221 protein-coding genes, 10 tRNA genes, 1 pseudogene and 1 riboswitch (2 of these 233 running past the window's edge) are annotated in these 225550 nt (G+C 63.4%); of the genes and pseudogenes, 154 read left to right on the top strand and 78 right to left on the bottom strand.

Annotation, left to right across the window (positions count from 1 at the left end):
• Positions 1-194 carry the 3' end of a VOC family protein gene (locus AC07Y0_RS10815; protein ID WP_498677083.1) on the top strand. The gene continues 238 nt to the left of window position 1, outside the view, so 194 of the gene's 432 nt are visible here — the last part of the coding sequence; its start codon lies beyond the left edge, outside the window; its stop codon occupies positions 192-194.
• Positions 195-332: 138 nt separating this feature from the next.
• Positions 333-815, top strand: coding sequence for a CoA-binding protein (locus AC07Y0_RS10810; RefSeq protein WP_498677081.1), 483 nt, complete (start codon positions 333-335; stop codon positions 813-815).
• A 36-nt stretch (positions 816-851) separates the two neighbouring features.
• On the opposite strand, the gene AC07Y0_RS10805 is transcribed toward AC07Y0_RS10810, so the two are convergent.
• Complete coding sequence (locus AC07Y0_RS10805; RefSeq protein WP_498677080.1) at positions 852-1184, bottom strand: hypothetical protein; 333 nt, start codon at positions 1182-1184, stop codon at positions 852-854.
• 129 nt (positions 1185-1313) lie between these two features.
• Positions 1314-1658, bottom strand: a complete 345-nt coding sequence (locus AC07Y0_RS10800) for a hypothetical protein (RefSeq protein WP_498677076.1) — start codon at positions 1656-1658, stop codon at positions 1314-1316.
• A 137-nt stretch (positions 1659-1795) separates the two neighbouring features.
• On the opposite strand from AC07Y0_RS10800, the gene AC07Y0_RS10795 reads away from it, so the two are divergent.
• On the top strand, positions 1796-2224 hold the full coding sequence (locus AC07Y0_RS10795; RefSeq protein ID WP_498680213.1) for a CoA-binding protein: 429 nt from the start codon (positions 1796-1798) through the stop codon (positions 2222-2224).
• A gap of 18 nt (positions 2225-2242) precedes the next feature.
• Here AC07Y0_RS10795 and AC07Y0_RS10790 read toward each other — a convergent pair whose 3' ends face one another.
• Positions 2243-2671, bottom strand: coding sequence for a DUF6455 family protein (locus AC07Y0_RS10790; RefSeq protein WP_498677075.1), 429 nt, complete (start codon positions 2669-2671; stop codon positions 2243-2245).
• A 169-nt stretch (positions 2672-2840) separates the two neighbouring features.
• Between AC07Y0_RS10790 and AC07Y0_RS10785 the strand changes: the two genes are divergently transcribed.
• Positions 2841-4124 (top strand): O-acetylhomoserine aminocarboxypropyltransferase, encoded by a 1284-nt coding sequence (locus tag AC07Y0_RS10785; RefSeq protein WP_498677073.1) that lies wholly within the window; start codon positions 2841-2843, stop codon positions 4122-4124.
• Between the two features lie 55 nt (positions 4125-4179).
• Positions 4180-4524 carry a cupin domain-containing protein gene (locus tag AC07Y0_RS10780; RefSeq protein WP_498677070.1) on the top strand — a complete coding sequence of 115 codons (345 nt, stop codon included), beginning with the start codon at positions 4180-4182 and terminating at the stop codon, positions 4522-4524.
• 72 nt (positions 4525-4596) lie between these two features.
• On the opposite strand, the gene AC07Y0_RS10775 is transcribed toward AC07Y0_RS10780, so the two are convergent.
• Complete coding sequence (locus AC07Y0_RS10775; protein ID WP_498677068.1) at positions 4597-5256, bottom strand: glutathione S-transferase family protein; 660 nt, start codon at positions 5254-5256, stop codon at positions 4597-4599.
• 108 nt (positions 5257-5364) lie between these two features.
• On the opposite strand from AC07Y0_RS10775, the gene AC07Y0_RS10770 reads away from it, so the two are divergent.
• Positions 5365-6339 (top strand): helix-turn-helix transcriptional regulator, encoded by a 975-nt coding sequence (locus tag AC07Y0_RS10770; RefSeq protein ID WP_498677065.1) that lies wholly within the window; start codon positions 5365-5367, stop codon positions 6337-6339.
• Between the two features lie 5 nt (positions 6340-6344).
• Here the strand turns inward: AC07Y0_RS10770 and AC07Y0_RS10765 are convergent, their stop codons facing one another.
• Entirely contained in the window at positions 6345-6662 is a 318-nt protein-coding gene (locus AC07Y0_RS10765; RefSeq protein ID WP_498677063.1) for an ArsR/SmtB family transcription factor, read from the bottom strand.
• 100 nt (positions 6663-6762) lie between these two features.
• Here AC07Y0_RS10765 and AC07Y0_RS10760 point away from each other — a divergent pair, with 100 nt between their 5' ends.
• Complete coding sequence (locus AC07Y0_RS10760; RefSeq protein ID WP_498677060.1) at positions 6763-7521, top strand: SDR family NAD(P)-dependent oxidoreductase; 759 nt, start codon at positions 6763-6765, stop codon at positions 7519-7521.
• 55 nt (positions 7522-7576) lie between these two features.
• Here the strand turns inward: AC07Y0_RS10760 and AC07Y0_RS10755 are convergent, their stop codons facing one another.
• Together AC07Y0_RS10755 and AC07Y0_RS10750 are read right to left on the bottom strand one after the other, a co-directional pair.
• On the bottom strand, positions 7577-8821 hold the full coding sequence (locus AC07Y0_RS10755) for a cytochrome P450 (protein ID WP_498677058.1): 1245 nt from the start codon (positions 8819-8821) through the stop codon (positions 7577-7579).
• Positions 8822-8862: 41 nt separating this feature from the next.
• A complete protein-coding gene (locus AC07Y0_RS10750; RefSeq protein ID WP_498677056.1) occupies positions 8863-10125 on the bottom strand; it encodes a GGDEF domain-containing protein in 1263 nt (420 codons plus the stop codon).
• A 345-nt stretch (positions 10126-10470) separates the two neighbouring features.
• On the opposite strand from AC07Y0_RS10750, the gene clpP reads away from it, so the two are divergent.
• From clpP to AC07Y0_RS10720, 6 genes are all read left to right on the top strand, one after another.
• A complete protein-coding gene (gene clpP / locus AC07Y0_RS10745) occupies positions 10471-11103 on the top strand; it encodes an ATP-dependent Clp endopeptidase proteolytic subunit ClpP (RefSeq protein ID WP_498677054.1) in 633 nt (210 codons plus the stop codon).
• A gap of 296 nt (positions 11104-11399) precedes the next feature.
• On the top strand, positions 11400-12677 hold the full coding sequence (gene clpX / locus AC07Y0_RS10740; RefSeq protein ID WP_028735990.1) for an ATP-dependent Clp protease ATP-binding subunit ClpX: 1278 nt from the start codon (positions 11400-11402) through the stop codon (positions 12675-12677).
• 408 nt (positions 12678-13085) lie between these two features.
• Positions 13086-15503, top strand: a complete 2418-nt coding sequence (gene lon, locus AC07Y0_RS10735) for an endopeptidase La (RefSeq protein WP_454745477.1) — start codon at positions 13086-13088, stop codon at positions 15501-15503.
• Positions 15504-15709: 206 nt separating this feature from the next.
• A complete protein-coding gene (gene hupB, locus AC07Y0_RS10730; RefSeq protein WP_028735988.1) occupies positions 15710-15985 on the top strand; it encodes a DNA-binding protein HupB in 276 nt (91 codons plus the stop codon).
• Between the two features lie 137 nt (positions 15986-16122).
• Positions 16123-16274, top strand: a riboswitch (FMN riboswitch).
• 178 nt (positions 16275-16452) lie between these two features.
• Positions 16453-17352 carry a DMT family transporter gene (locus tag AC07Y0_RS10725; RefSeq protein WP_498677049.1) on the top strand — a complete coding sequence of 300 codons (900 nt, stop codon included), beginning with the start codon at positions 16453-16455 and terminating at the stop codon, positions 17350-17352.
• Positions 17353-17454: 102 nt separating this feature from the next.
• Positions 17455-19653 (top strand): esterase-like activity of phytase family protein, encoded by a 2199-nt coding sequence (locus AC07Y0_RS10720; protein WP_498677047.1) that lies wholly within the window; start codon positions 17455-17457, stop codon positions 19651-19653.
• 91 nt (positions 19654-19744) lie between these two features.
• Here the strand turns inward: AC07Y0_RS10720 and AC07Y0_RS10715 are convergent, their stop codons facing one another.
• Positions 19745-20731: an aldo/keto reductase gene (locus tag AC07Y0_RS10715; RefSeq protein ID WP_498677045.1), complete on the bottom strand. Its 987-nt coding sequence runs from the start codon at positions 20729-20731 to the stop codon at positions 19745-19747.
• Between the two features lie 186 nt (positions 20732-20917).
• Between AC07Y0_RS10715 and AC07Y0_RS10710 the strand changes: the two genes are divergently transcribed.
• On the top strand, positions 20918-22018 hold the full coding sequence (locus AC07Y0_RS10710) for a hypothetical protein (protein ID WP_498677043.1): 1101 nt from the start codon (positions 20918-20920) through the stop codon (positions 22016-22018).
• Positions 22019-22135: 117 nt separating this feature from the next.
• Positions 22136-23464: an MFS transporter gene (locus tag AC07Y0_RS10705; RefSeq protein ID WP_498677041.1), complete on the top strand. Its 1329-nt coding sequence runs from the start codon at positions 22136-22138 to the stop codon at positions 23462-23464.
• A 45-nt stretch (positions 23465-23509) separates the two neighbouring features.
• Here the strand turns inward: AC07Y0_RS10705 and AC07Y0_RS10700 are convergent.
• A tRNA-Val gene (locus AC07Y0_RS10700) sits at positions 23510-23585 on the bottom strand.
• A gap of 340 nt (positions 23586-23925) precedes the next feature.
• On the opposite strand from AC07Y0_RS10700, the gene AC07Y0_RS10695 reads away from it, so the two are divergent.
• The 26 genes from AC07Y0_RS10695 (at position 23926) to AC07Y0_RS10570 (ending at position 48284) form a co-directional block, all read left to right on the top strand.
• Positions 23926-24002, top strand: a tRNA-Asp gene (locus AC07Y0_RS10695).
• An 80-nt stretch (positions 24003-24082) separates the two neighbouring features.
• Positions 24083-24159: transfer RNA gene (locus tag AC07Y0_RS10690), tRNA-Asp, on the top strand.
• A 237-nt stretch (positions 24160-24396) separates the two neighbouring features.
• Positions 24397-24762, top strand: a complete 366-nt coding sequence (locus AC07Y0_RS10685; RefSeq protein ID WP_498677040.1) for an NADH-quinone oxidoreductase subunit A — start codon at positions 24397-24399, stop codon at positions 24760-24762.
• Positions 24753-25334 (top strand): NuoB/complex I 20 kDa subunit family protein, encoded by a 582-nt coding sequence (locus AC07Y0_RS10680; RefSeq protein ID WP_028735981.1) that lies wholly within the window; start codon positions 24753-24755, stop codon positions 25332-25334. The genes AC07Y0_RS10685 and AC07Y0_RS10680 overlap by 10 nt, the downstream gene beginning before the upstream one ends.
• Positions 25335-25352: 18 nt before the next feature.
• Positions 25353-25955 (top strand): NADH-quinone oxidoreductase subunit C, encoded by a 603-nt coding sequence (locus AC07Y0_RS10675; RefSeq protein WP_498677035.1) that lies wholly within the window; start codon positions 25353-25355, stop codon positions 25953-25955.
• A 53-nt stretch (positions 25956-26008) separates the two neighbouring features.
• A complete protein-coding gene (locus AC07Y0_RS10670; protein ID WP_268877530.1) occupies positions 26009-26386 on the top strand; it encodes a four helix bundle protein in 378 nt (125 codons plus the stop codon).
• A gap of 56 nt (positions 26387-26442) precedes the next feature.
• Complete coding sequence (locus AC07Y0_RS10665) at positions 26443-27633, top strand: NADH-quinone oxidoreductase subunit D (RefSeq protein WP_498677033.1); 1191 nt, start codon at positions 26443-26445, stop codon at positions 27631-27633.
• Positions 27634-27635: 2 nt separating this feature from the next.
• Entirely contained in the window at positions 27636-27875 is a 240-nt protein-coding gene (locus AC07Y0_RS10660; RefSeq protein WP_498680212.1) for a hypothetical protein, read from the top strand.
• Between the two features lie 19 nt (positions 27876-27894).
• A complete protein-coding gene (locus AC07Y0_RS10655) occupies positions 27895-29067 on the top strand; it encodes an NADH-quinone oxidoreductase subunit E (protein WP_498677031.1) in 1173 nt (390 codons plus the stop codon).
• 11 nt (positions 29068-29078) lie between these two features.
• Positions 29079-30383, top strand: coding sequence for an NADH-quinone oxidoreductase subunit NuoF (gene nuoF / locus AC07Y0_RS10650; protein WP_028735976.1), 1305 nt, complete (start codon positions 29079-29081; stop codon positions 30381-30383).
• Between the two features lie 12 nt (positions 30384-30395).
• Positions 30396-31121 carry a helix-hairpin-helix domain-containing protein gene (locus AC07Y0_RS10645; RefSeq protein WP_498677029.1) on the top strand — a complete coding sequence of 242 codons (726 nt, stop codon included), beginning with the start codon at positions 30396-30398 and terminating at the stop codon, positions 31119-31121.
• Positions 31122-31308: 187 nt separating this feature from the next.
• Positions 31309-33390, top strand: coding sequence for an NADH-quinone oxidoreductase subunit NuoG (nuoG, locus tag AC07Y0_RS10640; RefSeq protein WP_498677027.1), 2082 nt, complete (start codon positions 31309-31311; stop codon positions 33388-33390).
• A 12-nt stretch (positions 33391-33402) separates the two neighbouring features.
• The gene (gene nuoH / locus AC07Y0_RS10635) at positions 33403-34446 is read left to right on the top strand and encodes an NADH-quinone oxidoreductase subunit NuoH (RefSeq protein ID WP_498677025.1); all 1044 of its coding nucleotides are present in this window, start codon (positions 33403-33405) and stop codon (positions 34444-34446) included.
• 39 nt (positions 34447-34485) lie between these two features.
• A complete protein-coding gene (nuoI, locus tag AC07Y0_RS10630) occupies positions 34486-34977 on the top strand; it encodes an NADH-quinone oxidoreductase subunit NuoI (RefSeq protein WP_028735972.1) in 492 nt (163 codons plus the stop codon).
• Between the two features lie 147 nt (positions 34978-35124).
• Positions 35125-35739, top strand: a complete 615-nt coding sequence (locus tag AC07Y0_RS10625; RefSeq protein WP_498677022.1) for an NADH-quinone oxidoreductase subunit J — start codon at positions 35125-35127, stop codon at positions 35737-35739.
• Positions 35740-35768: 29 nt separating this feature from the next.
• Entirely contained in the window at positions 35769-36077 is a 309-nt protein-coding gene (gene nuoK, locus AC07Y0_RS10620; protein WP_028735970.1) for an NADH-quinone oxidoreductase subunit NuoK, read from the top strand.
• A gap of 7 nt (positions 36078-36084) precedes the next feature.
• The gene (gene nuoL, locus AC07Y0_RS10615; RefSeq protein ID WP_498677020.1) at positions 36085-38085 is read left to right on the top strand and encodes an NADH-quinone oxidoreductase subunit L; all 2001 of its coding nucleotides are present in this window, start codon (positions 36085-36087) and stop codon (positions 38083-38085) included.
• Positions 38085-39596 carry an NADH-quinone oxidoreductase subunit M gene (locus AC07Y0_RS10610; protein ID WP_498677019.1) on the top strand — a complete coding sequence of 504 codons (1512 nt, stop codon included), beginning with the start codon at positions 38085-38087 and terminating at the stop codon, positions 39594-39596. Before nuoL ends, AC07Y0_RS10610 begins: the two co-directional genes overlap by 1 nt.
• A gap of 18 nt (positions 39597-39614) precedes the next feature.
• On the top strand, positions 39615-41060 hold the full coding sequence (gene nuoN / locus AC07Y0_RS10605; protein ID WP_454745496.1) for an NADH-quinone oxidoreductase subunit NuoN: 1446 nt from the start codon (positions 39615-39617) through the stop codon (positions 41058-41060).
• Positions 41057-41824, top strand: a complete 768-nt coding sequence (locus tag AC07Y0_RS10600) for a biotin--[acetyl-CoA-carboxylase] ligase (protein WP_498677016.1) — start codon at positions 41057-41059, stop codon at positions 41822-41824. Before nuoN ends, AC07Y0_RS10600 begins: the two co-directional genes overlap by 4 nt.
• 17 nt (positions 41825-41841) lie before the next feature.
• Entirely contained in the window at positions 41842-43509 is a 1668-nt protein-coding gene (locus AC07Y0_RS10595) for a ribonuclease J (protein ID WP_498677014.1), read from the top strand.
• A gap of 60 nt (positions 43510-43569) precedes the next feature.
• On the top strand, positions 43570-43974 hold the full coding sequence (gene mce / locus AC07Y0_RS10590; protein WP_498677011.1) for a methylmalonyl-CoA epimerase: 405 nt from the start codon (positions 43570-43572) through the stop codon (positions 43972-43974).
• Positions 43975-44076: 102 nt separating this feature from the next.
• On the top strand, positions 44077-44346 hold the full coding sequence (locus AC07Y0_RS10585; RefSeq protein ID WP_498677010.1) for a DUF1467 family protein: 270 nt from the start codon (positions 44077-44079) through the stop codon (positions 44344-44346).
• 586 nt (positions 44347-44932) lie between these two features.
• Positions 44933-46255, top strand: coding sequence for a proline--tRNA ligase (gene proS, locus AC07Y0_RS10580; RefSeq protein WP_498677007.1), 1323 nt, complete (start codon positions 44933-44935; stop codon positions 46253-46255).
• A gap of 18 nt (positions 46256-46273) precedes the next feature.
• On the top strand, positions 46274-47581 hold the full coding sequence (locus AC07Y0_RS10575; RefSeq protein ID WP_498677006.1) for a lipoprotein-releasing ABC transporter permease subunit: 1308 nt from the start codon (positions 46274-46276) through the stop codon (positions 47579-47581).
• 13 nt (positions 47582-47594) lie between these two features.
• Positions 47595-48284: an ABC transporter ATP-binding protein gene (locus AC07Y0_RS10570; protein ID WP_498677003.1), complete on the top strand. Its 690-nt coding sequence runs from the start codon at positions 47595-47597 to the stop codon at positions 48282-48284.
• A gap of 21 nt (positions 48285-48305) precedes the next feature.
• Here the strand turns inward: AC07Y0_RS10570 and AC07Y0_RS10565 are convergent, their stop codons facing one another.
• On the bottom strand, positions 48306-48887 hold the full coding sequence (locus AC07Y0_RS10565) for a hypothetical protein (protein ID WP_498677001.1): 582 nt from the start codon (positions 48885-48887) through the stop codon (positions 48306-48308).
• Positions 48888-49240: 353 nt separating this feature from the next.
• Between AC07Y0_RS10565 and dnaE the strand changes: the two genes are divergently transcribed.
• Complete coding sequence (gene dnaE, locus AC07Y0_RS10560) at positions 49241-52741, top strand: DNA polymerase III subunit alpha (protein WP_498676999.1); 3501 nt, start codon at positions 49241-49243, stop codon at positions 52739-52741.
• 14 nt (positions 52742-52755) lie between these two features.
• Here dnaE and AC07Y0_RS10555 read toward each other — a convergent pair whose 3' ends face one another.
• Both AC07Y0_RS10555 and AC07Y0_RS10550 read right to left on the bottom strand, forming a co-directional pair.
• Positions 52756-54003 carry a L,D-transpeptidase family protein gene (locus tag AC07Y0_RS10555; protein ID WP_498676996.1) on the bottom strand — a complete coding sequence of 416 codons (1248 nt, stop codon included), beginning with the start codon at positions 54001-54003 and terminating at the stop codon, positions 52756-52758.
• A gap of 171 nt (positions 54004-54174) precedes the next feature.
• Positions 54175-55470 carry a DNA polymerase IV gene (locus AC07Y0_RS10550; protein ID WP_498676993.1) on the bottom strand — a complete coding sequence of 432 codons (1296 nt, stop codon included), beginning with the start codon at positions 55468-55470 and terminating at the stop codon, positions 54175-54177.
• A 68-nt stretch (positions 55471-55538) separates the two neighbouring features.
• Between AC07Y0_RS10550 and AC07Y0_RS10545 the strand changes: the two genes are divergently transcribed.
• On the top strand, positions 55539-56126 hold the full coding sequence (locus tag AC07Y0_RS10545) for a GNAT family N-acetyltransferase (RefSeq protein ID WP_498676991.1): 588 nt from the start codon (positions 55539-55541) through the stop codon (positions 56124-56126).
• Here the strand turns inward: AC07Y0_RS10545 and AC07Y0_RS10540 are convergent.
• Complete coding sequence (locus AC07Y0_RS10540; RefSeq protein WP_498676989.1) at positions 56121-56768, bottom strand: hypothetical protein; 648 nt, start codon at positions 56766-56768, stop codon at positions 56121-56123. The genes AC07Y0_RS10545 and AC07Y0_RS10540 overlap by 6 nt on opposite strands.
• Positions 56769-57062, bottom strand: coding sequence for a DUF3572 domain-containing protein (locus tag AC07Y0_RS10535; RefSeq protein WP_498676988.1), 294 nt, complete (start codon positions 57060-57062; stop codon positions 56769-56771). It abuts the gene before it with no gap.
• A 133-nt stretch (positions 57063-57195) separates the two neighbouring features.
• Here AC07Y0_RS10535 and AC07Y0_RS10530 point away from each other — a divergent pair, with 133 nt between their 5' ends.
• Both AC07Y0_RS10530 and AC07Y0_RS10525 read left to right on the top strand, forming a co-directional pair.
• Positions 57196-57567, top strand: coding sequence for a response regulator (locus AC07Y0_RS10530; protein ID WP_498676987.1), 372 nt, complete (start codon positions 57196-57198; stop codon positions 57565-57567).
• A gap of 13 nt (positions 57568-57580) precedes the next feature.
• Positions 57581-58954, top strand: a complete 1374-nt coding sequence (locus tag AC07Y0_RS10525; protein WP_498676985.1) for a PleD family two-component system response regulator — start codon at positions 57581-57583, stop codon at positions 58952-58954.
• Between the two features lie 870 nt (positions 58955-59824).
• Here AC07Y0_RS10525 and rpmG read toward each other — a convergent pair.
• The 6 genes from rpmG to topA form a co-directional block, all read right to left on the bottom strand.
• Positions 59825-59992: a 50S ribosomal protein L33 gene (rpmG, locus tag AC07Y0_RS10520; RefSeq protein WP_015915679.1), complete on the bottom strand. Its 168-nt coding sequence runs from the start codon at positions 59990-59992 to the stop codon at positions 59825-59827.
• 90 nt (positions 59993-60082) lie between these two features.
• Positions 60083-61267 carry an MFS transporter gene (locus AC07Y0_RS10515; RefSeq protein ID WP_498676983.1) on the bottom strand — a complete coding sequence of 395 codons (1185 nt, stop codon included), beginning with the start codon at positions 61265-61267 and terminating at the stop codon, positions 60083-60085.
• A gap of 10 nt (positions 61268-61277) precedes the next feature.
• Positions 61278-61982 (bottom strand): NUDIX hydrolase, encoded by a 705-nt coding sequence (locus AC07Y0_RS10510; protein WP_498676981.1) that lies wholly within the window; start codon positions 61980-61982, stop codon positions 61278-61280.
• Positions 61979-62431, bottom strand: a complete 453-nt coding sequence (locus tag AC07Y0_RS10505) for a DUF983 domain-containing protein (RefSeq protein WP_498676979.1) — start codon at positions 62429-62431, stop codon at positions 61979-61981. The genes AC07Y0_RS10510 and AC07Y0_RS10505 overlap by 4 nt, the downstream gene beginning before the upstream one ends.
• Before the next feature lie 23 nt (positions 62432-62454).
• A complete protein-coding gene (gene rnr, locus AC07Y0_RS10500) occupies positions 62455-64713 on the bottom strand; it encodes a ribonuclease R (RefSeq protein ID WP_498680211.1) in 2259 nt (752 codons plus the stop codon).
• 101 nt (positions 64714-64814) lie between these two features.
• A complete protein-coding gene (gene topA / locus AC07Y0_RS10495; protein ID WP_498676977.1) occupies positions 64815-67502 on the bottom strand; it encodes a type I DNA topoisomerase in 2688 nt (895 codons plus the stop codon).
• A 242-nt stretch (positions 67503-67744) separates the two neighbouring features.
• Here topA and AC07Y0_RS10490 point away from each other — a divergent pair, with 242 nt between their 5' ends.
• Positions 67745-67972, top strand: a complete 228-nt coding sequence (locus AC07Y0_RS10490) for a hypothetical protein (RefSeq protein WP_498676976.1) — start codon at positions 67745-67747, stop codon at positions 67970-67972.
• On the opposite strand, the gene dprA is transcribed toward AC07Y0_RS10490, so the two are convergent.
• From dprA to AC07Y0_RS10470, 4 genes are read right to left on the bottom strand one after another with little or no spacing between them, the layout of a single operon-like run.
• Positions 67925-69076 (bottom strand): DNA-processing protein DprA, encoded by a 1152-nt coding sequence (dprA, locus tag AC07Y0_RS10485; RefSeq protein WP_498676974.1) that lies wholly within the window; start codon positions 69074-69076, stop codon positions 67925-67927. The two genes, AC07Y0_RS10490 and dprA, sit on opposite strands and share 48 nt — an antisense overlap.
• 4 nt (positions 69077-69080) lie before the next feature.
• Positions 69081-69698, bottom strand: coding sequence for a glycerol-3-phosphate 1-O-acyltransferase PlsY (gene plsY, locus AC07Y0_RS10480; RefSeq protein WP_498676972.1), 618 nt, complete (start codon positions 69696-69698; stop codon positions 69081-69083).
• A 21-nt stretch (positions 69699-69719) separates the two neighbouring features.
• Positions 69720-71009 (bottom strand): dihydroorotase, encoded by a 1290-nt coding sequence (locus tag AC07Y0_RS10475; protein WP_498676970.1) that lies wholly within the window; start codon positions 71007-71009, stop codon positions 69720-69722.
• Positions 71006-71962 (bottom strand): aspartate carbamoyltransferase catalytic subunit, encoded by a 957-nt coding sequence (locus tag AC07Y0_RS10470; protein WP_028735942.1) that lies wholly within the window; start codon positions 71960-71962, stop codon positions 71006-71008. Before AC07Y0_RS10470 ends, AC07Y0_RS10475 begins: the two co-directional genes overlap by 4 nt.
• A 122-nt stretch (positions 71963-72084) precedes the next feature.
• Between AC07Y0_RS10470 and AC07Y0_RS10465 the strand changes: the two genes are divergently transcribed.
• Positions 72085-73737: an acyl-CoA dehydrogenase family protein gene (locus AC07Y0_RS10465; protein ID WP_498676968.1), complete on the top strand. Its 1653-nt coding sequence runs from the start codon at positions 72085-72087 to the stop codon at positions 73735-73737.
• On the opposite strand, the gene AC07Y0_RS10460 is transcribed toward AC07Y0_RS10465, so the two are convergent.
• Positions 73719-74654: an AEC family transporter gene (locus tag AC07Y0_RS10460; RefSeq protein WP_498676966.1), complete on the bottom strand. Its 936-nt coding sequence runs from the start codon at positions 74652-74654 to the stop codon at positions 73719-73721. The two genes, AC07Y0_RS10465 and AC07Y0_RS10460, sit on opposite strands and share 19 nt — an antisense overlap.
• A 247-nt stretch (positions 74655-74901) precedes the next feature.
• Between AC07Y0_RS10460 and AC07Y0_RS10455 the strand changes: the two genes are divergently transcribed.
• Both AC07Y0_RS10455 and AC07Y0_RS10450 read left to right on the top strand, forming a co-directional pair.
• Positions 74902-75096: a hypothetical protein gene (locus tag AC07Y0_RS10455; RefSeq protein ID WP_498676964.1), complete on the top strand. Its 195-nt coding sequence runs from the start codon at positions 74902-74904 to the stop codon at positions 75094-75096.
• On the top strand, positions 75093-75428 hold the full coding sequence (locus AC07Y0_RS10450) for a DUF6105 family protein (protein WP_498676962.1): 336 nt from the start codon (positions 75093-75095) through the stop codon (positions 75426-75428). The genes AC07Y0_RS10455 and AC07Y0_RS10450 overlap by 4 nt, the downstream gene beginning before the upstream one ends.
• Here AC07Y0_RS10450 and ruvX read toward each other — a convergent pair.
• Positions 75362-75859 carry a Holliday junction resolvase RuvX gene (ruvX, locus tag AC07Y0_RS10445; RefSeq protein ID WP_498676959.1) on the bottom strand — a complete coding sequence of 166 codons (498 nt, stop codon included), beginning with the start codon at positions 75857-75859 and terminating at the stop codon, positions 75362-75364. The two genes, AC07Y0_RS10450 and ruvX, sit on opposite strands and share 67 nt — an antisense overlap.
• Before the next feature lie 17 nt (positions 75860-75876).
• Positions 75877-76179: an alkylphosphonate utilization protein gene (locus AC07Y0_RS10440; RefSeq protein ID WP_028735937.1), complete on the bottom strand. Its 303-nt coding sequence runs from the start codon at positions 76177-76179 to the stop codon at positions 75877-75879.
• 202 nt (positions 76180-76381) lie between these two features.
• Between AC07Y0_RS10440 and AC07Y0_RS10435 the strand changes: the two genes are divergently transcribed.
• The 3 genes from AC07Y0_RS10435 (at position 76382) to gatA (ending at position 79012) form a co-directional block, all read left to right on the top strand.
• On the top strand, positions 76382-77086 hold the full coding sequence (locus tag AC07Y0_RS10435) for a metal-dependent hydrolase (protein WP_498676957.1): 705 nt from the start codon (positions 76382-76384) through the stop codon (positions 77084-77086).
• 69 nt (positions 77087-77155) lie between these two features.
• Complete coding sequence (gene gatC, locus AC07Y0_RS10430) at positions 77156-77443, top strand: Asp-tRNA(Asn)/Glu-tRNA(Gln) amidotransferase subunit GatC (protein ID WP_028735935.1); 288 nt, start codon at positions 77156-77158, stop codon at positions 77441-77443.
• A 90-nt stretch (positions 77444-77533) separates the two neighbouring features.
• Positions 77534-79012 (top strand): Asp-tRNA(Asn)/Glu-tRNA(Gln) amidotransferase subunit GatA, encoded by a 1479-nt coding sequence (gene gatA / locus AC07Y0_RS10425; protein ID WP_498676955.1) that lies wholly within the window; start codon positions 77534-77536, stop codon positions 79010-79012.
• 78 nt (positions 79013-79090) lie between these two features.
• Here gatA and AC07Y0_RS10420 read toward each other — a convergent pair whose 3' ends face one another.
• From AC07Y0_RS10420 to AC07Y0_RS10410, 3 genes are all read right to left on the bottom strand, one after another.
• Complete coding sequence (locus AC07Y0_RS10420; protein WP_498676953.1) at positions 79091-79342, bottom strand: BrnA antitoxin family protein; 252 nt, start codon at positions 79340-79342, stop codon at positions 79091-79093.
• On the bottom strand, positions 79296-79601 hold the full coding sequence (locus AC07Y0_RS10415) for a BrnT family toxin (RefSeq protein ID WP_498676951.1): 306 nt from the start codon (positions 79599-79601) through the stop codon (positions 79296-79298). Before AC07Y0_RS10415 ends, AC07Y0_RS10420 begins: the two co-directional genes overlap by 47 nt.
• A gap of 68 nt (positions 79602-79669) precedes the next feature.
• Complete coding sequence (locus AC07Y0_RS10410) at positions 79670-79927, bottom strand: YjhX family toxin (protein WP_498676949.1); 258 nt, start codon at positions 79925-79927, stop codon at positions 79670-79672.
• A gap of 427 nt (positions 79928-80354) precedes the next feature.
• Here AC07Y0_RS10410 and AC07Y0_RS10405 point away from each other — a divergent pair, with 427 nt between their 5' ends.
• Complete coding sequence (locus AC07Y0_RS10405; RefSeq protein WP_498676947.1) at positions 80355-80864, top strand: GNAT family N-acetyltransferase; 510 nt, start codon at positions 80355-80357, stop codon at positions 80862-80864.
• Here the strand turns inward: AC07Y0_RS10405 and AC07Y0_RS10400 are convergent.
• Positions 80861-81193, bottom strand: coding sequence for a DUF1294 domain-containing protein (locus tag AC07Y0_RS10400; protein WP_498676946.1), 333 nt, complete (start codon positions 81191-81193; stop codon positions 80861-80863). The two genes, AC07Y0_RS10405 and AC07Y0_RS10400, sit on opposite strands and share 4 nt — an antisense overlap.
• Before the next feature lie 138 nt (positions 81194-81331).
• Between AC07Y0_RS10400 and gatB the strand changes: the two genes are divergently transcribed.
• Both gatB and AC07Y0_RS10390 read left to right on the top strand, forming a co-directional pair.
• Complete coding sequence (gatB, locus tag AC07Y0_RS10395) at positions 81332-82837, top strand: Asp-tRNA(Asn)/Glu-tRNA(Gln) amidotransferase subunit GatB (RefSeq protein WP_498676945.1); 1506 nt, start codon at positions 81332-81334, stop codon at positions 82835-82837.
• A gap of 4 nt (positions 82838-82841) precedes the next feature.
• Positions 82842-83339, top strand: coding sequence for a GNAT family N-acetyltransferase (locus AC07Y0_RS10390; protein WP_498676943.1), 498 nt, complete (start codon positions 82842-82844; stop codon positions 83337-83339).
• A 26-nt stretch (positions 83340-83365) separates the two neighbouring features.
• Here the strand turns inward: AC07Y0_RS10390 and AC07Y0_RS10385 are convergent, their stop codons facing one another.
• Positions 83366-83803: a hypothetical protein gene (locus AC07Y0_RS10385; RefSeq protein WP_498676940.1), complete on the bottom strand. Its 438-nt coding sequence runs from the start codon at positions 83801-83803 to the stop codon at positions 83366-83368.
• Positions 83804-83861: 58 nt separating this feature from the next.
• Here AC07Y0_RS10385 and AC07Y0_RS10380 point away from each other — a divergent pair, with 58 nt between their 5' ends.
• The 4 genes and pseudogenes from AC07Y0_RS10380 to AC07Y0_RS10365 all read left to right on the top strand — a co-directional run bounded on the left by AC07Y0_RS10380 (position 83862) and on the right by AC07Y0_RS10365 (position 86085).
• The gene (locus AC07Y0_RS10380; RefSeq protein ID WP_498676938.1) at positions 83862-84329 is read left to right on the top strand and encodes a GNAT family N-acetyltransferase; all 468 of its coding nucleotides are present in this window, start codon (positions 83862-83864) and stop codon (positions 84327-84329) included.
• 104 nt (positions 84330-84433) lie between these two features.
• Positions 84434-84832: an NADH:ubiquinone oxidoreductase subunit NDUFA12 gene (locus AC07Y0_RS10375; protein WP_498676937.1), complete on the top strand. Its 399-nt coding sequence runs from the start codon at positions 84434-84436 to the stop codon at positions 84830-84832.
• 136 nt (positions 84833-84968) lie between these two features.
• Positions 84969-85349 (top strand): annotated as a pseudogene (locus AC07Y0_RS10370) (DUF2155 domain-containing protein); the annotation flags it as partial.
• 496 nt (positions 85350-85845) lie between these two features.
• Positions 85846-86085 carry a hypothetical protein gene (locus AC07Y0_RS10365; RefSeq protein WP_454745539.1) on the top strand — a complete coding sequence of 80 codons (240 nt, stop codon included), beginning with the start codon at positions 85846-85848 and terminating at the stop codon, positions 86083-86085.
• A gap of 47 nt (positions 86086-86132) precedes the next feature.
• Here the strand turns inward: AC07Y0_RS10365 and aat are convergent, their stop codons facing one another.
• The 5 genes from aat to AC07Y0_RS10340 all read right to left on the bottom strand — a co-directional run bounded on the left by aat (position 86133) and on the right by AC07Y0_RS10340 (position 89932).
• Entirely contained in the window at positions 86133-86747 is a 615-nt protein-coding gene (aat, locus tag AC07Y0_RS10360; protein ID WP_498676935.1) for a leucyl/phenylalanyl-tRNA--protein transferase, read from the bottom strand.
• 12 nt (positions 86748-86759) lie between these two features.
• Positions 86760-88106, bottom strand: a complete 1347-nt coding sequence (gene accC, locus AC07Y0_RS10355; protein WP_498676933.1) for an acetyl-CoA carboxylase biotin carboxylase subunit — start codon at positions 88104-88106, stop codon at positions 86760-86762.
• A 4-nt stretch (positions 88107-88110) separates the two neighbouring features.
• Entirely contained in the window at positions 88111-88581 is a 471-nt protein-coding gene (gene accB / locus AC07Y0_RS10350; protein WP_028735920.1) for an acetyl-CoA carboxylase biotin carboxyl carrier protein, read from the bottom strand.
• 22 nt (positions 88582-88603) lie between these two features.
• Positions 88604-89041: a type II 3-dehydroquinate dehydratase gene (gene aroQ / locus AC07Y0_RS10345; protein ID WP_028735919.1), complete on the bottom strand. Its 438-nt coding sequence runs from the start codon at positions 89039-89041 to the stop codon at positions 88604-88606.
• A gap of 129 nt (positions 89042-89170) precedes the next feature.
• Positions 89171-89932 (bottom strand): DsbA family protein, encoded by a 762-nt coding sequence (locus AC07Y0_RS10340; protein WP_498676931.1) that lies wholly within the window; start codon positions 89930-89932, stop codon positions 89171-89173.
• Positions 89933-90137: 205 nt separating this feature from the next.
• On the opposite strand from AC07Y0_RS10340, the gene AC07Y0_RS10335 reads away from it, so the two are divergent.
• Together AC07Y0_RS10335 and AC07Y0_RS10330 are read left to right on the top strand one after the other, a co-directional pair.
• The gene (locus AC07Y0_RS10335) at positions 90138-91295 is read left to right on the top strand and encodes a pyridoxal phosphate-dependent aminotransferase (RefSeq protein WP_498680210.1); all 1158 of its coding nucleotides are present in this window, start codon (positions 90138-90140) and stop codon (positions 91293-91295) included.
• Between the two features lie 115 nt (positions 91296-91410).
• Complete coding sequence (locus AC07Y0_RS10330; protein ID WP_498676929.1) at positions 91411-91971, top strand: GNAT family N-acetyltransferase; 561 nt, start codon at positions 91411-91413, stop codon at positions 91969-91971.
• Positions 91972-92059: 88 nt separating this feature from the next.
• On the opposite strand, the gene AC07Y0_RS10325 is transcribed toward AC07Y0_RS10330, so the two are convergent.
• The gene (locus AC07Y0_RS10325; protein WP_498676926.1) at positions 92060-94924 is read right to left on the bottom strand and encodes an Rne/Rng family ribonuclease; all 2865 of its coding nucleotides are present in this window, start codon (positions 94922-94924) and stop codon (positions 92060-92062) included.
• A gap of 682 nt (positions 94925-95606) precedes the next feature.
• Here AC07Y0_RS10325 and AC07Y0_RS10320 point away from each other — a divergent pair.
• From AC07Y0_RS10320 to prfB, 3 genes are all read left to right on the top strand, one after another.
• Positions 95607-96887 (top strand): N-acetylmuramoyl-L-alanine amidase, encoded by a 1281-nt coding sequence (locus tag AC07Y0_RS10320; protein ID WP_498680209.1) that lies wholly within the window; start codon positions 95607-95609, stop codon positions 96885-96887.
• Positions 96888-97078: 191 nt separating this feature from the next.
• A complete protein-coding gene (locus AC07Y0_RS10315; RefSeq protein ID WP_498676924.1) occupies positions 97079-99526 on the top strand; it encodes a penicillin-binding protein 1A in 2448 nt (815 codons plus the stop codon).
• A 100-nt stretch (positions 99527-99626) separates the two neighbouring features.
• A protein-coding gene (gene prfB / locus AC07Y0_RS10310; RefSeq protein ID WP_454745548.1) for a peptide chain release factor 2 occupies positions 99627-100755 on the top strand; the annotation gives its coding sequence in 2 pieces (ribosomal slippage) (positions 99627-99695 and positions 99697-100755; 1128 coding nt in all).
• Between the two features lie 66 nt (positions 100756-100821).
• Here prfB and AC07Y0_RS10305 read toward each other — a convergent pair.
• Genes AC07Y0_RS10305 through AC07Y0_RS10295 form a run of 3 tightly spaced genes read right to left on the bottom strand, consistent with a single transcriptional unit; the run spans position 100822 to position 102362 of the window.
• A complete protein-coding gene (locus tag AC07Y0_RS10305) occupies positions 100822-101376 on the bottom strand; it encodes a hypothetical protein (protein WP_498676921.1) in 555 nt (184 codons plus the stop codon).
• 13 nt (positions 101377-101389) lie between these two features.
• Positions 101390-102163, bottom strand: coding sequence for an NAD kinase (locus tag AC07Y0_RS10300; protein ID WP_498676919.1), 774 nt, complete (start codon positions 102161-102163; stop codon positions 101390-101392).
• A gap of 13 nt (positions 102164-102176) precedes the next feature.
• Positions 102177-102362 (bottom strand): hypothetical protein, encoded by a 186-nt coding sequence (locus tag AC07Y0_RS10295; RefSeq protein WP_498676917.1) that lies wholly within the window; start codon positions 102360-102362, stop codon positions 102177-102179.
• Between AC07Y0_RS10295 and AC07Y0_RS10290 the strand changes: the two genes are divergently transcribed.
• Positions 102336-102411, top strand: a tRNA-Thr gene (locus AC07Y0_RS10290). The genes AC07Y0_RS10295 and AC07Y0_RS10290 overlap by 27 nt on opposite strands.
• Positions 102412-102523: 112 nt before the next feature.
• On the opposite strand, the gene AC07Y0_RS10285 is transcribed toward AC07Y0_RS10290, so the two are convergent.
• A complete protein-coding gene (locus tag AC07Y0_RS10285) occupies positions 102524-102718 on the bottom strand; it encodes a hypothetical protein (RefSeq protein ID WP_498676915.1) in 195 nt (64 codons plus the stop codon).
• 349 nt (positions 102719-103067) lie between these two features.
• Complete coding sequence (rlmB, locus tag AC07Y0_RS10280; RefSeq protein ID WP_498676913.1) at positions 103068-103952, bottom strand: 23S rRNA (guanosine(2251)-2'-O)-methyltransferase RlmB; 885 nt, start codon at positions 103950-103952, stop codon at positions 103068-103070.
• Positions 103953-104159: 207 nt separating this feature from the next.
• Here rlmB and AC07Y0_RS10275 point away from each other — a divergent pair.
• The 14 genes from AC07Y0_RS10275 to AC07Y0_RS10210 all read left to right on the top strand — a co-directional run bounded on the left by AC07Y0_RS10275 (position 104160) and on the right by AC07Y0_RS10210 (position 121060).
• A tRNA-Tyr gene (locus AC07Y0_RS10275) sits at positions 104160-104244 on the top strand.
• A 22-nt stretch (positions 104245-104266) separates the two neighbouring features.
• Positions 104267-104340, top strand: a tRNA-Gly gene (locus AC07Y0_RS10270).
• A 300-nt stretch (positions 104341-104640) separates the two neighbouring features.
• Positions 104641-105717 (top strand): NAD(P)-dependent alcohol dehydrogenase, encoded by a 1077-nt coding sequence (locus AC07Y0_RS10265; protein WP_498676912.1) that lies wholly within the window; start codon positions 104641-104643, stop codon positions 105715-105717.
• A gap of 209 nt (positions 105718-105926) precedes the next feature.
• A complete protein-coding gene (gene tuf, locus AC07Y0_RS10260) occupies positions 105927-107102 on the top strand; it encodes an elongation factor Tu (protein ID WP_498676895.1) in 1176 nt (391 codons plus the stop codon).
• Between the two features lie 331 nt (positions 107103-107433).
• Positions 107434-107509 (top strand) — tRNA-Trp (locus AC07Y0_RS10255).
• Between the two features lie 191 nt (positions 107510-107700).
• Positions 107701-107901 (top strand): preprotein translocase subunit SecE, encoded by a 201-nt coding sequence (gene secE, locus AC07Y0_RS10250; RefSeq protein ID WP_028738609.1) that lies wholly within the window; start codon positions 107701-107703, stop codon positions 107899-107901.
• A 15-nt stretch (positions 107902-107916) separates the two neighbouring features.
• The gene (gene nusG, locus AC07Y0_RS10245) at positions 107917-108447 is read left to right on the top strand and encodes a transcription termination/antitermination protein NusG (RefSeq protein WP_028738610.1); all 531 of its coding nucleotides are present in this window, start codon (positions 107917-107919) and stop codon (positions 108445-108447) included.
• Positions 108448-108593: 146 nt separating this feature from the next.
• Positions 108594-109025: a 50S ribosomal protein L11 gene (gene rplK / locus AC07Y0_RS10240; RefSeq protein WP_099057545.1), complete on the top strand. Its 432-nt coding sequence runs from the start codon at positions 108594-108596 to the stop codon at positions 109023-109025.
• 2 nt (positions 109026-109027) lie between these two features.
• Positions 109028-109723, top strand: a complete 696-nt coding sequence (gene rplA, locus AC07Y0_RS10235; RefSeq protein ID WP_498676909.1) for a 50S ribosomal protein L1 — start codon at positions 109028-109030, stop codon at positions 109721-109723.
• Between the two features lie 341 nt (positions 109724-110064).
• Positions 110065-110583, top strand: a complete 519-nt coding sequence (rplJ, locus tag AC07Y0_RS10230) for a 50S ribosomal protein L10 (protein ID WP_028738613.1) — start codon at positions 110065-110067, stop codon at positions 110581-110583.
• Between the two features lie 69 nt (positions 110584-110652).
• Positions 110653-111030, top strand: a complete 378-nt coding sequence (rplL, locus tag AC07Y0_RS10225) for a 50S ribosomal protein L7/L12 (protein ID WP_498676907.1) — start codon at positions 110653-110655, stop codon at positions 111028-111030.
• Between the two features lie 256 nt (positions 111031-111286).
• The gene (rpoB, locus tag AC07Y0_RS10220) at positions 111287-115423 is read left to right on the top strand and encodes a DNA-directed RNA polymerase subunit beta (RefSeq protein WP_498676905.1); all 4137 of its coding nucleotides are present in this window, start codon (positions 111287-111289) and stop codon (positions 115421-115423) included.
• Between the two features lie 185 nt (positions 115424-115608).
• Complete coding sequence (gene rpoC / locus AC07Y0_RS10215; RefSeq protein ID WP_498676903.1) at positions 115609-119823, top strand: DNA-directed RNA polymerase subunit beta'; 4215 nt, start codon at positions 115609-115611, stop codon at positions 119821-119823.
• A 181-nt stretch (positions 119824-120004) separates the two neighbouring features.
• Positions 120005-121060 (top strand): cytochrome-c peroxidase, encoded by a 1056-nt coding sequence (locus tag AC07Y0_RS10210; protein ID WP_498676900.1) that lies wholly within the window; start codon positions 120005-120007, stop codon positions 121058-121060.
• Positions 121061-121138: 78 nt separating this feature from the next.
• On the opposite strand, the gene AC07Y0_RS10205 is transcribed toward AC07Y0_RS10210, so the two are convergent.
• On the bottom strand, positions 121139-121432 hold the full coding sequence (locus AC07Y0_RS10205; RefSeq protein ID WP_028738618.1) for a hypothetical protein: 294 nt from the start codon (positions 121430-121432) through the stop codon (positions 121139-121141).
• A 508-nt stretch (positions 121433-121940) separates the two neighbouring features.
• On the opposite strand from AC07Y0_RS10205, the gene rpsL reads away from it, so the two are divergent.
• The 32 genes from rpsL (at position 121941) to AC07Y0_RS10045 (ending at position 142051) form a co-directional block, all read left to right on the top strand.
• The gene (rpsL, locus tag AC07Y0_RS10200; RefSeq protein WP_003507760.1) at positions 121941-122312 is read left to right on the top strand and encodes a 30S ribosomal protein S12; all 372 of its coding nucleotides are present in this window, start codon (positions 121941-121943) and stop codon (positions 122310-122312) included.
• 75 nt (positions 122313-122387) lie between these two features.
• Positions 122388-122858 carry a 30S ribosomal protein S7 gene (rpsG, locus tag AC07Y0_RS10195; RefSeq protein ID WP_028738619.1) on the top strand — a complete coding sequence of 157 codons (471 nt, stop codon included), beginning with the start codon at positions 122388-122390 and terminating at the stop codon, positions 122856-122858.
• A 34-nt stretch (positions 122859-122892) separates the two neighbouring features.
• Entirely contained in the window at positions 122893-124992 is a 2100-nt protein-coding gene (fusA, locus tag AC07Y0_RS10190; protein WP_498676897.1) for an elongation factor G, read from the top strand.
• A 72-nt stretch (positions 124993-125064) separates the two neighbouring features.
• On the top strand, positions 125065-126240 hold the full coding sequence (tuf, locus tag AC07Y0_RS10185) for an elongation factor Tu (RefSeq protein WP_498676895.1): 1176 nt from the start codon (positions 125065-125067) through the stop codon (positions 126238-126240).
• A gap of 256 nt (positions 126241-126496) precedes the next feature.
• Complete coding sequence (gene rpsJ / locus AC07Y0_RS10180) at positions 126497-126805, top strand: 30S ribosomal protein S10 (RefSeq protein ID WP_006728688.1); 309 nt, start codon at positions 126497-126499, stop codon at positions 126803-126805.
• A gap of 173 nt (positions 126806-126978) precedes the next feature.
• On the top strand, positions 126979-127620 hold the full coding sequence (rplC, locus tag AC07Y0_RS10175) for a 50S ribosomal protein L3 (RefSeq protein ID WP_028735905.1): 642 nt from the start codon (positions 126979-126981) through the stop codon (positions 127618-127620).
• Between the two features lie 12 nt (positions 127621-127632).
• Positions 127633-128253: a 50S ribosomal protein L4 gene (gene rplD / locus AC07Y0_RS10170; protein ID WP_028735904.1), complete on the top strand. Its 621-nt coding sequence runs from the start codon at positions 127633-127635 to the stop codon at positions 128251-128253.
• Positions 128250-128543, top strand: coding sequence for a 50S ribosomal protein L23 (locus AC07Y0_RS10165; RefSeq protein ID WP_028735903.1), 294 nt, complete (start codon positions 128250-128252; stop codon positions 128541-128543). The genes rplD and AC07Y0_RS10165 overlap by 4 nt, the downstream gene beginning before the upstream one ends.
• A 17-nt stretch (positions 128544-128560) precedes the next feature.
• Positions 128561-129397 (top strand): 50S ribosomal protein L2, encoded by an 837-nt coding sequence (gene rplB, locus AC07Y0_RS10160; RefSeq protein WP_498676890.1) that lies wholly within the window; start codon positions 128561-128563, stop codon positions 129395-129397.
• 16 nt (positions 129398-129413) lie between these two features.
• Positions 129414-129692 carry a 30S ribosomal protein S19 gene (gene rpsS, locus AC07Y0_RS10155; protein WP_028735901.1) on the top strand — a complete coding sequence of 93 codons (279 nt, stop codon included), beginning with the start codon at positions 129414-129416 and terminating at the stop codon, positions 129690-129692.
• A gap of 2 nt (positions 129693-129694) precedes the next feature.
• Positions 129695-130084, top strand: a complete 390-nt coding sequence (rplV, locus tag AC07Y0_RS10150) for a 50S ribosomal protein L22 (RefSeq protein WP_037172647.1) — start codon at positions 129695-129697, stop codon at positions 130082-130084.
• Positions 130084-130818, top strand: a complete 735-nt coding sequence (gene rpsC, locus AC07Y0_RS10145; RefSeq protein WP_498676888.1) for a 30S ribosomal protein S3 — start codon at positions 130084-130086, stop codon at positions 130816-130818. The genes rplV and rpsC overlap by 1 nt, the downstream gene beginning before the upstream one ends.
• A 37-nt stretch (positions 130819-130855) precedes the next feature.
• Complete coding sequence (rplP, locus tag AC07Y0_RS10140) at positions 130856-131269, top strand: 50S ribosomal protein L16 (protein ID WP_009109534.1); 414 nt, start codon at positions 130856-130858, stop codon at positions 131267-131269.
• An 11-nt stretch (positions 131270-131280) separates the two neighbouring features.
• Positions 131281-131481: a 50S ribosomal protein L29 gene (gene rpmC / locus AC07Y0_RS10135; protein WP_028735898.1), complete on the top strand. Its 201-nt coding sequence runs from the start codon at positions 131281-131283 to the stop codon at positions 131479-131481.
• Positions 131482-131495: 14 nt separating this feature from the next.
• Positions 131496-131732 (top strand): 30S ribosomal protein S17, encoded by a 237-nt coding sequence (rpsQ, locus tag AC07Y0_RS10130; protein ID WP_028735897.1) that lies wholly within the window; start codon positions 131496-131498, stop codon positions 131730-131732.
• 232 nt (positions 131733-131964) lie between these two features.
• Entirely contained in the window at positions 131965-132333 is a 369-nt protein-coding gene (gene rplN / locus AC07Y0_RS10125; RefSeq protein ID WP_003495199.1) for a 50S ribosomal protein L14, read from the top strand.
• A gap of 12 nt (positions 132334-132345) precedes the next feature.
• Complete coding sequence (gene rplX / locus AC07Y0_RS10120) at positions 132346-132654, top strand: 50S ribosomal protein L24 (protein WP_454287333.1); 309 nt, start codon at positions 132346-132348, stop codon at positions 132652-132654.
• Positions 132647-133204, top strand: a complete 558-nt coding sequence (rplE, locus tag AC07Y0_RS10115; protein WP_498676884.1) for a 50S ribosomal protein L5 — start codon at positions 132647-132649, stop codon at positions 133202-133204. Before rplX ends, rplE begins: the two co-directional genes overlap by 8 nt.
• Positions 133205-133237: 33 nt before the next feature.
• Positions 133238-133543, top strand: coding sequence for a 30S ribosomal protein S14 (gene rpsN / locus AC07Y0_RS10110; RefSeq protein ID WP_028735894.1), 306 nt, complete (start codon positions 133238-133240; stop codon positions 133541-133543).
• A 12-nt stretch (positions 133544-133555) separates the two neighbouring features.
• Complete coding sequence (gene rpsH / locus AC07Y0_RS10105; RefSeq protein ID WP_115672069.1) at positions 133556-133954, top strand: 30S ribosomal protein S8; 399 nt, start codon at positions 133556-133558, stop codon at positions 133952-133954.
• Positions 133955-133996: 42 nt separating this feature from the next.
• Positions 133997-134530, top strand: coding sequence for a 50S ribosomal protein L6 (gene rplF, locus AC07Y0_RS10100; protein WP_498676880.1), 534 nt, complete (start codon positions 133997-133999; stop codon positions 134528-134530).
• A 12-nt stretch (positions 134531-134542) separates the two neighbouring features.
• Positions 134543-134905, top strand: coding sequence for a 50S ribosomal protein L18 (rplR, locus tag AC07Y0_RS10095; RefSeq protein ID WP_454745569.1), 363 nt, complete (start codon positions 134543-134545; stop codon positions 134903-134905).
• A 140-nt stretch (positions 134906-135045) separates the two neighbouring features.
• The gene (gene rpsE / locus AC07Y0_RS10090) at positions 135046-135615 is read left to right on the top strand and encodes a 30S ribosomal protein S5 (protein ID WP_454745570.1); all 570 of its coding nucleotides are present in this window, start codon (positions 135046-135048) and stop codon (positions 135613-135615) included.
• 14 nt (positions 135616-135629) lie between these two features.
• A complete protein-coding gene (gene rpmD / locus AC07Y0_RS10085) occupies positions 135630-135839 on the top strand; it encodes a 50S ribosomal protein L30 (protein WP_028735889.1) in 210 nt (69 codons plus the stop codon).
• Positions 135840-135855: 16 nt separating this feature from the next.
• The gene (rplO, locus tag AC07Y0_RS10080; protein ID WP_498676878.1) at positions 135856-136335 is read left to right on the top strand and encodes a 50S ribosomal protein L15; all 480 of its coding nucleotides are present in this window, start codon (positions 135856-135858) and stop codon (positions 136333-136335) included.
• Positions 136336-136571: 236 nt separating this feature from the next.
• Positions 136572-137912 (top strand): preprotein translocase subunit SecY, encoded by a 1341-nt coding sequence (secY, locus tag AC07Y0_RS10075; RefSeq protein ID WP_498676875.1) that lies wholly within the window; start codon positions 136572-136574, stop codon positions 137910-137912.
• On the top strand, positions 137909-138559 hold the full coding sequence (locus AC07Y0_RS10070) for an adenylate kinase (protein ID WP_028735886.1): 651 nt from the start codon (positions 137909-137911) through the stop codon (positions 138557-138559). Before secY ends, AC07Y0_RS10070 begins: the two co-directional genes overlap by 4 nt.
• Positions 138560-138787: 228 nt before the next feature.
• Entirely contained in the window at positions 138788-139156 is a 369-nt protein-coding gene (rpsM, locus tag AC07Y0_RS10065) for a 30S ribosomal protein S13 (RefSeq protein WP_028735885.1), read from the top strand.
• A gap of 128 nt (positions 139157-139284) precedes the next feature.
• The gene (rpsK, locus tag AC07Y0_RS10060; protein ID WP_115672077.1) at positions 139285-139674 is read left to right on the top strand and encodes a 30S ribosomal protein S11; all 390 of its coding nucleotides are present in this window, start codon (positions 139285-139287) and stop codon (positions 139672-139674) included.
• Between the two features lie 95 nt (positions 139675-139769).
• Positions 139770-140780 carry a DNA-directed RNA polymerase subunit alpha gene (locus tag AC07Y0_RS10055; protein WP_028735883.1) on the top strand — a complete coding sequence of 337 codons (1011 nt, stop codon included), beginning with the start codon at positions 139770-139772 and terminating at the stop codon, positions 140778-140780.
• A 120-nt stretch (positions 140781-140900) separates the two neighbouring features.
• Positions 140901-141323 carry a 50S ribosomal protein L17 gene (rplQ, locus tag AC07Y0_RS10050; RefSeq protein WP_028735882.1) on the top strand — a complete coding sequence of 141 codons (423 nt, stop codon included), beginning with the start codon at positions 140901-140903 and terminating at the stop codon, positions 141321-141323.
• Between the two features lie 215 nt (positions 141324-141538).
• Complete coding sequence (locus AC07Y0_RS10045) at positions 141539-142051, top strand: Imm26 family immunity protein (protein ID WP_498676868.1); 513 nt, start codon at positions 141539-141541, stop codon at positions 142049-142051.
• A 506-nt stretch (positions 142052-142557) separates the two neighbouring features.
• Here the strand turns inward: AC07Y0_RS10045 and AC07Y0_RS10040 are convergent.
• The 3 genes from AC07Y0_RS10040 to AC07Y0_RS10030 all read right to left on the bottom strand — a co-directional run bounded on the left by AC07Y0_RS10040 (position 142558) and on the right by AC07Y0_RS10030 (position 144786).
• Positions 142558-143829 carry an RNA polymerase sigma factor gene (locus AC07Y0_RS10040; RefSeq protein ID WP_498676866.1) on the bottom strand — a complete coding sequence of 424 codons (1272 nt, stop codon included), beginning with the start codon at positions 143827-143829 and terminating at the stop codon, positions 142558-142560.
• 90 nt (positions 143830-143919) lie between these two features.
• Positions 143920-144342, bottom strand: a complete 423-nt coding sequence (locus AC07Y0_RS10035) for a VOC family protein (RefSeq protein ID WP_498676864.1) — start codon at positions 144340-144342, stop codon at positions 143920-143922.
• Positions 144343-144348: 6 nt separating this feature from the next.
• On the bottom strand, positions 144349-144786 hold the full coding sequence (locus AC07Y0_RS10030; RefSeq protein ID WP_498676862.1) for a YciI family protein: 438 nt from the start codon (positions 144784-144786) through the stop codon (positions 144349-144351).
• A gap of 216 nt (positions 144787-145002) precedes the next feature.
• On the opposite strand from AC07Y0_RS10030, the gene lhpI reads away from it, so the two are divergent.
• A complete protein-coding gene (gene lhpI, locus AC07Y0_RS10025; protein ID WP_498676860.1) occupies positions 145003-146742 on the top strand; it encodes a cis-3-hydroxy-L-proline dehydratase in 1740 nt (579 codons plus the stop codon).
• A 344-nt stretch (positions 146743-147086) separates the two neighbouring features.
• Here the strand turns inward: lhpI and AC07Y0_RS10020 are convergent, their stop codons facing one another.
• From AC07Y0_RS10020 to msrP, 3 genes are all read right to left on the bottom strand, one after another.
• On the bottom strand, positions 147087-147728 hold the full coding sequence (locus AC07Y0_RS10020; protein ID WP_498676858.1) for a hypothetical protein: 642 nt from the start codon (positions 147726-147728) through the stop codon (positions 147087-147089).
• Positions 147729-147870: 142 nt separating this feature from the next.
• The gene (gene msrQ / locus AC07Y0_RS10015) at positions 147871-148539 is read right to left on the bottom strand and encodes a protein-methionine-sulfoxide reductase heme-binding subunit MsrQ (protein WP_498676856.1); all 669 of its coding nucleotides are present in this window, start codon (positions 148537-148539) and stop codon (positions 147871-147873) included.
• 136 nt (positions 148540-148675) lie between these two features.
• Positions 148676-149623 (bottom strand): protein-methionine-sulfoxide reductase catalytic subunit MsrP, encoded by a 948-nt coding sequence (gene msrP / locus AC07Y0_RS10010; RefSeq protein ID WP_498676854.1) that lies wholly within the window; start codon positions 149621-149623, stop codon positions 148676-148678.
• A 338-nt stretch (positions 149624-149961) separates the two neighbouring features.
• Between msrP and ilvD the strand changes: the two genes are divergently transcribed.
• The 3 genes from ilvD (at position 149962) to AC07Y0_RS09995 (ending at position 152458) form a co-directional block, all read left to right on the top strand.
• Positions 149962-151797, top strand: a complete 1836-nt coding sequence (gene ilvD / locus AC07Y0_RS10005; RefSeq protein WP_498676852.1) for a dihydroxy-acid dehydratase — start codon at positions 149962-149964, stop codon at positions 151795-151797.
• A gap of 101 nt (positions 151798-151898) precedes the next feature.
• Positions 151899-152123, top strand: coding sequence for a DUF433 domain-containing protein (locus AC07Y0_RS10000; protein WP_498676850.1), 225 nt, complete (start codon positions 151899-151901; stop codon positions 152121-152123).
• The gene (locus AC07Y0_RS09995; RefSeq protein ID WP_498676848.1) at positions 152123-152458 is read left to right on the top strand and encodes a DUF5615 family PIN-like protein; all 336 of its coding nucleotides are present in this window, start codon (positions 152123-152125) and stop codon (positions 152456-152458) included. Before AC07Y0_RS10000 ends, AC07Y0_RS09995 begins: the two co-directional genes overlap by 1 nt.
• Before the next feature lie 155 nt (positions 152459-152613).
• Here the strand turns inward: AC07Y0_RS09995 and AC07Y0_RS09990 are convergent, their stop codons facing one another.
• Positions 152614-152988: a lysozyme inhibitor LprI family protein gene (locus AC07Y0_RS09990; RefSeq protein WP_498676847.1), complete on the bottom strand. Its 375-nt coding sequence runs from the start codon at positions 152986-152988 to the stop codon at positions 152614-152616.
• A gap of 160 nt (positions 152989-153148) precedes the next feature.
• On the opposite strand from AC07Y0_RS09990, the gene AC07Y0_RS09985 reads away from it, so the two are divergent.
• Together AC07Y0_RS09985 and AC07Y0_RS09980 are read left to right on the top strand one after the other, a co-directional pair.
• Positions 153149-154552 (top strand): DegQ family serine endoprotease, encoded by a 1404-nt coding sequence (locus AC07Y0_RS09985; protein ID WP_498676845.1) that lies wholly within the window; start codon positions 153149-153151, stop codon positions 154550-154552.
• Positions 154549-155859, top strand: coding sequence for a replication-associated recombination protein A (locus tag AC07Y0_RS09980; protein WP_498676843.1), 1311 nt, complete (start codon positions 154549-154551; stop codon positions 155857-155859). The genes AC07Y0_RS09985 and AC07Y0_RS09980 overlap by 4 nt, the downstream gene beginning before the upstream one ends.
• A 9-nt stretch (positions 155860-155868) precedes the next feature.
• On the opposite strand, the gene AC07Y0_RS09975 is transcribed toward AC07Y0_RS09980, so the two are convergent.
• Positions 155869-156171 carry a DUF1883 domain-containing protein gene (locus AC07Y0_RS09975; RefSeq protein ID WP_498676841.1) on the bottom strand — a complete coding sequence of 101 codons (303 nt, stop codon included), beginning with the start codon at positions 156169-156171 and terminating at the stop codon, positions 155869-155871.
• Positions 156172-156344: 173 nt separating this feature from the next.
• On the opposite strand from AC07Y0_RS09975, the gene AC07Y0_RS09970 reads away from it, so the two are divergent.
• The 3 genes from AC07Y0_RS09970 to AC07Y0_RS09960 all read left to right on the top strand — a co-directional run bounded on the left by AC07Y0_RS09970 (position 156345) and on the right by AC07Y0_RS09960 (position 159684).
• Positions 156345-156575: a hypothetical protein gene (locus AC07Y0_RS09970; protein WP_498676838.1), complete on the top strand. Its 231-nt coding sequence runs from the start codon at positions 156345-156347 to the stop codon at positions 156573-156575.
• Between the two features lie 213 nt (positions 156576-156788).
• Positions 156789-158321, top strand: a complete 1533-nt coding sequence (locus AC07Y0_RS09965; protein ID WP_498676837.1) for a diguanylate cyclase domain-containing protein — start codon at positions 156789-156791, stop codon at positions 158319-158321.
• A complete protein-coding gene (locus tag AC07Y0_RS09960; RefSeq protein ID WP_498676835.1) occupies positions 158311-159684 on the top strand; it encodes a flavin monoamine oxidase family protein in 1374 nt (457 codons plus the stop codon). The genes AC07Y0_RS09965 and AC07Y0_RS09960 overlap by 11 nt, the downstream gene beginning before the upstream one ends.
• Positions 159685-159758: 74 nt before the next feature.
• On the opposite strand, the gene AC07Y0_RS09955 is transcribed toward AC07Y0_RS09960, so the two are convergent.
• Entirely contained in the window at positions 159759-160187 is a 429-nt protein-coding gene (locus tag AC07Y0_RS09955; protein WP_498676834.1) for a GNAT family N-acetyltransferase, read from the bottom strand.
• A 1196-nt stretch (positions 160188-161383) separates the two neighbouring features.
• On the opposite strand from AC07Y0_RS09955, the gene AC07Y0_RS09950 reads away from it, so the two are divergent.
• Entirely contained in the window at positions 161384-161815 is a 432-nt protein-coding gene (locus AC07Y0_RS09950; RefSeq protein WP_498676832.1) for an OsmC family protein, read from the top strand.
• Between the two features lie 242 nt (positions 161816-162057).
• Positions 162058-162690, top strand: coding sequence for an outer membrane protein (locus tag AC07Y0_RS09945; protein WP_498676830.1), 633 nt, complete (start codon positions 162058-162060; stop codon positions 162688-162690).
• Positions 162691-162760: 70 nt separating this feature from the next.
• Here the strand turns inward: AC07Y0_RS09945 and AC07Y0_RS09940 are convergent, their stop codons facing one another.
• From AC07Y0_RS09940 to AC07Y0_RS09925, 4 genes are all read right to left on the bottom strand, one after another.
• Positions 162761-163048, bottom strand: coding sequence for a helix-turn-helix domain-containing protein (locus AC07Y0_RS09940; RefSeq protein WP_498680208.1), 288 nt, complete (start codon positions 163046-163048; stop codon positions 162761-162763).
• Positions 163049-163082: 34 nt separating this feature from the next.
• Positions 163083-163361: a BrnT family toxin gene (locus tag AC07Y0_RS09935; RefSeq protein WP_498676828.1), complete on the bottom strand. Its 279-nt coding sequence runs from the start codon at positions 163359-163361 to the stop codon at positions 163083-163085.
• Between the two features lie 130 nt (positions 163362-163491).
• Positions 163492-164346, bottom strand: coding sequence for a hypothetical protein (locus tag AC07Y0_RS09930; protein ID WP_498676826.1), 855 nt, complete (start codon positions 164344-164346; stop codon positions 163492-163494).
• Between the two features lie 134 nt (positions 164347-164480).
• A complete protein-coding gene (locus tag AC07Y0_RS09925; RefSeq protein ID WP_498676824.1) occupies positions 164481-168272 on the bottom strand; it encodes a vitamin B12-dependent ribonucleotide reductase in 3792 nt (1263 codons plus the stop codon).
• Positions 168273-169000: 728 nt separating this feature from the next.
• Between AC07Y0_RS09925 and AC07Y0_RS09920 the strand changes: the two genes are divergently transcribed.
• Both AC07Y0_RS09920 and AC07Y0_RS09915 read left to right on the top strand, forming a co-directional pair.
• Positions 169001-169399, top strand: coding sequence for a hypothetical protein (locus tag AC07Y0_RS09920; protein WP_498676822.1), 399 nt, complete (start codon positions 169001-169003; stop codon positions 169397-169399).
• Positions 169400-169422: 23 nt separating this feature from the next.
• On the top strand, positions 169423-171873 hold the full coding sequence (locus AC07Y0_RS09915) for a M10 family metallopeptidase C-terminal domain-containing protein (RefSeq protein ID WP_498676820.1): 2451 nt from the start codon (positions 169423-169425) through the stop codon (positions 171871-171873).
• A gap of 96 nt (positions 171874-171969) precedes the next feature.
• Here AC07Y0_RS09915 and gpt read toward each other — a convergent pair whose 3' ends face one another.
• The 3 genes from gpt to AC07Y0_RS09900 all read right to left on the bottom strand — a co-directional run bounded on the left by gpt (position 171970) and on the right by AC07Y0_RS09900 (position 174430).
• Positions 171970-172467 (bottom strand): xanthine phosphoribosyltransferase, encoded by a 498-nt coding sequence (gene gpt / locus AC07Y0_RS09910; RefSeq protein ID WP_498676818.1) that lies wholly within the window; start codon positions 172465-172467, stop codon positions 171970-171972.
• A gap of 218 nt (positions 172468-172685) precedes the next feature.
• Positions 172686-173528, bottom strand: a complete 843-nt coding sequence (locus AC07Y0_RS09905) for a universal stress protein (RefSeq protein ID WP_498676817.1) — start codon at positions 173526-173528, stop codon at positions 172686-172688.
• A gap of 113 nt (positions 173529-173641) precedes the next feature.
• Positions 173642-174430, bottom strand: a complete 789-nt coding sequence (locus AC07Y0_RS09900; protein ID WP_498676815.1) for a competence/damage-inducible protein A — start codon at positions 174428-174430, stop codon at positions 173642-173644.
• 234 nt (positions 174431-174664) lie between these two features.
• Here AC07Y0_RS09900 and wrbA point away from each other — a divergent pair, with 234 nt between their 5' ends.
• From wrbA to AC07Y0_RS09885, 3 genes are all read left to right on the top strand, one after another.
• On the top strand, positions 174665-175261 hold the full coding sequence (gene wrbA / locus AC07Y0_RS09895; protein ID WP_498676814.1) for an NAD(P)H:quinone oxidoreductase type IV: 597 nt from the start codon (positions 174665-174667) through the stop codon (positions 175259-175261).
• 158 nt (positions 175262-175419) lie between these two features.
• A complete protein-coding gene (locus tag AC07Y0_RS09890) occupies positions 175420-175671 on the top strand; it encodes a PilZ domain-containing protein (RefSeq protein WP_498676811.1) in 252 nt (83 codons plus the stop codon).
• Positions 175672-175732: 61 nt separating this feature from the next.
• Positions 175733-175817, top strand: a tRNA-Leu gene (locus AC07Y0_RS09885).
• Positions 175818-175830: 13 nt separating this feature from the next.
• Here the strand turns inward: AC07Y0_RS09885 and AC07Y0_RS09880 are convergent.
• From AC07Y0_RS09880 to AC07Y0_RS09870, 3 genes are all read right to left on the bottom strand, one after another.
• The gene (locus AC07Y0_RS09880) at positions 175831-176091 is read right to left on the bottom strand and encodes a hypothetical protein (RefSeq protein ID WP_498676808.1); all 261 of its coding nucleotides are present in this window, start codon (positions 176089-176091) and stop codon (positions 175831-175833) included.
• 253 nt (positions 176092-176344) lie between these two features.
• The gene (locus AC07Y0_RS09875) at positions 176345-176920 is read right to left on the bottom strand and encodes a hypothetical protein (protein WP_498676806.1); all 576 of its coding nucleotides are present in this window, start codon (positions 176918-176920) and stop codon (positions 176345-176347) included.
• Between the two features lie 100 nt (positions 176921-177020).
• On the bottom strand, positions 177021-178475 hold the full coding sequence (locus AC07Y0_RS09870; RefSeq protein ID WP_498676804.1) for a TrkH family potassium uptake protein: 1455 nt from the start codon (positions 178473-178475) through the stop codon (positions 177021-177023).
• A gap of 98 nt (positions 178476-178573) precedes the next feature.
• Here AC07Y0_RS09870 and ilvA point away from each other — a divergent pair, with 98 nt between their 5' ends.
• Positions 178574-179824: a threonine ammonia-lyase gene (gene ilvA / locus AC07Y0_RS09865; protein ID WP_498676802.1), complete on the top strand. Its 1251-nt coding sequence runs from the start codon at positions 178574-178576 to the stop codon at positions 179822-179824.
• On the opposite strand, the gene AC07Y0_RS09860 is transcribed toward ilvA, so the two are convergent.
• Positions 179817-180809: a glycerophosphodiester phosphodiesterase family protein gene (locus AC07Y0_RS09860; protein ID WP_498676800.1), complete on the bottom strand. Its 993-nt coding sequence runs from the start codon at positions 180807-180809 to the stop codon at positions 179817-179819. The two genes, ilvA and AC07Y0_RS09860, sit on opposite strands and share 8 nt — an antisense overlap.
• 106 nt (positions 180810-180915) lie before the next feature.
• Between AC07Y0_RS09860 and AC07Y0_RS09855 the strand changes: the two genes are divergently transcribed.
• Both AC07Y0_RS09855 and amt read left to right on the top strand, forming a co-directional pair.
• Positions 180916-181239, top strand: a complete 324-nt coding sequence (locus AC07Y0_RS09855; RefSeq protein ID WP_498676799.1) for an HlyU family transcriptional regulator — start codon at positions 180916-180918, stop codon at positions 181237-181239.
• A gap of 254 nt (positions 181240-181493) precedes the next feature.
• Positions 181494-184586 carry an ammonium transporter gene (gene amt, locus AC07Y0_RS09850; protein WP_498680207.1) on the top strand — a complete coding sequence of 1031 codons (3093 nt, stop codon included), beginning with the start codon at positions 181494-181496 and terminating at the stop codon, positions 184584-184586.
• Positions 184587-184723: 137 nt separating this feature from the next.
• Here amt and AC07Y0_RS09845 read toward each other — a convergent pair whose 3' ends face one another.
• A complete protein-coding gene (locus AC07Y0_RS09845) occupies positions 184724-185341 on the bottom strand; it encodes an FMN-dependent NADH-azoreductase (RefSeq protein ID WP_498676797.1) in 618 nt (205 codons plus the stop codon).
• A gap of 144 nt (positions 185342-185485) precedes the next feature.
• On the opposite strand from AC07Y0_RS09845, the gene AC07Y0_RS09840 reads away from it, so the two are divergent.
• Positions 185486-186466, top strand: a complete 981-nt coding sequence (locus tag AC07Y0_RS09840) for a LysR family transcriptional regulator (RefSeq protein ID WP_498676796.1) — start codon at positions 185486-185488, stop codon at positions 186464-186466.
• A 47-nt stretch (positions 186467-186513) separates the two neighbouring features.
• Here AC07Y0_RS09840 and AC07Y0_RS09835 read toward each other — a convergent pair whose 3' ends face one another.
• The 3 genes from AC07Y0_RS09835 to AC07Y0_RS09825 all read right to left on the bottom strand — a co-directional run bounded on the left by AC07Y0_RS09835 (position 186514) and on the right by AC07Y0_RS09825 (position 189594).
• Positions 186514-188508, bottom strand: a complete 1995-nt coding sequence (locus tag AC07Y0_RS09835; protein ID WP_498676794.1) for a bifunctional 2',3'-cyclic-nucleotide 2'-phosphodiesterase/3'-nucleotidase — start codon at positions 188506-188508, stop codon at positions 186514-186516.
• Between the two features lie 154 nt (positions 188509-188662).
• Positions 188663-188998, bottom strand: a complete 336-nt coding sequence (locus AC07Y0_RS09830; RefSeq protein WP_498676793.1) for a PilZ domain-containing protein — start codon at positions 188996-188998, stop codon at positions 188663-188665.
• A 134-nt stretch (positions 188999-189132) separates the two neighbouring features.
• Positions 189133-189594, bottom strand: coding sequence for an Lrp/AsnC family transcriptional regulator (locus AC07Y0_RS09825; protein WP_498676791.1), 462 nt, complete (start codon positions 189592-189594; stop codon positions 189133-189135).
• Between the two features lie 154 nt (positions 189595-189748).
• On the opposite strand from AC07Y0_RS09825, the gene ald reads away from it, so the two are divergent.
• Positions 189749-190867 (top strand): alanine dehydrogenase, encoded by a 1119-nt coding sequence (gene ald / locus AC07Y0_RS09820; RefSeq protein ID WP_498676789.1) that lies wholly within the window; start codon positions 189749-189751, stop codon positions 190865-190867.
• A 116-nt stretch (positions 190868-190983) separates the two neighbouring features.
• Here ald and AC07Y0_RS09815 read toward each other — a convergent pair whose 3' ends face one another.
• Positions 190984-191457: a DUF1203 domain-containing protein gene (locus AC07Y0_RS09815; protein ID WP_498676787.1), complete on the bottom strand. Its 474-nt coding sequence runs from the start codon at positions 191455-191457 to the stop codon at positions 190984-190986.
• Between the two features lie 169 nt (positions 191458-191626).
• Here AC07Y0_RS09815 and AC07Y0_RS09810 point away from each other — a divergent pair, with 169 nt between their 5' ends.
• Positions 191627-192472 carry a DUF4344 domain-containing metallopeptidase gene (locus AC07Y0_RS09810; protein ID WP_498676785.1) on the top strand — a complete coding sequence of 282 codons (846 nt, stop codon included), beginning with the start codon at positions 191627-191629 and terminating at the stop codon, positions 192470-192472.
• A gap of 92 nt (positions 192473-192564) precedes the next feature.
• On the opposite strand, the gene sseA is transcribed toward AC07Y0_RS09810, so the two are convergent.
• The 4 genes from sseA to AC07Y0_RS09790 all read right to left on the bottom strand — a co-directional run bounded on the left by sseA (position 192565) and on the right by AC07Y0_RS09790 (position 197463).
• A complete protein-coding gene (sseA, locus tag AC07Y0_RS09805; protein ID WP_498676784.1) occupies positions 192565-193998 on the bottom strand; it encodes a 3-mercaptopyruvate sulfurtransferase in 1434 nt (477 codons plus the stop codon).
• 20 nt (positions 193999-194018) lie between these two features.
• Positions 194019-194756, bottom strand: coding sequence for an alanyl-tRNA editing protein (locus tag AC07Y0_RS09800; RefSeq protein WP_498676782.1), 738 nt, complete (start codon positions 194754-194756; stop codon positions 194019-194021).
• 5 nt (positions 194757-194761) lie between these two features.
• Positions 194762-195802, bottom strand: coding sequence for a cysteine synthase A (locus tag AC07Y0_RS09795; protein WP_498676780.1), 1041 nt, complete (start codon positions 195800-195802; stop codon positions 194762-194764).
• Positions 195803-196002: 200 nt separating this feature from the next.
• Positions 196003-197463, bottom strand: a complete 1461-nt coding sequence (locus AC07Y0_RS09790; RefSeq protein ID WP_498676779.1) for a cryptochrome/photolyase family protein — start codon at positions 197461-197463, stop codon at positions 196003-196005.
• A 301-nt stretch (positions 197464-197764) separates the two neighbouring features.
• On the opposite strand from AC07Y0_RS09790, the gene AC07Y0_RS09785 reads away from it, so the two are divergent.
• Positions 197765-198658, top strand: coding sequence for a diguanylate cyclase (locus tag AC07Y0_RS09785; protein WP_498676778.1), 894 nt, complete (start codon positions 197765-197767; stop codon positions 198656-198658).
• Positions 198659-198777: 119 nt separating this feature from the next.
• Here AC07Y0_RS09785 and AC07Y0_RS09780 read toward each other — a convergent pair whose 3' ends face one another.
• Complete coding sequence (locus tag AC07Y0_RS09780; protein WP_498676777.1) at positions 198778-199002, bottom strand: hypothetical protein; 225 nt, start codon at positions 199000-199002, stop codon at positions 198778-198780.
• A 144-nt stretch (positions 199003-199146) separates the two neighbouring features.
• Between AC07Y0_RS09780 and AC07Y0_RS09775 the strand changes: the two genes are divergently transcribed.
• Positions 199147-199977, top strand: coding sequence for a hypothetical protein (locus AC07Y0_RS09775; RefSeq protein ID WP_498676775.1), 831 nt, complete (start codon positions 199147-199149; stop codon positions 199975-199977).
• Between the two features lie 324 nt (positions 199978-200301).
• On the opposite strand, the gene AC07Y0_RS09770 is transcribed toward AC07Y0_RS09775, so the two are convergent.
• A tRNA-Asn gene (locus AC07Y0_RS09770) sits at positions 200302-200376 on the bottom strand.
• Between the two features lie 161 nt (positions 200377-200537).
• Here AC07Y0_RS09770 and AC07Y0_RS09765 point away from each other — a divergent pair.
• The 9 genes from AC07Y0_RS09765 (at position 200538) to exoR (ending at position 210878) form a co-directional block, all read left to right on the top strand.
• Entirely contained in the window at positions 200538-200825 is a 288-nt protein-coding gene (locus tag AC07Y0_RS09765) for a hypothetical protein (RefSeq protein WP_498676773.1), read from the top strand.
• Between the two features lie 141 nt (positions 200826-200966).
• Positions 200967-201040 (top strand) — tRNA-Cys (locus AC07Y0_RS09760).
• Between the two features lie 162 nt (positions 201041-201202).
• Positions 201203-201532, top strand: coding sequence for a hypothetical protein (locus tag AC07Y0_RS09755; RefSeq protein WP_498676772.1), 330 nt, complete (start codon positions 201203-201205; stop codon positions 201530-201532).
• 143 nt (positions 201533-201675) lie between these two features.
• Complete coding sequence (locus tag AC07Y0_RS09750; RefSeq protein ID WP_498676769.1) at positions 201676-202347, top strand: protein-L-isoaspartate O-methyltransferase family protein; 672 nt, start codon at positions 201676-201678, stop codon at positions 202345-202347.
• 245 nt (positions 202348-202592) lie between these two features.
• Positions 202593-203978 (top strand): TolC family outer membrane protein, encoded by a 1386-nt coding sequence (locus AC07Y0_RS09745; RefSeq protein WP_498676766.1) that lies wholly within the window; start codon positions 202593-202595, stop codon positions 203976-203978.
• A 146-nt stretch (positions 203979-204124) separates the two neighbouring features.
• Positions 204125-204982 (top strand): PopZ family protein, encoded by an 858-nt coding sequence (locus AC07Y0_RS09740; protein WP_498676763.1) that lies wholly within the window; start codon positions 204125-204127, stop codon positions 204980-204982.
• Between the two features lie 116 nt (positions 204983-205098).
• Positions 205099-207939 carry a valine--tRNA ligase gene (locus AC07Y0_RS09735; protein WP_498676760.1) on the top strand — a complete coding sequence of 947 codons (2841 nt, stop codon included), beginning with the start codon at positions 205099-205101 and terminating at the stop codon, positions 207937-207939.
• A 447-nt stretch (positions 207940-208386) separates the two neighbouring features.
• Positions 208387-209538, top strand: coding sequence for an OmpP1/FadL family transporter (locus AC07Y0_RS09730; protein WP_498676758.1), 1152 nt, complete (start codon positions 208387-208389; stop codon positions 209536-209538).
• Between the two features lie 512 nt (positions 209539-210050).
• Positions 210051-210878 (top strand): exopolysaccharide production regulator ExoR, encoded by an 828-nt coding sequence (gene exoR, locus AC07Y0_RS09725; protein WP_498676757.1) that lies wholly within the window; start codon positions 210051-210053, stop codon positions 210876-210878.
• Positions 210879-210957: 79 nt separating this feature from the next.
• On the opposite strand, the gene AC07Y0_RS09720 is transcribed toward exoR, so the two are convergent.
• Together AC07Y0_RS09720 and xth are read right to left on the bottom strand one after the other, a co-directional pair.
• Positions 210958-211605, bottom strand: coding sequence for a hypothetical protein (locus AC07Y0_RS09720; RefSeq protein ID WP_498676754.1), 648 nt, complete (start codon positions 211603-211605; stop codon positions 210958-210960).
• Between the two features lie 184 nt (positions 211606-211789).
• Entirely contained in the window at positions 211790-212575 is a 786-nt protein-coding gene (gene xth / locus AC07Y0_RS09715; RefSeq protein ID WP_498676750.1) for an exodeoxyribonuclease III, read from the bottom strand.
• 173 nt (positions 212576-212748) lie between these two features.
• Between xth and AC07Y0_RS09710 the strand changes: the two genes are divergently transcribed.
• The gene (locus tag AC07Y0_RS09710) at positions 212749-214251 is read left to right on the top strand and encodes a nucleobase:cation symporter-2 family protein (protein WP_498676747.1); all 1503 of its coding nucleotides are present in this window, start codon (positions 212749-212751) and stop codon (positions 214249-214251) included.
• A gap of 64 nt (positions 214252-214315) precedes the next feature.
• On the opposite strand, the gene erpA is transcribed toward AC07Y0_RS09710, so the two are convergent.
• The gene (gene erpA, locus AC07Y0_RS09705; RefSeq protein WP_498676746.1) at positions 214316-214648 is read right to left on the bottom strand and encodes an iron-sulfur cluster insertion protein ErpA; all 333 of its coding nucleotides are present in this window, start codon (positions 214646-214648) and stop codon (positions 214316-214318) included.
• A 204-nt stretch (positions 214649-214852) separates the two neighbouring features.
• Here erpA and AC07Y0_RS09700 point away from each other — a divergent pair, with 204 nt between their 5' ends.
• From AC07Y0_RS09700 to tatB, 9 genes are all read left to right on the top strand, one after another.
• Complete coding sequence (locus AC07Y0_RS09700; RefSeq protein ID WP_498676744.1) at positions 214853-216070, top strand: deoxyguanosinetriphosphate triphosphohydrolase; 1218 nt, start codon at positions 214853-214855, stop codon at positions 216068-216070.
• Positions 216071-216130: 60 nt separating this feature from the next.
• Positions 216131-217891 (top strand): arginine--tRNA ligase, encoded by a 1761-nt coding sequence (gene argS / locus AC07Y0_RS09695; RefSeq protein ID WP_498676743.1) that lies wholly within the window; start codon positions 216131-216133, stop codon positions 217889-217891.
• Positions 217892-218023: 132 nt separating this feature from the next.
• Positions 218024-220891 (top strand): SPOR domain-containing protein, encoded by a 2868-nt coding sequence (locus AC07Y0_RS09690; protein ID WP_498676742.1) that lies wholly within the window; start codon positions 218024-218026, stop codon positions 220889-220891.
• Between the two features lie 119 nt (positions 220892-221010).
• A complete protein-coding gene (nagZ, locus tag AC07Y0_RS09685; protein WP_498676741.1) occupies positions 221011-222039 on the top strand; it encodes a beta-N-acetylhexosaminidase in 1029 nt (342 codons plus the stop codon).
• Positions 222039-222902 carry a segregation and condensation protein A gene (locus AC07Y0_RS09680; protein WP_028735803.1) on the top strand — a complete coding sequence of 288 codons (864 nt, stop codon included), beginning with the start codon at positions 222039-222041 and terminating at the stop codon, positions 222900-222902. Before nagZ ends, AC07Y0_RS09680 begins: the two co-directional genes overlap by 1 nt.
• Before the next feature lie 4 nt (positions 222903-222906).
• Entirely contained in the window at positions 222907-223641 is a 735-nt protein-coding gene (gene scpB / locus AC07Y0_RS09675) for an SMC-Scp complex subunit ScpB (RefSeq protein WP_498676737.1), read from the top strand.
• A gap of 96 nt (positions 223642-223737) precedes the next feature.
• Entirely contained in the window at positions 223738-224871 is a 1134-nt protein-coding gene (locus AC07Y0_RS09670) for an ABC transporter ATP-binding protein (RefSeq protein ID WP_498676734.1), read from the top strand.
• A 5-nt stretch (positions 224872-224876) separates the two neighbouring features.
• Positions 224877-225074 carry a twin-arginine translocase TatA/TatE family subunit gene (locus AC07Y0_RS09665; RefSeq protein ID WP_498676732.1) on the top strand — a complete coding sequence of 66 codons (198 nt, stop codon included), beginning with the start codon at positions 224877-224879 and terminating at the stop codon, positions 225072-225074.
• A 148-nt stretch (positions 225075-225222) separates the two neighbouring features.
• On the top strand, positions 225223-225550 hold the 5' portion of the coding sequence (gene tatB, locus AC07Y0_RS09660; protein ID WP_498676731.1) for a Sec-independent protein translocase protein TatB. It continues 323 nt past the right edge of the window; only the first 328 of its 651 coding nucleotides appear in the window; it begins with the start codon at positions 225223-225225; the stop codon falls past the right edge of the window.

The raw sequence follows: 225550 nt of genomic DNA, 5'->3' as shown, positions 1-225550 counted from the left end.
CGAGCCCGACCGGCGTCGATGCGGTGATCAAGTTTGCCGTCTCGTGCGGCGCAACGCTCGTCAAGGCGCCGGAGAAGGTCTCGTGGGGCGGCTATTCCGGTTACTTCGCCGACCCCGACGGGCATTTGTGGGAAGTGGCCCACAATCCCTTCTTCCCCCTGGACGAGCAGGGGCATGTCGTGCTGCCCGAATAGGTTCCCTTCGGGCGCCATTGTGCAATCACTCGCATTTGTCCCATTCCGGGCATTAATGATTAAGGGGCTGCTCATATAGTTCGGATGGGAACGAAGGGCGGGGTTCGCCGCACGCGGCTTGGCCGCAAGGAGGACGCCATGAAGCACGACACCTATTCCGATGCCTATCTTGCCGGCATACTGGGATCGGCGAGCACAATCGCGATTGTCGGGGCTTCTCTGAAGGACAACCGGCCGAGCCACTGGGTGACCGGTTTCCTGCTCGGCAAGGGCTATCATGTCTATCCGGTCAACCCGGCGCATGCCGGCGAAAAGATCCTCGGCCAGACGATCTATGCCAGGCTCGACGACATTCCGGAACCGATCGATCTCGTCGACGTGTTCCGCCGCTCCGAACATTTTTCCGAGGTGGTGGACGAGGTGCTGCACCTGCCGCATCTGCCCATGGCGATCTGGGGCCAGCTCGGCGTGCGTGACGATGCCGCGGCCGCCCGAGCCGAGGCTGCCGGCATCAAGGTCGTGATGGACCGCGCGCTGGTGACCGAATACCCGCTTGTCTACGAACTGAGCCATTCAAGCGCCCACCCACCGTTGCCGGGCAGGGGGCGCAACGCCGCTTGAGGTGTCTTTGTTCGCGAACGGCGGGTTCACCTGTCCTCAGAAGCGAATCCAGGGGCGGCGTGGACGGGCGAAGCTATCCTCGGGAAGTGGTTCGCAGGCCAGTACCGGGCAACGCGCGTCGTCCTTGGTGGGGATGTAGGCTCGGGCCGCATATTCGTGCGCGTCGCATTGGCGGTTGTCGCGCACATAGCGATCATAAAGAATTAGTCCCCGAACCCTTTTGGAGGGGAAGCGGAAGATCACGGCACGCTGGCTAAGGACGGCCTGGCGCGCGGCGGTACAGGTCATCGACTGCGCGTTGTAGCGCGAGATCGCCAATGCCGGCGACGCCGCCAGCAGCGCCGCCAGAACGCAGATCATTTTCTTCATGTCTCGTGTCCTTCGAATGCGGCGCGGGATTCGCAGGCCCGAACGACTGTCGTCCCCATCGCCCGCAAGTCAATGGAAAATGCGTCTCGCATTGTTCGACATCCTTGCGCGGGCCGTGGCCGTCGAGCCTCAGGGACGCGTCGGGTCATTGGGGCTCCGCTGCGGCTCTTCGCCGCCATGGCGCCGGTCGTCGGGCTTGCATTTCAATACTGGACAATAGGACCGGTTGGCGCTGGGCACGCCGACCCGCTCGGTAATTTCGCCAGGCCGACAGAAGCGACGGCTCGAGACGTAGTTGTCGTAGAGCATGCGCCCGCCCTTGGGGGCCGGATAAGTCAGCACGACAACGCCGTGCTGGCGCACCGTCGCCTGTACCTGGTCGCAGGACATGCGCGTGGACGTGTATTTCGGCAAGGCTTGGACCGATGTCGCAATGAACAGCATCGGCAGAACGGCAAGCAAGGTCTTCTTCATGGCATTTCTCCTCGGAAGAGATTGTAGTCCTCTATGCGCGTCTGCTTGTTGTCGGGCGGCCTCGTCCCGCATAAGCAAGGCAGACCATCATACGCTCCTGAAGCAAAGACTGAAATACGGGAGGTCCGCCCATGAAGATCGATCACGACCACTACGAAGCCGCCTATCTCTCCGGCATTCTCCGCGACACGAAGACCATCGCCCTGGTCGGCGCATCGCCCAATCCGGCGCGCCCGAGCTATGGCGTCATGCGGTTCCTGCTGTCCAAGGGTTACCGCGTCATTCCGGTCAATCCCGGCCAGGCGGGCAAGGAAATCCTCGGCCAGGCCACCTATGCGACACTGGCCGACATCCCGGTGCCGATCGACATGGTCGACGTCTTCCGCGCCTCGGAATACCTTCACGAAGTCGTCGGCGATGCGATCGCCCTTGATCCGCGCCCGAAGGTCATCTGGTCGCAGCTCTCCGTTCGCGACGACCTTGCCGCGCGCGAAGCCGAGGCCGCCGGGATCAAGGTCGTCATGGACCGCTGCCCGGCGATCGAAATGCCGCGCCTCGGACTCTAGGCCGGCACGTCCGATTTCTCAGCCGAGAAGAAATTCCGGATTGGCGCGCAACGCATTGAGATCGCTTGCATTGCCGCAATAATGGGCGAAGTTCTCGCTCGCCGTGTGCGCGCCCAGATCCTTGCGGCACTCGCCCTTGGAGGCGCAGTGCGCGCAGGTGATCTGCATGTCTCGGAACTGATTGCGCAGCCGCAACTCGACCTCCACCGGATCGATGTTGAGCGCCCGCATCATCTCGATCATCTCGTCGGCCGCATGCGGGCCGGCCTTGGCAAGCTCGATCAGCTGATCGGGCGAAATGCCGCAGTCATGTGCGATATTGTTGATGGTGAACTGGTCCAGTGACGCGATCATGTCGGCCTCGGCACTGCTTTCCCATCCCTTGGCGAACCAGTCCACCAGGCGCGAAAGGACGGTGCGGCTCGGATCGTTGACGACGGTATTCATGGACAACCTCCAAATGATGTTCGCAGCATGCTGCCGCGACCCGACGCCTGCATTGATTTCGATCAAAGTAAGCACCCCGGAACCGGTCTCCGATTGGTGAAAAAACCGGGCTGACATCACGGCTCGAGCCGCTATGATCGCCGCGACAGAATTCTAGTGGAGGCAAGAAATGTCCAAGAACAATCCGGGTTTTGCGACCCTCTCGGTGCATGCTGGCGCCCAGCCGGATCCCGCGACGGGCGCGCGCATCACGCCGATCTACCAGACGACGGCCTACGTCTTCAACGACGCCGACCACGCCGCAGCGCTGTTCGGGCTGAAGCAGTTCGGCAATATCTACACGCGCATCATGAACCCGACGCAGGCGGTGCTGGAAGAGCGTGTCGCAGCCCTCGAAGGTGGCACGGCAGCACTTGCCGTCGCCTCGGGCCACGCCGCCCAGATGCTGGTCTTCCACACCCTGATGCAGCCGGGCGACAACTTCGTTGCAGCAAAGAAGCTCTATGGCGGCTCGATCAACCAGTTCGGCCACGCCTTCAAGAATTTCGGCTGGCAGGTGCGCTGGGCCGACCCGGCCGATCCGGACAGCTTCGCCGCGCAGATCGACGACCGGACGCGCGCCATCTTCATCGAGAGCCTTGCCAACCCGGGCGGCACCTTCGTCGACATCGCGGCCATTTCCGAAGTGGCCAAGCAGCACGGGCTGCCGCTGATCGTCGACAACACCATGGCGAGCCCCTACCTGCTGCGCCCGCTGGAGCATGGCGCCGACATCGTCGTGCATTCCGCCACGAAATTCCTCGGCGGCCACGGCAATTCCATGGGCGGCATCATCGTCGACGGCGGAACCTTCGACTGGTCGGCCTCCGGCAAGTTTCCGATGCTGTCCGAGCCCCGGCCGGAATATTCGGGCGTCGTGCTGCACCAGACCTTCGGCAATTTCGCCTTCGCCATCGCCTGCCGCGTGCTGGGCTTGCGCGACCTCGGCCCGGCGATCGCGCCGATGAATGCCTTCCTCCTGCTCACCGGCATCGAGACCCTGCCGCTCAGGATGCAGCGCCATTGCGACAACGCGTTGAAGGTCGCCACCTGGCTGAAGCAACATCCGAAGGTCGCCTGGGTGAACTATGCCGGTCTCGACAGCGATCCGAACCACGCGCTGCAGAAGCGCTATTCGCCGAAGGGCGCGGGCGCCGTCTTCACCTTCGGCGTCAAGGGCGGTTATGCCGCCGGCAAGGCGCTGGTCGAAGGACTGCAACTGTTCTCGCACCTCGCCAATATCGGCGACACCCGCTCGCTGGTCATCCATCCGGCCTCCACCACCCATGCCCAGTTGACCGAAGCCCAGCAGATCGCTGCCGGCGCCGGTCCGGACGTGGTCCGGCTGTCGATCGGCATCGAGGATGCCGAAGACATTATCGGCGATCTCGAGCAGTCGCTCGCCAAGGTCTGATCCGTCAACCGAACGAGCGCCGCAGCCCGCGTGGCCGCGGCGCCGAGGAGCGAGCATGTCGCATTTCCTGAATTTCGATCCTTCGACGGTCGAGCCGGAGGAGGGCGCGCCCGCCGCCGACCGGCTGATTGACGGCAATCCGCGCTTCACCACATGGAACCTCGAAGAAGCCCCGGGCGGCGTATATGCCGGGATCTGGCAATCGACCCCGGGCAAATGGCGGATCTCCTACGAGGAGTGGGAATATTTCCACGTGCTCGAAGGCCATTCCGTGGTCACGGAGGACGGCGGAAAGCCCGTTCATCTGAAGTCTGGCGACCGGATGATCCTCAGGCCCGGCTTCAACGGCACCTGGGAAGTCGTTGAAACGACTCGCAAGGACTACGTCATCCGCATCTAGCCGACAGCACAGAGCGCGCACCGGGACCGATGCGCGCCGTGATTCTGGATGGGAATTCTGACGACAACCGCGTCAGGCGGCGGTGCCGGCCACTGCATCCACCTCGGCCTGGTGCCGGGCTGCAAGGGCAGCGTCTTCCTCTGCCACCTTGCGATAGGATTCAAGCGCCGTCACGCGCGCGATGTAGTCGCGGAATACCGGGCGATCCGGAACAAGCCCGAACATCGTCGTCCAGTGCAGCGCCGTGCCCCACAGCAGATCGGCGGCGCTCATCCTCTCGCCGAGCAAATAGGGACCGGGCTTCAGCGCGTCCTCGATCGCCGCCAGCATGTCGTCATAGCTGCTGTACGGCGTGTCGTTCGGGCTGGCCGGTTGGCGCTTCAGGTAGCGGTCGATCATCGCCGGTTCGAAGCAGCTGCCGTAGAAGACCAGCCAGCGCAGATAGGCGCCGCGATCCGGGTCGTCGAGCGCCGGCGCAAGACCGGCCTCGGCAAAGAGGTCGGCGAGATAGAGATAGATCGCCGCCTGCTCGGTGACGAAGGCTTCGCCGTGGTGGATCGCCGGCACCTTGCCGAGCGGATTGATGGCGAGATAGGCGGGCTTGCGCTGCTCGCCGGCCTTCATGTTGAGCACATGCAGCTGATAGGGCGCCTTCAGCTGCTCGAGCAGAAAGCGCGCGCCTGTCGCGCGGGTCTGGGGCGAGTAGTAGAGGGTGATGGGTTCCTGGGTCATCGGTCGTCTCCTTCGGTTGGGTGGAATGGATGGACGAAGGATGGCACCCCATACCTGTCAGCTTTTGTCAGGTTGGTTTAGGATAATATCCGAAAGGGAGATTTCCTGATGCGGGCGAGCCGGCTGATCAACATCCTGACCACCCTGCAGGCCAGAGGCCTGGTGACCGCCGAGACCCTGGCGGAGGAGAACGAGGTCTCGGTCCGAACCATCTATCGCGACATAGACGCGCTCTCGCTCGCCGGAATTCCGGTCTACAGCGAACGCGGGTCGGATGGCGGCTACCGCTTGCTCGACGGCTACCGTGTGCGATTGAACGGCCTGTCGCAGGCGGAAGCGGAAGCCATGTTCCTGTCGGGCCTGCCGGGCGCGGCCGCCGATCTCGGCCTCGGTTCGCTGATGGCCGGCGCCCAGAAGAAGCTGACCGCGGCGCTGCCGGAGGAGTTGCGCCAGAGTGCGGCCAAGATGCAGGCAAAATTCCATCTCGATGCGCCGACCTGGTTCGGCGAGAACGAGCAACCGCTCCACCTCCAGGCGATCGCCGATGCGGTGTGGAATTCCAAACGCATCCGCATGCGCTACCGGGCCTGGAAGTCGGAGAAGAACCGTGAGGCCGAGCCTCTCGGCGTCGTGCTGAAGGGCGGCGCCTGGTACATGGCGGCAAAGGTCGAGGAAAACGTCCGCACCTACCGCATCGCCCGCATACTTGATCTCGTGGTCACCGAAGATCGCTTCGAGCGGCCGGGCGATTTCGATCTTGCCGGCTACTGGACGGAGAACACCCTGAGGCTGGAGAGGGAACTGCATCCGAACACGGCAACCTTGCGCGTCTCGAGATGGGGCCTCAGGCTTCTGGAGCACATCTCTCCCTCCTATGTCCGTGCGCGCATGGAGACAGAGAAAGACGAGCGGGACGAAGACCGGTGGATCGTCACGCTGCCCTGCGGCCAGGCGCAGCACGCCATCTCGGAATTCCTGCGGCTCGGCGCCGAGGCCGAGGTGCTGGCGCCGGACACGCTGCGCGAGGCGATGCGGGACACGCTCGAAAGACTGTCTGGCTTCTACGGCCGCAGCGCCTCCTGACCCGCTCAGGGCAACGGGCAAAGCGACATGATCTTGTCGAGGAGACCGGGAAAACGGGCCTCCAGATCGTCCGTGCGCACCGTGTTGATGTTCTCCACGCCCTGCTTGTGGGTGCGGATGAGACCGGACTCCCGCAAGATCCGCAGGTGATTGGAGAGCGTCGAGCGCGGCATGTCGTTGCAGGGCGCGACCGAACCGCAGTTTTGTCCATCCTGGGCGTGCATGAGCTTGCGCATGATCCCCATGCGGGCGGGATCCCCGAGGGCGGCGAGAACGGCGGTGAGCGACATGTCCTCACGGCTGGGATGAAAAAACTGGGCCATGCACAGCCTCTATCATTTCCGTTGACAGGCTTCAATATTTCAATAAAACCGAAATACCGAATAACGGTATTAGTGAAACAAAGAAGCTCAGGAGACGCAAATGGACATGCATTTCGACGGCAAGGTTGTGGTTGTCACCGGCGGTTCGACCGGCATCGGCTATTCCGCGGCAAGGCTCTTCCTCGAAGCGGGCGCGGCGACGGTCTATGTGACGGGGCGCAACGGAGCCAAATTGAGTCAGGCCGTTTCGGCGCTGGGAGACAAGGCGGTTCCGGTCGTCGCCGATTCGGCGAAGATCGCGGACCTGGAACATCTGCGGGCACGTATCGAAGCAGACGGACGCAAGATCGACGTCCTGTTCGCCAATGCCGGCATCGCCGAGAACAACGACATCGGCGCGACCGATGAAGGGCTCTTCGACCGCATCTTCGACGTCAACGTGAAGGGTGTGTTCTACACCGTGCAGGCGCTTCTGCCGGTCATCCGCGACGGAGGCAATATCGTGCTCACGGGTTCCATCGTCGGCAACAAGGGCATGGAGAGGCTGAGCGCCTACAACGCCTCCAAGGCCGCGGTCCGATCGTTCGCCCGCAGCTTCGCCAATGACCTGAAGGGCAGAGGCATCCGCGTGAACACGCTGAGCCCGGGCGTCACCCGCACGCCGATCATGGAGAACGGCCTGAATATGGACGAGGAACAGATCGCCGGTTTCGAGGCCTACCTGAAATCGGCCTCTCCGATCGGCCGCATGGCCCATCCCGACGAGATCGCCGAAGCGGCCCTTTTCCTGTCGTCGCCGAAGGCAAGCTACATCAACGGTGTCGAACTGTCCGTCGACGGCGGTCTCGCCCAGATCTGACGTGATCGGACAGATGGGGCTCGCTGGGCGGCCTTCGCGAGGCCAAGCCCGGCGGCTACCATTCGAGGTCGAGCCGCTCCAGCCCGTGGAAGTGATAGACGTCCTTCACCTTTGGTTGGGCGGTGAGCTTTACACCCGGCAGGCGCCTGAACAGTAGCGGCAGGACGATGTTGAGCTCGAGCCTCGCCAGCGGCGCGCCAATGCAGAAATGGATGCCGGCGCCGAAGGAGAGGTTGGGCGCCTCGTTGCGCGCCGGCTTGAAGGTCAGCGGATCGGCGAACTTCAGCGGGTCGAGATTGGCGGCGGCAAGGATCAGGCTGACCTTGTCGCCGCGCTTGAACGTGACGCCGTCGATCTCGGCCGGCTCCAGGCAATAGCGCTGGAATATATGCACCGGCGCGCAGATCCGTAGCGTCTCCTCGACGGTCCGTTCCGTCGTCGCCTCGTCACGAAACATCTCCGCGGTCGACAATCCGCTTTCGAGGATGATGCGCACCGAATTTCCAATCTGGTGCACGGTCGCCTCGTGGCCGGCATTGAGCAGCACGATCGTCGTCGAGATCAACTCGTCCTCGGTGAGGAACTGGCCCTTGTGCTCGGTGTGGATCATGTGGGTCAGCAGGTCGTCGCGCGGATTGGCGCGACGCTCGGCGATCATGCCGCGCACATAGTCGGCGAATTCCCTGGCGGAGCGGTCGGCGGCCTCCTCGTCGGCGCGATTGCGCTTGAACATGTACATGCCGACATAGTCGTGGCTCCATTTGAGCAGCTGTGGTCCCATCTCCTCCGGGATGCCGATCATGCGGGCGATCATCGTCACCGGAATGACGTCGGCGAAGGAGGAGAGCAGTTCGGTCCTGCCGTCTTTTTCGAACGCGTCGATCAGCCCGTTGGCCAGCGTCTCGATCTCGGGCTTCATCTTCTCCACATGGCGCGAGACGAAGGCCCGGTTGACGAGCGTGCGAAGCCGCGTGTGTTCCGGCGGTTCGAGTTCCAGCAGCGAATGCGCCTCGGCCGCATCGAAGTGCCGCGTATGCGGGCACGGTTCCGGCATGCCCAGTTCTTCCCGCGTGGCGATGTGCAGGATCTGCCGGCCGAAGCGGCGGTCGCGCAGGAGGCCGTTGACGTGGTCATAGCCGGTGAAGAACCACTGCTTCTGCTCCTCCCAGTAGAAGGTCGGGCAGGAAGCATGCAGTGCGGCGTAGACGCGGTTCGGGTCGCTGTAGAAGGCCGGGTTACGGCCGTCGAGGCTGACACGGCGCGCGGTCTTGTCGATGGTGAGGAAGGGGAGATGGGTCATGGGGGTGATCTACAGAATTTGCGCGGGGGGCGAAAGGCCGATTACGGCTTGGACAGACCGGTTTGCGGCGATGCCTTGGCGACCAGGCGCCTGAGGGCGGCGACCTGGCGGTCGGCCTGCGCGTCCAGGCCTTCGGGGCCCTCCGCCGGAACGGTGAGCACCCGGTCGCCGCGCAGCACCGTGGTGCGGTTGCGCCCGCGTGCCTTGGCCTTGTAGAGCGCCCTGTCGGCATTGCTCATCAACTGGTCGAGATCGACCTTTGCGGCCGGCGCCGTGGCGATGCCGATGCTGACGGTCGCCGAAATCGGCCCCTTTTCGGTCTCGATCCGCGCGGCCGAGAATGCCTGGCGGATGGCCTCGGTGACGAGTGCCGCTTCGCGCACGTCCCCGACCGCGATGCCGGCCATGAATTCCTCTCCGCCGGTGCGCCCGAAGATGCCGGCGGCGGGGATCAGGGTCTGGCAAACGCCGGCGAAGGCGATGAGCACGGCGTCGCCGGCCTGGTGGCCGTAGGTATCGTTGATCCGCTTGAAATGATCGAGGTCGAAGAGGGCAAGCGCGAGCAGGCGGCCGGAAGCGGTCTTGGACACGGCAAGGCCGGCGAAGTCCTCGACCAGGCCGCGACGATTGAGCGCGCCGGTGAGCGGATCGGTGCGGATCAGGTGCTGCAGGCGTTGTTCTGACCGATCCATGACGATCCTGGCGCCGATCATGATGACGGCGATGAAACCGAAGACGCTGGCCAAGGTGGAGATGACCGAGAAGGGCGCCTCCTGAAGGCTCCGGGGCATCGTGACCAGGCTGATCGCCGCGACCGCCAGGCAGATCATGGCCTGGCAGGCCCAGATCCCCGCCAGCAGACGGCGCAGGCGTTGCCCGGCGATATCGTGCCGGACGGCGACAGTGGCCAGCATGAGGAAGCCACAGGCGGCAGAAAGGTTGTAGAGCACGATCCGGTAGGCGATCTGCTCCCGGATCGGCTCAAGCAGCATTCCGGTGATCCAGATCAGCACCGGGATGACCGCCCACCCGGCCAAAGGGCGCTTCGCAAGGGCAAGCATTCCGGCGATCCAGAACGGGAAGCTCGAGAGTGCAACCGCGTTGGCGAAGGGGATCGACAGCCAGTCCGGGATCGCACCCCGCGCCGCGATGAGCGCGACGCCCAGCCCGTGGCCGGCAAAGCCGAGGGACCAGAAGCCGTAATGCCTCTGGGAGCGGTCGTGCAGCCATATGGCGGCGAGCAGCACGGCCAGGGTCGAAGCTTCCATCGCCCACAGGAATAGCGCGGTCTTGATATCGAGCACGGGATCGGCCTTGCGTGCGGTCGGGAGGATTGGAGCAAGATGGGGCAGAGTGTTTAACGAGTCCTTACGCAAAGCCCGCGTACCGCAGGCTCGCACAAGCTTGGCGGTATTTATTAGCATTTGATTTACCAACGGCCGCGCAATAGCTGTGGCTGCTGGGCGCGACGGCATAGGCGAGGGCGGGGCAAGGGTTTATGCGTCTTGCTCCACGCCCGAGGTATTAAGGATAACCGAGCCGCGAGTCTTGAAGTCGAGGGTGCGGACACTCTATGTAGGGATTGACAGGTTTTATTTGATTCCCGCCGCGCATCGAGTGTTTGGGGATGAGGCTGATAAAGGACGGACATGAGAAATCCAGTTGATACCGCCATGGCCCTGGTGCCGATGGTTGTGGAGCAGACGAACCGCGGCGAGCGCTCCTATGACATCTTTTCCCGCCTCCTGAAGGAGCGCATCATTTTCCTCACCGGTCCGGTCGAAGACACGATGGCGTCGCTGGTCTGCGCGCAGCTGCTGTTCCTCGAAGCCGAGAACCCGAAGAAGGAAATCGCGCTCTACATCAATTCCCCCGGTGGCGTCGTCACCGCCGGCATGGCGATCTACGACACCATGCAGTTCATCCGCCCGGCCGTCTCGACGCTCTGCGTCGGCCAGGCCGCCTCGATGGGTTCGCTGCTTTTGGCCGCCGGCGAGAAGGGCATGCGCTTTGCCACCCCGAACGCCCGCATCATGGTTCACCAGCCGTCGGGCGGGTTCCAGGGCCAGGCCTCGGACATCGAACGTCATGCCCGCGACATCATCAAGATGAAGCGTCGCCTGAACGAAATCTACGTGAAGCATACGGGCCGCAGCCTCGAAGAGGTTGAACAGACGCTCGATCGTGACCATTTCATGGAAGCGGGCGAGGCCAAGGACTGGGGCCTGATCGACAAGATCCTGACGTCGCGTCAGGAGAACGAGGGCGTTCCTGCGGCATGAGTGCAGCCCAGGCCGGAGGCGGTTCGGTTTCCATGAACCGCTTGTGATCGGCTTTAGGGGTGTAAACGGTCGAGGAAAGCGCTATTAGTACCTATTAAGGCTATGTTGTGGTTTTGTGACGTAGCCTTGCGATTTGAAGGGGTTCTCGTTGCCGCCGATCCTGAAACTGGATTGAATGGATCGGTAAGTACCTCCAAGTCGGATAAGGTTTCGGCCGTCAGGTGACAGCCGGAACCGGCGGTGTGAGTGACCGCCCTCCGCAGGTCGGGGGAGCGGCGTGCTGGAAGGATAAAGACATGAGCAAGGTCAGCGGAAGCAACGGCGGTGACTCCAAGAATACCCTCTATTGTTCCTTCTGCGGCAAGAGCCAGCACGAGGTCCGCAAGCTGATTGCCGGACCGACGGTGTTCATCTGCGATGAATGCGTCGAATTGTGCATGGACATCATCCGCGAAGAGAACAAGTCGTCGATGGTCAAGTCCCGCGACGGCGTTCCCACGCCGCAGGACATCATCAAGATCCTCGACGAATATGTGATCGGCCAGAGACAGGCCAAGAAGATCCTCTCGGTCGCGGTGCACAACCATTACAAGCGCCTGTCGCACGCCTCCAAGGGCGGTGACGTGGAGCTGGCCAAGTCGAACATCATGCTCGTCGGCCCGACCGGCTGCGGCAAGACCTATCTTGCCCAGACGCTGGCCCGCATCATCGACGTGCCCTTCACCATGGCCGATGCGACGACGCTGACCGAAGCCGGTTACGTCGGTGAAGACGTCGAAAACATCATCCTGAAGCTGCTGCAGTCGGCGGACTACAATGTCGAGCGCGCCCAGCGCGGCATCGTCTACATCGATGAAGTCGACAAGATTTCGCGCAAGTCCGACAACCCCTCGATCACCCGCGACGTTTCGGGCGAGGGCGTTCAGCAGGCGCTTCTGAAGATCATGGAAGGCACGGTCGCCTCCGTTCCGCCGCAGGGTGGCCGCAAGCATCCGCAGCAGGAGTTCCTGCAGGTCGATACGACGAACATCCTGTTCATCTGCGGCGGCGCCTTTGCCGGCCTCGACAAGATCATCTCGGCCCGTGGGGAGAAGACCTCCATCGGCTTCGGTGCGACGGTTCGGGCGGAAGATGATCGCCGCGTCGGCGAAGTGTTGCGCGAACTGGAGCCGGAAGATCTGGTGAAGTTTGGCCTCATCCCGGAGTTCATCGGTCGTCTGCCGGTCCTGGCGACGCTCGAGGACCTCGACGAGGATGCGCTGATCCAGATCCTGTCGGAGCCGAAGAACGCCCTGGTCAAGCAGTACCAGCGCCTGTTCGAGATGGAAGACATCGAACTGACCTTCCACGAGGACGCGCTGCGCGAGATCGCCCGCAAGGCGATCACCCGCAAGACCGGTGCCCGCGGCCTGCGCTCGATCATGGAAAAGATCCTTCTCGACACCATGTTCGAACTGCCGGAACTGGAAGGCGTTCGTGAAGTGGTCATCTCCGAGGACGTCGTGCGCGAATCCTCCCGTCCGCTCTACATCTATTCGGACCGACAGGAAGAGAAAGCCAACGCTTCCGCCTGATGCGAGCCTCGATTTCCCGAGACGAAAACCCGCCCCACCGGCGGGTTTTTTTCGTTTATGCCGACTTTCGGCGATAAACGAGCAAGAAGTCGGCGAATTTGGCGATCCGTGGTTTTCCGAAGCCGTGGGTTGGGCTACAAAGGTGAAGTGCTTCGGCGCGACCGATCGGGTCGCCGGCCGGAGCAGGGCGCCTCGCGCTCCGTTCCGCGCCCGTCGGGCGAGCGTGTTTTGTAGCGTTGTGTCGCCGTCTGTAACGGTGCTGTCACATTTGGGTACCGCGGCTGTTTGGGCAGGCTTGAATTCACTGTCGCGGAACTCCACTTGTTGTGGGAGCAAGAGATGTGCCAGTTGCCTTCGGGGACTGGCGCCAGGTTCCGGTTCACGCCGGGACGTCGGAAAGGAATGAAAATGTCGAAAACGTCTGCAGCAAACGAAGGCAATATCTATCCCGTATTGCCCCTGCGCGACATCGTGGTTTTCCCACACATGATCGTGCCTCTGTTCGTCGGGCGCGAGAAGTCCATTCGCGCTCTGGAAGAGGTGATGGGCTCCGACAAGCAGATCATGCTGGCGACCCAGATCAATGCCGGGGACGATGATCCGGCTTCCGACTCGATCTACGAGATCGGCACCGTCGCCAATGTCCTCCAGCTGCTCAAGCTGCCGGACGGGACGGTGAAGGTTCTGATCGAGGGCCGCGCCCGCGCCAAGATCGAATCCTACACGGGCCGCGAGGAGTTCTATGAGGCGACCGCCCATGTTCTCGCCGAGCCGGACGAAGACCCGGTCGAGATCGAGGCGCTCAGCCGCTCCGTGGTTTCGGAGTTCGAGAACTACGTCAAGCTGAACAAGAAGATTTCGCCCGAAGTGGTTGGCGCCGCAAGCCAGATCGAGGACTACTCGAAGCTGGCCGACACGGTTGCCTCGCACCTCTCCATCAAGATCACCGAGAAGCAGGAAATGCTGGAAACGGTGAGCGTGAAGACGCGCCTCGAAAAGGCGCTCGGCTTCATGGAAGGCGAGATCTCGGTTCTCCAGGTCGAGAAGCGCATCCGCTCGCGCGTCAAGCGCCAGATGGAGAAGACCCAGCGCGAATACTACCTGAACGAACAGATGAAGGCGATCCAGAAGGAGCTCGGCGACGGCGAAGACGGCCGTGACGAGATGGCCGAACTGGAAGAGCGCATCGCCAAGACCAAGTTCTCCAAGGAAGCCCGCGAAAAGGCCGATGCGGAGCTGAAGAAGCTGCGCCACATGAGCCCGATGTCGGCGGAAGCCACCGTCGTGCGCAACTACCTCGACTGGCTGCTCGGCCTGCCCTGGGGCAAGAAGTCCAAGGTCAAGATCGACCTCAACGCCGCCGAGAAGATCCTCGACGAGGACCATTTCGGCCTCGACAAGGTCAAGGAGCGCATCGTCGAGTATCTGGCCGTGCAGACGCGCGCGACCAAGCTCAAGGGCCCGATCCTGTGCCTCGTCGGCCCTCCGGGCGTCGGCAAGACCTCGCTCGCCAAGTCGATCGCCAAGGCGACCGGCCGCGAATACATCCGCATGGCCCTCGGCGGCGTCCGTGACGAAGCCGAAATCCGCGGTCACCGCCGCACCTATATCGGCTCGATGCCCGGCAAGGTCATCCAGTCGATGAAGAAGGCGAAGAAGTCCAACCCGCTCTTCCTTCTCGACGAGATCGACAAGCTGGGCCAGGACTATCGCGGCGATCCGTCGTCGGCTCTGCTCGAGGTCCTGGATCCGGAACAGAACTCGACCTTCATGGACCACTACCTGGAAGTCGAGTACGACCTGTCCAACGTGATGTTCATCACCACGGCGAACACGCTCAACATTCCGGGCCCGCTGATGGACCGCATGGAGATCATCCGGATCGCCGGCTACACCGAGGACGAGAAGCTGCAGATCGCCAAGCGGCACCTGCTGCCGAAGTCGATCAAGGAACATGCCCTGCGTCCGGAAGAGTTTTCGGTTTCCGACGATGCGATCAAGGCGATCATCCAGCAGTATACCCGCGAGGCCGGCGTCCGGTCCTTCGAACGGGAGCTGATGAAGCTCGCCCGCAAGGCGGTCACCGAGATCCTCAAGGGCAAGACCAAGTCCGTCGCCGTCACGGCCGCGAACATCCATGACTATCTCGGCGTGCCGCGCTATCGCCACGGCGAAGCCGAGGGCGAGGATCAGGTCGGTATCGTCACCGGTCTGGCCTGGACCGAAGTGGGCGGCGAGTTGCTGACCATCGAAGGCGTGATGATGCCGGGCAAGGGCCGCATGACGGTCACCGGCAACCTCAAGGAAGTCATGAAGGAATCGATCTCGGCCGCGGCATCCTATGTCCGCTCGCGCGCCGTCGATTTCGGCATCGAGCCGCCGCGCTTCGACAAGTCGGACATTCACGTCCACGTTCCGGAAGGGGCAACCCCGAAGGACGGCCCGTCGGCCGGCGTCGCCATGGCAACCGCCATCGTCTCGATCATGACCGGCATCCCGGTCAACAAGGACGTGGCGATGACGGGCGAGATCACGCTGCGTGGTCGCGTCCTGCCGATCGGTGGTCTGAAGGAAAAGCTGCTCGCGGCACTGCGCGGCGGTATCAAGAAGGTTCTGATCCCGGAAGAGAACGCCAAGGACCTGGCGGACATCCCGGACAACGTCAAGAACAACCTTGAGATCGTCCCGGTCTCGCGCATGGGCGAGGTCATCCGTCACGCCCTGATCCGCGTACCTGAACCGATTGAATGGGATGGAACGGTCGAAACACCGGCTATCGGCACCGTCGAAGGTGTCGACGAAACAGGGGCTACTTTGGCGCATTGAGGCGGTTTTTGCCTTAGTCTTGCCAAATTGGCACATCGAACGGAAAAAGGCTGGCAAAAATGCCAGCCTTTTTTGTGTAAACTCCCCGAAACCGCTTGTTTTCCGGGCCATTGCGGTGCTTTTGAGTTGCTTAGGGCAGATGCATACGTATTCTCCGCCCGACTTATCCATTGAGTCGTTTCATACCAATCAGAAAGGGTGGAAACATGAACAAGAACGAACTCGTATCCGCGGTCGCCGAGAAGGCCGGCCTCACCAAGGCCGATGCAGCTTCCGCCGTTGACGCCGTTTTCGAAACGGTTCAGGCCGAGCTGAAGAACGGCGGCGATGTTCGCCTCGCTGGCTTCGGTGCTTTCACCGTTGCTCGTCGCGAAGCCTCGAAGGGCCGCAACCCGTCGACCGGCGCCGAAGTCGACATTCCGGCTCGTAATGTGCCGAAGTTCACGGCTGGCAAGGGTCTCAAGGACGCCTGCAACAGCTAATCAGCTGATCGCCTCCCTGCCTGGTGCAGGGCGGGCCATACCAAGTGAAAGCCCGGCCCCGTGCCGGGCTTTTTTCGTTTGCCGCGCTTGTGCGATCCGCATGCTTGCCGTATCGCTCGAACCGCCGGTTTTCCGGCATTCGTTCTCAGGGCGGGGTGCAAGTCCCCACCGGCGGTAAGGAGGTTCGCCTCCAAGCCCGCGAGCGCCTTTCGGACCTGTTCCGGGAGGGTCAGCAGATCCGGTTGAATTCCGGAGCCGACGGTCATAGTCCGGATGAAAGAGAATGAGGCAGTCGGTCGTGGCGTCACGTTTCCGGATGGATTTGTCCGGATGCCGGCGGCTCGGCCTGCGCATGCCGTCCGCTCGCGCGGATGGCCGCGCAAGCGGGTGGGCTCGTCCAGGCGGGCCTTGTCGCGAGTGCCCTCATGCGTCCTGATTTGTGTTGGTCCTTTGTGAAGGAAAGAAACATGAATCAGAGCTCCCTTACGCTCTCCCGCTCCCGCGCTTTTGCCGGAGCCTCCTACATGGTGCTGGCGGGTATCGCCTTCGCCCTGCTTAACGTCGCGACCCAGTGGCTGGCCATGACCCTGGCCTTCCCGCCGGCCTCGGCGGCCTTCTGGCAATATGGCTTTGCCCTCGTGCTGTCCCTGCCGCTGCTGTTCAAGCTCGGCCTGCGGGCGATGCGCACGCGCTATCCCTGGCGGCATCTTCTGCGCGTCCTGCTTGCCGCGCTCGGCGTACAGGCCTGGGTCACCGGGCTTGCCACCGTGCCGATCTGGCAGGCGATCGCGCTGGTCATGACCTCGCCCTTCTTCATCATCATCGGCGCCAGGCTTTTCCTCGGCGAAAGCGTCGGCTGGCCCCGTTGGGCGGCGACGCTCGTCGGCTTCGTCGGTGCGATGATCATCCTCCAGCCCTGGGCGGATACGTTCTCGGCGGCAGCACTGCTGCCCATCCTGTCGGCCCTGCTGTGGGGCGGGTCGTCTCTGCTGATGAAGAACCTCACGGCCTTCGAGCCGCCGGAGACGATCACCGTCTGGCTGCTGGTGCTCCTGACGCCGATCAATGCCGGGCTGGCGCTCGCCTCTGGCTTTGCCGTGCCGACCGGTCTTGCCCTGGCGCTGCTGCTTGCGGCCGGTCTCCTGACCGTCGTGGGTCAGTATCTGCTGACGCTCGCCTACAATGCGGCGGACGCGGCCTATGTGCAGCCCTTCGACGACCTGAAGCTGCCGCTCAACGTGCTGGCCGGCTGGCTGGTCTTCGGCTATGCCCCGGCTGGCTATCTGTGGCTCGGAGCGCTGCTGATCCTCGGGGCGTCGCTGTTCCTGATGACGGCCGAGATGCGCAAGGAGCGGACGTCCGGTTGACCGGGGAGGGGCGTCGGACAATCCGCCCGGATTGTCATCCGCCTGTCATCCGCATGACGCAAAAGCCTCCTGTTCCTTTCTCACGGAAACAGGAGGTTTCCCATGACGTATGGCTTTTCCCGCGCGGCCCTGACCGCAGCCCTGCTGGCTTCCGTTGCCGCCCCCGCCGGCGCCGAGCAGGTCTTCAATCGCATTGCGTCCTTCCCCGTCGCCACCAATATCCCGGCCGACAAGGACGCCAAGTCCGTCTCCTCCGCCGAGATCATCACGGCGACCGAAGACGGCATGATGCTGATCTATTCCGACAGCCCGCTCGGCGCGATCGGCTTCGTCGACATTTCCGACGCCAAGGCCCCGAAGGCTGCCGGCGCTCTGATGATGGACGGCGAGCCCACCTCGGTCACCGTGGCCGGCGGCAAGGCGCTCGTCGCTGTCAACACCTCCGGGAGCAAGGCCAAGCCCTCGGGCCGGCTTTCGATCGTCGATATCGCTTCGAAGGCGATCGACGCCAGCTGCGATCTCGGCGGTCAGCCTGATTCGGTGGCGATCTCCGCCGACAAGAGCTTTGCCGCGATTGCCATCGAAAACGAGCGCGACGAAGAGCTGAACGAGGGCAAGCTCCCGCAACTGCCGGCGGGCGATCTCGCCATCGTTTCCCTGAAGGACGGCGTTGCCGACTGCGCTTCGATCAAGCATGTCGCGCTGACCGGCCTTGCCGAAGTCAGCGCCGATGATCCGGAGCCGGAATTCGTCTCGATCAACAGCCTCGGTGAGATCGCCGTGACGCTGCAGGAGAACAACCACATCGCCATCGTCGACGGCAAGACCGGTACGGTGAAGACCCATTTCTCGGCCGGCGCCATAGATCTCGCCGGCATCGACACCAAGTCCGACGGCGCGCTGAAGTTCACCGGCAAGAAGGAAGGCGTGCTTCGCGAACCCGACGCCCTGAAGTGGCTGGACGACAACCGTTTCGTCGTCGCCAACGAAGGTGACTACGAAGGCGGCTCGCGCAGCTTCACCATCTTCGACAAGAACGGCAAGGTCCTCTACGAATCCGGCCCGTCGCTCGAACTGGCCATCGCCCAGATCGGCCACTTCCCCGACAAGCGCGCCAAGTCCAAGGGCGTCGAGCTCGAAGGCCTGGAGACCGCCACCTTCGGCGACCAGAAATACTTCTTCGTGCTCTCCGAGCGTGCCTCGATCGCCGCCGTCTACAAGGACACCGGCGCCGAACCGGAACTCGTCCAGCTTCTGCCGTCGGGCGTTTCGCCGGAAGGTGCAGTCGCCATCCCGAGCCGCAACCTGTTCGTCACCGCCAACGAGGTCGACCTCGTCGAGGACGGCGGTGCCCGCTCGCATGTGATGCTCTATGAACTCGGCGAAGGCGAAGCCGCCTATCCGACGATCCGCTCGCAAATCGTCGACGGCGCGCCGATCGGCTGGGGTGCGCTCTCGGGCCTCGTCGGCGACGCCGAGAAGGCAGGCCAGCTCTATGCCGTGAACGACAGCTTCTACGCCATGCAGCCGACCATTTACACCATTGACGCGACGCAGAAGCCCGCGGCCATCACGGCGGCCCTGCCGGTCACCCGTGGCGGCCAGCCGGCCCAGAAGCTCGACATCGAGGGCATCGCGCTCGACGGCAAGGGCGGCTTCTGGCTCGCCTCCGAAGGCGATCCGGCAAAGCTCGTCGGCCACGGCATCTACAATGTCGACGCCAAGGGCGAGATCAAGGCTGAAATCGGCGTGCCCGTCGAACTGCTCGCCGGCCAGACCCGCTTCGGCTTCGAGGGCATCACCTCGGTCGGCGAGGGCGACGCCCTCACGCTGTGGATGGCCGTCCAGCGCGAATGGAAGGACGACGAGAAGGGTACGGTCAAGCTCGTGTCCTATAACCCGAAGTCGAAGGAATGGGGCGCCGTGCGCTATCCGCTCGACAAGGGTGCCGATGGCTGGGTCGGCCTGTCCGAAATCACCGCCCATGGCGATCACGTCTACATCGTCGAGCGCGACAACCTGATCGGCGATGCGGCCAAGCTCAAGAAGCTCTACCGCGTGGCGATCGCCGACCTGAAGCCGGCCAAGCTCGGCGGCGAACTGCCACTGGTCAAGAAGGAGGAAGTCCACGACTTCCTGCCGGACCTCAAGGCCGCAACCAACGGCTATGTCGTCGACAAGCTGGAAGGCTTCACCTTCGACGCCGAAGGCAAGGCCTTTGCCGTGACCGACAATGACGGCGTCGACGACTCCTCGGGCGAGACCCTGTTCTTCCCGGTCGACCTCAAGGGCACCAACTGACCAACATCGTCCTCCCAAGACGATTGGAGGCCGGGTGAGCAATCACCCGGCCTCCACTGCATTCGCGATCCGGCTTTCGTCCAGGCGTCGCCTACCAGCGCTGGTGGACGTGCGGGGCGATCAGCCGGTCATAGATGTCCTTGGCCGCAGCCATGACGTCGGAGGAAAGGGCTGGCAGGTCGGAAGCGGCCGCATTCGCCTGCGCCTGGGCGGCGTTGCGCGCGCCGGGAATGGCCACGGTCACGGCCTCGTGCATCAGGATCCAGCGCAGCGCGAAGGCCGCCATCGCCGTGCCCGCGGGCACCAGCTTGCGGACCTCCTCGACGGCCTGAAGACCGGTCTCCAGGGGTACGCCGGCAAAGGTCTCGCCAACGTCGAAGGCTTCGCCATGGCGGTTGAAGTTGCGATGGTCCTCGGCCGCGAACTGCGTCGCCGCGGTGATCTTGCCGGACAGCAGGCCGCTTGCCAGCGGCACGCGGGCGATGACAGCGACGTTGCGGCGCCGGGCCTCCTGGAAGAACAGGCCGGCCGGACGCTGGCGGAACAGGTTGAAGATGATCTGCACGCTGACGACGCCCGGATATTCGATCGCCTTCAGCGCCTGTTCGACATTCTCGACGCTCACGCCGTAGTGGGCGATCTTGCCGGCGCTTTTGAGCTCTTCCAGTCCCTCGAACACCTCCGGGTGATAGTAGACCTCGGCGGGCGGGCAGTGCAGCTGCACGAGGTCGAGCCGCTCGGCGCCGAGATTCTGCAGGGAGCGGTCGATGAAGCCCTCCAGATTGGCCTTGGTATAGCCGCCCGCCACATGCGGATTGAGCCGCCTGCCGGCCTTGGTGGCGACCATCGGCCGTGCGCCGCCGCGGGCCTTCAGCACGTCGGCAATGATGCGCTCCGAGCGTCCGTCGCCATAGACGTCGGCCGTGTCGATGAAGGTCATGCCGGCGTCCAGTGCGGCGTTGAGAGCCGCCCGTCCGTCGGCCTCGGAAACCTCGCCCCAGGAGCCGCCGATCTGCCACGCACCGAAACCGATGTCGCTGACGGTGAAGTCCGTTCTGCCGAATGAATGCTGTCGCATGTCGATCCTCCTCGTTCATGGACTCTGCATCGTTGCAGTTAGCAAGGGCGGGGCGGGCGGGCAAGGGAATGCGCGGGCGACGGCGCGCGACAGCGGATAGGCCAGGCATGCACGCCGTAAATTCACCGTGAAGGACCGGTAGGAAAGGGCTCCTCGGTTGCTGCACCTCGAATCCGGGATGAAGGCGTGAGACTGCTATCGGCGTTCTTGAAGGTTCTGCGACTGGCTTCGCTGCTAGCCCTCGGGCTGGCGGTGTGGAATGCCGCAACCTCCGTCTATCGCTCCGGCATGATGTTCGGGCTGTTCGACCCGGCGGCCCTCGCCGAATACCGGCTCTATGCGGCACCGACGACGACCTATGTCGCGGAGATCGAAGAGGCCATCGCCGACGGCGACCACGACTATGCCGTAGCCCTCTACGATCTGGCGGTCCGCAACGGCCACGCCCTGTCTCCCGCCCTTCGGGAGCGGGCAGAAGGCACATGGCTCGGCCGCGCCTATCTCACCGGCAGCCGCGCGGCAAAGGGCTTCGTCGTCGGTTCGCTCGACAGCGGCGCGGAGATCGCCGGCTCGGTGACCAGCGACCTCATCGGCGTCGGCGATCTGCGCGACTTCTCCGTCCAGGGTTACCGTTACGTGGCGGGCGACGACTACGACCCGATCCTGCTGGGGCTGTCTGCCGTCGGGATCGGCCTCACCGTCTCCACGCTGGGAACCGCGGGCGCGGCAGCCGTTCCCGATGCCGGCCTCTCCGTGCTGAAGAATGCCTACCGCGCGCGCAGGATCTCTGGCCCGCTCACCGCCTATCTGACGAAGAATGCGGCAAAGCTCATCGACACCCGCATATTGAAGGCGGAACTGATGGCGGCGAGCGACGAAGGCGCGCTCGGCCTCGCCCGGCTTCAGAAGGTGGCCGCCCGTTCCGTGGACGGCAAGGTGGCGCAAACCCTCGTCGACGACGCGACGGTGCTCGGAACGATCGGAACGAAGGGCGGGGTGCGCAGTTCGCTTGCCGCTCTGGCCATTGCCGACGGCCCGAAGGACCTGCGCAAGCTGCAGCGGGTCGCGACTCGCTTCGGCGATGAGTCGCACGCGGTGATGAAGTTCCTCGGCCGGTCGATTCTCGAGATCGGCGCGGCGCTCTATGCCATCGCCGCAGCCGTCGCCAGCCTGTTGCTGGCATTCATGCTCGCCGTGCTGCGTCTCTCCGCAAGAATGTTTGCCCGGTTCGCTCTGGCCGGGGCGCCGGCCTCCGTGCCCGTGCAGAAGATCCTGCGACTCATCTGAACCGCGCTCCCCGCCATTGTCCGCACCGCCGTAGTGTGGGCGCGAAAACCAGTCAGCCGCGACTGCCGTAAAGGGATAGGCCGCAGTCGATCCCTGGCGGCCCGGAGAGCACCCGACATGACCCAACCGGCGTCGCAGCCGCGGCAGTCCGCCCTGATCTGCTTCTACTACGCCCTGCCGGCCCTGCCGATGGCAGCCATCGCGCTGCCGCTCTACATCATCGTGCCGAGCTTCTATGCGGCCGCCTTTGCCATTCCCCTTGCGGCCATAGGCGGGGTCCTGTTGGCGATTCGTCTGATCGATGCCGTGACCGATCCGCTTTTCGGCTGGCTTGCCGACCGGGTGACGTGCCGATTCGGTCGCCGCCGCGGGTTCTTTCTCTCCTCTGTGCCTTTGACGGCCCTTGCCGCCTTCATGCTCTTCTGGCCGCCGGCCGATGCCGGCCTCGTCTATCTGGCGCTCTGGGGAACGGCGCTTTCGATCGGCGCCACCTGGACGCTTCTGCCCTATACCGCCTGGGGTGCGGAACTCTCGGACGGCTATCACGAGCGTGTCCGGGTCTCGGCCTGGCGCGAGGGCGCGACGCTCGTCGGATCACTGCTGGCCATCTCGCTGCCGTTCGTTGGCGGGCTCGAGCGGGCCGATGCCTTTCATGGCCTCGCCTGGATCGCGGTCTTCGTCGCTGTCATGCTGCCGCTTGCCGGCGGCCTGGCGGTCTGGCGGGTGCCGGAGCCGGTCGACCGGTCGGTGCGCCGCCTGTCCCTGCGCGAGAGTCTGTCGCACCTCGCCGGCAACAGGCCCTTTCTCCGGCTGGCCGCTGCCTTCCTGCTCAACAGCTTTGCGAATGCCATACCCGCCTCGCTGTTCATCTATTTCGTCACCGCCCGCCTGGGCGCCCCGGGCTGGGAAGGGCCCTTGCTGTTTTCCTACTTCCTCGCCGCGGTCGCGGGCGTTCCGCTCGCCGCGTGGACATCGGCACGAATGGGCAAGCACCGCGCCTGGTCGATCTCCATGACGCTTGCCTGCCTGGTCTTCTCGGGCGCGGGCCTGCTCGGGGAGGGGGATGTCGCCATCTTCGCCGTGATCTGCGTGGCGACCGGCCTGCTGTTGGGATTCGACCTGGCGCTGCCGCCGGCCATCCAGGCCGACGTCATCGACAACGACACAGTGCGATCGGGAGAGCAGCGATCAGGGCTCTATTTCGCCGCCTGGAGCTTCATCACCAAGCTGTCCCTGGCGCTGTCGGCCGGCATTGTGTTTCCGCTGCTGGGGCTTGCCGCCTTTTCGACCGCTCCGGCTGCGTCGCAGAGCGCGACGGCACTGCAGGCACTGGGCGCCCTCTATGCATGGCTGCCGATTCTGCCGAAAGTGGCCGCCATCGCGCTGATGTGGCACTTTTCCCTGGACGAGGTCGAACAGAAGCGCCTGCGCACGCTGCTGGCGTGAGACGCGGGCGCTATGGATCGGATGGTATTTCACATGGGAAGGGAATGGTGGGCGATGAGAGACTCGAACTCCCGACATCCTCGGTGTAAACGAGGCGCTCTACCAACTGAGCTAATCGCCCTTCCGCAAGGCCGGGCGTTGCCGGCTGCGTCGGTGGCCGTGATCTATGCGGATCGGCAAAAATCCGCAAGAGTGTTTGTGAAGATTTTTTGATTTTTTTGGCCCGCCCCGGGCGCCCGTCGATGCCAAAGCCCGGCTTTGCGGGGTTTTGGGCGGGGGCGGGGAGGAGGAGTTTTCCACCGGCCTCATCCGGCCGCGGGAGGGCTCCCGAACAAATTTCGCTCTGTCATGGATTTGTCTCCGATCGAGCTTGACACCAATAACCGAACCCCTTAGTTAGCCGCTCATCGAACGGCCTAGCCGATCGAAACGAAGCGGCAACGCTTTCGTTTGAGAAATGCGCGGGTGTAGCTCAGTTGGTTAGAGTGCCGGCCTGTCACGCCGGAGGTCGCGGGTTCGAGCCCCGTCACTCGCGCCATTCTCAAAATCTCTGCCCTTGTCGTCATGCCGTTCAGGCGGCGCCAGGGGTCGGATCGCCTCCCGGTGATCCAACAATGCGCGGGTGTAGCTCAGTCGGTTAGAGTGCCGGCCTGTCACGCCGGAGGTCGCGGGTTCGAGCCCCGTCACTCGCGCCATTCCTTTCCCCTTCGTCTAGTGTTTTGTTGCGCTGCACGGTCATAATATACCGAATTGACGCGACAGGGTTTTTACCGGCTGGTAAAGTCCTCGCGGTATCGGGTGAAAAGCCCTCCGTCGGTCTTGCACAAGCGGTCCGGCTGCGCTAACCACGGCTCGTTGCAACACTCTTTTCGGCTTGTTGGCCTTGTGCCCGAACTGCCGCTCGGCATTCGATACAAGCAGGGATGGACATGATGACTGAACTGCTCAGTTCCTACGTTCCGATTGCCATTTTCATCGGTATTGCCCTCGTAATCGGCCTGGCGCTGCTGATCGCGCCGTTCGCCGTCGCCTTCAAGGCGCCCGACTCGGAAAAGCTCTCGGCCTACGAATGCGGCTTCAACGCTTTCGACGACGCGCGCATGAAATTCGACATCCGCTTCTATCTGGTGTCGATCCTTTTCATCATCTTCGACCTCGAAGTCGCTTTCCTTTTTCCCTGGGCGGTGTCGTTCGGTGACCTGGGCTGGTTCGGCTTCTGGTCCATGATGGTGTTCCTCGCTGTGCTGACCATCGGCTTTATTTATGAATGGAAGAAGGGGGCACTCGAATGGGAGTGAGCCAGTCCAACACGACGCTGGTTGCGCCGCAGGCCAAGGGGATCATCGATCCCAATACCGGCAAGCCGATCGGTTCCGACGATGCCTTCTTCGGCGAGATCAACAACGAGCTCGCCGACAAGGGCTTTCTCGTCACCTCGACCGACGAGCTGATCAACTGGGCGCGCACCGGCTCGCTGATGTGGATGACCTTCGGTCTCGCCTGCTGTGCGGTCGAGATGATGCAGCTCTCCATGCCGCGTTATGACGTCGAACGCTTCGGCTTCGCGCCGCGCGCCAGCCCGCGCCAGTCCGACGTGATGATCGTCGCCGGCACGCTGACCAACAAGATGGCGCCCGCGCTCCGCAAGGTCTACGACCAGATGCCGGAACCGCGCTACGTCATCTCGATGGGCTCCTGCGCCAACGGCGGCGGCTATTATCACTATTCCTATTCGGTCGTGCGCGGCTGTGACCGCGTCGTGCCGGTCGACATCTACGTGCCGGGCTGTCCGCCCACGGCAGAGGCGCTGCTCTATGGCGTGCTTCTGCTGCAGAAGAAGATCCGCCGCACCGGCACCATCGAACGGTAAGGCGAAGGGACGAGACAAATGAGTGAAGCCCTGAACGAGCTTGCATCCTACCTCTCCGAGGTGCGCGGTGCGCTCATCGCCTCTTCGGAAACGCTCTACGGCGAGCTGACCCTGACGGCAAAGCCCGAAAACGTGATCGCGCTCCTCACCTTCCTGCGCGACGACGTGCAGTGCGGGTTCGTCAACCTGATCGACATCTGCGGCGTCGACTACCCGCAGCGCGCAGATCGCTTCGACGTGGTCTACCACCTGCTCTCGCCGCGCCAGAACCTGCGCATCCGCGTCAAGGTCGCCACCAACGAGGACAAGCCGGTCCCGTCGGCCTGTTCCGTCTTCCCGGGCGCCGACTGGTTCGAGCGGGAGGCCTGGGACATGTACGGCATCATGTTCACCGACCATCCGGACCTGCGCCGCATTCTCACCGACTACGGTTTCGAGGGGCATCCGCTGCGCAAGGACTTCCCGACCACCGGCTTCGTCGAGGTCCGCTACGACGACAACGCCAAGCGCGTCGTCTATGAACCGGTCGAGCTCAAGCAGGAATTCCGCAATTTCGACTTCCTCTCGCCCTGGGAAGGCACGGACTACGTGCTGCCGGGCGACGAGAAGGCGAAGCAGTAGGATTTAGGCAGTCGCCAGTAGGCAGTAGGAAGGAAAGGGGCAGTCAGACGACGATCAACTCCTACCAGGATCTCAGGGTGTGGCAACGCGCTATGGATCTCGCGGTAGAGAGCTATGAGTTGACGAAGGGCTTTCCGCGGGATGAGGTCTATGGCCTCGTGTCGCAGATCAGGCGAGCAGCAGCATCTGTCCCCGCCAACATCGCGGAAGGCCACGGTCGAAATGTTACGGGCTCCTATGTCCAGCATTTGAAAATCGCTCAGGGTTCTCTCAAGGAGTTGGAGACGCATTTGATACTAAGCTCGCGCCTTGGGCTCCTAACCGAACAGAGAATCGGAAAGGGGTTGGCGATGAGTGAGGAAGTCGGGAAAATGCTGAGGTCGCTGATCCGCAGTTTGCAGGATGAACGGAATGGTCGCACGAGTGAATAGACGCCCTACTGGCTACTGCCTATTGGCTAATGCCTCGATGCGCGGAGCGAATCGCAATGACTGAACACAACGTCCGCAATTTCAACATCAATTTCGGCCCGCAGCATCCCGCGGCGCACGGCGTTCTGCGCCTCGTGCTGGAACTCGACGGCGAAATCGTCGAGCGCGTCGATCCGCATATCGGCCTGCTGCACCGCGGCACCGAAAAGCTGATCGAGACCAAGACCTATCTGCAGGCTCTGCCCTATTTCGACCGGCTCGACTACGTCGCGCCGATGAACCAGGAACACGCCTATTCGCTGGCGGTGGAAAAGCTGCTCGGCGTCGAGATCCCGATCCGCGGCCAGCTGATCCGCGTGCTCTATTCGGAAATCGGCCGTATCCTGTCGCATCTCCTGAACGTCACGACCCAGGCCATGGACGTCGGCGCGCTGACGCCGCCGCTCTGGGGCTTCGAGGAGCGCGAGAAGCTGATGGTGTTCTATGAGCGGGCCTGCGGCGCGCGCATGCACTCGGCCTATATCCGTCCGGGCGGCATTCACCAGGACCTGCCGCACGAACTGGTCGAGGACATCGGCAAGTGGTGCGACCAGTTCCCGGCCAAGCTCAACGACATCGACGAACTCCTGACCGGCAACCGCATCTTCAAGCAGCGCAACGTCGACATCGGCGTCGTCAGCCTCGAGGATTGCTGGGCCTGGGGCTTCTCCGGCGTGATGGTGCGCGGCTCGGGCGCCGCCTGGGACCTGCGCAAGTCGCAGCCCTACGAGTGCTACGCCGATCTCGACTTCGACATCATGGTCGGCAAGAACGGCGACTGCTACGACCGTTACCTGATCCGCATGTTCGAGATGCACGAATCGGTCAAGATCATGAAGCAGTGCGTCAACCGCCTGCTGGGTGACGCCAAGACCGGTCCGATCTCCTCGATCGACGGCAAGGTCGTTCCGCCGAAACGCGGCGAGATGAAGCGGTCGATGGAAGCGCTGATCCATCACTTCAAGCTCTACACCGAAGGCTACCACGTTCCGGCCGGCGAGGTTTACGCCGCGGTCGAGGCGCCCAAGGGCGAATTCGGCGTCTATCTCGTCTCGGACGGCACCAACAAGCCGTACCGCTGCAAGATCCGCGCGCCGGGCTATGCGCATCTCCAGGCGATGGATTACATCTGCCGCGGCCACCAGCTCGCCGACATCTCGGCGATCCTCGGTTCGCTCGACATCGTGTTCGGTGAGGTCGACCGCTGATGATGCGCCCGCTTTTGACGATCGCCACCGTGCTTTTCGCCGCCGGCGCCTATGCGCAGGATGCGGGCGTGTCGTCGAGCGGCTCCGCGTCGTCGATGGGAGACCTCATCAAGCAGGGCTACGAGATCAAGTCGACCGTCTCCAACGGTTCCAAGCTGATCGTGTTCCTGCAGAAAGAAAACTCGGCCTACGCCTGCGAATTCACGTCCCTGACGAGTTCGCGGTGTGGATCCATAAACTGAGACAAGGCGTGAGGAAGTAATGTCCGTTCGTCGACTAGCCGATGACCAATTCCAGCCGGCAGCTTTCTCCTTCAACGAGGAGAACGCGGCCTGGGCCGAGGCAACGATTGCCAAATATCCGGAAGGCCGGCAGCAGTCTGCGGTAATCCTGCTGCTGATGCGTGCGCAGGAGCAGGAAGGCTGGGTCACCCGCGCGGCGATCGAGTTCGTCGCCGACAAGCTCGCCATGCCGTATATCCGCGTGCTGGAAGTGGCGACCTTCTACACCCAGTTCCAGCTGAAGCCGGTCGGCACACGCGCCCATGTCCAGGTCTGTGGCACCACGCCGTGCATGCTGCGCGGCGCCGAGGACCTGATCCGCGTCTGCAAGTCGAAGATCCACCACGATCCGCTGGAACGCAACGCCGACGGCACGCTGTCCTGGGAAGAGGTCGAGTGTCAGGGCGCCTGCGTGAACGCGCCGATGGTGATGATCTTCAAGGATAGCTACGAAGACCTGACGCCGACCCAGCTCGAGCACATCATCGACCGTTTCCAGGCAGGCAAGGGTTCCGACATCAAGCCCGGTCCGCAGGTTGACCGTATCTATTCGGCCCCGGCCGGCGGCCCGACCACGTTGACCGAGGCCGACGTCAAGCCGGCGCCGCGCGTGGAGGCCGCCCCGGCCGCGCCCGTCGCCGTTCCGCCGGCGAATGCGGCAAAGCCGGTGACGACCGCCGACGAGACCAACGCAGCCCTCAAGACCCCGGCCGACGGCAAGACCGCGACGCCGGGCGGTCCCGAAGTGAAGCCGGCGCGCAAGAGCGCGAAGCCGGCGAGCGACGAGATCAAGGAAGTCATTTCCGAGACAGCCGCCGCCGACGGTGCCGGCAAGGCGCCGAAGGCACCGGCCGCCGCCCAGCCGTCGCTGGACGACAAGAACCGTCCGGCTTCCGTCGAGAAGCCGGCAGCTCCGGACGACCTGAAGATGATCTCCGGCGTCGGTCCGAAGATCGAGGGCGTCCTCAACGGTCTTGGCATCTACACATTCGCCCAGATCGCCGGCTGGAAGAAGGCTGAGCGCGAATGGGTCGACGGCTATCTGAAGTTCGCCGGCCGCATCGAGCGCGACGACTGGGTCAAGCAGGCCAAGGCGCTCGCCAAGGGCGGCGAAGCCGAATACATCAAGGTCTTCGGCAAGAAGCCGCGGTAAGAGGTTAGGATATGTTGAGAGATCAGGATCGCATCTTTACCAATATCTACGGCCTCAAGGACAAGTCCCTGAAGGGCGCCATGAGCCGTGGCCATTGGGATGGAACCAAGCAGCTGCTCGAAAAGGGCCGTGACTGGATCATCAACGAGGTGAAGGCCTCGGGCCTGCGCGGCCGTGGCGGTGCCGGCTTCCCGACCGGCCTCAAATGGTCGTTCATGCCGAAGGAATCCGACGGCCGTCCGCATTACCTCGTGGTCAATGCCGACGAGTCCGAACCCGGTACCTGCAAGGACCGCGACATCATGCGCCACGATCCGCACACGCTGATCGAAGGCTGCGTGATCGCTTCGTTCGCCATGGGCGCGCACCATGCCTTTATCTACGTGCGCGGCGAGTTCATGCGCGAACGCGAGGCGCTTCAGGCGGCGATCGACGAGTGCTACGAATACGGCCTGCTCGGCAAGAACAACAAGCTCGGCTACGACATCGACATCGTCGTCCATCACGGCGCCGGCGCCTATATCTGCGGCGAGGAAACCGCGCTGCTGGAAAGCCTGGAAGGCAAGAAGGGCCAGCCGCGCCTGAAGCCGCCGTTCCCGGCCAACATGGGTCTCTATGGCTGCCCGACGACGGTCAACAACGTCGAATCGATCGCGGTCACCCCGACCATTCTGCGCCGTGGCGCCGGCTGGTATTCCAGCTTCGGCCGTCCGAACAACACCGGCACCAAGCTCTATTCGATCTCCGGCCACGTCAACAAGCCGTGCACGGTCGAGGATGCCATGTCGATCCCGTTCCACGAACTGATCGAAAAGCATTGCGGCGGCATCCGCGGCGGCTGGGACAACCTGCTCGCCGTCATCCCGGGCGGTTCCTCGGTCCCTTGCGTACCGGGCGCCCAGATGAAGGACGCCATCATGGACTATGACGGCCTGCGCGAGGTCGGTTCCAGCCTCGGCACCGCCGCCGTCATCGTCATGGACAAGTCGACCGACATCGTGAAGGCCATCTGGCGCCTCTCTGCCTTCTACAAGCACGAGAGCTGCGGCCAGTGCACGCCTTGCCGCGAAGGCACGGGCTGGATGATGCGGGTCATGGAGCGCATGGTGAAGGGCAATGCCCAGAAGCGCGAAATCGACATGCTCTTCCAGGTCACCAAGCAGATCGAGGGGCACACCATCTGTGCGCTCGGCGATGCGGCCGCCTGGCCGATCCAGGGCCTGATCAAGCATTTCCGTCCGGAAATGGAAGCCCGTATCGACCAGTACACCCGCAATGCCATGGCGCATGGCGTGGTGCTGGAAGCGGCAGAGTAAGGACCAGCGGTCATGGCCAAGGCATCGGACAAGACGGGGGAAGGGCAGTCGGCTGAGCCGGCTGACTTCAGCCATCTCGCCGATGCGCTGAAGGACATGCCGCATGTGCCGCTGCATCCGCTGATGGCCCATCCGACCGCGGCGCTCGCGGCGGCCACGGCCATCGGTTTCGGTTTTGCCACGCATATGACGAGCGTGTTTCTCGGTTCGCTGCACGGCGCGATCGATGCGACCAGCAAGCTTGCCCGCAGGCTCGAGGAAGAGCAGCAGGCAAAGGCCGGGACGCCTGACGAGGGTGCATCGTCGGCAGACGCAAATGTTCAGCCGGCGCCGGCGGTCAAGGACGTGAAGCGCCGCAAGGTGGCCGAGGCGAAGCCGGCGACGGTCAAGGCGACTAAGCCGGTTGCGGCGAAGGCCAAGGCTGCGGCTCAAAAGGCGCCCGCAGCAAAGGCTGCGACAGGCGCCAAGGTCGCACAGGCCGAGAAACCGGCAGCTGGCGCGAAGACGGCCAGGGCCGGACGGGCGAACGGCAAGACCGACGATCTGAAGAAGATCGAAGGTGTCGGCCCGAAACTGGAGCAGGTGCTGAACAGCCGTGGCATCCGGCGCTTTGCCGACCTGGCCGCGCTCGACGCGGCTGAACTCGAAGCGCTCGACGCGGCGATCGGTCTCGACGGACGGGCTGTTCGCGACGACTGGGTCGGTCAGGCGCGCCAACTGGCGCGCGGCAAGAAATAGGGACGGCGCGATGCCCTGCAGGGGGCATTTCGCGGTTGGCGAAGAACAACGGATCTCCAGCCTCGCGACACGGGGCAAGGACAAGGAAATAAACGGCGGGGACGAGCCAATCCAGGTTGGTCGGTTCCGCCTGCCGCAGCGAGAGCTGCGGTGCAATGCGCACTATGCGTGAGGCAGGAAGGCGAATATGGCAAAGCTGAAAGTCGACGGTAAAGAGATCGAAGTCCCGGATCATTTCACGCTGTTGCAGGCGTGCGAGGAAGCCGGCGCCGAAGTCCCGCGCTTTTGTTTCCATGAACGGCTGTCGGTTGCCGGCAATTGCCGTATGTGCCTCGTCGAGGTGAAGGGCGGCCCGCCGAAGCCGGCGGCCTCCTGCGCCATGGGCGTGCGCGACATCCGTGGCGGTCCGAACGGCGAACTGCCGGAAGTCTTCACCAACACGCCGATGGTCAAGAAGGCCCGCGAAGGCGTGATGGAATTCCTGCTGATCAACCATCCGCTGGATTGCCCGATCTGCGACCAGGGTGGCGAATGCGACCTGCAGGACCAGGCCATGGCCTTCGGCATCGACAGTTCGCGCTACACCGAGAACAAGCGCGCCGTCGAAGACAAGTATATCGGCCCGCTGGTCAACACCGTGATGAACCGCTGCATCCACTGCACGCGCTGCGTCCGCTTCACCACCGAAGTCGCCGGCATTGCCGAACTCGGCCTGATCGGCCGCGGCGAGGATGCCGAGATCACCACCTATCTCGAGCAGGCGATGACCTCCGAGCTGCAGGGCAATGTCGTCGATCTCTGCCCGGTCGGTGCGCTGACCTCCAAGCCGTTCGCCTTCACCGCCCGTCCGTGGGAACTGACCAAGACCGAATCGATCGATGTCATGGACGCGCTCGGCAGCGCGATCCGCGTCGACACCCGCGGCCGCGAAGTGATGCGCATCATGCCGCGTGTCAACGAGCAGGTGAACGAGGAGTGGATTTCCGACAAGAGCCGCTTCATCTGGGACGGTCTGAAGACCCAGCGCCTCGATCGGCCGTACGTGCGCCGTGACGGCCGTCTGCAGGCCGCCACCTGGGGTGACGCTTTCGCCGCGATCAAGTCGGCGGTCTCTGCCACCACGGGCGCCAAGATCGGCGCGATCGCCGGCGACTTGGCTTCGGTCGAGGAAATGTATGCGCTGAAGGCGCTCATCGCCTCGCTCGGCTCGGCCAATACCGACTGTCGCCAGGATGGGGCGGCACTTGATCCGTCGCTCGGTCGCGCAAGCTACCTGTTCAATTCGACCATCGAAGGCATCGAGTCGGCCGACGCGATCCTGATCGTCGGTGCCAATCCGCGCTACGAGGCGGCTGTGCTCAACGCCCGCATCCGCAAGGCCTGGCGCCGCAGCGGCCTGCCGATCGGCGTGATCGGTGAGGGCGGCGAGATGCGCTACCCTTATGAATATCTCGGTGCCGGTACGGAATCGCTGGCCGATCTCCTTTCCGGCAAGAACGGCTTCGTCGAGAAGCTCAAGGCCGCCAAGAACCCGCTGATCATCGTCGGCCAGGGGGCGCTTGCAGGGGCTGAAGGTTTGGCCGTGCTGGGCAACGCCGCAAAGCTCGCCAATGCAGTCGGTGCAGTCTCGGAAGAGTGGAACGGCTTTGCCGTGCTTCACACCGCCGCTTCGCGCGTCGGCGGCCTCGATCTCGGCTTCGTGCCGGGCGAGGGCGGTGTCGCTGCCGCGGACATGCTGGCCTCGATGGACGTGCTGTTCCTGCTCGGCGCCGACGAACTCGACTTCACCAGGAAGTCGGCAAAGTTCACGGTCTATATCGGCAGCCATGGCGACAACGGCGCCCACAATGCCGACGTCATCCTGCCGGGTGCGACCTATACCGAAAAGTCGGGCACCTGGGTCAACACCGAAGGCCGCGTCCAGATGGGCAACCGCGCCGGTTTCGCACCGGGCGATGCCCGCGAGGACTGGGCGATCATCCGCGCGCTTTCCGACGTGCTCGGCAAGAAGCTTCCCTATGATTCGCTGGGCGCTCTGCGGGCCCGGCTCTATGCGGACTACCCGCATTTCGCCGCCCTCGACGAGATCGCACCGGGCACCGGTGCCGAAATTGCCGCACTTGCGAAAAAAGCCGGGAAGATGACGAAATCCGCGTTTGCGTCGCCGGTGAAAGACTTCTATTTGACGAACCCGATCGCTCGCGCTTCGGCCGTCATGGCCGAGTGCTCGGCGTTGGCCCGCAACAATTTCAAGGCTGCGGCAGAGTAAGGGCAGGGGATCATGGATAGCTTCGTTTCCACATATGTCTGGCCGGCGGCCATCATGATCGGCCAGTCGCTTCTGCTTCTGGTCGCCCTCCTGCTGTTCATCGCCTATATTCTGCTTGCCGACCGCAAGATCTGGGCAGCCGTGCAGATGCGCCGCGGTCCGAACGTTGTCGGTCCCTGGGGTCTGTTCCAGTCCTTTGCTGACCTTTTGAAGTTCGTCTTCAAGGAACCGGTCATTCCGGCCGGCGCCAACAAGGGCGTCTTTCTTCTGGCCCCGCTGGTCGCCGTGACGCTGGCGCTCGCTACCTGGGCCGTGGTGCCGCTCGCCGACGGCTGGGTAATCGCCAACATCAATGTGGGCATTCTCTACATCTTCGCCATTTCCTCGCTCGAGGTTTACGGCATCATCATGGGCGGCTGGGCTTCGAACTCGAAGTACCCCTTCCTCGGCGCGCTGCGCTCCGCAGCACAGATGGTGTCCTATGAAGTCTCGATCGGCCTCGTCATCGTCACCGTCCTGCTGTGCGTCGGTTCGCTGAACCTGACCGACATCGTCTACGCCCAGAAGGACGGCCTCGGCACCATGGTCGGCCTGCCGAACTCCTTCCTCGACTGGCACTGGCTGGCGCTCTTCCCGATGTTCGTGATCTTCTTCATCTCGGCATTGGCAGAGACCAACCGTCCGCCCTTCGACCTTCCGGAAGCGGAATCGGAACTGGTCGCCGGCTTCATGGTCGAATACGGCTCGACCCCATACATGATGTTCATGCTCGGCGAATATGCGGCGATCTGCCTGATGTGCGCCATGACCACCATCCTGTTCCTTGGGGGCTGGCTGCCACCGGTCGACGTCTGGTTCCTGAACTGGGTGCCGGGCATCATCTGGTTCGTCCTGAAGGCATCGATGGTGTTCTTCATGTTCGCCATGGTGAAGGCCTTCGTGCCGCGCTACCGCTATGACCAGCTGATGCGCCTGGGCTGGAAGGTCTTCCTTCCGATCTCGCTCGCCATGGTCATCATCGTTGCATTCGTGCTGAAGATCATGGGGTGGGCATAATCATGGCCATCCGTTCATTCGGCAGATTTGGAGGTTGAGATGGCTGGTCTTTCCCAGGCTATCAGTTCCCTGTTCCTGAAAGAGTTCGTCGGCGCCTTCTTCCTGTCGATGCGCTATTTCTTCGCGCCCAAGTCGACGATCAACTATCCGTTCGAGAAGGGTCCGATTTCCCCGCGCTTCCGCGGCGAACATGCGCTGCGCCGCTATCCGAACGGCGAAGAGCGCTGCATCGCCTGCAAGCTCTGCGAGGCGATCTGTCCTGCCCAGGCGATCACCATCGAAGCCGGCCCGCGCCGCAACGACGGCACCCGCCGCACGGTGCGTTACGACATCGACATGGTGAAGTGCATCTATTGCGGCTTCTGCCAGGAGGCCTGCCCGGTCGATGCGATCGTCGAAGGTCCGAACTTCGAGTTCGCCACCGAGACTCGCGAAGAGCTGTATTTCGACAAGGCCCGGCTGCTCGACAACGGCGACCGCTGGGAACGCGAAATCGCGCGCAACATCGCGCTGGATTCGCCGTACCGCTGATCGGCGGTATGCGGCGCCATGGCGAGGGTCGAGCCCCCGCCGCGGCAGAATTTGAAACGGGGCGCTTGATCGGTGGGGATGCCGGTTGAGCGTCATCGGGTGGCAGGGCAGGGGCCCGCCCCCGGGGGAAGATGAAAAGGCACCAACATGGGTCTTCAGGCTCTCTTTTTCTATCTCTTCGCCTTTGTCGCGGTAGCGTCGGCGTTCATGGTCATTTCCGCACGGAATCCGGTCCATTCGGTCCTGTTCCTGATCCTCACCTTCGTGAACGCATCGGCTCTGTTCCTGCTGATTGGGGCCGAGTTCCTGGGGATGATCCTTCTGGTCGTCTATGTCGGTGCGGTGGCGGTTCTCTTCCTCTTCGTTGTCATGATGCTCGACATCGACTTTGCGGAGCTTCGCTCCGGCGCGCTGAAATATGCCCCGATCGGTGCGCTGGTCGGTGTGATCGTCGCGGCCGAGCTGCTGATCGTCATCGGCGGCAGCGCGATTTCTCCGGAAGCCGCCAAGTCGGTCACCATGCCGATCCCGGCGCTGACGGATCGCACCAACACCGCGGCGCTCGGCGACGTGCTCTATACCAACTACGTCTATTTCTTCCAGATCGCCGGCCTGGTGCTTCTGGTGGCCATGATCGGCGCGATCGTGCTGACACTGCGTCACCGCACGAACATCAAGCGGCAGGACGTCTCCCGCCAGGTTGCCCGCACGCCAGAGACCGCCGTCAAGGTGGTCAAGGTCAAGCCGGGCCAGGGCATCTGAGGCAGCCGAGAGGTTAAGGAACAAGAATTATGGAAATCGGTCTTTCCCACTACCTGACTGTCAGCGCGCTGCTTTTCACGCTCGGCGTATTCGGCATCTTCCTCAACCGCAAGAACGTCATCGTCATCCTGATGTCGATCGAGCTCATCCTGCTTGCGGTCAATGTCAACATGGTGGCCTTCTCGGTCTTCCTCAACGACATCGTCGGCCAGGTCTTTGCCCTGTTCATCCTCACGGTGGCGGCCGCGGAAGCGGCGATCGGCCTCGCAATCCTCGTGGTCTTCTATCGCAATCGCGGCTCGATCGCGGTCGAAGACGTCAATATGATGAAGGGCTGATACGGCTATGCTCATCTACAAGGCTATCGTCTTTCTTCCGCTGATCGGCGCTCTCATCGCCGGCCTGTTCGGCCGCCAGATCGGCGCCAAGGCTTCGGAATACATCACCAGCGGTCTGATGATCATCGTCGCCGTGCTGTCGTGGATCGTCTTCATCAATGTCGGCCTCGGTCATGGCGAAGGCCAAGAGGTCATCAAGGTCTCTGTCCTGCGCTGGATCCAGTCCGGCGGCATCGATGTCGAATGGTCGCTGCGCATCGACACGCTGACCGCCGTCATGCTGGTCGTTGTCAACACTGTGTCGACGCTCGTGCACATCTACTCGATCGGCTACATGCACCACGATCCGCATCGGCCGCGCTTCTTCGCCTACCTCTCGCTGTTCACCTTCGCCATGCTGATGCTGGTGACCTCGGACAACCTGCTGCAGATGTTCTTCGGCTGGGAAGGCGTGGGTCTGGCCTCGTATCTGCTGATCGGTTTCTGGTTCAAGAAGCCCTCGGCTGCCGCAGCTGCCATGAAGGCCTTCATCGTCAACCGCGTCGGCGACTTTGGCTTCATCCTCGGCATCGCCGCGATCTTCGTGCTGTTCGGTTCGATCAACTTCGAGACGATCTTCGCTGCCGCCCAGACCTATCTGCCGGCCGAAGGCGCGGAAAGCACGGAAGCGGTCATCAACCTGTTCGGCATGAGCCTTGACAAGGGCCATGCGATCACCGCCGTCTGCCTGCTGCTGTTCATGGGCGCCATGGGCAAGTCGGCACAGTTCCTGCTGCACACCTGGCTGCCGGACGCGATGGAAGGCCCGACCCCGGTCTCAGCCCTGATCCATGCTGCAACCATGGTCACCGCCGGCGTCTTCCTCGTCGCCCGCATGTCGCCGCTGTTCGAACTCTCGCCGGATGCGCTGACCTTCGTCACCCTGATCGGTGCGATCACCGCTTTCTTTGCGGCGACCGTCGGCCTGGTGCAGAACGACATCAAGCGCGTCATCGCTTATTCGACCTGCTCGCAGCTCGGCTACATGTTCGTGGCGCTCGGCGTCGGAGCCTATGGCGCGGCGATCTTCCACCTGTTCACGCACGCCTTCTTCAAGGCGCTCCTCTTCCTCGGCGCCGGCTCGGTCATCCATGCCGTCGACGGCGAACAGGACATGCGCTACATGGGCGGTCTCCGGAAGCACATTCCCTACACGTTCTGGGCCATGACCATCGGCACGCTGGCGCTGACCGGCGTCGGCATCCCGGGCACGATGATCGGTTTCGCCGGCTTCTTCTCCAAGGACGTGATCATCGAATCGGCTTTCGCCTCGCATTCGAGCGTCGCCGGCTTCGCCTTCACGCTGCTCGTCATCGCCGCGCTGTTCACCAGCTTCTACTCCTGGCGCCTGGCCTTCATGACCTTCTTCGGCAAGCCGCGCGCTTCGGCCGACGTGATGCACCATGTGCATGAATCGCCGATGGTCATGCTGCTGCCGCTTGTCGTGCTGGTGCTCGGCGCCGTCTTCGCCGGCGTCGTCTTCGAAGGCTATTTCTTCGGTCACGAATATGCCGAGTTCTGGAAGGGTGCGCTGTTCACCGGGCCTGAGAACGAGATCCTGGAAGAGTTCCACCACGTCCCGACCTGGGTCAAGTGGAGCCCCTTCGTCGCCATGCTGACCGGCTTCGTCACCGCCTGGTACATGTATATCAAGTCGCCCTCGACGCCGAAGGTCCTCGCAGAGCAGCATCGCGTGCTCTACCAGTTCCTGCTCAACAAGTGGTACTTCGACGAACTCTACGACCTTCTGTTCGTCCGTTCCGCCAAGGCGCTGGGCCGCTTCCTGTGGAAGAAGGGTGACGTCGGCGTCATCGACGCCTACGGCCCCGACGGTGTCGCCGCCGGCGTCGCCGGCCTGACCCAGCGTGTCGTCCGCCTGCAGTCTGGCTACCTCTATCACTATGCCTTCGCGATGCTGATTGGTATCGCGGCCCTTGTTACCTGGATGATGCTCGGGAGTTCCTTCTGATGACCGATTGGCCCATTCTCTCGACGGTCACCTTTCTGCCGCTGGTCGGCGTGGCGTTGCTCCTCCTGACGCGCCAGGACACCAGCATCGGCCGCCGCAACATCCTCAATGTCTCGCTTCTGACGACGGTATTCACCTTCGTCGTCTCGCTCTTCGTCTGGATCGGCTTCGACAATTCGAACGCCGGCTTCCAGATGGTCGAGAAGAGCGAATGGCTGGGCACCGGCATCGCCTATCACCTCGGCGTCGACGGCATTTCCATGCTGTTCGTCATCCTGACGACGATGCTCATGCCGTTCTGCATTCTCGCCAGCTGGGTTTCGGTCGAGAAGCGCATCAAGGAATACATGATCGCATTCCTGATCCTCGAAACCCTGATGATCGGTGTCTTCGTCTCGCTCGACATCGTTCTGTTCTACGTGTTCTTCGAGGCCGGCCTGATCCCGATGTTCATCATCATCGGTGTCTGGGGCGGCAAGGATCGCGTCTACGCCTCCTACAAGTTCTTCCTCTACACGCTGCTCGGCTCCGTGTTGATGCTGCTCGCCATCATGGCCATGTACTGGAATGCCGGCACGACCGACATCACGCAGCTGCTGAACCACAAGTTCCCGGCCGAGATGCAGACCTGGCTATGGCTCGCCTTCTTCGCCTCGTTTGCGGTCAAGATGCCGATGTGGCCGGTCCACACCTGGCTTCCCGACGCCCACGTCCAGGCGCCGACCGCCGGTTCGATGATCCTGGCGGGTATCCTGCTGAAGCTCGGCGGCTATGGTCTGCTGCGCTTCTCGCTGCCGATGTTCCCGCTGGCCTCCGATTTCTTCGCGCCGATGGTGTTCACGCTCTCCGTCATCGCCATCATCTACACCTCGCTGGTGGCGCTGATGCAGGACGACATGAAGAAGGTCATCGCCTATTCCTCCGTCGCCCACATGGGTTACGTGACGATGGGTACCTTCGCCGCCAATACCCAGGGCGTGCAGGGCGCGATCTTCCAGATGATCAGCCACGGCTTCGTTTCCGCCGCGCTCTTCTTCTGCGTCGGCGTGATCTATGACCGCATGCACACCCGCGAGATCGCCGCCTATGGGGGCCTCGCCAACAACATGCCGAAATATGCCACGGCCTTCATGATCTTCACCATGGCGAATGTCGGCCTTCCGGGCACGTCCGGCTTCGTCGGCGAATTCCTGACCCTGATCGGCGCCTTCCGCGCCAATACCTGGGTCGCGCTGTTCGCCGCCACCGGTGTCATCCTCTCGGCCGCCTACGCGCTCTGGCTCTATCGCCGGGTTGTCTTCGGTGCGCTGGAGAAGGAAAGCCTGAAGGGTCTGCTCGATCTGTCGCTGCGCGAGAAGTTCATTCTCTACCCGCTGATTGCGCTGACGATCTTCTTCGGCGTCTACCCGGCTCCGATCTTCGACGCCACGGCCGCATCGGTCGACCTTCTCGTGAACAACTACGAAGCCGCACTGCAGGCAGCGCAATCCGTTGCGCTCATCGCGAACTGACGACAGGATCCATTGGACATGACCCCTGAAACACTCCTCGCTAGTCTGCATCTGGTCACGCCGGAACTGATCCTCGCGGTCGGCGCTCTGGTGTTGCTGATGATCGGCGTCTTCTCCGGCGAGAAGTCGGCGACGACCGTCATGGGCCTCGCTGTCGCACTGCTGATCGCGTCGGGCCTGTGGATGATCCTGGTTCCGGCCGAGGGCACCGCGTTTGGCGGCGCCTATCTGGCGGACGGCTTCGCCCGCTTCATGAAGGTGCTGGCCCTGGTCGGTTCGATCACCGCCATGATCATGGCGGTCGGCCATGCCCGCCGCGACCATCTCGACAAGTTCGAGTTCCCGGTCCTGCTGGTGCTGGCGACGCTTGGCATCATGCTGATGATCTCGGCCAACGACCTGATCTCGCTCTACCTGTCGCTCGAACTGCAGTCGCTGGCGCTCTACGTCGTCGCCGCGATCAACCGCGACAGCCTTCGCTCGACCGAAGCCGGCCTGAAATACTTCGTTCTCGGCGCGCTGTCGTCGGGCATGCTGCTCTACGGCATGTCGCTGGTCTACGGTTTTACCGGCAATACCGGCTTCGACGAGATCGCCACCGTGCTGGCTGCCGGCAAGCCGGGCCTCGGCCTGATCTTCGGTCTGGTCTTCATCCTCGCCGGCCTCGCCTTCAAGATTTCGGCCGTTCCGTTCCACATGTGGACGCCGGACGTCTACGAAGGTGCGCCGACCCCGGTCACCGCCTTCCTGGCCGCCGCCCCGAAGATCGGCGCCATGGCGATCATCGTGCGCATCGTCATCGACGCCTTCCTGCCGGTCTTCGCCGAATGGCAGCAGATCGTCGTCTTCATCGCGATCGCCTCGATGCTGCTCGGCTCGTTTGCCGCGATCGGCCAGCGCAACATCAAGCGACTGATGGCCTATTCGTCGATCGGACACATGGGCTACGCCCTCGTGGGACTCGCCGCCGGAACCGAAACCGGCGTCACCGGCGTCATCACCTATATGCTGATCTACCTCATCATGACGCTCGGCACCTTCGCCTGCATTATGGCGATGAAGCAGAAGGAAGGCGGCAATGTCGAGAACATCGACGATCTCGCCGGCCTGTCGACCACCAAGCCGTTCATGGCCATCGTACTGACCGCGCTGATGTTCTCGCTGGCCGGCATTCCGCCGCTCGCGGGCTTCTTCGGGAAGTACTTCGTCTTCGTCGCCGCCATCGAAGCCAAGCTCTATGCCTTGGCCATCATCGGCGTGCTCTCGTCGGTCGTTGGCGCCTTCTACTATCTGCGCGTCGTCAAGGTCATGTGGTTCGACGAAGCCAAGGGTGAGTTCTCGCGCATCGCCGGCGAACTCCGCCTCGTCTTCGGCCTCTCCGGTCTGTTCGTCGTCGGCTACGTGCTGGTCGGCGGGCCGCTCGGTACTGCCGCCGAAGCTGCCGCCAAGACGCTCTTTAATTGAGCGAGGGCCGCAGACAGCGCCGGTTGTCGCTCGACGACTTCCGGCATGAGGCCCTCGGCGCCGTCGCGTCGACCAATACGGAATGCCTCGCCCGCGCTCGCGCGGGCGATTTCGGTTTGCTCTGGATCACCGCCGACAGCCAGACCGGAGGACGCGGCCGTCGTGGCCGGGCGTGGCGTTCGGAGCCTGGCAATCTCTATGCGTCGCTTCTGCTGATCGACCCCGCGCCGATTGAGCGGATGGCGTCGTTGCCGCTCGCGGTGGCGTTGGCCGTGCACGGGGCGATCCGCAAGGTGCTTCCCGCCGATGCTCCGCCGCTCGAAGTCAAGTGGCCCAACGACATCCTGATCGGCCGCAGGAAGACCTGCGGCATCCTGCTCGAAGGCGAGCGGCTGGCCGACGGACGCTATGCGCTGGTGATCGGCATCGGCATCAACATTCGTGCCAAGCCGGAAGAGACGGCCTATCCCGTGACCTCGCTCAACGATCACGGGGTCTTTGTCTCGCCGGCGGAGCTCTTTGCCCACCTGTTCGCCAGCATGGCCGACATCCTGGCGATCTGGGACGAGGGCAGGGGGATCGCCGGGATCGTCAGACGCTGGCGCGCGGTCGCCTGCGGCATAGGCGAAAAAATCACGGTGAACCTGCCGGACCGGTCGATTTCCGGTTACTTTTGCGGAATCGATGATAAAGGCATGCTGATACTCGACCGCGGCGAAGATGGCCGCATGGCGATCGCTGCTGGCGACGTCTTCTTCGGGTGAACTGGATCAAGGAAAGAATGGCAAAGAACGAAGAACTGGTGTTCGTGCCGCTGGGCGGCGTCGGCGAAATCGGCATGAACCTCGCACTCTATGGCTACGGCGCGCCGTCGAGCCGCGAATGGATCATGGTCGATTGCGGCGTGACCTTCCCAGGTCCCGATCTGCCGGGCGTCGATCTCGTGCTTGCCGATGTCAGCTTCATCGCCGCCCGCAAGAACAAGCTCAAGGCGATCATCATCACCCATGCCCATGAGGACCACTATGGCGGCCTCAACGACATCTGGCCGGGCCTCAATGTGCCCGTCTATGGCTCGGGGTTCACCGCCGGCATGCTGGAAGCCAAGCGCGACTACGAAGGCAGCCGGGCAAAGATCCCGGTAACCCCGTTCAAGGCCGGCGACGTGATCAATGTCGGCCCGTTCTCGATCGAGGCGGTCGGCGTCAACCACTCGATTCCCGAGCCGATGTCGCTGGTCATCCGCACGCCGCTCGGCAACGTCATCCACACCGGCGACTGGAAGATCGACCATCATCCCTCGCTTGGGCCGCTGACCGACGAAGCCCGTTTCCGCGCAATCGGCGACGAGGGCGTGCTCGCCGTGATGTGCGACAGCACCAATTCCATGCGCGACGGCGTTTCTCCCTCGGAGGAACAGGTCTCGGAGGGGCTGCGCCAGATCATCGAGGCGGCCGAAGGTCGCGTCGCGATCACCACCTTCTCGTCGAATGTCGGCCGTATCCGTTCGATCGCCCAGGCGGCCGAAGCGGCCGGCCGTGAGGTCCTGCTGCTCGGCTCGTCGCTGAAGCGCGTCTGCGCCGTCGCCGACGATCTCGGCATCATGCAGGGCTTGAAGCCCTTCATCGCCGAAGACGAGTTCGGCTTCATCCCGCGCGACAAGGTCGTCATCATCCTGACCGGCAGCCAGGGCGAGCCGCGTGCAGCGCTCGCCAAGATCGCCCGCGACGAGATGCGCAACGTGGCGCTGACGGCCGGCGACACCGTGGTCTTCTCGTCGCGCACCATTCCGGGCAATGAAAAGGCCATCATCGAGATCAAGAACGGTCTGATGGAGCAGGGCATTCACATCGTCACCGACAGCGAGGCGCTGGTCCACGTATCGGGCCATCCGCGGCGCAACGAGCTGTTGCAGATGTACGAATGGACGAGACCGCAGATTCTCGTGCCCGTGCATGGCGAGGCCGCCCATCTGATTTCGCAGGCGGAGCTGGCCGGGCAGGCCGGTATCGAGAGCGTGCCGCGCGTGCGCAACGGCGACATGCTGCGTCTGGCGCCCGGCCCCGCGGAGGTCATCGACCAGGTGCCGCATGGCCGTATTTACAAGGACGGCAAGCTGCTTGGCGATCTCGACGAGATGGGCATCGCCAACCGGCGCAAGCTCTCCTATGTCGGCCATGTCGCCATCAACGTGTTGCTGGACAGCAAGCTGGAGTTCCTCGGCGATCCCGGATTGATCACTTTCGGCCTGCCGCAATACGACCAGGAAGGCGAATCCATGGAGGACACCCTCTATGACGCCGTTCTCGGCGCGGTCGAGAGCATTCCGCGCGCCAGGCGCAAGGATCTGGAGATGGTGCGCGAGAGCATCCGCCGTGCGGTGCGCGGCACGGCCAACGATGCCTGGGGCAAGAAGCCGATCGTCACCGTGTTCGTGACCAAAGTCTGAATGATCTTCGCGGCGAAGCTGGTATAGCTTCGCCGCGTTTCGTCTTTTAAGGAGACTGCCATGCTTGGACGCGTCAATCACGTCGCCATCGCCGTTCCGGACCTCGTCGCTGCGACCACATCCTACCGCGATACGCTCGGTGCGCATGTCTCGCAGGCGCAGGCCCTGCCGGAGCATGGCGTCACCGTCGTCTTCGTCGAACTGCCGAACACCAAGATCGAACTGCTTGAGCCGCTCGGCGCGGACTCACCGATTGCCGCCTTTCTCGCCAAGAACCCGGGTGGCGGCATGCACCACATCTGCTACGAGGTCGAGGACATCCTGGCCGCGCGCGACCAACTGGCCAGCGGCGGTGCGCGGGTGCTCGGCGGTGGCGAGCCGAAGATCGGCGCCCACGGCAAGCCGGTGTTGTTCCTACATCCCAAGGACTTCTACGGAACGCTGATCGAACTCGAACAGGTCTGAACCCGGAGCGGACTTGGCATTTGCACCGCGCCGCGAGCGGTCCTATAAGTCGCCCGAGGCCCTGCATATCATCTGTGCCGGGCAGCCATAGGAACCCTGACAATGCCCATCCTCTCCGCCGTTGCGGTCTATTTCGTCATCTGGTGGATCACGCTGTTCGCCATTCTGCCGATCGGCATGCGAACCCAGGCCGAGGCCGATGAGGTTGTCCCGGGGAGTGTCGAGAGTGCGCCGGCGCGTTTTCGCGGCGGTAAGGTTGTGCTGATGACCACGGTCGTTTCGGCCGTCATCTATGGCGGCTGGTATGTCGTGACGTCCTATTTCGGCGTGGGCCTCGACAGCCTGCCCAACTTCCTTCCCAAATTCGACTGATTGCCTCGCTCGCCAGCGCGCGCCCAAAGACGAGTCTATGCAGGCAGCCTGACTCAGATCCGCAGAAGTTTCGTTCAAGTCATTGTGATTTCGGCAGAAACTGCGGACCGTCTTGGCTCCGCCTGAAGCCTCTCGATCTCTGAAGGCAAAAAAAAACAAGGTCCGAAGACCTTGTTCAAGTATCGCGTGATCCTTCACCATTTAAGGGGCTGCGAACGAGCGCGCCTAAGATCTGATCCTCCCAAGACTTGACCGCGAGTTGGCAAGAATTTGAACTCCCTGCCTCTTTTATGGGCTCACGCTAGCCCAACTTGTGCGCTTTGTCACCCCATTTTTTGCATATTTGCTACAGTCGCCAAAAAAAATCCACAGGGTCGGATTTGTCGCAGGGGAAGTGACGCAGAGCCGCATTCGGGCGACTTCGGCGGCATTCGTCAGCCATCTGCGATCGCCCTGTGGGTGACGGGCCGGCGCGGCGTTGGCGGGTTTTCTTCGCGGAGGGAAACCGCTATGAACGCTTCGAGAATTACCCTCGTCATGGCTGATTCCGCTGGTTTCGCGGAATCCTCAACTGTTGGAACCTGTTATGCGTCTTTCGCGCTATTTCCTGCCGATCCTCAAGGAAAACCCCAAGGAAGCGGAGATCGTCTCCCACCGCCTGATGCTGCGCGCCGGGATGATCCGGCAGCAGAGCCAGGGCATCTATTCCTGGCTGCCGCTCGGCAAGCGCGTGCTCGACAAGGTTAATGCCATCATCCGCGAGGAACAGAACCGCGCCGGCGCGATCGAACTGCTGATGCCGACGCTGCAATCGGCCGAACTCTGGCAGGAAAGCGGCCGCTACGAGGACTACGGCAAGGAAATGCTGCGCATCAAGGACCGCCAGGAGCGGCCGATGCTCTACGGTCCGACCAATGAGGAAATGGTCACGGACATTTTCCGCTCCTCGGTCAAGTCCTACAAGGACCTGCCGCTCAACCTCTATCATATCCAGCTGAAGTTCCGCGACGAGATCCGCCCGCGTTTCGGCACGATGCGCTCGCGCGAATTCCTGATGAAGGATGCCTATTCCTTCGACCTCACCCAGGACGACGCGATCCACTCCTACAACAAGATGTTCGCCGCCTATCTGCGGACCTTCTCCCGCCTCGGCTTGCGGGCGATCCCGATGCGCGCCGATACCGGCCCGATCGGCGGCAATCACAGCCACGAATTCATCATTCTGGCTGACACCGGCGAATCCGAAGTCTTCAGCCACAAGAGCTTCGTCGACTTCGACATTCCGGCCGAAGATACCGATTTCGATGACGTCGCCGGTCTCCAGGCGATCTTCGACAAATGGACCTCGGTCTATGCCGCGACCTCGGAAATGCATGACGAGGCCGCCTTCAACGCCATTCCCGAGAGCGATCGCCTCTCGGCCCGCGGCATCGAGGTCGGCCATATCTTCTATTTCGGCACCAAATACTCCGAGCCGATGGGCGCCAAGGTCCAGGGTCCGGACGGCAAGGAGCACCTTGTCCACATGGGGTCCTACGGTATCGGCCCGACCCGCCTTGTTCCCGCCATCATCGAAGCCTCGCATGACGAGAACGGAATCATCTGGCCGGATTCGGTTGCGCCGTTCGACTGCATGGTCATCAACATGAAGTCGGGCGATGCGGCCTGCGACGCGGCCTGCGACAGGCTCTACGGCGCTCTGACCAAGGCTGGCAAGGACGTGCTCTATGACGACACCGACGACCGTGCCGGAACCAAGTTCGCGACCGCCGACCTGATCGGCGTTCCCGTGCAGATCATTGCCGGCCCGCGCTCGGTCGCCAATGGCGAGATCGAGATCAAGGACCGCAAGACCGGTGCGCGCGAGACGATGACCATCGAGGCCGCCATCAACAAGCTGGTCGGATAACCCGGCCCAGGAGACGACATGACGAGTGCATCCTCCGCCAATGAGACGGCCGGAGCCGGAAGCGGCGGCGCCGCCCGGCCTTTCTCCGCCTTCGAGCGCATGGTCGCGTGGCGCTATCTGCGCGCCCGGCGGAAGGAAGCCTTCATCTCGGTGATCGCCGGCTTCTCCTTCTTCGGCATCATGCTGGGGGTGGCGACGCTGATCATCGTCATGGCGGTGATGAACGGTTTCCGTACCGAACTCATATCCCGCATCCTCGGCATCAACGGCCACATGATCGTCCAGACGGCCGCCGGGCCGCTGGACAACTACGCGGAGCTGGCGACCAAGTTCGCAGCCGTGCCGGGCGTCACCATGGCGCTGCCGCTCGTCGAGGGCCAGACGCTGGCCTCCGGCCGCGCCGGGGCCGGAACCGGCGCGCTGGTGCGCGGCATCCGCTCCGAGGACATGACGAGGCTCACCACCGTCTCCGGCAATATCCGCGCCGGCGATCTGGTGGGCTTTGCCGCCGGGCAGGGGGTGCTGGTCGGTTCGCGCATGGCCGCCGATCTCGGCATCACGGCCGGCGATACGATCACGCTGGTCTCGCCCGAAGGCGACATCACCCCGCTCGGGGTCAATCCGCGCGTCAAGGCCTATCCGGTTTCGGGCGTCTTCGAGATCGGCATGTCGGAATATGACGCGTCGATCATCTACATGCCGCTCGAGGAATCGCAGCTCTACTTCAACGCCGAAGGCCTGGTGCAGTCGATCGAACTGTTCGTAACCGATCCGGACGCGGTCGACGAGATGCGGCCCAAGATCGAGCAAGCCGCCGGGCGGGAAATCCTGATCACCGACTGGCGTCAGCGCAACCAGACCTTCTTCTCCGCCCTGCAGGTGGAGCGCAACGTGATGTTCATGATCCTCACCCTGATCGTGCTGGTGGCGGCGCTTAACATCATTTCCGGCCTGATCATGCTGGTGAAGGACAAGTCGAGCGACATCGCCATCCTGCGCACCATGGGCGCCAGCGCCAACGCCATCATGCGGATCTTCTTCATGACCGGCGCGGCGATCGGCACGGCCGGGACGTTCGCGGGCGTGCTGCTCGGCGTGGTCGTCTGTCTCAACATCGAGTCGATCCGCGGCTTCTTCTCCTGGGTTTCGGGCACGGTGCTGTTCGATCCCGAACTCTACTTCCTCAGCAAGCTGCCCGCTGACATGAACGTCGGCGAGACGGTGTCCGTCGTCGTCATGGCGCTCAGCCTCTCCTTCCTGGCGACGATCTTCCCGGCCTGGCGCGCCTCGCGCCTCGATCCGGTCCAGGCCCTGCGCTACGAATAAGGATACTGGTCCCATGGCCACCGACACCGTTCTTTCGCTTTCCGGCATCGACCGCCACTACGGGCAGGGCGAAATGATCCTCAGCATCCTCAAGGGTGCCAATTTCAGCCTGAGGAGCGGCGAGACCGTCGCCCTCGTCGCCCCTTCGGGCACCGGCAAGTCGACGCTCCTGCATATTGCAGGCCTGCTCGAGCATCCGGATGCAGGTGAAGTGACGCTGGGCGGCGTCCCCTGCCAGGACCTGTCGGACGAGCGCCGCACCACCATGCGCCGCCATTCCGTGGGCTTCGTCTACCAGTTCCATCACCTGCTGCCGGAATTCTCAGCGCTGGAAAACATCATGATGCCGCAGCTGATCGCCGGTCTTTCGCGCGAGGAAGCCCGCGAGCGCGCGTCGCAGCTGCTCGACTACATGCGCGTTGGCCATCGCGGCGAACACCGCCCGGCGGAGCTCTCCGGCGGGGAACAGCAGCGCGTCGCCATCGCCCGCGCGGTCGCCAATGCGCCGCTGGTGCTCCTGGCCGACGAACCGACCGGCAATCTCGACCCGGAGACCGCGTCCTACGTCTTTTCCGCGCTGGAGGCGCTGGTCCGGCAGTCGGGCCTTGCGGCCCTCATCGCCACACACAATCACGAGCTCGCCCGCCGGATGGACCGCTGCGTGACGCTGATCGACGGACAGGTGGTCGATTTCGTCGCATAGTCGATGAGGGGGCGGGATCGTCTAGGAGTGCCCGCAAGCCGTGCTGCCGATCTCGTCGGTCCAATCCTCGATCGACACGGTCCTCGGTGCCACGCTTCGGGCGGTTTCGTCCCGCGTCAGCTTGCCGGTCACGACATTGTAGTCGCAGGAACCGCTGTCATTATCGATCGTGTCATAGTCGCTATAGGTGTAGCCGGCGACGATGAACCGGCCCCCGCGATAGGCAAGCGTCAGGGTCTTTTCCCAGCGATCTCGGCCGATGCTGGAGTTGTGCGACATCACGGCGATGGAGCCGTTGGCAAGCGCCGTGATCGCCGGGTCCCGGCCATATAAGCCATCCAGTCTGGTATTGCCCCAGACCTTGTCCGGTGCTGCTGTCACCAGCCTCAGCAGGCCGCGATCGCTCTCCGTGACATAGAGATAAATGCCGACGACCTCGTCATCGCTGCCGGGGGCAACGAGCAGGGCCAGATCCGTCGCTCCGTCCTTGTTCCAGTCGCCCGACGCTCCGGCGACAATCCGCTCGGCCGGAAACGGCTGGGCAGGAACACCCGTGGCCGGCAGCAGCCCCACCGAAACCAAGAAAAAGAACTGCCTGATCACTGCCCATCCCCTAAAGCGCCATCAGCGCAGTCTGTCGGACTTCCGGCACGAAGTCACGCGAGAGAGCGACTTATAATGGTATTGACACGTGAACAAAGAAGGAACATAAAAGAAACATAACGAGTAAGGAGAGAGCCATGACCGAAATTCTTCGTGACGTCGCCGCATTCGCCTCGATTTCCATGTTTGTCGCCAGCGTTTCGGTGATCATGTTGGCGCTCTGATCCTCCGCCTTCCGCCCGCTTGCCCTAAAGCTGTAGAGAGCGCCCTTTCAGGGCAAACTGTTCTGGACTTCCCCTGCCGCTCGGCCGAAAATCACGGCTGATTCAGATGCGGTACGAGGATTGGTCTCTATGGGCGATATGGCAGCAGGCGCGAGCGGTTCGGAACCGGTCGGCACAGATCCCGGTTTCGTCCATCTGCGGCTGCATTCGGCCTTCTCCCTGCTGGAGGGTGCGCTGCCGCTGAAGAAGATTCTCAGCAAGGCCGTCGCCGACAATCAGCCGGCGATCGCCATCACCGACACCAACAATCTGTTCGTCGCCCTCGAATTTTCGCAGAAGGCGATCGGTGACGGCCTGCAGCCGATCATCGGCTGCCAGCTGTCGATCGACATGGAAGATGCCGGCGGCGAGAAGCGCAGCGGCCAGTCGTCGGTCAGCGCCTATCCGGCGATCGTCCTTCTGGCCGCCGATGCCGGCGGCTATGAGCATCTGGTCGATCTGGTCAGCCGGGCCTATCTCGGCGGCGATTCCTCGCAGGCCGTGCACATATGCATGTCTTGGCTGGAAGAGCTGGGCACCGACGGCCTGATCGTGCTCACGGGTGCGGCCAAGGGTCCGGTCGACCTGGCTGTCAAGGAGGGGCACCGTGCCCAGGCCGAGGCGCGGCTTCTGGAACTCAAGCGTCTGTTCGGCGACCGTCTCTATATCGAATTGCAGCGCCATGGCGAATTCGACCGTGGCCACGAGCGCCGCATGGTGGCGCTGGCCTATGAGCACGATATTCCTCTGGTTGCCACCAACGAGGCCTTTTTTCCGTCGCGCGACGACTATGAGGCCCATGACGCGCTGATGGCGGTCGCCCACAATGCGATCGTCTCCGACGACAATCGTTTTCGCCTGACGCCGGATCACTATCTCAAGAGCCGGAAGGAGATGCGGGCGCTGTTTGCCGATCTGCCGGAGGCGCTGGACAATACGGTCGAGATCGCCCGGCGGTGCGCCTTCGTGCTCGACACGCGCAAGCCGATCCTGCCGCGCTTCACCGGCGGCAGCGACGATCCGCTGGAGGCCGAGCGCGCCGAGGCGCTCGAACTGCGCCGCCAGGCGGAGGAGGGGCTGGACGGACGTCTCGCGGCGCTTGGCATGGCCCCGGGCTATGTCGAGAAGGATTACCGCGAACGGCTGGAGTTCGAACTCGGCGTCATCGAGCGTATGAAGTTTCCGGGCTACTTCCTGATCGTTTCCGACTTCATCAAATGGGCCAAGCAGCATGACATTCCCGTCGGTCCGGGCCGCGGCTCGGGCGCGGGCTCGCTGGTCGCCTATGCGCTGACCATCACCGACGTCGATCCGCTGCGCTTCTCGCTGCTGTTCGAACGCTTCCTCAATCCGGAACGCGTGTCGATGCCCGACTTCGACATCGACTTCTGCCAGGACCGCCGCGAAGAGGTGATCCGCTACGTGCAGCGCAAATACGGCCGCGAGCAGGTGGCGCAGATCATCACCTTCGGTTCACTGCAGGCGCGTGCGGCGCTGCGCGACGTCGGCCGCGTGCTGGAAATGCCCTATGGCCAGGTCGACAAGATCTGCAAGCTGGTGCCGAACAACCCGGCCAACCCAACGCCGCTGTCGAAGGCGATCGAGGAGGAGCCGAAGCTGCAGGAGGCGGCCGACGAGGAGCCGGTCGTCGCGCGCCTGCTCGACATCGCCCAGAAGATCGAGGGCCTCTACCGTCACGCCTCGACTCATGCCGCCGGCATCGTCATCGGCGACCGCCCGCTGTCGAAGCTGGTGCCGATGTATCGCGATCCGCGTTCCGACATGCCGGTCACCCAGTTCAACATGAAATGGGTCGAGCAGGCTGGCCTCGTCAAATTCGACTTTCTCGGCCTGAAGACGCTGACCGTCCTCAAGACGGCCGTCGACTTCGTGGTGGAGCAGCGCGGCATCAAGGTCGATCTCGCCGCCATCCCGCTCGACGACAAGCTGACCTACGAAATGTTGTCGCGCGGCGAGACGGTCGGCGTGTTCCAGGTGGAAAGTGCCGGCATGCGCAAGGCGCTGATCGGCATGCGTCCCGACTGCATCGAGGACATCATTGCGCTGGTGGCGCTCTATCGTCCGGGCCCGATGGAGAACATCCCGGTCTACAATGCCCGCAAGCATGGCGAGGAGGAGATCGCCTCCATTCATCCGCAGATCGACTACCTGCTGAAGGAGACCCAAGGGGTTATCGTCTATCAGGAACAGGTCATGCAGATCGCCCAGGTCCTGTCGGGCTATTCGCTCGGCGAAGCCGACCTTCTGCGCCGCGCCATGGGCAAGAAGATCAAGGCGGAGATGGACCAGCAGAGCGCCCGCTTCGTCGACGGCGCAATGAAGAACGGCGTGTCCAAGCCGCAGGCGGAAAACATCTTCGAGCTGCTGGCCAAGTTCGCCAACTACGGCTTCAACAAGTCGCACGCCGCCGCCTACGCCATCGTCTCCTACCAGACCGCCTATATGAAGGCGCATTATCCGACCGAGTTCCTCGCCGCGTCGATGACGCTCGACATGGCGAACACGGAAAAGCTCAACGATTTCCGCCAGGATGCCGGCCGTCTCGGCATCGAGATCGTGCCGCCTTCGGTGCAGACCTCGTTCCGCCATTTCCAGACCGGGCCGAACCGCATCTACTATGCGCTGGCGGCGCTCAAGGGCGTCGGCGATTCCGCCGTCCAGCACATTGTCGAGGTCAGGGGCGACAAGCCCTTTGCCAATATCGAGGATTTCTGCCTGCGCATCGATCCGAAGCAGGTGAACCGCCGCGTGTTCGAAAGCCTGATCTGCGCCGGCGCCTTCGATTGCTTCGGCCACGACCGCGCCGAACTCGTGGGCGGCCTCGACCGCATTCTCGGTTATGCCCAGCGCGCCCAGGAAAATGCGGTGAGCGGTCAGTCGGACATGTTCGGTTCCGGCGGCGCGACCGGACCGGAGCGCATCTCATTTCCCGGCTACACCGCCTGGCTGCCGTCGGAGAAGCTGATGCGCGAGTTCCAGGTGCTCGGCTTCTATCTCACCGCCCATCCGCTCGATTCCTATCGCTCGCTGCTCGACAAGATGCGGGTGCAGAGTTTTGCCGATTTCTCCCAGTCGGTCCGCCAGGGCGCGACGGCGGGCCGGCTCGCCGGCACGGTGATCGCCCGCCAGGAGCGCAAGACCCGCACCGGCAACAAGATGGGCATCGTCACCTTTTCCGACGCCTCTGGTCAGTATGAAGCCGTGCTGTTTTCCGAGGGGCTGAACCAGTACCGCGACCTGCTCGAATCCGGCAAGTCGCTCGTCATCACGGTGGCCGCCGAAGAGCGGCCGGAAGGTATCGGCCTGCGGATCCAGACGGCCCAGTCGCTGGAGGAGAAGTCGGTGCAGATGCAGAAGGCGCTGCGCGTCTATGTGCGCGATTCCGGTCCGTTGAAGGCAGTCGCTGCGCATCTCAACACGCGCGGCGATGCGCTCGTCTCCTTCATCGTCATTAAGGACGACGGCCAGCGCGAGATCGAGGTCGAACTCACCGACAAGTTCCGCATCTCGCCCGAGATCGCCGCGGCGCTGCGCACGGCGCCGGGCGTCGTCGATGTCGAACTCGTCTGAGCCCGAGGCCCTGATCAGGCCTTCGGTGCGCGGTGGGTGATGGTGATGAAGTCGGTGCCGGGGCCGGTTTCCGGACCGATGCCGGTGTCCGAAATGGTCAGCGACGTGCCTTCGCTCAGCAGCGTTTCGATCCGGTGGCGGATATGGGCGGGGATGGTGATGCGGTCCAACGCGGCTGCCGCATTGTAGACGCTCGTATCGTCGGCGGGCGTCGTGATGCCCAATCGCTTGGTGGTGGCATTCGAGAGGTGGTTCTCAAGCGTCACCGCACGCCAGCTGGCCTTTCTGCCGTAGCGATCCACATCGACGGCCTCGATGAGGTGCGTGCCGAGCGCGATCTGCGGATCGGCGATCGTCACCGGCGCCTCGAACAGCGGCGTGAACTTCTGGCGCACCATGATCTGGCCGAGCGGCGGCTCGCCCTTGCCGGCACTCTTGAACAGCTCGCCGAGGAATTCGGCGGTAATCAGTTCGCCCTTGGTGTCGAGGCCCTTCCAGCGCTTGAAGCCGTTGACGGCGGACACCGTCGCCTTGCCGATATGCCCGTCCGGAATGCCGGCGTCGAAGCCGAGTTCGCCGAGCAGGGTCTGCGCGTCGATCAGCATTTCGCGCTGGCCACGCCGAGTGATGAGGATGCGAAGCGGCGGCTCTTCCTCGAGCATGACCTTGGCCGAGGCGCCTGCCTTCGGCAGAACGTCGGCCATCGCGACTTCGACCGTTTTCAACGAGGCATCGAGCGTGCTTGGACGCAGTTCCGCGTCGGAAAGCAACTGGCCAGCCTGAACGGCAACGCGTGGCGTGAAGAGGTTTGCGTGCTCCAGCCAGACCGGTGCCACCGGCTGGTCGGTGATGATTACATGGGCACCGCGCTCCGTCATGGAGAAGAGCTGCTTGGCAAAGGCCCGCGGCAGGCGCACGCAGCCATGCGACGCCGGATAGTTCGGCACGCTGTTCGATTCATGCAGCGCCACGCCCGACCAGGTGATGCGCTGCATCCACGGCATCGGCGCGTTCGAATAGAGGTTGGATTCGTGGTATTTGCGCTTTTCCAGGATCGAGAAGACGCCGGACGGGGTGGTGTGGCCGGCCTTTCCGGTGGAAACCTTCGACGTGGCGATGATCTGGTCGCCGTCATAGACGGTCAGAGTCTGCTCCGCCTTTGAGACGAAAATCTGAAGCGAGGCGCCATTGCCGGACAGGGCCGGTGTGGCAAAAACGGTCGCGGACAGAAGGCCGAGCGAAGCAGCCAGCGACTTGAACATGATACAGGATCCCCTACGCAATACGAATTGCGGCAGACTATGATGGGAAGCTTAAGGAAGGTTTGAAGAAAATTCGACGTTCACGAACTCGTGTAAACACGCAAAGACTTGATCGGTGCATCGGCTCCGCACTTTGTATTAATCGGCGTGGGTACGAGCAAGTAAAGAGACTCAGATGCGTGTATTCCCCTTTCCGGGAAACGTATAACCGGTCTGTACGCTCGATCTTCCGAACTTCTCCCTCAGCTTGTCCATGGCCATCTCTGCCGCAGCCCGGCGCTGCGCCTGTTCGTCGACGAGATCTGGCGGATCGGCGCGCGACTCGTCCTGGAGGTCGCTGACGCCGATGCCGATCAGGCGGAAGCGCGTTCCGTCCGCTTCCTTTTCCAGCAGGGCGAGCCCGGTGCGAAAGATCCGGTCGGCAAGCTGCGTCGGGTCGTCCAGCCTGCGGTTGCGCGTCCTGAGCTTGAAGTCGGCGGTCTTCAGTTTCAGCACCACGGTCTGACCGGAGATACCGCTCTTTTTCAGCCGCCACGCGACCTTTTCGGACAGCGAACGCAGATGCGTGACCAGTTCCTCGTACTGCCAGATGTCGTCGAAGAAGGTGGTCTCGGCCGAAACACTCTTGGCGGCGTCGTTGAGGTGCACGTCGCGGTCGTCGATGCCGCGCGACAGGCGAAACAGACGCTGCCCCATGGTGCCGTAGCGCCGCATGAGGTCGCTTTCCTCCATGGTCTGCAATTGCCCGACGGTGCGGATGCCGTCGCGCTCCAGCGTCGCGGCAAAGGCCTTGCCGACACCCCAGATGGTGGTGACGGGGCGGGGCGCCAGGAAGGACAGCGCCTCGGCCTCGCCGATCACCGAAAAGCCGCGCGGCTTCTGCAGGTCCGAGGCTACCTTGGCGAGGAACTTGCAGTAGGAGAGCCCGACGGAAACGGTGATGCCGATCTCCTCCTCGACGCGCCGGGCAAACCGCGCCAGGACCCGCGCCGGAGGATCGTGATGCAGCCGTTCGGTGCCCTTGAGCTCGAGAAAGGCTTCGTCGATCGACAGCGGCTGGACGAGCGGCGTCAGCTCTTCCATCATCGAGCGCACCTGCCGCCCGACCCGGACGTATTTCTCCATGTCCGGCTTGATCACCACGGCCTGCGGGCATGCCTCCAGCGCCTTGAACATCGGCATGGCCGATCGCACGCCATGAATGCGGGCGATGTAGCAGGCGGTCGAGACGACCCCCCGCTTTCCCCCACCGATGATCACCGGCTTGTCGACGAGGTCGGGATTGTCGCGCTTCTCCACCGAGGCATAGAAGGCGTCGCAGTCGATGTGGGCGAGTGTCAGCCTGTAGAGTTCGGGATGATAGACCAGACGAGGGCTGCCGCATTGGCTACAGCGCTTTCGGCCCTCCGGCTGCCCTTTCAGGCAATCGCGGCAAAATCCCGGAAGATGATCGTTGGACGCGGCCATGATGAGAACAAAGGTTGAACATTGCCACCTTACGCGCTAGCCTGATCGCACTCAAGAGGCAAGATTCGATGAATGAGACCGTGTTCACAACAAAGCCTTTGACCGCTGACCTCTGGCCCGATTTCGAGATGGTGATGGGGCCGCAGGGCGCCTGTTATGGCTGCTGGTGCACCTATTTTCGCCTTGCGCCGGCGCAGCGCAAGCTGCTCGGTGGTACCGAAAAGAAGCAGTACATGCGGGCGCGCGTGCTGTCCGGGCCGCCGCCGGGCCTGATCGGCTATCGCGACGGCCAACCGGTCGGCTGGGTGCAGGTGGGGCCGCGCAGCGATGTGCCCAACTGGAACTCGCCGCGCACCGTGTCCCGCCCGGTGGACGAGGTCGATGCGGCCGATCCGGGCGTCTGGGCAATCAGTTGCTTTTTCGTCGTCTCGTCCGGCCGTGGTGTCGGCCTCAGCCATCTCTTGCTGGCCGCAGCCGTCGACTTTGCCAGACAAAACGGAGCAAGCCGCGTCGAGGCCTGTCCGATCGATCGCACCAAACAGTCGAAATCCGTCGGTCTCTATGTCGGGCCGACGCGGATTTTTCGCGCCGCCGGTTTTGAAGAGGTGGCCTTGCGCAAGGAGGGCAGGCCGCTGATGCGGCTGGCGTTCTTATGAGGCCCGGCTAGTGCTGCAATGCCGGCGGATGTGCTGCGTTGCCTCGGGCCAGTCTGCAACGCGCAGGACGGGCGGCACGGCCGGCGGCGCATGCCGATGGATCTCGGAGACCGGGATCATGTGCAAGAGCAGGCAATCGCTGACATGGGTTCCAACCGAAACCAGATTGTGCGCCATGTCGTCGATGAAGGCGACCGGCAGCGGGCGACCGCCATGCAGGGTTTCGACAACGGGCCCCTTGGGCTGTTGGGTCGCCACCAGCGGCTGGCTGAGGCCGATCGAGTCGAGCAGGCGCCGGCGTCGGTCGGCAAAGCGCGGCGGCATGGCGGTCAGGAACACGATGTCGGCATCACGGGCGATGGCCTCGATCGCCGCTGCCGTCGTGGGAAATGGCGTCTGCCAGGTCTCCTGGGCGTCGAAGAAGGCGTCGATAAGATCGCTGACCTCCCGGTCGGGCAGGGCGGTCTCCGTCGCTTGGGACACGATATTGCCATGCAGCCGGAACGAGCGGGGAACCAACCTGTGACCCAGACTGTCGAGATAGGATTGAAAGGGGACGATGAACTGCAGCACGACGTCGTCGACGTCGCAGACGACCAGGGGCCGATCGCTCAACCGGATTGCGTCGACCCCCTGCGTCATTCAGAAGTCTCCCGAATCGAGCGTCGGACCATTGTAGTGATGCGAGGCGCTGACGACGGCTTCCGGCTTGGTGTCGGTCGCCGCGCAGAAGGCCATGAGGGTCGGCTCGTGCGCCATGAGGAAATCCAGCATGCCGGCCATGAAGGCGGGATCGCGAATCGACTGGCGCAATTGGTCGGGCTGGGTGCCCGAAAGGGCCAGAAAGCGGCCGAGCATGTCCGGCTCGCCGGCAAGCCAGCCGAAAACGGCGATGGCGGTTTCCTCGGCACTTATGGGTATGCTGCTGTTCTTCATGGGCCTTTCCGGATTTCTCGTTACAGTTACCTATTTCTCAACCAAATGACCTTAGCATGACATCGCACCAGGAGTGCAAACTGCCGCACCGCAGCGATCTGTGGATGCCAGGCAGGATGAGGGGACGGGGTTTATGCCGAAGAAGGTAATGATTGTCGAAGACAACGAGCTCAATATGAAGCTCTTCCGCGATCTTATCGAAGCTTCTGGCTATGAGACGATCCAGACCCGTAATGGCATGGAGGCGCTTGATCTGGCGCGCAAGCATCGCCCTGACCTGATCCTGATGGATATCCAGCTGCCCGAGGTCTCCGGCCTCGACGTGACCCGTTGGCTGAAGGAAGACCCCGAGCTACACGTGATCCCGGTGATTGCCGTCACGGCCTTTGCCATGAAGGGCGACGAGGAACGCATCCGCCAGGGCGGTTGCGAAGCCTATGTCTCCAAGCCGATTTCCGTGCCGAAGTTCATCGAGACGATCAAGACCTATCTGGGCGACGCGTGAGGGAACGGGGCCGATGACCGCGAGAATACTTGTCGTCGATGACATTCCGGCCAATGTGAAGCTGCTCGAGGCCCGCCTGATTGCCGAGTACTTCGAGGTGCTGACCGCCGACAACGGCCGTGATGCGCTGGACATTTGCGACCGCACCCAGGTCGACGTGGTTCTGCTCGACATCATGATGCCCGAAATGGATGGTTTCGAGGTCTGCGAGCGGCTGAAGGCCAATCCGCGCACTGCCCATATTCCGGTCGTCATGGTGACGGCGCTGGATCAGCCGTCCGACCGCGTGCGCGGCCTGAAGGCCGGCGCCGACGACTTTCTCACCAAGCCGGTCAATGATCTGCAGCTGATCTCGCGGGTCAAGAGCCTCGTGCGCCTGAAGACGCTCAGCGATGAATTACGCATCCGCGCCGACACCGCCCAGTCGATAGGCATCGACGATCCCCTGCGCCTCAGCGAAGGCCGGCTCGAGGAGGCGGCCCAGGTGCTGCTGGTCGACAGCCGCGGCAGTTCCCAGGAACGCATCATCAAGACGCTGAAGCCGATCGCTGTCGTGACCGCGATGTCCGACCCGCAGGCCTCCGTGTTCGATGCGGCCGAAAACCCCTATGACCTGGTCATCGTCAACGGCAATCTCGACGACTACGATCCGCTCCGGCTCTGCTCGCAGCTGCGCTCGCTGGAGCGCACGCGCTTCATCCCGATCCTGCTGATCACCGAGCATGGCGACGAGCAGATGATCGTCCGCGCGCTTGATCTCGGCGTGAACGACTATATCGTGCGGCCGCTCGATCCCAATGAACTGGTGGCCCGCACGCTGACGCAGATCCGTCGCAAACGCTTCAACGACCGTCTGCGCCACAGCGTCACGCAGACGATCGAACTCGCCGTCACGGACGGCCTGACGGGGCTGCACAATCGTCGCTACCTCGACAGCCACCTGAAGATGCTCTTCACCCGGGCTCAGGCGCGCGGCAAGTCGCTGTCGGTGTGCATCACCGACATTGATCGCTTCAAGCAGGTGAACGATACCTATGGCCATGACGCCGGCGACGAGGTGCTGAAGGAATTCGCCATGCGTGTGCGCTCGACCGTGCGCGGTGCCGATCTGGCATGCCGCTACGGGGGCGAGGAATTCGTCGTCGTCATGCCCGATACGGCGGCCGACGTCGCGGCCGTGATTGCAGAGCGCCTGCGCGGCATCATCGAGTCCAAGCCCTTCGTGCTCAAGGGGGCCGGGGTGTCGCTCGACATCACCGCCTCGATGGGCATCGCGACGGCGGGCCGTGGCTTCGATACGCCGGAGCAGTTGCTGAAGCAGGCCGATCTGGCGCTCTATCAGGCGAAACGAGACGGACGAAACAGGGTGGTGGCCGCCGCAGCCTGACCCTTGGTGTATCGAAACGACGCGGGCCGTGCCTCTGGTCGGGGGCAATCCGGTCCTTCTCTTTTTGTCAAGTTGCCGAATTGGGGGATTGCGCCGAAATTCCCTGTGAATGACAATGGTCAGAATTCAGCGTTTTATCGCTCTGCGGCGCGAACCGCTTCCATTGCCCAAAAGGCTCTTCCTGGAGATGTGCTTTTGGCTTTCGGCGCGAAGGCTATGCGTTTCTGAGTGCTCTGAGTATTTCACAACTATAGATAGACTGCCCGGCAAATTCTACCTGCGCGGATGTATTTTTGTTTTCGGATGCATTTGCGGGATATTGTGTCCCCTTCGCAGCCAAGGCTTTGAAGATTGAATTTTTCCACATTGGACGCAGGAAACTACTTCGGTATTGCAATATTGGCGTTAAGTAAAATATTGGGGTCCTGATTGTAGTCGGCTCTTCTAAACTGTGCCGTCCTCTCGCATTTTAACCATAGCCGAAAGCAAAATGTGGAAGAGTTAAGAAACTGTTGATTTTCTTCTGAAGTTAAGCGAAGTTGAGATCAACAGAAAGAACGCCTCGCGAAGAGGCCAATCGATGCCCCATGATGCTCAGGTCCGCCGCATCTCCTGGGTCGTGGGGTCGGTCGGTTGGTACGCAAGTAATTAACGGTTCCTCGTGCCGTATTTGTGTACTGACCGACCCCCATCTTTCAAGCAAGGGCACCGCAGCCGGCCAGGCGCGGTGCCTTTTTTGCCTGTGGTCCTTCCGCCCGAGACGGAGCAGGCGAGGGGCGCTCAGCCCGCGGCAAGAATTCTCCGATTCCCAAAACGAAAAGGCGCGCTGCCCGGGGCAACGCGCCTGATACGCTGAAAACCGATCAAGAATTACTTGATCTTGGTTTCCTTGAATTCGACGTGCTTGCGTGCGATCGGATCGTACTTCGTCTTCGTCATCTTGTCCGTCATCGTACGGCTGTTCTTGGTGGTGACGTAGAAGAAACCCGTGTCGGCTGTCGACAGCAGCTTGATCTTGATGGTTGTAGCCTTGGCCATGGTCGTCCTGCCTTTAATAAACGAAGCCGTGGACGACCGAACGAAGCCCACGGCAAATCTGGCGCGAAACTACAAATCGCGCCGGAAAAGTCAAGTCCGTTTCCCTCTGAAAAGCAGCCGGCCCACCGAAAGCGCCACGTAAAGGCCGAAGAAACCGGCAATTGCCCAAGCAAAGCCGTGGTTTCCGGAAATGTCGATGGCGGCGCCGATCGCCTGCGGGCCGGCGACCGTGCCGACCGCGTAGCAGAAGACGAAGGCCGCATTGGCCGCCGCGAGGTCCGAGCCGGTGAGGCGCGAGCCGAGATGGCTGAGGCCCACCGTATAGAGGCCCGAGACGCTGCCGCCCCAGAAAAGCAGCACGATGGCCATTAGCAGCCAGTTCTCCGACAGCCAGGGGAGCGCCAGCGAACCGGCAAGCCCGATCACCGCCATGGCCGACAGCAGCAGCCTGCGGTCCTTCAGATGGTCGGAAAGCATGCCGAGCGGGATCTGGAAGATCATGTTGCCGACGCCCATCACGGTCAGCAGCAGGGCCGCCTGCGATTCGCCAAAACCGATTCGGGTGGCGTAGATCGGAAACAGCGACAGCCCGCCGACCTCCACGGCGCCAAAGATGAAGACCGCGGCCGTCGCCGTCGGCACGAGGAAGATGTAGCGCAGGAAATGACTGCTGGGCTTCTCGTCGAGCGCCGGGCTTTCGCCGCGCGCGATGTAGATCGGAATGGCGGCGACGAGAATGGCGATCGCGCCCACGGCGAAGGGCAGGATGCCGTCACTGCCGAGAACGGAGAAGAGCAGGGGGCCGGAGGCGAAGCCGACCGACAGCACGGTCGCATAGATGCCGAGCACCAGGCCGCGCCGCGATGGCGGCGCTGCGGCATTGATCCAGAACTCGGACAGGATGAAAAGGGTCGTGGTCGCCCCGTGGAAGACGATGCGCAGCGGAAACCACATCCAGAACTGATCCGCATAGTAGAAGCCGAGCGAGCTGATCGCGGCGAAAAGGACCGCCCACAACATGGTGCGCGCCACGCCGAAGGAATGGGCAATCTTGGTGGTGACCGGTGCCGCTGCCATCGCCGCGACGCCCGCCATCGCCGAGTTCAGGCCGATCAGCGTGGAGGATATGCCGCGCTTCTCCAGAATGATGCTGAGCAGCGGCAGGCCAAGGCCGATCGCGATGCCGACCGCGGTGATGGCCGATATGGCGGCAACCAGCGAAGGCCAGTGGATCTCCTCGCGGTGACCGTTTGCGCCGCAGTCCGGCTTTGACATCAGTCTGACCTCAAATGGTTTCGCGGAAAAAACGCCCGTTTCGGGAGAAGTAGAACGGGCCGTCGCTTCCGAACGGCAGGGATGGATCGCTCTTCATCTGTGCCTTCACGTCGTCGAGGATCGTCCTCGTGATCGCCGGCATGTTCAGACTGGAAAGGTCTTCCATGTCAAGCCAACGAAGGTCGTGCAATTCGGACGAATCACTGATGCCCGCCGGATCGACCGCCGCTTCGTCAGTAAAAGTCAGAAAGAACCGGGTGTCGAACCGCCGCACATTGCCCGGCGGCGTGATGGCGCGAGCGACATAGCGCAGGCTGCCAAGATCGGCGACAAGGCGGGAAATCCCCTTGCGACCGTTTTCCGTGCGTCCGATGAGGAGCCCGGTTTCCTCGACAAGTTCGCGCACGGCTGCAAGGGCGAGGCCCCGGCTCCGATTGAGCGCAGCCGTGCTCGCGTCGCCGCCGGTCAGCCTGGCAATCACCAGTGGGTTCAGGTCGCGCAGGAAAGCCTGCCGGCTGTCGCCGCGGTCGCGTCGCCCGCCCGGAAAGACGTAGAGGTTCGGCATGAAGACATGCGCGCTGCCGCGCTTGCCCATCAGCACGCGGGGCGTGTCGCCGCTGCGGTCGACAAGCAGAAGCGAGGCGGCGTCCCGCGGACGCATCCTCGCGGACGCCTGGGATGTGGCGTCCTGCTGATGGAACGGATGGCTGCTCATGGTCTGGTGGTCGGACCGAGGCTCTCGGGTTCGTCCGTCTCGCCGCCGAAGCCGTGCATGCGCAGCGCCCACTGCAGGCCGATCACTCCGCCCTTGATCGGCTGGATGGTAACAAGCGCTGTGATCACGCCGAGCGGCGCCCAGATCGCCAGATGGATCCAGTCCGATGCCGGGAAGATCAGGTCGGTCATCATGAAGCCGCCGAGCAGAACGTGGCCCAGCACCATGATCACCAGATAGGGCGGCAGGTCGTCGGACCGGTGGTGGAAGATTTCCTCACCGCAGGCCGCACAGGTGTCGACCGGCTTCAGATAGGCGCGAAAGAGCTTGCCGCTGCCACAGGCAGGACACTGGTTGAGCAGGCCGCGCATGATGGATCGGCCGAGGGGCCGTTCCGCTTCCGCGTCTCCGCCGAAGCGCACGGGTTCGTCCTGCTGGCTGGCGGGCATGTCTTTTCCTTCCATGTCTTTCCTCACCGTCTCGGCCGGCTGGGCCGGGTGCCGGGCTTCTTGAACGCACCGCGCCGGCCGGCCTTGTGGAACGAGCGGGTGGCGGTCGGCATGGGCCGCCCTTCGCTCAGCATCTCGAAGCGCAGGGCGCCGGCAAGCGGGATCGCCTCCACGAGCTTCACCTCGACCGAATCGCCCAGCCGGTAGCCGAGCCCGGTCTTTTCGCCGGACAGCGCCTGATGCGCTTCGTCGTAGATATAGTAGTCGCGGCCCAGAGTCGAAACGGGCACGAAGCCGTCGGCGCCGAACTGCGGCAGGGTAATGAACAGTCCGGCCTTGGTGACGCCGGAAATCTGCCCATCGAATTCGTCGCCGACCCGGCCGGCGAGATGATGGGCGATAAGCCGGTTGACGGTGTCGCGTTCGGCGGCCATGGCACGTCGCTCGAAGGTCGAGATTTCCGCCGCGATGTCGTCGAGCGACGCCTCTTCCTCCGGCGTGATGCCGCCTTCGCCGAGCCCCAGCGAGCCGACCAGCGCACGATGCACGATCAGGTCGGCATAGCGCCGGATCGGCGAGGTGAAATGGGCGTATTTCAGCAGGTTGAGGCCGAAATGGCCGATATTCTCCGGGCTGTAGATCGCCTGGCTCTGGCTGCGCAGCACCATTTCATTGACCATGGTCTGGTGCGGCGTGTCGAGCGCCTTGGCGAGAATGCCGTTGAACGAGTTCGACCGCAGTCCTGCGCCCTTGGCGAGCGTCAGGCCGATGGTGGCGAGAAATTCGCGCAGCGTCTCCTGCTTGGAAAGCTTCGGCGCGTCATGGATTCGGTAGACGAGCGGCTGGCGCTTCTTCTCCAGCGTCTCTGCGGCCGAAACATTGGCCTGGATCATCATTTCCTCGATCAGCTTGTGGGCGTCGAGGCGTTCCGGCACATGAACGCGGTCCACCGTGCCGTCGGGCTTGAGGATGATCTTGCGCTCGGGCATGTCGAGTTCGAGCGGCTGGCGACGGTCGCGGCCGCGCTTCAGCACCTCATAGGCGTGCCACAATGGCCTCAGGATGGGCTCCAGCAACGGACCGGCCTTGTCGTCGGCCTTGCCGTCGATCGCCGCCTGGGCCTGCTGGTAGGAGAGCTTGGCGGCACTCTTCATCATCACGCGATGGAATGTGTGTCCGGCCTTGCGGCCTTCCTTGGAGAAGGTCATGCGCACGGCAAGCGCCGGCCGGTCGACGCCCTCGCGCAGCGAGCAGAGGTCGTTGGAAATCCGCTCGGGCAGCATCGGCACGACGCGGTCGGGGAAATAGACGGAGTTGCCGCGCTTCAGCGCTTCGCGGTCGAGCGCCGATTTCGGCCGGATATACCAGGAGACGTCGGCGATCGCCACCGTGACGATCACGCCGTCGGGATTGTCGGGCGAGGGGTCGCGCTCGGCATAGACCGCGTCGTCGTGGTCCTTGGCGTCGTGCGGGTCGATGGTGATCAGCGGCACATGGCGCCAGTCCTCGCGGTGCGACATGGAGGTTTGCTCTGCCGCATCCGCCTCGTCGAGGACCGATTGCGGGAAAATGTGCGGGATGCCGTGCGAATAGATGGCGATCATCGAGATCGCCTTCTCCGAGGCGACCGACCCGATCACGTTCAGCACGCGGGCCTGCGTCAGTCCCATGCGGCCCGTACGGGCAATCTCGACCTCGACCAGGTCGCCGTCCCTGGCGTCTCCCAGGTCGGCGGCTGAGATCAGCATTTCCTCGCCGCGCCGTTCGATCGGCATCAGCCGTCCGCCACCACCCGGCATTTCGCGGTACACGCCGAGCAGCGCGTTGCGATGCCGGTCGATGACCTTGATGATGCGCGCGCTATAGGCGGGACCTGCACGGTCCTTGGAGGCGAATATCTTGGCAAGCACCCGGTCGCCCAGGCCGCCGACGGGCGCCTTGCCCCTGGCGCGGTCGGCGCTCGACTGGCGGATGGCGACGGCTGGCGCGACGCCCAGTTCCTCGTTCCATTCCGCCGGCCGGCCGATCAGTTCGCCGTCCTTGTCGCGCGTGGTGATGTCGAGAACGGTGACGGGGGGGAGAGCGCCCGGCCGCTTCAGCGACTTGCGGTCCTTCTGCACCAGGCCGTCGTCCTCGAGCGAACGCAGCACCTCCTTGAGCTCGACCCGTGTTTCGCCCTTCAGCCCGAAGGCCTTGGCGATCTCGCGCTTGGAGGCGCGATCCGGGTTGTCGGCGATGAACTCGAGCAACACTTCCCGCGACGGTACCTCGCCATGGATGATCGTCGGCTTGTCGCCTGCCGCCCCCGCAGCCTCCGCACGCCGGCTCCTGCGGTTGCCGGAGGCGGGGTTGGGAGAACGGTCGCGCGGGGTCTTGCTCAAATCTAGCTCTTCTTCGTCTTTGGTGCCGCCTTGGCCTTCGGCTTGGCGGCGGTTGTCTTCTTTGGCTTTGCCGCGGTGGCGTCGGCGGCAGCGGCCTTGGCCTTGACGGCCTTCGGTTTCGCGGCGGCCTTGGCCGGGGCCTTCTTCGCCGCGGTTTTCTTGGTTCCGCTCTTGCCCGCCTTCTCGGCGATCATGAGCAGGGCTTCTTCCAGCGTCACCGACTGCGGGTCCTTGCCCTTCGGCAGCGTGGCGTTGACCTTCGCCCAGTTAATATAGGGACCATATTTGCCATCGCGAACAGTAATCGCGCCGCCGTCCGGATGTTCCCCGATTTCCTTGAGGGCCGCAGCCGTCCGACCGCGTCCACCCGGTCCCTTACTCTGCTTTTCCGCCAGAACCGTGACGGCCCGATTGAGGCCGACCGAAAGCACGTCCTCGATGTTGTCGAGATTGGCATAGGTGCCGTCATGCAGGATGAACGGTCCGTAGCGGCCGAGGCCGGCCGTGATCATCTTGCCGGTCTCCGGATGGTTCCCGACCTCGCGCGGCAGCGAAAGCAGCGACAGAGCCTTGTCGAAATCGATGCTGTCCGGGGTCCAGCCCTTGGGCAGCGAGGAGCGCTTGGCCTCCTTGCCGTCGCCGCGCTGGACGTAGGGTCCGAAGCGGCCGCTGCGCAGGGTGATTTCCTCGCCCGTCGCCGAATCCTTGCCAAGCGCTTTCGGTTCGTTCGAACCGGATGCCTCGGCCTCCGCCCCACCCTCGGAGGTGAGCTGGCGCGTGAAGCTGCATTCAGGATAGTTCGAACAGCCGACGAAGGCGCCGTACTTGCCGAGCTTCAGCGACAGGTTGCCTGTGCCGCAGACCTGGCAGATGCGCGGGTCCGAGCCGTCCTCGCGCTTCGGGAAGACCAGCGGGGCCAGGGCCTCGTTCAGCGCGTCGAGAACATTGGTGACGCGCAGTTCCTTGGTGTCCTCGATCTGGGCGAAGAAATTCGTCCAGAATTCGCGCAGCACGTCCTTCCAGTTCAACTCGCCGGCGGAGATCTGGTCGAGTTTCTCCTCGAGATCCGCGGTGAAGTCATACTCGACATAACGGGTGAAGAAGTTCTCGAGGAAAGCCGTCACCAGCCGGCCCTTGGAATGCGGAATGAGCTTGCGCTTGTCGATCGTCACATATTCGCGGTCGCTCAGCGTCTTCAGAGTCGCGGCATAGGTGGAGGGGCGGCCGATGCCGAGCTCTTCCATCTTCTTGATCAGCGTCGCTTCCGAATAGCGCGGCGGCGGCTCGGTGAAATGCTGGGTCGCGTTGACCTTCTGCTTGGCCAGCGCTTCCCGCGCATTGATCTCGGGCAGACGGCCTTCGTCGTCGCCGTCCTCGGCCGGTTCGCCCTCTTCCTTCTGGTCGGTATAGGCGGCGATGAAACCGTCGAAGCGGATGACCGAGCCGACGGCGCGCAGGCCGGCCTTGTCGCCATTGTTGTCGGCGAGGATCTCGACCGTGGTGCGCTCGATTTCCGCCGACGCCATCTGGCTGGCGATGCCGCGCTTCCACACGAGGTCGTAGAGACGCATCTGGTCGGCGTCGAGGAAACGGCGCACCTTGTCGGGCGAGCGGTTGAAGTCGGTCGGACGGATCGCTTCGTGGGCTTCCTGGGCGTTCTTCGCCTTGGTCGAATAGAAGCGCGGCTTCTCCGGCACGTAGCGCGGACCGAACTGGTCGGCGACGGCGGCGCGGGCGCCGTCGATCGCCTCGGGCGCCATCTGCACGCCGTCGGTACGCATATAGGTGATGAGACCGACCGTCTCGCCGCCGATGTCTATGCCTTCATACAGCTTCTGTGCGACCTGCATGGTGCGCGAAGCCGAGAAACCGAGCTTGGAGGAGGCGGCCTGCTGCAGGGTGGACGTGGTGAAGGGCGGGCCGGGATTGCGCTTGACGGGCTTTGCCTCGACGCTGTCGACGACATATTTCGCGCCTTCGAGCAGCGTCTTGATGCCACCAGCCTGCTCGCCATTGGTCACGGAATTGCGCTGGATGCGCTTGCCGAGATGCGAGACGAGCCTTGCCTCGAACTCGTCGCCGCGCGGTGTCTTGAGCAGCGCGGAAATGTTCCAGTATTCCTCGGCGACGAAGCGTTCGATTTCCGTCTCGCGGTCGCAGACCAGGCGCAGCGCCACCGACTGGACGCGGCCGGCCGAGCGGGCGCCCGGCAGCTTGCGCCACAGCACCGGCGAGAGGTTGAAACCGACGAGATAGTCGAGCGCGCGGCGGGCGAGATAGGCATCGACCAGCGCGCCGTCGATGTCGCGCGGATGCGCCATCGCGTCGAGCACCGCCTTCTTGGTGATGGCGTTGAAGACGACGCGCTTGACCGGCTTGTCGCCGATCACCTTCTTCTTCTTGAGAAGGTCGAGCACGTGCCAGGATATCGCTTCACCCTCGCGATCCGGGTCGGTTGCAAGAATGAGGCCGTCGGCGCCCTTCATGGCGTCGGAAATATCCTTCATCCGCTTGGCCGAGGCCGTGTCGACTTCCCAATCCATGGCAAAGTCGTCGTCGGGGCGCACCGATCCGTCCTTGGCCGGCAGATCGCGCACGTGACCGAAGGATGCAAGCACCTTGTAGCCGGGACCCAGATACTTGTTGATCGTCTTGGCCTTGGCCGGAGATTCTACGACTACGACATCCATTGCGTTTCTCTGTACTGCGGAAAAGGCTTTTCATCCGGGCCTTTGCGGCCAGGTCCCGAAAACCGGTTCCCCGACATGGAGGGGGATTCGGCCGCGGTCAAGGGGGCAGTTGGATTTTCTCCCAGATGCAACGCGATACAACCAGATGTAGATTCCCGGTAGATTGCAATTTAAGATAATAGGCACTATCGTTTTCGCAACTGAGGTACAACCGCATCGCGCGGTAATTGCGGGTAGGAAACATGGTCTCGAAAACGACGAACGGTGGCGAGTCGCGCACGGGAGAAAACATAGCCTATATCCGGCAGATGCTCGGTGAATTGCGCATGGTCGCCGAGAAGGAAGGCGCCGAGATGCTCTGCTACCTGATCGAGATGGCCTATGTCGAGGCTGGCGACCTGCAGCTGGGGCGCCGCTCGCTGTCAATCCATCATCGCAATGGAAACAAGTCCACCCGGATGCCGGTGTAGCCGCCCCGCAATGTCGAGTTCCAGCAGCACCAGATAGACCGCGGAAGGCGCAAGCCCGGTATGGCGCACGATATCGTCGATTTCGACCGGGGTCGGGCCGAGCGCATCGGTGATGCGAGCGCGATCATTGTCGCTCGGCGGCGGAGCCATTCCATGGTCCGCGCTGCCGCCTGGTTCATCGGCTTCATGACCGGAAAAGAGTTCGACCTGTGACAGCGGCGCAAGGGCCTGCAGCACGTCGTCCGGCCGCGTCGTTACGGTTGCGCCGTCCTTCAGCAGGCCGTTGGTGCCTTCGCAGCGTGGATCGAGCGGCGAACCGGGCACGGCAAAGACGAGCCGGCCGAAATCGCCGGCGAGCCGCGCGGTGATCAGCGAACCGGAACGCGCCGCCGCCTCGACGACGACAACGCCGAGGGCGACGCCGGCGATCAGCCGGTTGCGGCGGGGAAAGTCCCGGGCGCGCGCTTCCCAGCCGAACGGCATTTCCGAGATCGCCAGTCCCCGACCGTCCCAGATCTCGCGCAGGAGGTCGATGTTTTCCGGCGGGTAGGGGCGGTCGAGCCCGCCGGCCATGGCCGCGATCGTGCCGGTCTCGAGACTCGCCCGATGCGCGGCGGTGTCGATGCCGCGGGCCAGGCCGGAAATGATCGCGTAGCCCGCCCGGCCGATGTCGCGCGCCATGAGCGCGGCGAACTTCGTCCCACTGATCGAGGCATTGCGCGAACCGACCACGCCGACGGTCGGCAGGCCTGCCGCCGAAAGGTCGCCCTTCACCGCCAGCAGCGGCGGCGCGCCGTCGATCTGTCGAAGGGCTGCCGGATAGTCCGGTTCGCCGATGCCGAGGAAGCGCGCGCCGAAGCGTGCGGCCGTCTCCAGTTCCTGTTCGGCTTCCGCTTCTGTGGCGATGCGGATCGCGCGCGTCGAGCCGCCGCGCCGGGAAAGCTCCGGCAGCATGGCAAGCGCGGTTTCCGCCGTGCCGAAATGATTGATCAGATCGCGAAAGGTCGCGGGGCCCACATTGTCGCTCCGGATCAGTCTTAGCCAACTGATCCTTTGCCGGTCGTTCAGCGCAATCCCTGCCCGTCTTGCGCCTGGCTCCGGCATGCCTTCATCCCTTCTTGCCGATCTTGCTCTCGGTTCCCGCGATCAGCCGTTCGATATTGGCCTTGTGCCGCCAGTAGGTGATGGCCGTCATAACGGCGGTGACCAGGGCCGCGTCACGAGTGCCCAGTATCCACAATACAACCGGGATGACAAGGGTTGCAACCAGAGCGGACAGCGAGGAGTAGCGGGTGATGAAGGCCAGCGTCAGCCAGACCACGGCGAAGACGGGAACCATCAGCGGCGCCACGCCGAGCAGGGTGCCGATATAGGTGGCGACGCCCTTGCCGCCCTTGAAGCCGAGCCAGATCGGGAAGAGATGGCCGATGAAGGCGGCGAAGCCGGCGATCAGGCCGGCATTCTGGCCGAACACGGCCTGGGCGATCACTGCGGCGACGGTCGCCTTCAGCGCATCGAGCAGGAGGGTCGCGGCGGCGAGCTTCTTGTTGCCGGTGCGCAGCACGTTGGTCGCGCCGATATTGCCCGAGCCGATCGAGCGCAGGTCGCCATGGCCGGCCATGCGGGTGAGCAGCAGGCCGAACGGGATCGAGCCCAGCAGATAGCCGAGGCTCAGCACGGCGATCAGTGCAGGCCATCCGATTGCAAGAAAATTGACGCTGGCCACCTGAACTCCCCCTTGGTTCTCTTAAAGCGAATGCACGCACTTGCCGGTGACATAGGTCGCGACGGCACGGCCGGAGAAGCGGGCATCCTCGAAGGGCGTGTTCTTCGAGCGCGACAGCAGCAGTTCCTTGGCGACCAGCCACGGTTCGTCGAGGTCGATCAGCGTGATGTCGGCCTTCGAGCCGGGCCGGAGCGAGCCGGCGTCGAGACCGAAGATCTCGGCCGGACGGGTCGACATGGCGTCGATCAGCCGCATCAGCGGCACATGGCCGCTGTGATGCAGGCGCAGTGCTGCAGACAGCATGGTCTCGAGGCCGATCGCACCGTCGGCTGCGTCGGCAAAGGGCAGGCGCTTGGTGTCGACGTCCTGCGGGTCGTGCGACGAGACGATGATGTCGACGGTGCCATCGGCGATCGCCTGGACCATGGCCATGCGGTCGTCTTCGGCCCGCAGCGGCGGCGTCAGCTTGAAGAAGGTGCGGTATTCGCCGATGTCGTTTTCGTTCAGCGCCAGATGATTGATCGAGATGCCGCAGGTAACCCTGGCGCCGCGGCCGCGCGCCACGCGGATCGCCTCTGCCGATTCGGGCACGGAGATCTTCGCGGCATGGAACTTGGCGCGCGCCAGCCCGGCGATGCGCAGATCGCGTTCGAGCGGGATGATTTCCGCTTCCCTGGGAACGCCGGAAAGCCCGAGCCAGCTGGCGAACAGCCCCTCGTTCATCACGCCGTTGCCGAGATATTTTTCGCGGGGTTCGAGGTCGATGACCGCGCCGAATTCGCGGGCATAGGTCATGGCCCGACGCAGCACCAGCGTGTCGGAAAGCCCGTGGCGGCCGTTGGTGAAGGCGACGGCCCCGGCTTCCTGCAGCAGGCCGATCTCGGTCATTTCCTCGCCGGCGAGGTGCTTGGTCAGCGCCGCTGCCGGATAGACATTGACGACGGCCTTGTCGCGGGCGGTCTTCTTGACGAATTCGACCAGCGCGATGTCGTCGATCACCGGATCGGTGTCCGGCATCATGATGAAGGAGGTGACCCCGCCGGCAGCCGCCGCGCGGCTCGCCGAGGCGATCGTTTCGCGGTGTTCGGCGCCCGGTTCGCCGACGAAGACGCGGGCGTCGACCAGCCCCGGAACGGCGGTAAGACCGGCACAGTCGCGGATTTCCGCGCCGTCTGGCGCGCCCTGGTTCAGGGCCTCGGCGCCGGCGGCCAGCACGCGACCGTCTTCGCCCACGATGATCGTGCCGATGGTGTCGAGCTGGCGGGACGGATCGACGATACGGACATTGTTGAAGACGAGCGGCCGGTTCATGCGCCCATTCCTTCGCTGCGCGGACCCTGGTTCTGCGAGATCAGCAGGGCTTCCATCACCGCCATGCGCACGGCGACGCCCATTTCCACCTGCTGTTCGATGACGCTCTGCGGACCGTCCGCCACTTCCGAGGCGATTTCCACGCCGCGGTTCATCGGACCGGGATGCATGACGAGCGCGTCTTCCTTCGCCGCCTTCAGCTTCTCCGCGTCGAGGCCGTAGAAGTGGAAGTATTCGCGCACCGACGGCACGAAGGCGCCGGCCATGCGCTCGCGCTGCAGGCGCAGCATCATCACCACGTCGGCGTCCTTCAGGCCTTCCTTCATGTCGTGGAAAACCTCGACGCCCATGTCGGCGATGCCCGAGGGCAGCAGCGTCGCGGGCGCGACGACCCGCACCCGTGCGCCCATGGCGTTCAGCAGGAGGATGTTGGAGCGGGCGACGCGCGAGTGCAGCACATCGCCGCAGATCGCCACGATGATGCGCGACAGCTTGCCCCTGGCGCGGCGGATCGTCAGCGCGTCCAGCAGCGCCTGGGTCGGATGTTCATGCTGGCCATCGCCGGCATTGACCACCGAGCAGGCCACCTTCTGGGCCAGCAGCGCCGCAGCACCTGCGGACGAGTGGCGCACCACCAGCACGTCCGGCCGCATGGCGTTCAGCGTCATGGCCGTGTCGATCAGGGTCTCACCCTTCTTCACCGACGAATTGCCGACCGACATGTTCATCACGTCGGCGCCAAGGCGTTTTCCGGCCAGCTCGAACGAGGACTGGGTCCGCGTCGATGCCTCGAAGAAGAGGTTGATCTGGGTGAGGCCGCGAAGCGTGGAAGTCTTCTTCTCCCGCTGGCGGCTGATTTTGACGGCTTCGTCGGCCCTGTCGAGCAGATAGGTAATATCCTGCTCGGTCAGACCCTTGATGCCGATGAGATGGCGATGGGGAAAGAAGACCATGGACGTCCTCCTGAGATGTCACGCGGTCTATAAAGAAGGCCGGGCCGGGGGGCAAGCATATGCTATGTGGATAGAAGCGCGGTCCCCATGTAAAACGAATCGATTTCCGCTAGAGGATCGGCATGACCCCAATGAACCGGACTGAAGAAAAGCTCGCAGAACTGAACCAGCCGAAACCCTGGTCCGGTATCAATGCCTATCGCTCCGATCCGCTGCTCGTCGACCTCACCGCCTCGCTGTCGCGCGGACTGCGCGAGGAATACGACGTCATCGGCAAATACGTGACCTCGCACGAGGCGCAGGAACTGGCGCGCATGGCCAACCAGAGCCCGCCGCAACTGCGCACCCACGGCGTTCGGGGCGAGCGGCTCGACGTCGTCGAGTTTCATCCGGCCTGGCACGCACTGATGCGCCGCTCCATGTCGGTCGGCCTGCATTCCTCCGTATGGGAAAACCAGAGCGAGGCGCGCGGCCACGAGCATCTGGCCCGCGCCGTGCGGTTCTTCCTGACAGCGCAGCTCGAATGCGGCCATCTCTGCCCGCTCACCATGACCAGCGCCTCGGTCGCCGCCCTCGTCGCCTCGCCGCACGTGCAGAAGGAATGGGCGCCGAAAATCCTGTCGCGCAAATATGATTCGTCCAACAAGCCGGCCATGCAGAAGACTGCCGTCACGATCGGCATGGGCATGACGGAAAAGCAGGGCGGCACGGATGTACGCGCCAACACCACGTCCGGCGAGCGGGTGGGCGAGGGGATCTATCGCCTTTCGGGCCACAAGTGGTTCATGTCGGCGCCGATGAGCGACGCTTTCGTCATGCTCGCACAGACCAAGGACGGCATGGGCTGCTTCCTCGTGCCGCGCCTGCTCGAGGACGGCTCGGCCAACGGCCTCGAGTTCCAGCGCCTCAAGGACAAGATCGGCAACCGTTCCAACGCCTCGTCCGAAGTGGAGTTTTCCGAAACCTTCGGCTTCCTGCTCGGCACGCCGGGTGACGGCATCCGCACTATCCTCGACATGGTGACGCTGACCCGGCTCGATTGCGCGCTCGCGTCGGCCGGCATCATGCGCGCCTCGATGGCCGAGGCGGTGCATCACGTGCGCGGCCGCTCGGTGTTCGGCAAGAAGCTGATCGACCAGCCGATCATGACGCGTGTGCTCGCCGACATGGCGCTCGACGTCGCAGCCGCTACGGCCCTTGCCCTCAAGCTCGCCGACTCCTTCGACCGCGCCCGCGAGAATGCGGTCGATGCCGCCTATGCCCGCGTCATGACGCCGGTGGTCAAGTACTGGATCTGCAAGATGGCACCGGCGCTGATCTATGAGGCGATGGAGTGCATCGGCGGCAGCGGCTATATCGAGGAGCGGCCGATTGCCCGCCACTACCGCGAAGCCCCGGTCAATGCGATCTGGGAAGGCTCCGGCAACGTCATGGCGCTCGATCTGCTTCGGGTGCTGAGCCGCGGCAAGGACCTGTTCGAGACGATCTTCGCCGGGCTGGAGCGCGATCTCGGCGCGTCGGGCAAGAAGACGGTGGAAGTGCTGCGCGCCGCGACCGCCCTTGCCGAGCGCGACGAGGGGGCGGCCCGCCTGCTGATCGAGCAGTTGGCGCTCGCGGCGGCCGCTGCCGAACTCTACAAGCTCGGGGCGGGCAAGATCGCCGATGCCTTCCTTGAATCGCGCCTCGCCGGCGGCTGGCGCCATACCTATGGCGTGCTCGATGCCCGCTTCGACGCTCGCTATGTGCTCGACCTGCTCTATCCCGCGGCGAGCTGACGGACGAGATAAAGCACCAGGGGAATGGTGAGTACCGCAGCGACCGTCTGCACGGTCGCCGTTGCCGCGTAGAGCGGCGCGTCGCCGCCCATCTGCTTGGCGAGAATATAGCCGTTCATGGCGGTCGGCACGGCGGCGCTGAGGATCAGCATCACCAGAATGTCCCCCTCGACGCCGAACAGCAGGGCCGTGCCGGCCATGACGGCCGGAAACACCAGCAGCTTCAGTACCGAGCCGAGGATGACGTTCGGCTGCGGGTTCAGTGCGTCCATGATCCTCAGGCCCGCGCCGACCATGATCAGGCCAAGCCCCAGCGAAGCGCTCGCCACCAGGTCGACCGCGGTCATGATCGGCTCATAGACGTCTATCCCGGCGATATTGACCAGGACCCCGAGGGCCGACCCCAGGATGATCGGGTTGGATATGAGCTTCAGGGCAAAGTGCTTGAGGTTTCGGCCGTTGCCGGAAAACCAGATGACGACGCCGACATTGATGACGTTCAGGGGGATGATGATCACCGCCATCACCACCGCAACGACGGTGAGCCCGGCGGGACCGGACAGCTTCTCGGCGATCGCCAGCGCCATGAAGCCGTTCCAGCGCGTCGCGGTCTGGAAGATCGAGGTGAAGGCCGGTCCTTCCACCCCAAGCCGGTTGAGCGGGTGCCAGAGCGTCAGCACCAGTGCCGACATGATCCCGACGGCCAGCAGGGCGCTGACGCTGACGGCGCCCGTGTCCATGGTCGAAAAATCGGCCTTGGCCAGCGTCTCGAACAGCAGCGTCGGGAAGAGCACATAGTAGCCGAATTGCTCGAGCCCGCCCCACAGGCTGTCGTCGATCAGCGGCCACCGCTTGAGCAGCGCGCCGAGCAGCACGAGCAGGAAGATCGGCAGGATGCTTTCGAAAATCAGGAGCATTGGGTTCGCTTTCGGGGCTGGACGCCGGGGAGGGCAGGTTCCGATTAGCAGGTCAGGGTCGGGCGAGGCAATCGAGCCATTGCCTGTTTGCCGGTCCGTCCGGCCGCCGCTTCCTTGTCGGAGCCGATCACCGATGTCTTGCGTTATCCCCAACGGCCGTTAACCTTAACAAAGGGTTTACGTTGCGAGCCTCCGGTTAACAGGCCAGTTTCTTCTCGGAACGGGATAGGTGAATCGGACGGTCGCAATGGGAACCGCATTGGCAAGAGTGACGTTGACGACCGTCATGGCGGTGTTCTTCGCCGGCCTTGCGCTGGATATCGCGGTACCGGCCGTGGTGCTGAGCGTGATGGCGGGGTCGAACTGGCTGGTTCAGGTCTGGCCCGAATCACAGGCCGGCGCCGGGTCACGGCCGCAGCAATGGAAGGGGAGACCCGCATGAAGGTATTTCTGGTGCTGTGGGCGCTGCCTATCCTGCTGCTCGGCAGCTGGTACAGCCTGTCCTATTACGACATGAGCTTCGGCATCTTCATGCTGACCCGCCAGGCGCATGACCTGGTGTTCTCCGTCTACGGCCACGTTCTTGGCCTGCCGCCCGAAACGATCCCGCCGCTCGTCGCCCGGGCCATCGTCGTCGACAGCGCGATCATGTTCGCCATCATCGCATTTCGTCGTCGAAAGAAGATCGCGGCCTGGTGGGCGGCCCGTCAGGCCTCGTCGGAACTGCGGCCCATCGTCGTGCCGAGCGCCGACAATCTGTCCAACGCGCCCTGAAGAATGAAGCTTGCGGCGGCGGAATCGATCCGCTCGCTGCGCTTGGCCCGCGACACATCCATTTCCAGAAGCGCCCGTTCGGCGGCAACCGTCGACAGACGCTCGTCCCAGTAGACGAAGGGAATGTCGGTCTTTTCCGACATCGAGCGCACGAAGGCCCGCGTCGCCTGCACGCGCGGTCCGGCCGAGCCGTCCATGTTCGTCGGCAGGCCGATGATGAAGGCGGCCACGTTCTCCTTTGCCGCGAAAGCCAGGAGCGTTTCGGCATCCTGGGTGAACTTCACGCGCTTGAGCACCGTTCGCGGTGTGGCGAACCGCCGACCGAGATCCGACATCGACAGCCCGATGGTCTTGGTGCCGAGGTCGAGGCCGGCAATCGCCTGTCGGGGCTGCAACACTTCCGCCAGTTCTTCGATGGTGAGCGTGGTCATGCTGCGGCCCCGGCCAATTAGCGCTTGCGCACGAACTCGGTCCTGAGGACCAGTCCCTTGATCGTGTCGTTCCGGCAGTCGATCTCTTCCGGGTCTTCCGTCAGGCGGATCGACTTGATGACCGTTCCCTGCTTGAGCGTGGTGTTGGTACCCTTGACCTTCAGGTCCTTGATCAGCGTGACGGAATCGCCGTCCGCCAGAACATTGCCGGCCGAATCCTTGGCAACCGGCTTGGCATTGGCAGCAGCGGCCACTTCGGAGGCAGGGCGCCATTCGCCTGTCACTTCGTCATATACATAATCGTCGTCGTCGGCGGCCATTTTGGTCTCCTGTCGTAAGCGTTGATAGTCGGCCGGACGACCGGAGCGGTGAGGGCGGCCTTGCCAACCCGAAGGCTGGTCGCTGCGGCTTATCTTACGCTCGACCGGGGCGCAACACGGTGAGCCCGCCGTTTGAGGAGAACACGGTTGCCGACGGTAGGGCATGGCATATATTCGTGCAGCGCACCGAAGGGAGAATATCATGAAGATCACGTGGCTCGGCCATTCCGCATTCCGTCTCGATACCGCCAAGGCCAGCATCCTCATCGATCCGTTCTTCACCGGCAATCCCGGTTTTGCCGGGTTGGACCGCAAGGACGCCACCGCCGGCGTCACCCACATCCTCTTGACCCATGGTCACGGCGACCATGTTGGCGATGCCTTGCAGATCGCCGACGAGACGGGCGCCACCGTGGTCGCCAATTTCGACCTCTGCATGTGGCTGGCCCACAAGGGGCTGAAGAATTTCTCGCCCGGCAACACCGGCGGCACGATCGGCTTCGAAGGCTTCACCGTCACCTTCACCAATGCGCTTCATTCCTCCGCCCAGATCACCGAGGACGGGGTCTCCCATGCGCTCGGCAGCGCCAATGGCCTGATGCTGCATATCGAGGGCGAGCCCTCGCTGCTGCATATGGGCGATACCGACATCTTCTCCGACATGAAGCTGATCAACGAACTGCACCAGCCGGATATCGGCATCGTGCCGATCGGCGACCGCTTCACCATGGGCGGTGCCGTGGCCGCGCTCGCCTGCCGCCGTTTCTTCGATTTCAAGACGGCGTTCCCCTGCCACTACGGATCGTTTCCGATGATCGACCAGACCCCGGAGAAGTTCGTGCTCGGTATGGAGGGCACCCGCACCCGCGTGGCCACGCCGACAGCCGGCGATAGCGTGGAAGTCTGACAAATCCCCCGTTGCGCCTGAGCTTTGCGGCCATTATAGCGGAGGAAACTAAAGACCTGGAGAATACCGATGTCCGTTGATCTCAAGACCGTCAAGCGCGTCGCGCACCTGGCCCGAATCGCGCTCAGCGAAGACGAAGCCGAACGGATGATGGGTGAGCTGAACGGTATTCTCGGCTTCGTCGAGCAGCTTTCCGAGGTCGATGTTTCCGGGGTCGAGCCGATGACCTCGGTCACGCCGATGGCGATGAAGAAGCGCCAGGACGTGGTCACCGACGGCGGCAAGGCCGACGACATCGTCGCCAATGCCCCGGAAACCGACCGCAATTTCTTCCTGGTGCCGAAGGTGGTCGAATAAGCAGGGGGACCAAGCGTCTCTCTCCCTTCCGCCGATCCCGATTTCCGGGCGCTTGGCCAAAGCGCCGATTTTCTGAAGTGAACCGACATCATGAGCGAACTGACCAGCCTCACCATTGCCGAAGCCCGCGCCAAACTGGTGGCCAAGGAAATCACGGCCGTCGAACTGACGGACGCCTATATCCAGGCGATCGAGGCCGCCAATGACGCCATCAACGCCTATGTGACGGTGACTGGCGACAAGGCCCGCGAGATGGCCAAGGTGTCGGACGCGCGCATCGCCGAAGGCAAGGCAGGCGCACTGGAAGGCATTCCGCTCGGCATCAAGGACCTGTTCGCCACCCGCGACGTCCACACCCAGGCCTGCTCGGGCATCCTGAACCGCTTCAAGCCGAAATACGAATCGACCGTCACCCAGAATTTGTGGGACGACGGCGCGGTCATGCTCGGCAAGCTGAACATGGACGAGTTCGCCATGGGCTCGTCCAACGAGACCTCGCACTACGGACCGGTGGTCAATCCGTGGAAGGCGCGCGGCTCCAACCAGCAGCTCGTGCCTGGCGGATCGTCCGGCGGCTCGGCCGCAGCCGTTGCCGCGCATCTGTGCGCCGGCGCCACCGCCACCGACACCGGCGGCTCGATCCGCCAGCCCGCCGCCTTTACCGGCACCGTCGGCATCAAGCCGACCTATGGCCGCTGCTCGCGCTGGGGCGTCGTCGCCTTCGCCTCCTCGCTCGACCAGGCCGGCCCGATCGCCCGCGACGTGCGCGACGCCGCGATCCTGTTGCGGTCGATGGCTAGCACCGACGCCAAGGACACGACCTCGGTCGATATTCCGGTGCCGGACTACGAAGCCTCGCTCGGCCAGTCGCTGAAGGGCATGCGGATCGGCATTCCGAAGGAATACCGCGTCGACGGCATGCCGGATGAGATCGAGAAACTCTGGAGCCAGGGCATTGCCTGGTTGAAGGACGCCGGCGCCGAGATCGTCGACATTTCTCTGCCGCACACCAAATACGCGCTGCCGGCCTACTACATCGTCGCGCCGGCCGAAGCCTCGTCGAACCTTGCCCGGTATGACGGCGTGCGTTACGGCCTGCGTGTCGACGGCAAGGACATTGCCGACATGTACGAGAAGACCCGCGCGAACGGCTTCGGCACCGAGGTCAAGCGCCGCATCATGATCGGCACCTATGTTCTCTCGGCAGGCTATTACGACGCCTACTACCTGCAGGCGCAGAAGGTCCGCACGCTGATCAAGCGCGATTTCGAGCTGGCCTTCAACGACGTCGACACCATCCTGACGCCGGCCACCCCGTCCTCGGCCTTCGCCATCGGCGACGAGGCACTCGCCGCCGATCCGGTCGCGATGTACATGCAGGACATCTTCACCGTTACGGTCAACATGGCCGGCCTGCCGGGCCTCTCCGTACCCGCCGGCCTCGACGCCAAGGGCCTGCCGCTCGGCCTGCAGCTGATCGGCCGCCCGTTCGAGGAGGGCACGCTGTTCAAGACCGCCCACGTCATCGAACAGGCCGCCGGCAAGTTCACGCCTTCGAAGTGGTGGTAGGGTTTCACCTCTGCTTCAAGCAACAGCGGCGCCGAGAGGCGCCGTTTTTCGTTCGGGTTCATTGCGAGAGGGCGGGACCTAGGGCTTCTGCGACAGCATGTAGGCCTTCAGCACCGCGTTCATATGCGTCTGGTAGCCCTTGCCTTGGCCGCGAAACCAGTCCAGCACGTCGGCATCGATCCGGATGGTGATCTGCCGCTTGTCCGCCGCCGGCCTCACAAGTTTCGCCTTTTCGAAGAAGGCTTCGTCCAGTTCCGGAATATCGCTGTAGTCGATCTGCTTGTCAGATCGAGACGCCAGTTCCTTCAGTCTTGTCTGCGAGATGGGCATGATAGCGCATCCTTTCCCTTCTGTTCGCAAGCCGAGCCGAAATGATACGGATCGAGCCGCTTCTATCCGTGTGAACGACGACGACGATGACCAGCGACGCGATGGCGCCGATGCTGATGATCCGCTCCTCGCCATAGTCGAAACGCTCGTCCTTCGCGCTGAAGACCGACCCGTCGAAGATCAGGCAGGCTTCCTCAAAAGAGATGCCGTGCTTCTGACGATTGATCCTGTTCTTCGTCTCGTCCCATTCGAAACTCATGACGTAGTGTAACTACAAATGTAATGTCTGACAACGGCAGGAGATCCCTGCCGTTGTCAGAGTTTTCCTCACCTATTGTCCGGCTGTGACCTGACCAGCACCAGGCCGCGTTCGGTGATGCGGTAGGGGTGGCCGCCGGAGGACTTGATCGCCTTCTTCTGCTTCAGCTTGCGGAAGGCGATGATGTCGAGGCCGCCGAACACCCAGCCTTCGCGGGTGAAGAGCTGGATCTTCTCGATCTTTCGATTCTCGTCACGGGTGAGTTCGATCCGCCCGCCCTGGGCGAGCAGGTGGAGGATGCGCTGTTCGGCGCGGGAGATGTCCATGGTGTCGATCCGGATAAGCGCTCTGGGGCGAGCGCACAAAAACGATACCGGCGCCGCATAGGCGTCGGGGCTTCGCTTTTTTCGGGCCCAAGCGCGCGGATCGTGACGATCGCGGGCTGGGGCCTTTACCGGGTCTCCGACTGACGGAACATCCACACTCCATAGGTTGCGACCTGAAAATGGGCGTGAGGCGCGTTCAGGTCAAGCGTCGCAGGCTGCGGCATGACGTCGTCTCCGGCCGGCGTGTCGAATCGGTCACAGCGCGGATCCGGCCGCAGCCGGAACGCTGTCGCGGCGGGGCTCTCCATCGAGGTGGAGATAACCGGCTGAAAACAATAGGCAATATTCGGCGGTTTCAGGGGTGCCTGCTCCGGGCTGGAAAAACCTCGGCTGCGATGGTCTACTACCGTCGAAAGATGGGGTGCCGATGATCACCATTCGCAATGCGCGCCGCGACGAAGCGGATCTCCTCGCCGCCATCGGCTTTCGCGCCTGGGAAAAGGCGATGATCCCCGTCGGCGAGACGAAGACCATGGTCGAGGGCGCCCGGTCCGCCTTTCTCAACTTCACCCGCTCGGGATGGCTGACGATCTCGGTGATCGAGTTGAACGGTCAGCCCGCCGGGTGGGCGGCACGCGAGGAGCTCGACGAGAACATCACCGACTTCTGGATCGATCCGGATTTCCAGGGGCAGGGCCTGGGCACCGCGCTGCTCGAGGAGATCGAAAAGGAGATCCTGCACCAGGGCTTCACCAAGGCGAGCCTGCAGACCCATGCCAAGAACGAGGAGGCGGTGCGCTTCTTCGAGAAGCATGGCTATGCGGTGCACTGGCTGACGATCGCCTACAATCCCAAGCTCGATCGCGACGTCCAGTCGGTCGGCCTGTCGAAGCGGCTGGCCGCGCCGGTCTCTCCCGCCTACGGCCAGGAGTTCTAGCGGCCCGCAAGGGCCTGAACGCCGGCTCTTATGGCTGCAAGGGCTGCCTCCGGGGCCAGCAGTATGGTGAGGCCAAGAAACATCTGCAACACGAACAGGGCAGGCAGCACCACATGGAAGGGTGGTTTTCGCGTCTTGTGGCGCAAGAGCCGCTGGCCGACGAATGCGCCAATCCCGCCGCCGAGGACTGCCAGCCAGAGCAGGGTGGATTCCCGCACCCGCCAATCGCCGTTGCGCGCTGCCGCCTTGTCGAAGGCGTAGACGCCAAAGACGACGACATTGTAGAGCGCGGCGATCGCCACAAGGATGGGCAGGTTTGCAGAGGTCATGCGCACCAGCCTAGCCGCTGCCGTTTAACGTTTTGTGCGCGGCCGGAGCCATGGGCGCGAACCGCACAAGCCTTGCGCCACCGCCGCATTTGTTCTACCTCACGGGCTTGAGAAATCCACGCATGACACGAGCAGCCGATGACCCTTGTTGACACCCGCACGCCCGATCCGAAACGTTTTATCCCCGGCGCCACCGGTGACTGGGAGATCGTCATCGGCATGGAAGTCCACGCCCAGGTGACGAGCAATTCCAAGCTGTTTTCGGGCGCCTCGACGACCTTCGGCAATGCGCCGAACTCCAACGTGTCGCTGGTCGATGCCGCCATGCCCGGCATGCTGCCCGTGATCAACGAGGAATGCGTGGCCCAGGCCGTGCGCACCGGTCTCGGCCTGAAAGCCCAGATCAACAAGCGCTCGATTTTCGACCGCAAGAACTATTTCTATCCCGACCTGCCGCAGGGCTACCAGATCTCGCAGTTCAAGGATCCGATCGTCGGCGAGGGCAAGATCATCATCTCGCTCGGCCCTGACCGCCAGGGCAATTTCGAGGATATCGAGATCGGCATCGAGCGCCTGCATCTGGAGCAGGATGCCGGCAAGTCGATGCACGACCAGCACCCGACCATGTCCTATGTCGACCTCAACCGCTCCGGCGTCGCCCTGATGGAAATCGTCTCCAAGCCCGACATGCGGTCATCGGACGAAGCCAAGGCCTACATGACCAAGCTGCGCTCGATCGTGCGCTATCTCGGCACCTGCGACGGCAACATGGACGAGGGCTCGATGCGCGCCGACGTCAACGTCTCCGTGCGCAAGCCGGGCGGCGAGTTCGGCACGCGCTGCGAGATCAAGAACGTCAACTCGATCCGCTTCATCGGCCAGGCGATCGAGTATGAAGCCCGTCGCCAGATCGTCATCCTCGAGGACGGCGGCTCGATCGACCAGGAAACCCGCCTCTTCGATCCGGGCAAGGGCGAGACGCGCTCGATGCGCTCCAAGGAAGATGCGCACGACTACCGCTACTTCCCCGATCCGGACCTGCTGCCGCTGGAATTCGACGACGCCTTCGTCGAGGCACTGAAGAAGGACCTGCCGGAACTGCCGGACGACAAGAAGGCTCGTTTCGTCCGCGATCTCGGCCTCTCGGTCTACGACGCCTCCGTGCTCGTCTCGGAAAAGGCAATCGCCGATTACTTCGAGGCCGTGGCCGAGGGCCGTGATGGCAAGACGGCGGCGAACTGGGTCATCAACGACCTGCTGGGCGCCTTGAACAAAGCCGGCAAAACCATTGAAGAGACTCCGGTTTCGCCCGCCCAGCTCGGCGGCATCATCGACCTCATCAAGGCCGAGACCATTTCCGGCAAGATCGCCAAGGATCTGTTCGAAATCGTCTTCAACGAGGGCGGCGACCCGGCCGAGATCGTCGAGAGCCGCGGCATGAAGCAGGTCACCGACACCGGCGCCATCGAGAGGGCCGTCGACGAGATCATCGCCGCCAACCCGGATCAGGTCGCCAAGGTGCTCGCCAAGCCGACGCTGGCCGGCTGGTTCGTCGGCCAGGTGATGAAGGCGACCGGCGGCAAGGCCAACCCCCAGGCCGTCCAGGCGCTGGTCAAGGCCAAGCTCGGCATCGTCGAGGAATAAGGTCTTGTTCTTCGTCCGCACCGCCGGCCCGCAGGATGTGGAAGCGCTCCGCACCCTGCTGTCGGAGACCTTCCACGCCACGTATGACCCGTTCTACGGCGAGGCGAAGGTGCGCGAGTTGGTCGATGCCTGGCATTCGCTTGCGGCGCTGAAAGCCCGCATCGGCAAGAAGGGTGGCGAGTTCCTCGTGGCGGACGATGGCAGACAGCTCGGCGGCATGGCCTATGCGGCCATGTCGACGAAGATGGCCAAGACCGCCTTCCTGCACCAGCTCTACGTCAGGCCCTCGTGCCAGCGCATGGGCATCGGCCGCGATCTCTTCGCCGAACTCGAAACCTGCTTTCCCGATGCCGAGATCATGCGGCTGGAGGTCGAGCCGCGCAACACCGCGGCCGTCGCCTTCTATCAGGAACACGGCTTCGTGGAGGTCGACCGCACGACGAGCTGCGGCGGGCCGGACAGCGGCCTGCCGGCGATCATCATGGAGAAGCGGCTGGGCTGAGCGGCTACCCTTCGGGCCGCCTGCCGTCAGTTGTCCATCGGCACTTCTTCCGAATTTCCGTCTTCGTCATAGATCAGAACCGGCGTGCATTCGACCAGATAGGGCCTCTTGATGTTGTCGCAGGCGACCTTTGCCGCGGCAAGCGCCAGTTCCTTGCTGTCCCAGCCGCAGTAGTATTCGTGCCAGTGCGGCCCTTCCGACGACTGCATGAAGACGTCGACGCTGAAGCGCGCCGGGAAACAGTAGGCCGCCTCCAGGCAGTCCTCGTCCGTGCCTCCGCCGTCGACGCACTGCTTTTTGGCGCAGTCGAAGGCGGTTGCGGCATCCTTGCCGGTGCAGACCCCGCTCGACATCTCCGGCGCCTGGACGAAGGCGATGCCCTGTCGTCCGCCCTCCTGGGCCATCGCTCCCGTGGCCGGAAGCGTGATGGCGAAAATAAGCGTGCAAAACCCTCTCACTGTCATACGGTCCTCCTGCATACTCCCTAAACCTCCCGGTGAGTAACGCGCGGAAGGGAAAATTATGCAAGCACCGGCGATCATCATCAGGCAGGCCCGCGAGGAGGACGTCGCGGCGATCGTCGCGATCCTGGCCTCCGACGACATCGGCGGTCATGGCGACACCACCGACGAGGCCGCCCGAGCAGACTATCTGGATGCCTTTCGCACGCTGCGGCAGACGCCGCGCGAAACCCTCTATGTCGCCGAATGTGACGGGGAGATCGTCGGCACGTTCCAGACCCTGCTGACGACGACGCTGACCGGGCGTGGCGCAACCTCGATGATCGTCGAAGCGGTGCAGACGCGGGCCGATATGCGGGGCCGCGGCATAGGCAGCCAGATGATCGGCTTCTGCCTGGAGGAGGCAAGGCGGCTCGGCCTGCGCCAGGTGCAACTGACCTCGAATGCCGCCCGCACGGATGCGCATCGCTTCTACGAACGGCTGGGTTTTGCCAAGAGCCATTTCGGCTTCAAGTACAAGCTGAAATGACGGCCGCAGCGCGGCGAATCACTGGACAACCGGCCACCGAGGCGGCATAAGCGGAGAACGATGACAAGCCGGCGGCCGCCAAGGCCCGGAGCCAAGGACGAGACATGAAGCAGCTTCTGTTGGAACTTTTCACCTGGTGGAACGGTCAGACCATGGGCACGCGTTTCTTCACCTGGCGCAAGGGCACGAAGGTCGGCGAAGACCAGTTCGGCAATATCTATTACGAGGGCGGCACCACCACCTTCGGCCTGCCGCGCCGCTGGGTCATCTACAAGGGCTATGCCGACGCCTCGACCATTCCGGCCGGCTGGCACGGCTGGATGCACCATCGCACCGACGTTCCCCCGTCCAAGGAAGACTACAAGGCCGCCGAATGGCAGAAGCCGCACCGCGCCAACGCGACCGGCACGCCGAACGCCTATCGGCCCCAGGGCTCGATCGCCGCGACCGGCGAACGTCCCCGCGTCACCGGCGACTACGACGCCTGGACCCCCGGCAACTGACACCCGATTTGGCCACAATTCGGTTCTAGGGCCTCTGTGTGGAGGCCGCTCTGATCGCGGCGCCCGCATAATCGAAGGCTGGAGAATGGCAGACATGAAGCGTATCGGGCGTGGCTCTACCCTTGCTGTGATGGGCATGGCGGCATTGGCCGCGTCTGCCGCCGCAATGGTCGGAGCGGGTCCTGCTCGCGCCGAGCGGATTTCCAATCCCGTCGCAGAATTCGCCGGCATCGACAAGATTACTGGCCGCATCACCTCCTTCGACGTCTATATCGACGAGACGGTCCAGTTCGGCGCCCTCCAGGTCACGCCGAAGGTCTGCTATTCCCGCGACGAGACCGAGGCGCAGAAGATCGACGCCTTCATCGAGGTTGACGAGATCACTCTCGACCGCAAGATCCGCCGCATCTTTTCCGGCTGGATGTTCGCCGACAGCCCGGCGCTCAATGCCGTCGAGCATGCGATCTACGACGTCTGGCTGACCGGCTGCAAGCAGTCCTCCGACGTGCCGGCCCCGAAGGGCGTCAAGGCTGCTCATCCGGCGCCGGTACCGGTCACCGAGACCTCCCAGAAGCCCGTCGAGGCACCGCAACCTGCCCAAGGCGGAGAACCCCAGCCGACGGGCGCGCCGGATCAGGCCGCCCCTGACGGGAGCGCGCCGGTCGCCGTCCCTCCGCTCGCTGCGCCGCAGGAAATACCGGATGACGTCACCGGCGAAGGCTTGCCGCCGCTCGACCTTCCGCCGGCGGGCGAAGAAGTGCCACAGGAGCAGCCCGAGCCACCGGTGCAAGGGATAAAGCCGGGAAGCGTGGGGCTGTTCTGACGTCCTGACTCGCATGGGGCGTCAGACGAAGGCGACGTGCGATAGCGCCACAAGCTCTTGCAGCAAGCGCGCAAAGACCAATTAAATCACATATTTCCGCAATTCGGCTCATCCGCACGGCGCAATGAGAAGCGGCGCTTGACATTGTCTCTGAATGGGAACATTCAGAGAACGAACAGGAGTTGCGACCATGGCCCTTTCTGAAAAATTCATCGTCTTGCCGTTCAAGAAGAACCGCGGCAACCTGGTTCCCGGCGAGATGCGCCAGGCCTCCAATGCAATGTCTGCCGAGAAGATCGCCACCGCCATGTCGACGCGCCATATCGGCGTCGCCGCCTATTCGGTGCAGGTGGACGAGGAAAGCGGCGACATGTCGAGCCCGCGCCTGCTGATCCAGTTCGGCGAAACCGCCGATCTCAATGCCGCCTAGCCTGTCTCCAAAGACTGCCGGATCTTGCCAGTCGCCTGAGGCGTGGATCAGAACGGCAGCGTCCCGCTGTCCATCGCCCTGTCGAGCAGTTTCAGATAGTCCTGCTTGGGAACGTCGATCGCGCCGAAGGTCTTGAGGTGCTCGGTGGTGAACTGCGTGTCGAGCAGGGTGAAGCCGCGCATCTTCAATCGTTCGACCAGATGCACCAGGCAGATCTTCGAGGCATTGGTGCGCCGGGAAAACATGCTCTCGCCGAAGAAGGCCGAGCCGAGCGATACGCCGTAGAGCCCGCCCACCAGCGCATCGCCTTCCCAGGCTTCGACCGAATGGGCGTGGCCCAGTTTATGCAGCGCCCCGTAGAGTTCCTTGATGGTGTCGTTGATCCAGGTGCTCGGCCGGTCTTCGGCTTCCTCCGCACACTTCTCCACGACGGCGTCGAAGGCCGTGTCGAAGCGGATGTCGAAAGGCTTCTTGCGCACCGCCTTGGCGAGGCTCTTGGATATGTGGAAAGCATCGAGCGGCAGGATGCCGCGCATTTCCGGTTCGACCCAGAAGATCTCCGGGTCGTCGGCGGCATCCGACATCGGGAAGAGCCCGATGGAATAGGCGCGCAGCAGGAGTTCCGGGGTTATCCTCTGGTCCCTGCTGCGGCGCCCTGCCATGTCCGTCTCACCTCACGGTGCAGTCCTGGCCAGATAGTCTTCCAGCCAGTGGATGTCGTAGTCGCCGTTGGCGATGTCCTGGTTGGCCACCAGGTCCTGGAACAGCGGCAGCGTCGTCTTGATGCCGTCCACGACGAACTCGTCGAGCACGCGGCGCAGCCGCATCATGCATTCGACGCGGGTGCGGCCGTGCACGATCAGCTTGCCGATCAGGCTGTCGTAGTAGGGCGGGATCTTGTAGCCGGCATAGGCGCCGCTGTCGACGCGAACGCCAAGGCCGCCCGGCGCGTGGAAATGCGTGATCGTGCCCGGCGAGGGAACGAAGGTGCGCGGATCCTCGGCATTGATGCGGCATTCGATGGCGTGGCCGGAAAACGTGATCTCGTCCTGCGTGACCGAGAGGCCGCCGCCGGAGGCGACGCGGATCTGCTCGTGCACCAGGTCGATGCCGGTGATGGCTTCGGTGATCGGATGCTCGACCTGCAGGCGGGTGTTCATTTCGATGAAATAGAACTCGCCGTTTTCGTAGAGGAATTCGATCGTGCCGGCGCCCCGGTACTTCATCTTCTTCATCGCGTCGGCGCAGATCTGGCCGATCTTCATGCGCTGCTCGACGTTGAGGGCAGGGGAGTTGGCCTCTTCCCAGACCTTCTGGTGGCGCCGCTGCAGCGAGCAGTCGCGCTCGCCGAGATGGATCGCATTGCCTTCTCCGTCACCGACCACCTGCACTTCGATATGGCGCGGATGGCCGAGATATTTCTCCATGTAGACCGCGTCATTGCCGAACGCGGCGAGCGCCTCGGAGCGGGCGGTCGAAACGGCCTCCTCGAGTTCGGTCTCGTTCTTGGCCACCTTCATGCCGCGGCCCCCGCCACCGGCGGTCGCCTTGATGAGGACCGGGAAACCGATCTGGCGGGCGATCTCCATCGCATTTTCCGGAAGCACTTCGCCGGCGGAACCCGGAACGACCGGAATGCCGAGTTCGACGGCGGTCTTCTTCGCGGTGATCTTGTCGCCCATCAGGCGGATATGCTCGGCGGTCGGCCCGATGAAGGTAATGCCGTGGGCGTCGAGGATGTCGGCGAACTTGGCGTTTTCCGACAGGAAGCCGTAGCCGGGATGGACGGCGTCGGCGCCGGTAATTTCGCACGCCGCGACGATCTGATGGATGTTCAGATAGCTGTCGCGCGACGGCGGCGGACCGATGCAGACACTTTCGTCGGCAAGGCGCACATGCATCGCGTCGGCATCAGCCGTCGAGTGCACGGCAACGGTGGCGATACCGAGTTCCTTGCAGGCGCGAAGCACCCGGAGCGCGATTTCGCCGCGATTGGCGATGAGGATCTTGGAGATTGTCATCGGCTTACTCGATGACGATCAGAGGCTCGCCGTACTCGACCGGGCGACCGTCTTCGACGACAATTTCGACAACCTTGCCGGAGCGCGGCGCCGGAATCTGGTTCATGGTCTTCATGGCTTCGATGATCAGCAGCGTCTGGCCTTCCTTGACGATCGAGCCGACCTCGACGAACGGGCGCGAGCCCGGGGCCGGTGCGAGATAGACCGTGCCGACCATCGGCGCGGTCAGCGTATTGGCGAGGTTGCGCGTCGGTTCGGCGGCGACCACTGCAGCCGCAGCCGGTGCTGCTGCCTGAGGGGCGGCGAACTGCTGGTAGGCCATCTGCGGCATCGCCATCATCTGCGGCGCGGCGCGCGACACGCGGATGCGGATGTCGTCCTGCTCGACCTCGATCTCGCTGAGATCCGTGTCGTTGAGGATGTTTGCCAGATCACGGATCAGCGCCTGATCGATTCCCGATTTCTTGTCAGCCATGGAAAGGGGTCCTGTATTCTTGTTATTGCGTGATGTTCTTCAGCGCGTGAAGCGCCAGGATGTAGCTGTGAGGGCCGAAGCCGCAAATCATGCCCTTGGTGGCGGGGGCGATCACCGACTTGTGGCGAAACTCTTCCCGCGCATGGATGTTGGAGATGTGCACCTCGACGACCGGAACGCCGATCGCGCGGATGGCGTCGTGCAGTGCGATCGATGTATGCGTATAGGCACCGGCATTGATCGCCACGCCCACCGACTTCTCGCCGGCCTCGTGCAGCCAGTCGACCAGCACGCCCTCGTGGTTGGTTTGACGGAAGTCCACCGAAAAGCCGAGTTCCGCGCCGGCAGCCGTGCAATCGGCCTCGATGTCGGCGAGCGTCTTGCCGCCGTAGATCCCCGGCTCGCGTTTGCCGAGCGCGTTGAGATTGGGGCCGTTCAGGACGAAAAGGATCTTGCTCATCTGCGGTTCCGTCGACTTTCAACCGCCTCCTATAGACCGGCGAGGCCGCAAGGGAAAGCCCTTTGCGGCCCGGGTGCCGTTCGTTCCCCGGAAAATGAGGAGCAAGGTTAAGCGCGGCGTGTTGCGCCTTTAGCAGACCGTCTGGCCGCAGGTGCGGACATTGGCAAGCTTCTGGCCGATCGCCTCGGAGCCGATGGCGCCGAACACGGCCTCGTTGCCGACGATGTAGGAGGGCGTGCCGGTGATGCCGAGGCTGGTCGCCAGCTGGTAGGCCTCCTTGACCGACGCGTCGTTCGGGCTTTCCGCCATCTTGGCGCGGATCTGCTCTTCGGTCACGCCGAGGGAGGAGGCGACTTCGAGCGCGCTCTCCTCGCCGGCGCGGCCTTCGGCGCCCAGCAGGGCCCGGTGGAAATCGCCGTACTTTTCGGGCGCGATCTTGCGGAAGGCGTCCGAGACCTTGTGGGCCGCTTCGGATTCCGGTCCGAGGATCGGGAATTCCTTCAGCACGAAGCGCACGTTCTTGTCCTTGGCCAGGATCTCGTCCATGTCCGAGAGGGCGCGCTTGCAGTAGCCGCAATTGTAGTCGAAGAATTCGACGATCGTTACGTCGCCCTTCGGATTGCCGAGCGAGAGGTCGTATTCCGAGGCAAACAGTGCCTCCTTGTTGTCCTTGACGGCGGCCGAGGCCTGCTGCAGGCGCGCGTCCTGCTGCTTCTTCTCGAGCGCATCCTGGACGTCGAGCATGATCTCCGGATTGGCGATCAGATATTCCTTGATGAAGGCGCCGAGCTCCTTCTTCTGCGCGTCGTCGAGCGCACCGGCCGACGTGGGCAGAGCCACCGGCAGGAGCACCAGGGCGGTCGCGGCGAGCTTCCTGAAATTCAAGGCCATGTCTTTCCTCTTGCATGCTGTCCGCCAGGGCGGATGTCGTGTGGATGGCCGCAGCCATCCGAAACCGTTGATTTGCTCTAGCGTATCGGCAGCGAGCGGCAAGTGGAATCGGAAAAATGGCCGCAGCGAAGCGCTCTCGCCATTGTGATGACTGCAATAATGCGGCAATTGTCGGGCGACGTTTATCGACCGGAGAGAGTTGTTGGTGGTTTCCCTTTCAAGACGCAGCGCAGTCGAACCCTTTCACGCCATGGACCTGCTGGCGGAGGCGACGCGGCGGCGCAATGCCGGAAAACCGGTGATCTCCATGGCGGTCGGCCAGCCGGGCCACCCGGCCCCGGAAGCGGCCCTTGCCGCAGCGCGCGCGGCGCTCGGCCATGGCCGGATCGGCTATACCGATGCGCTCGGCCTTGCCGAGCTTCGGGCCAAGCTCGCCGACTATTACCGTCGGCGGCACGGAGTTGCCGTGGATCCGGCCCGCGTTGTCGTCACCACCGGCTCCTCGGCCGGCTTCAACCTGGCCTTCCTCGCGCTCTTCGATCCCGGCGACGCCGTGGCGATCGCGAGACCCGGCTATCCGGCCTATCGCGCCATCCTTTCGGCGCTCGGCCTCAAGGTGATCGAGGTGCCGGTCAATGCCGAAACCCAGTTCACGCTGACCCCGGAGAGCCTCGAGGCAGCACAAGCAAGCGCAGGCCTGCGCCTCAAGGGCGTGCTTTTGGCAAGCCCCGCCAACCCGACCGGCACGGTAACCGGGCGTGCACAGCTGATGGCGGTCTACGACTATTGCCAGGGGCAGGGCATTACGCTCATCTCCGACGAGATCTATCATGGCCTCACCTATGCCGGCGAGGAGGCGACCGCGCTGGAGATCGGCGACGAGACGATCGTTATCAACTCCTTCTCCAAATACTATTGCATGACCGGCTGGCGCATCGGCTGGATGGTCGTTCCCGACCATATCGTCCGGCCGCTCGAATGCCTGGCCCAGAGCCTCTACATCTCCGCCCCGGAACTCTCGCAGATCGCGGCGATCGCCGCGCTCGACGCCGAAGAGGAGCTGGAGCACTACAAGGCCAGTTGCCGCAGGAACCGCGACTTCCTGATGGCCAGGCTGCCCGAACTCGGCCTGCCGCTGCTCTCGCCGATGGACGGGGCCTTCTATGCCTATGTCGATGCCAGCCGCTATACCAATGACAGCATGGGGTTTGCCCGGCGCATGCTGGCCGAAATCGACGTGGCGACGACGCCCGGCATGGACTTCGACCCGGTCGACGGTCACCGGGCGCTCCGCATTTCCTATGCCGGCACCTATGCCGAAATGGTCGAGGCGACCGATCGCATGGCCCGCTGGCTGCTGTGAATAACGATTCCGGAACAAGGCCCTGGCGGCGTTTCCGGAATCATTCTGGCAAGGCGTTGAATCAGAGTGTGAACGCGGCCCGGGCGCAAGGACGGGCTGCTTGGAAGGCTCCAGCATGTCCAGAACGAAAACCCAACCGCCTTTCGGCCAGACGCCCGAACTGCTGACGCCGCGGATACTCATGCGCGGCCACCGGGCGGGGGATTTCGACGCCATGCTCCGCCTGTGGAGCGACGAGCGTGTCGTCCGGCACATCCTGGGGCGTCCCTCGACGCCGTCGGAAACCTGGACGCGGCTCCTGCGCTATGTCGGCCACTGGCAGGTGCTGGGCTTCGGCTATTGGGCGATCGAGGACAGGGCGACCGGCGCCTTTCTCGGCGAGGTCGGGTTCGCCGACTACAAGCGCGACATTCAGCCGAGCCTCGACGGCGTGCCCGAAGCGGGCTGGGTGATCGCCCCGGAGGCGCAGGGGAAGGGGCTTGCGACGGAAGCGCTGGCCGCGGCCCTGGCCTGGGCGGACGCCAACTTCTTCGATCCGAGGACCACATGCATCATGGCACCGCAACACGCGGCATCAATCCGTGTCGCAACGAAGAACGGCTTTGCCGAACGCGGTCTCGCGACCTTCATGAACGAGCCGACGCTGGTCATGGAACGGTTCCGCCCCAACGGTTGAGCCCGGCGACACCATCGACCACCGACCGCCCAGAAAAAAAGGCCGCGTAAAACGCGGCCTTTGTCTTGTCCTGGTGCTAAGGGGCTTCTCAGAAGAAGCCGCGCTTCTGCCACCAACCGCCCTTTTTCGGCTTCGTCGGCTCGTCATCGCCGTCCGCCGCTGTCTTGACCGACGTCACGACCGGTTCGGAGGAGGAGACATTCGACTGGCGATTGGCGCGGGCCGGCTTGGCCTCTTCGGTAGCTTCAACCTCGGCTTCCGCTTCCGCTTCTGCAGGTGCCGCGACCTCTTCCACGACCGGTGCGGCTGCGGGAGTCTCCACCTTGGCCTCGACCTTGGCGACCGGCTCGGCGGCGATTACCGGCTCCTCGACGGGAGACACGGCGACCTTGGCCTTGCGGCTGCGGCGCGGCTTGGGCTGAACGACTTCGTCGGCGGATTCGATCGCCGCCATGGCAGCCGGTTCAACCGCGACGGCCTGTTCGGCGATGTCCTCGATCAGAGCGGCTTCGGTATCGCTGTCGTCGCCTTCGCCTTCGTCGCCTTCTGCGGATGCTTCGGCACCGATCTCGGAGCCTTCTTCGCCCGGACGGCTGCGGCGGCCGCCACGCTTGCCGCGACGGCGGCGCTTGCGCTTCTGGCCGTCTTCGCCGACGGTTTCGTCCTGCTCGCGGGCTTCGCCGGAGGTTTCGACGGCGCCGTCTTCGTCGCCCTCTTCGCCTTCGTCTTCGTCGCCTTCGGCCTCACCGTCAGCGCCGGCCTGCACGCCGTTGACGGGCTGGCCGTTCTTGTTGCGCCGGCGGCGACGACGCTTGCGCTTGCGGTTCTGCTCGTCGCTGTTGGCGGCGGCGGCTGCCGGCTGGGCGGCCGGTGCTGCTGCGATGATTTCTTCTTCTTCCTCGTCCTCCTCGACCTCGGGGACGTATTCGTCCTCCTCGATCGGGGGAAGCAGCTGCATCAGGCTCTCGATCTTCACCGGATTGGCCACGGGCTCGCCGCGGTCGATGCCGAAGTGCTGGGAGCCGACGGAAATATCGCTGTCGATGACGATGGCGACGCCGAAGCGCTGCTCATAGTCGACGATCGTGCCGCGCTTCTGGTTGAGAATGTAGAGCGCCGTTTCCGGCGTCGTGCGAACCGTGATGTCGTGGGTCGTGTTCTTCAGCAGGTATTCTTCGATACCGCGCAGGACGTGCAGGGCAACCGAGGACTGCGAACGGATCAGGCCCGTGCCGCCGCAATGCGGGCAAAGCTGGGTCGTCGATTCGAGAACCGAAGCGCGAATGCGCTGGCGCGACATTTCGAGCAGGCCGAAATGCGAGATCCGGCCGACCTGGATGCGGGCGCGGTCGTTCTTCAGACAATCCTTGAGCTTCTTCTCGACGGAACGGTTGTTGCGCTTCTCCTCCATGTCGATGAAGTCGATGACGATCAGGCCGGCAAGGTCGCGCAGGCGCAGCTGGCGGGCAACCTCTTCGGCGGCTTCCAGATTGGTCTGGAGCGCGGTGTCCTCGATCGAGTATTCGCGGGTCGAGCGGCCGGAGTTGACGTCGATCGCCACCAGCGCTTCGGTCTGGTTGATGATGATGTAGCCGCCGGACTTCAGCGTCACCTGCGGTTGCAGCATCTTGTCGAGCTGGCCTTCGATGCCGGAGCGCGAGAAGATCGGGTGCAGGTCGCGATAGGGCTGAACCACCTTGGCGTGGCTCGGCATCAGCATCTTCATGAAGTCTTTCGCTTCGCGATAGCCTTCCTCGCCGGCGACGACGATCTCGGAGATGTCCTTGTTGTAGAGGTCGCGGATCGAGCGCTTGATCAGCGAGCCTTCTTCATAGACGAGGCACGGCGCGGTGGAGTTCAGCGTCAGGGTCCGGACGTTTTCCCACAGGCGCATCAGGTATTCGAAGTCGCGCTTGATCTCGACCTTGGTGCGGTTGGCGCCGGCCGTGCGCAGGATCACGCCCATGCCGAGCGGCACTTCGAGACCGCGGGCGATTTCCTTCAGGCGCTTGCGGTCGGCCGGATTGGTGATCTTGCGGGAAATGCCGCCGCCACGCGCCGTGTTCGGCATCAGCACCGAATAGCGGCCGGCGAGCGACAGGTAGGTGGTGAGCGCTGCGCCCTTGTTGCCGCGTTCTTCCTTGGCGACCTGCACGAGCAGGATCTGGCGGCGCTTGATGACTTCCTGGATGCGGTACTGCTTGCGCGGCTTGCGCACGATCCGGTCCGGAACCTCTTCCATGGCGTCTTCGGCGCCGACAGATTCGATTTCTTCCTTCTCTTCGATGTGGTCGTCGTCATCGTCGAAATCGTCGTCGCGGCCGCGGCGTCCGCCGGCATCCTCGGAGATCTCGTCGTCGGTCTCGAACAGGGCGGCCATGTCGCCCTTGCCGTCATCGTCGATGGCCTCGGCGGCTTCGGAAACCTGTTCTTCCGTTTCGGCCGTCTTCTTGGCGCGCGGCTTGCGGGCGCGCTTCGGCTTGGTCTTGGGGGCTTCCTCGGCGGGCGCTGCTTCTTCGGAGGCGGCTTCGACCGGCGCTTCGCTCGAAGCTTCGGCTTCCGGCTCTGCCGTTTCGTCCGGCGCGACGCCGACGTCGGGCTGTTCCTGCTTGGCCAGATCGACCGTCGGTGCCTCGTCGCCGTCGGCTTCGTCTTCGCGACGATGTTCCTCGGCTTCGGCGCTCAAGAGCGCCTGTCGGTCGGCATAGGGGATCTGGTAATAGTCGGGATGAATTTCGGCGAAGGCCAGGAAGCCGTGGCGATTGCCGCCGTAGTCGACGAAGGCGGCCTGCAGCGAGGGTTCGACCCGCGTTACCTTCGCCAGATAGATATTGCCGCGTATCTGCTTCTTGTGCTGGGACTCGAAATCGAATTCTTCGATACGGTTACCGCGTACGACGACAACGCGCGTCTCTTCTTCGTGAGACGCGTCGATCAACATTCTGTCTGCCATTTAAGCTGTGCTCCTCGGCGTCGCCAGGAAGGAGTTCACTCGCTCGCTTTGCTTTGGTGCGGGTGATGCCTTGGGGGCTTGGCGCCGGATATAAATGTTCCCGCCCGGTGGGGTGCGCTGGCAGCACTTGAACGGCTGTCGGGGTGCTTGAAAAGCCCGATCCGCCAAACGTGTTCAAGATCAACTGCAATGACATCAAAGACCGAACGAAAACGACAATGACCTAGGCCCCTGAGGACCCGATGAGTGCTCTTTTGAGCATGCGGTGGAAACCACCAGTTGCGTTTGCCGGCCGAGCCGGCGTGTTAAACAAGTTTCAGGAAAAAAAGCGGAGACGGCGGATGAAGATCCGACAAGCTAGGCGCCAAGTCCTTGAAGAGGTTGGCAGCCGTGGCGGTCATTCTATCCCGTTGGCACTTTTAACCCTCATCTGCCTTGTATGTTTTCTGCGTGACAATAGCAAGGGGAAACGAAATTATGCCATAATATCGATTGATTAGCGGGGTTTGACATGGAAACCCGATTCTCGGTCGAAAGTGGCGGTTGTGCCGATTTGGCACAGGCCGGCTAGACAAAAGCCGCCGGTTTTCGCTCGAACGGGACTGATTTCATGCATGATCGGCGCGATGGCGGCGGAAAAATGGCGATCGCCGGCGATTCGACACGGGGAAGCGACTTGGATATGAACCTGTCTCGTTCGGGACATCGGCCTCGCCCGGGGCTGAAATATGCACGAATCGCTGTTGCGCTGCTGCTGGCGGTTGCGGGGGGCTCGGTCAATGCCGCATCGGCCGTCGAAGACGCCCCGGTGGCTCCGGCCGATCCTCTTGCCGCCTATGCCGCGCGCATCGTCGGCGACCGGGCCCGCACCCGGATCGTCCTGGAATTCGACCGCAAGCCCGAGATCGCCGTGCGCTACATCGGCAAGCCCGACCGGATCGTCGTGGACCTTCCCTCGACCGTCTTCACCTTTCCCCAGGACGATCTTCAGCCGAAGGGGCTGTTCCGCGACATCCGCTACGGATCGATGGATGCTGACTCGGCAAGACTGGTGCTGACGGCCGAGCGGCCGGCCCGGCTGGTGGTGAGCGACGTCATGGCCAACGAAGGCGGCGAAGGCTATCGCCTCGTGCTCGACGCCGAAATGGTCTCGCAGCAGGATTTCGAAAAGCTGGTGCAAGACCAGACCTGGACGACTGCCGCCGCCGATGCAAGCTCAGGCGTACAGCGCGGCGATCGGCTCGTGCAATCCGCGCCGGATGCGTCGGGCGCTTTCGTCATCGCCATCGACGCCGGGCATGGCGGCATCGACGCCGGTGCGGCGGGAGCGGCGACCAAGACGCCCGAGAAGGAAATCACGCTCGCCTTTGCCAAGGCGCTGGCCGAACGCTTGAAGGGCGAGGCCGGGGTCGAGGCCTTCCTCGTGCGGGAAGGCGACGAGTTCCTGTCGCTTTCCGAGCGCGTCACCATTGCCCGGCAGCGCGGGGCGAACCTGCTGGTTTCCTTCCATGCCGACACGCTGCGCCAGAACAATATCCGGGGCGCCACCGTCTACACCATCTCCGACAAGGCATCGGACCGCATGGCCGAGGACCTCGCCGAGCGCGAAAACCTCTCGGATGCTGTGGGCGGCGTCAGTCTCTCCACCGAACCGGCCGAGGTTTCCGACATCCTGCTCGACCTGACCCGCCGGGAAACCCAGGCCTTCTCTGTCTCCATGGCCGATTCCGTGGTCAAGTCCTTCGAGGGGCAGGTGCAACTGATCAACAATCCGCACCGTTATGCCGGCTTCCGGGTGCTGCAGGCCCATGACGTGCCGTCGATCCTGCTCGAGCTCGGATTCCTGTCCAACAAGGACGACGAGAAACTCCTGCTCGACCCGGCCTGGCGCGTGAAGATCGCCGACCTGCTGGCGGCGGCGATCAAGCGCTATCGCGTGCCGGTCGTCGCCAATGGCGGCTGATCGCCTGCGCGCGCCCGGCCGCGTGGGCCGTGCATAACATAAAGACGGCCCTATTTTCCTCACAATCGGGCGGTTACTCCGAACGGGGCCGCTTGTGTCTTGCCAAGGGCGGCATGACGTGCAAAACGCCACGCTATGTGCGATGTTCGCCCATTGCGCGCTGAACCGAAAGCATTGCCGGTAGCTCGAACATGATCAGACTGATTGGTTATCTCTTCGGACTCGCGTCCGTTCTGGCCCTCGGCGTGGCGGTGGTCGTCGCCGTCTATCTGAACGGGGTCTCGAAGGATCTGCCGGACTACGCGGTGCTGTCGAGCTATGCGCCGCCGGTCACGACGCGCATCCACGCCGGCAATGGCGCGCTGATGGCCGAATATGCCCGCGAACGGCGGCTCTTCCTGCCGATCCAGGCGATACCGGACCGCGTCAAGGCGGCGTTTCTTTCGGCCGAAGACAAGAACTTCTACAATCACCCCGGCGTCGACATCTATGGCCTCGGCCGCGCCATCCTGGTCAACGTTCAGAACCTCGGTTCCGGCCGCCGCCCGGTCGGCGCCTCGACCATCACCCAGCAGGTGGCCAAGAACTTCCTCCTGTCCTCCGACCAGACGATCGACCGCAAGGTCAAGGAAGCGATCCTGTCCTTCCGCATCGAGCAGACCTATTCGAAAGACAAGATCCTCGAACTCTATCTCAACGAGATCTTCTTCGGCATGAATGCCTACGGCATTGCTGGCGCGGCACTCACCTATTTCGACAAGTCGGTGACGGAACTGACCATCGCTGAAACCGCCTATCTGGCCGCCCTGCCGAAGGGCCCGTCCAACTACCATCCGTTCCGCCACACCGAGGCCGCGATCGAGCGCCGCAACTGGGTCATCGACCGCATGGTGGAGAATGGCTTCGTCGTGAAGGCTGACGGAGAGGAAGCCAAGAAGCAGCCGCTCGGCGTAACTGGCCGCCGCACCGGCTCTTATCTCTTCGCCTCCGACTATTTCGCCGAAGAGGTCCGCCGCCAGATCATCGAGAAATACGGCGACAAGTCGCTCTATGAAGGCGGCCTGTCGGTGCGCACCTCGCTCGATCCGCAGATGCAGATCTTCGCCCGCAAGGCGCTTCAGGACGGGTTGATCACCTACGACCAGCGCCGCGGCTACCGTGGGCCGGTGGCGAAGATCTCCGCCTCGGGCGACTGGGGCGTCGAACTCGCCAAGGTCGATGCCTTGAGCGATGTGCCGGAGTGGAAGCTTGCCGTCGTGCTCGCCGTATCGCCCTCGCGCGTCGACATCGGCCTGCAGCCCGCCAAGGAGGCCGGCGGCAAGGTCGTCGCCGAACGCGAGACCGCGACCATCGCGGCTGACGACATGGATTGGGCCTACCGCTCCGCCGCAGGCGACCGCAAGACGGCGAAGTCGCCGGAAGGCGTGCTGGCGCCGGGCGACGTCGTCTATGTCGAGAAGAAGGACGAGGGCGGCTACCGGCTGCGCCAGCCGCCGAAGGTGCAGGGCGGTCTCGTCGCCATGGACCCGCATACCGGCCGCGTGCTCGCCATGGTCGGCGGCTTCTCCTATGCCCAGTCCGAATTCAACCGTGCCACGCAGGCCATGCGCCAACCCGGTTCGTCCTTCAAGCCCTTCGTCTACGCCGCGGCGCTCGACAACGGCTATACCCCGGCTTCGGTCATCATGGACGCCCCGATCGAGTTCGTCTCGGGCGGCCAGGTCTGGCGGCCGCAGAACTACGGCGGCGGCTCGGCCGGCCCGTCCACCCTTCGTCTCGGCATCGAGAAGTCGCGCAACCTGATGACGGTGCGCCTGGCCAACGACATGGGCATGAACCTTGTCGCCGAATATGCCGAACGCTTCGGCATCTACGACAAGATGAACCCGGTGCTCGCCATGTCGCTCGGCTCGGGCGAGACGACCGTGCTGCGCATGGTTTCCGCCTATGCAGTGCTGGCGAATGGCGGCAAGCAGATCAAGCCGACGCTCATCGACCGAATCCAGGACCGTTACGGCAAGACCATCTTCCGCCATGAGGAACGCGTCTGCGAAGGCTGCAACGCCAATGGCTGGGACGGCCAGGAAGAGCCCACCATCGTCGACAATCGCGAGCAGGTCCTCGACCCGATGACCGCCTACCAGATCACCTCGATCATGGAAGGCGTGGTTACCCGCGGCACCGCCGCCGGCAAGATCAAGCTCGACCGGCCGACCGCCGGCAAGACGGGCACGACCAACGACGAAAAGGACGCCTGGTTCGTCGGCTATACGCCCGATCTCGTTGCCGGCCTCTATATCGGTTTCGACAATCCCGCACCGCTCGGCCGAGGCGCGACCGGCGGCTCGATGTCGGCGCCGATCTTCAACGAATTCATGCAGGACGCCGTGGCCGGTACGCCTCCGGGCAAGTTCCGCCTGCCGGAAGGCATGAGCCTCATCCCGATCAACCGCAAGACCGGCATGTATGCGGCCGAGGGCGATCCGGACACCATCATCGAGGCCTTCAAGCCCGGCACCGGCCCCGCCGACACCTTCTCCGTCATCGGCATGGAGGGCTATGTCGCGCCCGAGGAAATCCTCAGGGAATCGCCGCAGGCCAACCAGGCCGTGACGTCGGGCGCCGGCGGCCTGTTCTGACATCCAGCTGCTGTTCAATGCGCGCGGCCGCCCCTTTACATCGGGGGCGGCCGCAACTAATTGACGAACCAGTTTTAGACCGAGGTGAAGATCAACCACGATGCGTAATGAAATCGAGAATGTAGTCGACGAAATCAAGCAGGCCATAAGCCTGCTGAGGAGGCATCTTTGACTGGGATCAGGCTGTAAGGCGACTGGACTGGTTGAACAACAAGGCAGAGGATCCCAACCTCTGGAACGATGCCGCCGAGGCCCAGAAGCTGATGCGCGAGCGCCAGCAGCTGGATGACAGCATCAATGGCGTCAAGCGCCTCGAACGGCAGATGACCGACAACATCGAGCTGATCGAGATGGGCGAGGAAGAGGGCGACGAGTCGGTCGTCCGCGAAGCCGAGGAGGCGCTGAAGGCGCTGAAGGCCGAGTCCGGCCGCCTGCAGGTGGAAGCCATGCTGTCCGGCGAGGCCGACGGCAACGACACCTATCTCGAAGTCCATTCCGGCGCCGGCGGCACCGAGAGCCAGGACTGGGCCAACATGCTGTTGCGCATGTATATCCGCTGGGCCGAGAAGCAGGGCTTCAAGGTCGAGGTGATGGAAGTCCACGACGGCGAAGAAGCCGGCATCAAGTCCGCGACCATCCACGTCAAGGGCCACAATGCCTATGGCTGGCTGAAGACCGAATCGGGCGTGCACCGTCTCGTGCGCATTTCGCCCTATGACAGCAATGCCCGCCGCCACACGTCCTTCTCGTCGGTCTGGGTCTACCCCGTCGTCGACGACTCGATCAACATCGAGATCAACGAAAGCGACTGCCGCATCGACACCTATCGTTCGTCGGGCGCCGGCGGCCAGCACGTCAACACGACCGACTCGGCGGTGCGCATCACGCATATCCCGACCGGCATCGTGGTCGCCTGCCAGCAGGAGCGGTCGCAGCACAAGAACAAGGCCAAGGCCTGGGAAATGCTGCGCGCCCGCATGTACGAGGCGGAATTGATGAAGCGCGAAGCGGCAGCCAATGCCGAAGCCGCCTCCAAGACCGACATCGGCTGGGGCCACCAGATCCGCTCCTACGTCCTGCAGCCCTACCAGCTGGTGAAGGACCTGCGTACCGGCGTCGAGAGCACCGATCCGGATACGGTCCTGAACGGCGGCCTGAACGAGTTCATGGAAGCAGCGCTCGCCCACCGCATCAGCGGCAGCGCCGATTCGGTCAGCGACATCGACTGATCGGGTCCAGACAAACGAACTTCAGAGAAACGGCGGGCGAAGGCCCGCCGTTTCTGCGTTTCTGCCTCAGTTCGTCTCGCGTTCGACGCGGATCTCGCCGAACTCGTCGATCAGCACCGTCCAGCCTTCCGGCTCGATCTGTGCGGGATCGGTCTTCAGATAGACGGTGGCGAAGAAGCCCGGCTGGCGGCTGACGCCGGTCGAATCCTCAGGCCGGATATCGGTGACATAGGGGCGGATCGCGGTGAATTCCTCGAGCTCGACGCTTTCCAGCACCTGGGGACCGGTTTCGCTCGACAGGATCTGCTGCAGGTAGACCTTCGCGGTGCGGTCGGGCTGGCGGATGGCGATCAGCTTGTAATAGCCGCTGCGCATGGCCGGCGCTGCGGTCTCCGCTGTCGGTGCGGGTGCAGGAGCCGGAGCGGCTGCGTCGCCAGGCGCGGGGGCAGGTGGTGTTGCGGGCTTGGCGGCGCCAAGGCTCTCGGCGTCGCCCTCCCAGGCGCCGCCGCTGATGACGAAGGTTGCCGTGACCGGCAGCTGGTCGATGTCCTCGGCAAGCGCCGGGCCGCTCGCCAGCAGGAGGCCAATAAGGCCGGCGCGGAGAAACTGGATAGGTGCCATGCGTTGATCTCCCTCAGTCGGAAAACTGTTCGGCGAGGATGCGATCCGACCAGGAACGGTCCGGATCGGAGAGAATGCGGGCGGTCGTGTCCTCGGACTGGGCAATCTCCACCCGCACGACGGACTTCACTTCGGTATGGTCGGCGACCGCGTTGACCGGGCGTTTGTCCGGCTCGAGCACGATGATCTCGACGCTCACCTTGTTCGGCAGCAGCGCCCCGCGCCACCGCCGCGGGCGAAACGGGCTCACCGGCGTCAGCGCCAGAAGCGGCGCCTCCAGCGGCAGGATCGGCCCGTGGGCGGAGAGGTTGTAGGCCGTCGAGCCGACCGGCGTGGCGACCATCAGCCCGTCGCAGATCAACTCGTCCAGCCGCACCTTGCCGTCGATCACCACCCGCAGCTTGGCCGCCTGGTAGGATTGCCGCAGCAGCGAGACCTCGTTGATCGCCAGCGCCACCGAATGCGAGCCGTCGGCATTGGTGGTGGCCATTTTCAACGGATGGAAATCGTTCTCGACCGCGGCGGCGATGCGCTCGTGCAGGCTCTCCGTCGAATAGTCGTTCATCAGGAAGCCGACCGATCCGCGGTTCATGCCGTAGACCAGCTTGCCGGAATTCATCGTGTCGTGCAGCGTCTGCAGCATGAAGCCGTCGCCGCCGAGCGCGACGATGACGTCCGCCTCCGCCGGCTCCACATTTCCATAGCGCGCCGAGAGCTCGGCGCGCGAGGCCTGGGCCTCGTCGGAATTGGAAGCGATGAAGGAAAGCGACCGGAACACACGCGACATGGGCAGCCCTTTGTTATCGGCGCCAGTCGTACATGATAAAGCCCTGTAACCACAAGCCATTCGCGCCGGCAAACGGTTCGCCCGCCACCAAGGCCGCCAGCCACGGCGCGCGGCCATGGCTCCAAATTTTTGCTTTACCGCAAATCGATTTGCCCTTAATGACGGCACCACTGCCCTTGTAGCTCAGTTGGTAGAGCACCTGATTTGTAATCAGGGGGTCGCGGGTTCGAATCCTGCCGGGGGCACCATTTCACTCTTTGTCGGAAATCGCCGCGTTTTCACGCTTTTGCATGGCTTAAAAAGCCGGCGAGGGCGGTCCATGGCGTTCGATCGGCAAGAGATGCTGCCGATCGCCAGTGATCATGCGTAGCCGATAAGAGCGGGCTGGACCTTGCGCTGGGCACCATAGTCGCGCGCATAGGAACCTCGGCCGGCATCCTGGCGGGAGGCCGCGCGCAGGTCGACTGCCGGAATGGAGACGACGCCGTCGGCGAAGGTTCCTGTTTCTGCCGTTTCCGCGAAGTTTCCACGGATGGTGTTCAACAGTGCGAGCATGATCTTTCCTCCCAATTGACGCAGGAACGCGGAGCGGTGGTTTCGGTTCCCATCCTACGCGCCGTCGGGTTGACCGATCGTTAACCATGATCCGAAATCAGCAGAAACGGCTGATTGCCGAATGCCGGCGGCCGCCTGTGTAGGGGAGCCGCGGTCCGGGGCATTGCGCTGCGCGCCTTCTTCGGCGCCAGCGATCCGCCGGTCAACCGACTCGATCCGACAGCGCCCTGATTTCACGGCAGCGCCGTCTGGCTATCTTCCCTGCCTGCTCGAACGACCTCCCGCATGTCGAGGGCGCACGCCGGAGGAATATCCTGCAGCGTTCCGTCGAGCACGACCAAGACGACGTTCACGCCCTCCGTTTCAGCAGATGCTGGCGGGTGGCATAGAGCGCGATGGCCGCCGCGTTCGACACGTTGAGCGACTTGATCTCGCCCGGCATGTCGAGCCGCGCCAGCGCATGGACGGTCTCGCGCGTCTTCTGCCTCAGGCCCTTGCCTTCGGAGCCCAGCACCAGCGCAACCTTGTCGCCGGTGAGCGCGGCTTCCAGCGGCGCCGGGCCTTCCGAATCAAGCCCGACGGTGAAGAAGCCGAGCTTCTGCAGTTCGCCGAGCGCATCCGACAGATTGGTGATCTGGATATAGGGGATCATTTCCAGCGCGCCGGAGGCCGATTTGGCCAGCACGCCGGATTCGGTCGGGCTGTGGCGCATGGTCGTGATCACGGCGCCGGCCCCGAAGGCGACGGCGGTGCGCATGATGGCGCCGACATTGTGCGGATCCGTGACCTGGTCGAGCACCAGCAGGAGGGGACTGTCTTTCAGCGCTTCCAGGCGGCGCACGGGAAGCGGCCGTGTTTCCAGCATGGCGCCCTGGTGGATGGCGTCGGGGCCGAGCTGCTTGTCGAGATCCTGCGGCGTGACGATTTCCACCGGAAAGCGAAGCGAATCGACCGGTCCGATGTCCAGCCTGACGAGCGCGTTCTGCGTCACGCTGAGCTTGATCAGCTCGCGTTCGGGATTGTCGATCGCCGCGCGCACGGTGTGCAGGCCGTAGAGGCGGACCTGGTCGGGCGCCAATTGCGGCGGCGTCCAGTCGGTCTCCTTGCGGCGGTCCTTGCGCGGATCGGGGGTGGGAATCTCGCCGCGTTCGCGCTTGCCGTCGCGCACCTGGCGGCGCAGCGTGGCGTAGTGGGTGTCGCGGGCGGTTTTGTCGGTCTTCGGATCTTTTGCCATGCGGTCTTATAGCCGCCCGGGATCGTCGGGGATAGACCCGCCGGGCCGCCGGCGATTTTCCGCGGCGGGAAATTTTTTCCGGTTTTTTCCACATTCATCGTGTTGACATGAGGGGGAAGGGCCGTCATATACCCGCCGCAGATCACGGGGCTAACGCCAACGCGATCTCGACTGAAAGCTTGGTCGCTTGATCCGGACGAATAGACTGGAGAGATGCCCGAGTGGTTAAAGGGGACGGACTGTAAATCCGTTGGCTTCGCCTACGTTGGTTCAAATCCAACTCTCTCCACCATTCGTCCTCGGATCGAACCATCGCGGGTATAGCTCAATGGTAGAGCAGCAGCCTTCCAAGCTGAATACGCGGGTTCGATTCCCGCTACCCGCTCCAGTCAGCTATTCCATCATCCTCCTCGCCTGACGCTGAAGCAATCGGCGGATTTCCCTTTATCGCACCGGCACTGGCCCGTTGGCGACGTTTCCCGTTGGCATTCAATCGGGCGCCCGGATCCAAATTTGCCGAACTGCTTCGCGGCAATCCCTGAACCAAGGCCGCGCGGAAATGCCTATCCGCAAGCTTTCCGACGGATTCGTCTGATCTGCGAAAGAACGTATTCAAAAAGAACGTATTCAAGTTGTCTTGCGATTGCACTACCTTGAGCCTGGACCACTATCACGGGAGGAGCAGGACATGGCGCAAAAGATGAAAGCGGCAATCTTCGTTGAGAAGGGCCGTATCGTTCTCGACGAGAAACCGATCCCCGACGTGGGACCGCTCGATGCGCTGATCCGCATCACGACGACGACGATCTGCGGAACGGACGTGCATATCCTGAAGGGCGAGTATCCGGTCGCCAAGGACCTGACGATCGGCCACGAGCCGGTCGGCGTGGTCGAGAAGCTCGGCTCGGCGGTGGACGGCTACAAGGAAGGCCAGCGCGTGATCGCCGGCGCGATCACGCCGTCCGGTCACAGCTATGCCTGCCTGTGCGGCTGCGGCTCGCAGGACGGCGCCGGCACGAAACATGGCTTCAAGGCCATGGGCGGCTGGAAGTTCGGCAACACCATCGACGGCTGCCAGGCGGAATACGTGCTGGTCAAGGATGCGATGGCCAATCTCAGCCCCATTCCGGATCATCTTTCGGACGAGCAGGTGCTGATGTGCCCCGACATCATGTCGACCGGTTTTTCCGGTGCGGAGAGCGGTGGCGTGAGGATCGGCGACACCGTCGTCGTCTTCGCGCTCGGGCCGATCGGCCTGTGTGCGGTCGCAGGCGCCAAGTTGATGGGGGCAACGACGATCATCGGCGTCGACACGCTGGCCTCGCGCATGGAGGTCGCCAAGAAGCTCGGCGCCGATCACGTCATCGACTTCAAGGCCGGCGATCCCGTCGAGCAGATCATGGCGCTGACGGATGGACGCGGCGTCGATGTGGCGATCGAGGCGCTCGGCACGCAGGGCACCTTCCGCTCCGCGCTGGAATCCCTGCGCCCCGGCGGGACGCTGTCGAGTCTGGGCGTCTATTCCAGCGATCTCACCATCCCGCTCGGGGCTTTCTCGGCGGGACTGGGCGACAATCGCATCGTCACCACGCTCTGCCCGGGCGGCAAGGAACGCATGCGCCGCCTGATGGAAGTCTGCGCCTCCGGCCGCGTCGATCTGAAACCGCTGGTCACTCATCGCTTCAAGCTCGACGACATCGAAGAGGCCTACGACCTGTTCGCCAACCAGCGCGACGGCGTGCTGAAAGTGGCGATCCAACCGTAAGGCAAGAGCGAAATAGCCGGCCTCTCCGGCGCTGTCCGCGCGTCTGGCGGACCCGATTTGGCCCCGGTCGACAGGGCAGGGCACGGCCCTGTCCCCGCGATCCGGGGCCAAAGCAATTAAGTCTTGCGCAATCCTCTCGAAAGCCTTAAACGGCGGGACCAAACCGGTACGCCGGCTTCACATCTTTCTCGATCATAGGAAGCATTCAAATGGCAAAGAGTAAGTTTGAGCGCAATAAGCCGCACGTCAACATCGGTACGATCGGCCACGTCGACCATGGCAAGACGTCGCTGACGGCAGCGATCACCAAGTACTTCGGTGAATACAAGGCCTATGACCAGATCGACGCAGCGCCGGAAGAGAAGGCCCGCGGCATCACCATTTCGACGGCACACGTCGAATACGAGACGCCGGCCCGCCACTACGCCCACGTCGACTGCCCCGGCCACGCCGACTACGTCAAGAACATGATCACCGGCGCTGCCCAGATGGACGGCGCGATCCTGGTGTGCTCGGCTGCCGACGGCCCGATGCCGCAGACCCGCGAGCACATCCTGCTCGCCCGTCAGGTCGGCGTTCCGGCGATCGTCGTGTTCCTCAACAAGGTCGACCAGGTCGACGACGCCGAGCTTCTCGAGCTCGTCGAGCTGGAAGTGCGCGAACTCCTGTCGTCCTACGACTTCCCCGGCGACGAGATCCCGATCATCAAGGGTTCGGCACTGGCCGCCCTCGAAGATTCGGACAAGAAGATCGGCGAAGACGCGATCCGCGAGCTGATGGCGGCTGTCGATGCCTACATCCCGACGCCCGAGCGTCCGATCGACCAGCCCTTCCTGATGCCGATCGAAGACGTGTTCTCGATCTCGGGCCGTGGTACGGTTGTCACCGGCCGCGTCGAGCGTGGCATCGTCAAGGTTGGCGAAGAAGTCGAGATCGTCGGCATCCGTCCGACCACCAAGACGACCGTGACCGGCGTTGAAATGTTCCGCAAGCTGCTCGACCAGGGCCAGGCCGGCGACAACATCGGCGCTCTGATCCGCGGCGTTGCGCGTGACGGCGTCGAGCGTGGCCAGATCCTGTGCAAGCCGGGTTCGGTCAAGCCGCACAAGAAGTTCATGGCCGAAGCCTACATCCTGACGAAGGAAGAAGGCGGCCGTCATACGCCGTTCTTCACCAACTACCGTCCGCAGTTCTACTTCCGCACCACGGACGTGACGGGTATCGTCTCGCTTCCGGAAGGCACGGAAATGGTTATGCCGGGCGACAACGTCACGGTTGCCGTTGAACTGATCGTGCCGATCGCGATGGAAGAAAAGCTGCGCTTCGCGATCCGCGAAGGCGGGCGCACCGTCGGCGCCGGCATCGTCGCCTCGATCATCGAGTAAGTCTTTCCCGCAAGGGATCGAGGAAGCCCCGCCGGCAACGGCGGGGCTTTTTTCGTTCGACGGAGGCTCTGACGGAGGTCGGTGGAGAATCGTTCCGGGCGGGGAGGGGCCATCGCATTCGAGGCGACGGGCAGAGCTCTGCGCGCTCGATTTCGGAACCCTCTGATGGCCCAAACGCTTCGCCTTCCCGGCGTTTCCGGTGGGGGCGAGGGGGACTGTGGGCTCTTTGAAAAAGCTTGAAAAAGAGACTTGCCATTTTCTTCAGACCACCTTAAACAGCGCCAAGCTCGCAAGCGACGGTCGGTGACCTGGGCTTGTCGAGAGACGGCTTAGGGGTATAGCTCAGTTGGTAGAGCGGCGGTCTCCAAAACCGCAGGTCGTAGGTTCGAGCCCTGCTGCCCCTGCCAGTCCGACATTTCGGCGCATAGAGTTGCGACGGTCGTTTGACAGCGTGTCGGGTCGTTGAAGTTTAAAGTTGCGGGCGGATGGATTCTCTCTTGTATAAAGGGGAATCGGTCTTTATGTAGGGTTCAAACAGACACGCGGTGCGTGGGGCTGACTCAGTCGGCTTTACGCGCCGTAAATGCGTGGGCATTAAATGGCATCCAAGAGTAATCCATTCGCGTTTCTGCAGCAGGTTCGCTCCGAGACGTCCAAGGTCACATGGCCATCGCGCCGCGAGACGATGATCTCGACGGCGATGGTGCTGTTCATGGTGGTCTTTGCTGCGCTGTTTTTCTTTTCGGCCGATCAGTTGATCGGCTGGCTGATCAGCCTCGTGCTGAATCTCGGCAATTAACAGGCGGAGACGAACATGGCTGCACGTTGGTATATCGTCCACGCTTATTCAAATTTTGAGAAGAAGGTCGCGGAAGACATCGAGAACAAGGCGCGTCAGAAGGGTCTGACTCACCTGTTCGAGAAGATCCTCGTCCCGACGGAAAAGGTCGTCGAAGTTCGTCGCGGCCGCAAGGTCGACAGCGAGCGCAAGTTCTTCCCCGGCTATGTGCTGGTGCGGGCGGATCTGACCGACGAGGCCTACCACCTCATCAAGAATACCCCGAAGGTCACCGGTTTCCTCGGTTCCGACAACAAGCCGGTTCCGATTCCGGATTTCGAGGCTGACCGCATCCTGGGCCAGGTCCAGGAAGGTGTCGAGCGCCCGAAGTCCTCGGTCTCCTTCGAGATCGGCGAGCAGGTCCGCGTTTCCGACGGTCCCTTCGCTTCGTTCAACGGTGTCGTTCAGGACGTCGACGAGGAGCGTTCGCGCCTCAAGGTCGAGGTTTCGATCTTCGGTCGCGCGACGCCGGTCGAACTGGAATACGGTCAGGTCGAAAAGGTCTGATCGGAAGGGGTCTCTTGACCCCGCAAGCGCGTGGGAGGGTGAGGGTCTGAAGCCGGACCTTTCAAACGTACCACGCAACCGCAGCCGCCGGGTATTTCCGGCACATCTGGGCCGGGCAACCGGTCCTCATCGAAAGGCAGAGAGATATGGCTAAGAAAGTTGCAGGCCAGCTCAAGTTGCAGGTCAAGGCAGGATCGGCGAACCCGTCCCCGCCGATCGGCCCCGCACTTGGTCAGCGTGGCATTAACATCATGGAATTCTGCAAGGCGTTCAATGCCGCCACGCAGGAAATGGAAAAGGGCATGCCGATCCCGGTCGTCATCACCTATTACCAGGACAAGTCCTTCACCTTCGCAATGAAGCAGCCGCCGGTAACCTACTGGCTGAAGAAGGAAGCGAAGATCACGTCCGGTTCCAAGACGCCCGGCAAGGGCGCCAAGGTCGGCACCATCACCAAGGCTCAGGTCCGTGCGATCGCCGAGGGCAAGATGAAGGATCTGAACGCGGCTGACGTCGAAGGCGCAATGGCAATGGTCGAGGGCTCTGCCCGCTCCATGGGCCTGGAAGTGGTAGGTTGATCATGGCTAAGCTCGCAAAGCGCATGCAGAAGATCCGCGAAGGCGTTGACCCGACGAAGCTCGTTGCTCTGTCGGACGCCATCGCAATGGTCAAGGAACGGGCTGTCGCCAAGTTCGACGAAACCGTTGAAATCGCCATGAACCTCGGCGTTGACCCGCGTCACGCCGACCAGATGGTCCGCGGCGTCGTCAATCTGCCGAACGGCACCGGCCGTGACGTTCGCGTCGCCGTCTTCGCTCGTGGCGCCAAGGCTGACGAAGCCAAGGCTGCCGGCGCCGACATCGTCGGTGCGGAAGACCTGGTCGAAATCGTCCAGGGCGGCAAGATCGACTTCGATCGTTGCATCGCGACCCCGGACATGATGCCGCTCGTCGGTCGTCTCGGTAAGGTTCTCGGCCCGCGCGGCATGATGCCGAACCCGAAGGTCGGCACCGTCACCATGGACGTCGCTGGCGCCGTCAAGGCTTCCAAGGGTGGTGCGGTCGAGTTCCGCGTCGAGAAGGCTGGTATCATCCATGCCGGTATCGGCAAGGCGTCCTTCGACGCCAAGGCGCTCGAAGAGAACATCAAGGCCTTCGCTGATGCCGTCATCAAGGCGAAGCCGGCTGGCGCGAAGGGCAACTACGTCAAGCGCGTAGCGATCTCCTCGACCATGGGTCCGGGCGTCAAGATCGATCCGGCAACCGTTTCGGCCTGATAGAATTTCTCCGGAGCCTCGGCTTCGGAAACAAAGAATTTCCGGCCCTTCGGGGCCGGGAATTTCCGGGGAAACTCGGAATTCCTGTCCGAGATTGTGGGTGGCCTCCGGGCCTTAATATTCACCTGCATGAGACGGGGTAAGACCCGATATTTAAACGTCTGAAGACGTCTTGAAGTTCGGTTCGAGCCTTATTCGCCTTGGCGCGGAAGCATAGCTTCGGCGCGAGGGGACAGGATCCTCAAGCGTCGCTTGGGATCTCGGTAAACTGGATCCCTTGAGGCAAAAGGCAAACCCGATGGGGCCTGCAGGATTGCGGTCCCATCAACTGGAGACAGACAGTGGAAAGAGCGGAAAAACGCGAATTCGTCACGGAGCTGAACGAAGTCTTCAAGACTTCCGGTTCGGTTGTCGTGGCCCACTATGCTGGTGTCACGGTTGCGCAAATGAACGACTTCCGTTCGAAGATGCGCGCAGCTGGCGGTACCGTCAAAGTCGCGAAGAACCGCCTGGCCAAGATCGCTCTTCAGGGCACGGAGTCGGAAGAGATGTCGGATCTCTTCAAGGGTCAGACGCTGATCGCATTCAGCGAAGACCCGATTGTGGCTCCGAAGGTCGTCATGGATTTCGCCAAGACCAACGACAAGCTCGTTGTTCTCGGTGGTGCCATGGGGGCAACCAAGCTCAACGCCGAAGCAGTCAAGTCGCTTGCGACCCTGCCTTCGCTGGACGAGCTGCGTGCGAAGCTGCTGGGCCTTCTCAATGCCCCGGCTACTCGTATCGCTACGGTTGTCGCAGCGCCGGCAAGCCAGCTTGCTCGCGTATTTGCGGCCTATGCCAAGAAGGACGAAGCCGCGTAAGGCGGTTTTTCGCTGTTCATACCCTAACCCGTTCGTTTCGAACCGAACATCTATTAAGGAACTAGTAAAATGGCTGATCTCGCTAAGATCGTTGAAGACCTCTCCACTCTCACCGTTCTGGAAGCTGCTGAGCTTTCCAAGATGCTCGAAGAAAAGTGGGGCGTTTCGGCTGCTGCTCCCGTAGCCGTCGCTGCTGCTGGCGGTGGCGCTGCTGCTGCTCCGGCTGAAGAAGAAAAGACCGAATTCGACGTTATCCTCGTTGACGCTGGCGCCAACAAGATCAACGTCATCAAGGAAGTCCGCGCCATCACCGGCCTGGGCCTCAAGGAAGCCAAGGACCTCGTCGAAGGCGCTCCGAAGGCTGTCAAGGAAGCTGTTTCCAAGGCTGAAGCCGCTGACCTCAAGAAGAAGCTTGAAGACGCCGGCGCCAAGGTCGACGTCAAGTAATACTGGAATAGCGTTTGGGAGACGGCGTCCGCCGTCTCCCATTCGTCTTTTCTTCTGGAACAAATTACCCAAAAGCCCGTCAAACGGCTTTTGGGTAATGGGTTCTCAAGAGGATGGTCCTGAACCGAGGCACCCGGCAATCCGGCCGGCCGCTTCGGACCCAGGACGAGATTGAGCGATCCATTTATTGACGGAGTCGACTGGCCAGCGGTCTCCGTCTGTTGCAGGCCCGGATGCAAATTGACAAGGAGCGACGATGGCTCAGACCCTTTCCTTTAATGGTCGCAGGCGCGTACGCAAGTTTTTCGGAAAAATCCCTGAAGTCGCGGAAATGCCGAACCTCATCGAGGTTCAGAAGGCATCCTACGACCAGTTCCTCATGGTTGACGAGCCGGTCGGCGGCCGTCCCGATGAGGGCCTGAATGCCGTTTTCAAGTCCGTCTTCCCGATCACCGATTTTTCCGGTGCGTCGATGCTTGAATTCGTGTCCTATGAATTCGAGCCGCCGAAGTTCGACGTTGACGAATGCCGTCAGCGCGATCTGACCTATGCAGCGCCGCTGAAGGTGACGCTGCGCCTCATCGTGTTCGATATCGACGAGGATACGGGCGCTCGTTCGATCAAGGACATCAAGGAGCAGTCGGTCTACATGGGCGACATGCCGCTCATGACCAACAACGGCACCTTCATCGTCAACGGTACCGAACGCGTCATCGTCTCGCAGATGCACCGCTCGCCGGGCGTGTTCTTCGACCATGACAAGGGCAAGAGCCATTCCTCGGGCAAGCTGCTGTTCGCTGCCCGCGTCATCCCCTATCGCGGTTCCTGGCTCGACATCGAGTTCGACGCCAAGGACATCGTGCACGCCCGCATCGACCGCCGCCGCAAGATTCCGGTGACGTCGCTGCTGATGGCGCTCGGCATGGACGGCGAGGAAATCCTCTCGACCTTCTATACCAAGTCCACCTATCTGCGTGACGACAAGGGCTGGCGCATTCCCTTCACGCCCGAAACGCTGAAGGGCGCGAAGACCATCTCCGACATGATCGACGCCGACACCGGCGAAGTCGTCGTCGAAGGCGGCAAGAAGCTCACCCCGCGCCTGCTGCGTCAGCTGCAGGACAAGGGTCTGAAGGCGCTGAAGGCGACCGACGAAGATCTCTACGGCAACTACCTTGCCGAAGACATGGTCAACATGGCGACCGGCGAGATCTATCTCGAAGCCGGCGACGAGATCGACGAGAAGACCCTGCCGATGATCCTCGAATCTGGCTTCGGCGAGATTCCGGTTCTCGGCATCGACCACATCAATGTCGGCGCCTACATCCGCAACACGCTGGCCGCCGACAAGAATGAGAACCGCCAGGACGCGCTGTTCGACATCTATCGCGTCATGCGCCCGGGTGAACCGCCGACCATGGAATCGGCCGAAGCCATGTTCAACTCGCTGTTCTTCGACAGCGAGCGCTACGACCTGTCGGCCGTCGGCCGCGTCAAGATGAACATGCGTCTCGACCTCACCGTCGAGGACACCGTTCGCGTTCTGCGCAAGGACGACATCCTGGCCGTGGTCAAGATGCTGGTCGAACTGCGTGACGGCAAGGGCGAGATCGACGACATCGACAACCTCGGCAACCGCCGTGTGCGTTCGGTCGGCGAACTCATGGAGAACCAGTATCGCCTGGGCCTCCTTCGCATGGAACGCGCGATCAAGGAACGCATGTCGTCGATAGAGATCGACACCGTCATGCCCCAGGACCTGATCAACGCCAAGCCGGCGGCTGCCGCCGTTCGTGAATTCTTCGGCTCCTCGCAGCTGTCGCAGTTCATGGACCAGGTGAACCCGCTCTCGGAAATCACCCACAAGCGCCGTCTTTCGGCTCTTGGCCCGGGTGGTCTGACCCGTGAGCGTGCCGGCTTCGAAGTCCGCGACGTTCATCCGACCCACTACGGCCGTATCTGCCCGATCGAAACGCCGGAAGGCCCGAACATCGGTCTGATCAACTCGCTCGCCACCTTCGCCCGGGTCAACAAGTACGGCTTCATCGAAAGCCCGTACCGCAAGATCATCGATGGCAAGGTGACGAAGGAAGTCGTCTACCTGTCGGCCATGGAAGAAGCGAAGTACTACGTCGCGCAGGCCAATTCCGAGCTCACCCCCGACGGCCAGTTCGTCGAAGAGTTCGTCGTTTGCCGTCATGCCGGCGAAGTCATGCTGTCGCCGCGCGACACCATCAACCTGATGGACGTTTCGCCGAAGCAGCTCGTGTCGGTCGCAGCAGCGCTCATCCCGTTCCTGGAAAACGACGACGCCAACCGCGCGCTCATGGGCTCGAACATGCAGCGTCAGGCCGTGCCGCTGGTCCGTGCCGAAGCGCCGTTCGTCGGTACCGGCATGGAACCGATCGTCGCGCGTGACTCCGGCGCCGCCATTGCCGCTCGTCGTAGCGGCGTGGTCGACCAGGTCGACGCGACCCGTATCGTTATCCGTGCAACGGAAGACCTCGAAGCCGGCAAGTCCGGCGTCGACATCTATCGCCTGCAGAAGTTCCAGCGTTCCAACCAGAACACCTGCGTCAACCAGCGTCCGCTGGTCACCGTCGGTGACATTCTGAACAAGGGCGACATCATCGCGGACGGTCCGTCGACCGACCTCGGCGACCTGGCCCTCGGCCGCAACGCGCTCGTCGCGTTCATGCCGTGGAACGGCTACAACTACGAAGACTCGATCCTGATGTCGGAACGCATCGTCGCTGACGACGTGTTCACCTCCATCCACATCGAAGAATTCGAAGTGATGGCCCGCGACACCAAGCTTGGTCCGGAAGAAATCACGCGCGACATTCCGAACGTTTCGGAAGAAGCGCTGAAGAACCTCGACGAAGCCGGTATCGTCTACATCGGTGCCGAAGTTCAGCCGGGCGACATCCTGGTCGGCAAGATCACCCCGAAGGGCGAAAGCCCGATGACGCCGGAAGAAAAGCTTCTGCGCGCCATCTTCGGCGAAAAGGCCTCCGACGTTCGCGACACCTCGATGCGCATGCCGCCGGGCACCTTCGGCACGATCGTCGAAGTGCGCGTCTTCAACCGTCACGGCGTCGAAAAGGACGAACGTGCGATGGCCATCGAGCGCGAGGAAATCGAGCGCCTGGCCAAGGACCGCGACGACGAACAGGCGATCCTCGACCGTAACGTCTACGGCCGTCTGCTCGACATGCTGCGTGGCCAGATGGCGGTCGCCGGTCCGAAGGGCTTCAAGAAGGGCGTGGAGCTTTCGAACACGGTCGTCTCCGAATACCCGCGTTCGCAGTGGTGGATGTTCGCCGTCGAGGACGAGAAGGTCCAGGGCGAGATCGAAGCCCTGCGTGGCCAGTACGACGAGTCGAAGTCGCTGCTCGAGCATCGCTTCATGGACAAGGTCGAAAAGGTCCAGCGCGGCGACGAAATGCCTCCGGGCGTCATGAAGATGGTCAAGGTCTTCGTCGCTGTGAAGCGCAAGATCCAGCCGGGCGACAAGATGGCCGGCCGTCACGGCAACAAGGGTGTCGTGTCGCGTATCGTTCCGGTCGAAGACATGCCGTTCCTCGAAGACGGAACGCATGTCGACATCTGCTTGAACCCGCTCGGCGTGCCGTCGCGCATGAACGTCGGTCAGATTCTCGAAACCCATCTGGCCTGGGCTTGCGCCGGCATGGGCAAGAAGATCGGCGACATGCTCGAGGCCTACCACAAGTCGCTCGACATCACCGAGCTGCGCACCGAGCTCACCGACATCTATGCGAGTGAATCGCATGACGAGGTGAAGCGGTTCGACGACGAGTCGCTCGTCCGTCTGGCCGAGGAAGCCAGGCGCGGCGTTTCGATCGCCACGCCGGTCTTCGACGGTGCGCACGAGCCTGACGTCGCTGCCATGCTGACCCGCGCCGGTCTCGATCCGTCGGGCCAGTCGGTTCTCTATGACGGCCGTACCGGCGAGCAGTTCGACCGCAAGGTGACCGTGGGCTACATGTACATGATCAAGCTCAACCACTTGGTCGATGACAAGATCCACGCCCGTTCGATCGGTCCTTACTCGCTCGTCACGCAGCAGCCGCTGGGCGGCAAGGCGCAGTTCGGCGGTCAGCGCTTCGGGGAAATGGAAGTCTGGGCGCTCGAAGCCTACGGCGCCGCCTACACCCTGCAGGAAATGCTGACGGTGAAGTCGGACGACGTGGCCGGCCGTACCAAGGTCTACGAGGCGATCGTCCGCGGCGACGACACCTTCGAGGCCGGCATTCCGGAGAGCTTCAACGTTCTCGTCAAGGAAATGCGGTCGCTGGGTCTCAGCGTGGAGCTCGAGAACTCGAAGATCGACGAGACGGCGGCAGGCCAGTTGCCCGACGCGGCAGAGTAACAGGTTGACAAGGGCGTGCGGGGTTGACCTCGCACGCCATTCCCTCCTTGGCCAGGTTCGGCCGGGCAGGGAAGTTTCGCCGCATTTTGCGGTTATTGTCATTTAAGGGTTCGGTGCGGCATCCCGGGAATTTGCCGGCACCGTGACCCAATTGAGGGCTCTTTTGCCCCATGAAGGAGACAGGCATGAACCAAGAGGTCATGAACCTTTTCAACCCGTCGGTACCGGCGCAGCACTTCGATTCCATCCGGATTTCGATTGCCAGCCCGGAAAAGATTCTTTCGTGGTCGTACGGCGAGATCAAGAAGCCGGAAACGATCAACTACCGTACGTTCAAGCCGGAACGCGACGGTCTGTTCTGCGCGCGCATCTTCGGGCCGATCAAGGACTACGAATGCCTGTGCGGCAAGTACAAGCGCATGAAGTACAAGGGCATCATCTGCGAAAAGTGCGGCGTCGAAGTGACGCTGTCGCGCGTTCGCCGCGAGCGCATGGGCCATATCGAGCTCGCAGCGCCGGTTGCCCATATCTGGTTCCTGAAGTCGCTTCCCTCGCGCATCTCGACCCTGCTCGACATGACGCTGAAGGATGTCGAGCGCGTTCTCTACTTCGAGAACTACATCGTCACCGAGCCGGGCCTGACCGCCCTCAAGGAGCACCAGCTCCTCTCGGAAGAAGAATACATGCTGGCCGTGGATGAATATGGTGAAGACCAATTCACCGCGATGATCGGCGCCGAGGCGATCTACGAGATGCTCGCCTCGATGAACCTCGAGAAGATCGCCGGCGACCTGCGTGCCGAACTGGCTGAGACCACTTCGGATCTCAAGCAGAAGAAGCTGATGAAGCGCCTGAAGATCGTCGAGAACTTCATGGAATCCGGCAACCGTCCGGAATGGATGATCATGAAGGTCGTTCCGGTCATCCCGCCGGACCTGCGTCCGCTCGTTCCGCTGGACGGCGGTCGTTTCGCGACCTCCGACCTCAACGATCTCTATCGTCGCGTCATCAACCGTAACAACCGTCTGAAGCGCCTGATCGAGCTTCGTGCGCCGGGCATCATCATCCGCAACGAAAAGCGCATGCTGCAGGAATCCGTGGACGCGCTGTTCGACAACGGCCGCCGTGGCCGCGTCATCACCGGCGCCAACAAGCGTCCGCTGAAGTCGCTGTCCGACATGCTCAAGGGCAAGCAGGGCCGTTTCCGCCAGAACCTGCTCGGCAAGCGCGTCGATTATTCCGGCCGTTCGGTCATCGTGACCGGTCCGGAACTCAAGCTGCACCAGTGCGGCCTGCCGAAGAAGATGGCGCTCGAGCTGTTCAAGCCGTTCATCTACGCCCGCCTCGACGCGAAGGGTTACTCCTCGACCGTCAAGCAGGCCAAGAAGCTGGTCGAAAAGGAAAAGCCGGAAGTCTGGGACATCCTCGACGAGGTCATCCGCGAGCATCCGGTTCTCCTGAACCGCGCACCGACGCTGCACCGCCTGGGCATCCAGGCCTTCGAACCGATCCTGGTCGAAGGCAAGGCGATCCAGCTGCATCCGCTCGTCTGCACGGCCTTTAACGCCGACTTCGACGGCGACCAGATGGCCGTTCACGTGCCGCTGTCGCTCGAAGCCCAGCTCGAAGCCCGCGTGCTGATGATGTCGACCAACAACATCTTGCACCCGGCAAACGGCGCGCCGATCATCGTTCCTTCGCAGGACATGGTTCTCGGCCTGTACTACCTGTCGATCATGAACCAGAACGAGCCGGGCGAGGGCATGGCCTTCTCCGACATGGGCGAGCTTCAGCACGCCCTGGAGAACAAGGTCGTCACCCTGCACTCAAAGATCAAGGGTCGCTTCAAGACCGTTGACGCCGATGGCAAGCCGGTCTCGAAGATTCATGACACGACGCCGGGTCGCCTGATCATCGGCGAGCTTCTGCCGAAGAACGTCAACGTTCCCTTCGACACCTGCAACCAGGAAATGACCAAGAAGAACATCTCCAAGATGATCGACACGGTCTACCGTCACTGCGGCCAGAAGGACACGGTCATTTTCTGCGACCGCATCATGCAGCTCGGTTTCGCCCATGCCTGCAAGGCCGGCATTTCGTTCGGCAAGGACGACATGGTCATTCCGGAAACCAAGGCGAAGATCGTCGGTGACACCGAGTCCTTGGTCAAGGAATACGAACAGCAGTACAATGACGGTCTGATCACCCAGGGTGAGAAGTACAACAAGGTCGTCGACGCCTGGGGCAAGGCAACCGAGAAGGTCGCCGAGGACATGATGGCCCGCATTAAGGCCGTCGAGTTCGATCCGGCAACCGGTCGTCAGAAGCCGATGAACGCCATCTACATGATGTCACACTCGGGCGCCCGTGGTTCTCCGAACCAGATGCGTCAGCTGGGTGGCATGCGCGGCCTGATGGCCAAGCCGTCGGGTGAAATCATCGAGACGCCGATCATCTCGAACTTCAAGGAAGGCCTGACCGTCAACGAGTACTTCAACTCGACCCACGGTGCCCGTAAGGGCCTCGCAGACACCGCTCTGAAGACCGCGAACTCCGGTTACCTGACCCGTCGTCTCGTCGACGTGGCGCAGGATTGCATCGTCAACCTCGTGGATTGCGGCACCGACAAGGGCCTCACCATGACGGCGATCGTCGACGCCGGCCAGGTTGTGGCTTCGATCGGCGCCCGCGTTCTGGGCCGTACCGCGCTCGACAACATCGATCATCCGGTCACCGGCGAGCGTATCGTCGATGCCGGTCGCATGATCCTCGAGCCGGACGTCATCGAGATCGAGAAGGCTGGCATCCAGTCGATCCGCATTCGCTCCGCTCTGACCTGCGAAGTCCAGACGGGCGTATGCTCGATCTGCTACGGCCGAGATCTGGCCCGCGGTACGCCCGTCAACATGGGCGAAGCCGTCGGCGTCATCGCGGCACAGTCGATCGGCGAGCCGGGCACCCAGCTCACCATGCGTACCTTCCACTTGGGCGGTACCGCGACGGTGGTCGACCAGTCGTTCCTGGAAGCCTCGTACGAAGGTACGGTGCAGATCAAGAACCGCAACATGCTGCGCAACTCCGAAGGCAATCTCATTGCCATGGGCCGCAGCATGGCCGTCACCATTCTCGACGAGCGTGGTGTCGAGCGCTCCTCGCAGCGTGTGGCCTACGGTTCGAAGGTCTTCGTCGACGATGGCGACAAGGTCAAGCGTGGCCAGCGTCTGGCGGAGTGGGACCCCTATACCCGCCCGATGATGACGGAAGTCGAGGGTATCGTGCACTACGAGGACGTCATCGACGGTCTCTCCGTGCTCGAGGCCACCGACGAGTCCACCGGCATCACCAAGCGTCAGGTTATCGACTGGCGCTCGACCCCGCGCGGTTCGGATCTGAAGCCGGCAATCGTCATCAAGGACGCCGCCGGTAACGTTCTGAAGCTGTCGCGTGGTGGCGAAGCCCGCTTCCATCTGTCGGTCGACGCGATCCTCTCGGTCGAGCCGGGCACGAAGGTCTCCCAGGGTGACGTTCTGGCTCGTTCGCCGCTGGAAAGCGCCAAGACCAAGGACATCACCGGTGGTCTGCCGCGCGTTGCCGAACTGTTCGAAGCCCGTCGTCCGAAGGACCACGCCATCATTGCTGAGATCGATGGTACGATCCGCCTCGGCCGCGACTACAAGAACAAGCGTCGCGTCATCATCGAGCCGGCGGAAGACGGTGTCGAGCCGGTCGAGTACCTGATCCCGAAGGGCAAGCCCTTCCACCTGCAGGATGGCGACTACATCGAAAAGGGTGACTATATCCTCGACGGTAACCCGGCACCGCACGACATCCTGGCGATCAAGGGCGTGGAGGCTCTGGCTTCCTACCTCGTCAACGAGATCCAGGAAGTCTACCGACTGCAGGGCGTGGTGATCAACGACAAGCACATCGAGGTGATCGTTCGCCAGATGCTGCAGAAGGTCGAGATCACCGATGCGGGCGACAGCCAGTACATCGTCGGCGACAATGTCGACCGCATCGAACTGGATGACGTCAACGAGCGCCTGATCGAGGAAGGCAAGAAGCCGGCCTATGGCGATCCGGTTCTTCTCGGCATCACCAAGGCATCGCTGCAGACGCCGTCGTTCATCTCGGCCGCATCCTTCCAGGAAACCACCAAGGTTCTCACGGAAGCTGCGATCGCCGGCAAGACCGACACGCTGCAGGGCCTGAAGGAAAACGTCATCGTCGGCCGCCTCATCCCGGCTGGTACCGGCGGCACCATGACGCAGATCCGCCGCATCGCATCCTCGCGCGACGAACTCATCCTCGAGGAACGCCGCAAGGGCACGGGCGCCGATCTGGCCACCCCGATGCTGCAGGATCTGGCTTCGGCCGAAGGCCGTCCGGCCGCCGAATAAGGCCGGATACGGGGAGGCGGTTTTGTCGCATCCCGGATTTGATCAACATCAGGCGCCCGGGTCTTCCGGGCGCCTTTTTCGTTTGCACCCCGCAGATGCCGGACCTATTCATTGATCCAGGACAAGGCTACATATTAGAATCATTCTAAAGTAGTGCCGTTCACAACGAACGGAGGCTACAATGAAAGAGCTACTGACATCCGTCGCAATCATCGTCCTGGCCACGTCGGCCTTTGCCGCCGACCCGGCGCCGGCCGATCTTCGGGCAAGCGCCCTCGAGATCTTCAAGCCACTGCCCTCGACCATCCCCGCCGTCGCCCACAACCCCATCACGCCCGACAAGATTTCGCTCGGCAAGGCGTTGTTCTTCGATCCTCGCATCTCGGCATCGGGCGTGTTCTCGTGCAACTCGTGCCACAACCTGGCGACTGGCGGCGACGACAATCTCGAAACCTCGATCGGCCATGGCTGGCAGAAGGGCCCGCGCAACGCGCCGACCGCCCTCAATGCCGTGTTCAACGTCGCGCAATTCTGGGACGGCCGTGCGGAGGACCTGAAGGCCCAGGCCAAGGGACCCGTGCAGGCCGGCGTGGAAATGGCCAACACCCCGGTGCAGGTCGTCGCGACGCTGAAGTCGATGCCGCAATATGTCGAATGGTTCAAGGCGGCCTTCCCGGGAGAGGAAGATCCGGTCACCTTCGACAACTTTGCCAAGGCCATCGAAGCCTTCGAAGCGACGCTGATCACGCCGGCACCCTTCGACGCCTTCCTGAATGGCGACGACGCGGCTCTGACCGCCGAACAGCTTAAGGGGCTGGCCCTCTTCATCGACAAGGGATGCTCCACCTGCCATGCGGGCACCAATGTCGGCGGCGAAGGCTACTTCCCCTTCGGCCTGGTCGAAAAGCCCGGAGCCGACGTGCTGCCGGAAAAGGACAAGGGCCGCTTTGCCGTGACCAACACGGCGGACGACTCCTATGTGTTCCGCGCCGCGCCGCTGCGCAACGTCGCCCTCACGGCGCCGTACTTCCATTCGGGCAAGGTCTGGGACCTGAAGCAGGCCGTGGGCGTCATGGGCACCGCGCAGCTGGGTGAGGAGCTGAAGGAGGACGAAGTCGACCTGATCGTCGCCTTCCTCGGCTCGCTCACGGGCAAGATGCCGGAAGTCACCTATCCGGTGCTGCCGGCCGAGACCGATGCGACACCGCGTCCGAGCGGTGACATCGTTGCAAAATAGTTGAAAAGGCGCCAGGCGCACAAACAGAAGGGCCGCCCGGCATCCGGGCGGCCCTGGTCATTTGATCCGGCAATGGGGTCAGTTGAAGCGGATGATCGCCACTTCGCCTTCCAGTGCGCCCTGATAAGCGGAGGCGTGGGGCTCTTCGTCCGGCACCTCGGTGATCATGCCGATCTGGTCGAGGTCGGCCTCGAGAAAACCCTCTTCGGAAAGCGCGTTGAGCGCCAGCCGCACCGCCGTGTCGTCATCCGGAGCGGCGAGCATCACATGCAGGTCGATGCCTTCGTCTCCCTCGACCTCATAGGCCTTGGCAATGATGATGAAGACCATCGGTTCGTCTGGGGTGTTGTCGTTGTCTGGGTTGGAGATCATGACCTGGTCTTCTTCTGATGGCGTTGGTTGATTCCCTCGCGCGGCGAATCGTGCGCGGCGGGCAGGGGAGTTGACGGCTGCCCCGATCTTTATCTAAGACTTCCCAGGATAAATCCCAAAGCAATTTGTTTGGATCGTAGCGGATTCAGCCGCGACACCCGCCAAACCCCTGCGGTTGCGGGGCTGCGGGCCAATAATTTGCGATAGAGACTTGACGTCTACGGGTGAAAACAGTAGTACGCCCCCCATCGGAGCCTATGTGAGGCTAGGCTTTTCGGAACGACACGTTCTGGAGTTCGCCTCAAACAGGGTTCTTTTCGCACGTTGACGACACGAATGCTGCACGCAAGACGCACTCATCCGTGCGTCCTCTGCTTTTTGTGGTCCATCCGCTGAAGGCGGGTCGGGCCACATTTTGCGCATGAAGAAATCGTGCGATCACGGCCGGAAACGGTTAAACCGGGGTCCGAAAGGGCCTTAGAGACAAGAATTTGCAAGGGATGGTTATATGCCTACCGTAAACCAGCTGATCCGCAAGCCGCGCCAGGCTCAGGTAAAGCGCAATAAGGTTCCTGCTCTGCAGGAAAACCCGCAGAAGCGCGGCGTTTGCACCCGCGTCTACACCACGACCCCGAAGAAGCCGAACTCGGCTCTGCGTAAGGTTGCCAAGATCCGTCTGACCAATGGCTTCGAAGTCATCGGCTACATCCCGGGCGAAGGCCACAACCTGCAGGAACACTCCGTCGTCATGATCCGTGGCGGTCGTGTAAAGGACTTGCCGGGCGTTCGTTACCATATCATCCGCGGCGTTCTCGACACCCAGGGCGTCAAGAACCGCAAGCAGCGTCGCTCCAAGTACGGTGCGAAGCGTCCGAAGTAATTCGGGTTTCATTTTTCCGGCGCTGCGCGAGGTTCTCCGCGTGATAAAGCGTCCTAACTAGTTGAGAGACAAAGTATGTCCCGTCGCCATAGTGCAGAAAAGCGCGAGATCAACCCGGATCCGAAGTTCGGTGATCTGGTTGTAACCAAGTTCATGAACGCCATCATGCTTCACGGCAAGAAGTCGGTCGCCGAAAGCATCGTCTACGGTGCGTTCGATGCGGTCGAAGGCAAGCTGAAGCAGGAGCCGATCACGGTCTTCCATCAGGCGCTTGAAAACATCGCGCCGCATGTCGAAGTCCGCTCCCGCCGCGTTGGCGGTGCGACCTACCAGGTCCCGGTCGACGTTCGTCCGGAGCGCCGTCAGGCTCTCGCCATCCGCTGGCTGATCGCTTCTGCCCGCAAGCGCAACGAGACCACCATGGTCGACCGCCTCTGCGGCGAACTCATGGATGCCGCAAACAACCGCGGCAGTGCTGTCAAGAAGCGTGAAGACACGCACAAGATGGCCGACGCGAACCGCGCGTTCTCGCATTACCGCTGGTAATCTGAACCGATCGAATATTGAAAGGCAGTCCGTTATGGCTCGCGAATATAAAATCGAAGACTACCGCAACTTCGGCATCATGGCGCACATCGATGCCGGCAAGACGACGACCACCGAGCGTATTCTTTACTACACCGGTAAGTCTCACAAGATCGGCGAAGTGCACGACGGCGCTGCCACCATGGACTGGATGGAGCAGGAGCAGGAACGCGGCATCACCATCACGTCCGCTGCGACCACGACCTACTGGAAGGGTCGCGACGGCAAGATGCGCCGCTTCAACATCATCGACACCCCCGGCCACGTCGACTTCACCATCGAAGTCGAACGTTCGCTGCGCGTGCTCGACGGTGCGATCGCACTGCTCGATGCCAATGCCGGCGTTGAGCCGCAGACCGAAACCGTCTGGCGCCAGGCCGAGAAGTATCATGTCCCGCGCATGATCTTCTGCAACAAGATGGACAAGACCGGTGCGGACTTCTATCGCTCGGTCGAGATGATCAAGACCCGCCTCGGCGCTACCGCCGTTGTCATGCAGCTGCCGATCGGCGCAGAGACCGAGTTCAAGGGCGTCGTCGACCTGATCGAGATGAACGCGTTGGTCTGGCGCGACGAGTCGCTGGGCGCCGCCTGGGATGTCGTCGAGATCCCTGAAGATCTCAAGGAAAAGGCAGCCGAATATCGCGAAAAGATGATCGAGACGGTTGTCGAAGTCGACGAGCAGGCGATGGAAGACTACCTGAACGGCATCATGCCGGACAATGACAAGATCCGCGCCCTGGTTCGCCGCGGCACGATCGACGTCAAGTTCCATCCGATGTTCTGCGGCACTGCCTTCAAGAATAAGGGCGTTCAGCCGCTGCTTGACGCCGTTGTCGAATACCTGCCGTCGCCGCTGGACATCCCCGCGATCAAGGGCATCGATTCCAAGACTGAAGCCGAGATCGAGCGTCACGCTGACGATGCCGAGCCGCTCGCCATGCTCGCCTTCAAGATCATGAACGACCCCTTTGTCGGTTCGCTGACCTTCTGCCGTATCTATTCTGGCAAGCTCGAAAAGGGCTCGTCGGTCATGAACACGGTCAAGGAAAAGCGCGAACGCGTCGGCCGCATGCTGCAGATGCACTCGAACTCGCGTGAAGACATCGAAGAAGCCTTTGCCGGCGACATCGTTGCTCTGGCGGGTCTCAAGGAATCGACCACGGGCGACACGCTCTGCGATCCGTTGCACCAGGTTATCCTTGAGCGCATGGAATTCCCGGAACCGGTCATCCAGATCGCGATCGAGCCGAAGTCCAAGGGCGACCAGGAAAAGATGGGCCTCGCGCTCAACCGCCTGGCTGCCGAAGACCCGTCCTTCCGCGTCAAGACCGACCAGGAATCCGGCCAGACCATCATTGCCGGCATGGGCGAACTTCACCTGGACATCATCGTCGACCGTATGCGTCGCGAGTTCAAGGTTGAAGCCAACGTCGGTGCTCCGCAGGTTGCCTACCGCGAAACCATCACGCGTCAGCACGAAGAAGACTACACCCACAAGAAGCAGTCGGGTGGTACCGGTCAGTTCGCCCGCGTCAAGCTCGTGTTCGAACCGAACCCGGACGGCGACGATTTCAAGTTCGAATCCAAGATCGTCGGCGGTGCTGTTCCGAAGGAATACATCCCGGGTGTCCAGAAGGGTATCGAAAGCGTTCTGTCTTCGGGTCCGCTCGCGGGCTTCCCGATGCTCGGCGTCAAGGCAACCCTGATCGACGGCGCTTACCACGACGTCGACTCCTCGGTCCTCGCCTTCGAAATCGCCTCGCGTGCCTGCTTCCGTGAAGCAGCCAAGAAGGCCGGCGCCCAGCTTCTCGAGCCGATGATGAAGGTCGAAGTCGTGACCCCGGAAGATTACGTCGGTGACGTTATCGGCGACCTGAACTCGCGTCGCGGCCAGATCCAGGGCCAGGAAAGCCGCGGCATCGCCGTGGTGATCAACGCCCACGTGCCGCTCGCCAACATGTTCAAGTACGTCGACAACCTGCGCTCCATGTCGCAGGGCCGCGCTCAGTACTCGATGGTGTTCGACCACTACGCGCCGGTACCGAACAACGTCGCCGCCGAAATCCAGGCAAAGTATTCCGGTCAGAAGTGACCGGAATACGTTCCAAGCCTTAAAGAATAAACGGAATTTCCCCCCAGCGGGATCAAGAACGGAGAGCCGAAAATGGCAAAGAGTAAGTTTGAGCGCAATAAGCCGCACGTCAACATCGGTACGATCGGCCACGTCGACCATGGCAAGACGTCGCTGACGGCAGCGATCACCAAGTACTTCGGTGAATACAAGGCCTATGACCAGATCGACGCAGCGCCGGAAGAAAAGGCCCGAGGCATCACCATTTCGACGGCACACGTCGAATACGAGACGCCGGCCCGCCACTACGCCCACGTCGACTGCCCCGGCCACGCCGACTACGTCAAGAACATGATCACCGGCGCTGCCCAGATGGACGGCGCGATCCTGGTGTGCTCGGCTGCCGACGGCCCGATGCCGCAGACCCGCGAGCACATCCTGCTCGCCCGTCAGGTCGGCGTTCCGGCGATCGTCGTGTTCCTCAACAAGGTCGACCAGGTTGACGACGCCGAGCTTCTCGAGCTCGTCGAGCTGGAAGTGCGCGAACTCCTGTCGTCCTACGACTTCCCCGGCGACGAGATCCCGATCATCAAGGGTTCGGCTCTGGCCGCCCTCGAAGATTCGGACAAGAAGATCGGCGAAGACGCGATCCGCGAACTGATGGCGGCTGTCGATGCCTACATCCCGACGCCTGAGCGTCCGATCGACCAGCCCTTCCTGATGCCGATCGAAGACGTGTTCTCGATCTCGGGCCGTGGTACGGTTGTCACCGGCCGCGTCGAGCGTGGCATCGTCAAGGTTGGCGAAGAAGTCGAGATCGTCGGCATCCGTCCGACCACCAAGACGACCGTGACCGGCGTTGAAATGTTCCGCAAGCTGCTCGACCAGGGCCAGGCCGGCGACAACATCGGCGCTCTGATCCGCGGCGTTGCGCGTGACGGCGTCGAGCGCGGCCAGATTCTCTGCAAGCCGGGTTCGGTCAAGCCGCACAAGAAGTTCATGGCAGAGGCCTACATCCTGACGAAGGAAGAAGGCGGTCGTCATACGCCGTTCTTCACCAACTACCGTCCGCAGTTCTACTTCCGCACCACGGACGTGACGGGTATCGTCTCGCTTCCGGAAGGCACGGAAATGGTCATGCCGGGCGACAACGTCACGGTTGCCGTTGAACTGATCGTGCCGATCGCGATGGAAGAAAAGCTGCGCTTCGCGATCCGCGAAGGCGGCCGCACCGTCGGCGCCGGCATCGTCGCCTCGATCATCGAGTAATCGATTGACGAATAGCCGGCGGCGGTGTATGTCGCCGGCCAGAACAGAGTCGGATGGTGATTTGCATCATCCGATTCTTGCGCTGCATTTCCGATCAGCTCTTGCGATCGGGGCGGGCAGGGCACCTCATGCTTTATAAGTGACAGGGACACCCTTGGTGTCCCTGTGATTTTTGAAAATCAGGGGCCGGCCAGCAATTCGTAATTCACTGTCTCTGCGCATGCGAGACGCAAGAAAAGAAACAAGGATAAGTCGAATGAACGGCCAGAATATCCGTATCCGCCTCAAGGCGTTTGATCACCGGGTTCTCGATGCCTCTACGCGGGAGATCGTCTCGACCGCAAAGCGCACTGGTGCAAGCGTTCGCGGCCCGGTACCGCTCCCGACCCGCATTGAAAAGTTCACCGTCAACCGGTCGCCCCACGTCGACAAGAAGAGCCGTGAACAGTTCGAAATGCGCACGCACAAGCGTCTGCTCGACATTGTTGATCCGACCCCGCAGACCGTCGACGCTCTGATGAAGCTCGACCTGGCTGCCGGCGTTGACGTCGAGATCAAGCTCTAAGAAGAAATTCCGGCGAGAGCCGAAATAACAAGGAAGGTACGTGGCAAGTCCTGCCAACGACTTCTCGAAACGGGAAACCTGATAGTCCGGAAGGGCTTGAATGGAATCCTTAAACAAAGAGGCAAGCTTCGGGTTCTTCGGAACCTGGTGCGACTCTCAAGAGGAATGAACCAATGCGTTCAGGTGTGATTGCACAGAAAGTGGGAATGACGCGCGTCTACAACGACGCCGGCGAGCATATCCCGGTAACAGTTCTGCGTCTGGATAACGTACAAGTCGTTGCCCAGCGTACGACCGAGAAGAACGGCTACGTCGCCGTCCAGCTCGGCGCCGGCCAGGCGAAGGTCAAGAATACCTCGAAGGGCCTGCGCGGCCATTTCGCCGCTGCAAGCGTCGAGCCGAAGGCGAAGCTCGTCGAGTTCCGCGTTTCGGAAGACAACCTCATCGACGTCGGCACCCAGCTCACCGCTGGCCACTTCACCGCCGGTCAGCTGGTCGACGTGACCGGCACGACCATCGGTAAGGGTTTTGCCGGTGCCATCAAGCGCCACAACTTCGGCGGTCTCCGTGCAACGCACGGTGTGTCGGTTTCCCACCGTTCGCACGGTTCTACCGGTTCCAACCAGGATCCGGGCCGCGTATGGAAGGGCAAGCGCATGGCTGGCCACATGGGTCAGACCCGCGTCACCACCCAGAATCTGGAAGTCGTTTCGACCGATGAAGATCGCGGTCTGATCCTTGTGAAGGGTGCCGTTCCCGGCTCCAAGGGTTCCTGGATCATCGTGCGCGACGCCGTCAAGTCGGCAGCGAAGTAAGGGAGCCACACCATGGAATTGAACGTCACAACCCTCGAGGGCAAAGACGCCGGCAAGGTTTCCCTGTCGGATGCGATCTTCGGTCTCGACCCGCGCGAGGACATCCTCGCCCGCATGATCCGCTACCAGCTCGCCAACAAGCGTCAGGGCACCCACAAGGCCAAGACCCGCGCGGAAGTTTCGCGCACCGGCGCCAAGATGTACAAGCAGAAGGGCACCGGCCGCGCTCGTCACCATTCGGCACGCGCTCCGCAGTTCCGCGGCGGTGGTAAGGCTCACGGCCCGGTTGTTCGCAGCCACGCCCATGACCTGCCGAAGAAGGTTCGCGCTCTCGCTCTGCGTCACGCGCTCTCGGCCAAGCTGAAGTCGGAAGACCTGATCATCATCGATCAGCTCGTCGCCGCCGAAGCAAAGACCAAGGCGCTCGTCGGCAACTTCGAGACGCTCGGCCTCACCAACGCTCTGGTCATCGGCGGTGCCGAGATCGACAGCAACTTCAAGCTCGCAGCCGCAAACATCCCGAACATCGATGTTCTGCCGGTTCAGGGCATCAACGTTTACGACATCCTGCGTCGCGGCAAGCTCGTGCTTTCCAAGGCTGCGGTTGAAGCTCTGGAGGAGCGGTTCAAATGACTGATCTTCGCCACTACGACGTGATCGTCTCTCCGTCGATCACTGAAAAGTCGACCATGGTATCCGAACAGAACCAGGTCGTCTTCAACGTCGCCAAGGGTGCCAGCAAGCCGGAAATCAAGGCTGCTGTCGAAGCGCTCTTCGGTGTCAAGGTCACCGCTGTGAACACGCTCGTCCGCAAGGGCAAGGTAAAGCGTTTCCGCGGCTTCGCCGGCAAGCAGAAGGACGTCAAGAAGGCGATCGTCACGCTCGCCGAAGGTCAGTCCATCGACGTGTCGACGGGCGTCTGAGGTAGGGAACAAGAACAATGGCATTGAAACATTTCAATCCGACCACGCCGAGCCAGCGTCAGCTCGTCATCGTCGACCGCTCCAGCCTCTACAAGGGCAAGCCGGTCAAGGCTCTGACGGAAGGTCTGTCCAAGAGCGGTGGCCGTAACAACCTGGGTCGCATCACCGCCCGCTTCATCGGCGGTGGTCACAAGCGTACCTATCGTCTGGTCGACTTCAAGCGTCGCAAGTTCGACGTCGAAGGCACCGTCGTGCGTCTGGAATACGACCCGAACCGCACCGCCTTCATCGCTCTGGTGAGCTATGCCGACGGCGAACAGGCCTACATCCTGGCTCCGCAGCGTCTGGCTGCCGGCGACAAGGTGATCGCGTCCGAGAAGGCCGTCGACGTGAAGCCCGGCAACACCATGCCGCTTCAGTCGATCCCGGTCGGTTCGATCATCCACAACGTCGAAATGAAGCCGGGCAAGGGCGGTCAGATCGCTCGTTCGGCCGGCACCTATGTGCAGCTGGTCGGCCGCGATGCCGGCATGGCCATCCTGCGCCTGAACTCCGGCGAACAGCGCCTCGTTCCGGGCTCGTGCCTCGCCACCATTGGTGCCGTGTCCAACCCGGACCATGGCAACATCAACGACGGCAAGGCCGGTCGTACCCGCTGGCGCGGCAAGACCCCGCATAACCGCGGTGTCGTCATGAACCCCGTCGACCACCCGCACGGTGGTGGTGAAGGTCGCACGTCCGGTGGTCGCCACCCGGTTTCCCCGTGGGGCAAGCCGACCAAGGGCAAGCGGACTCGCTCGAACAAGTCGACCGACAAGTTCATCATGCGTTCCCGCCACCTGAAGAAGAAGTAAGAGAGGTTAGTCAGAAATGGCTCGTTCAGTATGGAAAGGCCCGTTTGTTGACGGCTATCTTCTCAAGAAGGCTGAGAAGGTTCGTGAAGGCGGTCGTAGCGAAGTGATCAAGATCTGGAGCCGTCGCTCCACGATCCTGCCCCAGTTCGTCGGTCTCACCTTCGGCGTCTACAACGGCAGCAAGCATGTTCCGGTCAGCGTCAACGAAGACATGGTCGGCCACAAGTTCGGTGAATTCTCTCCGACCCGGACCTATTACGGTCACGGTGCGGACAAGAAGGCGAAGAGGAAGTAACGATGGGCAAGGCAAAAGCCGAACGTCGGCTGAAGGACAACGAGGCGCAAGCTGTTGCGCGCACGATCCGCGTCAGCCCCCAGAAGCTCAACCTGGTTGCTGCGCTCATCCGCGGCAAGAAGGTCGAGCGGGCGCTCGCCGATCTGGAATTCTCGCGCAAGCGTATCGCTGGCACCGTTCGCAAGACCCTGGAATCGGCGATCGCTAACGCCGAGAACAACCATGATCTCGACGTCGACCAGCTGATCGTGGCGGAAGCCTATGTTGGCAAGTCGATCACCATGAAGCGTTTCCACGCTCGTGGCCGTGGCCGCGCATCGCGCATCGAAAAGCCGTTCTCGCATCTCACCATCGTGGTGCGCGAAGTCGAAGCCAATGGGGAGGCCGCATAATGGGTCAGAAAATCAATCCAATCGGTTTCCGTCTGGGCATCAACCGCACCTGGGACAGCCGTTGGTTCGCCGACAACGCCGAATACGGCAAGCTGCTCCATGAGGATCTCAAGATCCGCGCTTACCTGATGGAAGAGCTGAAGCAGGCCGGCATCGCCAAGGTGGTCATCGAGCGTCCGCACAAGAAGTGCCGCGTTACGATCCACTCGGCTCGTCCGGGCCTGATCATCGGCAAGAAGGGCGCAGACATCGAGAAGCTTCGCAAGAAGCTCTCGGAGATGACGAACTCCGAAACGCACCTCAACATCGTTGAAGTGCGCAAGCCGGAAATCGACGCAACGCTCGTTGCCCAGTCGATCACCCAGCAGCTGGAACGTCGTATCGCTTTCCGTCGCGCCATGAAGCGCGCCGTTCAGTCGGCCATGCGTCTCGGTGCCGAAGGCATCAAGATCACTTGCGCCGGCCGTCTCGGCGGTGCGGAAATTGCGCGTACCGAATGGTACCGCGAAGGCCGCGTGCCGCTTCACACCCTGCGCGCTGACATCGACTACGGCGTTGCCGAGGCGCTGACTGCCTACGGCATCTGCGGTGTCAAGGTCTGGATCTTCAAGGGCGAAATCCTTGAGCACGATCCGATGGCTTCCGAGCGTCGCGGCATGGAAGGCGATGCGCAGGGTCCCGCAAGCCGCGGTGATCGTGGTGATCGTGGCGACCGTCGCCGCGAGAACGCTTGATTAGCGCTGGCGAAAGATAAGTTCGGAGAATAAGAAAATGTTGCAGCCAAAGCGTACTAAGTACCGCAAGCAGTTCAAGGGCCGCATCAAGGGTGTTGCCAAGGGCGGTTTCGACCTGGCATTCGGCGAGTTCGGTCTCAAGTCTCTTGAGCCGAACCGCGTCAACGCCCGCGAGATTGAAGCTGCTCGTCGTGCGATCACCCGCTACATGAAGCGTGCGGGCCGTGTCTGGATCCGGGTATTCCCCGATGTTCCGGTCACTGCCAAGCCGACCGAAGTGCGTATGGGTAAGGGCAAGGGTTCGGTCGAGTACTGGGCCTGCAAGGTCAAGCCCGGCCGTATGATGTTCGAGATTGATGGTGTGTCCGAGGAAATCGCCCGCGAGGCGCTTCGTCTCGGTTCGGCCAAGCTCTCGGTCAAGACGCGCTTCGTTCAGCGCATTGCAGAGTAAGGATCAAGCCCATGAAAGCCGCAGACGTTCGCGCCATGAGCGCCGATCAGTTGAATGACGAGCTTGCCAAGCTGAAGAAGGAGCAGTTCAACCTGCGCTTCCAGAAGGCGACCGGCCAGCTTGAGAAGTCTTCGCGTATCCAGGAAGTCCGTCGTGACATCGCGCGCGTGAAAACCATTGCCCGCCAGAAGGCGGCAGAAGCCAAGGCCTAAAGGACCAGAATAATATGCCTAAACGCATTCTGCAGGGCGTCGTTGTCAGCGACAAGAACGAAAAGACTGTCGTGGTCCGGGTCGAGCGTCGATTCGCTCACCCGCTTCTCCAGAAGACGGTTCGTCGTTCGAAGAAGTACAAGGCACACGACGAGAACAACCAGTACAAGGTTGGTGACGTGGTTTCCATCGAGGAATGCGCACCGATCTCCAAGGACAAGCGCTGGACGGTCATCTCCGCCCACGCTTAATTTGCAGAGTTTTGCGCCTGGCCCTTGCGCCAAGCGCAGAAATCTGTATGAAGCAGGCCATTGGCGCAGGAACGCTCCGGCAACGGGCGTTCTTTTGCTTTGAGCGCACGGAAGGTCCTTAACCGGAAACCACCCTGGCAAGATCTTCTCGCGCGACGATAGAAATTACACATAAGCCGGAATAGGGGGCTTCCAGCCCAACCGTTTCGGTACAACAAGAAGGCGACCTGACATGATTCAGATGCAGACTAACCTCGACGTGGCGGATAATTCCGGCGCACGTCGTGTCATGTGCATCAAGGTGCTGGGCGGCTCCAAGCGTAAATATGCTTCTGTCGGCGACATCATCGTCGTCTCGATCAAGGAAGCTATTCCGCGCGGCCGCGTAAAGAAGGGTGACGTGATGAAGGCGGTTGTCGTGCGCACCGCCAAGGACATCCGTCGCGCCGACGGCAGCGTCATCCGCTTCGATAACAACGCTGCCGTTCTTATCGACAACAAGAAAGAGCCGATCGGCACCCGTATCTTCGGACCGGTTCCGCGCGAACTTCGCGCCAAGAACCACATGAAGATCATCTCGCTGGCTCCGGAAGTACTGTAAGGAGCAATGGCGATGCAAAAGATCCGTAAAGGCGACAAGGTCGTCGTATTGACCGGTAAGGACAAGGGCCGTACCGGTGAAGTCATTCAAGTGATGCCGAAGGAAGACCGCGCGGTTGTGCGTGGCGTGAACATGGTGAAGCGTCACCAGCGCCAGACCCAGACCGCAGAAGCCGGCATCATCAACAAGGAAGCCTCCATCCACCTTTCCAACCTCGCTGTCGCTGACAAGGACGGCAAGCCGACCCGCGTCGGTTTCCAGGTCATCGAAGGTAAGAAGGTGCGTGTGGCCAAGCGTTCGGGAGAAGTGATCGATGGCTGAGGCAAAGTATGAGCCGCGGCTCAAGCAGGAATATGTGACCCGCATCCGCAAGGCGCTGCAGGAGCAGTTCTCGTTCTCGAACGAAATGCAGATCCCGAAGCTCGACAAGATCGTGATCAACATGGGCGTCGGCGAAGCGACTGCTGACTCGAAGAAGCCCAGCGTTGCTGCCGCCGACCTGGCTGCCATCGCTGGTCAGAAGCCGGTCATCACCCGCGCCCGCAATTCGATCGCCGGCTTCAAGCTGCGCGAAAACATGCCGATCGGCGCAAAGGTCACCCTGCGCGGCGCTCGCATGTACGAATTCCTGGACCGCCTGATCAACATCGCGCTTCCGCGCGTTCGCGACTTTCGTGGTCTGAACCCGAAGTCCTTCGATGGCCGTGGCAACTTCGCCATGGGCATCAAGGAACACATTGTGTTCCCTGAGGTCAACTACGACAAGGTTGATCAGATGTGGGGCATGGACATCATCGTTTGCACGACGGCAAACACGGACGACGAAGCACGGGCTCTTTTGAAAGAGTTCAACTTCCCGTTCCGTCAGTAACCGTAACGACGAGCGTAGAAGAGGAACTTCGATATGGCGAAAACAAGCGCAGTTGAAAAGAACAAGCGCCGCCGCAAGACAGTTGCCCAGCATGCTGTGAAGCGTGCTGCCCTCAAGGCAACTATCATGAACCAGTCGCTTCCGATCGAAGAACGGTTCAAGGCAACACTGAAGCTGGCAGAACTGCCGCGCGATGGCTCCAAGACCCGCATTCGCAACCGTTGCGAAGTGACAGGTCGTCCGCGCGCATTCTACCGCAAGCTCAAGATGTCGCGTATCGCGCTTCGCGAGCTGGGCAATTCCGGCAAGGTGCCGGGCATTGTCAAGTCGAGCTGGTAAGGAGACGGGCAAATGACGATGACTGATCCGTTGGGCGATATGCTCACCCGTATCCGCAATGGCGCTGCACGCCGCAAGAGCTCGGTTTCGACCCCGGCCTCCAATCTTCGTGCACGCGTTCTCGATGTCCTTCAGGCTGAAGGCTACATCCGCGGTTATTCCGAAGTTAAGTACGACAATGGCAAGGCCGAACTGCAGATCGAACTGAAGTACTACGAAGGTGCTTCGGTCATCCGCGAAATCGGCCGCGTCTCCAAGCCGGGCCGCCGAGTTTATGTCTCGGTTAAGTCCATCCCGCAGGTCGCGAACGGCCTCGGCATTACGATCCTTTCGACTCCGAAGGGTGTAATGGCCGATCACCAGGCTCGCGAACAGAATGTTGGTGGCGAGGTTCTTTGCTCGGTCTTCTAAGACTGAGCAAGGATCTCCCTAGCGAACAGACAGGATCAAAACATGTCTCGTATCGGTAAAAAGCCCGTTCAGGTTCCTGCAGGGATCACGGCCGTCGTCGACGGTCAGAAGGTGACTGCAAAGGGCCCCAAGGGCGAACTGTTCTTCGTCGCGAATGACGAAATCTCCGTAGCGCTCGAAGACAACGCTGTTGTTGTCATGCCGCGCAACGACTCCAAGGATGCTCGTTCCAAGTGGGGCATGTCCCGCACGATGGTCGAGAACATCTTCAAGGGCGTCAAGGACGGTTACGAGCGCAAGCTCGAAATCAACGGCGTCGGTTACCGCGCTTCTCTGCAGGGCAAGAACCTGCAGCTGGCTCTCGGTTTCAGCCACGATGTGGTCTATGAGCCGCCGGTCGGTATCTCGATCGCGGTTCCGAAGCCGACGGAAATCGTCATCTCCGGTATCAACAAGCAGCAGGTCGGTCAGGTCGCTGCTGAAATCCGCGAATATCGCGGCCCCGAGCCCTACAAGGGCAAGGGTGTCAAGTATGCCGAAGAGCGGATCGTCCGCAAAGAAGGCAAGAAGAAGTAAGGAACGCGCGAAATGGCAAGCAGGAAAGAAGCACTTGTACGTCGTGCCAATCGCGTGCGACGTCAGATCAAGGCGGTGGCCAACGGCCGTCCGCGTCTGTCGGTACATCGCTCGTCGAAGAACATCTACGCTCAGATCATCGACGATGTCGCAGGCCGCACGCTGGCCGCAGCATCGACCCTCGATACCGATCTGCGCTCGGGCCTGAAGACCGGCGCCGACACCGCTGCAGCTGCAGCCGTCGGCAAGCTGGTCGCCGAGCGGGCCGTCAAGGCTGGCGTCAAGGACGTTGTATTCGACCGTGGCGCCTTCATCTACCACGGCCGCATCAAGGCCCTGGCGGAAGCAGCCCGCGAAGGCGGTCTGAACTTCTAAGAAATTCCGCCCGGGCTTGCGCTCGGGCGGTTTTCCGGCTTATTGCCGGACACTCCCGGATTCGCGTCCATGCCCGAAGGGCAGGGCGGAATTATAAGTAATCTGCCGATTGCACCCGGAAAAGAAAAAGGAAAAGGACAATGGCACAAGAAAAGCGTGGTTCGCGGGACGACCGTCAGAACCGTGAAGAGCGTGACAGCGAATTCGTCGACAAGCTGGTCGCGATCAACCGCGTCGCCAAGGTGGTGAAGGGTGGCCGTCGCTTCGGCTTCGCAGCCCTCGTCGTCGTCGGCGACCAGAAGGGCCGCGTCGGTTTCGGCCACGGCAAGGCACGTGAAGTGCCGGAAGCCATCCGCAAGGCAACGGAAGCTGCCAAGCGCGAACTGATCTTCGTACCGCTGCGCGACGGCCGTACGCTCCACCATGACGTCAACGGTCGCCACGGCGCCGGCAAGGTTCTGCTGCGCTCGGCCAAGGCCGGTACCGGCATCATCGCAGGCGGCCCGATGCGCGCCGTCTTCGAAACGCTCGGCATGCACGACGTTGTCGCCAAGTCGACCGGCTCTTCGAACCCCTACAACATGGTTCGCGCCACGTTCGACGCCCTGAAGCATCAGGTGCATCCGAAGGACATCGCAGCTCAGCGCGGCATCAAGTATGCTACGCTTCAGTCTCGCCGTGCCGCTTCCGGCAATGCGTCTGAAGAATAAGAGGAGTCTGATCCATGGCTAAGGCTACGAAGAAGACTGAAGCAAAGACGGTTACGGTCGAACAGATCGGCAGCCCCATTCGCCGTCCGGCGGTGCAGCGCTCGACGCTCATCGGTCTGGGCCTCAACAAGATGCACCGGGTCCGCACCCTGGAGGACACTCCTTCGGTTCGCGGCATGATCCGTGCTGTCCAGCATCTCGTTCGCGTCGTCGACGAGAAGTGAGACGGGGGAAATCATCATGAAACTGAATGAAATCAAAGACAACGAAGGCTCCAGCAAGGACCGTATGCGCGTAGGTCGCGGTATCGGTTCGGGCAAGGGCAAGACCGGTGGTCGCGGTGTCAAGGGTCAGAAGGCTCGTTCGGGCGTTGCGATCAACGGCTTCGAAGGCGGCCAGATGCCGATCTATCGTCGTCTGCCGAAGCGCGGCTTCACCAACATCTTCAAGACTGACTACGCCACCGTTTCGCTCGGCCGTATTCAGACCGCGATCGATGCCAAGAAGCTCGACCCGAAGGCAACGATCGATGCCGCTGCCCTCAAGGCAGCCGGCGTGATCCGTCGCGCCAAGGACGGCGTTCGCGTTCTCTCCGACGGCGAACTGACCGCCAAGGTGACCCTCGAGGTTGCCGGCGCGTCGAAGGCCGCTCTCGAGAAGCTCGAAAAGGCCGGCAGCACCGTCAAGCTGCTCGCCGCAGCGGCTGAAGTCGCTGAATAAGTCATGAATAGATCGCCCGGGGTGCTTCACACCGGGCGATTTTGCTCCCATATGTGAGCCTCACGATCCCAGGACGGAGTGACGTCGTTTCGTCTTCCGGGATATTCTGGAAAACAAGGGTGAGGCATGCGATTGCTCGGCAATCCCTCCGACGCCCGGTTTTCTTAAAAACATTGGACGATAGCCTCCGGCCTTGGCGTATGCACGCCGCCGGTTTTGCTTTTGCGGAGAATTTTATGGCTTCTGCAGCGGAACAATTGGCCTCGAACCTCAACTTCTCGACCTTCGCCAAGGCGGAGGATCTGAAGAAGCGTCTGTGGTTCACGCTGGCCGCCTTGCTTGTCTATCGCTTGGGCACTCACATTCCGCTGCCCGGCCTCAACCCCGAAGCCTATGCGGCGGCCTTCAAGGGCCAGGCGGGCGGTATTCTGGGCCTCTTCAACATGTTCTCCGGCGGTGCCGTCGAGCGCATGGCGATCTTTGCCCTCGGCATCATGCCCTACATCTCCGCCTCGATCATCGTGCAGCTGATGACCTCGGTCGTCCCGGCGCTCGAGAACCTCAAGAAAGAGGGCGAGCAGGGCCGCAAGATCATCAACCAGTACACCCGCTACGGCACCGTGCTGCTCGGCACGCTCCAGGCCTACGGCATTGCCGTCGGCCTCGAAAGCGGGCAGGGCATGGTGGTTGATCCGGGCTGGTTCTTCCGTATTTCGACCGTCGTCACGCTGCTCGGCGGCACGATGTTCCTGATGTGGCTCGGTGAGCAGATCACCTCGCGCGGCATCGGCAACGGCATCTCGCTGATCATCTTCGCCGGCATTGCCGCAGGCCTGCCGACGGCGCTTGCCCACACGCTCGAACTCGGCCGTACCGGCGCGCTTTCGACCGTGCTGATCCTGCTGGTCATCGTCGTCGCCATCGCCGTCATTGCGCTGATCGTCTTCGTCGAGCGCGCCCAGCGCCGGCTGCTGATCCAGTATCCGAAGCGCCAGGTCGGCAACCGCATGTTCCAGGGCGACACCTCGCACCTGCCGCTGAAGCTGAACACCTCGGGCGTCATCCCGGCGATCTTTGCCTCGTCGCTGCTGCTGCTGCCGGCGACGGCTGCGGGGTTTGCCGGCACCTCCACGCTGCCCGGCTGGGCAACCACGATCGTGTCGGCGCTGGGCCATGGCCAGCCGCTCTACATGGCGCTCTATGGTGCGCTGATCGCCTTCTTCGCCTTCTTCTACACGGCCATCGTCTTCAATCCGAAGGACACGGCCGACAACCTGAAGAAGCACGGCGGCTTCATCCCGGGCATCCGTCCCGGCGAGCGTACCGCCGAATACATCGACTACGTGCTGACCCGCATCACCGTGATCGGCGCGCTCTACCTCGTCTTCGTCTGCATCCTCCCCGAGATCCTGGTGTCCCAGACGGGCATACCATTAGCCCTTGGTGGTACTTCGCTTTTGATTGTTGTCAGCGTCACCCTTGATACTGTAGCACAGATCCAGGGTCACCTGATTGCCCAGCAATATGAGGGCCTGATCAAGAAGTCGAAGTTGCGTGGAGGAAAGAGGGGACGATGAGACTTATCCTTTTGGGGCCGCCGGGTGCAGGGAAGGGCACCCAGGCCCAGCGTATAGTCGAGAAGTACGGTATCCCGCAGCTTTCGACCGGAGACATGCTGCGTGCAGCGGTCACCGCCGGTACGGAAGTGGGCAAGCGGGCCAAGGCGGTCATGGATGCCGGGAACCTGGTGTCCGACGATATCGTCAACGCCATCGTCTCGGAACGCATTGATGCGCCGGACTGTGCCAAGGGGTTCATCCTCGACGGCTATCCGCGAACGCTCGTTCAGGCCGATTCGGTCGAGGCGATGCTTGCCGCCAAATCCATGCAGCTGGATGTTGTCATCGAGTTGCAGGTGAATGATTCGGTCCTCGTCGATCGTGTCTCGGGCCGCTACACCTGTGCCAAGTGCGGCACGGGTTACCACGACCGGCTGCAGAAGCCGAAGGTCGAGGGCGTCTGCGACAAGTGCGGCTCGACCGAGTTCAAGCGTCGTCCCGACGACAACGCTGAGACCATGACCACGCGGCTTCAGGACTACTACAAGAAGACCTCGCCGCTGATCGGCTACTACTACGCCAAGGGCATTCTGAAGTCGGTGGACGGCATGGCCGAGATCGACGCCGTCACGGCGGACATAGAAGGGATACTCGCCGGGCTCTGAGCCTGGCGGGATCTTAAGAATCTTTACGGAACCGGTTGCTTTCGGCAACTGATTCCGCTAAATAGCGCGCCAACTCGCGGCATTTATGCGATCGGCGCGTTCTTCCTTCGGGAAGACCGGGTTCGATCGTTTTGACTTGTTGAGAACCTTATATGTAATTGCGGCCCGCAAAGGCCGTGTAACGAGACACCACTTGCCGGACGGCAACTGGAAGCAAGGAGAATAGGCGTGGCACGTATCGCTGGCGTCAACATCCCGACCGCGAAGCGCGTAGTAATTGCGCTCCGCTACATTCACGGGATCGGTCCGAAATTCGCGCAGGAGATCATCGAAAAGGTCGGTATTCCGGCTGATCGCCGCGTACATCAGCTGACGGATGCCGAGGTTCTGGCGATCCGCGAAGCCATCGACCGCGACTATCAGGTCGAGGGCGATCTTCGTCGCGATACCGCGATGAACATCAAGCGCCTCATGGACCTGGGTTGCTACCGCGGCCTGCGTCACCGTCGTGGCCTTCCGGTCCACGGTCAGCGCACGCACACCAATGCCCGCACCCGCAAGGGGCCGGCAAAGGCGATCGCTGGTAAGAAGAAGTAATTTTCGAGGCAGTAGCCAATAGGCAGTAGGCGGTAGTTTTCAGCTACCGCCTACTGCCTAAATCCTATTGCCTCGATTGGTGTAGCCGCTGGAACTACGGCGGTGTTCAGATCAACGAAAGGGAAGTCATGGCCAAGGAAGCCACCCGCGTACGCCGTCGCGAACGCAAGAATATCTCGTCGGGCGTCGCCCACGTCAACTCGACGTTCAACAACACCATGATCACCATCACCGACGCGCAGGGCAATGCCATTGCCTGGTCGTCCGCTGGTGCCAAGGGCTTCAAGGGTTCGCGCAAGTCGACCCCGTTCGCCGCCCAGATCGCCGCTGAAGATGCTGCCAAGAAGGCGCAGGAACACGGCATGAAGTCGCTCGAAGTGGAAGTCTGCGGTCCGGGTTCGGGTCGTGAATCCGCTCTGCGCGCTCTGCAGGCTGCGGGTTTCATGATCACCTCGATCCGCGACGTGACCCCGATCCCGCACAATGGTTGCCGCCCGCGCAAGAAGCGTCGCGTCTGATCATCTTTCATCCCGCCGATGAGCGCTAAGGCGCTCCTCTCGGTGTTAGCTCGGTAGCCACGATTGGATGGTGGCGACGAACGGAAGGTAAAATAATGATTCAGAAGAATTGGCAGGAACTGATCAAGCCGAACAAGGTCGAGTTCACCTCGTCCGGCCGCACCAAGGCGACCCTCGTCGCCGAGCCGCTGGAACGCGGTTTCGGCCTGACGCTCGGCAACGCGCTGCGTCGCGTGCTCTTGTCGTCGCTGCGTGGTGGTGCCGTCACCGCCGTCCAGATCGACGGCGTGCTGCATGAGTTCTCGTCGATCCCGGGCGTCCGGGAAGACGTGACCGACATCGTGCTCAACATCAAGGAAATCGCCATCAAGATGGACGGCGATGATCCGAAGCGCATGGTCGTGCGCAAGCAGGGTCCGGGCGTCGTGACCGCCGGTGACATTCAGACGGTTGGCGATATCGAAATCCTCAACCCGAACCATGTGATCTGCACCCTCGACGAGGGCGCCGAGATCCGCATGGAATTCACCGTCGCCAACGGCAAGGGCTATGTCCCGGCCGATCGTAACCGCGCTGAAGATGCTCCGATCGGTCTTATCCCGGTCGACAGCCTCTACTCGCCGGTCAAGAAGGTGTCCTACAAGGTGGAAAACACCCGCGAAGGACAGGTTCTCGACTACGACAAGCTGACCATGACCATCGAGACCGACGGTTCGATCACCGGTGAAGATGCTGTCGCTTTCGCGGCCCGCATTCTCCAGGACCAGCTCGGCGTCTTCGTCAATTTCGACGAGCCGCAGAAGGAAGTCGAAGAGGAAGCCGTCACCGAACTCGCGTTCAATCCGGCCCTCCTCAAGAAGGTCGACGAGCTCGAGCTTTCGGTTCGTTCGGCCAACTGCCTGAAGAACGACAACATCGTCTACATCGGCGACCTCATTCAGAAGACCGAAGCAGAAATGCTCCGCACTCCGAACTTTGGCCGCAAGTCGCTGAACGAAATCAAGGAAGTTCTCGCTTCCATGGGCCTGCACCTCGGCATGGAAGTGCCGGCATGGCCGCCCGAGAACATCGAAGATCTCGCCAAGCGCTACGAAGACCAATACTAAGAAACAAAAAGGCAGGTTTACCTCTGCCTTTCCAGTCAAACTGCAGGCGGATGCCTGTATGTGTCAGGAAACGGCAGGGCCGCCGCATAGAGCGGGAGCCTGCGTAGAAGGAGAATAGCAATGCGCCACCAGAAAGCCGGTCGCAAGCTGAACCGTACCGCCAGCCATCGTAAGGCGATGTTCGCCAACATGGCTGCTTCGCTCATCACCCATGAGCAGATCGTCACCACCCTGCCGAAGGCGAAGGAAATTCGCCCGATCGTCGAAAAGCTGGTCACGCTGGGCAAGCGCGGCGACCTGCACGCTCGTCGTCAGGCCATCTCGCAGATCCGCGACCTTGACGCCGTCAAGAAGCTGTTCGACGCCATCGCTTCGCGCTACGCCACCCGCAACGGCGGCTACCTGCGCATCATGAAGGCCGGCTTCCGCCAGGGCGACAATGCCGCCATGGCCGTCATCGAATTCGTCGAGCGCGACGTCGATGCCAAGGGCGCAGCCGACAAGGCCCGCGTCGCCGCTGAAGCCGAAGCCGAAGCAGCGTAAGGTTCTTCCCGCAAGGGAATGCCATTGAAAAGCCGGGTGAGCGATCACCCGGCTTTTTTCGTTAAGGTGTGTTGGTTTGCAGGCAGGACTGAGCCGGTTGGACGCATAATTTCCATTGAGAATTGAGCGATGTGAGCCTTCCCGTAACGACCTGGTTGGCGCGGCTCGACGGCCCGTCTTGGGCTGCCTGAGCCAAGGTAGGAGAAAGCGGCCCCATGGGAATACAGGCAAAAGTTGGGGACGTATTCCTCGTTCCGCTCGACGGCAAGGGCTGGGCGCTTGGCCAGCTTGTCAGCGCGTGGAACCATGAACTTTATGTAGCGGTCTTCGGCCAGAAAGTGGAAACACGGGATGTGAACCCTCACAGTGTCGTCGATCAGAAGCCAGTCTTTCTGGCGCTGACGCTCGATGCCAAACTGTCCCACGGTGATTGGCCGATCCTTGGCAATGTTCAGGAAAATCTGGCGAGCTTTCCGCAACCGGCATTCAAGGTCCGGCAGTCGGGCGTGTTGCATATCGAATCGCGGGATCGCACCGTCAGTTGGCTGGCGTCTCCGGCGGAGGCTGAGATACTGCGATACCGTAGCGTGTCGTCCCCGGCGGTGATCGAAAAGGCCATCCAAGCACATTTCGGCATTGGTGAATGGAGCCCGCACTACGACGACTTCCCTGCCGCCTATGCGTTCGAATCTGCCCGACTGCTGGCTGCTTTAGGGAAAACAAGGTAAAAGGAGTGGCTCCCCCTGCGGGGTAAGCTGTTGTCTGCGCATCGTTTTTTAGCGAGACAAGCGTCACCGTCATGGAGGCAGTCGGGTCCGTATTCATATCAATGCATTGATGTTGTTCGGCAAATGCCAGCACCGGGAGTCCCGCGGGTGGGGAGGCGCCCGCCCGTTGGCGCTGGTGGTGCGGCATGGGATCGTTGTCACGATCCCCGAAGCTGCGGCATCGGCAATGCCATCGGGACGCCGCGAAAATCTCGCGGCGCGGTTGCCCCGCCGGAGGCCGGGTTCGGGGGCGATCCGGCGGCCGAGCTGGCTGGCGCGATCGAGGCCGGAAGGTGGTCAGAAGCAATCTGTTTCGGCTCCCTTGTGAGCGTCTCTCCCTTCAAATGCTTGCAGCCTCTGTTCAAGGTAGCCGATGAAGGCTTGGAGAGGTTTCCTGCCAAGCAGGTTTCGTCATCTGTTTGGACGCTTCAACCCCTCAAATCCACGGTGGCTGTAGCTCTCGTCCCCTAGCTCCGATTGGTCGTCGCCTGAACGGCGCGCCGCATCAGGAACGCCCTCTCGCTCTCATTGCCGCTGAGTTCCGCCGCCCGCTCGAACGCGGCCCGCGCTTCCGCCGGCCGTCCGGCCCGCAGCAGGAAATCACCTCGCGCGGCCGCCATAGGCGCGTAGCCCTTGAGCGCCGGCTCGTCCTCCAGCGCGTCCAGCAGCGCCAACCCCGTTTCCGGCCCGAACGCCATCGCATGGGCGACGGCCCGGTTGAGTGCCACCACGGGGGAGGGCAGCACGGCCAGCAGCCGGTCGTAGAGCCCGGCGATCATCCGCCAGTCCGTGTCCTCGAAGCGCCGGGCGCGGGCGTGGCAGGCCGCCAGCGCCGCCTGCAGGGCATAGGCGCCGTCTTCACCGCCGAGCGCACGGACCCGCTCCAGCGCCGCGAACCCGCGGTGAATGAGTAACTGGTCCCAACGCGACCGGTTCTGCGTCTCCAGCGTCAGCGGCACGCCGTCCGGGCCATTGCGGGCGACAAGACGCGACGACTGGATTTCCATGAGCGCCAGCAGCCCATGCACCTCCGGTTCGTCGGGCGCCAGACCGGCGAGAATGCGGCCAAGGCGCATGGCCTCGGCGCAGAGTTGCGGGCGGATGGCATCCTCGCCGGTGCTCGCCGCATAGCCCTCGTTGAAGATCAGGTAGACCACTTCCAGCACCGAGGCGAGACGCGCGTCGCGCTCGGCGCCGCGCGGCACCTCGTAGGCGATACCGGCCCCGCCGAGGCTCTTCTTTGCCCGGACGATCCGCTGGGCGATTGTCGTCTCGCTCGACAGGAAGGCGCGGGCGATCTCGTCCGTCGTCAGCCCGCCGATCAACCTGAGCGTCAGCGCCACGCGTGCATCGGTCGAAAGCACCGGATGGCAGGCGGTGAAGATCAGGCTCAGGCGTTCGTCGCCGATGTCGTCGTCCATGCTCGCCTCGATCGCTTCGATCGTGCTGTCCTGTTCGAGCTCCAGATCGCGGCCGATCTCGTCATGCTTGCGTTCCATCATGCGGGCGCGGCGCAGCGCATCGATGGCGCGCCGCTTGGCGGTCGCCATCAGCCAGGCGGCGGGATTGTCGGGAATACCGCTCGTCGGCCAGCGGTCGAGCGCCACGACCAGCGCATCCTGCGCCAGCTCCTCGGCCCGCCCGACATCGCGTACGATCCGGGCGAGCCCGGCGATCAGCCGGGCCCGTTCCATGCGAAAGACGGTCTCCGCCGTCCGGTGCGCTTCGGATGTCTCCATGCGGCGGCAGTATGCGGGCTCGGCGGGTTCAGTCAACGGCCGGCGGTGACCGTGACCAGAGCCGCAATCCCTCCCGCCGCATGGATTCGTCTAGGCGTCCGGCGGTCCGCCGGCCGCAGCCGCCGGATCCATCCACAGGATCTCCCAGACATTGCCGTCCGGATCCTCGACCGAGCGGCCATACATGAAGCCGAGATCCTGGGCCGGGTTGGGGTCGGCCCTGCCGCCGGCGGCCACGGCTGCGCCAAGGACTGCATCGACGCCGTCGCGCGTCTCGACGCTGAGTGCCAGCAGCGCCTGGCTCCGGGCCCTGGCGTCGCCGATCGGCCGGCTGGTGAACTGCCCGTAGCGCTCATGCGTCAGCAGCATCACGCCGATCGCCTCGGAGAACAGCAGGCACTTGGCCTCTGCGTCGGAGAACATCGGGTTGAGCGTGCCGCCGAGGCCTTCATAGAAGGCCTGCGACGCGGCAAGGTCGCGCACCGGCAGGTTGATGAAGATCATCTTGCTCATGATGTCTCAGCCCTTCGACTTCTGCTGCGCGGCAAGCCCTTCGGCGGCGCGGTCATGGCTCGCCTGGCCCTCGGGTGAGATCACATCGGCGAAATCCTCCATCTCGTAGAAGGGACGGATCTCGATCTCGCTCGGCCCCATCATTGGATTGGGGCAGCGTTTGACCCAGGCAATCGCCTCGTCCATGTCCTTGACCTCCCAGATCCAGTAGCCGGCGACCAGTTCCCGCGTCTCGGCGAAGGGACCGTCGATCACCCGGCGGTCAGGACCGTCGAAGGCGACCCGCTTTCCAGCCTTTGACGGCTTCAGCCCGTCGCCGGACAGCATGATGCCCGCCTGAACCAGTTCCTCGTTGAACTTGCCCATTGCCTCGAACAATTCGGCCGAGGGCATGATGCCTTCTTCGCTGTCTTCCGTTGCCTTCACCATCACCATTACACGCATTTCTCATTCTCCTCTTTTTGAAACAGCGCTCCCAAGGGGTGCGTATCGCCATGACGAACGGCAGCGGACGGATTCGACATCGCACCGAACTTTTTCTTCACATAGGGCGGGCGGGCGCCATGACACCCCATGGCCGTGCAGGGCGCAAGGCTTGGTGCTTGATTTGCCCCTCGGGCGTGCTAGTCGATGAGTTCGGTCATCGGGGAAGGGAAGCGCATGGCAGTCGAATCCGGGGAAGCGCCGTTTGCCGCGCCCGCACGCCTGCTGATCGACGGCGCGGCCGAAGGGCCGCTGCTCTTTTCCGATACGGCCCTCAGCTTCTGGGGCGGCGTCGACCCGGAGACCGGCCTGGTGATCGACCAGGCGCATCCGCTGCATGGCCGCTGTCTCGAGGGCACGATCCTGGCGATCCCCGGCGGCCGCGGTTCGTGCACCGGCAGCGCCGTGCTGATGCAGCTCATCCTCAACGGCAAGGCGCCGGCCGGCATGGTCTTCTCGCAGGCCGAGGAGATCCTGACGCTCGGCGTCATGGTTGCCGAGGAAATGTACGGCCGCTTGCTGCCGATCGCCGTGATCGCGCCGGAAGCTTTCGCCCGCCTCGAAGGGCTGGGTGCCATTCGCATCGAGGCCGGCTTGGTGGCCGTGCCGGGCGCCAGCCACGGGCTGAACGACGCGGTCCCGCCCGCCGGCTTGCCGAAACTCGTCTTGAGTGACAAGGACCAACACCTTCTGTCAGACGGCGTGCCGCAGGCGACGCGCACCGCCATGCGGATCGTCGTGCGCATGGCCGAACTGCTCGGCGCCGGGCGATTGATCGACGTCGCCCAGGTCCATGTCGACGGCTGCATCTATACCGGCCCGGCAAGCCTCGACTTCGCGGAAAAGCTCGCGGACTGGGGCGGCAGGGTCGTCGTGCCGACCTCGCTCAATGCCATTTCCGCCGACCAGGCCCGCTGGCGCGAGCAGGGCACCGACCCGGTTCTCTCGATGGCGGCCAGCGCACTGGCCGATGCCTATGTCCGCATGGGCGCCCGCCCGACCTTCACCTGCGCGCCCTACCAGCTCGACGGCGCCCCGGCCGAAGGCGAGAACATCGCCTGGGCCGAATCGAACGCCGTCGTCTATGCCAACAGCGTGCTCGGCGCCCGCACGATGAAATATCCGGATTTCCTCGACATCTGCATCGCACTCACTGGCCGAGCGCCCGAGGCCGGCTGTCATCTGGACGAGAACCGCAAGGCGCGGCTGGTGGTCGAGGTGGAGGCGATGGAGGGCCGCGACGACAGCTTCTGGCCGCTGCTCGGCTATCGGGTTGGCACGCTGGCGCCGAACGCCATCCCCGCCGTCACAGGCCTGGAGCAGGCTCACCCGACGGCCGACGACCTCAGGGCCTTCGGTGCCGCCTTCGCCACGACGTCGGCCGCACCGATGTTCCACATCGTCGGCGTCACGCCGGAGGCGCCCACGCTGTCCGCCGCGACGGGCGGCCAAGCGCTTCGGATCGTCAAAGTCACCCGCGGCGACCTGGCCGATGACTGGCGCCACTTCAACCCGACCACCGGCGACACGGTCGATCTCGTGGCGCTCGGCAACCCGCATTTTTCCTTCGGCGAGTGCGAGACGCTAGCCAAACTCTGCGCCGGCCGGACGAAGCATGCCAACGTGGCGCTCACCGTCACCCTGAGCCGCGCCATCCATGCCCGCATCGCCGAGGCAGGCATCGCCGCCACCCTCGAAACCTTCGGCGCCACCTTCGTGCGCGATGCCTGCTGGTGCACGGTGATGCAGCCGATCGTCCCGCCGGCAGCGCGCACCATCCTCACCAATTCCGGCAAATACGCCCATTACGGCCCGGGCCTCAGCGGCAAGCAGGTGCGCTTCGCCGCCCTTGCCGATTGCGTCGCGGCGGCCGTGACGGGCCGCACACCTGCCGCCCCGCCGGCCTGGTTGGACTGAACGGCACGCCGCTTGCCGCCCCGGCGGCCTGGCTGGGCTGAGCGGCACGCCGCGATCGGCGGCCGGACGGTCGGTCTGCCGGCACAAGATGATCAGTGTGCCTTGCGAATGAGCCGGCCGCACTCACGGCGCCGGCATTGGATCTCCCTCTTCTCCCCATCGGGGAGAAGTGCCGAGCGCATGCGAGGCGATGAGGGGGGCGAAGCCACCATCCTCTCAGCGAGAAGCCCCCTCATCCGGCGCTACGCGCCACCTTCTCCCCGCTGGGGAGAAGAGGGACGGCCACCGCTCGCCATGCAGTGTCTTTAGCTTCGGCTAGCGCAATAGCCCGGCAGGCGTCTCTGTCATGGCTTTGCGTTGCAGCTCGGATAGGGCGGCTCCTCGCCGGCGACGGCGTCGCAGAGCCGGATCGGCAGGAGCTGGGCGAGGCGCGGTTTCCAGGTGTCGATATCGTAGTCCGGTCGGGCGGCCACGGGCGGGCCGCGCTCGGCCCATTGCACCGTGACATAGCCAAAGGCCGATTTGACGTAGACGATGACGGCCGTCTCGCTCCGCGCGTCCTTTCCCTCCTCGGACGGTGCGACCGTGCCGCAGCCGAGAAAGACCACCAGTCCGGTAAGACCATTGATCTCGGTCGCCCCGAACGAGGTTCCGGTGAAGGTCTCCGCACAGGCCTGCTGGAAATGTCCGGCCAGCACCTGGGCAGCGCCCTCCAGCATGTCGGCTTGCCCCTTGGCGTCCTTGACGCCCGTCATGGTGATCATCTGCGACCAGTCGTTCACGGTCTCGCCCGCCGGCACGGCTTCCTGGATATAGCCGTCAGTGCCGGTCTCCTCGTAGATCGGCTGAAAGCCCGCCGGCAGCTGGTAGGAGACGATCTGGCCGAACACCGGCGTCGTCATCGTCATGCCGACTTCCGACCGGGCCGGCAACGCCGCCGCCAGGGAGGTCATCGCCAGAAACAGAGCCGCGACCTTCGTCTTCATGACCATCTCCGCCCTTGGTTGCCGCCGGAATTCCGGGGGCTGTGCGGAGTCTATCGCACGGATGCATCGCCTCTGTCGTGGTCCGGCCGCGATTGTGCAGACTTTGATTGGTACAGAGTGGGCGCCGCGCCGCGCGCGCCTGTCAGTCCCCGGTGCTTGCCACCGGCGCGCGGACGGTTCTGTTGCCCGGCTTGCTGGCCCGCTTCCAGGCCATGATCTTCGGACGCACCAGCCGGTAGGCCAGAAGCACGATCACCACGGCGATGTAGAAGGCGGGCTCGGCGGTGATCGCCTTCAGCGACAGCGCATAATGCAGCACGGCGGCCGCCGCGATCGCATAGACCAGCTTGTGCAGCCGGTTCCACCTTTGCCCGAGCTTGCGGATCGACCAGCGGTTCGAGGTGGCTGCCAGCGGGATCAGCATCAACAGCCCGGCCATGCCGAGCATGATATAGGGCCGCTTGAGAATGTCACCGGCGATCGACGACAGGATCAGCCCGCGGTCAAGGGTCAGATAGACGGCGAAATGGGCGAGCACGTAGTAGAAGGCGAGAAGGCCGAGTGCGCGCCGGTAGCTAATTAGGTTAATGCCTAACAGGTCGCGCGCCGGCGTGACCGTGAGCCCGAGGCAGAGGAACCTGAGCGCCCAGAGCCCGAGCAGGTGTTCGAAGGTCCGCACAGGATCGGCGCCCAGCCCGCCGAAAATGCCGAGATAGAAGGCATGGAGCCCCGGAATCAGCCCGATCGCATAGAGCGCCCAGACGGAGGCGGGTTTGTATCGGGCGGGCAGGGCAGGCATGGCCATCGTCATTCTCCGGTATCGATATGGCGCGCCCTCGGCGCCCCATGCCCGAAGGGGCAGCGCGACACCGGGACCTCTTCTCCCGATCGGGGAGAAGGCGGCGCGAAGCGCCGGATGAGGGGGCGAAGCGTCGTTCTGAGTTTCATCAGTAGAACTTCGTCAGGTCCATGCCGGCATAGAGGCTCGCCACTTCGTCGGCATAGCCGTTGAAGGGCAGGGTATCGATGCGCGCCCCGCCGAACAGGCCGCTCGCCTCGCCGATGCGCCGCTCGGTCGCCTGGCTCCAGCGCGGATGGTCCACCGCCGGATTGACATTGGCATAGAAGCCGTATTCGCCCGGCTGCATGGCGTTCCAGCTCGCCGGCGGCTCGTTTTCGGTGAGCGTGATGCGCACGATCGACTTGATGCCCTTGAAGCCGTATTTCCACGGCACGACCAGCCTCAGCGGCGCGCCGTTCTGGTTGGGCAGGGTCTCGCCGTAGAGGCCGGTCGCCAGGATGGTCAGCGGATGGCGCGCCTCGTCGAGGCGCAGGCCCTCGACATAGGGCCATTCCATCGGCTGGAACAAGCCGCGTTGACCCGGCATCTCCTCGGGCCGCACCACGGTTTCGAAGGCGACGTATTTTGCCGAGCCGAGTGGTTCCACCCGATCGAGCAGGCTGGCCAGCGGAAAGCCGACCCAGGGGATGACCATCGACCAGGCCTCGACACAGCGCATGCGGTAGACGCGCTCTTCCATCGGGAAGTCCTTGAGGATCGCCTCGATGTCGATCACCTGGGGCTTGGCCACCAGCCCGCCGACCTCGACCGTCCAGGGTCGCGTCTTGAAGGACCCGGAATTGTTGATCGGGTCGATCTTGTCGGTGCCGAACTCGTAGAAATTGTTGTAGCTGGTGACGTCCTGCTTGGACGTCGGCTTTTCGGTCAACACATAGGCGCTCGGCTTGGCGGCGATCGCCGCGGCAAAGGCCCTGGGCGCCGCCGCAAGCGCCAGTCCGCCCGCGGCTGCGCCGATCAGGCTGCGGCGGTTGAGGTAAAGCGATTGCGGCGTGATCTCGCTCTGGGCGATCTTCGGCGGGCGGTAGCGGGACATGGGTCTGCTCTTTCGCTGTGGATGCGGTCTGTCTCTTCAACTACGTAGCAAATCTCATCAGAGTTTCATCGTAACGAAAAGAAAATGCCGACCACATTTTCGTGTAGGCACCTTGAGCGGCAGGCCCTTGTCACGCCGGCTCCTCCGCGAGCCATAGGACCGCGCCGGGCGAAGCGGCCGGGATGCCAAGCGTACCGTTTTACGCTATGCTGATAGTGACATCATAGGGGCCTTGCCCTATCACAAGGTCAAATTCCGGTGCGGAAATGCGTGCAGCCGATCCTTTTCGGCCAGCCCCAAGCCCGGCAAGAACCAAGAGAAGACCCGAGGTAACACCGATGCCAGCCTATCGTTCGAGAACCACGACCCACGGCCGCAACATGGCGGGTGCGCGCGGCCTTTGGCGCGCCACCGGCATGAAGGACAGCGATTTCGGCAAACCGATCATCGCGGTGGTCAACTCGTTCACCCAGTTCGTCCCCGGCCACGTGCACCTCAAGGACCTCGGCCAGCTGGTTGCTCGCGAGATCGAGGCATCCGGCGGTGTCGCCAAGGAATTCAACACGATCGCCGTCGACGACGGCATCGCCATGGGCCATGACGGCATGCTCTATTCGCTGCCGTCGCGCGAACTGATCGCCGACAGCGTCGAATACATGGTCAACGCCCATTGCGCCGACGCCATGGTCTGCATCTCCAACTGCGACAAGATCACCCCCGGCATGCTGATGGCCTCGCTTCGCCTCAACATCCCGACCATCTTCGTCTCGGGCGGCCCGATGGAGGCCGGCAAGGTCGTCATGCACGGCAAGAAGGTCGCGCTCGACCTGGTCGACGCCATGGTCGCCGCCGCCGACGACAAGATCTCCGACGAGGACGTCGCCACCATCGAGCGATCGGCCTGTCCGACCTGCGGCTCGTGCTCGGGCATGTTCACCGCCAATTCGATGAACTGCCTGACCGAGGCACTCGGCCTGTCGCTGCCGGGCAACGGCTCGACGCTCGCCACCCATGCCGACCGCAAGGAACTCTTCCTTGAGGCCGGCCGCAGCATTGTCGGGCTCGCCAAGCGCTACTACGAGCAGGACGACGCGACCGCACTGCCGCGCGTCATCGCCTCCAAGGGCGCCTTCGAGAACGCCATGGCGCTCGACATCGCCATGGGCGGCTCGACCAACACCGTCCTGCACATCCTCGCCGCCGCCCACGAGGCCGAGGTCGACTTTACCATGGACGACATCGACCGCCTGTCGCGCAAAGTTCCGTGCCTGTCCAAGGTCGCGCCGGCCAAGGCCGACGTGCACATGGAAGACGTCCACCGGGCAGGGGGCATCATGTCCATCCTCGGCGAGCTCAACCGCGCGGGCCTGCTCAATGCCGAGCTGCCGACCGTTCACGCCAGGACGCTCGGCGACGCGCTGGCCAAGTGGGACATTTCCGTTTCCGAGGACCCGGCGGCCCTCAAGCTGTTCAGCGCTGCACCGGGCGGCATCCCGACCCAGGTCGCCTTCAGCCAGGCGGCCCGCTGGGAAGACCTCGACCTCGACCGCGAAAACGGCGTCATCCGCGATGCCCAGCATCCCTTCTCCAAGGATGGCGGCCTTGCCGTGCTCAAGGGCAATCTGGCGCTTGACGGCTGCATCGTGAAGACCGCCGGCGTCGACGAGTCGATCCTGAAGTTCACCGGTCCGGCCAAGGTCTATGAAAGCCAGGATGCGGCGGTCAAGGCGATCCTGTCGAACGAGGTCGTTGCCGGTGACGTCGTCGTCATCCGCTACGAAGGCCCCAAGGGCGGTCCGGGCATGCAGGAAATGCTCTATCCGACCAGCTATCTGAAGTCGAAGGGCCTCGGCAAGGTCTGCGCGCTGATCACCGACGGCCGCTTCTCCGGCGGCACGTCCGGCCTTTCCATCGGCCACGCCTCGCCGGAAGCGGCGAACGGCGGCACGATCGGCCTGGTGCGCGAAGGCGATACGATCGAGATCGACATCCCGAACCGCACGATCAACCTGGCCGTTGCCGAGGATGAACTGGCCCGCCGCCGCACCGAGCAGGACGCCCTCGGCTGGAAGCCGGCGCACCCCCGCAAGCGCAATGTCACCACCGCGCTCAAGGCCTATGCCGCTTTCGCCAGCAGCGCCGACAAGGGCGCGGTACGGATCTTGCCGGAATAGGGACGCATCCTTTCTTCGAGTCCACAACAGCGCGTCGGCGGATGAAACCGCCGGCGCGTTGTGTTATTGTCGGCGTGGCGCAATCGGCTTGAGGGAAGAACATGTCTGAACTGCATCGGATTACGGTGAATCCCGAACTGTGCGGCGGACGGCCCACGCTGCGCCATCTGCGTATCCGCGTGAAGGACGTGTTGGATCTTCTCGCTTCGGGCGCCAGCCAGGAGGAGATCCTGGACGACTACCCCATCCTGGAGGCTGGTGACATCGTCGCTGCGCTGGAGTTTGCGGCGCGCCAGAGTGATCATCCTGTACTCCGCGTGGCTTGATGCGCTTTCTCTTTCTGGTCGATGCGCAACTTCCCCCCGCGCTTGCGCGCTGGCTGTGTGATCTGGGCCACGACGCGATACATGTCATGGATTGCGACATGCAGTCAGCCTCCGATCGCGAGATTTGGGAACATGCGCTGAAGACCGGGTCGGTTATCGTCACGAAGGACGAGGATTTTGCTCAGCGCAAGGCATTGACCGTGCAAGGCCCAGCCATCGTGTGGGTCCGCCTCCCGAATGCACGCCGACGGGATCTGCTCGTCTGGTTCGAAAAGGCGCTACCGGCCATCTTGCAGGCGTTGGAACGCGGCGAGACGCTGATCGAGGTTGTCTGAGAGCGCTCATTGCTACCGGAATCTATTGCCCGCGGAGCGCGCGAGTTCCAGGCTGGATTCCGCGTTCCGAGAAGGTTCGATGGCACGGACTTCGCCGCATGGGTAATTAGCTGATAGCCTAATTTTCCTGTCGTTCTTCGATCCTCCCGCACCCGTCATTTCGGCCGCTCGATCATGTCGGAGACGGTTTTCAGCTGCGCCAGCCGCTCCGTATAGGTTGCCCTCAGGCAGGCGAGGTCTGCATTGCAGGCCTGGCGCTTCGACAGCCATGCCACCTGCTCGTCCTGCACCACGCCGCGATTGCCCATCGGCAGCAGCCCGGTGATCAGTTCGAACGTCGTCACCATCTTCACGTCCATGTCGTTGAGGTCGCGATTGGCGCAGATGGCGGTCTCGTCGGCGGCGAGGTCCGGCTTGTCGCAGTCGAAGCTTGCGGCTTGCGCGGGCAGGGGCAGGCCGGCACCGAGACCGCTCAGGACCGCAAGGGCGGCGGTGGTCCGGGACAGGCGGGCAAACGGGCTTTTCGGCATGACGGGATCTCCTTGATCATTTCGTCTGGCCCAACGCCCCCGCCTTGGAAAAGTTCAATTCGCGATTACCTTTGGGGAACGCGCCGTCCGGTGCGGCGCCGGCGCTTTTCTTTTGCCTGTCCGGCGCCTATTGATCCTTGGAAACAATGAGGAGTACCCCATGCAGGGCATCGTTCGTGGTTTGGCTGTTTCGGCGCTTGCGCTTCTCGTCGCGCTGCCGGCGCCGATCTTCGCGCAGGAGCTCCGCGTTCCCCAGTCGGCTTCCGAGATGCAGATGTCGTTTGCGCCGCTGGTCAAGCAGACCCATGGCGCCGTCGTCAACGTCTATGCCGAGCGCATGGTGCAGCGCCGCGCCTCGCCCTTCGCCGGTGATCCCTTCTTCGAGCAGTTCTTCGGACAGCGCATGCCGAACCGCACGGAGAAGCAGTCCTCGCTCGGCTCCGGCGTCATCGTCGGCGCGAACGGCATGGTGGTCACCAACAACCACGTGATCGACGGTGCCGACGACATCAAGGTGGCGCTCTCCGACGGCCGCGAGTTCCCGGTCAAGGTCGTGCTGAAGGACGAGCGTATCGACCTCGCGGTGCTCAAGATCGACGCCAAGGAGGCGCTGCCCGCGCTCGTCATCGGCGACAGCGACAAGGTCGAGGTCGGTGATCTGGTGCTGGCCATCGGCAATCCCTTCGGCGTCGGCCAGACGGTGACGAGCGGCATCGTCTCGGCGCTTGCCCGCAACCGGGTGACGGAGGGCGATTTCGGCTTCTTCATCCAGACCGACGCCTCGATCAATCCGGGCAATTCCGGCGGCGCGCTGATGAACATGAAGGGCGAACTGCTCGGCATCAACACGGCGATCTTCTCCAAGGGCGGCGGCTCGAACGGCATCGGCTTTGCCATCCCCGCCAACCTGGTCAAGGTTTTCCTCGCCGCGGCCGAGCGGGGCGAGGCCACCTTCGAGCGGCCCTATGTCGGCGCGAGCTTCGAGCCCGTCACCTCCGACGTCGCCGAGGCGCTCGGGCTCGACAAGGTGCGCGGCGCGCTCGTCGTCCGGGTTGCAGAGGGCGCTCCGGCGGCCAAGGCGGGCCTCAAGCCGGGGCAGGTCGTGGTGGCGATCGACGGAATCCCGGTCGAGCATCCCGATGCGCTGGGCTACCGCCTGACGACCGCCGGTCTGGGCAAGACGGTGACGCTCTCCATCCGTGAGAACGGCCGGGAATCGGAGATCGCCATGACGCTGGCCGGCGCGCCGGAGACCACGCCGCGCGACGAGCGGCTGATCGAGGGTGGCAGTCCCTTTGCCGGGGCCAAGGTCGCCAATCTTTCACCGAGGCTCGCCTACGAGCTGCGCATGCCGTCCGAAGTCACCGGCGTCGTGATCACCGATATCATCGCCGGTTCGCCGGCCGCACGCCTCGGCTTTGCCCCGCACGACATCGTCATCTCGGTCAACGGCGTCAACGTCACCTCGACCGAAGCCATGGCTGAGGCCATTGCCGACGATCCGGGCTTCTGGCGGGTCGAGATCGAACGCGAGGGCCAGCGCATCCGGCAGATCTTCCGATGAGCGATCTCTTCGCGCCGCATGTTCCCAAGGATGTGGAGGCCCGCCGGCCGCTCGCCGACCGGCTGCGGCCGAAGACGCTGGCCGAGGTCACCGGCCAGGAGCACCTGACCGGCGAGGACGGCGTTCTCGCCCGCATGATCGCCTCCGGCTCGCTCGGCTCGATGATCTTCTGGGGGCCGCCCGGCACCGGCAAGACGACGGTTGCGCGGCTGCTCTCCGGCGAGGCGGGGCTGGCTTTCGAGCAGATCTCGGCGATCTTCTCCGGCGTCGCCGACTTGAAGAAGGTCTTCGAGGCCGCCCGCATGCGCCGCATGGACGGCCGCCAGACGCTGCTCTTCGTCGACGAGATCCATCGCTTCAACCGCGCCCAGCAGGACGGGTTCCTGCCGGTCATGGAAGACGGCACCGTGATCCTCGTCGGGGCCACGACGGAGAACCCGTCCTTCGAACTCAACGCCGCACTTCTGTCGCGCGCCCGGGTCCTCACCTTCAAGCCGCATGACGAGGAAAGCCTCGGCACGCTCCTCAAGCGGGCCGAGGAGGTGGAGGGCAAGCCGCTGCCGCTCGACGCCGACGCGCGGGCAAGCCTCATCCGCATGGCCGACGGCGACGGCCGCGCCGTGCTGACGCTGGCGGAGGAAGTCTGGCGGGCGGCGCGGGAAGGCGAGGTGTTCGACACCGAGGGCCTGACCCGCATCGTCCAGCGCCGCGCCCCCGTCTACGACAAGGGCCAGGACGGCCACTACAACCTGATCTCGGCGCTGCACAAGTCGGTGCGCGGCTCCGATCCGGATGCCGCGCTCTACTATCTCTGCCGCATGTTCGATGCCGGCGAGGATCCGCTCTATCTCGGGCGGCGGCTCGTGCGCATGGCGGTCGAGGACATCGGCCTGGCCGATCCGCAGGCGCTGGTTATCTGCAACGCGGCGAAGGACGCCTATGACTATCTCGGCTCGCCGGAAGGCGAACTGGCGCTGGCGCAGGCCTGCGTCTATCTCGCCACCGCGCCGAAGTCGAACGGCGTCTACATGGCCTACAAGTCGGCGATGCGCGCCGCCAAGGAGAACGGCTCGCTGCTGCCGCCGAAGCACATCCTCAACGCGCCGACCAAGCTGATGAAGGCGGAAGGCTACAACGACGGCTATCGCTACGACCACGACGAACCGGACGCCTTTTCCGGCCAGGACTATTTCCCCGAGAAGATGGGCCGCAAGACCTTCTACGATCCGCCGGAACGGGGGTTCGAGCGCGAGATCCGCAAGCGGCTGGACTGGTGGGCGAAGCTCAGGCGCGAGCGGGGCGGCTGACGCCCGGGCTCAGGACGCCTTGGCCGCTGCCGGCGCGGCGATCATCTTGACTGAGGAATCGGCAAGGCCGTGATGGCCTTCCATGTCGACGATCAGGTGCCAGTGGCCGCTTTCGGGGATGGCGAGCCTGATCGGCGACTTTTTCGCCACGCCGCCGAGATACTTGAAATCGAGGGCTTCCTTGAAACGCTGGAAGTTGCCCGGCGTCATCAGCCGCACATTGTTGACGGCGGAAAGCGTCACCTCGATGATGGCGCCGGCGCGCTGTTCCTTGAGGTCGTAGTGGGTAAAGCGGAAGGTCGGCTTGGCCATTCTGCTCCTCGTTTGTCGGTTGAAATTGCAGACGGCAGTTTAGCGTCTTCGCAGTTAAGGAAGCGTTTGCCGCGACCCGTCAGGCGCTTGTCGGATCGTGCTCGCGGCTTTTTCGGAACAATCCGGCCGACCCGGCGTTTGACCGTCAACAGATCAACGTCAGGAGCAGTCCGATGAAGACCGACACCTATCTTACCTTCTTCGTTTCGATGATGGTGAATGCCGTCATCTTCGGCGCGGGCGCCATTACGGTTCTCTCCGTGCCGGCTCTCGCCGAGAACGCCAAGTACCTGCTGCCGCTGGTGGTCGTCCTCTCCTTGGTGGCGGCCCCGTTCGTCGCCCGTCTCATCGCTCCCCGCATGCGTCTTCGCAACTGGCGCCGCCGCGACCCGATGAAGAGCTGATCCGCGCCTTCACACGCATTCCCTCCAGAAAATCCACTCCCGCTCCACTTGAACCCCGGCCCACTCCACCGGGGTTTTTCCTCTGCATCCGCCGGTTACTTAATTTTCCATCAATTATACCGGCGCGAGGCGATCTCCTGCTCCCCCAATTTAAGCGGGTCTTAAGCGCTCGCCGGGATACTGCTCGGACGACAGGCACACGGGCGCGGCGAGATGACGGCAGAGAACGGAACCGATGGAAGCGGTACGCAGGTATCGCCGCGACGGCTGTCGCGGCTGGTGCTTGCCTTCGCGGCGACGCTGATCGGCCTGTCCACGCTGTCGCTGCTCTATGTCGGCCGGATCGCCTCCGAGGAGGCCGACCAGCAGGCTGCCGTGACCGAGCGCACCCTGTTCGTCAACGCGCTGAAGGACCGCCAGAGCCTGATTGCCCGAGACCAGTTGAGCGTTGCGCGCTGGGACCGCTCGGTCAAATACATCGCACTCAAGTTCCGCGAGGCCTTCATCGAGGAGGAGTTCGTCGGTTCGCTCTGGTATGATTTCGGCCATGACCGCACCTTCCTGTTCGATCCGAACGGCGAGATCGTCATGTCGGCCCACGAGGACCGCGTGGATTTCACCCGCCGCACCGCCGACCCGGCGGGCGATCTGGCGCTCATCGCCAAGCGCGCCGTCGATCGCCACAACGCCAGTCGCATCGCCATTGCCGGCGGCTACGGCCAGAAGCAGGTGACGAGCAGCGAGGTCGGCCGGATCGCCGAATTCGCCATTGCCGAGATCGACGGCGAGCCGATGATCGCCACCGCCATGGCGGTGGTTCCCGACGACGAGGAGGTGGCGCTGCCCGATGGCGCGCCGTTCATCGTCATCTCGGCCAAGCCGATCGACGGCGATCTCGTGCGCGACCTGAACTCGCAGCTCGACTTCGCCGACCTGACCTTCGGCCCGGGCGCCGCTGGCAAGGTGCCGCTGGTCTCCGCCTCCGGCCGGGCGATCGGCAGCTTCGACTGGAAGGGCGCCGCCCCCGGCTCGCATATCTGGCAGGTGGTGGTGCCCGTCAGCATCCTGCTTTCCTCGCTGCTGGCGTTCGCCAGCCTGTTCATCGTCCACCATATCCGCCGGCTGTCGCTGCGGCTCGAGGAGAGCGAGCAGCGCAACCGGGCGCTTGCCCTTCGCGACCCGTTGAGCGGCCTTGCCAACCGGCTGAGCTTCGGCCATGCGCTCGAGGCGGCTTCCACCAAGGCGGCGGTTTCGCGCTTTGCCGTCATCGCCTGCGACCTCGACCGCTTCAAGGCGATCAACGACACCTGGGGTCACGCCGCCGGCGACCTGGTGATCAGGACTGTGGCGGACCGGATGGCAGAGATCGTCGGCGCAAGCGGCCTGGTCGGACGCATCGGCGGCGACGAATTCGTCATCCTGGTCACCGCCTTCAGCGACCGTGTCCGTCTTTCCCTGCTCGCCAGCCAGATCATGACTGCCGTCGGTCAGCCGATCACGCTCGACAACGGCATCACCACCGATGTCGGCATCAGCCTCGGCATTGCGATCGCCCCGGACGATGCAGCGGGCGCCAATGCCATCATGGCGACGGCCGACCGGGCGCTCTATGCTTCGAAGGATGGCGGCCGCGGCCGGGCCTGCTTCGCCGGGGACGAACGCGCCGAGGGCTATTGCCATGACGGCGACGGCGGCGGACCTGACGCGGCGCCACGCCATGGCCACGGAGCAATCCATGCCGCCTGAGCTGACACGGCGACGCCTGCTCGCGCTTTCTGCCGGAACCGCCGGCACGCTGCTGGCGAGCCCGGCGATCAGGCCGGCCTTCGCCGCTGCGGCGGGCAAGCCGCGGGTCATCGTCGTCGGCGCCGGGATCGCCGGGCTTGCGGCCGCCCGGATGCTTAGCGATCGCGGCATCGCGGTGATCGTCCTCGAAGCCCGCGACCGGATCGGTGGCCGGATCAGCACCGACCGCAGCCTCGGCGTCGCCGTCGAGCGCGGCGCGAGCTGGTTGCACGGCCTGAACGGCAATCCGCTCGCCGGCCTGGTCCGCGACCGGAAGCTCGCCACCTATTTCAGCGATTACGACGATTACGAGGTCTGGCTGCCGGGCGGGGAGCGTCCGGAGGACTGGGAGCTGGAGGACGCGATCGACGCTTACGATGCCGTCCTCGAGAAGGTCGCCGACGAGGCGGACGAGGACAGCGACGTGTCGCTGCTGGAGGCGATCGACCAGCTCGATCCGGGCATGCTCAAGGACCCGCTCTCCGGCTGGATGCTGTCGAGCGAGATCGAGGACGATGCCGGCGCGCCACTGTCGCGGATCTCGGCCCTGCAATATGGCGAGGACCGCAGCTTCGACGGCCCGGAAGCCCTGTTGCCGGACGGCTTCGGGCGCGTCGTCGAGGGGCTGGCCAAGGGGCTCGACATCCGGCTCGGCGAACCGGTGCGCTGCATTTCCCATGGCGACGGCAAGGTCGTGGTCGAGACGGCGAAAGAGCGCCACAGCGGCATGCATGTCATCTCGACGCTGCCGCTCGGCGTGCTGAAGGCCGGCCATGTGGTTTTTGATCCGCCGCTGCCGAAGCGCCATGCCGGCGCGATCGCCAGCCTCGGCTTCGGCGCGGTCACCAAGGTGTCGCTCAAGTTCGACCGCTGCTTCTGGCCCAAGGAGACGCAGTTCCTCAGCTACGCCGCCAGGGAGCGCGGCCGCTGGCCGACCATGATCAACCTCATGCCGGTGAGCGGCGCCAGCATCCTCACCCTGGTCTCGACCGGCGACTATGCGCTGAAGTCCGAAGCCATGAGCGAGGCCGAGCTTCAGGCCGACATCAGCGCGGTGCTGGGCGAGATGTTCGGGGCCGAGGCACGGCCGCCGGAGACGATCGTCGCTGCGCAATGGTCGCGCGATCCCTTCGCGCTCGGCGTCTATTCCTATCCGGCGGTCGGCTGCACGCCCACCGATTTCGACGGGCTCGCCGAACCGGTCGCCGACCGGCTGTTCCTCGCCGGCGAGCACACGATCTTCGAACATCACGGCACGGCGCACGGCGCCTTCATCAGCGGCGAGCGCGCCGCCGGAAAGCTCATCGCCGCGCTCGGCGGCTGACGGCGGCCGCCGTCGGCGGGCTGTCCGTTTGGCGCGATGGCCGGTATCATGGCTGAGTGTCGCAGTGGCCGACGTCAGAAGCGCTTCTTCAGGAAGAACTGGCCGTGGGCGCCATTGCCGCCTTCGAGCTCGCCGAAGACCTGGTAGCCGAGCTTTTCGTAGAACGGCCGGGCCTGGAACTCGTAGGTGTCGAGCCAGATGCCGACATAGCCGCGATCCCGCGCGATCTTCTCCGCCTCCGCCATCAGGCGGCTGCCGATGCCCTGGCCGCGATAGGCCTCGGGCACGATGAGATAGCGGATGAAGGCCCAGCCGAAGCTTTCCTCGCCACAGAGCCCGCCCTCGACGGCGCGGGTTTCCGGATGGCGCACCAGCACGGCGAAGTCCGGCCGGTCGCTCCTTCCCGTCTGGGCGGTGTTGTAGTCTCTCAGCGCGGTGTAGACGGCATAGCGGTCTTCCTCGGCCGGGTGGTCGGGCACCGCTTCGATGATGGGGCTCGGCATGGGGCTATCCTTCCTGCAGACCGACTCGCGGTTCGGGGCAATGCTGATGGCCTTGATGGCCGGACGGGACGCGGCTGTCCAGTCGCGCATGCGGTGAATACGGCTATTCCCTCACGCGGGCGGTTGCGCCCCGTGGCATGGTTCATTCCGGTGTCCTCCCTTTTTTGGGGAGGGGTAGTCGGCCGGGACACGATCGCGTGCCGCGACTAAGGTAAATTACATGACACCCGATCGTGTCCCGTTCGGTGTCTTTTGCCGGGCAAACTCGGTCTCTCTGCGCGGATGACGGCACCTTTTCCAGTGTTGCGCTCGCGGGTGCTTGTTATCGTTCTTGCCCGCCGCGCCACGAAAGCCGGGGGAGACCCCCGCCAGTCGCCGGTCCAATCATGTGTGCCCCACAGGCACGCCCCGCCCTGTTTCAGGCGAGAGGGAGACCCTTCATGCCAGGCCCCGGAGAAGCGGTCCGCGTCTCGACCGCGCACCCCGGGCACCGGTCCCGCCTCGCCGGCAACGCTAACCGGTGTAACCGATGGCGGGACGGGGGCAGTATCGGGCATGGCGCGGGGGCGGGGATGAATCGTCGTGCTGGGTGCTGATTTTGCTGGGGAAACGGGCCGGAACTTCCCCGGTTTTTGCGGTGGTCGCACGCGGTCACCCCCCTCTGTCGGCTACGCCGACATCTCCCCCTCAAGGGGGGAGATCGCCCGCCGGCCGCATTGCCGGCCTGACCGACGATGGGTGGGCTGACCGACGATGGGTGGGCGCTGGAGGATATGGTTGATGGGCCGGCGTCGGGTGGTCGGTGGCCGGGCTTTGGGTGGTTGGCGGTGGGCAGGACGGCAAGGCGGGGCTGATCTCCCCCCTTGAGGGGGAGATGCCCGGCAGGGCAGAGGGGGGAGGCCGGACGCTTGGAGGCCCTCGCCTTGCTCGGGCACCTCAGCATGAGGGTGGCGCACGACGGCGGCTCTCGCCGCGAGTTGGCCGTGGGAATGCCTCGCCAGGGCGCACGACGGAAGCCCTCACCCTGAGGCGGGAGCGGAAGCGACCCTCGAAGGGCGGGGGCGGATGGGGGCTGTCGGCTCCGCCGCGAGGCCGGGGCTGACGCCCGCGCAGCAGGGGGCAGGGAACAGATCGGCGCCGGCGGTGTTTCTCCATGGCGACAGGCAGTCTGCGCATATCGACAAGGAGAACAGCCAATGGCCATTCAGAAACATGGTTCCGCCCACTGGAGCGGCGGATTGAAGGACGGGCGCGGCAGCGTTTCGACTGAAAGCGGCGCGTTGAAGCAGCAGCCCTACGGCTTCAAGACCCGGTTCGAGGGCGTCGCCGGCACCAATCCCGAAGAATTGATCGGCGCGGCCCACGCCGCCTGCTTCACCATGGCGCTGTCGAAGATGCTGGAGGAGGCGGGGTCGCCGGCCGAAAGCCTGGAAACGCTCGCCAAGGTGTCGCTCGACAAGGTCGGCGAAGGCTTTGAGATCACCGCGATCGCGCTCTCGCTCGAAGGCCGTGTGCCGGGCATGGACGAGGCGAAGTTCAAGCAGATCGCCGAGCAGGCCAAGGTCGGCTGCCCGGTCTCGAAGGCGCTGAAGGCGGTGCCGATCACCCTTTCGGCGTCCTTCGCCTGACCCTTAGGCCTAACCGATCGCTTGCCGCCGGCGCAGCGCTTTGGGGGTTCTGCTTGAGAACGCCAGAACGCGCCGCGTCGGTTAAGGAAGTGTTTATTGATTCATGAAACTTAAAGGGAGCCTGCCGGTCGCGCGGGATCGCCGGGGGCATGGTCCGGCGGGAGGGACCGCGCCGCGGCAGGCTTGTGTACCTGAGTATTCGCCCGCTCCCTTCGGATGTGGGCTCTGTATGGAGTAAACCTATGACCAAGACCGTGAAGTCCTTCGCGCTGGTGCTGACGGCGGCATTTGCAACCACCCCTGTCTGCGCCGCCGATCTGACCTATGACGAACCTGCCCCCGCCTATGAGGAACCGGCCGCGACATCCTCCGGCTTCACCGGCGCCTATGCCGGTATCCATGCCGGCATGTCGTCCGAGCGCATCAACCCGTTTTCCGGCGACAAGGAATTCATGGGCGGCATCCAGGGCGGCTACAATACCGAGGTCAAGGGCGTGATCGTCGGCGGCGAACTCGAATATTCGCATCTCGGCGACACGGAAGTCGACGTGCCCGGCGGCAATCTGAAGGAGCGCCACCGCGTGGCCGCCAAGGCCAAGGCCGGTGCGGCCCTCGGCGAAACGCTGCTCTACGGTACCGCCGGCATGGCCATGACCAGCCTGCGCGACGGCAAGAATGTCGGTGGCCCCGACGGCTGGAAGCCCGGCTACCTGCTCGGGGTCGGCGTCGAGCAGAACCTCAACGCTAACCTCTCCGCCAAGGTCGAATACAACTATGTCCGCACCAACGACGTGCGCAGCTTCGACGGCGTCACGACCTCGCAGACCGACGTCAGCGACCACGTGATCAAGGGCGGCGTAAACTACAAGTTCTAGTCTCTTTCAGAGGCCTGGGTGAGCAAAGGGCGCCGGGTGACCGGCGCCTTTTCTGGTTTGTGGGGGGCGTTCAGGCGGCGCCTTTGGCCAGCGCCTTTGCGGCGCCGTCCGGGTCCACGGCGATCACCTTCAGATAGGCGCGGGCAGGGGCATCGGGCTCCGAACGGCCCTGTTCCCAGTCGCGCAGCGTGCCGAGCGGGATCTGATAGCGCGCGCAAAACGCTTCCTGGGTCAGACGCAAGGCCCGGCGGATGACCTTGACCTGGGGCATACGCGGCGCGGCGCGGAGCTGATCCGTCGTAAGCGGCGGGTTGTCGGGGTCGCTGAGCGCGTTGGCGTCCGCTTCCGCGTCGCTCATGGCGTCGAGGCGGGACCAGTCCGACGGCGTGGTTTTACCATCTGGCATTGTTATACTCCCTGCGTTCCGCGCGGGTCGCCCGCCTGGCCGAGATCAGCCGGATCGTCTCGCCACGCTCGGTGTAGGCGACGGTCAGATGCCGTCCGTGGCCGATGCCGACAACACGGCGCCTGACTTCCCCGTAGTCCATCGATCGGTCCTCGATGTCGAGGGCGAACGGGTCATCGAACACGGCCGCGGCATCTGCGAAGCTGACACCGTGCTTCGCAAGATTGGCCATCGCCTTGTCGTCGTCCCACTCGAAATCTAGCATGGGTAGGTACGGGTTTCCAGTATTTTGGTGTTTTCTGCTGTATCGCGTGTTTGGGCTTTCGGATCAAATTAGAAATTCTCTGCGGTTCAGCATACTCTACGACAACAGCAGTCTGGTGATCGCCGGACTATCAGTTGTGCAGTGCCGCGCTATCTCGTTCATTTTTCAGCCGGTTTATCTCCGAGATAGAATTTCTGCTGCTTTTCAGTCCCAACGAGGCCAGCTTGATCTGTCCCGCCGGGGAAAGCCGATCCTCCATTGATATTAGCGTTTCCAAGCCTTCCAAAATGGAGGAAAAGCGGTCCTCCGGGATTGGCCATTTGGCGGAAGGTGCGAGCTGTTTCATCGCTTCTGCAATGTGCGTTAGAATTTGACTCACTTGAAATAGAGCTCTCTCATGTTCGAATTCCCTAAGGTTTGGAAAACTGAAGAGATTCATCCCGCCATCGGTTTGAATGTGGCAAGAAACGTTGCTCAGCCGTGATATTGACGACTTGTGAAGGGCGCGAAGCATCTCATCGAACATCCGATCTTGCTTCTCTCTGTAATAGTCTTCCGCCTGCCTTTTGAGATTCTCAGTTTGCTCGCCGATGAAATTTGCCTGTCGCTGAGCCTGTACCGCTTGGTTTCGGGCCTGTTCTGCTTGCTCCTTCATGACCTCTCTGCTGTCGGCCAGTTCCTGGCGGGTCATGGCCAGTTCCTCCCGTTGGGCACGAAGCTCTTGCGCCTGGATCAGCACTGCGGCGACCAGCCACAAAAAAGCTACGGGCGCAAAGGCCCCAGATAGGAAATCGCCGAGTTCATTCGGGGTGCGGCAAGATAATATTCTCGACAGGAAACTTCCATCGTTGCTGGAGCAAGAAGATGTATTTGGCAATAAAACTGCAAATAGGAATAATAGATATAAAACCGTTACTACGGTCGCAGCGGCAAGCCAACTAAGACGCCATTTCTCATTCTTGAATTGAGGATCTTTCGTTTTCATATTTTTGTGCCCAACTATCTATGGAAGTTATAGTTTAAGAACGGAAAACCCGCGGTAAACTCAATCACCGCGGGTTCAACTTATGTACGTTTATATGCTGGAAAAGTGGCTGTGCGGCTTATTCCTGAGCTCCTTCAAGAGCACCCGCTCGTCGCACCGCACGTGTCGCACTTCTCGCACGTACCATTCCGCACCATGGTGAAGTTCTGGCACTCGGAGCACATGTTGCCGGTATAGCCTTGCGCGATCGAGCGCATGCGGCGGTCGGCTTCCTTTTTCTTGGCGTCGGCCTTGGCGGCCGCGGCATCCGCCGCGGCCTTGTCGGAGAAGAGCGCCGTGGCTTCCTCGGTGCCGGATTCGGCGATCTCTTCCGCGGCGCGTTCCTCGTAGTCGCGCTTGAAGGCGACGATTTCCGAGGTCGAGATGGCTGTGGTCACCTCCAGCTTGCGGGCGGCCGAGCCGGCAAAGGCGGTGACGCTGCCGCCGGACGAGGCCTTGGTCGGCGCGCCGGCGGCGGCTCCCTTCGGTTCGCCGAGCGTGCGGTCGAGGCCGCCGCCGGCCACCAGCGTCGGCTTGTAGCCGCGCGTCCAGCCGGTCGAGATCAGGTTGGTCTTGCCTTCGGAAATCCCCTTGCCGAGCGCGGTGTTGGAGAAGTCCGAGGTGTCGACATGCGCCAGATCGTGGCGGCCGAGATAGGAGACGGCGAGTTCGCGGAACACGTAGTCGAGGATCGACGTGGCGTTCTTGATCGCGTCATTGCCCTGCACCATGCCGGCCGGCTCGAACTTGGTGAAGGTGAAGGCCTCCACATATTCCTCGAGCGGCACGCCGTATTGCAGGCCGAGCGAAATCGCGATGGCGAAATTGTTCATCATCGCGCGGAAGGCGGCCCCTTCCTTGTGCATGTCGATGAAGATCTCGCCGATGCGGCCGTCGCCGAATTCGCCGGTGCGCAGATAGACCTTGTGGCCGCCGACGGTGGCCTTCTGGGTATAGCCCTGGCGGCGGTTCGGCAGCTTTTCGCGCTCGCGCACCACCCGTTCGATGACGCGCTCGACGATCTTCTCGGTGACGGTGACCGCCTGGGCGGCGGTCGGCTGCTGGATCAGGTCGTCCAGCGCATCCTCGTCCTCCTCGTCCTCGATCAGCGAGGCGTTGAGCGGCTGGGAGAGCTTGGAGCCGTCGCGATAGAGCGCGTTGGCCTTGATCGCCAGCTTCCACGACAGCATGTAGGCCGCGCCGCAATCCTCGACGGTCGCCTCGTTCGGCATGTTGATGGTCTTGGAGATCGCGCCCGAGATGAACGGCTGGGCGGCCGCCATCATGCGGATGTGGCTTTCGACCGACAGATAGCGCTTGCCGATCTTGCCGCACGGATTGGCGCAGTCGAACACCGGCAGGTGCTCGGCCTTGAGGAAGGGCGCGCCTTCGAGCGTCATCGCGCCGCAGACGTGGATATTGGCAGCCTCGATGTCCTTCTTCGAGAAGCCGATATGCTCGAGCAGGTTGAAGCTCATGTCGGCGAGCTGCTCGTCAGCCACCTTGAGGGTGTCCTTCAGGAAGTCGGCGCCGAGCGTCCACTGGTTGAAGACGAACTTGATGTCGAAGGCGGCCTTGGTCGCGCCGTTGATCGCCTCGATCTTGTCGGCGGTGAAGCCCTTGGCGGCGAGCGTCCCGGGGTTGACGCCCGGTGCCTGGTTGATGTTGCCGTGGCCGACGGCATAGGCCTCGATCTCGGCGATCTGGCTCTCGGTATAGCCGAGCGTGCGCAGCGCTTCCGGCACCGCACCGTTGATGATCTTGAAGTAACCGCCGCCGGCGAGCTTCTTGAACTTGACCAGCGCGAAGTCGGGCTCGATGCCGGTGGTGTCGCAGTCCATGACGAGGCCGATCGTGCCGGTGGGCGCGATGACCGAGACCTGGGCGTTGCGATAGCCGTGCTTTTCGCCGAGTTCCAGCGCCTTGTCCCAGGCGGCCGTCGCATGGGCGACCAGCGCCGGGTCGGTGCATTCCGAATGGACGAGCGGAACCGGGTTGACCGACAGGCCTTCATAGCCGTCCGACAGGCCATGGGCGGCGCGGCGGTGGTTGCGGATGACGCGCAGCATGTTGTCGCGGTTCGGCTGATAGCCCGGGAAGGGGCCGAGCTCCGAGGCGATTTCGGCAGACGTCGCATAGGACACGCCGGTCATGATGGCGGTCAGCGCGCCGCACAACGCACGGCCTTCCGCCGAATCATAGGGAATGCCCGACGACATCAGGAAGCCGCCGATATTGGCATAGCCGAGGCCGAGCGTGCGGTATTCGTAGGAGAGTTCGGCGATCTGGCGCGACGGGAACTGCGCCATCATGACCGAGATTTCCAGAACGACGGTCCACAGGCGAACGGCATGCTCGTAATCGGCGATGTCGATCTTCTTGGTCCCGGCGTCCTTGAACTGCAGGAGGTTCAGCGAGGCGAGATTGCAGGCCGTGTCATCGAGGAACATGTATTCCGAGCACGGGTTGGACGCGCGGATCGGGCCGGCGGCCGGGCAGGTGTGCCAGTCGTTCATCGTCGTGTTGAAGTGCAGGCCCGGATCGGCAGACGCCCAGGCGGCATAGGAGATCTTCTCCCACAGGTCGCGGGCCTTCAGCGTCTTCATCACGCGGCCGTCCTTGCGGGCGGTCAGGTTCCAGTCGCCGTCATTCTCCACGGCACGCAGGAAGTCGTCCTTCAGCGAGACGGAATTGTTGGAGTTCTGGCCGGAGACGGTGAGATAGGCTTCCGAATCCCAGTCGGTGTCGTAGGTCTTGAACTCCATGTCCTTGTAGCCCTGCTGGGCGAACTGGATGACGCGCTTGACGTAGCTTTCCGGAACCTGGTCCTTCTTGGCGGCGCGGATTTCGCGCTTCAGGGCCGGGTTCTGGTTCGGGTCGAAGCAGGCGTCGTTCTCGGCCGAGCAGTTGACGCAGGCCTTCATGATGGCCTTCAAGTGCCGGGCGACGATCTTCGAGCCGGTGACGAGGGCCGCCACCTTCTGCTCTTCCTTGACCTTCCAGTTGATGTATTCCTCGATGTCCGGATGGTCGATGTCGACGACGACCATCTTGGCGGCGCGGCGCGTCGTGCCGCCCGACTTGATCGCCCCGGCGGCGCGGTCGCCGATCTTGAGGAAGCTCATCAGGCCGGACGAGCGGCCGCCGCCCGAGAGCTTTTCGCCTTCGCCGCGCAGATAGGAGAAGTTGGAGCCGGTGCCGGAGCCGTACTTGAACAGGCGCGCTTCGCGGACCCACAGGTCCATGATGCCGCCTTCGTTGACGAGGTCGTCGCCGACCGACTGGATGAAGCAGGCATGCGGCTGCGGATGCTCATAGGCCGACTTCGACTTGACGAGCTTGGCCGTGAACGGGTCGATGTAGAAATGGCCCTGGCCGGGGCCGTCGATGCCATAGGCCCAGTGCAGGCCGGTGTTGAACCACTGCGGCGAATTCGGGGCGACGCGCTGGGTGGCGAGCATGTAGGCGAGTTCGTCGCGGAAGGCGAGGGCGTCTTCTTCCGAGGTGAAATACTTGCCCTTCCAGCCCCAGTAGGCCCAGGTGCCGGCCAGACGGTCGAAGACCTGGCGGGCATCGGTTTCCGAGCCGTAGCGCTCGTTTTCCGGCAGCGCCTTCAGCGCTTCGGCGTCGGGGACGGAACGCCACAGGAAGGAGGGGACGTCATTCTCCTCGACGCGCTTGAGGATCTTCGGCACGCCGGCCTTGCGGAAATACTTCTGTGCCAGAACGTCGGTGGCGACCTGGGAGAACTGCGTCGGCACGTCGATGTCGGCCAGCCGGAAGACGATCGAGCCGTCGGGGTTCTTGATTTCGCTCAACGCCTTACGGAATTCGATCTCGGCATAGGGCGATTGGCCCGGCTTGGTGAAACGTCTTTCAATGCGCATCTTCGTCCCTCGATATTTAAGCGCCGCCGACGGCGCAAGAAGTCCCGTCCGGCTGCTCGGTTGAACGCGCGCAGCCAGTTTTTTCATCCGTCAGTCAGGTGAATCATCCGGAGATGGACACTCTGTATCTTGTGGTGATTTTGGCTGCAAACGCTAAATATAGTATTAACAGATTATTGCCGCCAGTCCCCGCATCATGTTTTCGGCGGTTGAAATCGCGCAGAAAGCCCAATCGGGTTTAAGGCCTCATGGCCCGGACCCGCGCTTACGCCTCGCGATTTACTGGAACGAACCGACCTCGTTATGTCCGGTTCAGTCGCCGCCGCAACATAAGAATGCATTAACTTTGAAAGGCCTGATTCCGTCAAGGGGTGGGTTATGACGAAATTATTAATACAAGATATTGTGGTTACCGGCTGTGGAAAACGGGGAAAGGAGCCATGTCGATGGAATCGCTTGGATTTTCCGCGAACCGCTGCCGGCGGCGGGATTTGGCAGATGCCGTTCGCGTACGGCATTAACCTTCACGAAAGGATTTCAGCCACAGTTTTGTGTCCGTCCAGCTTCGCGTGGGCAGATGGACTAGGGCCAAACATGGTCTCGCCGGGCGTGCATCCGGCATTGCCAAATGGAGATGATCCTATTAATTCCAGCACACGCCCAACGCGCACTTGCGCTGTGTAGAGCCCGGTTACTCGATGAAATATTTTACCTGGATGGTACCTTTCATGATGGCGATTGTCGGGACGGGCAGTGCTTCCGCCGCAGGCGTCCCTGTCCTCTACTGCGACGCGCCCGCGACGGCCAAGAATGCCGATGTCTACAAGGCGGCCTGCGCCGAGGTGGCCAGGGAGGTGCGGCTGAAATTTCCGCAACTGATGGTGCGCGAGGGCGCTGCCGCGGATAAGCCCGTCGGCAATGTCATCAGACTCGATATCCTCAAGGTCGACAAGCACGCGATCGCCGGGCGCCTTGCCTGGAGCGGCAAGAAGAATTCGGCCGGCGGCTACGTGCTCGGGCCCGTCATCACCACGACAATCTCCGATGCGGAATTGAACAAGCGGTCGCTGCGCGAATTCGCGCGCGGTCTTGTCATGGCATCGAAAATCCAGTTCCCGAAATCCTGATCCAGGCGAGGAGATTTGCCGCAATGGGCATCAACGACAGTTCTTCCGTGCTTGCGGCGACGTCCGCCGCCACGAATGCCAGCTTTACCGAGACCACCGACGCCGCAGCCGGCACCGGCACGGGCTATACCATGGCGGTGGGCGATAGCTTCACCGGCGCCTTGTCGCCGGTGGGCGATCAGGACTGGGTGCGGGTTCAGCTGACGGCGGGCCAGACCTATACGTTCGCGGTCACCGGTTCGGGTGGCAGCCCTGTTGCCGACACGGTTCTTCAACTGCGCAATTCTGGCGGAACGGTACTTGCGTCGAATGACGACGCCGGTGGTACGCTATATTCCTCGATCACCTTCACCGCGAGCGCCAGCGGCTCCTATTATCTCAATGTCGCCAGCTACAACAACGCGGGCTTAGGTGGCTACACCCTGACCACTGCCGTCGCGCCGCCGCCGACCGTCTACACCAACGACCAGATCGCCGACCAATTGACGGATGGTTATTGGTCGTCGAACGGCGCCAGCCGCCGTGCCTTCGACATCGATGCCGGCCAGGCCCTGACCGTCAATATTACGGCGCTCACCGGGGCCGGCCAACAAATGGCGATCTGGGCGTTCAATGCCTGGACCGCAGCGACCGGCATCCGCTTCACACTCACATCCGGCACGGCGCAGATCTCTTTCGACGACAGCGATACAGGCGCCTATTCGACCTCGACGACCACGGGCAGCACGATCGTCTCGTCCTTCGTCAACATTTCGACCGACTGGCTCGCCAGCTACGGTACGACGCGCAACAGCTATTCGCTGCAGACCTATATTCATGAGATCGGCCATGCCCTGGGCCTTGGCCATGCCGGCAACTACAATGGTGCAGCGACCTACGGCGTCGACAACCATTATGCCAATGATTCGTGGCAGGCCTCGATCATGTCCTATTTCTCGCAGGAGGAAAACACCTACGTCGAAGCGAGCTATGCCTTCATCGTCACGCCGATGGTCGCCGACATTCTGGCCATGCGCGAACTTTATGGTATCACCGCGATCAACGCGGGTAACAACACCTACAACTTCCAGTCGGATTTCGGCGGTCACGTGGCCCGCACGATCGTCGATACCGGCGGCATCGACACGCTCAATTTCAGCTGGGTGACCGCCGACCAGAGGATCGATCTCAATCCCGAAGCCTATTCCAATACGGGAGGGCTGATCGGAAACCTCGGTATCGCCCGCGGGACGATCATCGAGAACGCGACCGGCGGATCCGGAAACGACATTCTCTATGGCAACAGTGCAGCCAACGTTCTCAGCGGCGGCGCCGGCAACGACTTTCTGTTCGGCCGGGGCGGCAACGACACGCTGAACGGTGGCATCGGCAACGACATCTACGCGCTGACGAACGAGAACGACACGGTCATCGACGCCGCCGGCACGGATACCATCACCTCGACGATCAGCCGCACCCTGGCTGCCTATGCGGCGATCGAGCGCCTCACGCTGACGGGCTCCGCCGATATCAACGGTACGGGCAACAGCCTTGCCAATCTCATTACCGGCAATTCCGGCAATAACGTGCTCGACGGCGGCACTGGAGCCGATACGCTTGTCGGCGGGGAGGGCAACGACACCTATGTGTTGGGCGCACAGAACGACACGGTGAGCGATAGCAGCGGGACGGATACGATCACCTCGACGATCACGCGTTCGCTCGCCGGCTATTCGATGATCGAGCGGCTGACGCTGGCCGGCACCGGCAACATCAATGGCACGGGCAACGGCCTTGCCAATATCCTCACCGGCAATTCCGGCAATAACGTGCTCGACGGCGGCACCGGAGCCGATACGCTTGTCGGCGGGGCGGGCAACGACACTTATGTGCTGGGCGCAGAGAACGACACGGTGAGCGATAGCGGCGGGATCGACAGGATCACCTCGACGATCACCCGCTCGCTTGGCGGCTATTCGACGATCGAGAACCTGACGCTGCTCGGCACCGGCAATATCAACGGCGCGGGCAATGCGTTGGCCAATGTTCTCATCGGCAATGCCGGCAACAACGTCCTGGACGGCGGAGCGGCGAATGACAGCTTGAGCAGTGGCAATGGGGCCGACCGTCTGCTCGGTGGACTTGGCAATGACACGCTCACGGGTGGGGCAGGCGCCGACGTCTTCGTCTTCAATACAGCCCTCAACGCCTCCACCAATGTCGACCGCATTACCGACTTCTCGGTCGCCGACGACGTGATCTGGCTGGAGAACGGCGTGTTCACTGCGCTCGGTGCGGCCGGCGCGCTCGCATCGACGGCGTTTCTTCGCAACACCACCGGGCTCGCGGCGGATGCGGGCGACCGGCTGATCTACGAGAGCGATACGGGTGAGCTCTACTATGACAGCAACGGCAGCGCGGCCGGCGGCAGCACGCTGATCGCCGTGCTCAATCCCAACCTGCTGCTGACCCATCTGGACTTCAGCGTCATCTGAGGCCGGCCCCGGAGCCGAAACTCAACGAAAAGGGGCGCGAAATCATCGCGCCCCTTTTCGTTTCATGCCGTGCGACGCCTGTGTGGCCGCTGCCGCTCAGCCGCGATGGTTCTTGGCGATCGGTTCCTGGTAGGTGAAGCCCATGTCCCAGGGGAAATAGATCCAGGTATCCTGGCTGACTTCGGTGACGAAGGTGTCGACCGTTGGCACGCCCTTCGGCTTGGCGTAGACGCAGGCGAAATGGGCCTTCGGCATCATGGCCCGGACCTCGGTCGCCGTCTTGCCGGTATCGGTCAGGTCGTCGATGACCAGCACGCCCTGGCCACCCTCCGTGGTCAGTTCGGCGGAAATGCCCTTCAAGAGGTTCATCTCGCCCTGGCTGGTATAGTCGTGATAGGAGGCGATGCAGACCGTTTCGATCAGACGGATGTTCAACTCGCGCGAAATGATCGCCGCCGGCACCAGGCCGCCGCGGGTGATGCAGACGATGGCGCGGAAATCCTGTTTGAGGCCGGCCAGCCGCCAGGCCAGCGCCCGGGCATCGCGGTGGAACTGATCCCAGGAAACGGGAAAGGCTTTATCGGGCAGGGACATCGGTCTTGGGCTCCGCGCAGGCGTGTTTTATCAGATGCCGGCTTTCCCCGGCGGCTTCGGGACCGGCCGGTTGCGGGAATTGCGACAGCGCCGGGCCTGTGCCCGAAACGCTGATCGCGCGGACGATGCCGCGCGAAACGTGCCCGCAAGGGCCTTGGTCCTTGCCCGCTGCTATTAGCGGTAATCGAAGGGGCAAGGCAAGGGCTTGCCCCATCGCGTCAGCGCGAAAGCAGCGTCAGCGCCGTCATCGATTCGAGCACCGTGCGGGTGACGCCGCCGAACAGCACTTCCCACCAGCGCTTGTGGCTGTAGGCGCCCATGACCAGAAGGTCGATCGAGCTGTCGGACAGACGGTTCGCGATCGCCGCAGACGCCGGCAGATGGTCCGCTTCCTGGCACACGACGGTGATCTTGACGCCATGGCGCGCCAGCGTCGCGGCAATTTCGGCGCCGGCCATGGCGGCCGACTGGGTGCGGGTTTCCGGCGGATCGACGGAAAAGACCTCGACGGATTCGGCAGCCTTGAGGAAGGGCAGGGCGTCGAAGGTGGCGCGGGCCGCCTCGCGCGAGCCGTTCCAGGCGATGAGCACGCGCTTGATCGGCTTCGGCTCCTTCAGGATGTAGGGAACCAGCATGACCGGGCGGCCGCTCTCGAACAGGAAGTTCTCGAGGTCGGCACGGCTCTCCGACAGAATGGTGTTCTCTCCCTGCGCGGCGATCACCAGGTCGCAATTGCGGGCGCTGTCGATCAGCGAGGAGGCGTTGAAGCCGGCGGACGAGACGAAGCTGCGCCACTCATAGGAGGTGCCGTTGCGTTCGGCCCGTTCGCGAAAGATCTTCTCGACGTCGAGCGTCTCGGCATGGGCCATGTCCTGCAGTGCCTGGACGGTCGCCGGATCGGGGATCTCCATCGGCGCAACCAGCGGAACGGTGGCCAGCGCCTCGGCATGCAGGCCTATGACGTGCGACTGGAACTGCTCGGCGAGCGAAATGGAGAAATCTGTGATTTGCTGCGCGTTCCTGGGCGTGTCCAGGACGGCAAGAATGGTTTTGTAGCCCATATTGATCTCCCTCGAGCGGTGATGGTCGCATCCCGCATGATCGATTAATGGCGCCAATCCTTGGGGCCTTCCTTGACTTCGGTCAATAGCGGCCGTGGCTTCGCGCGAACTTCTCAGGCAAGTTCGCCGGTGCCGAGATCCTTGGCGCGTTCGCCTTCGCGCTCTGCCGTCAGCGCGTCGATCATGGCCTCGACGGCGCGCGCCGCCGCTTCGAGCGCCGCACCACCGCGCGCCCGCACCACCAGTTCGGTGGAGAAGCGCTGGCCGTCGAAATGCGGATAGGAACCGATCGAGGTCTGAGGATGCGCCTTCTGCACCGCGCCGAGCAGGGTGCCGATGTCGCCTTCGCCGAACGGGCAGGCGATCGAGCGCGACAGGACTTTGGCGCCGGCCGGTAGCGTGGCGACGACCGAATCGAGCATGGCCTGGAAGACCTGCGGCACGCCGGCCATCACATGGACATTGCCGATGATGAAGCCGGGTGCCACCGAGACCGGATTGGGGATGTGGCGGCTGCCCTCGGGCATGCGCGCCATGCGCTGGCGGGCCTCGGTGAATTCCATGTTGCGCCGCTCGTACATCTCGCCCAGCAGCCGCATGGCCTCGGCATCGTGCCGGCAGGGCACGCCTAAGGCCTTCGACACGGCATCCGCGGTGATGTCGTCGTGGGTCGGCCCGATGCCGCCGGAGGTGAAGACGTAAGTGTAGCGGGCGCGCAGCGCATTGAGGGCGGTGACGATCTCGTCCTCCTCGTCGCCGACGATCCGCACCTCCTTGAGGTCGATCCCGGCCAGCGTCAGAACCTCGGCGAGGTGGCCGATATTCTTGTCCTTGGTCCGGCCGGACAGGAGTTCGTCGCCGATGGCGAGCATGGCGGCGGTCTTGATGGTCGTGTCAGTCATGGGCGTGTCCCGATCGGTTGGCCAAGCAGTTCTATCGGCTCGGCTTGGCTTGGCAAGAGCGCTGAGCCGCGGGTGGAGCGGTTCGGAAAATATGACAGGGCGGAACGATTTCCCGCACGGAAGAGTGAACAGTGCGTCACCGCGGCGATGGCTGGTCCGCGACCCGCAGTAGGCTACATATCCTTCATCGGATTCAACGCGGGCGCGTAGCGTCCATCCACAAGGAGATACGAAATGGCTAAGGTACTGGTTCTCTACTATTCCGCTTACGGCCACATCGAAACCATGGCCTATGCCGCTGCCGAAGGCGCGAAGTCGGCCGGCGCGGACGTCACCGTCAAGCGCGTGCCGGAACTGGTTCCCGAAAGCGTCGCCAAGGCCTCCTATTTCAAGATGGACCAGAAGGCCGAGATCGCCACCCCGGCTGAACTCGACCAGTATGACGCGATCATCGTCGGCGCCGGCACCCGCTTCGGCACGGTCGCCTCGCAGATGCGCAATTTCTGGGACCAGACCGGCGGCCTGTGGGCGCAGGGCAAGCTGGTCGGCAAGGTCGGCTCGATCTTCACCTCGTCGGCCACCCAGCACGGCGGCCAGGAATCGACCATCCTCGGCTTCATCCCCACCCTGATGCACCACGGCATGGTCGTCGTCGGCCTGCCTTACGCCTTTGCGGGCCAGTCTGGCGTCGAAGCGGTCAAGGGCGGCTCGCCCTACGGCGCCTCGACTATCACCGACGGCGACGGCTCGCGTCAGCCTTCCGAGGTCGAGCTGGAAGCCGCCCGCTACCAGGGCGCCCATGTCGCCAAGATCGCGGCCAAGCTCGCCTGAGCATGACAGGAGACAATCGTCCCCTTGCGGGGTGATCGAGGGGCGGGGGGAAACCTCCGCCCCTCGATTTTGAGAGGAGCAGATATAGCTGTCACAACCGGGGAAAAAATTAGCGAATGATGGTCTAGCGTCGGGCGAACCGGAAAGGACGCAATGCCATGGACGAAAGGCGCACTGCAACGAGGCTTCGCGCGCTGAAGGCGGCCCGGATCGTGCTGCCGGGCGGCTATTCCACCTTCGACTGCATGGTCCGCAATCTCTCGTCCGTGGGCGCCAAGCTGGTGCTCGAACAGACCTTCGGCGTGCCCGACGCCTTCCAGCTGAACTTCGAGGACGGCAGCGTGCGACAGTGCACCGTCAAATGGCGCAATCCCAAGGAACTGGGCGTCGCCTTTACCGCCGAAGCCTGATCCGCTTGACCCAATTCCCGCCCTTGACCTTCACGCCCAAGTCGGTGAAACAGGTTGCCGCGCGGGCGTGGCGAAACTGGTAGACGCAAGAGACTTAAAATCTCTCGGCCTCGGCTGTGCGGGTTCGATCCCCGCCGCCCGCACCACCGTCCTTTACGGTTACAGAGTGGGAACGGGATAGCGTCTGCGGGCGACGAGCTTGAGGCTGCCGTCCGGCTGGACGATGTAGCGCTCTTCCCATTCCTTGCCGAACTGGTCCTGCAGACGGTGCAGCACCGTGCTGCCGACGGGCGATTTGGTCAGCCGGGTGGATGGCCCCGCGCCATAGGTGATGCTGCCGGGGATGGGCTGGACTTCGCCCGAGACGGCGGTGCAGCCGGCCAGAGCGAGCGAGAGGGAAAGGGCGGCAAGACGTCTCATGGGATTTCTCCTTCGGTTTCGGCTAAAACGGTCCCCTCACGAACTTGTTCCGGCGCTCTCCCCCGTGCGTCATACTCATCGTCCGGTCAGGGGTCGAAATCTTCGGCTCGCGTGCAGAACGTCCGAGGCGGCGTGAGCGTCGCAGGCCATTCCGTGAGCGGAAATCTCCGACCAAGGCAAGTGCGCGGTCGAGAGACGGCCGTGGGACAAGGCGACCACGCGTCTCCATCAGCGTTCACGATGCGGACAGGCTCTAATTCCCCACCACCGTGAACTTCTGCTCGAACGCGGTGAAGTGGCTGCTGACATTATCGTTGACCGTGTACTTCAACACATAGTCGCCGGGTTCGGCGCCGGTGATGTCGAGCGTCAGGTGGGTGAAGATCTCCTGGTTGCGCTCCAGGCCGGTGAAGGTGAACTCGCCGAACTTCTTCTGGCTGGCGAGGACCTTGCCGTCGGCTTCGGAAATCTCGAAATCGACGCTGAAACTGGATCTTTGCAGGCCGTCGTCCATCGGCTTCCAGCTGAGCCCGATCAGTTCGACATAGGTGATCAGCATCTCGCCGGGCTTGAACACCGCATCCGGCTTGGCCGCATAGGCGCCGTAGGCCTTCGGCTTTTCGGAGACGAACAGCGCCTTGCCGACGCTGAACGGCAGCGTCATGGAAAAGGCGCCGAAGGCGTCGCGGATCGTGTCGTAGGCGCCGACGGCATCGCCGGCGGCGGCCTTGCTTTCCGCCTCGCGGGCCGCATCGAGAAGCGGACCGGCCCTGGCCACGGTTGCGGCGGATACGGCCGCCAATGCGGCGGCGAGAAGTGCTGCGGTCATCCGTCTGCCCATGATTGCGGCCCGTCCCTGCATCGCGTCCCCCTTTTCAGCCAATATGAGCACACTCTGAAAAATTGGGGAGAGTCGTCAAGCGGTCTCGTCAGGTCCGCCAGAAAATCGGCATCAGCAGCACGAGCACGGAGAGGACTTCGAGGCGGCCGAGCAGCATCATCAGCGACAGGAGATAGAGTTCGGGATCGTTGAAGCTGGCGAAGTTGCCGACGGGACCGATCAGTGCGCTGACGCCCGGGCCGACATTGGACAGCGCCGTGATGACCGCCGAGGTCGAGGTGGCGAAGTCATAGCCGAGCGCGGACATGGCCATGCTGCCCATGACCCAAAGGAAGACATAGGCGCTGAAGAACAGGAAGACCGTGCGCTGGGTCTCGGCATCGACCGTCTGCTTGCCGTAGCGCACCGAATAGACGGCGTTCGGATAGATCAGCTTCTTCAGGCCGGTGGTGATGACGTTGAACAGGATGACGAAGCGATAGGCCTTGATGCCGCCGGCGGTCGAACCGGAGCAGCCGCCCATGAAGGTGGCGAAGAAGGCCGCCATCACCACGAACGGCCCCCAGAGCAGATAGTCCTGGCTGGCAAAGCCGGTGGTCGACAGGATCGAGGCGAAGTTGAAGAACGAATGGGTGAGCGCATCGAGGAGATCGGCGCCGTTCTTCAGGTGGTTGTAGAGCGCGGTTGCGATGGCGAAGGCCGACACATAGCCGAGGAAGACGACGATCTGCGGGTCACGCAGGGCATCGAGCCGGCCGCGGACGGCAAAAACGATCAGGATCGAGAACGGCAGGCTGCAGAGTGTCATGAAGAGGGTCGAGATCCACAGGATCGCATCGCTCTGGAAAAAGCCGAAGGAGGCGTCGTGGGTCGAGAATCCAGCCGTCGCCACAGTCGAGAAGGCATGGTTGATCGCGTCGAAATGGCTCATGCCGGCGAAGTCATAGGCCATGGCGCACAGAAGCGTGATGCCGACATAGATCGCCATGAAGGCACGGGTGAAGGTGGCGAGCCGGGCGAACGGCTTGTCGTTGGTGTCGGACGATTCCATCTTGAAGAAGGACATGCCGCCGACGCGCAGGAAGGGCAGGACGAAGAGGCCGAGGGCCACGATGCCGATGCCGCCGAGCCAGGCGAGCAGCGAGCGCCACATCAGGAGGCCGGGGGGCATGGTGTCGAGGCCGGAGATGACCGAAGAACCGGTGGTGGTGATGCCGGACATCGATTCGAACAGGGCCTGGGCGAAGCTGAGTTCCGGGCCGGAAAACATGAAGGGCACGGCGCCGACCACGGCGAAGACCGCCCACAGCACGTTGACCAGCAGGAAGCCGAGCCGCTTGCTGAAGGTGGGTGGCGGCCCGCGCGTCGCCATGGCCGCCATCAGCGACAGCCCGCCGACCATGAAGGCGCAGGTGGCGAAGACCCGCCAGTCGGAGTGACCGTAGTAGAGGTCGACCATGGCCGGGACGAGCATTGCCGTCGAAAGATAAAGACCGCAGAGGGCGGCGATATAGACGACCGAACGGAGGAGGCTGGCGTTCAAGAAAATGTCCCGGTTTGTTTGCCGCGCAAAGAAGCTTTGTCTCCGTCACGTCTCTATGCCATAGCGGGAGCGAGATCAAAATTCAACGGATGGACGACGTGACGAAGATGGACGTAGAGGCCGCGGTCGAAGCCCTGCGGGAGCTTTTCCCCGCGACCCCGCTGCAGCTCAACGAACATCTGAGCGCCCGCTACGGTGCACAGGTCTATCTCAAGCGCGAGGATCTGACGCCGGTCCGTTCCTACAAGATCCGCGGCGCGTTCAATTTCCTGCGCAAGATCGTCGCCGACGGGACGGACAAGAAGACCTTCGTCTGCGCCTCGGCCGGTAACCATGCCCAGGGCTTTGCCTTCGCCTGCCGCCATTTCGGTGTGCAGGGCGTGGTCTTCATGCCGGTGACGACGCCGCAGCAGAAGATCGACAAGACCCGCACCTTCGGCGGTGAATTCATCACCATCCGCCTGTTCGGCGACATTTTCGACCAGTGCTATGCGGCGGCCCGCGAGCATGTCGAGGCGATCGGCGGCTTCATGGTGCCGCCCTTCGACCATGCGGACATCATCGAGGGACAGGCGACCGTCGCGGCCGAGATCGTCGAGCAGTTGCCGGAGGGCGTGACGCCGGACCTGGTCGTGGTCCCGGTCGGCGGCGGCGGGCTGTCCGCCGGCCTCACCGCCTATCTCGCCGACCGGCTGCCGCCGGACGCCTTCCTGTTTGCCGAACCGGCCGGGGCGCCGAGCCTGAAGAAGAGCCTCGAGGCAGGCCAGATCGTCACCCTGCCGAAGGTCGACAATTTCGTCGACGGCGCCGCCGTCGCCCGCATCGGCGATCTCAATTTCGCCGCGCTGAAGCATTTCTCCCCCGAGCAGGTGATGATCATCGCCGAAAACGCCGTCTGCGTGACGATCACCGAGATGCTGAACGTCGAGGGCGTGGTGCTGGAGCCGGCGGGGGCGCTGTCGATCGCGGCGCTCGACCAGCTGGGCCGCGAAGAGCTCGAGGGCAAGACGGTCGTCGCCGTGGTCAGCGGCGGCAATTTCGACTTCGAGCGGCTGCCGGACGTCAAGGAGCGCGCCATGCGCCATGCCGGGCTGAAGAAGTATTTCATCCTGCGCCTGCCGCAGCGCCCGGGTGCGCTCCGCGACTTCCTCAACCTGCTCGGCCCCGACGACGACATCGCCCGCTTCGAATACCTGAAGAAGTCGGCGCGCAATTTCGGCTCGATCCTGATCGGCATCGAGACGCGGGACCGCAAGAGCTTTGCCGACCTCTTCGGCCGCTTCGAGACCGCCGGCCTCGGCTACGAGGACATCACCGAAAACGAGATCCTCGCCAACCTGATCATCTGATCGGGCCGGCGCCTGAAACGCCCGCCCATTCGCGGGCGTTTTCGATCCGGTTGGTCCACACCAGGCCGGGGAAGTTCTTCGGCACGTCCTTCCACGCTTCCAGGCTGTCGATCCCGGCCGAACCCGGGTCGCCCGTGCCGTAGGGGCCGAGCAGGATGACGTCGGTGCCGGCCGCCTGCATGCGCTCGACGAAACGCACCGGCCAGCCCCACAGCAGCGGCGCATAGTTTACCGGCACCGGCAGAAGCCGGTTGCGGCAGCTCGCCGGCACATGGCCCGACCAGCCGGTGGCGAGATAGGACAGCTGGCACTCCTTGGCCGACGTCCGGGTATAGCCGCGAAGGGCGGGCAGGGCGGCCAGCGTCTCCTCCGTCGGGCGGCCCCCGCCATAGACCCCGAAGACGGTGGCAAGCGCCTTCGGATCGCGGGAAAGCCGGGCAGCGAGTTCCGTGCCTTCCTCGGCGCGCTCGCTCTTGAAGTTGACGAGGAAGCGCTTGTCCGGGAAGGCCTCGAACACCTGGTCGAGTTCCGGCATCAGGCCGATGCCCTGGCCGCGGAAAGGAAAGGTCTGGCCGCCGTCGGCGGTGTAGCCGTAGCCGATGTCGGCCTTGGCGAGATCGGCAAAGGGCGTGTTTTCGGTCACCCCGGCAAGGTCGGTGCGGCAGTCGAGGGTCCAGTCGTGGAACACGGCGAACTTGCCGTCCGGCGTCAGGTGCACGTCGAGTTCGACGACCGCGGCGCCGGCCGAAAAGGCGGCCTGCATCGAGGCCAGCGTATTTTCGAGATAGGGATGCGACGGCGGCCCGATTCGGGTCGCGGTGCAGGTCTCGTTGTCGAGCCCCGCGCGGTCGTAGACCTGATGCTGGCCGCGATGGGCGATCACCCGCGGCCCGCTTCCCTCCGGAAACCGGCTGAACAGGCTGGTGTTCATCAACCAGACGATGCCGGCGAAGGCGACCAGGGCAACGAGGATGCGGCGGATCATGACATTTTCCTTTTCGCCGGGGAGGGTGAGGGGCGATTGGGTCATTTCCGCGACCGAACGGCGGCAGGGGCTTCTGTCGTCGGCGCTCCTGTGCTAGGCAGGCGCCATGTCCATCTTGTCCAGTCTCTTCTCGTTCTTTTCCGGCGGCGCCAAGCCGCAGAAGGCTTCGACCGGCCCGACCGCCGAGCCGCAGGTCCACCAGGACTGCGTGATCCATGCCAGCCCGATCCGCGAAGGCAGCCAGTTGAGGCTCGCCGGCCGCATCGAGAAGCAGGTGAACGGCGAGACGCTGGAGCGCATCTTCATTCGCGCCGACGTCTTCACCTCGGAACAAGATGCGCTGGAATGCACCTTTCGCAAGGCGCGCCAGATCATCGACCAGAACGGCGCCGCATTGTTCTCCGACGGCGCCAAGTCGCGCAACGTCTGACCGCGTCCGAGGGGCTGCCGCAAGCCTCTTCCCCCATACCCGACATGCTGAAAAGTCCGTTAAAGCGATCACCGATTGTTAAGTGATTTTGGCTTCTATGGTGCATTGCATAATTTCGGGATTTTATTGTGTATTGTCATTTGAGGCGTCTTCGACCGTTTGGGTTTCGATGGCCGCGGCCTCTTGTGGGCGCGGCAGCCTGCCTGCCTCTTTCGGGCGGTGCGCAGGCCGAGCAAACCGCCGCCTTGGCCACCGTGCACAGCGTCGATCTCGTCTGGGTCATGACCGCCGCGGCCCTGGTGATGATGATGCAGGTGGGGTTCCTGCTGCTCGAAGCCGGCATGGTGCGCTCGAAGAATTCGATCAATGTCGCCCAGAAGAACCTGCTCGATTTCGTCTTCGGCGTCGTCGCCTTTGCCGCGGTCGGCTTCATGATCGCTTTCGGCGCCTCGTCCTGGCTGCCGATTGGCATTGACGGCGACTATTTCCTGCTGCGCTCCCTCGACGATTGGGAGGCGGGTTTCTTCGTCTTCCAGGTGATGTTCTGCGGCACGGCCGCGACGATCGTCTCCGGGGCGGTGGCCGAGCGCATGAAGCTCGTCGCCTATGTCATCGGCTCGCTCGTGCTGTCGGCGCTGATCTATCCGACCTTCGTCCATTGGGCCTGGGGGGCGGCGCTGGCGCCCAATGCCGGCGCCTTCCTCGGCAATCTCGGCTTCGTCGATTTCGCCGGCTCGACGGTGGTGCATTCGACCGGCGGCTGGATCTCGCTCGCCGCCTGCATCGTCATCGGACCGCGCCTCGGGCGCTATGACGAAAACGGGCGTCCGGTGCGGATCGCCGGCCACAGCCCGGTGCTGTCGACCACCGGTGCGCTGCTGCTGTTCTTCGGCTGGATCGGCTTCAACGGCGGCTCCACCCTGCATGCCACGGCCGATGTCGCACCGATCATCCTGAATACGGTGCTCGCCGGCGGCATGGGCACCTGCGTCGGTTATATGCTCGGCCATATCCTGGACGGCGTCGTCCTGCCGGAAAAGTCGCTGTCGGGCATGCTCGGCGGGCTGGTTGCGGTGACGGCCGGTTGCCACATTCTCGAACCCGGCGGGGCGCTGCTGATCGGCGCCATCGGCGGGCTTGTGGCGATTGCCGGAAACGAACTGCTGGAACGACGCCTCAAGATCGACGATGCGGTCGGTGCCATCGGCGTGCATGCCTTTGCCGGTGTCGCCGGCACGCTGCTGCTGGCGCTTTTGGCCCCCGTCGAGCGGCTGCCGGCCGGCTCGCGCTTCGACCAGTTCTATATCCAGGTGTTCGGCGCCGGACTGAATTTCTACTGGTCCTTCGGGCTCGGCTACCTGTTCTTCTTCGCGCTCGACCGGATCATGCGGATCCGCGTGCCGGCCGAGGTCGAGGAGATCGGCCTCAACGTTTCGGAACACGGCAGCCGGCTCGGCGTCGGCCATGTCGAACAGGCGCTGGCCGACCTGGTCGGCGGCACCGCCGATCTCCACCATCGCCTGCCGGTGGTGGTAGGCGACGAGGCGGAAAAGCTGACCGGGCTGTTCAACCGGCTGATGGACAACATCGTCGCCGAGGAGAAGGCGCGCGAGGAGATGCGCTCGCTGAAGCGCGACCATGAGGAAGCCGAACGCGTGACCGCGCTCGCCGATGCGACTTTCGAGGCGATCGTCATCCATGACGGCGGGATCATCGTCGACGGCAACCAGCAGCTCGGCGAACTGGTCGGCGTGCCGCTGGCGAACCTGATCGGACGCTCCATCTACGATTTCCTGCCGGAGCCGGACATGGCGGTGCTGAACCAGGCGGCGACGGGCGGCGTCGACCTCAATCGGGAAATCACCCTGAAGCGTGCCGACGGTGAACTCGTGCCGACCGAGGCGCGCGGCCGCGAGATCGTCTATCGCGGCAAGTCGATGCGGATCGGCTGCCTGGTCGACCTGCGCGAGCGCAAGCTGGCGGAATGCCATATCCGCTATCTGGCGCTGCATGATCCGCTGACCGGCCTGCCGAACCGGGCGCTGTTCAACGAGAAGCTGGCGGAGAGCGTGCTGACGGCGCCGATGGGCAAGGGCTGCGCGGTCGTCATGGTCGACCTCGATCATTTCAAGGACATCAACGACGTTCACGGCCATCCGGCGGGCGACGCGGTGATCCGCGAGACGGCCGATCGCCTGCAGACGATCCTTGGCCGCCACGACGTCGCGGCCCGGCTCGGCGGCGACGAATTCGCGCTCATCCTGTCGAGCGTCAACTTTCACACCCAGGTGGAGGATGTCTGCCGTCGGCTGGTTGAGGCTTTCCGGGCACCCTTCGAGATCGACCGCGGCGAGCGGGTCAAATGCGGGGTGAGCATCGGCGCGGCGGTGTGTCCGGAACATGCCGATAGCGCCGAGGAACTGGTTGGACGGGCCGACATTGCCCTCTATCACGCGAAGAATTCCGGGCGGAATACCTTCATGCTGTTCAAGGCCGGGATGAACGAGCTGATCGAGAAGCGGCGCGCGCTGGAAATCGACATGGATGCGGCGCTGGCGCGCAACGAATACGAACTGTTCCTGCAGCCACGCGTCACCGTGCAGACCGCCCGGATCGGTTCCTACGAGGCGCTGATCCGCTGGCACCATCCCGAGCGCGGACTGGTCAATCCCGGCGATTTCATCCCTGTGGCCGAGGTGTCCGGCCGGATCATCGCGCTCGGCGAATGGGTCATTCTCGAGGCCTGCCGGATCCTCTCGGAAACGTCGGTCGAGCGGCTGTCGATCAATGTCAGCCCGCTACAGTTCCGCCACGGTGACTTCCAGCGCCGGCTGGGCGAGATCGTCCGCGCCGCCGGCGTCGATCCGAGCCGGCTGGAGCTGGAGATCACCGAGAACGTGCTGATCGACGACGACCGCCGCGCCCTGCAACTGCTGACCGAACTCAAGCGCGACGGTTTTTCGATCGCGCTCGACGACTTCGGCACCGGCTATTCCTCGCTCAGCTACTTGAGCCGCTACCCCTTCGACGCGATCAAGATCGACCGTAGCTTCGTCAGCAATCTCGGCGAGGACGAAAGTGCGGCGGCGATCGTGCATGCCATCATCGACCTCGGCACGCGGCTCGGCATGCGGGTCGTGGCGGAGGGTGTGGAGACCACCGAACAGGCGCTGTTCCTGGCGCGCTCGGGCTGCGACGAGCTGCAGGGCTATCTGCTCGGTAAGCCGATGGCGCTTGGCGAGATCGCCGAGACGGTGCCGGCTTCGATCGCCGTGGCACTGGGCAGGGAAACCGGAAGCAAGAAGGTCACGCCGGCGTCTCGTGGCGTGGAAAGGGGCGGCGGTTGACCTCGCGGAAAGCCGAAGCCCCATCCGGTCCGTGTGCGGCGGCAGGCTGAGCATGGGTGGCGGAGGCCAACGCGTTCTGCAAATCCCAATGTCCGCCGCCACCGGATTGTCGGGTGGCGGCCGGCAGGGCCTGGCGCTCAGGCGGCGCGGGCCAGTTCGCGCGCCTTTTCTTCCGCCGCGGAGATCGCCTTTTCGGCGGCTTCCGGGCCGTAGGCGACGCCTTCGATGCGGATCGTCTCGACGTCCGAGATGCCGAGGAAGGCCAGAACAGACCGCAGATAGGGTTCGGCGAAGTCCAGCGTCGTGCCCGGGCCGGACGAGTAGATGCCGCCCGAGGCGATCACCAGATAGGCCTTCTTGCCGGTGGCAAGACCGACCGGACCGTTCTCGCTGTAACGGAAGGTGCGCCCGGCGCGGGCCACGTGGTCGACCCAGGATTTGACGATCGACGAAATGCCGAAATTGATGAAGCCGGTCGAGATGATGATCGTTTCGGCGGCGAGCAGTTCGTCGACGGCGGCATCGGAGACGGCGATGGCTTCGGCCTGGGCCGGCGTGCGCTCTTCCGGCTGCAGGCGGATGGCCGAGGAGAAGTCGGCGCCGATATGGGGCAGGGGTTTGCGGGCGAGGTCGCGTTCGACGACGGCGGCGCCGCCGGCCTTGGCGGACAGGTCGTCGGCGAGCTGGCGGGCGATCTTGTTGGAGAGCGAATCGTCGCCGCGCGTGCTGCCGGTTACGAGAAGAATGGAGGACATGGAGGTCACCTCTGGGTGTGGAATGGGCTGTCCGCCTGCGACCCTGGGAGCCGGCCTCAGGCGGTGCCTCACAGATAATCCCCGTTTCCCATCGATTGAACTGTGATAATATGGATCGAGTTCATCGATAAAGTGGATGGAAACATGCTTCCCAACCCGACCCTCGACCAGTTGCAGGTCTTCGTCGCCGTCGCCGAGACAGGCAGTTTTTCTGCCGCTGCCCGTCAGCTCAACCGCGCCCAGTCGGTGATCAGCTACACGATCGGCAATCTCGAGGCGCAGCTGCAACTGAGCCTTCTGGAGCGCAGCGGCTCGCGCCAGCCGGTTCTCACCGATGCCGGGCGGGCGATCCTCGAAGATGCGCGCCGGATGATCTCGGACCTCAACAGCCTGCGCGCGCGCAGCAAGGCGCTGACGCAAGGACTGGAGGGCGAAGTGAAGCTTGCCGTCAGCACGATGGTTCCCGACCGGCTTCTGGTGGAAGTATTGCGCCATTTCCAGGAGCGTTTCGAGACTGTGCGGTTGCGGCTGACGGTCGGCAGCCCCTTTCTCATCAGCCGCCTGCTCGACCAGGGTGCGATCGACGTGGGGATCGGCGGTTCGATGGAGATATCGGCCGATGCCGTCACCAGCGAGCGGATCGGCGTGTCCTTCCTGACGCCGGTCGCGGCCGCCGGCCATCGTCTGGCAAAACTCGGGCGGCGGCTGTCCGTTGCGGATGTGCGCGAGGAAATCCAGATCGTCGTCTCCGATGCGAACGCGCCGAACGACGGCAAGGATTTCAACGTCTTTTCGCGCCGCACCTGGCGGGTGAGCGACATGGCCACGAAGAAACAGTTGATCGCCGGTGGGCTCGGCTGGGGCGGCGTCCCCCTGGCGATGCTGCGCGACGCGCTTGCCAGCGGTGAGGTCGTCCAGCTCGACGTCGATGCCTATGAGACGGTGGACTATCCGATTTTTGCCGCATGGCCGGCAGCAAGCCCTCCGGGACCCGCGGGCAAATGGCTGGTCGAGCGGTTCGGAGAGGCGCTCGCGCGCTGTCCGGCTTCGGTGTCGGACGCCATGCGGATGCTCCACGCCACGCCGCACGGGCCGGAGCACAGCCGCCTGAACAAAGCGGGCTGAAGCGGGGCGCGTCGGCGCCCCGTCAGATCAGTGCTGCGTCGAGGTCTTCAGAGCACCAGCCGGAACCTGGCGAAGCCCTCGGCGCCGTCGCCGGCCTCCTCGATCCTGGCGCCCTTGATCGCGGACGCATATTGCCGGCCCTTCGGCCCGCTCTCGAAGATCGCCGTCGTGCCGGCCATCGGCGCGAACGACCAGTTGCCGTCGGCCGACGGGTTGATCTCGCCCTGATCGACGATGTAGCGCACGATCACGTCGCGATTGGTGTCGGGGGCGACGAAGACCACCTTGTCGGCCGCGATCTCCGGGAACTTGCCGCCGCCGCCGGCGCGGTAGTTGTTGGTGGCGACGACGAATTTCTGCGTCGGATCGATCGGCTTGCCGTCGAACATCAGGTTGACGATCCGGTTCGCGTCCGGGTTCACCGCCTTGCCCTCCTTGTCGAACTTCGCCGGCTGGGCGAGGTCGATCTTATAGGTCACGCCGTCGATCACGTCGAAATTGTAGGACGGGAAGTCCGGATTGATCAGCGGCTGGTCCTTCTCGCCGGGCTTCAGCTGGTTGAACATGCCGGCCGACATTTCCAGCCAGTTCTTGACCTGCGCGCCGGTGATCACCACGGCCTGGACGGTGTTTGGATAGAGGTAGAGGTCGGCGACATTCTTGATGGCGATGTCGCCGGCCGCGACGTCGGTGTAATAGTCCGCACCGCCGCGTCCGCCGGCCTTGAAGGGGGCGGCGGCCGACAGGACCGGCAGGTCCTTGTGCGGCCCGTCCTTCAGCATGTCCCTGATGTACCAGGTCTGCGCATTGGAGACGATCTGCACGGAGGGATCGTCGGCGACGAGGGCGAAGTAGGAATAGAGCGGCGCCGAGGTCTTGCCGACCGGGGTGCGGACATAGTCGAGCGTTGCCGCATGTTCGTCGGCGACCGAGGCGACGACCTCGGCCTTGTCGGCGACGTCGGCGACGATCTTGCGGTTCTCGTCGCGGTGGTAGATCGGCCGGGCTTCGCAGGTGAAGTCGACGATCTTCCAGCCATTGCCTTCCTTTTCGATCAGCAGGTCGATCAGGCCCATATGCGAGCCCCAGAAGCCGGCCATCACCGCCGGCTTGCCGAGCAGCGTGCCCTTGGCCGCATCCACGCCCTGGATGTCGACGAAATCCTTCGGGCCGGGAAAGACGAGATGCTGGTGGCCGGTGAAGATCGCATCGATGCCGTCCACGCCGGCGAGGTAGAGCGAGGCGTTCTCCATGCGATCCGTCTGGCCCTTGCCGTCGATGCCGGAGTGGGAAAGGGCGATGACGATGTCGGCACCTTCCTCCTTCATCGCCGGCACCCAGGCGCGGGCCGCCTCGACGATGTCGCGCGTCTGGCCCTTGCCCTCGAGGTTCTTAGCGTCCCACAGCATGATCTGCGGCGGCACGAAGCCGATGAAGCCGACCTTGATCGGGTTCTCGCCGCCGGCGCCGTCCTTGATCATCTTCTCGACGATGACATAGGGCTTGAAGTGCAGCTCGTCCTGCCTGGGGTCGCCGGCGAGCTGGCCCTTGGTCAGGTTGGCGCAGACGATCGGGAAATTCGCCCCGCCCAGCGTGTTGAACATGAAGTCGAGGCCGTAGTTGAACTCGTGATTGCCGACGGTTCCGCAGTCATAGCCGAGCACGTTCATCGCCTTGATCACCGGATGCAGGTCGCCGGCCTTCATGCCCTTCTTGTAGGCCATGTAGTCGCCCATCGGATTGCCCTGCAGAAGATCGCCATTGTCGACCAGCATGGAATTGCCGGCCTCGGCGCGGATCTGGTCGATGATCGAGGCCGTGCGGGCGATGCCCATCGTGTCGTTCGGCTTGTCGGCGTAATAGTCGTAGGGCATCACGTTGACGTGGATATCGGTCGTTTCCATCAAGCGGAGATGCGCCTGGGTGGCGTTGCCATTGGCGCGCACGGCGAAGGGATGAAGTGTGATCAGCGCCGTCGTGGCGGCGAAACCGCCGAGAAAGGCGCGGCGGGACATGGGGTGGAGATCGATCAGGGACGACATGGGGGGCTCCTCGGGAAAACGGTCTCGACGCCGAGACTAGGTCCGTTTGTCCAGGAGTGCATCCATAAAATGACAGGGGTGTGTCGGGCACCCCGTCGGCGCGCCGGGCTGTCCGCCGCGCGTCGGCGACCGGCAGGGCAGATGGTGACCGGCCCTAGCGGGTCAGCACCGGCCGCACTTCCTTGTGGTAGTTGCGAAAATAGGCGGACATCTGCGCCAGGGTATTGCTGTTCTGCTTGATCTGCACGCCGAGATAGCCGCTGCGTGACCAGCGCACCGTGCCCTCGATCAGGCCGATGTCGTCGGTCTGAATCAGCACGTTGCTGCCGGTCGAGGCATGCAGGCGGCCTTTGAGCTCGATGGCGATGCCGGTGCGCGAGACATTGAGGATGCGCCCTTCCGCCTCCTGGTTGAGATGGCGGATCTTGCCGTAGAGACGGCAGCGGCTGCGTTGGGCCTTGCGTACTTCGAGCGCCACTTTGGACTGCATCTTACCCCTCCATGCGTGCGATATGGCTCAGCATGGCGCAAAAGCTTTGCCGCCGGTTCAACCGGAATGCTCAAATGCCAACGATCCGGCCCCTTTTTACGCGGCCGCGCCGTCCCCGGGGCGCGGTCGTCGCGCTACAGGCCGACATCCGAGCGGTCGATGACCTCGCGCAGGGCGAAGCTCGAATTGATCTTCACCACGTGGGGCAGGGCCGACAGCCAGTCGCGGTGTATGCGTTCGTAGTCTCCGAGATCCTTGGCGGCGATGCGCAGGATGTAGTCGTATTCGCCGGACATTAGATAGCAGACCAGAACGTTGGGACACTTCTTCACCGCCGTTTCGAACTCCGACAGCGTCTTGGCGAACTGGCCCGAGAGCGAGATGTGGACGATGGCGACCATCTTGTAGTCGAGCGCTTTCGGCGACAGGCGTGCATGATAGCCGCTGATGACGCCTGATCGCTCGAGCAGGTCGTGCCGCCGGGAGCAGGCCGACGGGCTCAAGCCCACCTTCTGGGCAAGCTCCGCATTGGTGATGCGGCCGTTCTGCTGGAGTGCCTTGAGGATGGCAAGATCGATGGTGTCCAGGTCAGCCATTCGTGGAACCTTCGAATTTGGCAGCAATTACGCAATATTCAGCGAAAAATTGCGTAACGCAAGATGAATTTGCAAGGACATTCACGCGGCTCAGATGCTTGTATTTGCGCCTTGACGCAATGATCGGCGGGAAGCCGGCACGAGAGGAACGACGATGCGCGTAGGATGCCCCAAGGAAATCAAGAATCATGAATATCGCGTCGGCCTGACGCCCGGCGCGGTGCGCGAATATGTGGCGCATGGCCACGACGTGTTGATCGAAACCGGCGCCGGCGCCGGCATTGGCGCCGATGACGGCGCCTACGTCGCCGCCGGCGCCAGGATCGCCGCCACGGCCAAGGACGTGTTCGAGAAGTCGGACATGATCGTCAAGGTAAAGGAACCGCAGCCGAGCGAATGGGTGCAGCTGCGCGAAGGCCAGATCCTCTATACCTATCTGCATCTCGCACCCGATCCGGACCAGACCAAGGGACTGGTCGACAGCGGCGTGACCGCCGTCGCCTACGAGACCGTGACCGACGAGCGCGGCGGCCTGCCGTTGCTGGCGCCGATGTCGGAAGTCGCCGGCCGGCTTGCCATCCAGGCGGGCGCGACCGCGCTGCAGAAGGCCCATGGCGGCTCGGGCATCCTGCTCGGCGGCGTTCCCGGCGTCCTGCCGGCCAGGGTCGCCGTCATCGGCGGCGGCGTGGTCGGCCTGCATGCCGCCCGCATGGCCGTCGGCCTCGGCGCTGACGTGACGATCATCGACCGCTCGCTGCCGCGCCTGCGCCAGCTCGACGACCTGTTCGCCGGCCGCGTGCACACGGTCTACTCGACGATCGACGCGCTGGAGCGCGAAGTCTTCGCCGCCGACCTCGTCATCGGCGCCGTGCTGATCCCGGGTGCGGCCGCGCCGAAGCTGGTGACGCGCGAGATGCTGTCCGGCATGAAGGAAGGCTCCGTCATCGTCGACGTGGCGATCGACCAGGGCGGCTGCTTCGAGACCTCGCATGCCACGACCCATTCCGATCCGACCTATGTCGTCGACGGTGTCGTCCACTACTGCGTCGCCAACATGCCGGGCGCGGTTCCGGTCACCTCGGCGCATGCGCTGAACAATGCGACGCTGGTCCACGGTCTGGCGCTGGCCGACCGCGGCCTGCGCGCCATCGCCGAAGACCGCCACCTGCGCAACGGCCTCAACGTCCATCGCGGCCGCATCACCAACAGGCCGGTCGCCGAAGCGCTGGGCTACGAGATGCATGCGCCGGAGATCGTGCTCAACGTCGCCTGATCGGCGACGGGAGGTTCGACCGTCCTGCCGTTGCGTCAGGTCCGTCGGCAATGCACAGACACGGTCGAAGGGCCGGCCTTTCCGAAAGGCCGGCCCCTTCTTTATGGCGGTCGCCGTCAGGCCCGGTCGATCCGGCACTGATAGCAGTTGTTGCGCGCCGAGCGCACATGCACATAGGCGATCTCGGGTTTCTCCAGCAGTTCGCGGGCCCGGTCCTCGACCTGCTCCCTGAGGGTGACGGCGCCGGTGCCGTAGACGATCCGGTCGTCATGGCCATAGCCGCGCAGGATGAAGTCCGGGCTCTCCGTCAGCACCGGCGGCAGGACCTCGCTGGACTCGTAGCGGGCGCAGGGCTCGGCATGCAGGAAGATCGGCCCGGTCTCGGCATAGGGCTGAAGCGCGGGGAAGGGGCGGTAGGCAAGCGTCAGATAGGCTTCGCCGTCGCCGATGAAACCGAGGCAATGGCGGCAGGGATAGCCGCCGCCCTGCGTGAGGCGGCGTTCGGGGGCGAGCCCGTAGGCATCCGGCGCACCGGCCCGCAGGGCTTCGGCATCGGCAGTGGGAACGGCGGTGAAGGCGATGGTCGTCATGTCGGTTTCTCCTGTGTGATGCCAGACCATCGGACGAAGACGCGTCGCCCGCCACCCGATTCCGGCCATGGCGCGCGCCGATCCACCCAGAATTGGCCTTGTTCCGGCAAAAGCCGATCGGTTAGATTCGTCCCGCCTTTTGCGGCGGCATCTGACCTGGGGGTACGGTATGAGGGTGATTTTGAAGCGCGCGATCGCGATCGGGCTGGCCGCCGTTTCGGCAGGCCTCGTCGCGGTCTCTCCGGCGGACGCGGCGCAGGAAAGCAAGCCGACGCCCGAGCAGATCGAGGAGGCGCGCACCTTCGTCGTCAACAACGCGATCTTCACGCTGTTCCACGAGGCGGGGCACATGCTGATCGCCGAATTCGGCCTGCCCGTGCTCGGGCGCGAGGAGGATGCGGTGGATGCGCTGTCGTCGATCCTGCTGCTCGAAGGCGACAGCGAGGAACTCGACGTGGCGATCCAGGATGCGGCTGATGCCTGGTTTCTCTCCGACGAGGCCAAGGATCGCGACCTGACCGACACGGACTTCCTCGACACCCACGCTCTCGACCGCCAGCGCGCCTATCAGATCGTCTGCATGATGACAGGCGCCGATCCAGAGTTCTTCAAGCAATTCGCGGACTCGATCGATTTTCCTCAAGAAAGACGCGAGGAGTGTGCCTTCGAATACGAGCGCACGAAGGCCAGCTGGTTCGGCCTGCTGGAACCCCATTATGTCGGCGATGGACCGGGCTCCAACATGACCGTCACTTACGAGCCGACCGGCGACGAGAACATGGACTTCTTCGCCGACGTGCTGAAGGAGGCAGGCGTCCTGGAAAGCATCGCGCAGTCGGTCGGCGCCAAGTACAAGTTCGACGACGGCATCAAACTGACGGCGAAGAGCTGCGGCGTGCCGAACGCCTTCTGGGATCCGCAGGCACGCGAGATCACCTATTGCTATGAGCTGGCGGTGGAGCACATCGTCCTGATCGACGGCTACTTCAAGCGCGAGCAGACCGCCGAGAACTGAGGCAATCGAAGTGGCGGCAACGGGTGCCGCCCTTTGTGTGCGCGGGAAAGCCCCGGCGGCGTCATGCGCCGGCCGGGTTCAATGCGTCGGTGTCAGAGGGATGCGCCGTCGCGGCGGATCATCTGCAGCAGTTCCGATTCGCTGATCGGGTCGACGATTGCCTCAAACGTCTCGACCGGCGAAAAGCCGAACTGCTGGTAGAGCTGCAGGGCGCGCGGATGGTCGAGCGTATTGGTCATCACGGTGACCTTCTGCGGATTGAGCTGCCAGGCGGTGTAGAGCGCCTGAAGCAGGAACCACTTGCCGATGCCAAGCCCGAGCGCGTGTTCGAACAGGCCGAAATAGGACAGCTCGACGATGTCGTCGCTTTCCTGGGACAGTTCGAAGAAACCGGCCGGGGCACCGTTCACGTAGAGGACGGAAATCGTCACCTTCGGGCTGTGGACGATCGCCTTCAGCTCGCCGTCGGTCATGCGGATGCGCTGGTACCAGTGCCAGCGCGCGCCGACCTGGCGATGCAGGAAGCGGTAGAAGGGCAGCGGGATCTCGTGCGTGCGCATGATGGCGGTCTGGATGTTGACCGGCACGGCAAGGCTGGTCTTCGGCGGCGCGGTCATTTCGAGCCGCGTGACATGGGCCGTCAGCGGGCCGTGCGCAGTGGTCGGCACGGGCTCGGCCGGACCGGTCGCCACCGGCGTGTCGTCGCGGCCGCCCCATTCCGACCAGGAGCCGTCATAGAGCGAGTTGTCGGTATGGCCGAGCGATTCCAGCGCCAGCGTGACCACGGCGGCGGTCACGCCGGAGCCGCAGCTGGTGACGACCGGCTGCGTGAGGTCGATGCCGGCATTGGTGAAAATCGAGCGAAGGGTCGGCAGGTCGTTGAGATGGCCGTTTTCCGACAGCGAAGAAGCGGGCACGCTGCGGGCGCCGGGGATATGGCCGGAGCGCATGCCCTCACGCGGCTCGGGCTCCTCGCCGGTGAAGCGGCCGGCCGGCCGCGCATCGGCGATCTGGCGCACGCCCTTGTCGGCGATATCGCGCATTTCGGCGAAGGAGGTCACGCGGCTGCGGTCGAAATCGAAGTCGAAGGTGACCGGCGCCGGTTCCGGCAGGTCGGTCTGTAGCGGACGGCCCTCGGCCTTCCACGCGTCGATGCCGCCGTCGAGCACATAGACATTGCGGGCGCCCATGACGCGCAGCATCCACCAGGCGCGCGGCGCCGAAAAGAAGCCGGGGCCGTCATAGACGACGATCGTGTCGGTCACGGAAATGCCGAGCAGGCCCATTTCCTCGGCGAATTTGGCCGGAGAGAGCAACGAATGGGGAAGCCCGGTGGTCTGATCGGCGATCGCGTCCTGATCGAAGAAGACGGCACCCGGAATGTGGCCGGCGGCGTATTCGACGGCACCGTTGCGGTTCTGCGCGGGCAGGTACCAGGATGCGTCGACGATCTTGAACTCCGGTGCGCCGAGCTGTTTCTCCACCCAGTCGGCGGACACGACGAAACGGCTTCTCTCCGCAGGCATGCGCTTCTCCCAATACTCTGTCAGGCTGAGGCCTCCGGGGTGCCGAAACGAATGCGGAACCGACGGTTCTCCTTGCCTTTTTTCTCGATTCTGGCGATGTGAATCGCCCCGACCTCCTGGGTCTCGGAGACATGTGTGCCGCCGCAGGGCTGGCTGTCAACGCTCGAATTCTCGCCGATGCACACCAGGCTGACGCGCCCCATGCCGATCGGCGGGCGGACATTCTTCGATTTGACGATGCCCGGATTGGCGGCCAGCTCCTCGTCGGTGATCCACTGGACGAAGATCGGATGGTTCTCGCCGACGAGCCGCATGAGATCGGCCGTCACCTGGTCCTTGTCGATGGTCTCGGCCATGTCGAAGTCGACGCGGCTCTCGTCCTCGCCGACGGCGGCGCCGGTAATCGGGTAGGGGCAGACGACCGACAGCAGGTGGCACGCGGTGTGCATGCGCATCAGCTTGTAGCGCCGCGGCCAGTCGACATGCAGCACCAGCGTCTCACCGACCGAAGGGGTCGGCTGCCCTTCGGCGGGCTGGTGCAGGATGATGTCCTTGCTCTCGCCGTGGCGGGTGAGCGCGATCTCGATCCTCGAGCCGTCGGCCCGCTCCAGCAGCCCGAGATCGCCGGGCTGTCCGCCGGACATGGCGTAGAAGCAGGTCTGGTCGAGCTCGATCGCTCCGTCGTCGTGGATCCGGGTGACCGTGCCCTCCGCAGTGGCGAGGTAGAAATCGTCGCGGTAGAGGGCAGTGGTCAGCATGAATCTCACTCGGTCGGTTCGAAGGGCACCGCGTAGTCGGACTTCTTCTCGATCCAGGCCGGTATCGGCAGCTGCTTGGAGCGCAGGAAGTCCGGATTGAAAAGCTTGGACTGGTAGCGGTTGCCATAGTCGCAAAGCACGGTGACGATGGTATGCCCCGGTCCGAGGTCGCGCGCAAGGCGGATGGCGCCGGCGATGTTGATGCCGGACGAGCCGCCGAGGCACAGGCCCTCGTTCTCCACCAGGTCGAACACGATGTCGAGCGCTTCGGCATCGGGGATCTGGTAGGCGTAATCGGGCGTGAAGCCTTCGAGATTGGCGGTGATGCGGCCCTGGCCGATGCCCTCGGTGATCGAGGAGCCGGACGATTTCAGTTCGCCGTTCTTGTAGTATTCATAGAGTGCAGCCCCCTCCGGATCGGCGATGCCGATCTTGACCTCGGGTTTCAGCCGGCGAAGACCCATGCCGGTGCCGGCCAGCGTGCCGCCGGAGCCCACCGCGCAGATGAAGCCGTCGACCTCGCCGCCGGTCTGGTCGTAGATCTCGCGGGCGGTGGTGGCGATATGGGCGTCGCGGTTGACGGTATTGTCGAACTGGTTGGCCCAGATCGCGCCGTTCGGTTCGCTCTTGGCCAGTTCCGCGGCAAGCCGCCCGGACAGCTTCACATAGTTGTTCGGGTTCTTGTAGGGAACGGCCGGAACCTCGACCAGCTCGGCGCCGAGCAGCCTCAGCGCATCCTTCTTTTCCTGGCTCTGCGTCTCCGGGATGACGATCACGGTCCGATAGCCGAGCGCCTTGGCGACGAGCGTCAGGCCGATGCCGGTATTGCCCGCCGTTCCCTCGACGATCACGCCGCCGGGCCGCAGCAGGCCGCGCCGCTCGGCGTCGCGGATGATGAACAGCGCCGCGCGGTCCTTGACCGACTGGCCGGGGTTGAGGAACTCCGCCTTGCCGAGGATGGTGCAGCCGGTCGCCTGGGATGCGCCCTTCAGCCGGATGAGCGGCGTGTTGCCGATCGCCTCGAGAACGGATGGATGGAATGTCATCGGATCTGCCTTCTCTTTGCCAGAAGATTAAGCGGCGACTTTTCCGGGCACAAGCGGCCATTGGCAAGGAAACGGTTTTCAACCTTTCGACGGCTGGGGGAAAACCATGCCAGACGTCAGCCGACTCTCCCGGCGTGGCCGGCCTGCAGGGACGGTGATCGGCGCCCGGCCGGCAAGGACGATGCGGCACCGGTGGTGGTTCAGGCCGCGTCGTCCGGCCGCGGCAGCGCCTGGTAGGCCGCCATGGCCCGGTTGCGGGCGAGCTTGTGGTCGACGATCGGCAGCGGATAGTTGCCGCCGAGCGTCACGCCGGCTTGGGCGAGAACCATGGGCGGGGCCTCGAACGGCCGGTGGATGAAGCTGTTCGGCATGTCCTTGAGCTCGGGCACGAAGGTGCGGACATAGTCGCCGTTGACGTCGAATTTCTCGCCCTGGCTGACCGGATTGAAGATGCGGAAGAAGGGCGCGGCATCCGCGCCCGATCCCGCCACCCATTGCCAGCTCGCCGCATTGGAAGCCGGGTCGGCATCGACCAGCGTGTCGCGGAACCAGCGCTCGCCCTCCCGCCAGTCGATCATCAGGTTCTTGATCAGGAAGGAGGCGACGACCATGCGCACCCGGTTGTGCATCGTGCCGTGGCGCCAGAGCTGGCGCATGCCGGCATCGACGATCGGATAGCCGGTCTGCCCGCGCTTCCAGCGCTCCAGCAAGTCCGGTGCTTCCTGCCAGGGAAAGGCGTCGAAGCGCGCGTTCCAGTTCTTCGTGCCGAGCTCAGGGAAATGGAACAGCAGGTGATAGGAGAACTCGCGCCAGGCGAGCTCCTTGCGGAAATGGACGACGTCCTCCGCGGGGACCCGGTCGGTGAGCCCGCGCGTCGCGTGCCAGACTGTGGCAGGCGAAATTTCTCCGAGCGCCAGATGGGGGGAGAGCATGGAGGTGTTGGGCAGGGCCGGGAAGTCGCGGCGGGACTTGTAGCCGGCAATGCCCTGCGCAATGAAGCGCGCGAGCTTTTCGCGCGCCCCTGCCTCGCCCGGCGTCCAGATGTCGGAGAACTCGGCCGCCCAGTCCGGTTTTGCGGGCGTCAGGCGCCAGGCCTCGAGCCTGTCGCTCTGCGGCCAGCGGTCCGGCGCGGCAAGCTGCTGCGGGGCGGGTAAGGGCTCCGGCGGTTCGCCGGAGGCCTCGAGAGCCCGCCAGAAGGGCGTATAGACCTTGTAAGGCCCGCCGGCGCCGGTCTTCAGCCTTGTCGGTTCGTGCAGCAGCTGGCCGGCGAAGCTGCGCACCATGATGCCGCTGCGGATCAGGTCCTCCTTGAGCGCGGAGTCGACGGCGATGCCCGGCGGATCGTAACGACGGTTCCAGAACACCCGGTCAGCCTCGGTTTCGGCGATCAGCGCGCCAAGGACGGCGTCGGCCGGTCCGCGCCGAAGGATCAATCGGCTGCCGATCTGCTCTAGCGACAGGTTGAGCGCTTGCAGGGAATGGTGCAGCCACCAGGCCTGCGCGGCGCCGAGCGGACCATCGGCCGCTTCCGACGGCTCCAGGATATAGACGGGGATGACGGGCCTGCCGCATTCGGCGGCGCAGGCCAGCGCCGCATTGTCTTCAAGCCGCAGATCCTTGCGGAACCACAAGATGATGGGCGCGCTCTTGGAATTCGTCATCATAGTTCACCATGCCGCATGCGTCTTGGAAGGCCTTACGCTGGAAAGCCTCGTCAGGATCACGTTGCAGGTCGACAAAGTGCATAAATCAGCCGGCGATGGAGGGAAGGCGCCGCCGCTCCGGGCCGGCCGCGCCCGATCAGAATATCGCCGCGCGAGAAAAGTCTTAACGAAATATCGCAATATTCCGCCGTCCTTCACCCTCGGGAAACCTGACCGGCGCTAGACTTGGCCGAATGTGCAGGGCGGCAGGAATACACGGGAGGCGTATATCGTAATCCCCAACATATCCGACGAGGTCATGCGGATTGCGCTGAGGGAACTCGAGCAGGCTTCGTACCATCACGAGCAATGGGCCGAAAATCTGCACGGGACCCTTGTCTGCCGAGCCGTGCCGGACGAGAAGGATCTCGGCCCCGACGCGCACTGCCAGTGCCACTTTGGCCAATGGTATTCCCATACCGGATCGATCGCCCTCAGGAATCATCCCGGTTTCCAGGAGATCGGCATCGAGCACGAGCGCATGCACAGATATGCGGCGCACCTGCTTCGCGCTTCAAGGGACGGCGGCGTGGTGGCGCGTGCGGACTACGAACGATTTGTCGGGGCGCTGAAGCGCATGAACCTCGAAATGGCGAACGTCAGGGAAGAACTGCAGAGGGCGCTGTTCAATCTCGATCCGCTGACGGGGGTGCCGAGCCGTATCGGCATGCTGACCGCCCTGCGCGAGCAGCAGGAATACGTCCGGCAGAACCATTGCTGCGTCGTCGCCATGCTGGACCTCGACCACTTCAAGTCGATCAACGACAATTACGGCCACATGGTCGGCGACACGGTCCTGGTCGAGGTCGCGCGCTGGCTGATGGGACACCTGCGGCCGTATGACAAGATATACCGGTACGGCGGCGAGGAATTTCTGATCTGCCTGCCCGGAACCGACATGGTCACCGGCAATGACATCCTCAACCGGTTCATCGAGGGGATCGCCGGCCTGCCGTTCGCGGTGGAAGGCAAGGACGGCCTTCGCGTCACGGCCTCGGTCGGCCTGGCGGACCTTGGCGCGCACCTGCCCGTCGAGCGTTCGATCGAACACGCCGACCGGGCGCTGTACCTCGCCAAGGGGCAGGGACGAAACCGTGTCGTCCTCTGGGATGTGGCGATGGACGAGTTGCCGTCCGAGCGGAAATCGACCTAGGCGCGGCCGCGCCTGGCCTGATCTCGGATCATGCGCATGGGGTGCGCCAGCGGTGCGGGCGACCCGGACTGTCCACAGGGAAGTTTGGAAGTTTGGAAGGCCGCCGGCCGATTCCGGCGTCAGGAGGCGGCTGCGATCTTCGGCGACGATCTGGTCTCGCCCTTGATCATCTGCATGATCTCTGCGGCGCTTTCCCGGACATAAAGACGGTGCAGCTTTTCGGCCACCGGTGCCGTGGTCAGAAGGCAGGTGTACTTTTCCCGCTCGTACCAGCGGAAATCGACGACATTGTCCATGTTCACGAAGAAAGGGAAACCGTCCCCGTCATGAAGCTGGAGCCACATATGTATTTTCTCCCGATGCGATCAATATTCGGGTTTGATAGCAGGCAAAAATGAAGAGCGGGTTTCGCGACCGGGCCAGAGCGGAGGGGAGGGGCGCCAGAAACGAAAAGGCCCGCGCTCGTTCAGCGCAGGCCTTTGAATGAGATGGCTCCCCTGTCCGAAGCCAACGAGAAAGAAAACGCCCCGCCGAACGATCGGTCGGCAGGGCGCCATGGGCCGGCTGGGGCTTTGGGGGCTAGGGTGGCCGGCGCGGGTAGTGTCGCAGGTTGTCGCGCATTTTCTTATCCCAAGAAATTGGGGTTTCCTGAAAAGATTGTTCTCTCAGCCAAACTGTCCAAAATTCAGCACGCGCGCCGTTTCGATCAGGCGCGCGTTTTCTGCGGCAATCTCAACGAGTTATCGGCGGGTGCGTCAGCGACGTCGGCTGATTATCTCGTCCTCAGTGACCTTGACGCGGCCGTTCTCGCCGCCGTGAAGAAAATCACCGGACAGCCGGCGCCTTGGATATTGCCGACCATAAGCAATGCCTATCATGTGGCGACTCAGTTGGTTCGCCAGTTTCACCGGGCCGCAAAGGCGCACGACGTGGCGGAAGCCGATGGCGACGATCGCGCCGAGCGCGTCCAGTCTGCCCGCATCGAGGCACTGCGCGAAGAGGTGTCATTTCACCCAGTGGGCTCGCCGGAGGCTGCACTCTACTTCGCACAGCGATTGCGCGGCGACATCGACCAAATGGGCGACGACGAATCCGACTACGAAACGGAACAGCGGCTTGATCGCATGGAGAGGCTGGCCGTTGGATTGGTTCAGTATCTGGAGCGCACCAGCGGAATCGACCGTGCGGAATTCCGGCTGAACTGGTACGCGGCAGGGAATACGACGCGCGGGCTTTCGGGGCGCTGGCGCCGGTCTTCGCAGCATGAAGGCGGGGGCGGTCCGCGACGTGAACGTCATCGCCGCTACAGTCGGCGCTGACGGTTGGACGCTGGTCAGGGAGTGTCGCCACCTGTTGATCGAATTCCGCTTCGGCGACCGTGCGGTCCGCCAGGTGATGGCCAATACCGCATCCGACCGGAGAGCTCGGGCGAATGTTGAGCCTGAGCTCCGAAAGGCGTTCCGGTCGTGAAATTCGGCTTGGCCGAATCGCCCTGCCGGCCCCCCTTCGGTCGTAACCCATTGCCGCAGCGCCGGAAGGACGTCAGAACGCTTGCAGGGCAGGGCGGTGTAGGGCTGCCAAATGTGGGGACAGAAAAGCCCACCCTCGGATTTCTCAACGAAGGCGGGCTTTTACTGAAAAAATGGCTCCCCGGGCCGGATTCGAACCGGCGACCTGTCGATTAACAGTCGAATGCTCTACCGCTGAGCTACCAGGGAACAGCCGCTTGCGGCGGTGTGAGCGGGGTAATACAAATGCCCGGTCGATTTGCCAAGCGATTTTTCAAAAAAAATGTGACACGCTTGTTTTATCCTGTGGGGATCCCATCTTCTGGCGGATCGAAAAGCGAGCCGGAGGCCCGGATTCGCAAGGGATTTGCATGACGACGCCCAAACGCAAACACTATATCGACGCCAAGCGCGGACGCATCGTGCTCGGCCGCTTCGAACTGCCGTTTCCCCGCAGCAAGCTCGGACGCGTGGCCACCGGCTCCGCGCTGGTCGGCGGCGGTCTGCTCGGATTCCTGCCGGTTCTGGGATTCTGGATGGTGCCCCTCGGCCTTTTCGTCCTCTCCCACGATCTGGCTCCGGTGCGAAGGCGCCGTCGCCGCATGGCGATCTGGTGGCGCAAGCGCTACCCCACGGTCAACCGCGCCGGCAAGCACTGAGCCGGGCATCGGCGACGCGCCTCGGCGAGCTCTTGGGATGCGCCATCCGCAAAAATTCGAGGGCGAAGGCGGCAAGCCCCTTGCGCTCCTTCTCGATCCGTTCTAAACGCCGCCCACCACTCGCTTTTTAAGCATACGGACGGCCTCGTGGCGGAGTGGTTACGCAGAGGACTGCAAATCCTTGCACCCCGGTTCGATTCCGGGCGAGGCCTCCACTCTTTCCCCTTCCGACAAGATATTCTGTCCGGGTTCAGCGGCCAAAACCGGACCGATCGCCCTTCGCGGCGACATAGGCACAAATTTGGCCGATCCGGCCCGTTGCACGCGCCGGGCGCTCCGCTAAAGCGGCTCCATCATCACACTGGAGGAGCCCATCCATGCGCCGTTTCGCTTCTTTCGCCCTGATCGCCGCCGCCGTTCTTGCCCCTGTCGCGGCCAGCGCCGAAAACCTCACGTTCAAGCTTGAGAACAAGACGTCCTCCATGATCGTCAAGTTCTACGCGACGCCGGTCGGCGGCAATGGCAAGCGCGTCGAGCTTTTGAACAAGAGGGGCCTGTGGGCCGGCAAGTCGCGCAGCCTCATCCTTGCCGACGACGGCGATGCCTGCGTCTACACCACCCGGGCGGTGTTCGAGGACAACAGCTTCTACGATGTGACCAACAAGGTCGATTTCTGCGAGTCGGACGTCTACACCATCGAGGAATGACGCCTAGCGCGAAACGGGCCGGCCTATCCGCCCGACCTTCGTCGTGGCGATATTCTGTTCCCATCGCCACGACTCTTCTTGAAAGCCGTCCTGCGGCCAATTAAGACAGCTGACACAAACCGGCCGGAAGTGGGACGACTGACATGATGGATTTTGCCGCAGCACGCATCAAGATGGTGGACAACCAGATTCGCACGACCGACGTCACGTCGCATTCGGTGCTGAATGCATTCCTCTCGGTGCCGCGCGAGGCTTTCGTCCCGGAAAACCGGCGTCCGCTCGCCTATATCGACGAGGACATGCAGATCGCGGAAGCCGCGAACGGCCAGCCGGCGCGCTACATCATGGAACCGTCGCCGCTCGCCAAGCTGATGCAGCTCGGCGCCATCACCAAGGACGACCTGGTTCTGGAAATCGGCTGCGGCGCCGGCTATACGGCCGCTATCTTGTCACAGATCTCCGGTTCGGTGGTCGCCGTCGAATGCGACGAATCGCTGGCCGCCAAGGCGACCGCGACGCTTGCCGACCTCGGCTACGACAATGTCGCCGTCGTCACCGGCGAGCTGGAGAAGGGTTATGCGGCCGAAGCGCCTTACGACCTGATCTTCATCAACGGTGCCGTCGAGGAAATCCCGCAGGCCCTGCTCGACCAGCTGCGCGAAGGCGGCCGCCTGGTCGCCGTCGTCGGCTACGGCAATGCGGCCCGCGCCCGCGTCTACATCCGCCACGCTGGCAACACCTCGTTCACGGAGTTCTTCAATGCGGCGCTGAAGCCGCTGCCGGGCTTCCGAAAGGCGGCCGAGTTCGTATTCTGAGCGATCGGGCCAGCGGCATATTTTCCGGGGTGGCAAAGTATCCGGAATTGATTTAATCAATTGCTAATGAAAATGTTGCCGTTGGGCAACGGCGCGGTGGTTTCGCGGTCGCGGACCGGCCTTGCCATTGCAGCCGAAGCCGCACCGGGTCATCTAGTGTCATGAATCGTTAACGCATCCGCACATGCGTTGTTCCGAGGGCTTCATGCGCAGATGAGCGGCCTCAGCTAGATGTGGAGTGACTCGTGTCGATCATTCGGAAAACCGCTCTCGCAGCCGCAGTCGCGCCCATGCTCATCATGTTGTCCGGCCAGGTATCGGCCGAGACACTGTCCGGCGCCATGGCCAAGGCCTACGAGAACAATCCGGATCTCAACGCGGTGCGAGCTGCGCTGCGCGCCACCGACGAGAACGTCACCATCGCCAAGGCGGGTATGAGGCCGCAGATTTTCGGCTCCGCTTCGGCCAGCACCATCGGCGTCAGCGACATCACCTCGCCGCCCGCCCCGGATTTCGGCTATAATACCCAAAGTGTCGGCATTTCGATCACCCAGCAGATCTTCGATGGCTTCCAGACGCTGAACAATGTTCGCGCCGCCGAGGCCGGTGTCTATGCCAGCCGCGAAAGCCTGCGTGCCCAGGAAATCTCCATCCTGCTCGCCGCCGCCCAGGCCTATGCCGACGTGGCACGCGACCAGCAGATCGTGGTGATCCGCAAGCAGAACCTGGCCTTCCTCCAGGAACAGCTGAACGCCGCCAATGCCCGCCTGGAAGTGGGCGAGGGGACCCGCACCGATGTCAGCCAGGCCGAGGCCCAGCTCGCCGGTTCGCAGGCGCTGCTCGCCGCCGCGATCGCGCAGCTGAAGCAGAGCGAGGCGACCTATGTGCAGGTGGTCGGCGAGGCGCCGAAGGGGATCAAGCAGCCGGCGCCCGCGAACAAGGCCCTTCCGCCGAGCGTCGATGCGGCGGTTGCCATCGGCATCCGCGAGCATCCCTTCGTGCTGGCCTCGCTGCACGCCGTCGACGCTGCCGGCTATCAGGTGAAGTCCGCCGAGGGCACGCTTTTGCCGGGCGTCGTCATCCAGGGCAATGTCGCGCGCAACTGGACCAACGAGCCGCCGTCCTTTTCGAACTCGGACGCGACCTCCGCCACCATCTCGGCCCAGCTGAAGATTCCGATCTATCAGGGCGGGGCCGAATACGGCAACATCCGCAAGGCCAAGGAAACGCTCGGCGAACAGCGCATCAAGGTGGATTCCGCCCGTGCCAGCGTGCAGCAGCAGGTAACCTCCGCCTATGCGCAGATGGAAGCGGCCATCTCGGCCATTTCAGCTGCCCGCAAGCAGCTCTCCGCCGCCAATCTGGCGCTGCAGGGCGTGATCGAGGAGCGCAATGTCGGCCAGAAGACCACGCTCGACGTGCTCAACGCCCAGCAGACCGTGCTGGACGCCAAGGAGAGCCTTGTCAGCTACCAGCGCAATTCGGTCGTGGCGAGCTACAGTGTTCTCGCCGCCTCCGGCCGGCTGACCATCCAGAGCCAGGGTCTGGACGTGGCGGAATACCGCTCCGAGGACCATTACGAGGCGGTCAAGGACGCCTGGTTCGGCCTGCGCACGGTGGATGGCCGGTAATTGTCCGACCGTCCAACAAAGCTGTGTACCAGTCGGAATTAGTTGGTCCGGCGTGATTTTTTTCAACGAGCGAGTATCCTAAGGTGATTCGAAATCGGTCCGGCTTTTCGCCGCAGGCCGCTTATCGGGGATCAACGGGGATGAATATGGCCCAGCCAAGTGTAGCGCGTGAACCGTCCATGGAAGAGATCCTGGCCTCGATCCGCCGGATCATCGAAAGCAATGACCCGGGCGGCAGCCAATCGGTTTCCTCCACGCTTCCTCCGGTCTACGGCGACGACGAGGACGAGATCGACACCGACATCCGCCTGACCATCGACGAAGAGGACACGTATGCGGCCGCCGAAATGGTGGCGGCGAACGACAGCGGTCCCGCGAATGCCGCCGCAGCCATTGCCGCTTCGGTGGCCGCCGATCCGGAAAAGTCCCGCAACATCTCGCTTGCCGATCTCGCCGCACGGGTTCGCTCGGCGTCCGAGCGGGTCGAGCGCCCGGTTCTTTCGGCGGTCGCTGCCGCCGAGGTCTCTGCGCCGGCGCCGCGCGCCGAAAGCCCGATGATGACCAGCCGCATGGCGGAGTTGCGCGCCGCGATGCCGCGCCAGGCCGAACCGCGGGCCGAGATGCCGATCCTGCAGCAGCCCGAAGCCGCGGTCGACGACGAGGAATTCGAAGCCGCCGCCATGGCGGATGTCGAGGCCGCGACCTCGTTTGCGCAGCAGGCCCCTGCCGCTCCCGAACCCATCTCCGCCACTGAGCCGGCCCGCGCAGAGGCCGGCCAGGACCTCAAGGCGCTCGTCTCTGCCGCGACGATCGAGCAGGTGTCGCGCTCGTTCGGAGAACTGGCCGCCGCCATCGACGGCCAGCAGCGTCGCTCGCTCGACGAGATGGCCGAGGACATGCTCCGGCCGATGCTGCAGGAATGGCTGGACGACAACCTGCCGACGCTGGTCGAACGCCTCGTGCGGGAAGAAATCGAACGGGTGGCGCGCGGTCCGCGCCGCTGATTTCAGGCACATCCCGGCACATGGGCCGCTCCGTCGCCGGGGCGGCTTTTTTATTGACTCACAATCGGCCATCCTATTTACCAAGCTGCAACAAGAACCCCGAAGTGTGGTCCAAAATGCTCGAAAAGACCTACGATTCCGCCGCCGTCGAACCGAAAATCGCCAAGGCCTGGGAAGAGGCGGACGCGTTTCGCGCCGGCGCCAACGCTCAGCCCGGCGAGGACACGTTCACCATCGTCATCCCGCCGCCGAACGTCACCGGTTCGCTGCACATGGGCCATGCGCTCAACAATACGCTGCAGGACATCATGATCCGCTTCGAGCGGATGCGCGGCAAGGACGTGCTGTGGCAGCCGGGCATGGACCATGCCGGCATCGCCACCCAGATGGTGGTCGAGCGCAAGCTGATGGAAAGCCAGCAGCACCGGCGCGAGATGGGACGCGAGGCCTTCATCGAGAAGGTCTGGGAATGGAAGGACGAATCCGGTGGCCTGATCTTCAACCAGCTGAAGCGCCTCGGCGCCTCCTGCGACTGGTCGCGCGAGCGCTTCACCATGGACGAGGGCCTGTCCGAAGCCGTTCTCGAAGTCTTCGTCTCGCTCTACAAGGATGGCCTGATCTACAAGGACAAGCGGCTCGTCAACTGGGACCCGAAGCTCCTGACGGCGATCTCCGATCTGGAGGTCGAGCAGGTCGAGGTCAACGGCAATCTCTGGCATCTGCGCTATCCGCTGGAAGAGGGCGTGACCTATCAGCATCCGGTCGCTTTTGACGAAGAGGGCAAGCCGACCGAATACGAGACGCGCGATTATCTGGTCGTCGCCACCACGCGTCCCGAAACCATGCTCGGCGACACCGGCATTGCCGTGCATCCCGACGACGAGCGCTACAAGGCGATCGTCGGCAAGCATGTCATCCTGCCGATCGTCGGCCGCAAGATCCCGATCGTCGCCGACGAGTATCCGGACCCGACCGCGGGCACCGGTGCCGTCAAGATGACGCCGGCCCACGACTTCAACGACTTCGAGGTCGGCAAGCGGGCAGGGCTGCGCGCCATCAACGTGCTGACCGTCGAAGGCCGGATCGCCATCGTCGGCGACGAGGATTTCCTCGAAGGCCTGTCGCCCAACCGCGAACAGGAAATGGTCTGGAGCGAACTCGAGGGCATGGACCGCTTCGCCGCCCGCAAGAAGATCGTCGAGATTCTCGAGGCCGAAGGCCTGGTCGAGAAGATCGAACCGCACAAGCACATGGTGCCGCATGGCGACCGTGGAGGCGTACCGATCGAGCCGCGGCTGACCGAGCAGTGGTATGTCGACGCCAAGACGCTGGCGAAGCCCGCGATCGAGAGCGTCCGTGCCGGCCGCACCAAGTTCGTGCCGAAGAACTGGGAAAAGACCTATTTCGAATGGATGGAGAACATCCAGCCCTGGTGCGTATCCCGCCAGCTGTGGTGGGGACACCAGATTCCCGCCTGGTACGGCCCGGACGGACAGGTCTTCGTCGAGAAGACCGAGGAAGAGGCGCTCGACGCCGCCGTCCAGCATTATCTGGCGCATGAAGGCCCGTGGAAGGCCTGGGTCCAGGAAAAGCTCGAGAACTTCGCGCCCGGCGAGATCCTCACCCGTGACGAGGACGTGCTCGACACCTGGTTCTCCTCGGCGCTGTGGCCCTTCTCCACGCTCGGCTGGCCGGGCGACGCGCCCGAACTGGCGAAATACTATCCGACCGACGTCCTGGTCACAGGTTTCGACATCATCTTCTTCTGGGTCGCGCGGATGATGATGATGGGCCTGCACTTCATGAAGGACGACGCCGGCAATCCGGTCGAACCGTTCCACACCGTCTATGTCCATGCGCTGGTCCGCGACAAGAACGGCCAGAAGATGTCGAAGTCGAAGGGCAACGTCATCGACCCGCTGGAACTGATCGACGAATACGGTGCCGACGCGCTGCGTTTCACACTGGCCATCATGGCGGCGCAGGGCCGCGACGTGAAGCTCGATCCGGCCCGCATCGCCGGCTACCGCAATTTCGGCACCAAGCTGTGGAACGCCACGCGCTTCGCCGAGATGAACGGGGTCAAGAGCGATCCGCACTTCCTGCCGGAAACGACCACACTCGCCATCAACCGCTGGATCCTGACGGAACTGGCGCGTACCGAGCGCGACGTGACGGAAGCGATCGCCGGTTTCCGCTTCAACGAGGCTGCCGGCAGCCTCTACCGTTTCGTCTGGAACAGCTTCTGCGACTGGTATCTCGAACTGCTGAAGCCGGTCTTTGCCGGCGAGGACGAAGCCGCCAAGACCGAAGCCCAGGCCTGCGCCGCCTATGTGCTGGACGAGACCTACAAGCTGCTGCATCCGTTCATGCCGTTCATGACGGAAGAACTGTGGGCGCATACGGCAGGCGAAGGCAAGACGCGCGACACGCTGCTGTGCCATGCGGCCTGGCCGGCGCCCGACTTTGCCGACGAACTGGCGGCGGCGGACATCAACTGGCTGGTCGATCTCGTGTCGGGCATCCGCTCGGTGCGCTCCGAGATGAACGTGCCGCCGGGGGCCGTCGCGCCGCTGGTCGTCGTCGGCGCCAACAGCGTCACGCGCGATCGGCTCGCCCACCACGAGGCGTCGATCAAGCGCCTGGCCCGCGTCGAGAGCATTGCGCTTGCCGACGAGGCGCCGAAGGGGGCCGCGCAGATCGTTGTTGGCGAGGCGACCGCCTGCCTGCCGCTCGGCGCGCTGATCGACCTTTCGGCGGAGAAGGCGCGCCTTGAAAAGGCGATCGCCAAGGTCGAGCAGGAAATGGGCCGCATCGCCGGCAAGCTCGCCAACGAGAAGTTCGTCGCCAACGCCAATCCCGAGGTCGTTGCCGCCGAGCGCGAGCGTTACCAGGAACTGGAACAGCAGAAGGCGAGCCTGGATACCGCGCTGAAGCGGGTCGTCGAGGCCGGCTGACGCCAATGCGGTGGCGGCCCCGGAGGTCGCCACCGCCTTCACCTGCCGTGGCGCGGGTGATTCCCGGCGCAAATCGCCGATTCCCTGCTATCTAGGACTGTATTCGATCCGCGCTCGGCAGGCCCTTCGGGGCCTTTTTTTGCGCTTCCGGGGCATCAATTTCACCTATGTCGGACATTGTGACGTTGCACACACAAATTGATATTTGTGGCATTCCTGCAACGACGAATGCGGGAAATAGTAAATTGTTCTATTGCGCGGTGGTGTCGGCGCGAAAATCCGGAAAAATAATCCGGAAAATGGCGCATCTTACGTGCGCGTAAGAGTGTTTACGTAAAAATTGAGACACATCCCCGTGATTGGGGGTGGCGTCGCAAGATTGTCATTCCGTGCGACGCAGTTACACTACAATTCAGTTTTTGCCAGTAATTGGGGAGAGAGATGGCAATGTATCTCAAAAAGGCGGCTATTTTGTGTTTGCTCGGCGTCAGCGCGCTGGCCACGTCTGCGCATGCGGGCGGCTTCAATCGAGGCGAGGCCGACACTGACATTCTTTATGAGGATGGTGACTACGTGATGCGGGGCGGCATGGTCTACGTCTCGCCGCGGCGCGAGTTTGCGACGATCAACGGCGCCGACGCCACCGACGATCACTACTCGCAGGCCTACTGGATTCCCAGCATCGCAGCGAAGTTCAAGGCAAGCGACAACTTCGCCTGCGCCTTCACCTATACCCAGCCCTTCGGTGCGGATGCCGACTACGGCGCCCAGGCCCAGATGGCGAGCTTGATGGCAGGCGGTTCCGGCGCGAGCCACAAGGACTTCATCACCAACGAATACGGTGCGACCTGCGACGTGAGCATGCAGGCTGGCAAGGGCCGCGTCCACCTGCTCGGTGGCGTGTTCCTGCAGGACTTCGAATACACCGCGAACGCCTATGCCGGCGACCTGCATCTGCAGGACCATTCGGCTTACGGCTATCGCTTCGGGATCGGCTACGACATCCCGGAATATGCCATGCGCGCCCAGCTGATGTACCGCTCTGCCGTCGAGCACGACGCCGACGACGGTTCGTTCGACTGGGATCCGGCCGTGGCCCCCTTCGGCCTTCAGGACGCCTTCGGCAATGGCACGCTGCCGCAGTCCGTCAAGCTGTCGCTGCAGACCGGCGTCGCGCCGGGCTGGATGGTCTACGGTTCGGTCAAGTGGACCGACTGGAGCGTCATGGACTCGCTGAACTACAGCATCGGCAATCCGATGGCCCCGGGCGGCTATCTGCCGCAGGAAGACATCTACAACTGGAAGGACGGCTGGACGATCAATGCGGGCGTGGCGCACGCATTCAACGAGAAGATTGCAGGTACGGTCAACGTCATGTGGGATAGCGGTGTCGGTACGGGCGCTGACATCTACTCCGACACCTGGACCTTCGGCGCTGGCGTTTCGGTCAAGGCCGGCCCGGGCGAACTGCGCTTCGGCGGTGCCGTCAGCTACCTGACCGAAGGCAGCCAGTCGACCGCAGACGACGCCGTCTACAACGCAACGGCTGATGGCGACTGGGCCTATGCCGTTTCGGCGAACTACCGCATCACCTTCTAAGATCGACCGATCGAAGAGACCTGACGAGGGAGCCCGGCATGCCGGGCTCTTTTCGTTTGGGGTGAGGGCTGCTCGCGAGAATGTGACGGATTTGCAACAGAAATTGAATCCTCGCTGGCACCGCGCCCAGCGGCCAATTTTGTCCATTTCCCGCCACAAACGAAGCGCAGCGATCATTGCATGAAACGTAGGGTGTCGTTTCGAGTAGGCGTGGCGTGAGTGGGCATGGGGCAGGTCGTCGGGAATTATCTCCAGAAATCAACCGCAGCGGGCGTGCCCGCAGTTTCGGGGGCGCCGAACGGCGTGTCCGGCCGCGGGAAATCGGCAATAGTCGCAGTCTTGCCTGAAAGCTCTCCTAGGCTCGTTTTAGTCGCCGCTCATGAAGAGAGTGCCCTCGGCAAGGCGACGGGCACCCGATCGTGGCGGAGCGATGAACCGGTTATTCACGGTTTTGCGGTGAAATGTCTTACAGGCAAGGCTATGCCTTCTGTGTCGAACGGATGGATCGGCTGATGTCTGCGGTGTTGTGGAAGAAATACGGAATTATGCAGACAACAGACTGGAAGTCTCCGGCGACATTGCTTCTCTCCGCGTTCCTGTTCGTCATGACGGGCACCGCCGGACACGCCTTCGATATCAATTCGGGCGTGAGCAAGGAATCCGGCCCCTTCGACCTCTTCAAGTTCGGCTTCAAGGCCTACAAGAACGGTCAGAAGCAGGATGCCGTCGAAGCCTACCGCTATGCCGCCGAGAAGGGCCATACCGGTTCGCGCTGGGCGCTCGCCAACATGTATGCGGACGGCGACGGCGTGGTCGAGGATGATTTCGAAGCCTTCAAGATCTATGCCGAGATCGCCAGCCAGGGCGTCGAGCCCGGTTCCGAGGATACCGGCTTCTTCGTCAACGCGCTGCTGTCGCTCGCCCGCTACTACCGCCAGGGCATTCCCGGCAGCCCGGTGGCCAGCGACCTGACCCAGGCCCGCCAGCTCTATTTCCAGGCCGCCTCGACCTTCGGCGTGCCGGAAGCACAGTTCCAGCTGGCGCGCATGATCCTGGCCGGCGAGGGCGGCAAGAGCAATGTCCAGCAGGCCAAGAAATGGCTCAATCTGGCCCGCAAGAGCGGCCATCCCGGCGCCATGTCGGTGTTCGGCAACGTGCTCTTCCAGGAAGGGCAGACCGTGCGCGGGCTCGCCTTCCTGACGGCGGCGCTGGACAATTGTCCGCCCAAGGATTGCGGCTGGATGCAGGAACTGCAGGAACAGGCCTTCTCGATCGCCAACGAGGAAGACCGCCGCGTGGCCGTCGCCCTGGCACCGCAGGTCTACAGCCAGACCGAATGACCAAAGACCGGCGAGACGCCGGACGTCCAGGGATCGGTGAAGGCGCCGCTCGGGCGCCTTCGGCGTTTTTGGCGGATCGTCAGGCAGCGCTGCCGGCCGTCGTCGCCGGCCACGTCACATAGACATAGGTGCCGTCGACCGTCACCAGGCTGGCGCTCTCTCCGCTCGCCTTGTCGATGTGTGCGCCGGCCTTGGTCAGTTCGTAGCCGCCGCCCTTGTCGCGGCTGAGCTGGGTCTTCAGGAAGCTGGACCAGTCGCTGCGGCTGGTCTGCTCGGCGGTCCGGTTGGCCTTGTCATCCGCGGCGTCCCAGGCCTTGATCTTGCGGCCGTTGACGGCGTCGGTGACGGTGAGCGTGCCGGCCTCGAGCGCCGCCAGCATTTCCTTCGCCTTCAGCGCCCCGTCGCCCGAGCTCTTCATCTCCTCGAGCTTGGCCTTCAGGCCCTTCATGAAGGAGGCGGTCTGGATGTCGTCCGAGATCGGCGCCTCTTCTTCGGTGCCGTCGTCCGCGCCGCCGGCGGCGCCGATCGCGCGCAGCAGGCTGGTGTCATAGGTCTCGCTGTCGGAGCCGTCGTCCTGGCCGTAGTCGCGCATCAGGCCGTCGAGGGCCGAGGCATAATAGTCGTCATTGCCGCTGGAGCTGCCACCGCTGGCCTGACTTTCTTCCTTCAGGACCCTGAGGAAGATCTGGGTGCTCGCAAGCTGTGCAGAATTGATAGATGAAACCATTGAAATATCCCGCGTTATTCGTCGCCGGCGGGATGGAGGCAGACAGGACTGTCCGCCGTTCGATCTAAGGGCCGCTCCCGCAGAGGCTCGTACCGACAACTAGCCTCGGCGACTTGCTCAGACCTTGCCATTGTTCCGGCAGGCATGGCGCGCGGGTTACACCTGTGGTGCGCTCGAGCGCCGCTCAGAAGGCGAAGACGGCGGCGACCGGGACGTGGTCGGACGGTTTTTCCCAGCTGCGGACATGCTTTTCGATCGACGCCGACAGCAGCCGGTCGCTGGCCTCCGGCGACAGCATCAGGTGGTCGATGCGGATGCCGTTGTTCTTCTGCCAGGCTCCGGCCTGATAGTCCCAGAAGGTGTAGAGAAGCGGGTCGTCGCTAGTGGCACGCACGGCATCGGTCAGGCCGAGATTTTCCAGCCGGCGGAACGACTGGCGGGTCCTCGGTAGGAAGAGGGCATCGCCTTCCCACAGCCGCGGATCGCGGCAGTCGTGCGGTTCGGGGATGACGTTGTAGTCGCCGGCAAGGATGAGCGGCTCTTCGAGCGCCAGCCGGCTCTCGGTGAAGGCTTGCAGCCGTTCCATCCAGGCGAGCTTGTAGGGGTACTTGACCGGATCGTCCGGCGGGTTGCCGTTCGGCAGGTAGAGCGAGCAGATCCGCACGATGCCGCGCTCGACGGAAAACACGGCCTCGATGAAGCGCGCCTGCTCGTCGCCATCGTCGCCCGGCAGGCCGCGGTTGACCTCGTCGGGCTTGGCCTTGGAGAGGATCGCCACGCCGTTGAAGCCCTTCTGGCCGTGCGTCTCGACATGGTAGCCGAGCGCCTCGATCTCGAGCCGCGGAAAGCCGTCGTCGACGGATTTAATTTCCTGCAGGCAGACGACGTCCGGCGCCGAGCTCTTCAGCCATTCGCAGAGATTGGCGATGCGTGCCTTGACGCCATTGATGTTCCAGGTCGCGATCTTCATGGCATCCACCCTTTCGTCTTGCCTCTACATAGCCGATGGCGCGGGTTTTGCCATCGGCTTTTGCCGGCTTTTCGTCCGCGGCACTTTGACAACTCATGGTTTTGCGCATCATTCTTTCGATGCGGCCTGTTGGGGAGGGCGGGTCCGCGCATCAAGAAAAGGGGACCAGCTCAATGTCTGAAAATACAACCAAGACCCACCCGGTCGACGAGGTGCTGCCGCTTTCGCGGCTTGCCGCACTCGGCCTCCAGCATGTTCTCGTCATGTATGCCGGGGCGATTGCCGTACCGCTCATCGTCGGACGCGCGCTCAAGCTGCCACCGGAAGACGTCGCCTTCCTCATCTCCGCCGATCTCTTCGCCTGCGGGATCGTCACGCTCATCCAGTCGTTCGGGCTCACGCAGTGGTTCGGGATCCGGCTGCCCGTCATGATGGGCGTGACCTTCGCCTCGGTCGGCCCCATGGTTTCCATGGCCAACGTCAACGGCGGACCGGACGGCGCACGCCTGATCTTCGGCTCGATCATCGGCGCCGGCCTTGTCGGCATCCTGATCGCGCCGCTGGTCAGCCGCCTGCTGCGATTCTTTCCGCCCGTGGTGACCGGCACGATCATTCTCGTGATCGGCGTGTCGCTGATGCGCATCGGCATCAGCTGGATCTTCGGCAATCCCGTCGGGCCGACGGCGCCGAGCATTCTCGACCCGGCCCATGCCAAGTGGCTCGAGGATGTGCGGGCGCTGGCCGCGACGGGGGCGGGGGGTATTCCCGAGATTCCGGCCAAGCTCGCGCTCGCACCGAGCGTGCCGAACGCGGCCTATGCGCCGCTTTCGGGCATCGCAGTCTCGGCGATCGTTCTTGTGTCGATCCTGCTCATCGCCCGGTTTGCCAAGGGTTTCGTCGCCAACATCTCGGTTCTCCTCGGCATTGTCATTGGCGGGATCGTCGCGGCTGCCGCGGGTATGATGCATTTCGACAAGGTGGCGAGTGCCGCCTGGTTCGCACCGATCATGCCCTTCCATTTCGGTGTGCCGACCTTCGATCCGGTCCTGATTGTCACCATGACGATCGTCATGGTGGTGGTGATGATCGAGTCGACCGGCATGTTCCTGGCGCTCGGGGACATGACGGGCAAGACCGTCACGCGACCGATGCTTGCCGCGGGCCTGCGCACCGACGGTCTGGGCACCTTGATCGGCGGGGTCTTCAACACGTTTCCCTATACGAGTTTCTCGCAGAATGTCGGCCTGGTCGGCGTGACGGGCGTGCGCTCACGCTTCGTCTGCGTGATCGGCGGGATCATTCTCGTGGTGCTGGGCCTGCTGCCGAAGATGGCCGCCCTCGTCGAATCGCTGCCGACGGTGGTTCTCGGCGGCGCCGGTCTGGTCATGTTCGGCATGGTCGCGGCAACCGGCATCCGCATTCTCTCGTCCGTCGACTTCAAGTCGACCCGCAACAATCTCTTCATTGTCGCAGTGTCGATCGGTTTCGGGATGATTCCGCTGGTTGCGCCGAACTTCAAGCAATGGATGCCGCACGGCATCCATCCGCTGATCGACTCCGGCATCCTGCTGGCCTCGATCGCGGCGGTGCTGCTCAACATCTTCTTCAACGGGGCCTCAATGACCTCGGAGGCGGAGGTCCGTGACGCGGCGCTGGCTGCCGATGGCGGTCATTGAATACGAAACGGCCGGTCCGGGCGCTTGCCTGGACCGGCCGGCTGAACAGGTGGGCGCAGCGTTTTCAGACGGAGAAACTAGTGCCGCAGCCGCAGCTGGCGACCGCGTTCGGGTTGTTGATCTGGAAGGACTGGCCGAGCAGGTTGTCGACGAAATCGATCTCGGAGCCGGCCATGTAGACCAGCGACATCGGGTCGATCAGCAAGGTGGCGCCGTCGCGGCTCACCACCAGGTCGTCGGACTGGGGCCCCTTGTCGAGGTCGAACTTGTAGGAGAAACCTGAACAGCCGCCGCCTTCGACGGTGACCCGCAGGGCGCTCTTGTCGGCTTCACTGGCGACGATCTGGGCGATTCGCTTCGCCGCGGCTTCGGAAAGGGTGACGGTCTCGGTGCTCATCTTGCCTCCTGACGGGTTCAAGGCCCGTGGAAAACTTCTGTAACGCCAGAAAATTCAACGTTCTGACACGTATCGGCGATAGATCGCCGTGGATATTGCCGGATGCCGGCCGCGCTCATGATATAAGAGGCAAACCTTGCTGCATCGTTCGCTATAGGTATGAAGGCGAACCGGTGGCGTCAATGGGGAGCGGACAGGCGCGATATGACGATCGACAAAAGTGCATTGGGTTTCGGTTCGGGCGAGCGGGCGATCTACGCCACCGATCCCTGGACGACGCGCGGACGGCTGTTTCCGGAGGGCGGCAGCCCGACGCGCTCCGACTTCCAGCGTGACCGCGACCGCATCGTCCATACCACGGCCTTTCGCCGGCTGAAGCACAAGACGCAGGTCTTCATCGGTCCCGACGGTGACCACTATCGCACGCGCCTGACCCATACGATCGAGGTGGCGCAGATCGCCCGCGCGCTCGCCCGTGCGCTGAAGCTCGACGAGGATCTCGCCGAGGGCGTGGCGCTCGTCCACGACTTCGGCCACACGCCGTTCGGCCATACCGGCGAGGACGCGCTGCATGAGGTGCTGGCGCCCTATGGCGGCTTCGACCACAACGCCCAGTCACTCAGGATCGTCACCAAGCTGGAGCGGCGCTATGCCGAGTTCGACGGTCTCAACCTGACCTGGGAAACGCTGGAAGGGCTGGTCAAGCACAATGGCCCGCTGGTGACCAAGGCGGGCGAGGGGACGCGCGGCCCGGTTCCCCAGCCGATCCTCGACTATTGCGAGCTGCACGATCTGGAACTGGCCAGCTATGCCGGCCTGGAGGCCCAGGTCGCGGCGATCGCCGACGACATCGCCTACAATACCCACGACATCGACGACGGCCTGCGCTCCGGCTATCTGAGCTTCGACATGCTGGAGGACGTGCCTTTCCTCGCCGGGCTGATGAAGGAGGTGCGCGACCGCTATCCGCATCTGGAGCCCGACCGCTTCACCCACGAGATCATGCGCCGGCAGATCACCCGCATGGTCGAGGACGTGATCGGGGTCGCGCAGGGGCGCCTTGCCGCGCTCAGACCGCAGAGTGCCGCCGATATCCGCGCCTCCGACCGGACCGTCGCCACCTTCTCCGACGAAATGGCCGAGACCGACCGCCAGATCAAGAAGCTGCTGTTCAGTCGCATCTACCGCCATCCCGACATCATGCGCATCCGCGCCGGTGCGGCGCAGATCGTCACCGACCTGTTCCACGCCTACATGGCCGATCCGGCGCTGATGAAAAGCCATTACTGGGTCAACCATATCGCCGGCCTGAACGAGCCGGCGAGGGCGCGCCATGTCGGCGACTATCTGGCGGGCATGACCGATACTTATGCGGTGCGTACCCATAGCGAGCTGTTTGACCGGACTCCCGATTTGCGATAGGCAGCGCAGCAATTCCACTCCATTTGCGGGCTATCGAACTGCTTGCGCGGGTACCACGACATGAACCTCTTCGCCGACTTCGAAACGAGAATCAAAAATGCGCTCGAGCAGATCGACAGCATCAAGGAGAAGCGCTCCACCCTCGATTTCGGTCGCATCGTCGTCGAGCCGCCGCGCGATCCGAGCCACGGCGATGCCGCCACCAATGCCGCCATGGTGCTCGCCAAGGCGCTCGGCACCAATCCGCGGGCGCTGGCCGAGGTGATCGGCGACAAGCTCAAGGAAGACGGCGACATCGCCGAGGTGAGCGTGGCCGGCCCCGGCTTCATCAACATCCGCCTGTCGACCGGCTACTGGCAGCGCCTGCTGGCAACGATCATCACCGAAGGCACCGATTTCGGCCGCTCGACGCTCGGCAAGGACCGCAAGGTCAATGTCGAATATGTCTCGGCCAATCCGACCGGCCCGATGCATGTCGGCCATTGCCGCGGCGCCGTGGTCGGCGATGCGCTTGCCAACCTTCTGGCCTTTGCCGGCTATGACGTCGCCAAGGAATATTACATCAACGATGCCGGCGCCCAGATCGAGGTGCTGGCGCGTTCGGTGTTCCTGCGCTACCGCGAGGCGCTCGGCGAAAAGATCGGCGAGATCCCGGCGGGTCTCTATCCGGGCGATTATCTCGTGCCGGTCGGCCAGGCCCTGGCCGAGGAATTCGGCACCCGGCTGCACAACATGCCGGAAGAGGAATGGCTGGAGATCGTCAAGGAGCGCGCCATCGACGCGATGATGGTGATGATCCGCGACGACCTGGCGACCCTCAACGTGCATCACGACGTGTTCTTCTCCGAACGCACGCTGCACGCCAACGGCGCCGCCAAGATCCGCACCGCGATCAACGACCTGACCTTCAAGGGCCATGTCTATCGCGGCACGCTGCCGCCGCCGAAGGGTCAGCTGCCCGAGGATTGGGAAGACCGCGAGCAGACGCTTTTCCGCTCGACGGAAGTGGGCGACGACATTGACCGGCCGCTGGTGAAGTCGGACGGCAGCTATACCTATTTCGCCGCCGACGTCGCCTATTTCAAGGACAAGTTCGACCGCGGCTATTCCGAGATGATCTACGTGCTCGGCGCCGACCATGGCGGCTATGTCAAGCGGCTGGAAGCGGTGGCGCGGGCCGTGTCGGAAGGCAAGACCAAGCTCACCGTGCTTCTGTGCCAGCTGGTCAAGCTCTATCGCCACGGCGAGCCGGTGAAGATGTCGAAGCGCTCCGGCGACTTCGTCACCCTGCGCGAAGTGGTCGAGGAAGTCGGCTGCGATTCGGTGCGCTTCATGATGCTCTATCGCAAGAACAGCGAGCCGCTGGACTTCGACTTCGCCAAGGTGACGGAACAGTCGAAGGACAATCCGGTCTTCTACGTTCAGTATGCCCATGCGCGCTGCATGTCGATTTTCCGCCAGGCCAAGGAGGCCTTCCCCGATCTCGACCTCGAGGCGACCGACTTCGCCGGGGCCGTGGCCGGGCAGATCACCGATCCGACAGAGCTTCAGCTGATCGGCAAGCTCGCCGAATACCCGCGCATCATCGAGGCGGCGGCCCAGTCGCAGGAGCCGCATCGCCTTGCATTCTACCTCTACGATCTGGCAAGCTCGTTCCACGCCCATTGGAACAAGGGCAAGGATTCGCCCGAATTACGCTTTGTTAACGATAAACAGAGACAATTGAGTATTGCCAGGCTTGGGCTGGTGCATGCTGTCGCCTCCGTTTTGAAGTCCGGTTTGTCTATTACCGGCACTGCAGCTCCGGTCGAAATGCGATAGTATCGTCACCATTTACCCACAATGCACTGGCAAGCGTCGAGTCGCGTAGGGTGAGTGGATCAAGTAATGGTACAGAAGCAGGCCGCATACAGCAGTCGATTGGGGAGCGATAGTTTCGCGGACGACGATCCGTTGGCGGAACTTGCCCGGATCGTCGGCTTCGAGCCGCCCGTTGCGCGCGACACCGCGCCGACACGTCCCACAGCGCCGGAAGAGCCGCAGTTCAACCTCGAAGACGAACTTCTTCGCGAGTTCGAGGTCTATGATGCGCCGCTTCGGGCCGGCGAAGAGCCGCGCCCGGCAGGGCCTGCCGTGGCCTCCCAGTCCCGTTCGCCGGTCGAAGAGATCGAAGAGCTGGAGGACGTCTTCTATCCCGAGCCCTTCGTCGAGCCGGCCGCGGAAGCGCCGTCGGCACGCGTCGAACCCGTATTCGAGCCTGAACTGCGCCAGGAGCCGTCCTTCTCGGTCGATCTGGCCGACGAGCTGGAACTGGCCGTCTCCGAGCCGGAGGAGGCGTCGGCATGGTCGGCTCCTGAGCACGAGCCGAAGCTGCGCCTGCCGCTCGCCAATTTCGCCGCCCAGCCGCCGGTTCGCGCCGAGCCGCAATTCGTAGACGAGACCCCGGCCGAGCCCGCGCCGCAGGTCGAACCCCCGCACTATGCGGCAGAGACGGACGAGGCCCCGTCGGTCGAGGACTTCTTCGCCGACGAAGGTTTCAAGTGGAGCGAGACGGTTTCCGGCCCCGCTTCGGCTGTCCCGGCCGCGTCGATCGAGCGGCCGGCCGATCCGTTCGGCTTCGACGATCTGGTCGCCGAGGCCGGTGACCGTTCGGGTCGCCCGGCGGACGTCGCGGTTGACGCGCCATCCGCACCGGTTTCCCGCGCCGAGCCGTCCTTCGCCTTTTCCTTTGCCGACGATCTGGCTGCGAGCGAAGAGTTTGACCGCTCCGCATCGGCGGCCGCGTCCGTCGAGCCTCAGGCTCCTGCCGTTTCGTACGAACGCCCCGAAGCCATGCAGGCGGTCGAACATGCCGCACCGGCTGCCGATCTGCGTCCGGCGATCGAGGACGAAGAGTTCGATCCCTTCGCCGAAGGCGAGTTCGACCTGCAGCTCGACGATCTGGAGCTCGATCTGTCCGACATCGAGGTGGATCTCGATGAGCCGGCAGTCGCTCCGGTTGTGCCGGCTGCACGGCCGGCTCCCGTTTCGCTCGCGACGCCGGTTCTGCCCGCTGCAGCGCCGGTCGTAACGTCGGCTCCCGCTCCCGCCGCCTATGCGGCCTCGGCCGCCTCTACGGCGCCTTCCGCTTATGCAGCTCCGGCACCCGTGGCGGTCTCGCCGCGCGTGGCGCCGGCGGAAGTGCGTGCAGCGCCGGCAAAGCCGGCCCCGTCCGAATTCGACTTCACCGATGAGCCGCTGGCCTTCGATCCGGCCGAGATTTCCGAACAGGACGATCACCTCGAATCGATCGCCCATATGGACGTGCCGGAAGTGCCGGTGCCCGACAGCAAGCCGGCGCCGGTCGCCTACGCCCACGATTACGATCTCGACATCGACGGCGAACTGGCGACCTTGTTCGACCAGCCGTCGACGACGCCGGCTGCCGCCGTCCAGGCGCCCGCCGCGGCTCCGGCGCCCGCCGCCATGCGCCAGACGCCTTCGCTCGCAACCCCGGTCGCGGCCCAGGCCCCGGTTCAGGCAGCAGCCCAGCCGGCCAACGCACAGCTCCCGCCGATGGACGATTTCGACGCCTTCGAACGGGCGCTGGAGGAGGATTTCCGCCACACGCTCGACCGGCCGTCCGACTATGCCGCCGCCAATGCCGGCCGGATCAATATCCCGATGGAGCCGAAGGGCCTGTCGCGCTTCGGTTCGCGCGGCCTGCTGATGGCGGGTACGGCGGTTGTCGTCCTGCTTCTCGGCGGCGGTGCGCTCTATACCTGGCTGACCGGTTCCGGCCCCTCGATGATGTCGTCGGGCGAACCGCAGGTGATCACCGCCGACAAGGATCCGGTCAAGATCCTGCCCGAAAACCCGGGCGGCAAGTCCGTGCCGAACCAGGACAAGGCCGTCTATGACAGCGTCGCCGGCGCCGCCGTCGAGGATCCGAAGCAGGAGAGCCTGATCTCCTCGAGCGAGGAACCCGTCGACGTCGTGCAGAAGACGCTGATCCCGGAAACCCTGCCGCTGGAAGACGAATCGGACGCCCAGGCGCTAGGAACGCCGGTCGGCGAGACCGAGGATCCGCGGCTCTTGCCGGACCAGAACGGAACCGCGCAGTCGGCCCCCACCGAGACGGCGCAGCCCGCGACCATAACGCCGCGCAAGGTGCGCACCATGATCGTGCGTCCGGACGGCACGCTGGTCGCCCAGGAAGCCCCTGCGGAGGCAGCACCCGCTCCGACGCTCGAAGCGCCGGCCGTGACCGAACCGACCGCGGCCCCCGCAGCCGACAAGCCGGCGCTCGCCGCACCGTCCATCGCTGCCGAGACGCCGCTGGCGACCGCACCGGCCGACGCTCCCAAGGGTCCTGTTCCGACCGCACGGCCTTCGACGCCGGCCGATACGGCCGCAGCACCGGCCGCCGCCCCGCAAGCGTCTGCACCGACCGCACAGGCTGAAGCGTCGGCACCGGCCGCACAGGCAGAAGTGCCGGCCGCACCGGTTGCCGAGCCCGCTGCCGCGCCGACACCGGTCGCTGCCACGCCCGAGCCTGCTGCTTCGGAACCTGCGGCCGCCCAGCCGGCACCCGCAGCCGGCGGCTATTACATCCAGGTCGCGTCGCTGCCGTCCGAGGCGGAGGCGGAGAAATCCTACAAGAGCATTTCCGGCAAGTTCGGCAGTGTCGTCGGCGGTCGCGCCTACGAGATCAAGCGGGCCGAGATCGCCGGCAAGGGTACCTATTATCGCGTGCGCATTTCCGCCGGTACCAAGGCGGATGCGGCAGCCCTTTGCGAGCGCTACAAGGCGGCCGGCGGAAGCTGCCTCGTCACGAAGTAGCCAACGCACCTCAGCGACAACGAAAAAAGAGGCGGGAACCTGCGGTTTCCGCCTCTTTTCCTGTGTATGACCCGAACCCGTCGCTTCGGCTTTGATCCCACCCCTCTTATGATTCGGCCATGACCCAGACATCCATGCCCGCAAAAGCAATGATCCTCGGCTGCACCGGCCTTGCCTTGAGCGCCGACGAGAAGGCCTTCTATCGCGACGAGCAGCCATGGGGCTTCATCGTCTTCGCCCGCAATCTGAGCGAGCCGGCGCAGATCCGCGATCTGGTCGCCGAAATGCGCGATACCGTCGGCGGCCGCAACGCGCCGGTGCTGATCGACCAGGAGGGCGGCCGGGTGCAGCGCATCCGCGAGCCGATCGCCCCGCGATATCCCTCCGGCGCCGTGCTCGGAGAGCTCTATCGCCGCGACCGGGAACTGGGCCTGCGCGCCGCCTGGCTGATGTCGCGCCTGCACGCCTTCGATCTCATCCGCCTCGGCATCAATGTCGACTGCCTGCCGGTGCTCGACGTGCCGGTGGAAGGCGCCAGCAACGTCATCGGCGACCGCGCCTACGGCAATGATCCGGAAACGGTCGGCGCCATGGGCGAGGCGGCGGCGGCGGGCCTGAAGTCCGGCGGCGTCCTGCCGGTGATGAAGCACGTGCCGGGCCATGGCCGCGGCATGGCGGATTCGCACCACGAACTGCCGGTCGTCACCACGCCGCTGGCCGAGCTTGAGGCGCATGACTTTCCGCCGTTCCGGCGGCTGCGCAACGAGCTGATGGCGATGAGCGCGCATGTGGTATACTCGGCCATCGATCCGGATCACCCGGCATCGACCTCGCGCAAGGTGATCGACGAGATCATCCGCGGTTCTATCGGGTTTGACGGGCTGCTGATGTCGGACGACGTGTCGATGAACGCCCTCAAGGGCACGCTCGGCGAGCGGGCGGCGGCGATCGTCGCCGGCGGCGGCGATGTCGTGCTTCACTGCAACGGCGTCATGGACGAAATGCGGGCGGTCGCGGCCGAAGTGCCGCTGCTCAAGGGCAAGGCGAGGGCGCGGGCCGATGCCGTCGAGGCTGCTTTTGGCACAACCGATACCGCGGAAGAAGTCGCCATCCGCGCCGAGTTCGACGGCCTGAGGGCGACCGCCTGATGTCGCCCGTGTCCGCCACGCCCCCATCGCCGAAGCGGCCGGCATCCGGCAATCCGGCAACGCCGATGGACAGCCTGTGGCAGGACACGGCCGAGGAACGGCTGACCGGCGAACCGGCTTTCGTCATCGACGTGGCGGGCTTCGAAGGACCGCTCGACCTTCTGTTGTTCCTCGCGCGCAACCAGAAGGTCGACCTGTCGCGGATCTCGATCCTCGCGCTGGTCGAGCAATATCTCGAGTTCATCGAAAGCGCGCGGCGCATCCGTCTGGAGCTGGCGGCCGACTATCTCGTCATGGCGGCCTGGCTCGCCTATCTGAAATCGCGCCTGCTGATCCCGCAGCAGGCCAAGGATGAAGGTCCGTCGGGCGAGGAAATGGCCGCGACGCTGGCCTTCCGGCTGAAGCGGCTGGAGGCCATGCGCGAGGCGGCGACGCGGCTGATCAACCGCAACCGGCTCGGCCGCGACGTGCATGCCCGCGGCGCGCCGGAGCATGTGCCGACCCGCGTCGACAATGCCTACGAGGCCTCGCTCTACGATCTCTTGACCGCCTATGCCTCGCTCCGGCAGCGCCAGGCGACCACCCAGGTGACGATCGCGCGCCGCCGCGTCTGGTCACTCGCCGATGCGCGCGCCATCCTGACGCGCATGATCGGCGAGATCGGCGACTGGACCGCACTCGACCATTTCCTCCTGCGTTACCTGACGACCCCCGCCGAGCGTGTGAGCGCGATCGCCAGCGCCTTTGCCGCGTCGCTGGAGCTGGTGCGCGAGGGCCGGCTGGAGATCCGGCAAGAGGGCGCCTTCCAGCCGATCTACCTGCGCAGCGGCCCGCGCGCCGGCGAGCTGGCGGCGGTGGAGTAGCGCGATGGCGGAGGTGCGGGACGGCGATTTCTTCCCCGAGGACGAGGCGGACGAGCCCGTCGTCGAGCGCGACCCGATGCTCGAGCGCGCCGAGCGCGAGGCGATCCGCATCGCCGAGGCGCTGGTCTTCGCTTCCGCCGAGCCGGTTTCGGAAAACTTCATCGCCGAACGCCTGCCGCGTGGCATCGACGTCAAGGCGATCATGCGCCGGCTGAAGGAAGACTACGCCCCGCGCGGCGTCAATCTCCTTCAGGTCGACGAGCACTGGGCCTTCCGGACGGCTGCCGATCTCTCCTTTGCCGTCCGCAAAGACGAGACCGAGGTCAAGAAACTGTCGCGCGCGGCACTCGAAGTGCTGGCGATCATCGCCTACCACCAGCCGGTGACCCGCGCCGAAATCGAGGACATTCGCGGCGTGCAGACGTCGAAGGGCACGCTCGACGTGCTGATGGAGGCTGGCTGGGTTCGTTTTCGCGGCCGCCGCCGCACGCCCGGCCGGCCCGTGACGCTCGGTACGACCCGCGATTTCCTCGATCATTTCGGCCTCGAAGAGCTCCGCGACCTGCCGGGTCTCGACGAATTGAAGGGGGCGGGACTGCTCTCCGGGCGTATTCCGGCGAACTTCAATATCCCCCTGCCCATGACCGGCGACGAGCTCACCGAGGACGAGGATCCGATCACCCAGCTCGATCTCGAGGAGCTTGGCCTCTTGACTCCGGGTGGAGAAGCGGACGAATAGCATCAGGTTTATAACGGTAACCGGGCGGTGTTCGGATGTCCTGCGTGGCGCGCTCGTGCCCCGGCATCCGCGACAGCCGGCCATGCGGACGGTGGAATGAGCGCGCAGACGATGCAAGGTGACAATTCGAGGCGCACGGCCGGCGTTACCTTTGCGGCGCGGTTGAGCTTCGAGGATATCCGTCACGGCTATCACAATCGCGAGACCCTGCGCGGCGTGTCGCTGACCGCCGAGCCGGGCGAGGTCCTCTGCCTGCTCGGACCGTCCGGCTCCGGCAAGACGACCCTGCTTCGCATTGCCGCAGGCATCGAGGCGCAGCTGTCCGGCCGCCTGCTGCTCAATGATCGCGAAGTGGCAGGCCCTTCCGTCTTCGTGCCGCCGGAACAGCGCGGCATCGGCCTGATGTTCCAGGATTTCGCCCTTTTCCCGCATATGAGCGTGGTGGAGAACGTGCGCTTCGGCCTCACCGCCATGCCGGCGCGCGAGGGCATTTCCGAGGCGATGGCGGCGCTGGAGCGGGTCGGGCTCGCCCACTGTGCGCAGAAATATCCGCATGCCCTTTCGGGCGGCGAGCAGCAGCGCGTGGCTCTCGCCAGGGCGCTTGCGCCGCGTCCGGGCGTGCTTCTGATGGACGAGCCGTTCTCCGGCCTCGATTCGCGCCTCAAGGACACGATCCGTGCTGACACGCTGGCGATCCTGCGCGAAACGCGGGCGACCGCCGTCGTCGTCACCCACGACGCAGAGGAGGCGATGCGCATGGCCGACCGGATCGCGCTGCTGCGCGATGGCAAGCTGGTGCAGGTCGGCAGCTCTGACGATCTCTACCGCCGGCCGAAGGACCTGTTCACCGCGGCATTCTTCTCGGAAATCAACGAGTTCTCCGGAATCGTGCACAGTGGCCGTGTGGCGACGCCGCTCGGGGTCGCCGAAGCGCCGGGCATTGCCGAGGGCAGGGAAGTGTCGATCGCCGTGCGGCTCTCCGGGGTCGGCGTCAGCGAGGACAGCGGCGTCATTCCGGCCCGCATCCTGTCGCGCCGTTTCCTCGGCGTCGTCGAGCTGCTGGAACTGGCGATCCCGGGAAGCGAACGGCCGGTGCGCTCGCGCATGCGCGCCGACATCCTGCCGCCGGGCCTGAAGGAAGCGACAATCGCGGTCAATCCGCTCGACATTTTGGTGTTTGAAAAAGAGTCTGAAACCCCTTACATCGGGGAAACAGAAAACACGGAGTGACTGGTATGGGTTCTTTTAGCATGTGGCACTGGCTGATCGTCTTGGCCATCGTTCTGTTGCTGTTCGGCCGCGGCAAGATCCCGGAGCTGATGGGTGATGTCGCAAAGGGCATCAAGAGCTTCAAGAAGGGCATGTCCGACGACGAGGCCGATACGTCGGCCACCGGGAAGTCCGTCGATCACAAGACCGACGAAACGAAATAAGCCCTCGATCGGTCGCGTGGCGGCCGGTGCGGGATTTCAGGCGCCCCGTCGTGTCGGGGCGACCTTTTCCCATTCAGGGCAAGGGGATGTGCGGCGCATCGCCGATGATGCGCGGTCCCCGGGATAAATGGCTTCAGGAGCCCGTTGAATGCTGGATATTGGCTGGACCGAGTTGCTCGTCATCGCGGTGATCCTGATCGTTGTGGTCGGTCCGAAGGATCTGCCGCCGATGATCCGCGCTTTCGGCAAGATGACGTCGCGGCTGCGCCGAACCGCGGGCGAATTTCGCGCCCAGTTCGACGAGGCTCTGCGCGAGGCGGAACTCGACGACCTGCGCAAGTCGGTCGACGACGTCCGCAACCTCAATCCGAAGAACGCACTGCGCGACGCCATCAACCCGCTGCGCCAGATGGGCAACGAGATCAAGGCCGACCTGCAGAAGGCGACGACCGCAGACGCCAAGGCGGCGGCCGGCG

The organism is Allorhizobium sp. GW101-3B10, from assembly GCF_059424725.1.
The sequence above is the reverse complement of the archived record's forward strand: the minus strand, read 5'-3'. Positions and strand labels throughout refer to the sequence as shown.

Bases quoted from the DNA above. Each gene is read 5' to 3' on its own strand.
- AC07Y0_RS10810 (WP_498677081.1), top strand. From the start codon at position 333: ATGAAGCACGACACCTATTCCGATGCCTATCTTGCCGGCATACTGGGA.
- AC07Y0_RS10805 (WP_498677080.1), bottom strand. From the start codon at position 1,184: ATGAAGAAAATGATCTGCGTTCTGGCGGCGCTGCTGGCGGCGTCGCCG.
- AC07Y0_RS10800 (WP_498677076.1), bottom strand. From the start codon at position 1,658: ATGAAGAAGACCTTGCTTGCCGTTCTGCCGATGCTGTTCATTGCGACA.
- AC07Y0_RS10790 (WP_498677075.1), bottom strand. From the start codon at position 2,671: ATGAATACCGTCGTCAACGATCCGAGCCGCACCGTCCTTTCGCGCCTG.
- AC07Y0_RS10785 (WP_498677073.1), top strand. From the start codon at position 2,841: ATGTCCAAGAACAATCCGGGTTTTGCGACCCTCTCGGTGCATGCTGGC.
- AC07Y0_RS10780 (WP_498677070.1), top strand. From the start codon at position 4,180: ATGTCGCATTTCCTGAATTTCGATCCTTCGACGGTCGAGCCGGAGGAG.
- AC07Y0_RS10775 (WP_498677068.1), bottom strand. From the start codon at position 5,256: ATGACCCAGGAACCCATCACCCTCTACTACTCGCCCCAGACCCGCGCG.
- AC07Y0_RS10770 (WP_498677065.1), top strand. From the start codon at position 5,365: ATGCGGGCGAGCCGGCTGATCAACATCCTGACCACCCTGCAGGCCAGA.
- AC07Y0_RS10765 (WP_498677063.1), bottom strand. From the start codon at position 6,662: ATGGCCCAGTTTTTTCATCCCAGCCGTGAGGACATGTCGCTCACCGCC.
- AC07Y0_RS10760 (WP_498677060.1), top strand. From the start codon at position 6,763: ATGGACATGCATTTCGACGGCAAGGTTGTGGTTGTCACCGGCGGTTCG.
- AC07Y0_RS10755 (WP_498677058.1), bottom strand. From the start codon at position 8,821: ATGACCCATCTCCCCTTCCTCACCATCGACAAGACCGCGCGCCGTGTC.
- clpP (WP_498677054.1), top strand. From the start codon at position 10,471: ATGAGAAATCCAGTTGATACCGCCATGGCCCTGGTGCCGATGGTTGTG.
- clpX (WP_028735990.1), top strand. From the start codon at position 11,400: ATGAGCAAGGTCAGCGGAAGCAACGGCGGTGACTCCAAGAATACCCTC.
- lon (WP_454745477.1), top strand. From the start codon at position 13,086: ATGTCGAAAACGTCTGCAGCAAACGAAGGCAATATCTATCCCGTATTG.
- hupB (WP_028735988.1), top strand. From the start codon at position 15,710: ATGAACAAGAACGAACTCGTATCCGCGGTCGCCGAGAAGGCCGGCCTC.
- AC07Y0_RS10725 (WP_498677049.1), top strand. From the start codon at position 16,453: ATGAATCAGAGCTCCCTTACGCTCTCCCGCTCCCGCGCTTTTGCCGGA.
- AC07Y0_RS10720 (WP_498677047.1), top strand. From the start codon at position 17,455: ATGACGTATGGCTTTTCCCGCGCGGCCCTGACCGCAGCCCTGCTGGCT.
- AC07Y0_RS10715 (WP_498677045.1), bottom strand. From the start codon at position 20,731: ATGCGACAGCATTCATTCGGCAGAACGGACTTCACCGTCAGCGACATC.
- AC07Y0_RS10705 (WP_498677041.1), top strand. From the start codon at position 22,136: ATGACCCAACCGGCGTCGCAGCCGCGGCAGTCCGCCCTGATCTGCTTC.
- AC07Y0_RS10685 (WP_498677040.1), top strand. From the start codon at position 24,397: ATGACTGAACTGCTCAGTTCCTACGTTCCGATTGCCATTTTCATCGGT.
- AC07Y0_RS10680 (WP_028735981.1), top strand. From the start codon at position 24,753: ATGGGAGTGAGCCAGTCCAACACGACGCTGGTTGCGCCGCAGGCCAAG.
- AC07Y0_RS10675 (WP_498677035.1), top strand. From the start codon at position 25,353: ATGAGTGAAGCCCTGAACGAGCTTGCATCCTACCTCTCCGAGGTGCGC.
- AC07Y0_RS10665 (WP_498677033.1), top strand. From the start codon at position 26,443: ATGACTGAACACAACGTCCGCAATTTCAACATCAATTTCGGCCCGCAG.
- AC07Y0_RS10660 (WP_498680212.1), top strand. From the start codon at position 27,636: ATGCGCCCGCTTTTGACGATCGCCACCGTGCTTTTCGCCGCCGGCGCC.
- AC07Y0_RS10655 (WP_498677031.1), top strand. From the start codon at position 27,895: ATGTCCGTTCGTCGACTAGCCGATGACCAATTCCAGCCGGCAGCTTTC.
- nuoF (WP_028735976.1), top strand. From the start codon at position 29,079: ATGTTGAGAGATCAGGATCGCATCTTTACCAATATCTACGGCCTCAAG.
- AC07Y0_RS10645 (WP_498677029.1), top strand. From the start codon at position 30,396: ATGGCCAAGGCATCGGACAAGACGGGGGAAGGGCAGTCGGCTGAGCCG.
- nuoG (WP_498677027.1), top strand. From the start codon at position 31,309: ATGGCAAAGCTGAAAGTCGACGGTAAAGAGATCGAAGTCCCGGATCAT.
- nuoH (WP_498677025.1), top strand. From the start codon at position 33,403: ATGGATAGCTTCGTTTCCACATATGTCTGGCCGGCGGCCATCATGATC.
- nuoI (WP_028735972.1), top strand. From the start codon at position 34,486: ATGGCTGGTCTTTCCCAGGCTATCAGTTCCCTGTTCCTGAAAGAGTTC.
- AC07Y0_RS10625 (WP_498677022.1), top strand. From the start codon at position 35,125: ATGGGTCTTCAGGCTCTCTTTTTCTATCTCTTCGCCTTTGTCGCGGTA.
- nuoK (WP_028735970.1), top strand. From the start codon at position 35,769: ATGGAAATCGGTCTTTCCCACTACCTGACTGTCAGCGCGCTGCTTTTC.
- nuoL (WP_498677020.1), top strand. From the start codon at position 36,085: ATGCTCATCTACAAGGCTATCGTCTTTCTTCCGCTGATCGGCGCTCTC.
- AC07Y0_RS10610 (WP_498677019.1), top strand. From the start codon at position 38,085: ATGACCGATTGGCCCATTCTCTCGACGGTCACCTTTCTGCCGCTGGTC.
- nuoN (WP_454745496.1), top strand. From the start codon at position 39,615: ATGACCCCTGAAACACTCCTCGCTAGTCTGCATCTGGTCACGCCGGAA.
- AC07Y0_RS10595 (WP_498677014.1), top strand. From the start codon at position 41,842: ATGGCAAAGAACGAAGAACTGGTGTTCGTGCCGCTGGGCGGCGTCGGC.
- mce (WP_498677011.1), top strand. From the start codon at position 43,570: ATGCTTGGACGCGTCAATCACGTCGCCATCGCCGTTCCGGACCTCGTC.
- AC07Y0_RS10585 (WP_498677010.1), top strand. From the start codon at position 44,077: ATGCCCATCCTCTCCGCCGTTGCGGTCTATTTCGTCATCTGGTGGATC.
- proS (WP_498677007.1), top strand. From the start codon at position 44,933: ATGCGTCTTTCGCGCTATTTCCTGCCGATCCTCAAGGAAAACCCCAAG.
- AC07Y0_RS10575 (WP_498677006.1), top strand. From the start codon at position 46,274: ATGACGAGTGCATCCTCCGCCAATGAGACGGCCGGAGCCGGAAGCGGC.
- AC07Y0_RS10570 (WP_498677003.1), top strand. From the start codon at position 47,595: ATGGCCACCGACACCGTTCTTTCGCTTTCCGGCATCGACCGCCACTAC.
- dnaE (WP_498676999.1), top strand. From the start codon at position 49,241: ATGGGCGATATGGCAGCAGGCGCGAGCGGTTCGGAACCGGTCGGCACA.
- AC07Y0_RS10555 (WP_498676996.1), bottom strand. From the start codon at position 54,003: ATGTTCAAGTCGCTGGCTGCTTCGCTCGGCCTTCTGTCCGCGACCGTT.
- AC07Y0_RS10550 (WP_498676993.1), bottom strand. From the start codon at position 55,470: ATGGCCGCGTCCAACGATCATCTTCCGGGATTTTGCCGCGATTGCCTG.
- AC07Y0_RS10545 (WP_498676991.1), top strand. From the start codon at position 55,539: ATGAATGAGACCGTGTTCACAACAAAGCCTTTGACCGCTGACCTCTGG.
- AC07Y0_RS10540 (WP_498676989.1), bottom strand. From the start codon at position 56,768: ATGACGCAGGGGGTCGACGCAATCCGGTTGAGCGATCGGCCCCTGGTC.
- AC07Y0_RS10535 (WP_498676988.1), bottom strand. From the start codon at position 57,062: ATGAAGAACAGCAGCATACCCATAAGTGCCGAGGAAACCGCCATCGCC.
- AC07Y0_RS10530 (WP_498676987.1), top strand. From the start codon at position 57,196: ATGCCGAAGAAGGTAATGATTGTCGAAGACAACGAGCTCAATATGAAG.
- AC07Y0_RS10525 (WP_498676985.1), top strand. From the start codon at position 57,581: ATGACCGCGAGAATACTTGTCGTCGATGACATTCCGGCCAATGTGAAG.
- rpmG (WP_015915679.1), bottom strand. From the start codon at position 59,992: ATGGCCAAGGCTACAACCATCAAGATCAAGCTGCTGTCGACAGCCGAC.
- AC07Y0_RS10515 (WP_498676983.1), bottom strand. From the start codon at position 61,267: ATGTCAAAGCCGGACTGCGGCGCAAACGGTCACCGCGAGGAGATCCAC.
- AC07Y0_RS10510 (WP_498676981.1), bottom strand. From the start codon at position 61,982: ATGAGCAGCCATCCGTTCCATCAGCAGGACGCCACATCCCAGGCGTCC.
- AC07Y0_RS10505 (WP_498676979.1), bottom strand. From the start codon at position 62,431: ATGCCCGCCAGCCAGCAGGACGAACCCGTGCGCTTCGGCGGAGACGCG.
- topA (WP_498676977.1), bottom strand. From the start codon at position 67,502: ATGGATGTCGTAGTCGTAGAATCTCCGGCCAAGGCCAAGACGATCAAC.
- AC07Y0_RS10490 (WP_498676976.1), top strand. From the start codon at position 67,745: ATGGTCTCGAAAACGACGAACGGTGGCGAGTCGCGCACGGGAGAAAAC.
- dprA (WP_498676974.1), bottom strand. From the start codon at position 69,076: ATGCCGGAGCCAGGCGCAAGACGGGCAGGGATTGCGCTGAACGACCGG.
- AC07Y0_RS10475 (WP_498676970.1), bottom strand. From the start codon at position 71,009: ATGAACCGGCCGCTCGTCTTCAACAATGTCCGTATCGTCGATCCGTCC.
- AC07Y0_RS10470 (WP_028735942.1), bottom strand. From the start codon at position 71,962: ATGGTCTTCTTTCCCCATCGCCATCTCATCGGCATCAAGGGTCTGACC.
- AC07Y0_RS10465 (WP_498676968.1), top strand. From the start codon at position 72,085: ATGACCCCAATGAACCGGACTGAAGAAAAGCTCGCAGAACTGAACCAG.
- AC07Y0_RS10460 (WP_498676966.1), bottom strand. From the start codon at position 74,654: ATGCTCCTGATTTTCGAAAGCATCCTGCCGATCTTCCTGCTCGTGCTG.
- AC07Y0_RS10455 (WP_498676964.1), top strand. From the start codon at position 74,902: ATGGGAACCGCATTGGCAAGAGTGACGTTGACGACCGTCATGGCGGTG.
- AC07Y0_RS10450 (WP_498676962.1), top strand. From the start codon at position 75,093: ATGAAGGTATTTCTGGTGCTGTGGGCGCTGCCTATCCTGCTGCTCGGC.
- ruvX (WP_498676959.1), bottom strand. From the start codon at position 75,859: ATGACCACGCTCACCATCGAAGAACTGGCGGAAGTGTTGCAGCCCCGA.
- AC07Y0_RS10440 (WP_028735937.1), bottom strand. From the start codon at position 76,179: ATGGCCGCCGACGACGACGATTATGTATATGACGAAGTGACAGGCGAA.
- AC07Y0_RS10435 (WP_498676957.1), top strand. From the start codon at position 76,382: ATGAAGATCACGTGGCTCGGCCATTCCGCATTCCGTCTCGATACCGCC.
- gatC (WP_028735935.1), top strand. From the start codon at position 77,156: ATGTCCGTTGATCTCAAGACCGTCAAGCGCGTCGCGCACCTGGCCCGA.
- gatA (WP_498676955.1), top strand. From the start codon at position 77,534: ATGAGCGAACTGACCAGCCTCACCATTGCCGAAGCCCGCGCCAAACTG.
- AC07Y0_RS10420 (WP_498676953.1), bottom strand. From the start codon at position 79,342: ATGCCCATCTCGCAGACAAGACTGAAGGAACTGGCGTCTCGATCTGAC.
- AC07Y0_RS10415 (WP_498676951.1), bottom strand. From the start codon at position 79,601: ATGAGTTTCGAATGGGACGAGACGAAGAACAGGATCAATCGTCAGAAG.
- AC07Y0_RS10410 (WP_498676949.1), bottom strand. From the start codon at position 79,927: ATGGACATCTCCCGCGCCGAACAGCGCATCCTCCACCTGCTCGCCCAG.
- AC07Y0_RS10405 (WP_498676947.1), top strand. From the start codon at position 80,355: ATGATCACCATTCGCAATGCGCGCCGCGACGAAGCGGATCTCCTCGCC.
- AC07Y0_RS10400 (WP_498676946.1), bottom strand. From the start codon at position 81,193: ATGACCTCTGCAAACCTGCCCATCCTTGTGGCGATCGCCGCGCTCTAC.
- gatB (WP_498676945.1), top strand. From the start codon at position 81,332: ATGACCCTTGTTGACACCCGCACGCCCGATCCGAAACGTTTTATCCCC.
- AC07Y0_RS10385 (WP_498676940.1), bottom strand. From the start codon at position 83,803: ATGACAGTGAGAGGGTTTTGCACGCTTATTTTCGCCATCACGCTTCCG.
- AC07Y0_RS10380 (WP_498676938.1), top strand. From the start codon at position 83,862: ATGCAAGCACCGGCGATCATCATCAGGCAGGCCCGCGAGGAGGACGTC.
- AC07Y0_RS10375 (WP_498676937.1), top strand. From the start codon at position 84,434: ATGAAGCAGCTTCTGTTGGAACTTTTCACCTGGTGGAACGGTCAGACC.
- AC07Y0_RS10365 (WP_454745539.1), top strand. From the start codon at position 85,846: ATGGCCCTTTCTGAAAAATTCATCGTCTTGCCGTTCAAGAAGAACCGC.
- aat (WP_498676935.1), bottom strand. From the start codon at position 86,747: ATGGCAGGGCGCCGCAGCAGGGACCAGAGGATAACCCCGGAACTCCTG.
- accC (WP_498676933.1), bottom strand. From the start codon at position 88,106: ATGACAATCTCCAAGATCCTCATCGCCAATCGCGGCGAAATCGCGCTC.
- accB (WP_028735920.1), bottom strand. From the start codon at position 88,581: ATGGCTGACAAGAAATCGGGAATCGATCAGGCGCTGATCCGTGATCTG.
- aroQ (WP_028735919.1), bottom strand. From the start codon at position 89,041: ATGAGCAAGATCCTTTTCGTCCTGAACGGCCCCAATCTCAACGCGCTC.
- AC07Y0_RS10340 (WP_498676931.1), bottom strand. From the start codon at position 89,932: ATGGCCTTGAATTTCAGGAAGCTCGCCGCGACCGCCCTGGTGCTCCTG.
- AC07Y0_RS10330 (WP_498676929.1), top strand. From the start codon at position 91,411: ATGTCCAGAACGAAAACCCAACCGCCTTTCGGCCAGACGCCCGAACTG.
- AC07Y0_RS10325 (WP_498676926.1), bottom strand. From the start codon at position 94,924: ATGGCAGACAGAATGTTGATCGACGCGTCTCACGAAGAAGAGACGCGC.
- AC07Y0_RS10320 (WP_498680209.1), top strand. From the start codon at position 95,607: ATGAACCTGTCTCGTTCGGGACATCGGCCTCGCCCGGGGCTGAAATAT.
- AC07Y0_RS10315 (WP_498676924.1), top strand. From the start codon at position 97,079: ATGATCAGACTGATTGGTTATCTCTTCGGACTCGCGTCCGTTCTGGCC.
- AC07Y0_RS10305 (WP_498676921.1), bottom strand. From the start codon at position 101,376: ATGGCACCTATCCAGTTTCTCCGCGCCGGCCTTATTGGCCTCCTGCTG.
- AC07Y0_RS10300 (WP_498676919.1), bottom strand. From the start codon at position 102,163: ATGTCGCGTGTGTTCCGGTCGCTTTCCTTCATCGCTTCCAATTCCGAC.
- AC07Y0_RS10285 (WP_498676915.1), bottom strand. From the start codon at position 102,718: ATGCTCGCACTGTTGAACACCATCCGTGGAAACTTCGCGGAAACGGCA.
- rlmB (WP_498676913.1), bottom strand. From the start codon at position 103,952: ATGGCAAAAGATCCGAAGACCGACAAAACCGCCCGCGACACCCACTAC.
- AC07Y0_RS10265 (WP_498676912.1), top strand. From the start codon at position 104,641: ATGGCGCAAAAGATGAAAGCGGCAATCTTCGTTGAGAAGGGCCGTATC.
- tuf (WP_498676895.1), top strand. From the start codon at position 105,927: ATGGCAAAGAGTAAGTTTGAGCGCAATAAGCCGCACGTCAACATCGGT.
- secE (WP_028738609.1), top strand. From the start codon at position 107,701: ATGGCATCCAAGAGTAATCCATTCGCGTTTCTGCAGCAGGTTCGCTCC.
- nusG (WP_028738610.1), top strand. From the start codon at position 107,917: ATGGCTGCACGTTGGTATATCGTCCACGCTTATTCAAATTTTGAGAAG.
- rplK (WP_099057545.1), top strand. From the start codon at position 108,594: ATGGCTAAGAAAGTTGCAGGCCAGCTCAAGTTGCAGGTCAAGGCAGGA.
- rplA (WP_498676909.1), top strand. From the start codon at position 109,028: ATGGCTAAGCTCGCAAAGCGCATGCAGAAGATCCGCGAAGGCGTTGAC.
- rplL (WP_498676907.1), top strand. From the start codon at position 110,653: ATGGCTGATCTCGCTAAGATCGTTGAAGACCTCTCCACTCTCACCGTT.
- rpoB (WP_498676905.1), top strand. From the start codon at position 111,287: ATGGCTCAGACCCTTTCCTTTAATGGTCGCAGGCGCGTACGCAAGTTT.
- rpoC (WP_498676903.1), top strand. From the start codon at position 115,609: ATGAACCAAGAGGTCATGAACCTTTTCAACCCGTCGGTACCGGCGCAG.
- AC07Y0_RS10210 (WP_498676900.1), top strand. From the start codon at position 120,005: ATGAAAGAGCTACTGACATCCGTCGCAATCATCGTCCTGGCCACGTCG.
- AC07Y0_RS10205 (WP_028738618.1), bottom strand. From the start codon at position 121,432: ATGATCTCCAACCCAGACAACGACAACACCCCAGACGAACCGATGGTC.
- rpsL (WP_003507760.1), top strand. From the start codon at position 121,941: ATGCCTACCGTAAACCAGCTGATCCGCAAGCCGCGCCAGGCTCAGGTA.
- rpsG (WP_028738619.1), top strand. From the start codon at position 122,388: ATGTCCCGTCGCCATAGTGCAGAAAAGCGCGAGATCAACCCGGATCCG.
- fusA (WP_498676897.1), top strand. From the start codon at position 122,893: ATGGCTCGCGAATATAAAATCGAAGACTACCGCAACTTCGGCATCATG.
- tuf (WP_498676895.1), top strand. From the start codon at position 125,065: ATGGCAAAGAGTAAGTTTGAGCGCAATAAGCCGCACGTCAACATCGGT.
- rpsJ (WP_006728688.1), top strand. From the start codon at position 126,497: ATGAACGGCCAGAATATCCGTATCCGCCTCAAGGCGTTTGATCACCGG.
- rplC (WP_028735905.1), top strand. From the start codon at position 126,979: ATGCGTTCAGGTGTGATTGCACAGAAAGTGGGAATGACGCGCGTCTAC.
- rplD (WP_028735904.1), top strand. From the start codon at position 127,633: ATGGAATTGAACGTCACAACCCTCGAGGGCAAAGACGCCGGCAAGGTT.
- AC07Y0_RS10165 (WP_028735903.1), top strand. From the start codon at position 128,250: ATGACTGATCTTCGCCACTACGACGTGATCGTCTCTCCGTCGATCACT.
- rplB (WP_498676890.1), top strand. From the start codon at position 128,561: ATGGCATTGAAACATTTCAATCCGACCACGCCGAGCCAGCGTCAGCTC.
- rpsS (WP_028735901.1), top strand. From the start codon at position 129,414: ATGGCTCGTTCAGTATGGAAAGGCCCGTTTGTTGACGGCTATCTTCTC.
- rplV (WP_037172647.1), top strand. From the start codon at position 129,695: ATGGGCAAGGCAAAAGCCGAACGTCGGCTGAAGGACAACGAGGCGCAA.
- rpsC (WP_498676888.1), top strand. From the start codon at position 130,084: ATGGGTCAGAAAATCAATCCAATCGGTTTCCGTCTGGGCATCAACCGC.
- rplP (WP_009109534.1), top strand. From the start codon at position 130,856: ATGTTGCAGCCAAAGCGTACTAAGTACCGCAAGCAGTTCAAGGGCCGC.
- rpmC (WP_028735898.1), top strand. From the start codon at position 131,281: ATGAAAGCCGCAGACGTTCGCGCCATGAGCGCCGATCAGTTGAATGAC.
- rpsQ (WP_028735897.1), top strand. From the start codon at position 131,496: ATGCCTAAACGCATTCTGCAGGGCGTCGTTGTCAGCGACAAGAACGAA.
- rplN (WP_003495199.1), top strand. From the start codon at position 131,965: ATGATTCAGATGCAGACTAACCTCGACGTGGCGGATAATTCCGGCGCA.
- rplX (WP_454287333.1), top strand. From the start codon at position 132,346: ATGCAAAAGATCCGTAAAGGCGACAAGGTCGTCGTATTGACCGGTAAG.
- rplE (WP_498676884.1), top strand. From the start codon at position 132,647: ATGGCTGAGGCAAAGTATGAGCCGCGGCTCAAGCAGGAATATGTGACC.
- rpsN (WP_028735894.1), top strand. From the start codon at position 133,238: ATGGCGAAAACAAGCGCAGTTGAAAAGAACAAGCGCCGCCGCAAGACA.
- rpsH (WP_115672069.1), top strand. From the start codon at position 133,556: ATGACGATGACTGATCCGTTGGGCGATATGCTCACCCGTATCCGCAAT.
- rplF (WP_498676880.1), top strand. From the start codon at position 133,997: ATGTCTCGTATCGGTAAAAAGCCCGTTCAGGTTCCTGCAGGGATCACG.
- rplR (WP_454745569.1), top strand. From the start codon at position 134,543: ATGGCAAGCAGGAAAGAAGCACTTGTACGTCGTGCCAATCGCGTGCGA.
- rpsE (WP_454745570.1), top strand. From the start codon at position 135,046: ATGGCACAAGAAAAGCGTGGTTCGCGGGACGACCGTCAGAACCGTGAA.
- rpmD (WP_028735889.1), top strand. From the start codon at position 135,630: ATGGCTAAGGCTACGAAGAAGACTGAAGCAAAGACGGTTACGGTCGAA.
- rplO (WP_498676878.1), top strand. From the start codon at position 135,856: ATGAAACTGAATGAAATCAAAGACAACGAAGGCTCCAGCAAGGACCGT.
- secY (WP_498676875.1), top strand. From the start codon at position 136,572: ATGGCTTCTGCAGCGGAACAATTGGCCTCGAACCTCAACTTCTCGACC.
- AC07Y0_RS10070 (WP_028735886.1), top strand. From the start codon at position 137,909: ATGAGACTTATCCTTTTGGGGCCGCCGGGTGCAGGGAAGGGCACCCAG.
- rpsK (WP_115672077.1), top strand. From the start codon at position 139,285: ATGGCCAAGGAAGCCACCCGCGTACGCCGTCGCGAACGCAAGAATATC.
- AC07Y0_RS10055 (WP_028735883.1), top strand. From the start codon at position 139,770: ATGATTCAGAAGAATTGGCAGGAACTGATCAAGCCGAACAAGGTCGAG.
- rplQ (WP_028735882.1), top strand. From the start codon at position 140,901: ATGCGCCACCAGAAAGCCGGTCGCAAGCTGAACCGTACCGCCAGCCAT.
- AC07Y0_RS10045 (WP_498676868.1), top strand. From the start codon at position 141,539: ATGGGAATACAGGCAAAAGTTGGGGACGTATTCCTCGTTCCGCTCGAC.
- AC07Y0_RS10040 (WP_498676866.1), bottom strand. From the start codon at position 143,829: ATGGAGACATCCGAAGCGCACCGGACGGCGGAGACCGTCTTTCGCATG.
- AC07Y0_RS10035 (WP_498676864.1), bottom strand. From the start codon at position 144,342: ATGAGCAAGATGATCTTCATCAACCTGCCGGTGCGCGACCTTGCCGCG.
- AC07Y0_RS10030 (WP_498676862.1), bottom strand. From the start codon at position 144,786: ATGCGTGTAATGGTGATGGTGAAGGCAACGGAAGACAGCGAAGAAGGC.
- lhpI (WP_498676860.1), top strand. From the start codon at position 145,003: ATGGCAGTCGAATCCGGGGAAGCGCCGTTTGCCGCGCCCGCACGCCTG.
- AC07Y0_RS10020 (WP_498676858.1), bottom strand. From the start codon at position 147,728: ATGAAGACGAAGGTCGCGGCTCTGTTTCTGGCGATGACCTCCCTGGCG.
- msrQ (WP_498676856.1), bottom strand. From the start codon at position 148,539: ATGACGATGGCCATGCCTGCCCTGCCCGCCCGATACAAACCCGCCTCC.
- msrP (WP_498676854.1), bottom strand. From the start codon at position 149,623: ATGTCCCGCTACCGCCCGCCGAAGATCGCCCAGAGCGAGATCACGCCG.
- ilvD (WP_498676852.1), top strand. From the start codon at position 149,962: ATGCCAGCCTATCGTTCGAGAACCACGACCCACGGCCGCAACATGGCG.
- AC07Y0_RS10000 (WP_498676850.1), top strand. From the start codon at position 151,899: ATGTCTGAACTGCATCGGATTACGGTGAATCCCGAACTGTGCGGCGGA.
- AC07Y0_RS09995 (WP_498676848.1), top strand. From the start codon at position 152,123: ATGCGCTTTCTCTTTCTGGTCGATGCGCAACTTCCCCCCGCGCTTGCG.
- AC07Y0_RS09990 (WP_498676847.1), bottom strand. From the start codon at position 152,988: ATGCCGAAAAGCCCGTTTGCCCGCCTGTCCCGGACCACCGCCGCCCTT.
- AC07Y0_RS09985 (WP_498676845.1), top strand. From the start codon at position 153,149: ATGCAGGGCATCGTTCGTGGTTTGGCTGTTTCGGCGCTTGCGCTTCTC.
- AC07Y0_RS09980 (WP_498676843.1), top strand. From the start codon at position 154,549: ATGAGCGATCTCTTCGCGCCGCATGTTCCCAAGGATGTGGAGGCCCGC.
- AC07Y0_RS09975 (WP_498676841.1), bottom strand. From the start codon at position 156,171: ATGGCCAAGCCGACCTTCCGCTTTACCCACTACGACCTCAAGGAACAG.
- AC07Y0_RS09970 (WP_498676838.1), top strand. From the start codon at position 156,345: ATGAAGACCGACACCTATCTTACCTTCTTCGTTTCGATGATGGTGAAT.
- AC07Y0_RS09965 (WP_498676837.1), top strand. From the start codon at position 156,789: ATGACGGCAGAGAACGGAACCGATGGAAGCGGTACGCAGGTATCGCCG.
- AC07Y0_RS09960 (WP_498676835.1), top strand. From the start codon at position 158,311: ATGCCGCCTGAGCTGACACGGCGACGCCTGCTCGCGCTTTCTGCCGGA.
- AC07Y0_RS09955 (WP_498676834.1), bottom strand. From the start codon at position 160,187: ATGCCGAGCCCCATCATCGAAGCGGTGCCCGACCACCCGGCCGAGGAA.
- AC07Y0_RS09950 (WP_498676832.1), top strand. From the start codon at position 161,384: ATGGCCATTCAGAAACATGGTTCCGCCCACTGGAGCGGCGGATTGAAG.
- AC07Y0_RS09945 (WP_498676830.1), top strand. From the start codon at position 162,058: ATGACCAAGACCGTGAAGTCCTTCGCGCTGGTGCTGACGGCGGCATTT.
- AC07Y0_RS09940 (WP_498680208.1), bottom strand. From the start codon at position 163,048: ATGAGCGACGCGGAAGCGGACGCCAACGCGCTCAGCGACCCCGACAAC.
- AC07Y0_RS09935 (WP_498676828.1), bottom strand. From the start codon at position 163,361: ATGCTAGATTTCGAGTGGGACGACGACAAGGCGATGGCCAATCTTGCG.
- AC07Y0_RS09930 (WP_498676826.1), bottom strand. From the start codon at position 164,346: ATGAAAACGAAAGATCCTCAATTCAAGAATGAGAAATGGCGTCTTAGT.
- AC07Y0_RS09925 (WP_498676824.1), bottom strand. From the start codon at position 168,272: ATGCGCATTGAAAGACGTTTCACCAAGCCGGGCCAATCGCCCTATGCC.
- AC07Y0_RS09920 (WP_498676822.1), top strand. From the start codon at position 169,001: ATGATGGCGATTGTCGGGACGGGCAGTGCTTCCGCCGCAGGCGTCCCT.
- AC07Y0_RS09915 (WP_498676820.1), top strand. From the start codon at position 169,423: ATGGGCATCAACGACAGTTCTTCCGTGCTTGCGGCGACGTCCGCCGCC.
- gpt (WP_498676818.1), bottom strand. From the start codon at position 172,467: ATGTCCCTGCCCGATAAAGCCTTTCCCGTTTCCTGGGATCAGTTCCAC.
- AC07Y0_RS09905 (WP_498676817.1), bottom strand. From the start codon at position 173,528: ATGGGCTACAAAACCATTCTTGCCGTCCTGGACACGCCCAGGAACGCG.
- AC07Y0_RS09900 (WP_498676815.1), bottom strand. From the start codon at position 174,430: ATGACTGACACGACCATCAAGACCGCCGCCATGCTCGCCATCGGCGAC.
- wrbA (WP_498676814.1), top strand. From the start codon at position 174,665: ATGGCTAAGGTACTGGTTCTCTACTATTCCGCTTACGGCCACATCGAA.
- AC07Y0_RS09890 (WP_498676811.1), top strand. From the start codon at position 175,420: ATGGACGAAAGGCGCACTGCAACGAGGCTTCGCGCGCTGAAGGCGGCC.
- AC07Y0_RS09880 (WP_498676808.1), bottom strand. From the start codon at position 176,091: ATGAGACGTCTTGCCGCCCTTTCCCTCTCGCTCGCTCTGGCCGGCTGC.
- AC07Y0_RS09875 (WP_498676806.1), bottom strand. From the start codon at position 176,920: ATGACCGCAGCACTTCTCGCCGCCGCATTGGCGGCCGTATCCGCCGCA.
- AC07Y0_RS09860 (WP_498676800.1), bottom strand. From the start codon at position 180,809: ATGATCCGCCGCATCCTCGTTGCCCTGGTCGCCTTCGCCGGCATCGTC.
- AC07Y0_RS09855 (WP_498676799.1), top strand. From the start codon at position 180,916: ATGTCCATCTTGTCCAGTCTCTTCTCGTTCTTTTCCGGCGGCGCCAAG.
- AC07Y0_RS09845 (WP_498676797.1), bottom strand. From the start codon at position 185,341: ATGTCCTCCATTCTTCTCGTAACCGGCAGCACGCGCGGCGACGATTCG.
- AC07Y0_RS09840 (WP_498676796.1), top strand. From the start codon at position 185,486: ATGCTTCCCAACCCGACCCTCGACCAGTTGCAGGTCTTCGTCGCCGTC.
- AC07Y0_RS09835 (WP_498676794.1), bottom strand. From the start codon at position 188,508: ATGTCGTCCCTGATCGATCTCCACCCCATGTCCCGCCGCGCCTTTCTC.
- AC07Y0_RS09830 (WP_498676793.1), bottom strand. From the start codon at position 188,998: ATGCAGTCCAAAGTGGCGCTCGAAGTACGCAAGGCCCAACGCAGCCGC.
- AC07Y0_RS09825 (WP_498676791.1), bottom strand. From the start codon at position 189,594: ATGGCTGACCTGGACACCATCGATCTTGCCATCCTCAAGGCACTCCAG.
- ald (WP_498676789.1), top strand. From the start codon at position 189,749: ATGCGCGTAGGATGCCCCAAGGAAATCAAGAATCATGAATATCGCGTC.
- AC07Y0_RS09815 (WP_498676787.1), bottom strand. From the start codon at position 191,457: ATGACGACCATCGCCTTCACCGCCGTTCCCACTGCCGATGCCGAAGCC.
- AC07Y0_RS09810 (WP_498676785.1), top strand. From the start codon at position 191,627: ATGAGGGTGATTTTGAAGCGCGCGATCGCGATCGGGCTGGCCGCCGTT.
- sseA (WP_498676784.1), bottom strand. From the start codon at position 193,998: ATGCCTGCGGAGAGAAGCCGTTTCGTCGTGTCCGCCGACTGGGTGGAG.
- AC07Y0_RS09800 (WP_498676782.1), bottom strand. From the start codon at position 194,756: ATGCTGACCACTGCCCTCTACCGCGACGATTTCTACCTCGCCACTGCG.
- AC07Y0_RS09795 (WP_498676780.1), bottom strand. From the start codon at position 195,802: ATGACATTCCATCCATCCGTTCTCGAGGCGATCGGCAACACGCCGCTC.
- AC07Y0_RS09790 (WP_498676779.1), bottom strand. From the start codon at position 197,463: ATGACGAATTCCAAGAGCGCGCCCATCATCTTGTGGTTCCGCAAGGAT.
- AC07Y0_RS09785 (WP_498676778.1), top strand. From the start codon at position 197,765: ATGCGGATTGCGCTGAGGGAACTCGAGCAGGCTTCGTACCATCACGAG.
- AC07Y0_RS09780 (WP_498676777.1), bottom strand. From the start codon at position 199,002: ATGTGGCTCCAGCTTCATGACGGGGACGGTTTCCCTTTCTTCGTGAAC.
- AC07Y0_RS09775 (WP_498676775.1), top strand. From the start codon at position 199,147: ATGGCTCCCCTGTCCGAAGCCAACGAGAAAGAAAACGCCCCGCCGAAC.
- AC07Y0_RS09765 (WP_498676773.1), top strand. From the start codon at position 200,538: ATGACGACGCCCAAACGCAAACACTATATCGACGCCAAGCGCGGACGC.
- AC07Y0_RS09755 (WP_498676772.1), top strand. From the start codon at position 201,203: ATGCGCCGTTTCGCTTCTTTCGCCCTGATCGCCGCCGCCGTTCTTGCC.
- AC07Y0_RS09750 (WP_498676769.1), top strand. From the start codon at position 201,676: ATGATGGATTTTGCCGCAGCACGCATCAAGATGGTGGACAACCAGATT.
- AC07Y0_RS09740 (WP_498676763.1), top strand. From the start codon at position 204,125: ATGGCCCAGCCAAGTGTAGCGCGTGAACCGTCCATGGAAGAGATCCTG.
- AC07Y0_RS09735 (WP_498676760.1), top strand. From the start codon at position 205,099: ATGCTCGAAAAGACCTACGATTCCGCCGCCGTCGAACCGAAAATCGCC.
- AC07Y0_RS09730 (WP_498676758.1), top strand. From the start codon at position 208,387: ATGTATCTCAAAAAGGCGGCTATTTTGTGTTTGCTCGGCGTCAGCGCG.
- exoR (WP_498676757.1), top strand. From the start codon at position 210,051: ATGTCTGCGGTGTTGTGGAAGAAATACGGAATTATGCAGACAACAGAC.
- AC07Y0_RS09720 (WP_498676754.1), bottom strand. From the start codon at position 211,605: ATGGTTTCATCTATCAATTCTGCACAGCTTGCGAGCACCCAGATCTTC.
- xth (WP_498676750.1), bottom strand. From the start codon at position 212,575: ATGAAGATCGCGACCTGGAACATCAATGGCGTCAAGGCACGCATCGCC.
- AC07Y0_RS09710 (WP_498676747.1), top strand. From the start codon at position 212,749: ATGTCTGAAAATACAACCAAGACCCACCCGGTCGACGAGGTGCTGCCG.
- erpA (WP_498676746.1), bottom strand. From the start codon at position 214,648: ATGAGCACCGAGACCGTCACCCTTTCCGAAGCCGCGGCGAAGCGAATC.
- AC07Y0_RS09700 (WP_498676744.1), top strand. From the start codon at position 214,853: ATGACGATCGACAAAAGTGCATTGGGTTTCGGTTCGGGCGAGCGGGCG.
- argS (WP_498676743.1), top strand. From the start codon at position 216,131: ATGAACCTCTTCGCCGACTTCGAAACGAGAATCAAAAATGCGCTCGAG.
- nagZ (WP_498676741.1), top strand. From the start codon at position 221,011: ATGACCCAGACATCCATGCCCGCAAAAGCAATGATCCTCGGCTGCACC.
- AC07Y0_RS09680 (WP_028735803.1), top strand. From the start codon at position 222,039: ATGTCGCCCGTGTCCGCCACGCCCCCATCGCCGAAGCGGCCGGCATCC.
- scpB (WP_498676737.1), top strand. From the start codon at position 222,907: ATGGCGGAGGTGCGGGACGGCGATTTCTTCCCCGAGGACGAGGCGGAC.
- AC07Y0_RS09670 (WP_498676734.1), top strand. From the start codon at position 223,738: ATGAGCGCGCAGACGATGCAAGGTGACAATTCGAGGCGCACGGCCGGC.
- AC07Y0_RS09665 (WP_498676732.1), top strand. From the start codon at position 224,877: ATGGGTTCTTTTAGCATGTGGCACTGGCTGATCGTCTTGGCCATCGTT.